General features: G+C 65.6%; 193 protein-coding genes, 1 tRNA gene and 3 other RNA genes (1 of these 197 cut by a window edge). 112 read left to right on the plus strand and 85 right to left on the minus strand.

The window, feature by feature from the left end:
* Nucleotides 1–700, plus strand: a protein-coding gene (locus tag ACOOHP_RS11075; protein ID WP_420466482.1) for an IS3 family transposase; it begins 526 nt to the left of the window's first position. Within the gene, nt 1–700 belong to an annotated coding region that runs on past the window's edge; the region does not span the whole gene.
* Here ACOOHP_RS11075 and ACOOHP_RS11080 read toward each other — a convergent pair.
* From ACOOHP_RS11080 to ACOOHP_RS11095, 4 genes are read right to left on the minus strand one after another with little or no spacing between them, the layout of a single operon-like run.
* Complete coding sequence (locus tag ACOOHP_RS11080; protein ID WP_420466483.1) at nt 664–1,443, minus strand: hypothetical protein; 780 nt, start codon at nt 1,441–1,443, stop codon at nt 664–666. The genes ACOOHP_RS11075 and ACOOHP_RS11080 overlap by 37 nt on opposite strands.
* The gene (locus ACOOHP_RS11085; RefSeq protein ID WP_420466484.1) at nt 1,427–2,653 is read right to left on the minus strand and encodes a hypothetical protein; all 1,227 of its coding nucleotides are present in this window, start codon (nt 2,651–2,653) and stop codon (nt 1,427–1,429) included. The genes ACOOHP_RS11080 and ACOOHP_RS11085 overlap by 17 nt, the downstream gene beginning before the upstream one ends.
* 18 nt (nt 2,654–2,671) lie before the next feature.
* Nucleotides 2,672–3,619, minus strand: coding sequence for a hypothetical protein (locus tag ACOOHP_RS11090; protein ID WP_420466485.1), 948 nt, complete (start codon nt 3,617–3,619; stop codon nt 2,672–2,674).
* Between the two features lie 3 nt (nt 3,620–3,622).
* Entirely contained in the window at nt 3,623–3,817 is a 195-nt protein-coding gene (locus ACOOHP_RS11095) for a ribbon-helix-helix domain-containing protein (protein WP_420466486.1), read from the minus strand.
* Between the two features lie 472 nt (nt 3,818–4,289).
* On the opposite strand from ACOOHP_RS11095, the gene ACOOHP_RS11100 reads away from it, so the two are divergent.
* The 6 genes from ACOOHP_RS11100 (at nt 4,290) to ACOOHP_RS11125 (ending at nt 14,050) form a co-directional block, all read left to right on the plus strand.
* A complete protein-coding gene (locus tag ACOOHP_RS11100) occupies nt 4,290–8,465 on the plus strand; it encodes a response regulator (protein ID WP_420466487.1) in 4,176 nt (1,391 codons plus the stop codon).
* A 328-nt stretch (nt 8,466–8,793) separates the two neighbouring features.
* A complete protein-coding gene (locus ACOOHP_RS11105) occupies nt 8,794–9,750 on the plus strand; it encodes a diguanylate cyclase (RefSeq protein ID WP_420466488.1) in 957 nt (318 codons plus the stop codon).
* Between the two features lie 312 nt (nt 9,751–10,062).
* The gene (locus ACOOHP_RS11110) at nt 10,063–12,024 is read left to right on the plus strand and encodes a PAS domain-containing protein (RefSeq protein ID WP_420466489.1); all 1,962 of its coding nucleotides are present in this window, start codon (nt 10,063–10,065) and stop codon (nt 12,022–12,024) included.
* Between the two features lie 51 nt (nt 12,025–12,075).
* The gene (locus ACOOHP_RS11115; protein ID WP_420466490.1) at nt 12,076–12,333 is read left to right on the plus strand and encodes a PAS domain S-box protein; all 258 of its coding nucleotides are present in this window, start codon (nt 12,076–12,078) and stop codon (nt 12,331–12,333) included.
* A gap of 24 nt (nt 12,334–12,357) precedes the next feature.
* Entirely contained in the window at nt 12,358–13,191 is an 834-nt protein-coding gene (locus tag ACOOHP_RS11120; RefSeq protein ID WP_420466491.1) for a histidine kinase dimerization/phospho-acceptor domain-containing protein, read from the plus strand.
* Nucleotides 13,139–14,050: a response regulator gene (locus ACOOHP_RS11125; RefSeq protein WP_420466492.1), complete on the plus strand. Its 912-nt coding sequence runs from the start codon at nt 13,139–13,141 to the stop codon at nt 14,048–14,050. Before ACOOHP_RS11120 ends, ACOOHP_RS11125 begins: the two co-directional genes overlap by 53 nt.
* A gap of 255 nt (nt 14,051–14,305) precedes the next feature.
* Here the strand turns inward: ACOOHP_RS11125 and ACOOHP_RS11130 are convergent, their stop codons facing one another.
* The 4 genes from ACOOHP_RS11130 to ACOOHP_RS11145 form a co-directional block, all read right to left on the minus strand.
* Nucleotides 14,306–15,706: an OmpP1/FadL family transporter gene (locus ACOOHP_RS11130; protein WP_420466493.1), complete on the minus strand. Its 1,401-nt coding sequence runs from the start codon at nt 15,704–15,706 to the stop codon at nt 14,306–14,308.
* Between the two features lie 95 nt (nt 15,707–15,801).
* On the minus strand, nt 15,802–16,236 hold the full coding sequence (locus ACOOHP_RS11135; protein ID WP_420466494.1) for a MarR family winged helix-turn-helix transcriptional regulator: 435 nt from the start codon (nt 16,234–16,236) through the stop codon (nt 15,802–15,804).
* Between the two features lie 722 nt (nt 16,237–16,958).
* Nucleotides 16,959–18,326, minus strand: coding sequence for a di-heme oxidoredictase family protein (locus tag ACOOHP_RS11140; protein ID WP_420466495.1), 1,368 nt, complete (start codon nt 18,324–18,326; stop codon nt 16,959–16,961).
* Nucleotides 18,323–19,630 (minus strand): imelysin family protein, encoded by a 1,308-nt coding sequence (locus tag ACOOHP_RS11145; RefSeq protein ID WP_420466496.1) that lies wholly within the window; start codon nt 19,628–19,630, stop codon nt 18,323–18,325. The genes ACOOHP_RS11140 and ACOOHP_RS11145 overlap by 4 nt, the downstream gene beginning before the upstream one ends.
* Nucleotides 19,631–19,670: 40 nt before the next feature.
* Here ACOOHP_RS11145 and ACOOHP_RS11150 point away from each other — a divergent pair, with 40 nt between their 5' ends.
* Nucleotides 19,671–20,333: a Fe2+-dependent dioxygenase gene (locus ACOOHP_RS11150; RefSeq protein ID WP_420466497.1), complete on the plus strand. Its 663-nt coding sequence runs from the start codon at nt 19,671–19,673 to the stop codon at nt 20,331–20,333.
* A 274-nt stretch (nt 20,334–20,607) separates the two neighbouring features.
* Here the strand turns inward: ACOOHP_RS11150 and ACOOHP_RS11155 are convergent, their stop codons facing one another.
* Nucleotides 20,608–21,588, minus strand: coding sequence for an alpha/beta hydrolase (locus tag ACOOHP_RS11155; RefSeq protein ID WP_420466975.1), 981 nt, complete (start codon nt 21,586–21,588; stop codon nt 20,608–20,610).
* Between ACOOHP_RS11155 and ACOOHP_RS11160 the strand changes: the two genes are divergently transcribed.
* From ACOOHP_RS11160 to ACOOHP_RS11200, 9 genes are all read left to right on the plus strand, one after another.
* Nucleotides 21,587–22,624 (plus strand): hypothetical protein, encoded by a 1,038-nt coding sequence (locus ACOOHP_RS11160; protein ID WP_420466498.1) that lies wholly within the window; start codon nt 21,587–21,589, stop codon nt 22,622–22,624. The two genes, ACOOHP_RS11155 and ACOOHP_RS11160, sit on opposite strands and share 2 nt — an antisense overlap.
* Nucleotides 22,621–23,061, plus strand: a complete 441-nt coding sequence (locus ACOOHP_RS11165) for a hypothetical protein (RefSeq protein WP_420466499.1) — start codon at nt 22,621–22,623, stop codon at nt 23,059–23,061. Before ACOOHP_RS11160 ends, ACOOHP_RS11165 begins: the two co-directional genes overlap by 4 nt.
* A gap of 14 nt (nt 23,062–23,075) precedes the next feature.
* The gene (locus tag ACOOHP_RS11170; RefSeq protein ID WP_420466500.1) at nt 23,076–24,041 is read left to right on the plus strand and encodes an MBOAT family O-acyltransferase; all 966 of its coding nucleotides are present in this window, start codon (nt 23,076–23,078) and stop codon (nt 24,039–24,041) included.
* A 23-nt stretch (nt 24,042–24,064) separates the two neighbouring features.
* Nucleotides 24,065–24,328 (plus strand): acyl carrier protein, encoded by a 264-nt coding sequence (locus ACOOHP_RS11175; RefSeq protein ID WP_420466501.1) that lies wholly within the window; start codon nt 24,065–24,067, stop codon nt 24,326–24,328.
* A gap of 1 nt (nt 24,329) precedes the next feature.
* Complete coding sequence (locus ACOOHP_RS11180; protein ID WP_420466502.1) at nt 24,330–26,309, plus strand: acetoacetate--CoA ligase; 1,980 nt, start codon at nt 24,330–24,332, stop codon at nt 26,307–26,309.
* A 162-nt stretch (nt 26,310–26,471) separates the two neighbouring features.
* Nucleotides 26,472–32,936 carry an amino acid adenylation domain-containing protein gene (locus ACOOHP_RS11185; protein ID WP_420466503.1) on the plus strand — a complete coding sequence of 2,155 codons (6,465 nt, stop codon included), beginning with the start codon at nt 26,472–26,474 and terminating at the stop codon, nt 32,934–32,936.
* Nucleotides 32,936–36,175 (plus strand): non-ribosomal peptide synthetase, encoded by a 3,240-nt coding sequence (locus ACOOHP_RS11190; protein WP_420466504.1) that lies wholly within the window; start codon nt 32,936–32,938, stop codon nt 36,173–36,175. The genes ACOOHP_RS11185 and ACOOHP_RS11190 overlap by 1 nt, the downstream gene beginning before the upstream one ends.
* Entirely contained in the window at nt 36,175–36,957 is a 783-nt protein-coding gene (locus ACOOHP_RS11195) for a hypothetical protein (RefSeq protein ID WP_420466505.1), read from the plus strand. Before ACOOHP_RS11190 ends, ACOOHP_RS11195 begins: the two co-directional genes overlap by 1 nt.
* Complete coding sequence (locus ACOOHP_RS11200; protein ID WP_420466506.1) at nt 36,897–37,775, plus strand: alpha/beta fold hydrolase; 879 nt, start codon at nt 36,897–36,899, stop codon at nt 37,773–37,775. Before ACOOHP_RS11195 ends, ACOOHP_RS11200 begins: the two co-directional genes overlap by 61 nt.
* A 42-nt stretch (nt 37,776–37,817) precedes the next feature.
* On the opposite strand, the gene ACOOHP_RS11205 is transcribed toward ACOOHP_RS11200, so the two are convergent.
* Nucleotides 37,818–38,429, minus strand: a complete 612-nt coding sequence (locus ACOOHP_RS11205; RefSeq protein ID WP_420466507.1) for a lipocalin family protein — start codon at nt 38,427–38,429, stop codon at nt 37,818–37,820.
* 191 nt (nt 38,430–38,620) lie between these two features.
* On the opposite strand from ACOOHP_RS11205, the gene ACOOHP_RS11210 reads away from it, so the two are divergent.
* The 5 genes from ACOOHP_RS11210 to ACOOHP_RS11230 all read left to right on the plus strand — a co-directional run bounded on the left by ACOOHP_RS11210 (nt 38,621) and on the right by ACOOHP_RS11230 (nt 44,854).
* Nucleotides 38,621–40,399 carry a CocE/NonD family hydrolase gene (locus tag ACOOHP_RS11210; RefSeq protein WP_420466508.1) on the plus strand — a complete coding sequence of 593 codons (1,779 nt, stop codon included), beginning with the start codon at nt 38,621–38,623 and terminating at the stop codon, nt 40,397–40,399.
* A gap of 100 nt (nt 40,400–40,499) precedes the next feature.
* A complete protein-coding gene (locus ACOOHP_RS11215; RefSeq protein WP_420466509.1) occupies nt 40,500–42,053 on the plus strand; it encodes a flavin-containing monooxygenase in 1,554 nt (517 codons plus the stop codon).
* Nucleotides 42,054–42,221: 168 nt separating this feature from the next.
* A complete protein-coding gene (locus ACOOHP_RS11220) occupies nt 42,222–43,796 on the plus strand; it encodes an inorganic phosphate transporter (RefSeq protein WP_420466510.1) in 1,575 nt (524 codons plus the stop codon).
* A 6-nt stretch (nt 43,797–43,802) separates the two neighbouring features.
* Nucleotides 43,803–44,330 carry an MOSC domain-containing protein gene (locus tag ACOOHP_RS11225; protein WP_420466511.1) on the plus strand — a complete coding sequence of 176 codons (528 nt, stop codon included), beginning with the start codon at nt 43,803–43,805 and terminating at the stop codon, nt 44,328–44,330.
* Nucleotides 44,331–44,443: 113 nt separating this feature from the next.
* Nucleotides 44,444–44,854 carry an SRPBCC family protein gene (locus ACOOHP_RS11230; RefSeq protein WP_420466512.1) on the plus strand — a complete coding sequence of 137 codons (411 nt, stop codon included), beginning with the start codon at nt 44,444–44,446 and terminating at the stop codon, nt 44,852–44,854.
* Between the two features lie 27 nt (nt 44,855–44,881).
* Here the strand turns inward: ACOOHP_RS11230 and ACOOHP_RS11235 are convergent, their stop codons facing one another.
* A complete protein-coding gene (locus ACOOHP_RS11235) occupies nt 44,882–45,673 on the minus strand; it encodes an enoyl-CoA hydratase/isomerase family protein (protein WP_420466513.1) in 792 nt (263 codons plus the stop codon).
* Between the two features lie 180 nt (nt 45,674–45,853).
* Here ACOOHP_RS11235 and ACOOHP_RS11240 point away from each other — a divergent pair, with 180 nt between their 5' ends.
* The 27 genes from ACOOHP_RS11240 to tagF all read left to right on the plus strand — a co-directional run bounded on the left by ACOOHP_RS11240 (nt 45,854) and on the right by tagF (nt 83,998).
* Nucleotides 45,854–46,570: a PP2C family protein-serine/threonine phosphatase gene (locus tag ACOOHP_RS11240; RefSeq protein ID WP_420466514.1), complete on the plus strand. Its 717-nt coding sequence runs from the start codon at nt 45,854–45,856 to the stop codon at nt 46,568–46,570.
* A complete protein-coding gene (locus tag ACOOHP_RS11245) occupies nt 46,567–50,844 on the plus strand; it encodes a protein kinase domain-containing protein (protein WP_420466515.1) in 4,278 nt (1,425 codons plus the stop codon). Before ACOOHP_RS11240 ends, ACOOHP_RS11245 begins: the two co-directional genes overlap by 4 nt.
* Nucleotides 50,844–51,488, plus strand: a complete 645-nt coding sequence (locus tag ACOOHP_RS11250; protein ID WP_420466516.1) for a hypothetical protein — start codon at nt 50,844–50,846, stop codon at nt 51,486–51,488. The genes ACOOHP_RS11245 and ACOOHP_RS11250 overlap by 1 nt, the downstream gene beginning before the upstream one ends.
* A 97-nt stretch (nt 51,489–51,585) precedes the next feature.
* Nucleotides 51,586–52,629, plus strand: a complete 1,044-nt coding sequence (gene tssA, locus ACOOHP_RS11255) for a type VI secretion system protein TssA (RefSeq protein ID WP_420466517.1) — start codon at nt 51,586–51,588, stop codon at nt 52,627–52,629.
* Nucleotides 52,630–52,914: 285 nt separating this feature from the next.
* Entirely contained in the window at nt 52,915–53,436 is a 522-nt protein-coding gene (tssB, locus tag ACOOHP_RS11260; protein WP_420466518.1) for a type VI secretion system contractile sheath small subunit, read from the plus strand.
* A 32-nt stretch (nt 53,437–53,468) separates the two neighbouring features.
* Nucleotides 53,469–54,962 carry a type VI secretion system contractile sheath large subunit gene (tssC, locus tag ACOOHP_RS11265; RefSeq protein WP_420466519.1) on the plus strand — a complete coding sequence of 498 codons (1,494 nt, stop codon included), beginning with the start codon at nt 53,469–53,471 and terminating at the stop codon, nt 54,960–54,962.
* Nucleotides 54,963–55,056: 94 nt separating this feature from the next.
* Complete coding sequence (locus ACOOHP_RS11270) at nt 55,057–55,533, plus strand: Hcp family type VI secretion system effector (RefSeq protein WP_420466520.1); 477 nt, start codon at nt 55,057–55,059, stop codon at nt 55,531–55,533.
* A gap of 36 nt (nt 55,534–55,569) precedes the next feature.
* Nucleotides 55,570–56,379, plus strand: a complete 810-nt coding sequence (locus tag ACOOHP_RS11275; RefSeq protein WP_420466521.1) for a type VI secretion system accessory protein TagJ — start codon at nt 55,570–55,572, stop codon at nt 56,377–56,379.
* A gap of 15 nt (nt 56,380–56,394) precedes the next feature.
* Nucleotides 56,395–56,901 carry a type VI secretion system baseplate subunit TssE gene (gene tssE, locus ACOOHP_RS11280; RefSeq protein ID WP_420466522.1) on the plus strand — a complete coding sequence of 169 codons (507 nt, stop codon included), beginning with the start codon at nt 56,395–56,397 and terminating at the stop codon, nt 56,899–56,901.
* Between the two features lie 18 nt (nt 56,902–56,919).
* Complete coding sequence (tssF, locus tag ACOOHP_RS11285; protein ID WP_420466523.1) at nt 56,920–58,791, plus strand: type VI secretion system baseplate subunit TssF; 1,872 nt, start codon at nt 56,920–56,922, stop codon at nt 58,789–58,791.
* The gene (gene tssG, locus ACOOHP_RS11290; RefSeq protein WP_420466524.1) at nt 58,767–59,801 is read left to right on the plus strand and encodes a type VI secretion system baseplate subunit TssG; all 1,035 of its coding nucleotides are present in this window, start codon (nt 58,767–58,769) and stop codon (nt 59,799–59,801) included. The genes tssF and tssG overlap by 25 nt, the downstream gene beginning before the upstream one ends.
* A gap of 41 nt (nt 59,802–59,842) precedes the next feature.
* Nucleotides 59,843–62,575, plus strand: coding sequence for a type VI secretion system ATPase TssH (tssH, locus tag ACOOHP_RS11295; protein ID WP_420466525.1), 2,733 nt, complete (start codon nt 59,843–59,845; stop codon nt 62,573–62,575).
* Nucleotides 62,576–62,604: 29 nt separating this feature from the next.
* Complete coding sequence (locus ACOOHP_RS11300; protein WP_420466526.1) at nt 62,605–63,393, plus strand: hypothetical protein; 789 nt, start codon at nt 62,605–62,607, stop codon at nt 63,391–63,393.
* Nucleotides 63,394–63,449: 56 nt separating this feature from the next.
* A complete protein-coding gene (locus tag ACOOHP_RS11305) occupies nt 63,450–64,814 on the plus strand; it encodes a hypothetical protein (protein WP_420466527.1) in 1,365 nt (454 codons plus the stop codon).
* Between the two features lie 63 nt (nt 64,815–64,877).
* Nucleotides 64,878–66,200, plus strand: coding sequence for a tetratricopeptide repeat protein (locus ACOOHP_RS11310; RefSeq protein WP_420466528.1), 1,323 nt, complete (start codon nt 64,878–64,880; stop codon nt 66,198–66,200).
* A 216-nt stretch (nt 66,201–66,416) separates the two neighbouring features.
* On the plus strand, nt 66,417–69,221 hold the full coding sequence (gene tssI, locus ACOOHP_RS11315) for a type VI secretion system tip protein TssI/VgrG (RefSeq protein ID WP_420466529.1): 2,805 nt from the start codon (nt 66,417–66,419) through the stop codon (nt 69,219–69,221).
* Between the two features lie 48 nt (nt 69,222–69,269).
* On the plus strand, nt 69,270–71,885 hold the full coding sequence (locus tag ACOOHP_RS11320) for a DUF2169 domain-containing protein (RefSeq protein ID WP_420466530.1): 2,616 nt from the start codon (nt 69,270–69,272) through the stop codon (nt 71,883–71,885).
* 9 nt (nt 71,886–71,894) lie between these two features.
* The gene (locus ACOOHP_RS11325; RefSeq protein ID WP_420466531.1) at nt 71,895–72,947 is read left to right on the plus strand and encodes a pentapeptide repeat-containing protein; all 1,053 of its coding nucleotides are present in this window, start codon (nt 71,895–71,897) and stop codon (nt 72,945–72,947) included.
* A 35-nt stretch (nt 72,948–72,982) separates the two neighbouring features.
* Complete coding sequence (locus tag ACOOHP_RS11330; RefSeq protein ID WP_420466532.1) at nt 72,983–73,648, plus strand: DUF3540 domain-containing protein; 666 nt, start codon at nt 72,983–72,985, stop codon at nt 73,646–73,648.
* Nucleotides 73,649–73,657: 9 nt separating this feature from the next.
* The gene (locus tag ACOOHP_RS11335; RefSeq protein WP_420466533.1) at nt 73,658–74,059 is read left to right on the plus strand and encodes a DUF4150 domain-containing protein; all 402 of its coding nucleotides are present in this window, start codon (nt 73,658–73,660) and stop codon (nt 74,057–74,059) included.
* 18 nt (nt 74,060–74,077) lie between these two features.
* Complete coding sequence (locus tag ACOOHP_RS11340) at nt 74,078–74,407, plus strand: FHA domain-containing protein (RefSeq protein WP_420466534.1); 330 nt, start codon at nt 74,078–74,080, stop codon at nt 74,405–74,407.
* A 139-nt stretch (nt 74,408–74,546) separates the two neighbouring features.
* A complete protein-coding gene (gene tagH, locus ACOOHP_RS11345; RefSeq protein WP_420466535.1) occupies nt 74,547–76,397 on the plus strand; it encodes a type VI secretion system-associated FHA domain protein TagH in 1,851 nt (616 codons plus the stop codon).
* Nucleotides 76,398–76,442: 45 nt separating this feature from the next.
* Entirely contained in the window at nt 76,443–76,937 is a 495-nt protein-coding gene (gene tssJ / locus ACOOHP_RS11350) for a type VI secretion system lipoprotein TssJ (protein WP_420466536.1), read from the plus strand.
* Nucleotides 76,938–76,972: 35 nt separating this feature from the next.
* Nucleotides 76,973–78,307: a type VI secretion system baseplate subunit TssK gene (gene tssK / locus ACOOHP_RS11355; protein ID WP_420466537.1), complete on the plus strand. Its 1,335-nt coding sequence runs from the start codon at nt 76,973–76,975 to the stop codon at nt 78,305–78,307.
* A gap of 13 nt (nt 78,308–78,320) precedes the next feature.
* A complete protein-coding gene (locus ACOOHP_RS11360) occupies nt 78,321–79,634 on the plus strand; it encodes a DotU family type VI secretion system protein (RefSeq protein WP_420466538.1) in 1,314 nt (437 codons plus the stop codon).
* Nucleotides 79,635–79,670: 36 nt separating this feature from the next.
* Nucleotides 79,671–83,282 (plus strand): type VI secretion system membrane subunit TssM, encoded by a 3,612-nt coding sequence (gene tssM, locus ACOOHP_RS11365; RefSeq protein ID WP_420466539.1) that lies wholly within the window; start codon nt 79,671–79,673, stop codon nt 83,280–83,282.
* On the plus strand, nt 83,282–83,998 hold the full coding sequence (gene tagF / locus ACOOHP_RS11370; RefSeq protein ID WP_420466540.1) for a type VI secretion system-associated protein TagF: 717 nt from the start codon (nt 83,282–83,284) through the stop codon (nt 83,996–83,998). The genes tssM and tagF overlap by 1 nt, the downstream gene beginning before the upstream one ends.
* Nucleotides 83,999–84,134: 136 nt before the next feature.
* Here the strand turns inward: tagF and ffh are convergent, their stop codons facing one another.
* The gene (ffh, locus tag ACOOHP_RS11375) at nt 84,135–85,496 is read right to left on the minus strand and encodes a signal recognition particle protein (protein ID WP_420466541.1); all 1,362 of its coding nucleotides are present in this window, start codon (nt 85,494–85,496) and stop codon (nt 84,135–84,137) included.
* A 129-nt stretch (nt 85,497–85,625) separates the two neighbouring features.
* The gene (locus tag ACOOHP_RS11380; RefSeq protein ID WP_420466542.1) at nt 85,626–86,393 is read right to left on the minus strand and encodes an MBL fold metallo-hydrolase; all 768 of its coding nucleotides are present in this window, start codon (nt 86,391–86,393) and stop codon (nt 85,626–85,628) included.
* Nucleotides 86,394–86,492: 99 nt separating this feature from the next.
* Here ACOOHP_RS11380 and ACOOHP_RS11385 point away from each other — a divergent pair, with 99 nt between their 5' ends.
* Both ACOOHP_RS11385 and ACOOHP_RS11390 read left to right on the plus strand, forming a co-directional pair.
* Nucleotides 86,493–87,278 (plus strand): cytochrome C assembly family protein, encoded by a 786-nt coding sequence (locus tag ACOOHP_RS11385; protein ID WP_420466543.1) that lies wholly within the window; start codon nt 86,493–86,495, stop codon nt 87,276–87,278.
* A gap of 86 nt (nt 87,279–87,364) precedes the next feature.
* Nucleotides 87,365–88,660, plus strand: coding sequence for an HlyC/CorC family transporter (locus tag ACOOHP_RS11390; RefSeq protein WP_420466544.1), 1,296 nt, complete (start codon nt 87,365–87,367; stop codon nt 88,658–88,660).
* On the opposite strand, the gene ACOOHP_RS11395 is transcribed toward ACOOHP_RS11390, so the two are convergent.
* Nucleotides 88,593–89,672, minus strand: coding sequence for an AraC family transcriptional regulator ligand-binding domain-containing protein (locus tag ACOOHP_RS11395; protein WP_420466545.1), 1,080 nt, complete (start codon nt 89,670–89,672; stop codon nt 88,593–88,595). The genes ACOOHP_RS11390 and ACOOHP_RS11395 overlap by 68 nt on opposite strands.
* 112 nt (nt 89,673–89,784) lie before the next feature.
* On the opposite strand from ACOOHP_RS11395, the gene ACOOHP_RS11400 reads away from it, so the two are divergent.
* Entirely contained in the window at nt 89,785–90,963 is a 1,179-nt protein-coding gene (locus tag ACOOHP_RS11400; protein ID WP_420466546.1) for an alkane 1-monooxygenase, read from the plus strand.
* Nucleotides 90,964–91,170: 207 nt separating this feature from the next.
* On the opposite strand, the gene ACOOHP_RS11405 is transcribed toward ACOOHP_RS11400, so the two are convergent.
* Nucleotides 91,171–91,725, minus strand: a complete 555-nt coding sequence (locus ACOOHP_RS11405; protein WP_420466547.1) for an SHOCT domain-containing protein — start codon at nt 91,723–91,725, stop codon at nt 91,171–91,173.
* 229 nt (nt 91,726–91,954) lie between these two features.
* On the opposite strand from ACOOHP_RS11405, the gene ACOOHP_RS11410 reads away from it, so the two are divergent.
* Nucleotides 91,955–93,187, plus strand: a complete 1,233-nt coding sequence (locus tag ACOOHP_RS11410; protein ID WP_420466548.1) for a patatin-like phospholipase family protein — start codon at nt 91,955–91,957, stop codon at nt 93,185–93,187.
* Nucleotides 93,188–93,446: 259 nt separating this feature from the next.
* On the opposite strand, the gene recJ is transcribed toward ACOOHP_RS11410, so the two are convergent.
* From recJ to leuC, 16 genes are all read right to left on the minus strand, one after another.
* Nucleotides 93,447–95,141, minus strand: coding sequence for a single-stranded-DNA-specific exonuclease RecJ (recJ, locus tag ACOOHP_RS11415; RefSeq protein WP_420466549.1), 1,695 nt, complete (start codon nt 95,139–95,141; stop codon nt 93,447–93,449).
* A gap of 25 nt (nt 95,142–95,166) precedes the next feature.
* Nucleotides 95,167–95,922: an SPOR domain-containing protein gene (locus tag ACOOHP_RS11420; protein WP_420466550.1), complete on the minus strand. Its 756-nt coding sequence runs from the start codon at nt 95,920–95,922 to the stop codon at nt 95,167–95,169.
* A complete protein-coding gene (gene folC / locus ACOOHP_RS11425) occupies nt 95,915–97,180 on the minus strand; it encodes a bifunctional tetrahydrofolate synthase/dihydrofolate synthase (RefSeq protein ID WP_420466551.1) in 1,266 nt (421 codons plus the stop codon). Before folC ends, ACOOHP_RS11420 begins: the two co-directional genes overlap by 8 nt.
* Entirely contained in the window at nt 97,177–98,043 is an 867-nt protein-coding gene (accD, locus tag ACOOHP_RS11430) for an acetyl-CoA carboxylase, carboxyltransferase subunit beta (protein WP_420466552.1), read from the minus strand. Before accD ends, folC begins: the two co-directional genes overlap by 4 nt.
* 49 nt (nt 98,044–98,092) lie before the next feature.
* Complete coding sequence (gene trpA / locus ACOOHP_RS11435; RefSeq protein ID WP_420466553.1) at nt 98,093–98,908, minus strand: tryptophan synthase subunit alpha; 816 nt, start codon at nt 98,906–98,908, stop codon at nt 98,093–98,095.
* Entirely contained in the window at nt 98,905–99,423 is a 519-nt protein-coding gene (locus ACOOHP_RS11440) for a dihydrofolate reductase family protein (protein ID WP_420466554.1), read from the minus strand. Before ACOOHP_RS11440 ends, trpA begins: the two co-directional genes overlap by 4 nt.
* Nucleotides 99,424–99,435: 12 nt before the next feature.
* Nucleotides 99,436–100,650 carry a tryptophan synthase subunit beta gene (trpB, locus tag ACOOHP_RS11445; RefSeq protein WP_420466555.1) on the minus strand — a complete coding sequence of 405 codons (1,215 nt, stop codon included), beginning with the start codon at nt 100,648–100,650 and terminating at the stop codon, nt 99,436–99,438.
* Entirely contained in the window at nt 100,647–101,321 is a 675-nt protein-coding gene (locus ACOOHP_RS11450) for a phosphoribosylanthranilate isomerase (protein ID WP_420466556.1), read from the minus strand. The genes trpB and ACOOHP_RS11450 overlap by 4 nt, the downstream gene beginning before the upstream one ends.
* Nucleotides 101,318–102,097 carry a tRNA pseudouridine(38-40) synthase TruA gene (truA, locus tag ACOOHP_RS11455; protein WP_420466557.1) on the minus strand — a complete coding sequence of 260 codons (780 nt, stop codon included), beginning with the start codon at nt 102,095–102,097 and terminating at the stop codon, nt 101,318–101,320. The genes ACOOHP_RS11450 and truA overlap by 4 nt, the downstream gene beginning before the upstream one ends.
* Nucleotides 102,098–102,123: 26 nt before the next feature.
* Nucleotides 102,124–104,667 carry a FimV/HubP family polar landmark protein gene (locus tag ACOOHP_RS11460; protein ID WP_420466558.1) on the minus strand — a complete coding sequence of 848 codons (2,544 nt, stop codon included), beginning with the start codon at nt 104,665–104,667 and terminating at the stop codon, nt 102,124–102,126.
* A 124-nt stretch (nt 104,668–104,791) separates the two neighbouring features.
* On the minus strand, nt 104,792–105,898 hold the full coding sequence (gene asd, locus ACOOHP_RS11465) for an aspartate-semialdehyde dehydrogenase (protein ID WP_420466976.1): 1,107 nt from the start codon (nt 105,896–105,898) through the stop codon (nt 104,792–104,794).
* A gap of 24 nt (nt 105,899–105,922) precedes the next feature.
* On the minus strand, nt 105,923–106,990 hold the full coding sequence (leuB, locus tag ACOOHP_RS11470; protein WP_420466559.1) for a 3-isopropylmalate dehydrogenase: 1,068 nt from the start codon (nt 106,988–106,990) through the stop codon (nt 105,923–105,925).
* Nucleotides 106,991–107,101: 111 nt separating this feature from the next.
* Nucleotides 107,102–107,737, minus strand: coding sequence for a 3-isopropylmalate dehydratase small subunit (gene leuD / locus ACOOHP_RS11475; protein ID WP_420466560.1), 636 nt, complete (start codon nt 107,735–107,737; stop codon nt 107,102–107,104).
* A gap of 12 nt (nt 107,738–107,749) precedes the next feature.
* Nucleotides 107,750–108,187, minus strand: coding sequence for a PaaI family thioesterase (locus ACOOHP_RS11480; protein WP_420466561.1), 438 nt, complete (start codon nt 108,185–108,187; stop codon nt 107,750–107,752).
* The gene (locus ACOOHP_RS11485) at nt 108,184–108,663 is read right to left on the minus strand and encodes a PaaI family thioesterase (protein WP_420466562.1); all 480 of its coding nucleotides are present in this window, start codon (nt 108,661–108,663) and stop codon (nt 108,184–108,186) included. Before ACOOHP_RS11485 ends, ACOOHP_RS11480 begins: the two co-directional genes overlap by 4 nt.
* A 288-nt stretch (nt 108,664–108,951) precedes the next feature.
* Nucleotides 108,952–110,358 carry a 3-isopropylmalate dehydratase large subunit gene (gene leuC / locus ACOOHP_RS11490; RefSeq protein ID WP_420466563.1) on the minus strand — a complete coding sequence of 469 codons (1,407 nt, stop codon included), beginning with the start codon at nt 110,356–110,358 and terminating at the stop codon, nt 108,952–108,954.
* A 244-nt stretch (nt 110,359–110,602) separates the two neighbouring features.
* On the opposite strand from leuC, the gene ACOOHP_RS11495 reads away from it, so the two are divergent.
* Nucleotides 110,603–111,472, plus strand: coding sequence for a LysR family transcriptional regulator (locus ACOOHP_RS11495; protein WP_420466564.1), 870 nt, complete (start codon nt 110,603–110,605; stop codon nt 111,470–111,472).
* A gap of 39 nt (nt 111,473–111,511) precedes the next feature.
* On the opposite strand, the gene ACOOHP_RS11500 is transcribed toward ACOOHP_RS11495, so the two are convergent.
* The 8 genes from ACOOHP_RS11500 to prmB all read right to left on the minus strand — a co-directional run bounded on the left by ACOOHP_RS11500 (nt 111,512) and on the right by prmB (nt 118,480).
* Nucleotides 111,512–112,162, minus strand: coding sequence for a glutathione S-transferase family protein (locus tag ACOOHP_RS11500; RefSeq protein WP_420466565.1), 651 nt, complete (start codon nt 112,160–112,162; stop codon nt 111,512–111,514).
* A gap of 31 nt (nt 112,163–112,193) precedes the next feature.
* On the minus strand, nt 112,194–113,012 hold the full coding sequence (locus tag ACOOHP_RS11505; protein ID WP_420466566.1) for a crotonase/enoyl-CoA hydratase family protein: 819 nt from the start codon (nt 113,010–113,012) through the stop codon (nt 112,194–112,196).
* Between the two features lie 32 nt (nt 113,013–113,044).
* Entirely contained in the window at nt 113,045–113,881 is an 837-nt protein-coding gene (locus ACOOHP_RS11510; protein ID WP_420466567.1) for a hypothetical protein, read from the minus strand.
* A gap of 70 nt (nt 113,882–113,951) precedes the next feature.
* Nucleotides 113,952–114,176 (minus strand): hypothetical protein, encoded by a 225-nt coding sequence (locus tag ACOOHP_RS11515; protein ID WP_420466568.1) that lies wholly within the window; start codon nt 114,174–114,176, stop codon nt 113,952–113,954.
* 65 nt (nt 114,177–114,241) lie between these two features.
* Nucleotides 114,242–115,429, minus strand: coding sequence for an MFS transporter (locus tag ACOOHP_RS11520; protein ID WP_420466569.1), 1,188 nt, complete (start codon nt 115,427–115,429; stop codon nt 114,242–114,244).
* Nucleotides 115,430–115,461: 32 nt separating this feature from the next.
* The gene (aroC, locus tag ACOOHP_RS11525) at nt 115,462–116,562 is read right to left on the minus strand and encodes a chorismate synthase (protein WP_420466570.1); all 1,101 of its coding nucleotides are present in this window, start codon (nt 116,560–116,562) and stop codon (nt 115,462–115,464) included.
* Nucleotides 116,563–116,591: 29 nt separating this feature from the next.
* A complete protein-coding gene (locus ACOOHP_RS11530) occupies nt 116,592–117,566 on the minus strand; it encodes a cation diffusion facilitator family transporter (protein ID WP_420466571.1) in 975 nt (324 codons plus the stop codon).
* Nucleotides 117,563–118,480 (minus strand): 50S ribosomal protein L3 N(5)-glutamine methyltransferase, encoded by a 918-nt coding sequence (gene prmB / locus ACOOHP_RS11535; RefSeq protein ID WP_420466572.1) that lies wholly within the window; start codon nt 118,478–118,480, stop codon nt 117,563–117,565. The genes ACOOHP_RS11530 and prmB overlap by 4 nt, the downstream gene beginning before the upstream one ends.
* A 71-nt stretch (nt 118,481–118,551) precedes the next feature.
* Between prmB and ACOOHP_RS11540 the strand changes: the two genes are divergently transcribed.
* Nucleotides 118,552–119,184, plus strand: coding sequence for an SCO family protein (locus ACOOHP_RS11540; RefSeq protein WP_420466573.1), 633 nt, complete (start codon nt 118,552–118,554; stop codon nt 119,182–119,184).
* On the plus strand, nt 119,184–120,104 hold the full coding sequence (gene asd, locus ACOOHP_RS11545; protein WP_420466574.1) for an archaetidylserine decarboxylase: 921 nt from the start codon (nt 119,184–119,186) through the stop codon (nt 120,102–120,104). The genes ACOOHP_RS11540 and asd (ACOOHP_RS11545) overlap by 1 nt, the downstream gene beginning before the upstream one ends.
* On the opposite strand, the gene ACOOHP_RS11550 is transcribed toward asd (ACOOHP_RS11545), so the two are convergent.
* A complete protein-coding gene (locus ACOOHP_RS11550) occupies nt 120,075–121,004 on the minus strand; it encodes a hypothetical protein (RefSeq protein WP_420466575.1) in 930 nt (309 codons plus the stop codon). The two genes, asd (ACOOHP_RS11545) and ACOOHP_RS11550, sit on opposite strands and share 30 nt — an antisense overlap.
* 224 nt (nt 121,005–121,228) lie before the next feature.
* Here ACOOHP_RS11550 and ACOOHP_RS11555 point away from each other — a divergent pair, with 224 nt between their 5' ends.
* From ACOOHP_RS11555 to ACOOHP_RS11565, 3 genes are all read left to right on the plus strand, one after another.
* Nucleotides 121,229–122,032 (plus strand): hypothetical protein, encoded by an 804-nt coding sequence (locus ACOOHP_RS11555; protein ID WP_420466576.1) that lies wholly within the window; start codon nt 121,229–121,231, stop codon nt 122,030–122,032.
* Between the two features lie 172 nt (nt 122,033–122,204).
* The gene (locus ACOOHP_RS11560; protein ID WP_420466577.1) at nt 122,205–122,867 is read left to right on the plus strand and encodes a hypothetical protein; all 663 of its coding nucleotides are present in this window, start codon (nt 122,205–122,207) and stop codon (nt 122,865–122,867) included.
* 176 nt (nt 122,868–123,043) lie between these two features.
* Nucleotides 123,044–124,762 carry a cholesterol oxidase substrate-binding domain-containing protein gene (locus tag ACOOHP_RS11565; RefSeq protein ID WP_420466578.1) on the plus strand — a complete coding sequence of 573 codons (1,719 nt, stop codon included), beginning with the start codon at nt 123,044–123,046 and terminating at the stop codon, nt 124,760–124,762.
* A gap of 24 nt (nt 124,763–124,786) precedes the next feature.
* On the opposite strand, the gene ACOOHP_RS11570 is transcribed toward ACOOHP_RS11565, so the two are convergent.
* The 5 genes from ACOOHP_RS11570 to pepN form a co-directional block, all read right to left on the minus strand.
* Nucleotides 124,787–125,728: a glutathione S-transferase family protein gene (locus ACOOHP_RS11570; protein WP_420466579.1), complete on the minus strand. Its 942-nt coding sequence runs from the start codon at nt 125,726–125,728 to the stop codon at nt 124,787–124,789.
* A gap of 165 nt (nt 125,729–125,893) precedes the next feature.
* A complete protein-coding gene (gene phoR / locus ACOOHP_RS11575; protein WP_420466580.1) occupies nt 125,894–127,315 on the minus strand; it encodes a phosphate regulon sensor histidine kinase PhoR in 1,422 nt (473 codons plus the stop codon).
* A gap of 1 nt (nt 127,316) precedes the next feature.
* On the minus strand, nt 127,317–128,009 hold the full coding sequence (phoB, locus tag ACOOHP_RS11580) for a phosphate regulon transcriptional regulator PhoB (RefSeq protein ID WP_420466581.1): 693 nt from the start codon (nt 128,007–128,009) through the stop codon (nt 127,317–127,319).
* Nucleotides 128,010–128,102: 93 nt separating this feature from the next.
* Complete coding sequence (locus ACOOHP_RS11585) at nt 128,103–129,326, minus strand: multidrug effflux MFS transporter (protein ID WP_420466582.1); 1,224 nt, start codon at nt 129,324–129,326, stop codon at nt 128,103–128,105.
* Between the two features lie 12 nt (nt 129,327–129,338).
* Entirely contained in the window at nt 129,339–131,942 is a 2,604-nt protein-coding gene (pepN, locus tag ACOOHP_RS11590) for an aminopeptidase N (RefSeq protein ID WP_420466583.1), read from the minus strand.
* A 167-nt stretch (nt 131,943–132,109) separates the two neighbouring features.
* On the opposite strand from pepN, the gene ACOOHP_RS11595 reads away from it, so the two are divergent.
* The 3 genes from ACOOHP_RS11595 to ACOOHP_RS11605 all read left to right on the plus strand — a co-directional run bounded on the left by ACOOHP_RS11595 (nt 132,110) and on the right by ACOOHP_RS11605 (nt 133,732).
* Complete coding sequence (locus ACOOHP_RS11595) at nt 132,110–132,427, plus strand: SCP2 sterol-binding domain-containing protein (protein WP_420466584.1); 318 nt, start codon at nt 132,110–132,112, stop codon at nt 132,425–132,427.
* 103 nt (nt 132,428–132,530) lie between these two features.
* Nucleotides 132,531–133,196: a class I SAM-dependent methyltransferase gene (locus tag ACOOHP_RS11600; protein WP_420466585.1), complete on the plus strand. Its 666-nt coding sequence runs from the start codon at nt 132,531–132,533 to the stop codon at nt 133,194–133,196.
* 38 nt (nt 133,197–133,234) lie between these two features.
* The gene (locus ACOOHP_RS11605) at nt 133,235–133,732 is read left to right on the plus strand and encodes a SixA phosphatase family protein (RefSeq protein WP_420466586.1); all 498 of its coding nucleotides are present in this window, start codon (nt 133,235–133,237) and stop codon (nt 133,730–133,732) included.
* On the opposite strand, the gene ACOOHP_RS11610 is transcribed toward ACOOHP_RS11605, so the two are convergent.
* Nucleotides 133,708–134,244, minus strand: coding sequence for a gamma carbonic anhydrase family protein (locus ACOOHP_RS11610; protein ID WP_420466587.1), 537 nt, complete (start codon nt 134,242–134,244; stop codon nt 133,708–133,710). The genes ACOOHP_RS11605 and ACOOHP_RS11610 overlap by 25 nt on opposite strands.
* 76 nt (nt 134,245–134,320) lie before the next feature.
* Here ACOOHP_RS11610 and ACOOHP_RS11615 point away from each other — a divergent pair, with 76 nt between their 5' ends.
* Nucleotides 134,321–134,974, plus strand: coding sequence for an arylesterase (locus tag ACOOHP_RS11615; protein ID WP_420466588.1), 654 nt, complete (start codon nt 134,321–134,323; stop codon nt 134,972–134,974).
* A 276-nt stretch (nt 134,975–135,250) separates the two neighbouring features.
* Here ACOOHP_RS11615 and ACOOHP_RS11620 read toward each other — a convergent pair.
* Nucleotides 135,251–136,809 (minus strand): IS3 family transposase gene (locus tag ACOOHP_RS11620; protein WP_420465030.1). Its coding sequence is split into 2 segments (ribosomal slippage): nt 135,251–136,371 and nt 136,371–136,809, totalling 1,560 coding nucleotides; the frame shifts between segments, so codons are not numbered across the junction.
* A gap of 93 nt (nt 136,810–136,902) precedes the next feature.
* Between ACOOHP_RS11620 and ACOOHP_RS11625 the strand changes: the two genes are divergently transcribed.
* Entirely contained in the window at nt 136,903–138,372 is a 1,470-nt protein-coding gene (locus ACOOHP_RS11625) for an ATP-dependent nuclease (protein WP_420466589.1), read from the plus strand.
* Nucleotides 138,373–138,477: 105 nt separating this feature from the next.
* Here ACOOHP_RS11625 and ACOOHP_RS11630 read toward each other — a convergent pair whose 3' ends face one another.
* Complete coding sequence (locus ACOOHP_RS11630; protein ID WP_420466590.1) at nt 138,478–139,101, minus strand: N-methyl-D-aspartate receptor NMDAR2C subunit; 624 nt, start codon at nt 139,099–139,101, stop codon at nt 138,478–138,480.
* Nucleotides 139,101–139,871: an NAD-dependent deacylase gene (locus ACOOHP_RS11635; protein WP_420466591.1), complete on the minus strand. Its 771-nt coding sequence runs from the start codon at nt 139,869–139,871 to the stop codon at nt 139,101–139,103. The genes ACOOHP_RS11630 and ACOOHP_RS11635 overlap by 1 nt, the downstream gene beginning before the upstream one ends.
* A gap of 74 nt (nt 139,872–139,945) precedes the next feature.
* Between ACOOHP_RS11635 and ACOOHP_RS11640 the strand changes: the two genes are divergently transcribed.
* On the plus strand, nt 139,946–140,581 hold the full coding sequence (locus ACOOHP_RS11640) for a TetR/AcrR family transcriptional regulator (protein WP_420466592.1): 636 nt from the start codon (nt 139,946–139,948) through the stop codon (nt 140,579–140,581).
* A 225-nt stretch (nt 140,582–140,806) separates the two neighbouring features.
* On the opposite strand, the gene ACOOHP_RS11645 is transcribed toward ACOOHP_RS11640, so the two are convergent.
* Entirely contained in the window at nt 140,807–143,656 is a 2,850-nt protein-coding gene (locus ACOOHP_RS11645; protein ID WP_420466593.1) for a lamin tail domain-containing protein, read from the minus strand.
* 205 nt (nt 143,657–143,861) lie between these two features.
* Here ACOOHP_RS11645 and ACOOHP_RS11650 point away from each other — a divergent pair, with 205 nt between their 5' ends.
* Nucleotides 143,862–144,980 (plus strand): glycerophosphodiester phosphodiesterase, encoded by a 1,119-nt coding sequence (locus tag ACOOHP_RS11650; protein ID WP_420466594.1) that lies wholly within the window; start codon nt 143,862–143,864, stop codon nt 144,978–144,980.
* Nucleotides 144,981–145,029: 49 nt separating this feature from the next.
* Here the strand turns inward: ACOOHP_RS11650 and ACOOHP_RS11655 are convergent, their stop codons facing one another.
* From ACOOHP_RS11655 to recQ, 4 genes are all read right to left on the minus strand, one after another.
* Nucleotides 145,030–146,691: an AMP-binding protein gene (locus ACOOHP_RS11655; RefSeq protein WP_420466595.1), complete on the minus strand. Its 1,662-nt coding sequence runs from the start codon at nt 146,689–146,691 to the stop codon at nt 145,030–145,032.
* Between the two features lie 69 nt (nt 146,692–146,760).
* Nucleotides 146,761–147,201 (minus strand): hypothetical protein, encoded by a 441-nt coding sequence (locus tag ACOOHP_RS11660; protein ID WP_420466596.1) that lies wholly within the window; start codon nt 147,199–147,201, stop codon nt 146,761–146,763.
* 17 nt (nt 147,202–147,218) lie between these two features.
* A complete protein-coding gene (locus tag ACOOHP_RS11665; protein WP_420466597.1) occupies nt 147,219–148,178 on the minus strand; it encodes a cyclase family protein in 960 nt (319 codons plus the stop codon).
* A 103-nt stretch (nt 148,179–148,281) separates the two neighbouring features.
* Nucleotides 148,282–150,153 (minus strand): DNA helicase RecQ, encoded by a 1,872-nt coding sequence (gene recQ, locus ACOOHP_RS11670; RefSeq protein ID WP_420466598.1) that lies wholly within the window; start codon nt 150,151–150,153, stop codon nt 148,282–148,284.
* A gap of 68 nt (nt 150,154–150,221) precedes the next feature.
* Here recQ and ACOOHP_RS11675 point away from each other — a divergent pair, with 68 nt between their 5' ends.
* Both ACOOHP_RS11675 and ACOOHP_RS11680 read left to right on the plus strand, forming a co-directional pair.
* On the plus strand, nt 150,222–150,986 hold the full coding sequence (locus ACOOHP_RS11675; RefSeq protein ID WP_420466599.1) for a metallophosphoesterase: 765 nt from the start codon (nt 150,222–150,224) through the stop codon (nt 150,984–150,986).
* Nucleotides 150,987–151,057: 71 nt separating this feature from the next.
* Nucleotides 151,058–151,735, plus strand: coding sequence for an energy transducer TonB family protein (locus tag ACOOHP_RS11680; RefSeq protein WP_420466600.1), 678 nt, complete (start codon nt 151,058–151,060; stop codon nt 151,733–151,735).
* A gap of 77 nt (nt 151,736–151,812) precedes the next feature.
* On the opposite strand, the gene ACOOHP_RS11685 is transcribed toward ACOOHP_RS11680, so the two are convergent.
* Genes ACOOHP_RS11685 through parE form a run of 3 tightly spaced genes read right to left on the minus strand, consistent with a single transcriptional unit; the run spans nt 151,813 to nt 154,550 of the window.
* The gene (locus tag ACOOHP_RS11685; protein ID WP_420466601.1) at nt 151,813–152,235 is read right to left on the minus strand and encodes a type II toxin-antitoxin system VapC family toxin; all 423 of its coding nucleotides are present in this window, start codon (nt 152,233–152,235) and stop codon (nt 151,813–151,815) included.
* Nucleotides 152,232–152,579 (minus strand): hypothetical protein, encoded by a 348-nt coding sequence (locus ACOOHP_RS11690; RefSeq protein ID WP_420466602.1) that lies wholly within the window; start codon nt 152,577–152,579, stop codon nt 152,232–152,234. The genes ACOOHP_RS11685 and ACOOHP_RS11690 overlap by 4 nt, the downstream gene beginning before the upstream one ends.
* Before the next feature lie 60 nt (nt 152,580–152,639).
* On the minus strand, nt 152,640–154,550 hold the full coding sequence (parE, locus tag ACOOHP_RS11695) for a DNA topoisomerase IV subunit B (RefSeq protein ID WP_420466603.1): 1,911 nt from the start codon (nt 154,548–154,550) through the stop codon (nt 152,640–152,642).
* 215 nt (nt 154,551–154,765) lie between these two features.
* Between parE and ACOOHP_RS11700 the strand changes: the two genes are divergently transcribed.
* The gene (locus ACOOHP_RS11700; protein WP_420466604.1) at nt 154,766–155,065 is read left to right on the plus strand and encodes an exodeoxyribonuclease VII small subunit; all 300 of its coding nucleotides are present in this window, start codon (nt 154,766–154,768) and stop codon (nt 155,063–155,065) included.
* Nucleotides 155,062–155,952: a polyprenyl synthetase family protein gene (locus ACOOHP_RS11705; RefSeq protein ID WP_420466605.1), complete on the plus strand. Its 891-nt coding sequence runs from the start codon at nt 155,062–155,064 to the stop codon at nt 155,950–155,952. Before ACOOHP_RS11700 ends, ACOOHP_RS11705 begins: the two co-directional genes overlap by 4 nt.
* A gap of 89 nt (nt 155,953–156,041) precedes the next feature.
* Here ACOOHP_RS11705 and ACOOHP_RS11710 read toward each other — a convergent pair whose 3' ends face one another.
* Nucleotides 156,042–158,177, minus strand: coding sequence for a PQQ-dependent dehydrogenase, methanol/ethanol family (locus ACOOHP_RS11710; RefSeq protein WP_420466606.1), 2,136 nt, complete (start codon nt 158,175–158,177; stop codon nt 156,042–156,044).
* 27 nt (nt 158,178–158,204) lie between these two features.
* Nucleotides 158,205–160,307, minus strand: coding sequence for a PQQ-dependent dehydrogenase, methanol/ethanol family (locus ACOOHP_RS11715; protein WP_420466607.1), 2,103 nt, complete (start codon nt 160,305–160,307; stop codon nt 158,205–158,207).
* Between the two features lie 282 nt (nt 160,308–160,589).
* Here ACOOHP_RS11715 and dxs point away from each other — a divergent pair, with 282 nt between their 5' ends.
* Nucleotides 160,590–162,473 (plus strand): 1-deoxy-D-xylulose-5-phosphate synthase, encoded by a 1,884-nt coding sequence (gene dxs, locus ACOOHP_RS11720; protein WP_420466608.1) that lies wholly within the window; start codon nt 160,590–160,592, stop codon nt 162,471–162,473.
* A gap of 76 nt (nt 162,474–162,549) precedes the next feature.
* Here the strand turns inward: dxs and ACOOHP_RS11725 are convergent, their stop codons facing one another.
* The 4 genes from ACOOHP_RS11725 to ACOOHP_RS11740 all read right to left on the minus strand — a co-directional run bounded on the left by ACOOHP_RS11725 (nt 162,550) and on the right by ACOOHP_RS11740 (nt 166,717).
* Complete coding sequence (locus tag ACOOHP_RS11725) at nt 162,550–163,263, minus strand: capsular polysaccharide synthesis protein (protein ID WP_420466609.1); 714 nt, start codon at nt 163,261–163,263, stop codon at nt 162,550–162,552.
* A 26-nt stretch (nt 163,264–163,289) separates the two neighbouring features.
* Nucleotides 163,290–164,351: a PilT/PilU family type 4a pilus ATPase gene (locus ACOOHP_RS11730; RefSeq protein ID WP_420466610.1), complete on the minus strand. Its 1,062-nt coding sequence runs from the start codon at nt 164,349–164,351 to the stop codon at nt 163,290–163,292.
* 24 nt (nt 164,352–164,375) lie between these two features.
* Nucleotides 164,376–165,545: a PilT/PilU family type 4a pilus ATPase gene (locus ACOOHP_RS11735; RefSeq protein WP_420466611.1), complete on the minus strand. Its 1,170-nt coding sequence runs from the start codon at nt 165,543–165,545 to the stop codon at nt 164,376–164,378.
* A gap of 137 nt (nt 165,546–165,682) precedes the next feature.
* Nucleotides 165,683–166,717, minus strand: a complete 1,035-nt coding sequence (locus ACOOHP_RS11740) for a type IV pilus twitching motility protein PilT (protein ID WP_420466612.1) — start codon at nt 166,715–166,717, stop codon at nt 165,683–165,685.
* A gap of 81 nt (nt 166,718–166,798) precedes the next feature.
* Here ACOOHP_RS11740 and ACOOHP_RS11745 point away from each other — a divergent pair, with 81 nt between their 5' ends.
* Nucleotides 166,799–167,482: a YggS family pyridoxal phosphate-dependent enzyme gene (locus ACOOHP_RS11745; protein ID WP_420466613.1), complete on the plus strand. Its 684-nt coding sequence runs from the start codon at nt 166,799–166,801 to the stop codon at nt 167,480–167,482.
* 107 nt (nt 167,483–167,589) lie between these two features.
* Nucleotides 167,590–168,255 (plus strand): ribose-5-phosphate isomerase RpiA, encoded by a 666-nt coding sequence (gene rpiA / locus ACOOHP_RS11750; RefSeq protein ID WP_420466614.1) that lies wholly within the window; start codon nt 167,590–167,592, stop codon nt 168,253–168,255.
* A 23-nt stretch (nt 168,256–168,278) separates the two neighbouring features.
* Here rpiA and ACOOHP_RS11755 read toward each other — a convergent pair whose 3' ends face one another.
* A complete protein-coding gene (locus tag ACOOHP_RS11755) occupies nt 168,279–168,509 on the minus strand; it encodes a hypothetical protein (RefSeq protein WP_420466615.1) in 231 nt (76 codons plus the stop codon).
* A gap of 122 nt (nt 168,510–168,631) precedes the next feature.
* On the opposite strand from ACOOHP_RS11755, the gene ACOOHP_RS11760 reads away from it, so the two are divergent.
* The 5 genes from ACOOHP_RS11760 to ACOOHP_RS11780 all read left to right on the plus strand — a co-directional run bounded on the left by ACOOHP_RS11760 (nt 168,632) and on the right by ACOOHP_RS11780 (nt 173,248).
* Entirely contained in the window at nt 168,632–169,117 is a 486-nt protein-coding gene (locus ACOOHP_RS11760; RefSeq protein ID WP_420466616.1) for a DUF4399 domain-containing protein, read from the plus strand.
* A 74-nt stretch (nt 169,118–169,191) separates the two neighbouring features.
* Nucleotides 169,192–169,959, plus strand: a complete 768-nt coding sequence (locus ACOOHP_RS11765) for a 3-hydroxyacyl-CoA dehydrogenase (protein WP_420466617.1) — start codon at nt 169,192–169,194, stop codon at nt 169,957–169,959.
* Nucleotides 169,960–169,984: 25 nt separating this feature from the next.
* Nucleotides 169,985–170,419 carry a group II truncated hemoglobin gene (locus ACOOHP_RS11770; protein WP_420466618.1) on the plus strand — a complete coding sequence of 145 codons (435 nt, stop codon included), beginning with the start codon at nt 169,985–169,987 and terminating at the stop codon, nt 170,417–170,419.
* A gap of 80 nt (nt 170,420–170,499) precedes the next feature.
* Complete coding sequence (gene chrA / locus ACOOHP_RS11775; RefSeq protein WP_420466619.1) at nt 170,500–171,843, plus strand: chromate efflux transporter; 1,344 nt, start codon at nt 170,500–170,502, stop codon at nt 171,841–171,843.
* A gap of 127 nt (nt 171,844–171,970) precedes the next feature.
* Nucleotides 171,971–173,248 (plus strand): acetyl-CoA C-acetyltransferase, encoded by a 1,278-nt coding sequence (locus tag ACOOHP_RS11780; protein WP_420466620.1) that lies wholly within the window; start codon nt 171,971–171,973, stop codon nt 173,246–173,248.
* A gap of 301 nt (nt 173,249–173,549) precedes the next feature.
* On the opposite strand, the gene ACOOHP_RS11785 is transcribed toward ACOOHP_RS11780, so the two are convergent.
* Together ACOOHP_RS11785 and ACOOHP_RS11790 are read right to left on the minus strand one after the other, a co-directional pair.
* Nucleotides 173,550–174,512, minus strand: coding sequence for an IS5 family transposase (locus ACOOHP_RS11785; RefSeq protein ID WP_420464632.1), 963 nt, complete (start codon nt 174,510–174,512; stop codon nt 173,550–173,552).
* A 532-nt stretch (nt 174,513–175,044) separates the two neighbouring features.
* Nucleotides 175,045–178,503 carry a class I SAM-dependent DNA methyltransferase gene (locus ACOOHP_RS11790; RefSeq protein ID WP_420466621.1) on the minus strand — a complete coding sequence of 1,153 codons (3,459 nt, stop codon included), beginning with the start codon at nt 178,501–178,503 and terminating at the stop codon, nt 175,045–175,047.
* A gap of 157 nt (nt 178,504–178,660) precedes the next feature.
* On the opposite strand from ACOOHP_RS11790, the gene ACOOHP_RS11795 reads away from it, so the two are divergent.
* The 3 genes from ACOOHP_RS11795 to hemH all read left to right on the plus strand — a co-directional run bounded on the left by ACOOHP_RS11795 (nt 178,661) and on the right by hemH (nt 182,874).
* Nucleotides 178,661–179,995 carry a sodium-dependent transporter gene (locus tag ACOOHP_RS11795; RefSeq protein WP_420466622.1) on the plus strand — a complete coding sequence of 445 codons (1,335 nt, stop codon included), beginning with the start codon at nt 178,661–178,663 and terminating at the stop codon, nt 179,993–179,995.
* Between the two features lie 62 nt (nt 179,996–180,057).
* The gene (locus ACOOHP_RS11800; protein ID WP_420466623.1) at nt 180,058–181,740 is read left to right on the plus strand and encodes an alanine/glycine:cation symporter family protein; all 1,683 of its coding nucleotides are present in this window, start codon (nt 180,058–180,060) and stop codon (nt 181,738–181,740) included.
* Nucleotides 181,741–182,874 carry a ferrochelatase gene (hemH, locus tag ACOOHP_RS11805; RefSeq protein WP_420466624.1) on the plus strand — a complete coding sequence of 378 codons (1,134 nt, stop codon included), beginning with the start codon at nt 181,741–181,743 and terminating at the stop codon, nt 182,872–182,874.
* A 33-nt stretch (nt 182,875–182,907) separates the two neighbouring features.
* On the opposite strand, the gene ACOOHP_RS11810 is transcribed toward hemH, so the two are convergent.
* Both ACOOHP_RS11810 and ACOOHP_RS11815 read right to left on the minus strand, forming a co-directional pair.
* The gene (locus ACOOHP_RS11810; protein WP_420466625.1) at nt 182,908–184,332 is read right to left on the minus strand and encodes an OmpA family protein; all 1,425 of its coding nucleotides are present in this window, start codon (nt 184,330–184,332) and stop codon (nt 182,908–182,910) included.
* Nucleotides 184,333–184,443: 111 nt separating this feature from the next.
* Nucleotides 184,444–185,565, minus strand: coding sequence for an OmpA family protein (locus ACOOHP_RS11815; protein ID WP_420466626.1), 1,122 nt, complete (start codon nt 185,563–185,565; stop codon nt 184,444–184,446).
* Between the two features lie 160 nt (nt 185,566–185,725).
* Here ACOOHP_RS11815 and sohB point away from each other — a divergent pair, with 160 nt between their 5' ends.
* The 8 genes from sohB to ACOOHP_RS11855 all read left to right on the plus strand — a co-directional run bounded on the left by sohB (nt 185,726) and on the right by ACOOHP_RS11855 (nt 191,067).
* Nucleotides 185,726–186,751, plus strand: coding sequence for a protease SohB (sohB, locus tag ACOOHP_RS11820; protein ID WP_420466977.1), 1,026 nt, complete (start codon nt 185,726–185,728; stop codon nt 186,749–186,751).
* Between the two features lie 139 nt (nt 186,752–186,890).
* Nucleotides 186,891–187,523 carry a YbhB/YbcL family Raf kinase inhibitor-like protein gene (locus tag ACOOHP_RS11825; protein WP_420466627.1) on the plus strand — a complete coding sequence of 211 codons (633 nt, stop codon included), beginning with the start codon at nt 186,891–186,893 and terminating at the stop codon, nt 187,521–187,523.
* A gap of 91 nt (nt 187,524–187,614) precedes the next feature.
* Nucleotides 187,615–189,033: a DegQ family serine endoprotease gene (locus ACOOHP_RS11830; protein ID WP_420466628.1), complete on the plus strand. Its 1,419-nt coding sequence runs from the start codon at nt 187,615–187,617 to the stop codon at nt 189,031–189,033.
* 54 nt (nt 189,034–189,087) lie between these two features.
* A complete protein-coding gene (locus tag ACOOHP_RS11835; protein WP_420466629.1) occupies nt 189,088–189,294 on the plus strand; it encodes a hypothetical protein in 207 nt (68 codons plus the stop codon).
* Between the two features lie 55 nt (nt 189,295–189,349).
* Nucleotides 189,350–189,679: a cell division protein ZapA gene (locus ACOOHP_RS11840; RefSeq protein ID WP_420466630.1), complete on the plus strand. Its 330-nt coding sequence runs from the start codon at nt 189,350–189,352 to the stop codon at nt 189,677–189,679.
* Between the two features lie 70 nt (nt 189,680–189,749).
* Nucleotides 189,750–189,931: non-coding RNA, 6S RNA (ssrS, locus tag ACOOHP_RS11845), on the plus strand.
* 1 nt (nt 189,932) lies between these two features.
* Nucleotides 189,933–190,559 carry a 5-formyltetrahydrofolate cyclo-ligase gene (locus ACOOHP_RS11850; RefSeq protein ID WP_420466631.1) on the plus strand — a complete coding sequence of 209 codons (627 nt, stop codon included), beginning with the start codon at nt 189,933–189,935 and terminating at the stop codon, nt 190,557–190,559.
* A gap of 37 nt (nt 190,560–190,596) precedes the next feature.
* Nucleotides 190,597–191,067: an EVE domain-containing protein gene (locus tag ACOOHP_RS11855; RefSeq protein WP_420466632.1), complete on the plus strand. Its 471-nt coding sequence runs from the start codon at nt 190,597–190,599 to the stop codon at nt 191,065–191,067.
* A gap of 111 nt (nt 191,068–191,178) precedes the next feature.
* Here ACOOHP_RS11855 and ilvB read toward each other — a convergent pair whose 3' ends face one another.
* From ilvB to pip, 6 genes are all read right to left on the minus strand, one after another.
* A complete protein-coding gene (gene ilvB, locus ACOOHP_RS11860; RefSeq protein WP_420466633.1) occupies nt 191,179–192,849 on the minus strand; it encodes a biosynthetic-type acetolactate synthase large subunit in 1,671 nt (556 codons plus the stop codon).
* A 206-nt stretch (nt 192,850–193,055) separates the two neighbouring features.
* Nucleotides 193,056–193,132, minus strand: a tRNA-Val gene (locus ACOOHP_RS11865).
* Nucleotides 193,133–193,232: 100 nt separating this feature from the next.
* Entirely contained in the window at nt 193,233–194,405 is a 1,173-nt protein-coding gene (locus tag ACOOHP_RS11870; protein WP_420466634.1) for an MFS transporter, read from the minus strand.
* A gap of 20 nt (nt 194,406–194,425) precedes the next feature.
* Nucleotides 194,426–195,073 (minus strand): response regulator, encoded by a 648-nt coding sequence (locus ACOOHP_RS11875; protein WP_420466635.1) that lies wholly within the window; start codon nt 195,071–195,073, stop codon nt 194,426–194,428.
* Nucleotides 195,070–196,422 carry an ATP-binding protein gene (locus ACOOHP_RS11880; RefSeq protein ID WP_420466636.1) on the minus strand — a complete coding sequence of 451 codons (1,353 nt, stop codon included), beginning with the start codon at nt 196,420–196,422 and terminating at the stop codon, nt 195,070–195,072. Before ACOOHP_RS11880 ends, ACOOHP_RS11875 begins: the two co-directional genes overlap by 4 nt.
* Nucleotides 196,419–197,408, minus strand: coding sequence for a prolyl aminopeptidase (gene pip, locus ACOOHP_RS11885; protein ID WP_420466637.1), 990 nt, complete (start codon nt 197,406–197,408; stop codon nt 196,419–196,421). The genes ACOOHP_RS11880 and pip overlap by 4 nt, the downstream gene beginning before the upstream one ends.
* Nucleotides 197,409–197,615: 207 nt before the next feature.
* Between pip and pqqA the strand changes: the two genes are divergently transcribed.
* The 5 genes from pqqA (at nt 197,616) to pqqB (ending at nt 201,016) form a co-directional block, all read left to right on the plus strand.
* The gene (gene pqqA / locus ACOOHP_RS11890; RefSeq protein WP_420466978.1) at nt 197,616–197,690 is read left to right on the plus strand and encodes a pyrroloquinoline quinone precursor peptide PqqA; all 75 of its coding nucleotides are present in this window, start codon (nt 197,616–197,618) and stop codon (nt 197,688–197,690) included.
* A 128-nt stretch (nt 197,691–197,818) separates the two neighbouring features.
* Entirely contained in the window at nt 197,819–198,580 is a 762-nt protein-coding gene (pqqC, locus tag ACOOHP_RS11895; RefSeq protein ID WP_420466638.1) for a pyrroloquinoline-quinone synthase PqqC, read from the plus strand.
* Nucleotides 198,573–198,851: a pyrroloquinoline quinone biosynthesis peptide chaperone PqqD gene (pqqD, locus tag ACOOHP_RS11900; RefSeq protein WP_420466639.1), complete on the plus strand. Its 279-nt coding sequence runs from the start codon at nt 198,573–198,575 to the stop codon at nt 198,849–198,851. The genes pqqC and pqqD overlap by 8 nt, the downstream gene beginning before the upstream one ends.
* Entirely contained in the window at nt 198,811–200,064 is a 1,254-nt protein-coding gene (gene pqqE / locus ACOOHP_RS11905; RefSeq protein ID WP_420466640.1) for a pyrroloquinoline quinone biosynthesis protein PqqE, read from the plus strand. Before pqqD ends, pqqE begins: the two co-directional genes overlap by 41 nt.
* A gap of 37 nt (nt 200,065–200,101) precedes the next feature.
* The gene (pqqB, locus tag ACOOHP_RS11910; protein WP_420466641.1) at nt 200,102–201,016 is read left to right on the plus strand and encodes a pyrroloquinoline quinone biosynthesis protein PqqB; all 915 of its coding nucleotides are present in this window, start codon (nt 200,102–200,104) and stop codon (nt 201,014–201,016) included.
* A gap of 43 nt (nt 201,017–201,059) precedes the next feature.
* Here the strand turns inward: pqqB and ACOOHP_RS11915 are convergent, their stop codons facing one another.
* The 6 genes from ACOOHP_RS11915 to ACOOHP_RS11940 all read right to left on the minus strand — a co-directional run bounded on the left by ACOOHP_RS11915 (nt 201,060) and on the right by ACOOHP_RS11940 (nt 205,285).
* A complete protein-coding gene (locus ACOOHP_RS11915; protein ID WP_420466642.1) occupies nt 201,060–201,434 on the minus strand; it encodes a MazG nucleotide pyrophosphohydrolase domain-containing protein in 375 nt (124 codons plus the stop codon).
* Complete coding sequence (locus ACOOHP_RS11920) at nt 201,421–202,062, minus strand: CoA pyrophosphatase (protein WP_420466643.1); 642 nt, start codon at nt 202,060–202,062, stop codon at nt 201,421–201,423. Before ACOOHP_RS11920 ends, ACOOHP_RS11915 begins: the two co-directional genes overlap by 14 nt.
* A gap of 2 nt (nt 202,063–202,064) precedes the next feature.
* Nucleotides 202,065–203,186, minus strand: a complete 1,122-nt coding sequence (locus ACOOHP_RS11925; RefSeq protein ID WP_420466644.1) for a beta-ketoacyl-ACP synthase III — start codon at nt 203,184–203,186, stop codon at nt 202,065–202,067.
* Nucleotides 203,187–203,325: 139 nt separating this feature from the next.
* Complete coding sequence (locus ACOOHP_RS11930) at nt 203,326–204,759, minus strand: alpha/beta hydrolase family protein (RefSeq protein ID WP_420466645.1); 1,434 nt, start codon at nt 204,757–204,759, stop codon at nt 203,326–203,328.
* Between the two features lie 6 nt (nt 204,760–204,765).
* The gene (locus tag ACOOHP_RS11935) at nt 204,766–205,062 is read right to left on the minus strand and encodes a hypothetical protein (protein WP_420466646.1); all 297 of its coding nucleotides are present in this window, start codon (nt 205,060–205,062) and stop codon (nt 204,766–204,768) included.
* Between the two features lie 4 nt (nt 205,063–205,066).
* Nucleotides 205,067–205,285 carry a hypothetical protein gene (locus ACOOHP_RS11940; protein WP_420466647.1) on the minus strand — a complete coding sequence of 73 codons (219 nt, stop codon included), beginning with the start codon at nt 205,283–205,285 and terminating at the stop codon, nt 205,067–205,069.
* 87 nt (nt 205,286–205,372) lie between these two features.
* Here ACOOHP_RS11940 and ACOOHP_RS11945 point away from each other — a divergent pair, with 87 nt between their 5' ends.
* The gene (locus ACOOHP_RS11945; RefSeq protein WP_420466648.1) at nt 205,373–205,918 is read left to right on the plus strand and encodes an alpha/beta fold hydrolase; all 546 of its coding nucleotides are present in this window, start codon (nt 205,373–205,375) and stop codon (nt 205,916–205,918) included.
* Here the strand turns inward: ACOOHP_RS11945 and ACOOHP_RS11950 are convergent.
* On the minus strand, nt 205,888–206,343 hold the full coding sequence (locus ACOOHP_RS11950) for an acyl-CoA thioesterase (protein ID WP_420466649.1): 456 nt from the start codon (nt 206,341–206,343) through the stop codon (nt 205,888–205,890). The genes ACOOHP_RS11945 and ACOOHP_RS11950 overlap by 31 nt on opposite strands.
* A gap of 253 nt (nt 206,344–206,596) precedes the next feature.
* On the opposite strand from ACOOHP_RS11950, the gene ACOOHP_RS11955 reads away from it, so the two are divergent.
* From ACOOHP_RS11955 to ACOOHP_RS11980, 6 genes are all read left to right on the plus strand, one after another.
* Nucleotides 206,597–207,091, plus strand: a complete 495-nt coding sequence (locus ACOOHP_RS11955; protein WP_420466650.1) for an SUF system Fe-S cluster assembly regulator — start codon at nt 206,597–206,599, stop codon at nt 207,089–207,091.
* Nucleotides 207,092–207,107: 16 nt separating this feature from the next.
* On the plus strand, nt 207,108–208,607 hold the full coding sequence (gene sufB / locus ACOOHP_RS11960; RefSeq protein ID WP_420466651.1) for a Fe-S cluster assembly protein SufB: 1,500 nt from the start codon (nt 207,108–207,110) through the stop codon (nt 208,605–208,607).
* 108 nt (nt 208,608–208,715) lie between these two features.
* Nucleotides 208,716–209,459 (plus strand): Fe-S cluster assembly ATPase SufC, encoded by a 744-nt coding sequence (gene sufC, locus ACOOHP_RS11965; RefSeq protein ID WP_420466652.1) that lies wholly within the window; start codon nt 208,716–208,718, stop codon nt 209,457–209,459.
* A complete protein-coding gene (gene sufD / locus ACOOHP_RS11970; protein WP_420466653.1) occupies nt 209,459–210,580 on the plus strand; it encodes a Fe-S cluster assembly protein SufD in 1,122 nt (373 codons plus the stop codon). The genes sufC and sufD overlap by 1 nt, the downstream gene beginning before the upstream one ends.
* A gap of 92 nt (nt 210,581–210,672) precedes the next feature.
* Entirely contained in the window at nt 210,673–211,896 is a 1,224-nt protein-coding gene (locus ACOOHP_RS11975; RefSeq protein WP_420466654.1) for an aminotransferase class V-fold PLP-dependent enzyme, read from the plus strand.
* 58 nt (nt 211,897–211,954) lie between these two features.
* Nucleotides 211,955–215,092: an EAL domain-containing protein gene (locus ACOOHP_RS11980; RefSeq protein WP_420466655.1), complete on the plus strand. Its 3,138-nt coding sequence runs from the start codon at nt 211,955–211,957 to the stop codon at nt 215,090–215,092.
* Nucleotides 215,093–215,112: 20 nt separating this feature from the next.
* Here the strand turns inward: ACOOHP_RS11980 and ACOOHP_RS11985 are convergent, their stop codons facing one another.
* A complete protein-coding gene (locus ACOOHP_RS11985; protein WP_420466656.1) occupies nt 215,113–216,105 on the minus strand; it encodes a glucokinase in 993 nt (330 codons plus the stop codon).
* A gap of 117 nt (nt 216,106–216,222) precedes the next feature.
* Here ACOOHP_RS11985 and smpB point away from each other — a divergent pair, with 117 nt between their 5' ends.
* The 8 genes from smpB (at nt 216,223) to ACOOHP_RS12025 (ending at nt 222,742) form a co-directional block, all read left to right on the plus strand.
* A complete protein-coding gene (smpB, locus tag ACOOHP_RS11990; RefSeq protein WP_420466657.1) occupies nt 216,223–216,717 on the plus strand; it encodes an SsrA-binding protein SmpB in 495 nt (164 codons plus the stop codon).
* Between the two features lie 311 nt (nt 216,718–217,028).
* Nucleotides 217,029–217,382, plus strand: a transfer-messenger RNA (tmRNA) gene (gene ssrA / locus ACOOHP_RS11995).
* A 186-nt stretch (nt 217,383–217,568) separates the two neighbouring features.
* The gene (locus ACOOHP_RS12000) at nt 217,569–217,883 is read left to right on the plus strand and encodes a hypothetical protein (protein WP_420466658.1); all 315 of its coding nucleotides are present in this window, start codon (nt 217,569–217,571) and stop codon (nt 217,881–217,883) included.
* A gap of 190 nt (nt 217,884–218,073) precedes the next feature.
* A complete protein-coding gene (locus ACOOHP_RS12005) occupies nt 218,074–218,481 on the plus strand; it encodes a nuclear transport factor 2 family protein (protein WP_420466659.1) in 408 nt (135 codons plus the stop codon).
* 168 nt (nt 218,482–218,649) lie between these two features.
* Nucleotides 218,650–220,206 (plus strand): DUF4331 domain-containing protein, encoded by a 1,557-nt coding sequence (locus ACOOHP_RS12010; protein WP_420466660.1) that lies wholly within the window; start codon nt 218,650–218,652, stop codon nt 220,204–220,206.
* 14 nt (nt 220,207–220,220) lie between these two features.
* Nucleotides 220,221–220,448: a hypothetical protein gene (locus tag ACOOHP_RS12015; RefSeq protein WP_420466661.1), complete on the plus strand. Its 228-nt coding sequence runs from the start codon at nt 220,221–220,223 to the stop codon at nt 220,446–220,448.
* 144 nt (nt 220,449–220,592) lie between these two features.
* Complete coding sequence (locus tag ACOOHP_RS12020) at nt 220,593–221,624, plus strand: hypothetical protein (RefSeq protein WP_420466662.1); 1,032 nt, start codon at nt 220,593–220,595, stop codon at nt 221,622–221,624.
* Nucleotides 221,621–222,742, plus strand: a complete 1,122-nt coding sequence (locus ACOOHP_RS12025) for a HupE/UreJ family protein (protein ID WP_420466663.1) — start codon at nt 221,621–221,623, stop codon at nt 222,740–222,742. Before ACOOHP_RS12020 ends, ACOOHP_RS12025 begins: the two co-directional genes overlap by 4 nt.
* 132 nt (nt 222,743–222,874) lie before the next feature.
* Here the strand turns inward: ACOOHP_RS12025 and ACOOHP_RS12030 are convergent, their stop codons facing one another.
* Nucleotides 222,875–224,938, minus strand: a complete 2,064-nt coding sequence (locus ACOOHP_RS12030; protein WP_420466664.1) for a TonB-dependent receptor — start codon at nt 224,936–224,938, stop codon at nt 222,875–222,877.
* A gap of 219 nt (nt 224,939–225,157) precedes the next feature.
* Between ACOOHP_RS12030 and ssrA (ACOOHP_RS12035) the strand changes: the two genes are divergently transcribed.
* Nucleotides 225,158–225,510, plus strand: a transfer-messenger RNA (tmRNA) gene (ssrA, locus tag ACOOHP_RS12035).
* An 89-nt stretch (nt 225,511–225,599) separates the two neighbouring features.
* Here ssrA (ACOOHP_RS12035) and ACOOHP_RS12040 read toward each other — a convergent pair.
* Complete coding sequence (locus tag ACOOHP_RS12040) at nt 225,600–228,041, minus strand: efflux RND transporter permease subunit (RefSeq protein WP_420466665.1); 2,442 nt, start codon at nt 228,039–228,041, stop codon at nt 225,600–225,602.
* A 147-nt stretch (nt 228,042–228,188) separates the two neighbouring features.
* Here ACOOHP_RS12040 and ACOOHP_RS12045 point away from each other — a divergent pair, with 147 nt between their 5' ends.
* Nucleotides 228,189–229,160 (plus strand): NAD(P)H-dependent flavin oxidoreductase, encoded by a 972-nt coding sequence (locus ACOOHP_RS12045; RefSeq protein WP_420466666.1) that lies wholly within the window; start codon nt 228,189–228,191, stop codon nt 229,158–229,160.
* On the plus strand, nt 229,153–230,025 hold the full coding sequence (locus tag ACOOHP_RS12050) for an alpha/beta fold hydrolase (protein WP_420466667.1): 873 nt from the start codon (nt 229,153–229,155) through the stop codon (nt 230,023–230,025). Before ACOOHP_RS12045 ends, ACOOHP_RS12050 begins: the two co-directional genes overlap by 8 nt.
* Nucleotides 230,026–230,188: 163 nt before the next feature.
* Here ACOOHP_RS12050 and ACOOHP_RS12055 read toward each other — a convergent pair whose 3' ends face one another.
* Nucleotides 230,189–230,419, minus strand: a complete 231-nt coding sequence (locus ACOOHP_RS12055; RefSeq protein ID WP_420466668.1) for a DUF1272 domain-containing protein — start codon at nt 230,417–230,419, stop codon at nt 230,189–230,191.
* Nucleotides 230,420–230,686: the final 267 nt, after the last annotated feature.

Below are 230,686 nucleotides of genomic sequence, written 5' to 3' on the forward strand. Positions count from 1 at the left end.
CAAGGTGTGGCGGCAACTGCGGCGCGAAGGCTTTGATCTGGCCCGCTGCACGGTGGCGCGCCTGATGAAGCGCCTGGGCTTGCGTGGCGTCATCCGCGGCAAGTCGGTGCGCACGACGGTGAGTGATGCCAACGCACCTTGCCCGCTGGATCATGTCCGTCGTCACTTCAAGGCGGATCGGCCGAACAAGCTGTGGGTCTCGGACTTCACCTACGTGTCGACCTGGCAGGGCTTCGTCTACGTCGCCTTCGTCATCGACGTCTTCGCCCGGCGCATCGTCGGCTGGCGGGCTTCGTCCTCGGCGCGGACCGACCTGGTGCTCGACGCGCTGGAGCAGGCGCTGCATGAGCGCAAACCGGTCGGCCCGGATCGGCTGGTGCATCACAGCGACAGAGGTGTCCAGTACGTGTCGATCCGCTACACCGAGCGTCTTGCCGACGCGGGTCTCGAACCTTCCGTGGGCAGTGTGGGCGATTCCTACGACAACGCGCTGGCCGAGACCATCAACGGCTTGTACAAGGCCGAGGTGATTCACCGGCGGCCTTCCTGGCAACGCCGCGAAGACGTCGAGTGGGCCACGCTGCAGTGGGTGGACTGGTACAACAATCGCCGACTGATGGAACCGCTTGGCGACATCCCACCCGCCGAAGCAGAAGCTGCCTACTATTCACAAATCCCGAGTCTCGCCCTCGCGGCGTGACTCACAACAACGAGCCTCCGGGAAAACCGGGGCGGTTCAGCGCGCTTCGTCTCGCGGAAGCTCACTCGCGCGGCCGTCAGAACGTCCTTGATAGCCCCCTCGACCACTTCGCCGACTCGCTCGCTCACGGCGTCGCGGTGCGAAGCAAACGGCCGACCAAGGAATCGCTCATAAAGCAGCACGGCATATGGCACGCCCAGGTCTGCAATCGGCTGAAGACTTTTGATGCCTTCCTTCGTGTCCACCTTGTCGAGCCTGTGTACTAAAGCCGGGTTGTCGGGCGCTACGCCAGCTCCCGCAACGAGGGTTTCGACGCCTGCCTGAATCATCGCGCGCAGCCGCTGGTCAGCCAGCGTTGTCCCGAGTGATCGAGGGGTCAACGGCCGGAGCCGGATATTCCGGTCCATCGTGCGCGCCGCTCCTTGATCGACCCGCACGCCGGTGCGCTCTGCCGTCACGTAGGCCCATTCGGGCGGGGTGAAGCCCAGAATTGAACGAAACACAATGAACGCGACTGGCACCGCGATAACTGCCGTCTCAATGGTGGCCGTGGTTACGTTGGTAAAGTCGTTCGTCGAGCGCTTAAGGGCCTGGTACCCTTTCTCGAAGGTCGCATAGTCGGTGAACCCTTCGCCGCGCGGCATCTCCAGGAAGCTCGATTGCAGCTCCCCGAAAACTTCATCGACGAGAGCGTCGAACTTGAGCGCTGGGTCGTTGTAGTCAAGGTCAAAACGCAACGGCATTGGCTTGTTCCCGGTTCTCTTTGTTCTGTGTCCGCACGCCCGTTGCCGTCACTGGCTTTGCTCCCTCCAGGGCCGCGCGTACTTCGTCTACCGTTGCCAGCGCATCCATGGCGAGGCGAATAGATTCCAGCTTCGCCGCGGTGGGCCGCGTCGCGTCCCACTCGGCGCGCAGCCCCCATATCGCCATGCGCGTGATATGACCGAAGGCGATGCAGCGGATGTCGCCGGCCGTGGGCTTCATGCCGGCCGCGCACAGCTCGGCTAACTCGCGCGTCAGCAGCTTTGCCAGCTGCTCGGCGTTCTCAAACAGCATCGCGCGGGGCGCGGTGCCACGGTCGCGGCAGACGAACACCGTATCGACGATGGATGAGCCGGTGCCGTGAATGTGAATCGAGCCGCCCATTTCAGCGGGGCACGGCAGCGAGGCCGAACAGGTTAGGCCCGCATCGAGGATGCCCAGCGCAGCAGCCAGGTAGGCGGTTTGCTGGTTGTGGTGGTAGGTGAACACCAGCGGAGCGCCAGGCTTCAACGCTGCCGCCATCCGCTTGTAGACCGCCGCCAGGCCCTCGGCGAAGTGCTCAATGTCGCGCTCGGCCGTCGCGTTGCCGGTCAGTTCGTCAGCGTGGCGCGTGGTGTTCAGCTCCAGCCCGGGAAACTCCCCGCCCATCAGCTTGCGTAGCCAGACGTAGCAGAACTGCATGAGCTCGCCGTACTGCACCATGCCGAAGTAAGGCGGGTCAGTGAACACCGCATCGAGGCTTTGCGGCGCAAGCTCGGCCTCGGTGGACGAGGCGCAGCGGATGTCGATCTCGCGCGCCGGTGCATCGGGGCACTGCGGGTGCTTCTCCCCTATCCACTCGCCCGTGATGTAGTGGGTGGTTTTCTTCTTCCCGTCGAACATCACTTCAAAGGGCTCAGTGCAGTAGCGCTTCGCCTTGGTGTACTTCTCGGTGATGTTCACCCAGCCGCCGGACCCTACCGGATTCCCTCCCCCGTTACGGATGCCGAGGAAGTTCGATTCAACCTGTATGTACCCAACCGGAAAGCCATGAATCGAGAACACGTCGAGTGACTTGAGCGCCATCGAGTCGTAGCGGCACAGCATGTTCTGATAGCGCAGCAGGTCGGAGAAGTTCGTCGCCAGCGCCCGGCGCACGCGCTGGTCTTTCATGCCCGCGATGAAGCGCGCGCTAATCTCCAGCGCGAGCAACTGCCGGTCATTGAACAGCTAGCGGAAGTGCTCATAGCCCCAGCGGTGCAGGCGTGAGCTTTCATCTCCATCTGGGATGGCATCGTCCGGCACAAACTGCGGCCGTAGCCGCTTCCAGGCCGCGCCCGCCGCTTCGGCGCGCGTCAGGTCGTCAGCGTCCGGCTTCTTGAACAGCCGCCCCTGCCGGTCTTTCAGTTCGGGGTTGTGGTACTCCATGGCAAAGAGCCGGTGTGTCGGCGGGCCCTCGCCGTGGAACGGCGCGGCGTTCGCATGCCCGCAGTGTGGACAAGCGCACTTGTTGCGCTTCACCGGGCCCTCGGTCTTGAGCTGCACCCCGCAGCCGCACTTGCCCGGCTTTTTGGGGTCGTCAACCTCGTTGAGGTCGCCACAGCCGTGGCACACCAGCACATAGGCCGGATGCCGGGCATCCTCGGCCAGCGTGTAACCGGGGAACAGGTCGAAGCACTGCCTGCACGCGGAGCACGTCCCGGTCTTTACCCACATGAAATATTTGACATCGACGCCCTCGCGCCCCGTCACTGGGCAGCGCGTTTTGTAGAAGTCGCCGATTCTCTGCGCCAGGTGCTTCGCTAGGCGTCCGGTTGCTTCCTCGTAGGCCACTAGGTCGAGCGCGTCGATTTCCTCGCGCACGATCCATGCGGACATCGGGTTGATGTCGGTCCCCGCCACGTTGCAGCCCAGCCGGTTTGCTTCAAGCAGTGGCGTGCCGCCTCCCATGAAGGGGTCGGCAACCGCCTTGCCCTCGAAGCTATTGGCCTCGTAGTAGGTTTGCTCGACGGGCTGGTCGCGGAACTCCGACAGCAGCAACCCCCGGAACAGCGTGCCAGGTCGCCGCGCGAACCATTTGTGGACGGCGATGATAGGCCTGTAACTTTGCTGGATCTGCTTCTCGCGCAGAGCCAGCGAGGCGATGAAGCTTATGCTGTAGTTTTCTTCGATGCTCATGCCCTAACGCGCACTTTCCAGCAGCGGCCGTTGTTCGGCGATGTACTTGTCGGCCGCGTCCCGGATGACCCACGCGACTGACACTTTTTTTTGCTTCGCAATGTCCTGAAGCGTGCTGTAAACCTCTGGCGGCAGGCTCGCGGACGTGCGAGTAGGGCGCGGCTTGCCAGTGGGCTTGCGCGGTTTCTTTGCGACCATGGAGAGGCGTCCTAGGGGAGATACTTGCACCACTCTACATCACCTTACAGCACGCAACGCCTGTGCCGGTGATCTCGTCGCCGGGCGCGGCGTCACATCAGCACCTTACGTGCCGGTTCTCGCTCACTTGAGCAGTGGTTCTCGGACTTCGAAATCGGCTATTGGCCCGCCTAGTGATCAGTGGGGATCACACTGAGTCACCGACAAGGAAGTGCCATAAGCGGTAGTTCACGAGCGTCAGCTCTTGGCAGTCGAGTATTCGATTAATCCGCGTGCGGGTAGAGTGACTCTGCGCTCTCATCGTGGTCTCGGCACTTTTGCTGCGCAATCGACACCGGCCTGCTGATCGAAGGCTGGGTGAGGCAGCGATGCTGGCTGATCGCCGCATTTATTGGTCGCCGACCGTCAGCCTGGTGCGCACTATCGTCCATGCGCATACTGCTGTCCCATCAAAATGTTTCCTCGACGACAAATGGTCGGATCGATCTCCCGGTTCCTGGTCAGCTGGGCCTTTCGGCTCGGCCTTCTGGCCTGCTCGGTGGTGGCAGCGGGCGTTCTGTTCGAGCACCAGAGGACCGCCGTCGGAAACGCCGAAGCACGGGCCGTCGCACAGTTGGATGGGGCCGTCGAAGGCCTGCAGGCGTCCACCGACGCCACCCTGAATTTCCGGCGCAAGAGCGTTCTTTTCCTGCACGGGACACCGCCGATCCAGGGCATCGTGCGGGCGACCGAGAACGGCGGTGTGGACCCATTGGATGGGTCGTCGTTGGAGCACTGGGACGCACGCATGTCGCAGATCTTCAGTGCTTTCCTGCGCAGCAACGAAGATGTGTTCCAGGCCCGACTGATCGCCGTGGCGGACGGCGGGCGCGAGCTGGTGCGCGTGGACCGCGCGGCAGATGGCAGCATCGTGGCGGTGCCGAAGGAGGCTCTGCAGCAGAAGGGAGACCGTAACTACTTTCAGGAAGCCCTGCGCCAACCGCCGCAGACGGCTTACATCAGTCCGGTCAATCTCAACCAGGAAAGCGGGGCGGTCGAACGCCCGCATCGCCCGACGGCCCGGGTCGCCGTCCCGGTGTACTCCGACGCGCGGCGCGAGGCCTTCGGCATCCTCATCATCAATGTCGATCTCCGGGACAGCATCGACCAGCTCCTGGCAGCGTCTCCTGTCGGCGGCCACCTGTACGTGGTCAGCCAGGACGGCGATTTCATCGCTCATCCCGATCCGTCCCGACGGTTCGCGTCGGACCTGGGGCATGGCCATCGCTGGGACGATGAATTCGTGCAGGACGGCGATCGCGCCGGACTGACGCGGTTTCGGCACGGGGCCGATACCGTACTGGCCGCCGAGCGTCGCCTGCTGCGCAACCCGGACGACCCCTCGCGTTACCTGCGCTTCATCGCCACGCTGCCCGAAGCCGCTGTCACCGCCGAGTTGCGCGGCGAACTGCTCGAGCTCGCCGGCTGGTTGCTGCTGATCGGATTGGGAGCGCAGGTTCCGATCTACTTCTTCTGGCTCGCAGGAGAGGGAAAGCGGCTGGCCGACCAGCAGCGCGGACGTCTGGCCGCTTTCGTGGAAAACACCTCCGAGGCGATCGTCACCCTGAGCACCGGCGGGCGGGTCCTGAGCTGGAACGGTGGCGCGCAGAAGCTGTTCGGATACAGCGCAGAGGACGCGGTCGGAAAGGCACTGCCCCGGCTGATCGTGCCCGACGGCGAGACGACCCCCGAGATCGACGACCTGCCGCGGATCGCCACGGGTGGAACTGCCGCGGTGCGCGAGCTGCGTCGGCGGCGCCAGGACGGCGCATCCCTTTGGGTGGAGTGGCGCGCGTCGGGTGTGCGCGATACGGGTGGCACCGTCACGGAAATCGTCGCGCTGATGACCGATGTCAGCGAGGCGCGTGCTGCCCGCGAGCGCCTGCAGACCTTGAACGCCGACCTCGAAGCCGAGGTCGCCCGACGCACCGAGGCCCTGGATCGCAGCCTGTCGGTGCAGCGCGCGGTGGTCGACAACGCCGGCTACGCCATCATCGCCACCGATCCGGACGGGTTGATCACGCTGTTCAACGCGGCAGCCGAGCGACTGCTCGGCTATCGCAGCGGGGAGATGGTAGGCAAGCAGACACCGGCGGTCTTCCATGAATCCGCTGAAGTCGCGGCGCGTGCCGAGCATCTGAGCCGCGAACTGGGCGAATCGGTCGCACCCGGCTTCGACGTGTTCGTGATCCGCGCGCGTCGCCACGGGGACGTGGACGAGCAGGTCTGGACCTATGTGTGCAAGGACGCCCGGCGCGTTCCGGTACGTCTGGCGGTGACCAGCCTGCGCGACACCGAGGGGGTGATCACCGGCTACCTCTGCATGGCCGTGGACCTGAGCGAGACCCAGCAGCGCGAGCGCCAGCTCACCGAGGCGCGCGAGCTGGCCGAGGCGGCGACGAAGGCCAAGAGCCAGTTCCTGGCCAACATGAGCCACGAAATCCGCACGCCGATGAACGCGGTGCTCGGCATGCTGCAGCTGCTGCGGCGCACGCCCCTGAGCTTTGCGCAGTCCGATTACGCGGCCAAGGCCGAGTCGGCCGCGCGCACCCTGCTCGGCATCCTCAACGACATCCTCGACTTCTCCAAGATCGAGGCCGGCAAGCTGATGCTCGATCCGCACCCGTTCATGGTCGATGCGCTGCTGCGCGACCTGGGGGTGATCCTGGGTGCGAACGTCGGCACCAAGGACCTGGAGGTGCTGTACGACATCGATCCGGCGCTGCCGCAGCGCGTGACCGGCGATTCGCTGCGCCTGCAGCAGATCCTGCTCAACCTGGCCGGCAACGCGGTGAAGTTCACCGAACGCGGCGAGGTGATTGTCAGCGCGAGTCTGCTATCCCGGGAGGGAGACAGCCTGCGCCTGCGCTTCGATGTCCGCGACACCGGCATCGGCATGACCTCCGAACAACTGGCGCGCGTGTTCGAAGGCTTCGAGCAGGCACAGGCCTCGACCACCCGCAAGTACGGCGGAACCGGGCTGGGGCTGGCGATCAGCCAGCGCCTGGTGCAGATGATGGGGGGCCAGATCCGCGCCAGCAGCGAACCCGGCAGGGGCAGCCGCTTCAGCTTCGAGATCGACCTGCGCGCCGCAGGCGGCTCAGGCGAGACCCTCGCATCGGTGGGTGCCGATCCGAACCTGCACGACTTGCGCGTGCTGATCGTCGACGACAACGACGCCGCTCGCGAGATCCTCGCCGCGATGACCGCGGCCTTCGGCTGGCGCGTGGAGACCGCGGTCAGCGGTGCCGAGGCGCTGCAGATGGTCGAGGCCCAGCTGAGCCAGGGACAGAACTACGACGTGGTGTTCGTCGACTGGCGCATGCCCGACATGGATGGCTGGTCCGCCAGCGAGCGCATCCGCCGGATCACCCGCGTCGGCAAGCCGCCCCTGATCGTGATGGCCACCGCCCGCGGCCGCGAGGCGCTGGCGCAACGCATGGAGGCGGCGCGCGACGTGCTCGACGGCTTCCTGGTCAAGCCGATCACCGCGTCGATGCTGTTCAACGCCGTGGCCGATGCGCGGGCCGGACATGGCCGGCTGTGGGCGGAGAACCGCGCCGTCGCCGGCCAGAAGCGGCTGGAGGGCCTGCGCCTGCTGGTGGTGGAGGACAACCCGACCAACCAGCAGGTCGCGCGCGAGCTGCTGACCGGGGAAGGGGCCCTCGTCAGCGTCGCCAGCGGCGGCATTCCCGGCGTGGACGCGGTCCGGCGGGCCTCGACGCCTTTCGACGCGGTGCTGATGGACATCCAGATGCCCGACCTCGACGGCTATGGCGCAACCGCCCGCATCCGCGACGAGCTGGGCGAACGGGCGCTGCCGATCATCGCGATGACCGCCAACGCCATGCCCTCCGACCGCTCGGCCTGCCTGGCCGCCGGCATGAACGATCACATCGGCAAGCCCTTCCACATCGACGATCTGGTCGCTTCGCTGTGCAAGCACACCGGCCACGGGGGCGGCGCATCGGCGGCGGCAACGGCAGCCGCAAGTGCCCGGGCCGTCACACCCGACGCCTCGCCGCCGGGCTTTGCGTTCAGCGCGGCGATCTCCCGCCTCGGCGGCAACGCCCGGCTGTTTGCCAGCGAGGCGCGTGCCTTCGGCAAACGATACCTGTCCCTGGCAGACGCGCTGCCGGACGCCGGTCGGACTGGCCAGATCGGGAATTACCTCGCCGAGTTGCACAGCCTCAAGGGGGTGGCCGGCACGCTGGGCGCGACCGAGCTCGCCAGACTCGTGTCAGAACTGGAGCAGGGAATCAAGGCCGGCGGCGTTCCCCTGGAGACCGGAATCCGGGCCGTGGCGGAGTGGATCACCGCGGCGGCAGGCGTCCTGAGCGAGGAAGCCGATCGACGTGATCCGTCGCCATCGCGAGAACCTGGACCGGCGGCGACCTTGCGCCCGGAGGAATGCGATGCCCGGCTCGGCGAACTCATGGAGCAGATCGGGCGCAACGACATGCGTGCGCTCGACACCTGGGCCGGACTCAAGCCGCTACTGGCGTCCGGGCCGGAAGCCGACCTCGTCGAAGCCGCACTCGAATCGCTGGACTTCGCCAAGGCGCTGGCCCATGCGCGGAATCTTCGCGGTGAGCGCGGTCAGTCGTGACGCTGATCGGCTGCAAGGGCGCGTATGGCGGAAAGGACGCCGAGATCGGACCCCAGGTGTGAGAATCGGGCGGCGCGAAAATCGGGTGCTACAAAAGCCGCTGGGTCATGCCCGCGCCTGGCCTGCTCATCAGCCTGAACGCGGTCAGGGTTTGCGTGCGGAGCAGGTCGGGGTCGCGTGGGATGCGTCAACGCTGGATCGGGCTCGGTCTCATCCATCGCTCTCGTGGCGGTGCATAGGCAGCGCGGGTGGACGCCGAGACCCGAGTCGCTTTCCAGCGCGCAGCGGGGCAAGGCAACGGTAGGATGAACGACAACTGAGGAACAGCATGACGCCCTCCCCCACGGTCCTCCAGAATCCGACGCGCGGGCGACCACGCCTGCTGGTGGTCGATGACCAGTCGGTCAACATCCGCGTGATGCACCTGATCTTCCAGGCCGAGGCCGAGGTGCTGATGGCCACGTCGGGCAAGCAGGCGCTGGACGTCGCCGCGCGCGAGCAACCCGACCTGATCCTGCTCGACATCATGATGCCGGACCTCGACGGGCTGGAGGTCTGTCGCCGCCTGAAGGCTACGCCCGACCTTGCCGACACCCCGGTGATCTTCGTCACCGGCCAGAGCACGGCGGAGGAGGAAACCACCGCGCTGGACGTCGGCGCGGTGGATTTCATCGCCAAGCCGGTCAATCCGGCGGTCGTGCGGGCGCGCGTTCGCACCCACCTGCAGCTGCGCGAGCAGTCACGCCGTCTGGCGGAGATCGCGCTCACCGATGGTCTGACCGGCGTCCCGAATCGTCGGCATTTCGATGCGTACCTGGAACGGGAGTGGGCGGTCGCGCTGCGCGAGCAGACCTCGCTTGCCGTGATCATGATCGACGTGGACCACTTCAAGGCTTTCAACGACTGCCATGGTCACCTCGAGGGCGATGAAACGCTCAGGTGGACGGCAGCCACGCTCCGTGGCGCGTTGCGGCGTCCCACCGACCTGCTGGCACGGTATGGCGGGGAGGAGTACGTGTGCCTTCTGCCGCGCACGACGCTGGAGGAGGCCACCTCCACGGCGGTGCACCTGCGCCAGGCGATCGCGGCGGGGCGCCACCGCCACGATGCCTCGCCCGTGGCATCCCATCTGACGATCAGCCTCGGTGTAGCGGCGACCAAGCCCCGTGCGGAAGACAGCCCGACACTGCTGGTTCAACAGGCGGACGAGCGGTTGTACCAAGCCAAGCGCAGCGGACGCAATCGCGTGGGCTCGCCCACAGCTCAAGCGGCTGAGGCCGGTTGAGCCGATCGTCCGCGACCTTTGAGCGTGGATATTGCCGTCTGCGCGGCGTGCCGACTCCTGGGCACCGGTTTCCGCACCCTTGGACGGAACCTGATTCACGTCTGAGTTCGCCGACATCCTGCCCTTCGCGGTAGCCTCATCGCAGCCGAAGTCTCCAGTGCTTCCGTTCCGTAGTGGCCTGGGGGGGGTACGCGCCATGCACGCGCCCGGCAGGATGGGAAATCGGGTTGGCGTGCCAACGAAGAAGAATGACCCGATGCAAAGCGATGCGCGCTGCAACCTTGACGTACCGAGTCGGAGAAGAACGGGTCGATGATGGCTGTCCTGCGGCGGGTGCCGCTCCCTCTGCTCGTCGCCGTACTGGTGGGTCTGGCCTGCTGGGGCGGGATCTGGGCCATGCGCGAGGCCGGGCGGGTGGCGTCGATCTGGCTGTCCAACGGCTTGCTGCTCGGGGTGCTGCTGTCCGTTCCGTCCGAGCGCTGGCGTGCCTGCCTGGGCCTGTCATGGGTGGCCAATGCGCTCGCCAATCTCGCCGCGGGTGACAGCGCAACAACCGCGCTGGTGCTGTCGCTGTGCAACAGCGCCGAGGTCATGATCGCGGCCTATCCCTTGCGACGACAGCAACGGTCCGATCGCGACGACCTGACCCATCCGGCCGCAGTGCGGGTCTTCGTGCTGTGCGCGCTGCTGCTGGCACCTGCGGCATCGGGGGCGGCGGCCAGCCTGTACCTGACCGGCGCGGAGCTGAGCGCCGCAGCCCCGCTGTTTCTCGTCTGGTACCTGGCCGATGCACTCGGCATCGTCATCGTTGCACCGCTGGTCCTGGCGCTCGCGCGATCCGGATCGCCCTTCACGCGCCTGGGCGCCCTGACCGCCATGGACTGGCTCGCGCCGCTGTCGCTGATCGCGGTGAGCGTCGCGGTCTTCGTGCAGATGAGCTATCCGCTGCTGTTCCTGGTGTTCCTCCCGCTGATGCTGATGGCCTTCCGCCTGGGGCCGTCCGGCGTGGCGGCGGGCATGGCGCTGCTGGCGCTGATTGCCATCCCGCTCACGGTCATGGGCTCAGGGCCGTTTGCGCTGGTGGAGGGGGCGACGCCGTCTCAGCGCGTCCTGCTGCTCCAGTTCTTTCTGGCCGTGGCGTGCGCCCTCTCGCTTCCGGCCGCGCTGGTACTGCGCCAGCGCGAGCGTCTTGCCAGCGGCCTGCGGCAGGCCGAGCAGCGCTTCAGCTTCATGGCGGGGACGATGCCGTTCGGATTGCTGATCGTCAGGCCGGACGGGGCGCGCATCGAGTACGTGAATCCCTACGTCGAGACCTTGACCGGACGGCGGCTGGACCAACTGCAACCCGAGCACTGGCCGGAGGTGATCCATCCCGAAGATATGCCGACCATCGTGCAGTTGCAGGCCAAGGCACTGGAGGACGGGCAAGCCTTCGAACTGGAACTTCGCGCGCTCGATGCCGCGACCCAGCGCTATCGCTGGCACCAGATGCGCGGGCAGTTGATGCGGGATGCGCAGGGTCACGCGGTGCACTGGTACCAGCTGTTCTTCGATATCGACGAGCTCAAGCAAGTGCAGTCGCGGCTCGCCGCCACCGCGCAGAGCTACGAGACCCTAATCGACAAGAGTCCGGGAATGGTCTTCCGCGCCGACATGGACAAAGGCTGGGAAATGCTCTACGTGAGCGAGCAAGTTCAGGAGATCACGGGGTATCCCGTATCGCACTTCCTCGACGACCACGTGAAGTGGGGCTCGATCATGGTGCCCGAAGACGTTGACGCCACGCAGGCCACGCTGCAGCAGCAAATGATCGCCGGTGGACGCGATATCCGGATCCGCTACCGGGTGCGCCATCGTAACGGCGGGCTGCGATGGTGCGACGTGATTGGACGTGTCAATACCGGCCCGGGCGGCCAGCAATGGTACGAGGGCATCCTGCTCGACATCACCGAACAGGAAGCGGCGGAGCGGGCCCTGCGCGAAAGCAGCGAGCGCTATCGGACCCTGGTCGGCAATATTCCCGGCATGGTGTTCCGCTGCCGCGCCGACGCGGCCTGGACCATGATGTGGGCCAGCGAGCAGGCGCAAGAGCTGCTCGGGTATACGGCCCACGAGATCGTTTCCGGTTCGGTGAGCTTCATCGAGCTGATGCACGAGGAGGATCGCCAGCCGACCCATGAGGCGCTGTCGGCGCAGGCGGAGGCGCAGGGAGGCGGAAACCTGCGGGTCTATTACCGGCTGCGTCACCGCGACGGGTCCATCCTCTGGTGCTAGGGCCTCGGCCGCCTGATTACCCTCGCCGACGGGACCCCGGGCTTTGACGGCGTGATTCTCGACGTCGGCGACCGTCGACGCGCCGAACAGGCGCTGCGCGAGAGCGAGGAACGCTACCGGCTCATGGCCGAATCCATCTCAGTGACGATCTGGACCGCGCGTCCCGACGGCGACCTCGACTATCTCAACGACGCGGCCCTGCGCTACTACGGCCTGCCGATGGAGGAGTTGCTGGGAAGCCGCTGGGCCGACGTTGTTCACCTTGACGATCTGAGGACGGCAGCAGCGCGATGGGCGCACAGCATCTAGGTCGGCGTGCCGTACGAGGTCGAGATGCGCACCCGCCGCCACGACGGCGAGTTCCGCTGGCATCTGGTGCGCGCGCTGCCGATGCACGCGCAGGACGGTCGCATCCTGCAATGGCTGGGCAGCAACGTGGACATCGAGGAGCTGCGCCGTGCGCGGCAGGTCGCCGAGCAGGCGGCACAGATGAAGACCGCGTTTCTCGCCAACATGAGTCACGAGATCCGCACGCCGATGAATGCCATCGTGGGCATGACCAGCATCCTGCTCGACACGCCGCTCAACCCCGAGCAGGCCGACGCCGCCGAAGTGATCCGCAGCAGCGACGAGCATCTGCTCACGGTGATAAACGAGATCCTCGATTTCTCCAAGATTGATGCCGGTCAGCTGGAGATGGAATCCTTGCCCTTCGGTCTGCGCGACTGCGTCGAGAGCGCGCTCGATCTGGTCGCGCAGGCGGCCGCCGCCAAGAATCTGGAGTTGGGCTACCTGGTACACCCCGGAGTGCCGGAGGCGGTGATCGGCGATATCGGCCGCCTGCGGCAGGTTCTGCTCAACCTGCTCTCGAACGCCGTGAAGTTCACGCCCGACGGCGGTCAGATCAGCGTGGACCTGCGCGGCCGCATGCTGGGCGACGGGCGGCAGGAGGTCGAATACCGCGTGCAGGACAGCGGCATCGGCATCGCGCCGGACGCGATGGGGAGGCTGTTCACGCCGTTCATGCAGGCCGACGCCTCGACCACGCGCCGATTCGGCGGCACAGGGCTGCCTGTCGATCAGCCGCAGGCTGGTGGAGATGATGGGCGGCAGCATGCGCGTCGAAAGCGAACCGGGTCGCGGTACCTGCTTCATCTTCACCATTGAGTCCGCCCCTGCGCCCCAGGTCCGACCCAGCAAGCTGACCGGCCCAGTCCAATCGCTACAAGGGTTGCGCGTGCTGGTCGTGGACGACGTGGAAATCAATCGTCGCATTCTTCTGCACTACACCGGCCTGTGGGGCATGCAGGCGCGCGCCACCGCCTCGCCGCAGGCCGCGCTGGACTGGATACGCAGTGGCGAGACCTTCGATCTGGCCCTCCTCGACTACCACATGCCCGGGCTTGATGGCCTGGAACTGGCCCGCCATATCGCCCGGCTCGCGGCAACGAAGCCGTTGCCCGTCCTGATGCTCAGCTCGGTTGCGATCCCCGCTGCCGACCGGCAGCTGATTGCGGGTTCTCTGATCAAGCCGATCAAGCCCTCGCGCCTGCTGGATGCGGTGCAGGACATCGTCGACGCCTCCCAGGCCGTGACCGTCCGCCTTCATCCGTCTCCGGCCGCCGAGCTGCCGCGGCATCTGGGATCCGAGCATCCCCTGCGGGTGCTGATCGCGGAGGACAACGCCGTCAACCAGAAAGTGGCCGGACTGCTGCTCGGTCGTCTCGGCTACACAGCAGACTTCGCCAGCGACGGTCGCGAAGCCGTCACCGCCATCGAACGCCAGACCTACGATGCTGTGTTCATGGACGTGCAGATGCCGGAAATGGATGGGCTGGAGGCGACCCGGGAAATCTGTCGTCGCTGGCCCGCCGACTCGCGCCCCCGCATCGTCGGCCTCACTGCCAATGCCACCACCGCGGATCGGCGTGAATGTTTGGCCGCCGGCATGGATGACTACCTGTCCAAACCCCTCGTACCGCAGCTGCTGATCGAGGCGTTACGCCGCGTGTCGCGCCGACCCTGAGCCACCACGAACTGAAGACGGCCAAAGTAGGAAACGGGCTTCGCGGACTCGTGCGTCTGAATCGTAAGTGGGAGCGTGCTGAAACGCGCAACGGGATCTCGACCGTCCGCTCGTCGGACGCCCAAATCGCTGTTTAGATGACCGCAACGGGCTGCATCACGACCGCCGAAGCGGTGCCACTAGCTAAATTCGATGGCCGATCGCTTCGTGACCGCTCGTACTTTCCACGACCACCCTAAGGCCCATCCCGACACTTTATTCGTCGCCCAGACTCCACGTCAGGCTGAGCTGGGACTGCCACACACTGATGTGCGTATCGATGGTCTGGTCAGCCGAATCCTTGCTCACGTCGAAGCTCAGAAGTTCCCCCTGCAGCAGTGTGGGCGTCGCGCTACTGAAGCTGTTGGTCTCGCGGATCGTGTTCTTGATGGCGTAGATCAACGCCCACCCCAGTTCGAGCTGCGATGAGAGCTTCCAGGACAGGCCAAGCGCCGCATGGCGGTCCGTGATGGCTGGCGCGAAGATCTTCGGCAGCGTCTGGTCGCGCACCAAAGGATTTCCCCCCCAGCTGAATCCGGCCCGCCAGGTCAGCCGGTCATGCCCACCCTGGTAACCGATCTTGTAGACATCGATGGTGTCCCAGCCGAATCCAGGGCCGCCGGGCGCGCCCAGGCAGGCGTCGAGATCGGGTGGGCTTTGCTGGTTGCGAGTGAACAGGCGGGGAACGAAACACCCATCGGTGAAGCGCTGCGGCTCGACCTGATTGGCCAAGGGCCGGATGTCGCCGTACCGCACCTGCTCGTAGTCGAGGAACAGCCGGTGGCCGTCGATCACATGAAACTGCAGGCCGAGGTTGAGGACGGGCGCGAAATCCAACGAGCCGCCGATGATGGCACCGCGGTACTTGTCGAATTCGGTCTGATACAGACGCGTCTGGTAGGCCGCGCCGATTCCGATTCCATAACCGACCTCCCACAGCAGGCCGATCCGCGCACCGCCTCCATAGGAGTAGTCGAGCCCGCGGTTGGACGTGTGCTCCGGAGAATTCGAGAACGCCGCGAACGCCCCGAGCCCACGAATTTCGATCCGCTGCCCGGCCACCACCGGCGCGATTCCGACCGACAGGTTCGGCAAGACGCGATACGCCCAGTGCGCAGACACCAGGACCTGCGTGAGGTCCACACCGAGCGTGGTGCCGCTACGACCACAGAGCCCCGATGGATCGGAGACGACCGACAGTGGTTGCCCGCCGCCGAAGTCGCCGCCGCAGCGTGCGTCGAGCGTCGGCACACCGCGCGCCAGCGTCGCGGCCCCGCCCTCGGAGAGCGCCTTCAATCCCGACGCGGAAACGCCCCAGCCGACGGCGGTCCGGTCGTCCAGACGCCAGTTGCGAGCGAACGACGGAATGGGGAAGACGCCGGTGACGGATGTATTGCGTCCCGGCTTCAGGTCCAGCAATCCAAAGGGCGCGTTCGCGCCGAGCGGTCCGGCTCGATAGCCGCCGTCAGGAATGGCGATGCCGAGTTCGGCCGTGCGGGTGTTGCCCAGCCACGCGCCCGCTGCCGGATTGCGCAGGGTCGCAGAAGCATCCGATGCCAGGGCCGTGCCCGCGCCGGCCATGCCCAGTTGTACCGCGCCGGTGCCGGCTGCGTTCATGCCGTTCGATGCCGTGGCATCGCAGGCAAGCCCAAGGAGAATCCAGCCGGCTGTTTGCCCCCACCGTCGCAACGCGTCGCAGCGGCGGCGCGCCGTCACGCGGCGGGACCGACCATGCGTTCGGCCGCGTCCATCGACTCGATGAGCGCGCGCAGCGTGCGTTGAAGCGTGCGCTTGTCTGCCGCGCTCAGACTTCCGAACGCGGTCTTGACGATGGGATCGAACCGGGCTGCAAAGGTCCGAACCAGCGTGCGGCCGGCGGCGGTTGCGACGATGCGACGGCGGCGCGCATCGCGCGCATCCTGGCTGACTCGAACCAGCTTCTCGGCGGCCAGCACGCTGAGGATGCGCGTCATGTTTGCGTGGTTCTGACCGACCTGTTCGGTCAATGCCGAAGGCGTCGTGCCTTTGTCGCCGCTCGCGAGTACGACGATGAGCGTGTGGTACGAGCTTTCAGTCAGCCCGGTCGGCCGAAGGACCGGATCGATGAACGCGGTGATGCCGAGGCTGGCAACGCGGATCAGGCGCATCAGCGTCACGTCCTCGATCGAGAATTCGGGAACGCCTTCGCGCCAGCCCTTGGCACTGGCATCGACAGCGAGCAGGCGGTCCTTGGTTTTCATATGCTAGACATTGATATTACATCACTGTAATAACGGTCTCTAATCTCTCCTATGACTTTGACGCGGTGCATCAGCTAAACAGGCCTCTCGCCAGCGTCGCGTCTCCCCGCGCCCGGTCTGCCCATTACGGAATCCATTGACCGGTTTTCGGAAGCGATGGGGCTTGTCCGACTGTCTGCACCGGGCTGGTACTCGCCGGTCACGACCGGTGCGGCTTTATGATCAGTGGTCATGAGAATCGACGACCATGATCAATACTCGTCGGCGCTCACGAACTGTGAGCGCGTGCACTTACGAAACCCAAACCGTTTTGTTCTCGTCGGGCGTCGTGTCGCGGTGCCGTTCCGAGCGCTTTGAGCTTCTCCTGAGAAATCCGTGCACGATGTACAACGCCACCGGAGCATATTCAGGTTGACAGCACGGTCACACAGGGCTTCCGGTAACACGAACAGTCACCGCCCTCAGGTATGGACATCATTCAGGTTTAACGGAGAAACTTCGATCAAATCCTATGGACATTCAGTTACGCCTGAAAAAGCACCTGCCGCTAACGGTTTGAACCAATGTCCACGCCTTGCTTTTCGGGGGTGTCGCTTCAACGTCTAGTCCCTCCCACGTCCGCGATCCGTCTACAGGGATCGCAAAAACGCCAGCAAGGCGTCGCGGTCCGCCTTGTCCATGCTGCGGAACGTCTCGCGTGCCGCCTCGGCTTCGCCGCCGTGCCAGAGGATGGCCTCGGCCGGACCGCGTGCGCGGCCGTCGTGCAGCAGCAGCTCGTGCCCGTTGACGTTGTGGATCAGGCCCAGGCCCCACAAGGGCGCGGTGCGCCACTCGCGGCCATCGGCTTCGAAGTCCGGCCGGCCATCGGCCAGGCCTTCTCCCATGTCATGCAGTAGCAGGTCGGTGAACGGGTGGATGGACTGCTGCGATAGCGCGGCCAGCTCGTGGGTCCCGGTGCGCAGATCGCGTACATGGCAGGCCGAGCAGCCGCTGGCATCGAACAGGGCTTGACCGCGGCGCACCTGCGCGTCGTCTACATCGCGCCGCGTCGGCACTGCGAGGGTACGGCTGTAGAGCAGCAGCTTGTCCAGGAAGGCGTCGGACATTTCCGGCCGACCGCCGTGCGGCGACTCGCGACAGGCCGTCTGCGCCGAGGTGCAGGCATCCGCCGCATGGTGGGCGCTGGTGATTCCGATATCGCCGGCAGCGGCGTCGGCGACCTGCTGGCGCAGGTTGGGCTGGTTGGCCTTCCAGCCGAAACGACCGATGGCGTGCCGCTGCGCCCGCACGTCCCAGACCCGATTGGCGCGGCCGGAGACTCCATCGCCGTCCGCATCGTCCGGGTCGGCGCGTCGCAACAACTCGACGTCGGGCACCGCCTCCAGCAACCCTAGCCCGATCATGATCTGGGCCACGCGCGGCGAAGTCAGCAAATCGACGCCCAGCGCACCGTACGCGGGATCGCGAAACTGCACCTGCGGACGACGCAATTCGTAGGGCTCGCCATCCGCGTAACGGCCCTGGACCGTCTCCCAGACCAGCTCGACGCGCGCCTCGACCTTTACTCCGGCGATCGCCCGATCCTGGATCTGGTCGCCGTACGCCGGATGCGGTCGCGGACCGCCGTTGGGCCCGTTGCCCGGGAGCGAAATCCGCACCAGCATCGACTCCATCTCCGCGCCCGGCTCCGGCGGCCGACCGCGGCCATCGCGCACGTGACAGCCGGAACAGGACACGCGATTGAACAAGGGCCCCAGTCCGTCGAAACTGGTGGTGGAACTACCGGCCTGCACCCAGTTGGTGTTGAACAGGCGATTGCCGAAGGCGAAGTCGCGCAGTTGCCGCGCGTCCAGATTGGGCGCCGGCAACGCGAACGCGGTCTGGGCGATCACCGGGCGACTGGTGTCGCCGCCCAGGCGTTCACCCAATGGTTCCGGGGCGGCCACGAGCGCCGCCGCCCACAACAGGCCCAGAGCAGCGAGCGGCCGCACGCTCATCCCGCCGCGCTATCCAGTCCCGGCACGATCACCAGCACGCCCAGACGCCGACCGACGGCGCCAAACTGGGCGCCCAGCTGTTGCAAGGCGGTGATCGCCGCTTCCGCGCGCTGGCGAGGCTCACTGCCGGGCTCGGCGCGCAGCACGCGTTCGAAAGGGCGATCCATCAGCGCCACGGCGGCCAGGGCCTGCGTCAGCAAAGCATCGGTGCGTTCCGCCATGGCCGGGTCCAGCTTGCGCACCAGCGCGCCCAGCCCATCGGCGGCGGGCTGCTCGCCGCGAGAGCCGAACCAGATGTTGCGCGCGCCGCGCAGGTCGAACAGATGATCCTGATGGGTGGTGTCGGAAAAGCAACTGTGCTCGTCTTCCTGATCGCCGCTGTCCAGCGCTACGGCCAGCCGCTCGGTGGCGAGCTCATGCCCCACCAGGTTGGCCATGCCATTGACGGCGCGACCCAGTGCCTCCCGTGGTTCGAGCGCCAGGAACCGCCGTCGGTAGTTGTCGGCGTCCGGTGCCCAATCCGCTTCCAGCGCGGCGAGGTCGTCGACCAGCATGGCGGTGACGGTCTGCAGATAAAGACGCCGGCGCTCGCGTACCGGGTCGCCCGGCAGATAGTCGGTGTGCGGGCGCTCGCCGGGCCCGGCGTCGTTGAAATCCTGGCCCCACAGCAGGAACTCGATCGCGTGCCAGCCGGTGGTGACGTCAGCCTCGTCGCTGACCTGGTCCCTGGACACGATGCTTGCGCGCGTCAGCTCGACCTCGACGTCGCCGATCAAACCCGACGCCGGCTGCCCTTTGACGTAGTCGATGAAGGCCTCGTTGAGCGGCCAGGCGTTGATCCGCGACTCCGGTCCGGGACTGCCGTCGGCGGCGACGTCGATGGGCCCGTCATAGAAACGGAACACCTCGGTCACCAGGTACGACGGCCGAGCGGCCACCCACTGCTGCCGTGCCTGGGCCAGGGTCGCAGCCGTCGGCTGCTGCAGAAAGGCTTCGACCGCGGCCTGCATTTTTTTGGCCTCTGCCGTGGCCTGCCGGTAGCTGTCATAGACCAGCGCCGCGTAGTTGTGTACCTGCGGACGCACGTTGAAGGCGTAGGCCTGCGGGTCGGTGGACAGCAAGGTGTAGGAAGACGGCGATTCGCCCGCCTCGCCGCCTTCGCCGCCCTGTGCCAGCTGCATCGGCTCGACGGTCGGCTGGAATGCCGACGTAGCCGTCGGCGCGTCCGACGAGGCGACCGCAGCGGCCGCGAGGGTGAAACTGCCGAAGCCGGTCCACAGCTTGTTGAGTTGTCGAATCTTCATGCCCGCTGCAATGCTCGATGTAGGAATAGGAGAATCAGCCGTGAATCTGTGTCTGGACCGGGTGCTCGACATCGTCGCGCTGCGCGAGTTTCGCGCGACGCTGGCGCAACTGCCGTTCGCCGACGGCGCCGCGACCGCTGGCTGGCATGCGCGCGCCGTCAAGCACAACCTGCAGGCGCGGCATCCGCAACTCGGCGTGCGGCTGCAGCAAGCCCTGCAGGCGCACCCGCTGTTGCAGGCCGCCGCGCTGCCGGCACGAATGCGGGAGCCGCTGTTCTCGCGCTGCCTGCCCGGCATGGGCTACGATAACCATGTTGACGACGCCCTCATGGGCCACCAGGAGCCCTTGCGCACCGATCTGGCGGTCACCGTGTTCTTGTCGGATCCCGCGGACTATGACGGCGGCGAGCTGGTGCTCGACAGCCATTCCGGCGTCCAGGCCTACAAGCTCAACGCCGGTCAGGCCTTGCTGTATCCCGCCACTACCGTGCATCGGGTCGAGCCGGTGGTCCGCGGCGAGCGGCTGGTGGCGGTGCTGTGGATACAGAGCTTCGTGCGCGACGCGAGTCAGCGCGAGGTGCTGTTCGATCTGGATACCGCCCGCCGCCAGGTGTGGGAACAAGCCGGCGGCCGGGCGACGCCCACCTTCGAGCTGCTGGCCAAGACCTACGCCAACCTGTTGCGAGCGTGGGCGCAGACCTGAGCCCGGATCTGACGAAATGCGACGCGACGAGGGCAACGCCGCGTAACGCGGTCGGTCGGATGGCGGCCAGAACATCCCTTACATTAAGTGCGATTCGTTCTTATTTGCAAATGAATCGTATGCCTAGGCGATAGCTGCCACACCGCAAGTCCATCCAAACCGACTCGTTGCGGGCTCCAGGACGGTGACATCTCCGGAGTAAGCCGTACATCCGCTTGACGCAAATAGCGACCGAATCCACTTCCCCACCGAAGCTCATATCAAGAACTCAAGGCTAGGCCTCGCATGCCAGCGTCAGCCCGCGTACCACCAGACGCCTGGCGAAGTCCGTTACCGGCGTGCGGTGCTCGAGCATTCCGTGCAGGCCTCCGGCCACCACGGCGGCGGTAGCCCGACTGCCCGCCGTGCGCCATCGGGACTCCATCAGCAGGGTGTCTTCCAGAACCGGATCATCTGATCCCACCACCAGCAGGGCTTGGGGCAGGCCGGATAGATCGGCCAGCAGGGGGGACACCTCGGGGTGCTCCCGCAGATGATCGGCGCCGTAATGGCGGCAGAACCAGTCGGCCAGCGGCCAGTCCAGAAAAGGCGTCCCGACGGGCGCAGCCCTAAGCCCGTGACTGCCGCGCAGATCATAGGTGCCGTAATGCAGCCCGACGGCGCGAACGACGGTGAACGCTGGGTGCCGCTTGAGTCGGTTGAGCGCCCCGACCAGCAGATTGGCACCCGCCGACTCACCACAGAGCACGATCTGTCGGCAGTCCAGATGCAGCGTCGCGGCGCCCTGCTCCAGCAACCACTCCAGCACAGCAGTGACGTCGTGCAGTGCGCCGGGAAAGGGCGACTCAGGCGCTAGCCGATAGTCCACTGACAGCACGGCGAACCCCGCTGCGGCCAGGGTCTCCAGCCACGGGTCCTGCTGATCAGCACCGCCAAGCACCCATCCCCCGCCGTGTGCGTGCAGGCACAGGGCTCGTGGCGCGGTACCGCAGATCAGCCGAGCCCGGCAGGAGCCGCTGGTGGAGTGAATTGTGATCCAGTTCGCAGATTTACTGCTTCCCCTTCCTGACCATGCGCTACGCTCGGCACGCGTCTCAGCCAGTGGTCGCAGATAAAGAGGAGGCAACGACTTCAGAGCTCGCTCGGTCATGCGATTGAACGCTTCGACGCTGGGTGCAGTACGCAGGCGATCCAGATCGGTACTGGCGTAGACGCCGCTGCCGGACGCGAACCAGTCGTGTAACGGGTTGATCATGTCCAAGGCAGTAATCACATTGTCTGTAGTGGCCGTCTGCGCTGGCCTGACCGTGCTCGCACTGGATTATGCGGTGGGAAAGCTAGTGCCGCCGGTGGCTCACGAATACGAGACCGTGGACGGCATTCGCGACTACGCAAAGGGCGATCCACACGTTCTGGTCCTGGGCTCCAGCTATGTACGCTCTTTACTGCCATTGGCAGCATGGTACCGAACGCAGACGCCCGCCTTCGAAGTCGCCGTGGTGCCAATTGAGGGGGGCAAGCTCAGCGCGCTCGATTGGCTACTGCAACACCGTCTGGGGGCGTTGATCGACGCTGCCGAAAACGCCGCACCGCCACGCCCCCGCTTGCGTCACCTGGTGTTGCAGACCAATTACTACGATCTCTGCGGCGTGCCCGAGGTACAAGGCAATCTCCCCGCCCGTGCCTGGAATCTGCTCGATTATCTGCTCGATTTTGCTGCCAACGGCGCCACGGCGTTCAACGCCAACTACGTGGACAGGGTTTGGAAGCAATGGATGAGCTGGTCGATCCTGGTCAGCGACCGTGGTTTTTTTCGCATCGTGCCGTATCTGCGCCAGCAAGTCGGTTTTGGAATAGAGGAGGCGGTAGCGGGGCGCATGGAAGTTCGCTTGGCGCATTGGTTGGAGATGATCCGTCAGAACGACATAGCTGCAGAATCCTGCGAAGCCGACGGACAGATCGAGGCACTGGACTCGATCCTGAGCTTTGCGCAGCTGCGCAACATTGAGACGTCAGTGATGCTGTGGCCGGTGATTCCCAAGGCGCTGACACCCGAGACATTGGCCGTTACTACGCGCTTTCGGGCGTTCGTGGAGTCCCGCGCAAAGCCCCTGGGCATTCCGGTGTTCGATCTGCAGGAGGCTGGCGTACTCCAGGATGAGGATTTTCGCGCAGACCTCGACCACCTGATCCCTGCGGGTGACGAAAAGGTTTCGCGCTGGGCGGAGCAAGGACCCATCGGCGATGTGTATCGCCGATGGGCGGCCACGACCCTGGGCGATGGCCGATGAGTTTCTCCAGCCCGCTGTTCCTGGTGCTGTTCTTGCCCGCCACCCTGCTGGTCTACTGGCTGGTGCCACGCAAGGCCGGGGCGCAGAACCTGGTGCTGCTGGTTGCCAGTTACCTGTTCTTCTACAGCTGGGGACCGAAAGCCTTCGCGGTGTTTCTGCTCGCCACGGTTGTCAACTACGTCCTGTTGCTGAGCCTACGCCGCCGTGACGCCGACGGCACACCGGTGCGCGCGCGCTTGGTGCTGTGGCTGGGGTTGACTTACAACCTTGGGCAACTGCTCTTGCTCAAATACATCGGTTTCTTTGCGGAGACAGTTGAGTACCTGAGCGTGCTGCTCGGTGGCACCGTCGCCCTTCCCAGCCTGTCCCTGCTGCTGCCGATCGGCATCTCGTTCTGGACCCTTCAACTCACCGCCTATCTGGTAGACGTAGCTTAGGGTTTTTTCCACAGGTGCTCGCCGGCCCGATCGCGCGCGCAGACCTGCTGGATCAGTTCGAACATGCACGGACTCCGACGGCTCAAGAGTTTTCGCGCGGCGCGTTCGAGTTCTTTCTGGGATACATCCTGTGCTTTCTGGTGGGTACGTCGCTGGCGACGCTGGTCAACCCGGTCTACGCCGATCCCGTCGCATACGACGCCGGCTCGCATTGGCTGGCGCTCTACGCCTACACCAATCAGATTTTCTGCGACTTCGCCGGATACAGTCTCATGGCCCTCGGCCTGGGTCGCTGCTTCGGGCTGAAGCTGATCGAGAACTTCCGCTTCCCCTTCCTGGCTCGCAATATCAGCGAGTTCTGGAAGCGCTGGCATGTATCGCTCACCAACATCCTGTTCGACTACATCTACACCCCCCTTGTTACGGGCAAGGGCTGGCTGCGCGGCAAGCTCGGTGCCGGGCTTTTCGTAGTGTTACTGGTCAGCGGTTTGTGGCACGGAGCAACCTGGATGTTCGTGTTGTGGGGCGCCCTCCACGGCCTGGTGCTGATGGGGGCCCATCGCTGGGACGAGTTCTATCGCGGCCTTTGCAGAAATAACCGCGTATGGGTGCAGCGACGCAGGTCGCTGATCTATATCGGACTGGCCTGGCTGCTGACCCAGACCTGGTTCATGTTGTCGCTGATTCCGTTCCGCGCACCGGATTTCTCTGTCGCCGCCGCATTCGCGGGAGGGCTACTCGGCGCCGACGGGACGGAAGCACTGGATTTCGGCAATTTTTCCAACACTGCCAACCTGCTCCTGTGTCTGGCACTGGTGCCGGTCTACCACTTATCTGCCACCGCTCCCGGTCGTGCAATTACCAATGCACTGTACCGCGTGCCGGCACCGCTGCGGGGCGCGACCTACGGCGCCGTCGTCGTGTATTTGTTCGTGATGCAGCCGCTGGCCGAAGGCACCTTCGTGTACGCAAACTTTTGAACGACGGAGCACCGAATCAGACCGTGGACACCATCAGAACTACCGTTATCGAATGGCTGGACGACACCTACCATTTCGGCGAAGCCGAAAGCCTGATCCAGAGTGACGACGCCTCGTTGCTCGATAACGGCATTCTCGACAGCCTGGGCTATGTGAACCTGACCCTGTTTCTGGAGAAGCGATACGCGCTGGCCATCGACCGCAAAAGTCTGACCCGCGACAACTTCGATTCTCTCAACAAGATCACCCGCTACATCCAGAGCCATCCGCAGTATCGAGGAGGCTGATATGCGCGATGCTCTGCCGCTTGCTTTCGTGCCGTCGCCTGAGGCGGCCGCCGCCTCGCGGATGGCGGATTTCGCGTCATACTGCAGTCGACGCGCCGGTCTGCCGCTGCAGGACTGGACGTCGCTATCGACTTGGTCTGCGCAGGCCTACGAGCAGTTCTGGCCGACGCTGCTCGACTACCTGGATCCGCTGCGCGAAGGCGCCTCGTTGCCGGTATGCACCGACACTGCGGTCGAGAGCGCTATTTTTTTTCCGGGCCTGCGCCTCAACTATGCCGAGAACCTGTTGCGTGCGCCGGCTGGCGAGCCCGTCGACAAGATCGTACTTACCGCGCTTGACGAAGCCGGTGGCCGGGCGGACTACACGCGAGCGCAGTTGCGCCGCCAATCCTTTGGACTGGGACAGGCGCTGCGCGAACTGGGAATGAAGGTGGGCAGCCGCATCTGCGCGCTAGCCCGCAACGACGCCAGCGCCATCGTCGCGTGTCTGGGCAGCGCGAGCATCGGCGCGTGCTGGTCTTCGGTGTCGCCCGATCTGGGGCCAGACAGCATCCTGACCCGCTTCGGGCCGCTGGAGCCCGAACTGCTGTTCGCTAATACTCACCTGCGCCTGCAGGGTCAGAAGCGGTCGACCGGCGTCTTGGTGCGCCAGTTGCTGGAGCGCATTCCGAGCATCCGCGTCCTGGTGCTGCTCGACGACGACGCGCTGGACTTCGAGCCGACGTTGCCGGTACTTCGGCTCTCGGCACTGATCGCGAAGCCGCCGCTGGAACGCGTCGTGCGCGTGCCGTTCAACCAGCCGCTGTTCGTATTGTTCTCATCCGGCACCACCGGCGCGCCCAAATGCATCGTGCATGGCCATGGCGGTACGCTGCTGGAGCACCTGAAGGAACTGGTGCTGCATACCGCGCTCACGCCGCAGGACACGATCTGCTTTGTCACCAGCACCGGCTGGATGATGTGGAACTGGCTGATCTCCGGACTCGCGACCGGCGCCCGCGTCGTCGTGTACGACGGCTCCGTGTCCTACCCCGAACCGGACTCCCTCCTTCAGGCGCTAGCCGCCGATGGCGTCACCGTGTTCGGCACCAGCCCTGCTTACCTGCGCTTTCTGCAGGACAGCGAGATCGTGCCGCGCGAGCGCTTCGCCTGGCCGACCCTGCGCGCGATGCTGTCCACCGGCTCGATCCTGTACGACGACCAGTACGACTTCGTCGAACGCGCCTTCGGCCGCCTGCCGCTGCAATCGATCTCCGGCGGCAGCGACATCATCGGCTGCTTCGTGCTCGGCAACCCGATGCTGCCGGTGCATCGCGGCGAGGCGCAGTGCGTGAGCCTCGGCCTCGATGTGCGCGCCAGAGACGGCGAACAGAACCTCACTCAAGGCACCGGAGAACTGGTGTGCGCCAAGCCCTTTCCCTCGCGGCCGGTTGGCCTGCACGCCGATCCCGGGGGCGATCGCTTCCACAACGCCTATTTCGCCCAGAACGACGGCGTGTGGACGCACGGCGATCTGATTGAACTGACCGAACGCGGCGGCGCGCGCATCCTCGGCCGCTCCGACGGCGTGCTGAATATCCGCGGTATCCGCATCGGCCCGGCGGAGATCTACGGCATCGTCGGCCGCATCGAGCAGGTCGTCGAGTCGATGGCGGTAGACCAGGAAGACGTGACGGTTCCGGGCGGTCGCAAGCTGGTGCTGCTCGTCGTGCTCAAGCCCGGCATCACACTCGACAAGCCGCTGACCTTCGCCATCAAGCGCGAACTCAAAAGCAAAGCCGGCATGACGCATGTCCCCGACCTGATCTTGCAGGTGGAACAGCTGCCGCAGACACACAACGGCAAGCGCTCGGAACGGGCGGTACAGGACCTGCTCAACGGGCGCTGCCCGCGCAACTTGAGTGCGATCAAGAACCCTGAAGCGTTAAGCGCGCTGCTCGCGTTCCCGGAACTGAATATCGCTCCGAAGCTGCTCGCATGAACGGCAGCAGCGCTGGGCAAATAGGGTCGGAATTGGGGACGAAGGCTTGTCAAACAGGGAGAAGCAACCGTGACTCAGTCGGACGGTAAAGTTTCCGGATCATCTAACGGGATGCCGCCCGCGGAGTGGAGCGGCCGCGCCGAAGCGCTGGACGCAAACAGCGTGCAACAGCAATTTGAGGCGCAGGTGCTGGCCAGTCCCGGCGCCATCGCGCTGATCTGCGGCACAGTGCGGCTGAGCTATACCGAACTCAACCTGCGTGCGAATCGAATCGCGCACCGCCTGCATGCGACCGGTTGCCGTCGCGGTGCGGCCGTCGCGGTGCTGCTCGACCGTGGGCCGGATCTCATAGCTTCCCTACTAGGCGTGCTCAAGGCCGGCGCGTACTACGTGCCGATCGATCTCGAGTATCCAGGCGAACGCATCGAGTTCATCCTGGGCGACTGCGCGCCGGCCGCGCTGATCGCGCATACGCGCTCGCTGGCGAAGTTCAAGGCCGGCAATACGGCCGTCATCGCGCTCGATGGCAGCGACGCGACGGTGGCCAGCGACGCCAATCCCGTTGACACGGGCACGCCCGACGATCCGGTCTACGCCATCTACACCTCCGGCTCCACGGGCAAGCCCAAGGGCGCGCTGCTGTACCAGCGCGGCGCGATCAATCTCCTGCAGTGGTACACGCGCGGGTTCGGCATGGGGCCCGGCACCACGTTCCTGATGATCGCGTCGATCAGCTTCGATCTTCAGCAGAAGAGCGTGTTCGCGCCGCTGCTGGTCGGCGGCAAGCTGGTGATTCCCGACTCGCCCGCGTTTGACCCGGCGCAGATTCACGCGCTCATCGCCGAGCATCAGGTCACGCATCTCAACTGCGCGCCCAGTGCGTTCTACGCGCTGCTCGAAGACGCGGACGAAACCTACTGGCGCCAGCTTGCCTCGCTCGCGCAGGTATTCCTTGGCGGCGAGCTGATCCATAAGCCGCGCCTGCGCCCCTGGCTGCGCCAGCGCTGGTGCAAGGCGCAGGTCATCAACTCCTACGGCCCGACCGAATGCACCGATGTGCAGGTCTACCATCGCATCGCGCACGAGGAGTTCGATCACGACGGCCCCATTCCCATCGGCCGCGCGGTCGCCAACTGCTACCTGTACGTGCTCGACGAGCAGCTCCAGCCTGTGAAGATCGGCGAGAAGGGCCAGCTCTGGATCGGCGGCGTCTGCGTCGGTGCCGGCTACATCAACCTGCCCGAGCGCACGGCCGAATCCTTCCGCGACAATCCCTTCCGTCCCGGCGAGAAGATGTACGCGAGCGGTGACGTGGTGTCCTGGCGTCCCGACGGTGTGCTCGACTGCTTCGGTCGACTCGATCACCAAGTCAAGGTGCGCGGCTTCCGCATCGAACTCGGCGAAATCGAGAGCGTGCTGTCGCGTCATCCGGATGTCGCGGAATGTGCCGTCACCGCGCCCGCCGACGAACAGGGCGAGCGTTTCCTGAGCGCCTACGTGCGCTTGAAGTGCGGCGCGCGGTCCGATGCTGCGGACCTCGGCCGCTTCCTCGGCGGCCAGTTGCCGCAGCACATGCTACCCGCGACCTGGACCTTCCTCGACAGCTTCCCGAGCACGACCTCCGGCAAGCTCGACCGCCTCGCCCTACCCGTGCCGAACCGGCCCACGCAGAGCAGCAAGCTCGTCGAAGGCGCATCGCTGGAAGAACGCATCGCCGATCAGTGGTCGAGCTTGCTCGGCGGACGCGAGGTGCCCACCGACGCGCGCTTCTTCGAACTCGGCGGCACCAGCCTGCAGGCGATCCAGTTCGTCGGCCGGCTCGGCAAGCAGCTCGGCGTCGCGATCCCGATGGTCGAGTTCTTCCGCACGCCGGCCGTGTCCGGATTCTCGGACTATCTGAATCGCGCGCACCGCAAGGCGGTGGACGGCTGGATCGGACGTTCAAGTTCTGATGCACCAACCGCTGCCCGACCGACTGCCGCGAAGGCTGCACCGCGTGGCGCGCGCGCCGCCGACGTCCCCATCGCGATCATCGGCATGGCCGCGCAGTTGCCGGACGCGCCGGACATCGACCGTTTTTGGAACAACCTGCTCGACGGCAAGGAATCGCTGCACCTGCTGAGCCGGGACGAGCTCAAGGCCTCGGGCCTGCCGGAAGCGGTGTGGAACACGCCGGACTATGTGCCGGTGACGGCGTGGATGAAGGATTCCGAGTGCTTCGATCACAAGTTCTTCGGCTACGCGCCGCGCGAGGCCGATGTCATCGACCCGCAGCAGCGCGTGCTGCTCGAGTGCGCCTGGGCCGCGATGGAACACGCGGGCCTCGCGCTGGACCGCATTGACCGCAAGGTCGGCGTGTACACCGGCGTCGCGCCGAACACGTACTTCTCGACCGGACTGGTCACGCACCCCGAGTTCCGCCAGTTCGGCCTCACCCACACCGTGCTTGCGAGCGACAAGGACTACAGCGCGACGCGCGTCGCATTCAAACTCGACCTGCAAGGGCCGGCCATCGGCATCCAGACCGCCTGCTCGTCCAGCGGCACCGCGATCCACCTCGCCTGCCAGGCGCTCAAGGCCGGTGATTGCAGCGCGGCGATCACAGGCGGCGCCTGCCTGCCCTGGCATTACCGCTACGGCCATGAGTACGTCGAGGACGGCCCGCTGACCAAGGACGGCCACATCTCGGTGTTCGACGCCAACGGCTCCGGCATGGCGCTCACCGGCGGCGTCGCATGCGTGGTGCTCAAGCGACTCGATGACGCGATCACCGACGGCGACACGATTCACGCCGTGATCAAGGCCTCGGCGCTGAACAACGACGGCTCAGGCAAGGTCGCATTCACCGCGCCGAGCGTCGACGGTCAGGTCGGCGTGATCCGCGAGGCGCTGGAACGTGCCGGCGTGTCCGCCGAGACCATTTCCTATGTCGAGGCCCACGGCACCGGCACGCGCCTCGGCGATCCGATCGAGGTCGCTGCGCTCACGCAGGCCTACCGCGAACACACCGACAAGACCGGCTTCTGCCGCATCGGCAGCGCCAAGCCGAATGTCGGCCATCTCGACGCCGCCTCGGCCACCGTCGGACTAGTCAAGACCGCGCTCGCGCTGAGCCATCGCGAACTGCCGCCGAGCCTGAACTACCGCACACCGAACCCCGAGTGCGCGTTCGACTCCAGCCCGTTCGTGGTCAACGCGGAGCGTCGCAGCTGGACCTGCAACAGTCCGCTGCGCGCCGGCGTGTCCTCGTTCGGTTTCGGCGGTACAAATTTCCACGCCGTGCTCGAAGAGGCGCCGCGCCGCGAATCCTCGCCCGCCAAGCGCGCACTACAGGTGCTGCGCCTGTCGGCCAAGACCGACGACGCACTCAAGCAGGCCGGCGCGAATCTCGCCGACTGGTTCTTGCGCACGCCGCAGATGCGCCTCGCGGACGTCGCGTACACGCTCGACCTGGGTCGCACGCGGCTCGACAAGCGCGCCTTCGTCGTCGCGAAGTCCGGCGCGGACGCCGCGGCAAAGCTTCAGGCCGGCGGCGCGATCAGCGGCGCCACCAGTCACGCGCGTCCCTCGCTGGTGTTCATGTTCCCGGGTCAGGGCTCGCAGCACGTCGGCATGGGCGCGCAGCTGTACGCGTCGGAGATGGTGTTCCGCAGCGAAGTCGATCACTGCGCCGAAATCCTCAAGCCGCTGCTCAAGCTCGACCTGCGCGAGGTGCTGTATCCGAAGTCCGGCGACCGCGAGCAGGCCACGGCGACCTTGCGCGCCACCCAGCTCGCGCAGCCCGCGATCTTCACCATCAGCTACGCAACTGCGCGTCTGTGGCAGAGCTGGGGATTCGAAGCAACGCAGATGATCGGGCACAGCGTCGGCGAATTCGTCGCCGCCACCCTGGCCGGCGTGTTCGAACTCGAGCACGCGCTCGCGATTCTCGCCGAGCGCGCCCGGCTCATGCAGTCGATGCCTGCCGGCGGCATGCTCGCAGTGCGATTGCCGGAGGACGAGGCGCGGCAGTACACGAGCGCGGAGGTCGCCGTCGCCGGCGTCAATTCGCCGCAGCTCACCGTGCTGTCGGGTCCGCATGGGGCGCTTGAAGCCGTGAAGCAGACGCTCGATGCCAAGGGCGTCGGCACCACCGTGCTGCACACCTCGCACGCGTTCCACAGTCCGATGATGGAGCCGGTGGTCGCGCCGTTCACCGAGATCGTGGCGCGCCAGCCGCGCAAGGCGCCCGCGCTGCCGTTCCACTCCAGCCTCACCGGCAAGCCGATCACCGCGGCGCAGGCCACCGATCCGTCGTACTGGGCGTCGCAGCTGCGCAACGCGGTGCGCTTCGCACCGGGCCTGCTGGAATTGGCAGAAACCAGGGGCCGCGTGTTCCTGGAATGCGGACCCGGCCAGAATCTTTCCACCAGTTCGCGCCAGATGCTCAAGGCGCAGCACCAGGCGCAGGTCGTGTCCTCGCTGCCGCACGCCGGTACCGAGAATGCGGACGATGCCGAGCACCTCGTGCAGGCGCTCGGCCGCCTCTGGCTCGCGGGCATCGAGCCGGACACCGCGCGCTTCTACGCCGGTGAGGTGAGGATGAAGCTCGGCCTGCCGACCTACCCGTTCGCGCGTGATCGCCACTTCATCGAACCGCTGCACGCGCTCGCGCCTTCGGCCACGGCGGCGCAGTCGGTCGCCTCGCTCGAGGCCGTCGCGGTCGCGCCGCTCGGTGCCCCGCCGGCCGCGACGGAATCACCCGAAGCCCAGGCGATGGCGCTCGCGGGCAAGATCTTCTCCGACGTCACCGGCATTGAGGTCGGCGCAGCCGAAGCAGACAAGACCTTCCTCGAGCTCGGTTTCGATTCGCTGCTGCTCACCCAGGTCACGGCCAAGCTCAAGACCGCGTTCAAGGTCAATCTGCGCTTCCGCCAGCTGCTAGAGGAGTTCCCCTCGCTGCGTGCGCTCGCCGCGCACCTCTCGCCGAATCTGCCGCAGCGGGCCGGCGCGGCCGCTGCGGCCGCCGCACCGCCGCCCGACGGCGCAATCGTGCAGACCCCCGCGCAGGCCGTGGACGGCAAGCCGGCCAAGGCCTTCGGTGCCGGCGTGCGCATCAACAAGAGCAAGGACGACGGCCTGTCGCCGCAACAGCGCAAGTCGCTCGACGCGCTGATCGCACGCTTCATCGCGCGCACGCCGAACTCGAAGGCCTCTGCCGAAAAGCACCGCAGCTATCTCGCCGACCCGCGCGCGGTGTCCGGCTTCCGCCCGCTGTGGAAGGAGATCGTGTACCCGATCGTGACCACCCGCTCCGACGGACCATATCTTTGGGACGTCGACGGCAACCAGTATATCGACGTCATCAACGGCTTCGGCACCACGCTGTTCGGCCACAAGCCGGAGTTCGTGAATCAGGCGATCCGCGAGCAACTCGAGAAGGGCTATGAGATCGGCCCCATCCAGGATTTCATCGGCGAAGCCGCCGAGCGCTTCACGCGCATGGTCAAGCTCCCGCGCGTGGCGTTCTGCAATACGGGCTCGGAAGCGGTGTCCGCGGCGGTGCGCTGCGCGCGCACCGTGTCGGGCAAGGATCTCGTCGCCACGTTCACCGGCGATTACCACGGCATCCATGATGAGGTCATCGTGCGTCCGGGTCCCAACGGCCGCGGCTTGCCTGCGGCAGGCGGCATCCCGAACAGCCACGTTGCGAACAGCCTGATCCTCGACTACGGCGAGCCGAAGTCGCTGGAGATCCTGCGCGCGCGCGCCGATGAACTCGCGGCGATCATGATCGAGCCGGTGCAGTCGCGCCGCCCGGATCTGCAGCCGAAGGAATTCATGCAGGCCTGCCGCGAGATCGCGGACCTATCCGGCTGCGCCTTCATCATGGACGAGGTGATCTGCGGCTTCCGCGCCGCGCCCGGCGGCGCGCAGGAATACTTCGGCGTGCCGGCCGACATCGGCACCTACGGCAAGGTGTTTGGCGGTGGCATGCCGATCGGCGCGATTGCCGGTATCCCGAAATACATGGATGCGCTCGACGGCGGCCACTGGCAGTTCGGCGACGACTCGGTGCCCGAGGTTGGCGTCACCTACTTTGCCGGCACCTTCGTGCGCCACCCCGTGAACATGGCTGCGGTGCTCGCGACCCTGCGCCACCTGGAGGCGAACCCGAACGTGCAGCGCGACATGAACGTGCGCATCGGCGCGTTCGTGGAACGCATCCGCGCGCTGCTCGTCGAGCTGCGTGCGCCGCTGCGCGTGGCCAACTTCAGCTCGCTCTACCGCTTCGAGCTGACCCAGGACGAGGCGTTCGGCGAGCTGTTCTATTACTACCTGCGCGAACGCGGCCTGCACAGCTACGACGGTCGCCTCTCGGTGATGACCACCACCCACGACGACGCCATCCTCGATCGCATCCTCGGCATCTATCGCGACTCCATCACCTGCATGCAGCGCGACGGGTTGATGGGCATGGTCGGCGAGCCAGTGGTCATGGGCCGCGCCAAGCCGCGCTCCGGGTCGATCTGGTATTCGCCGCCGCAGCCCGGCGCACGCGTCGGTCGCGATGCCGACGGCGTACCCGCGTGGTTCGTTCCCGACCCGCAGCGACCGGGACATTATTTGCAGCTTGAGCGACCCTAATGAATGATGCCCTCGCCACCGCCGCCCTGGCAGTGAATCACGATCCGTTCGCCGGACCCGCGCTGACGGCGTTCGCGCCGATCACCGAGTCACAGCGCGAAATCTGGCTGGCCTGCTCGCTCGATCCGGCCCTCAACGTCGGCTATAACGAAGGTATCGAACTACGACTCGAAGGCGAGCTGGACGTCGACATCCTGCGCTGTTGCCTGCAGATCCTGGTTGATCGCCATGAATCGCTGCGCATGACAATCAGCCCGGACGGTGCGTGGCTGTGCGTGCTCGAAAAGCTCGGGCTCGACGTTCCGCTGATCGAAGCGGGCAGCGACATCGAAGTGGCCGCGGCAGGTCGCGATGCGATGCGCGATCCCTTCGATCTGCGCGATGGTCCGCTGATTCGTTTCGTAGTCGTGCGTCGCTCCCCGCAGCTGGGGTTCCTGATGTTCGTGGCGCATCACATCGTGTGTGATGGCTGGTCCACCGCCGTGTTGCTCACTGAACTGGGTGAGCTTTACAGCCAGTTGGCGCAGGGTCGCGAAACTATGCTCGCCGAACCGCCGAAGTACACCACGTATGCGGCTAACGAGCGCGATTTTTTAGACTCGTCAGAGGGCCTCGCGCAAGAGGTCTACTGGCTCAATAATCTGGATTCGCCGCCAGCGTCGCTGAGTTTGCCGACGGACCGGGTGCGTGCCGCACGGCGCGATTTCTCTGCCGACCGCTACGACCACGCCTTGCCAGTCGAACTTGCGGCACGACTGCGCAAGACCGCGGCCGCGCAGGGTGCGAGCCTTGTCGCTACGCTGCTCGCGACCTTCGCTGTCCTGCTGCATCGCCTGACTCAGGCTGAGGATTTGGTGATTGGCTTGGCCGCGGCCGGACAGTCCGCGCTCCTGCGTTACAACCTTGTCGGACATTGCGTGAATCTGCTGCCTTTGCGCCTGCGTCCCAGGGGCGCCATGTCGTTCAAAGAATTCCTGATGCACGCGCGGAGCGCGGTGCTCGACGCCACTGACAACCAGGGCGTGACGTTTGGCCGCATGCTGCAGAAGCTTCGCCTTGATCGCGACACGGGTCGCCCAGCACTAGTCGCCGTCACCTTCAACATCGACGTGCGCGACGACGATATTTCACATTCGGGCTTGGTGGTGTCGTATAAGACGCTGGTGCGGAGCGCCGAAGTATTCGAGATGTTCGTCAACGTTGTCGACGACGGTGCCGGCCTGCTGGTGGAGTGCTCGTACAACAGCGCTCTGTTCGATCGCGGCACCATCAAGCGGCGTATACGCGAGTACCAGACGCTGATCGAATCGGTCTGCGAGGATCCGCAGCAGCTGCTTTCCCGCCTTGCAATGATGAGTTCGGTCGAGCGAGACACTATCCTCCAAAGGTTCGCCTCGCCTGACCCGCTGCCCCTGCAAGATGCCACTGTTCATGGTCGTGTCGCCGCGCAGGCAATGGCTTCTCCGGACGCCATTGCGGTGGAATGCGGCGACACCAGCTGGACGTACCGACAGTTGCTGGCAAGGGCTGGCGCCATTGCCACAGCGCTAACTGACCGCGGGGTGCGAGCCGGCGACTTTGTCGGCGTCTGCCTGCACCGTACACCCGAGCTTCCAGCCAGCCTGCTTGCGGTACTGCAGTGCGGCGCTGCGTACGTGCCGCTGGATCCCGACCTGCCGCGCGCGCGTCTGGACTTCATGGCCGCGGATGCTGAAATCGAGATCGTGTTGTGCGAATCGGGCACTGTGGCACCGGCCCCGCAGGGCGTGCGGCAGCTGCGCCTCGACACGATCACCAATGCGTCTGACGGCGACGCGAGCATCGAGCTGCCAGCGAACGCAGCCGCCTATGCCATCTACACCTCAGGGTCCACCGGCAAACCCAAGGGCGTGGTGGCACATCATCAGGGTGTGCTGAACTGTCTGGCCGGCACGGTGCAGCGAATACCGGTGGGACCCGACGACCGCGTGCTGGCACTGGCGACCTACGCCTTCGATGCCTCGGTACTGGAAATTTTTCTGCCGCTGGTCTACGGCGCGCGGTTGGTAATGGTGACACGCGAACAGGCCGCCGACGGTCGCCTGCTGGCGGCAGCGATCGCTCGCCACGAGGTGACCCGTATCTTCACCGCGCCGGCGGCGTGGCGCCTGCTACTGGGCGCCGGCTGGAGCGGGGATGCTTCCATCGTCGGAGTGTCCTGGGCGGAGCCGTTAACCCGCGAACTGGCTGCCGAGCTGCTACCGCGACTGGGTCAGTTATGGAACTTCTACGGCCCCACCGAAACCACGGTCTGGATGCTCGGTGCGCGCGTCACCGACCCCGCCGCGCCGATCACCATCGGGCGACCCATTCCCAATACCCGCGCCTATATCCTGGACGCCGGGCAGCAACCGGTGCCGATAGGTGTGGTGGGCGAGCTGTGCATCGGCGGTGCCGGGGTGGCGCTGGGCTATTTGCACCGCCCAGAGCTGGACGCGGAGCGCTTTGTGCCCGATCCGTTCTGGGACGGTCGCATGTACCGCACCGGAGATCTGGCGCGCTGGACTGCCGACGGCGAAGTGGAATGTCTGGGCAGAGCCGACCAGCAAGTGAAACTGCGCGGCTATCGCATCGAACCCGGTGAGATCGAATCGGCGCTGGCCCATCATCCCGCCGTCGCCGATTGCGTCTGTGGCGTGTGCGAACGCGCCCCAGGCGATCCGCGCCTGGTGGCTTGGGTGCAGTTCCGCAACGGCGAATCGCTGACCGCGGCCGAGCTGCGAGCGCATCTACGGCAGGACTTGCCCGGATACATGATCCCGCAGCACTTCGTGGACCTGCCTCAACTGCCACGCCTGGACAACGGCAAGCTTGACCGCAAGAACCTGCCGGATCCGTTCTTGCAGGTCCCGGCCAGAATCACTCGCACGCCGCCGACGGGTAGCATCGAACAGGCCATCGCTTCGATCTGGCAGGAAATACTCGGCGGCACCGCGCTGCCAGGACGCGACGACCGTTTCATCGACCTCGGCGGCCACTCGCTGCTGGCGGTTCAGGTTGCCGCGCGGGTTCACGCGCGGTTAGGCGTACGCCTGCCGTTGCGCGACGTCATGATGGAGCCGTTGTCGGCGCTGGCACTGTCGGCCGGACCGACACCACCGGAACCGGCGCGTGAACCTGCGATGCCAGACCCCGGTGCGGCGGTCGTACCTCGCGGCGTCGGCGCCCTGGCGCGGCTCAAGCGCTGGCTCGGAAGCTGATGCTGCTGGAGCCCCTGCACTTCGGAGAGCCGTCACGACCTTTGTTCGGCTTGCGCTTTGCCCCGACCGTGGCGGCGCGACGCACGGCCATTCTGCTGTGCCCCTCTTTCGGCATGGAGTACATGCGTAGTTACCGCGCGCTGTCGTTGCTGGGTCAGCGGCTGGCGGACAGCGGTTTCGATACGCTGCGCTTCGACTATTCGTGCACCGGCGATTCCTCCGGGCAAAGCGGCGCGGCACGTCTGGAACAGTGGCTGACCGATGTGGGAGATGCAGCGCGCGAGCAGCGTGCCACCACCGAGTGTTCGAATCTGTGCCTGATCGGCCTGCGACTAGGAGCGCTGATCGCGGGTGCGGCAGTCGAACAGGGGTTGTCCGCGGAGCATCTGGTGTATTGGGACGCGCCGCGTGATGGGCGAGCCTGGGTCGAACAGATTCGCGGCCTCGAACCACCCTTTTACGCGCGCAAGAATCAGTACCGACCTAAGCACTTGCAGCTCGATTCCGGTCCCGGCGAATTGCTCGGCACACCGGTGGACCCTGCCCTGTGCGCAAGCTTGCTGGCGTTGGCGCCTGCCCGGCAGGTCTCAGGTACGCAGTGCCTGAACTTGTCCAGCGCCGATCAGGACGACAGCGCGCTCCCGGCAATGATGCATCCTGCGCCCAGCGTCAGGCTCCCGGACGCAGCCCATTGGGATCGTGCGTCGTGGCTGACCACGCCGTGGACGCCAGCAGCCTCACTGGAGCGCATTACGCAGTATCTGACCGAGATCTTGCCGTGAAGGAGCAAGCGATCCAGTTCGGCAGCCCGCCGCGCTTGCTGGGCATTCTGTCGCGCCCCCCGCTTATCCCGCCAGGAACTCCGGCGCTGCTGATTCCCAACACCGGTTTCGAGCACCGGGTCGGACCTCACCGCCTGCATGTGCACCTGTGTCGCGCCCTGGCAGATGCCGGGTTCCCCACCCTGCGATTGGACTTGTCGGGTCTGGGCGACAGCCCTGCCTCTTCCACCGACGCGGTGAGCGATCTGCAAGCCGCGATGGATCGTCTGAGCCAGCAGGGAACCGCACAGCACTTCGGTCTGATCGGACTGTGCTCGGGCGCCAACGACGCGCATCTCGCAGCGCTGGCCGATCCGCGCGTGATTGGTGCCGCGTTCATCGATCACTACTGCTATCCCACTGCACGCTTTCGCCGCAATTTCTGGAGAGAACGCCTGCTTGATTGGAGACGCGCGCGTAACTTTTTGTCGGGGCTCCTGCCGCGTAGGGAAGAGACTGAAAAAGACCGGTTCAGGGCTGACCAGATCGAGTACTTCGCCCAGCCTTCGGCTGACGACTATGCGGCACAGCTGCAGCGGCTGGTGGATCGCGACCTTGCGCTGTACTTCCTCTACACCGGAGAAGTGCTGTCCAGCTACAACTACCGCGAGCAATTGACCGATGCCTTTCCGGTACTGCGAAAGCACCAACGGCTGACGCTACACTTCATGCCGCACGCCGACCATACCTTTTCGCAGATCCACATGCGCAAGGAACTTGTGGAAGGCCTGCGCGACTGGGCAATAAGATTTTTGCAACCCGACCTGACGCGTGGTTAGCATGGTTTGCGCGCGCGACCAAACGGACGAAGCGATTGAGATTCAGTGCGCACCGCCGGCTGGCGGCAAAGTCCCGTCGCCCGGGTTGGGCCATTGCTGCGGCACCCGCTGCAGGCCGGTGACGTCGTAGCCCCAGCCCGCCAACAGGCCCACATAGACGGCCAGGCGCTCATCGCTGATCTGCGGCTGGCGCGCGAAGATCCAGGCGAAATCCTGCTGGCTGCGCGCCACGATCGTGACCGAGTAGTCCGGCTCCAGAAAAGCGATGCGGTATTCGTACCAGAACGGCCAGTACCAGCCGAAACGAACGCCCCACAGCGCGTTGCCGCTGCCCTCCACCACCCGGGCAACCGGGGTCATCAGCTTGTGCCGGCCTTCGAATCCGCCCAGGCGATTGCGGTAGGTGATCTGCACGGTCCCGTCCGGCGCGATGCCGTAGTGCTCGGTGGCGTTGTGGGCGCCGACATCGCGCGAGGTGGGAATGTGGGCAATCAGAAACCAGTCGCCGGCATAGCGCGACAGGTCGACCGCTCTAGCCATGGGCACCGGTGACGGGCGTTGGGCCGACGGCAGCACGCAGCCGCCGAGCACCAGCGGCAGGAAGCAAGCGACCACCGCGTAGGCGGGTCGAAAACCGGTTCCGGAGATGTTCATGGCGGTTAAACGCAGCGCTCCGCCCAACAGATGCATCGGCTGGCCCGTCGCCGCGGCGCCGGCCGGAAAGGCGGAGCGGCCATTCTCATTCCGGGCATCGGCAGATTTGATGAGCCAGCCGCGCGGTGGCTGCTGCGTCCACATCGGTCAATTCCCACCCAGCGCCTCCGGGAGGCGGCATCAGGAGCGATATGGACAGCAGGTTCACGCGCGCGATCACGGTGTTCGCTGTGATGACTTTGGTGCTCCTCGGCGGATGCGGTGGATCGTCGTCGGTCGACTCGCCGCCACCGCCCCCGGGTGCCAGCGATGGCGTCGGCAACGGCGCAGGCAATCCCGTGGCTGCATGCGATGCTGCGCTGGCCTTCATGCCGACTTCGCCAGCTCAAGGACAGGCCCGCACCGGCCTGGTGTGCGAGATCAACATTCCCTCGCCGTTGAACCCTGCGGACAAGATCGCGTTCCAGGTGTTCGAACCGCTTACGCTGGTTGGGGGACAGACTTATCCGCTGGTGCTGGAAGGCCACGGCTTTTCCGCCAGTCGCCAGACTAACGACCGCGGTCCGGGCATTCCTGGCCTGTCCGCGCCGATCGGGGCCCTGCGCGAAGCGGGCTACGGCATCGTCAGCATCGACCAGGCCGGGCATGGGGAAACCGGCGGCACCATCCGGGTGATGGACCCGGATCAGGAAGGCCGCTTTTTGCTGGCCATCCTCGACTGGCTCGAAACCAACCTCGACTGGTACGCGGTGGGGCCCGACCTCGACGCTGGCGAGGACAACATGCTGCTCGGCGCCATCGGCCCCAGCTACGGCGGCGGCTATCAATACCTGATTCAGGCCATCGATCCCAAGAAGCGTCTTGACGCTATCGTGCCGCAGATCACCTGGAACGATCTGACTTATAGCCTCAACCCGGGCGGCGTCATCAAAATCCTGTGGACCAGCCTCCTGTTCCTCACCGGTCAGCAGGCGGGCGGTGGCGGCAACTTCGATCCCTTCGTCAACCAGACCTTTCTCACCGGCTTGGCCAACAACCGCATCGACGAATTCGGCCAGGATTTCTTCCGTTATCACGGCCCCGGGTATTTTTGCGACGGCACCGCGGTCGCCACCAACGGCGGCCCGGGCACCGCGCCGGGTTTTGCCCCCGTCAGTCCTACCGCCGTGCATACCCTGATGTTCCAGGGCTTTCGCGACACCCTGTTCAATTTCAACGAGGCGTGGCGCAATTACGAATGCCTGAAGGGCAGCGGCGCCGACGTGCGTCTGCTGACGTATCAGGCCCCGCACAACAGCCTGCAACTGGTGCCGGACCCCATCGCCTTGATCACCCAGCCAGCCGGCGCGCTGGACTTCGACTGCGGCAGCATCAACGCAGACGAGGCCACCGTGGCCTGGTTCGACCGATACCTGAAAGGCATTGTCGGTGCGGTCGACGCCGTGCTCGGCGATAACCAGGTATGCCTGTCCTTGTCGCCGCGAGATGCCGTGTTCGTGGACGAAATCACCGCCGGCCGCGCGGGCAACCAGTTCGAGGTGCCGACGACCGCCACACTGGCCGGCGTAGCCTTGCTCGGCGCCCCGATCCCGCTCTACACCGCGCCGGCCGGCGGGGCGGTGATGGCCGGCGTGCCGCGCATCGAGATCGACCTGACCGAAGCGATCCCAGGTACGGTGCCGAATCCCGAAGACGTGATCGTGTTCGTCGGAACCGGCCGTACGCGCGCGGACCAGCAATTGCTGTGGGGCCTGGCCGACAACCAGGTGCAGCCGCTGCGCGGCCTCGGTCGCCACGAGGTGGACCTGCCCGGCATCGGTGAGCGCCTGGCCGAGGGCGAAAGCGCGGGTCTGCTGCTGTACGGCCTGCACGAACAGTACGTTGTGACCGGCGGCCTCAACGTGGCAGCACCCGCGATTGGCGGGGTGCGCATTCAGGGGCGCGCGTTGTTGCCGTTACTGGATCCGTGAATTTTCTGCCTCGGATTCATCAGGGTCAGAAGCACCAAAGCATCGGACGCCCCGCGCCGCTACTCCGGTGCACAATGTGGAAAAAGGGAGGAGACCCGCCATGAATGCAGACGCCGCAAGCCCCGTTGCCGCCAAACCCGCCAGCGCGGCTCGAAGCAAGAGCCGGAAAGCCGGCGCCCCTTCAGAGGCGCAGTATCAGGTCGCGGTGATTGGCGCAGGGTTCGCCGGGCTGTGCATGGCCATCCAGCTCAAGAAGTCCGGCATCCATTCCTTCGTGGTGCTGGAAAAAGCTAGTGATATCGGCGGGACGTGGCGCGACAACCTGTATCCGGGTTGTGCTTGCGACGTGCCTTCTCATCTGTATTCGTATTCGTTCGAACCCAACCCGAACTGGTCGCGGATGTTTGCGCCGCAACAGGAGATCTGGGCCTACCTGCGGCATTGCGCCGCCAAGTACCAGGTGCTGCCGCACATGCGCTTCGGCGCCGAAGTGGCGTCGGCCGAGTTCGACACCAAGAATCAGTACTGGAAAGTCACCACCTGCGGCGGCGACCGGTTCACTGCGAGCATCGTGGTGTCCGGCATCGGCGCCCTGTCGATTCCCGCCTACCCCAAGGTTCCCGGTATCGACAAGTTCAAGGGCCGCACCTTTCATTCCGCCCGCTGGGATCAGGACTACGACTTCAAGGGCAAGCGCGTCGCGGTGATCGGCACCGGCGCCAGTGCCATCCAGTTCGTGCCGGCCATCGCGCCCAGGGTCAAGCATCTGGACCTCTACCAGCGCACGCCGCCCTGGGTGATCAGCAAGCCCGACCGGCGCATCACCGCGCTGGAACAGACCTTGTTCAAATATCTGCCGGCCACGCAGAAGCTGTTTCGCGGCGGCATCTACTGGTGGATGGAAAGCCGCGTGCTGGGTCTGGCGGTGGACCCGCGTGCGATGAGGCTGGCCGAGGCCTACGCCAAGTTCTACATCAAGCGCTGCATTGCAGATCCCAAGCTGCGCAAGAAGGTGACGCCGGACTACACCCTGGGCTGCAAGCGCATCCTGATGTCGGACGAATACTACCCCGCGCTGACCCGCGACAACGTCGACGTGGTGACCGAGGGCATCCGCGAGGTCAAGGCACGCAGCGTGGTGACCCAGGATGGGGTGGAGCGTCCGGCGGATGCCATCGTGTACGGCACCGGGTTTCAGGTGTCCGACCCCATCGGGCCGATGAAGATCGTCGGCGCCAACGGCGAGGAGGTGCGCGACACCTGGAAAGACAGCGGCATGGAAGCCTACCTGGGCGTCTCGGTCAGCGGCTTCCCCAATTTCTTCATGTTGCTCGGACCCAACACCGGGTTGGGTCACACCTCCATCATCTTCATGATCGAGGCACAGGTGAACTACGTCATGCAGGCGGTGAAAACCGTGCTGAAGGAGCCCTCGCGAACCCTGGACGTCAAGCCCGAGGTACAGCGGCGCTTCAATCAGAAATTGCAGCAACGGCTGGATCAGGCGGTGTGGTCGGCCGGCGGCTGCAAGAGCTGGTACCTGGATGAATTCGGCAAGAACCGCACGCTGTGGCCCAGTTTCACCTTCGAATACTGGATGCGCACGCGCAAGTTCGAGCCGGCCAAATACGCGTTGCAAGACCACCGCGGCTGAGATCTGTCGCCTGCCGGCCGTGGTGGCGGCGGCAAGGCACGGACCCGATCGGGGATAATGCGGGCGCGATCCGGCAGATCGCGGCCACAACTGGCGCGCTGCAGCGGCGTTCGAACCCCGTTTCCGCCGGCAGTGCGACAACCTCATAACCAGACACACGCTCCCGGAATGACTTATCCCCCAACGACCCCCGCCAGCGCGGGGTCGACGCAGCACGGTCTTAGTCTGCTGCGCCTGGCCATCGCGCTCGGTTTCGTCGCAGGCGTCGCGGTACTGACCTGGGCCAGCCTCGGTCACATCAGCCTGACCCTGGTGGTGGCGGCGGTGTTCGGCGCCTACATGGCGATGAACATCGGCGCCAACGACGTCGCCAACAACGTCGGGCCGGCGGTTGGCGCCAAAGCGATGACCATGACCAAGGCCATCGCCATTGCGGCGGTGTTCGAGGCACTGGGCGCGGTCATCGCCGGCGGCGATGTGGTGGGAACGGTGAAGAGCGGCATCATCGACCCGACCCAGGTGGCCGATGCCCAGACCTTCGTCTGGCTGATGATGGCAGCCCTGCTGGCCGGCGCACTGTGGTTGAACCTGGCCACCGCGATGGGCGCGCCAGTGTCGACCACGCACTCCATCGTCGGCGGCGTGCTCGGGGCCGGTATTGCAGCCTCCGGCTGGGACGTGGCGGACTGGAACAAGATGGGGCAGATCGCGGCGAGCTGGGTGATCTCGCCGCTGATGGGCGGATTGATCGCCGCCGGGACTCTCTACGGCATCAAACGCAGCATCACCTACCAGATCGACCTGACCCGTGCGGCGCAGCGCGTGGTTCCGGTCCTGATCGCAGCAATGGCCTGGGCGTTCACCACCTATCTGCTGCTCAAGGGTCTCAGCCAGGTCGTCAAGATCGGCTTGGGTCTGGCGTTGGTCTTAGGCGCAGCGCTGGGTGCCGCAGTCTGGTACGGCATGAGCCGGCGCATCGGGAGCAACCTGGCGCAGATCAGCAACGACCGCGAGGGGGTCAACCAGCTGTTCACGGTGCCGCTGATGTTTGCCGCGGCGCTCTTGAGTTTCGCCCATGGCTCCAACGACGTCGCCAACGCCATCGGCCCGCTGGCGGCGATCCACGACACCCTGGTGACCGCCGCGGTGAGTGATCGCGCCGCCATTCCAGGCTGGATCATGGCCCTGGGCGCGATCGGCCTGGCACTGGGCCTGGCGCTGTACGGCCCCAAACTGATTCGCACTGTGGGCAGCGAGATCACCGAAATCGATCCCATGCGTGCGTACTGCATCGCGATGGCCTCCGCCCTGACGGTCATCGTGGCTTCGCAGCTCGGGCTGCCGATCAGCACCACGCACGTGGCCATCGGCGCGGTCTTCGGGGTCGGCTTTCTGCGCGAGTACCTCAAGGCCAATTACGACCGCATCCTGCAGGCTATCCACGAGCATCACCTGGACCAGGAAGCCGAGCATCACGTGGTCGAAGAATTCCTGCAGGCATTCCGGGCCGCACCGGTGCCGGAAAAGGACCGCATGCTCAAGACGCTCAAGCGCGAGGGCAAGCTCGGGCCCACCGCCATCTCCAAGCAGGAGCGCAAGAGCCTGCGCAAGGTCTACCGCAAGAGTCTGGTCAAGCGCTCGGTGTTCATGCGCGTGATCGCGGCCTGGATCATCACGGTGCCGGCGTCGGCGCTGATGGCCGCGGTGATCTTCTATGCGATTCGCGGCGCCATGCTGCCCTGACCCGCCATGGCCGAACTACGCGAACTGTGCCGCCAGTTTCCCCGCGCCGGCGAGGTGCGCGCCATCGTGCTGCGCCCCGGCCGCAAGCAGCCGGTGCGATGCGTTCATGAAACCCACGCCATTGCCGGATACGGCCTTCAAGGTGATCGCTGTGGCCAGCCCGGCTCGGGCAATCGCGCAGGCAAGGCGCGTCAGGTCACCCTGATCCAGGCCGAGCATCTGCCCGTGGTCGCTACGCTGTGCGGGCGTGATGCCCTGGACCCTGCCCTGTTGCGTCGCAATCTGGTGATCGCCGGGATCAACCTGGTCGCGGCACGCACGCTGTTCAAGGACCAGCCCCTGCGTCTGCGGGTCGGCGAAGCCCTACTGGAGATCAGCGGCCCTTGCGATCCCTGCTCGCGCATGGAGGAAGTTCTTGGCGCTGGGGGTTACAACGCCATGCGCGGCCATGGCGGGGTCACCGCGCGCATCCTCGAAGGTGGCCGCATCGTGTGCGGCGATACAGTGCGCTGTTTCCTGGCAACCGCCGATTGATTGGCCGGGAACCTGCCTCGCGGCTGCACAGACATCGGGTATTGGCGGGCAGGTCTTGCGAGACCGGCGCCAGCGGTTGCAGGCTCGCGCACCCTTCCGATCACAGGCCCTCCATGTACCGCGTACATCTCGTTCACGACTCCCAACTGGACCTTCCGGACCTGTTCGAAGCGCTCGCCGACCACGAAAATCTCAGCCAGGTCTTCGGGGTGCCAGTTCGCCGTATCCGCGACGGCCAGGACGACCCCAATGGTCTGGGTTCGGTGCGCAAGATCGGCCCGGGGCCGCTGGGGATCGAAGAGACCGTCACCGCGATCGAGACCGACCGCGCCATCGAATACCGCATCACCCGTGGCGGCTTTCCGCTCAAGAACCACCGCGGCGAACTGCGGTTCTTCGACGCCGCCCAGGGCAGTCGCGTGGAATGGACCATCGAATTCGAATCGCACCTTCCGCTGGCCGGCCCGGTGCTGCGCTTCGTTCTCGGACAGGCGATCGGGCGCGGCCTCAAGCGGCTGGGCTGACCCCTCCCGGCTGTCCTTCGAGGAGAATCAGGTGCCGGTGAAGCGCGCCGGCCGCTTGTGCAGAAACGCGGTCAAGCCCTCGCGGAAATCGCCGGTTGCGGTTCCTTCCAGAAACACTGCGCGCTCGGCGGCCAGCTGCTCGGGCAGCTCCCGATCCAGGCTGGCGGCAGTCAGGCGCTTGAAACGCCCGAACGCCGCAGTAGGACCGGCGGCCAGCTTGCGCGCCTGATTCAGGCCTTCTTCTGCAAGTTGCTCGGCGGGAACTACGCGATTGATCAGGCCCAGCCTCAGGGCCTCGTCGGCTTCCAGAGTTTCACCCGTCAGGTACAACTGAGCGGTGCGGCGCGCACCGAGGATGCGCGTGAGGAAATAGGTGGCGCCGCAGTCCGGCGAAGAGCCGATACGATCGTACGCGGTGATGAAGCGCGTGCCCTGCGCGGCAATGGCCAGATCGCAGGCCGCGACCAGGGACAGTCCCGCCCCGGCCGCTACGCCCTGTACCACCCCGAGGACCGGGGCGTCGATACGGGCAAAGATCTCCAGCACCTCGTGCATGGCATCGAGGATCTCGCCGGCCAGTTCGGCGGTGCGCGCAAAGTCGTCCGCCGCAAACGCCGCCAGGTCCCCGCCGGCAACAAAGGCCCTGCCCGCTCCGCGCAGTAGCACGCAGCGCAGCCCCTGACGGTCCGGCAGGGTCCGGACGACATCGCGAAGCGCCCGCGCCAGATTGACGTCGATGGCGTTGAGGACCTCGGGGCGATTCAGGGTCAGGGTCGCGATGCCGTGTGAGGCATCCCAATCGAGTTCGGCAAGGCTCATGACGACATGCACCGGCAGGTTGAGAACAGCCGATAGTCTGCAGCCGGAAGGCCAAGCCAACCATCCGGGTGAGACCCTGTTCTCATCCACCGATGGTGATCGGACCCTGCCGTCTTGGAAGTCGACCAATGTCGGTGGTAGCTTGTCGAAACAAACAACGCAGCCCGGACGGGTGACGATTTGCAGACGAGCTCGCATGGACGGTCCGACAGGGGGGCGGTCCGATCCCATAACGAGGACGCCTTCCTCGACGACCCGACCAATCGCCTGTGGGCGGTGGCCGACGGCATGGGCGGCCACTCGGCAGGCGACATCGCCAGCCAGGCGGTGATGCGTCACCTCACCGCGGTGGTACGTCCGCCGCAGACCGCGGACTATGTCGACCGAATCGACGACGCGCTGGCGGCAGCCAACCAGGAGCTGCTGAGCTATGCGCAGGCCCATCGCCTGCAACTGGTGGGCTCCACGGCGGCGGTGCTGATCGACGCCGGTCACTACATGCTGTGCGGATGGGCTGGCGACAGCCGCGTGTACCAGCATGCCGGCGGCGGCCTGCGCATGCTCACCACCGACCACAACCAGGCACGCGAGATGCGCGCAGCCGGCACCTTCAACGACGCCGAGATCGAGACCAACGCGCAGGCCTCTGCGCTGGTGCGCGCGATCGGCGCCGAGCCGGGTCTGGTGGTGGAATGGACCCTTGCGGACGCTGCGGCACACGACGTGTTCCTGCTGTGCTCCGACGGCGTGACCAAGGAAATGACGGAATCGGAAATCGCCGGCGTCCTGGCGCAGTCGGCCGCAGTGGCGGAAATCACCGCGCAGATCGTTGAGACCTGCCTCAAGCGCGGTGCGCGCGACAACATCACGGCGGTCGTCGTGCGGGTGGAACCATGACCGAGGTCCGGCAGTGGCTGGCCGAAGTCAAACTCGGGCAACTGAGCCTGGGCGACTTCGTCTCCCGCCTGAAGGAGCGCGGCGCCATCGATGCAGCCGCGCACCGGGAGGAGCTCGACGACGTCGATGCCCTGCTCGCCGCGGGCGAGATCGAACCGCGTCTGCATCGCGCCGTGCGGATGAAACTCATCGAGCTGCAGGGGCCCGCGACCGCGCCACCTTCAGCGACACCGGCATCGGATCAGGAACGCACCGTATTTGCGCCGGATCGCAATACGGGCTCAGGCCCGGCCGCCGATCCAGGCTCCGGCGTGAGTGACGATGCCACGCGCATGGTCAGCGACCCGACGGGGGACGACGCCACGCGCATGGCCGACGACGCCGCTGCCGGACCCGAGGACGGCACCCGCCTGCTGTCGCCCGAAGAGCGCGCGAGTCTGACCGGCACACGCTCGCGGACCTCGATCACCGGCAATACCACCGGTTCGCCGACTACCGGCACCACCGGCAACTCGTCGTCGCGCAGCAGCGCCAGTTCGTGGCAGCGGCTGTCGCAGGCCGAGGCGGGCGAGTCGGTTGCCGTCGGCTCGCGGCTCAAGGACCGTTTCGTGCTGGAGCGGCAGATCGGCCAGGGCGGCATGGGGATGGTGTTCCTGGCGATAGACGAACGAAAGATTGAGGCGCGCGACCGCAACCCCTATGTCGCGGTCAAGATCCTCAACGACGAATTCCGCAAGCACCCCGATTCGCTGATCGCGTTGCAGCGCGAGTCGCGGCGCTCGCAGCAGCTGGCGCACGACAACATCGTGCGCGTTTACGACTTCGACAAGGACGGCACCACCGTCTTCATGACGATGGAGTTCGTCGACGGCGAGGATCTGAAGAATCTGATCCGCTCGCTCGACGGCAAGGGCATGCCGATGGCGGAGGCCTTCCCGCTCATTGAAGGCATGTCGCTGGCTTTGGAGCGCGCTCACCGCGAAGGCGTGGTGCACTCCGACTTCAAGCCCGGCAACGTCATGCTGACCCGGGATCGCGTGCCCAAGGTGTTCGACTTCGGCATCGCCCGAGCCGGCAAGCAGAAATCCGATGCGGCGGGCGAACAGACCGTGTTCGATGCCGGTTCGCTCGGCGCGCTCACGCCGGCCTATGCCAGCCTGGAGATGCTGCAAGGCAAGGACGCCGAACCGCCGGACGATCTTTACGCGCTGGCCTGCGTCTCCTACGAACTGCTCACCGGACGCCACCCTTACAACAAGATCAACGCCGAACAGGCGATGAAGCAGGGCCTGGTGCCGGCGCGGGTCCCCGGACTGACCAGCCTGCAATGGCGCACGCTGGCCAAGGGTCTGGCGTTCCCGCGCGAAAGCCGTATCCGCACCGCGCGCGAGTTCATGGAAGGCCTGCGCCCGAGGACGCAACGCGAGAAGGCCATCCCCCTGATCGCAATCGGCGTTGCCGGTCTGGCCGCAGTGGGCCTGCTGATCTGGCTCGCCAGCGTGCTGCTGTACCGGTCCAAGCTGGCGTCGGTGGAAGGCTGCATCGGCGCAACCGAGTGCGCCGACGCCAACGTACTGGTCGACCGTATCCTGGACCTGCGCACCACCGACCAACTGCGCATCACCGATGCGCGCCGCGACGAGATCAAGGGCATCTTCTACGGATCGCTGTCGCAGCACTGGGCACCGCAGCAGGGTCGCTACAATTTTTCTGCTGCGCAGCAGGTGGTCCAGCGCGCCGTGGAGCTTTACGGCAACGATTCGGCCTGGGTGCTGGAACTGCGCGACGGTCTGGAAGCAGGCCGCAATTCCGAGCTTTCGCGTCTCAACGACGAATTCAGCAAAGGCATCGATACGCCGCTCTACCCCGATGGCCAGCAGGGCTCTCCACCGCTGCTGAGCTTGCTGGATGCGGTGCGCGCGATCGATCCGCAGCAGCCGCTGCTGCAGGACGGTCGCATCGTGCAGGCCTTCGAGACCGCGGTACGCCAGGCACTTCAAGACGACGACCTGGGCGCCGAGGCACGCGTCGAGGTGGCCGAGCAGCGACTGTCGCTGGCGCGCGATTACGCGCCCGATCCCACCGGTCTGCGCAGCCTGGAAAGGGAAGTCCAGACCCGCCGCGAGCAAGTGCAGGCGGCGGCCGAGGAGGCCCGGCTGCAGGCCGAGGCCCGCGCGCAGAAGCAACAGCGCCTGCAGGACCTGCAGGCGGTGCTTGCCGAGATCGAGGTGTCTTCCGAATGGCGCAACTCGGTGCGTGAGCGCTGGCTGCAGGCGGCCGAGGCGGTCGAAGCCGGCGACGCCGATCTGGCCAAGCTGGGTCAGACCCTGGCCGCTGCGCTGCTCAAACAGAGTTCCGACGCGCAAAAGGCGGGGGAGCTGGAAACCGCAGCGGATGCCGCCCGGCTGGGCGTGGAACTGCTGCCGCAGGATGCCAAGCTCGAACGCCAGTTCAAGGCCGTTTCCGACGCGCGCGACCGGCGCATCGCCCAGGCCGAGACCGAAGCCGAACGCATCCGCTTGAGCCTCGCGCGCGCCGACGATTTGCTGGCCCGGCCGGCACCCACCGTCGCCTGGGTCGGCGAGATCGACAAGGCGTTGCGTGCGATCGAGGGCAAGGTCGAGCCGGCCGAAGTCGACAGTCGTCGCGACCGCTTCGCCCAGGCCATGGATCGGTTGGTGTCCGAGCAGATCGCCGCCGGCGACCTCGGCGATGCCGGCGCACTGGCGCAACGGGCGCTGCGGGCCGACACCGACGATGCGCGGCTGAAGGCCCTGGGCGGCAAGGTCACGGAGGCTCGGCGTGCGGCCCAGGCCGGCCAGATCGCCGATCTCGAGCGCCTGCTCGACCAGGGCACCTTCTCCAGCGACTGGCAGCGCGCAGTGGAACGTGCGGTGGCGGCGCTGGCCGGCAGCGACGATGCGGCTGTCGCCGGGCTGTTGGACGATCTGGGCAAGGCCTACGGGGACCGTGCGGACCGCCTGGCGACCGACAAAAACTATTCCGGCGCGCGGCAGATTGCCGAAGCCGGCGCCAGGCTCGCGCCGCGCTCGGGTGCGCCCAAGGCCGCGCTGGCGCGGGTGGCGGAACTGGAAAAGCAGGAACAGGCCGAGCGCGAGCGTCAGCAGGCCCAGTTCAAGATCCAGGAACTGGAACGCACCATCGCGCTCAAGGCGGCGGCGGCGGAACTGGCAGACGCCATCTCGGCACTGGAACAACTGCGCAAGCTCGATCCAAAAAACGCGTATGCCGCTGGCGATGCGCCCAAGCAGGTCGCCGCCGGCGCGCTCAAGCTGGCGGACCGTTTTGCTTCGCGCAGCGATTTCAACAGCGCCATCCAGGCCATCGACCGCGGCCTGGCGGTGCAGCGCACTTCCGAGCTCACCCGGGCCCGGGCACGCTACGAAACTGCCGGTTGCGCCAAGGATCTGGAGCGCGAGTCCAATCGCCGCGGCAGCCTGTCGGCGGCGCGGGTGACCGAATGTCTCGATACGCTCAAGCGACTCGATCCCACGGCTTACGGCCGTTACCGCGCGCTGGAGAAGGCAGACGAGCCGCCCAAGCCCGCACCGACACCGGTACCCGTACCGGTGCCGGAGCCCACACCCGCCCCGGCGCCTGCACCCACTCCGGCTCCCGCTCCCACGCCGGCGCCGCGGCCGAAGCCCAGTGCTCCCGATCCCTGCAAGGCGTCGATGGCGGGCAATGGCAGCGACGAGGGCGCGCGTTGTGCCGACAAGATGTCCAGCGGCGGCGACGCCCCCATCGTGGTGGTGGTCTCCGGCCTCGGCACCTTCGGCATCACCTTGGCCGAGATCTACAACGAGATCTTCGGCAAATACTGCAGCAGCACCGGCGACTGCCGTCCGCCGTCCGGCGATCCCTATCTGCCCGCAACATCGGTTACCGTGGAACAGGCGCGCGGTTTCGCAGCCTGGCTGACTCGCGAGACCGGGCGTAGCTACCGACTGCCGCGGGATTCGGAGTGGAAGCACGCCGCCTCCATCGGCGGCCGCGACCCGTTCGTGGAAGGGTTCTGCCAGCGCGAATCCAAGGGCAAGGGCCCGGTGCAGGTCGTCCAGGGGCGGATGAACAGCTGGGGCCTGATCAATGCGATCGGCAACGTCGCCGAACTGGTGGATGACGGCGGTCGGGTGCAGGTGGCGGGGGGCAGCTACAAGGATGATCCCAACAACTGCAATCCGAGCGCGCGCAAAGCCTATAGCGGTGCCGATCCGCTGGTGGGCTTCCGCCTGGTTCGGGAGCTGGATTGATGAGCCGCGCGGACGCCGTCAATCGCAAGCTGCGGGAACTGGACACGGCGCTGGCGGAGCGCCGGATCGAGCGCGATCGCTATCGTTTCCTGCGCCGCGCACTGATCACCGAGTTCGAGGAGCAGCCGGCGCCAAGCTCGGAAATTACACGTCCGGAAGCCGCGCGCCCCGAAAGCACGGCCACCACCTCCACCGGTACCGCCCGTCCCTCCCCATCTCCGGCATCCCTGGGTGGGGGCTTGCGTCCCGCCAAGGTGCTGGGCATTGCCGTCGGCGGCGTGGTCGTGATGACCGCGATTTCCGCAGCCTGGTGGGCGCTGACGCCAAAGGCCGAAATCGCACCTGCAGATGGCACCGGCGACCCGGCGCCCCTGATGCCGCAGGATCTGGCGCGCGGCCTGATGGAAAGCCCCTGGTCACGCTCGGATCTGACCCGCTTTCAGCAGGCCTGGGCGCGGATGCCGGAGGTATCGATCCGCGCCGCCAGCGAAGATCCCAGGATGTGGCTGTTGCGACAGGAAATCGAGCACCGCCTGCGCGACGCCCGCGAAGCGCTGGCCCTGCAGACTGACGAGCGCAACCAGGAGCGGTTGCGCCAACTCGAAGAGATCCAGAACCTGATCCGTCATCGCCCCGGCGCCTGAGCCGTTACGTGTCGCACCTTGTTCAACTGCCCGAAGTCCTTGTACAGACTTCGGGTCGAGTCGCCCCCTTTAGAGCCATCGCGCTCAGGAGCCCACCATGCTTGATCTAGAAGCCCTGCTTACTCCCATCAGCGACGCTGAACCCTCGGGCCCTGATCTGGAGTACGACTCCGAGTTTCAGGAGCTGGAGCGCATCTCGCAGGTCAAGCCGGAACAGCAGTTCGGCGACACCATCATTCCGGCCGAGGAGCCGGAGTGGCGCGATGTCGCCAAGCGTTCCGAGACGCTGCTGGGACGGTCCAAGGATGTTCGCGCCGTCTGTCTGCTGGCGCGCGCGCAGGCCCGCCTGAACCAGTTTTCCGGACTTTCGGACGGCCTCAAGCTGATGCACCAGATGATGGATCGCTACTGGGACTCCGTGCATCCCCAACTCGATGCCGAGGACAACAACGATCCCACCATGCGCCTGAACGCGCTGGCCGCCCTGGCCGCGCCGGACGGACTGCTGCGCGATGCGCGCGAAGCCCGCCTGTTCCAATCCCGCCAGCACGGCGAGTTGAGTCTGCGTCAGATCGAGGTCGCTGCCGCAAAAGCCAGCCCGCGCGGCGACGAAACCCCGCTTACGGTGCCGCAGGTGGAGCAACAGCTCACGGCGGTGCTGCTTGAAGACCCCGCGCTCGCGAGCCGGGTAGTCGATGCGCTGCAGGCGGCACGCGATCTGGCGAAACTTCTCGACGACAAGGTCGGCTCGGATCGATCGCCCGATCTGAAACCGCTCATCGACACCCTGGGGACGGCCGAACAGATCGTGTCCCGCGTCGCCGCCAGCCTGCAGGGCGGAGACGGTACTGCTGGCGAGGCCGGCGACGCGGCAGAAGGCGGCGCGGCAGCTGGCGGCGCGGCGATCAATGCTGCCAGCGGCACCATCCGCTCGCGCGCCGACGTCATGCTGCTGCTCGATCGCATTTGCGAATACCTGGAGCGCACCGAGCCCACCAACCCGGCCTCGCTGATGCTGCGTCGCTCCAAGCGCATGATGCAGATGAATTTCCTGGAGCTGATCAACGAGATGGCGCCGGACGGGCTGTCGCAGGTCCAGGTCGTGGTAGGGCCGCAGCAGGAAGAAAACCCGGAGGAGTAGGCTGGGGATGCGGGGGTTCAGAGAGAGAAAAAGCATTCTTCCTGATGCCAAGCGCGAGACAGGTCACAGTCGGAACGCAGAAGTCACCAAAATGTGACGTAGTACGCCTACCGGGACGGCTATACCCGGCGTAGGATCGCTGCACATCGGAACGGTTTTGGGGACGCAGCGAAAAGTAGCGAAAAGTGATGAGCGGTTGAGGTCAGGCGCCATACGGCGCGGCAGATACACCAGCGGTCCACTGCAGCATTGCAGTCGGTACTTTCAGTCATCCAGGAGAGTCTCATGGCACAGAGCAGTCAGAAGTTCATCGCAAGAAACCGCGCGCCCCGCGTGCAGATCGAGTACGACGTCGAGTTGTACGGTGCTCAGAAGAAGGTCCAGCTGCCCTTCGTCATGGGCGTGCTGTCGGACCTGTCCGGCAAGCCGAGCGAACCGCTGGCTCCGGTTGCAGACCGCAAGTTCATGGAAATCGATGTCGACAACTTCGACAGCCGCATGAAGTCGATGAAGCCGCGAGTGGCTTTCCAGGTGCCCAACACGCTCACCGGCGAAGGCAACCTGTCGGTCGACCTCACCTTCGAGAGCATGGACGACTTCTCCCCTGCCCGCGTTGCGGAGAAGGTGGACGGTCTCAAGCAATTGCTCGAAGCCCGTCAGCAATTGTCCAACCTGGTCACCTACATGGACGGCAAGACCAACGCCGAAGAACTGGTGGCCAAGGTGCTCAAGGATCCCGCCTTGCTGCAGTCGCTGGCCGCCGCCGCCAAGCCGACTGACGGCGGCGAACCGCCGGCGCAGTCCTGATCCCGCCCACCACCTGATACTGGGGAATACGTATGGCCGAAGCACAACAGTCATCCTCGCCCTTGCAGGGCGTGGAATTCGAAGGCAACGACTTTGCCTCCCTGCTGAGCAAGGAGTTCAATCCCAAGACCGACGAAGCCAAGAGCGCGGTCGAGGCCGCGGTCCAGACCCTCGCCGCACAGGCGCTGGCCAACACGCAGTTGATCGGCGATGACGTCGTCAAGTCCATCGACGGCATGGTCGCCGCGATCGACAAGAAGCTTTCCGAACAGATCAATCTGATCCTGCATCACGCCGATATGCAGAAGCTTGAGGGCGCCTGGCGCGGTCTGCATCACCTCGTCAACAACACCGAAACCGACGAGCAGCTCAAGATCCGCGTGATGAACATCTCCAAAGCGGATCTGGGTAAGACGCTCAAGCGTTACAAGGGCACCAATTGGGATCAGAGCCCGCTGTTCAAGAAGATCTACGAGGCGGAGTACGGCCAATTCGGCGGCGAACCCTTCGGCTGCCTGGTCGGCGACTACTACTTCGATCAGAGCGCTCCGGACGTCGAGCTGCTGGGCGAAATGGCCAAGATCAGCGCCGCAGCTCACGCGCCTTTCATTGCCGCCGCATCGCCTACGGTGATGCAGATGGAAACCTGGCAGGAACTGGCCAACCCGCGCGATCTGACCAAAATTTTCTCCACGCCGGAGTACGCGGCCTGGCGCTCGCTGCGCGACAGCGACGATGCCCGCTACCTGGGCTTGACCATGCCGCGAACGCTGGCCCGCATGCCGTACGGGGCGCGCAGCAATCCGGTGGAAGAGTTCAACTTTGAGGAAGACACCGGCGCCGCCGATCACAGCCGCTACACCTGGCAGAACTCCGCCTATGCGATGGCGGTGAACATCAACCGCTCCTTCAAGCTCTATGGCTGGTGTTCGCGTATCCGCGGCATCGAATCGGGCGGCGCGGTCGAAGGTCTGCCGGCGCACAGCTTCCCCACCGACGATGGCGGTGTGGACATGAAGTGCCCGACCGAGATTGCGATCTCGGATCGGCGCGAAGCGGAGCTGGCGAACAACGGCTTCATGCCGCTGATCCATCGCAAGAACTCCGACTTCGCAGCCTTTATCGGCGCGCAGTCGCTGCAGAAGCCCACCGAGTACGACGATCCCGATGCCACGGCCAATGCCAACCTGGCGGCGCGCCTGCCCTACCTGTTTGCCACCTGCCGCTTCGCTCACTACCTGAAGTGCATGGTTCGCGACAAGGTCGGCTCCTTCAAAGAAAAAGCCGACATGCAGCGCTGGCTCAACAACTGGATCATGCAGTACGTCCACGGCAGTCCGGAAACCGCCAGCGAAGAGGCCAAATCCAAGCAGCCCCTGGCCGCGGCCGAGGTCGTAGTGGAAGAAGTGGAAGGCAATCCGGGGTACTACACCTCCAAGTTCTTCCTACGCCCGCACTATCAGCTTGAAGGCCTGACCGTGTCGCTGCGCCTGGTTTCAAAGCTGCCTTCCGGCAAGGGTGCCTGAGGGCCGGCGCCTCCGGGCAACCATCACGCGGTAGTTTTTTCGTTTCACGCAATGCAGTTTTCTATTCGCTTCATCAACGTAAGGAGAGTGTGCTATGGCCGTAGATATGTTTCTGAAGGTTGACGGTATCAAGGGTGAAACTCGTGACAAGGCAAAGGCGGGCGAAATTGACGTGCTCGCCTGGAGCTGGGGTGTCAGCAATTCCGGCAACGCGCAGCTGGGTGGCGGCATGGGCGCGGGCAAAGCCAACTGCCAGGATATTTCGGTCACCAAGTATCTGGATGATTCCAGTCCCGCGCTGCAGCTCGCCTGCATCAAGGGCACCCACATCAAGGAAGCCATCCTCACGGTGCGCAAGGCGGGCGACAAGCCGTTGGAGTATCTCAAGATCACGATGTCGGATGTATTCGTGTCATCGTGCTCCACGGGCGGCTCCGGCGGTGAAGACCGTCTCACCGAGAACGTCTCCCTGAACTTCGCCAAGATGAAGTTCGAGCATCAGAAGCAGAAGGCAGACGGAACCGGCGAGAAGGGCGGGCAGTGGGAATACAGCTTCGCCGAGAACGCCTGATCCACCCCACGTGACATCGACCGCAGGAGCGTTGCAGTGAGCATAGACAAGGCAGAAGCGGCGCTGCGGGCCGGGGACCTCGGTTCGGCTTTGACGGCATTGCAGGACGCCGTCAAGGCTGCGCCGGGAAACCCCAAGTTACGCGTGTTTTTGTTCCAGCTTTTGTGTGTCCAGGGTCAGTGGCAACGGGCACTCAACCAGCTCAACGTCTGTGGCGAGCTGGATGCCGAAGCCTTGCTCATGCGGGAGATGTACCGGGATGTCATCGGTTGCGAGGCCCTGCGAACCGAAGTGTTCGCAGGGCGTCGCTCGCCGATGCTGTTCGGCGAGCCGGAGCCCTGGCTCGCTTTGCTGATCGAATCGATGCTGCGCACCGGCGTCGGCGAACTCGATGCCGCTGCTCAGCTCCGCGCTCAGGCGTTCGATCAGGCACCTGCCAGCAGCGGCACGGTTGACGGGACGCCGTTCGAGTGGATGGCCGATGCCGATCCGCGCATGGGCCCGGTGCTGGAGGCCCTCATCAACGGTCGCTACTACTGGGTTCCGTTCTCGCGGCTGATGCGCATCGCGATGCAGCCTCCCGAAGATCTGCGCGACTTCGTCTGGGTCCCGGCCGCCCTGCAGTTTTCCAATGGCGGAGAAACCGCCGCCCTGCTGCCGGTGCGTTATCCCGGCTCCGAAGCTTCCAATGACGGGCTGATTGCGCTTTCGCGCAAGACCGAGTGGCTGGACCAGGGCAACGATTTGTTCCACGGCCTCGGGCAGCGCCTGCTGGCCACCGATACGGGTGAGTATCCGCTGCTCCAATGCAGGGAAATTCTGTTCAACGAGGCCACCTCCGAATAAGAGAATGCAGGCCACATGCCATCGCTATCGCCACAAGAACGCCTGCAACCGGCCCTGCTGGACCGTCTGATCGACGACGAGCCGGACAAAGCCGTCGAAACCCGCGAGTCGCGTCTGATCACCGTGCGCAAACTGCGCGAGGCCGTGCTCAGAGACCTCACCTGGCTGTTCAATTCAAGCTGGCACACCGAAGGTGACATCGACTCCAAGCGCTACCCGCACGCGCGCAACTCCACCCTGGCATTCGGCTTGCCGCCCCTGGCCGGCAACACCGCTTCGGGTATGGACGTCAACACCCTGGAGAATTCCATCCGCGAGGCCATTACCCGCTTCGAACCGCGCCTGGTGCCGGGGTCGCTGCAGATCCGCGCCATGCTGTCCGGCAAGTCGCTCGATCATCACAACCAGATCCAGGTCGAGATCCGAGGCAGCCTGTGGTCGGTGCCGGTGCCTATCGAGCTGTTGCTGCACACCGATGTAGACCTGGAAAGCGGTCAGGTCGAAGTACGCGAAGCGTCCTAGTCCGAACTCGCACTCCCTATGGACCCCAGGCTGCTGAGACACTACAACACCGAGCTGGCCCATCTGCGCGAGATGGGCGCCGAGTTTGCGCGCCAGTTCCCCAAGGTGGCGGCCAGACTGGGGATGGACGGCATCGACGTATCCGACCCCTACGTCGAGCGTCTGCTCGAAGGCGCGGCCTTCCTGACTTCACGCGTGCAGTTGCGTCTGGACGCGGAGTTTCCCCGCTTCACCCAGCGCCTGCTGGAAATCGTCTATCCGCAGTTGCTCGCGCCGATTCCGTCGATGGGTGTCGCGCGTTTCGAACCCGACTTCAACAACCCGGCGCTGGAAAAGGGATTCAAGGTGCCGCGTGGCACCGGCCTCCGCAGCTTGCTGGGCAAGGGCGACACCACCGCCTGCCAGTTTCGTACGGCGCAGGACGTGACGCTGCACCCGCTCCAGGTGTTGCAGGCGCAGTACTTCACCTATGCCCCCGACCTGCCTTTGCAGGGCTTGCCGGTGGCCACACCCATCAAGGGCGGCCTGCGTCTGCGTTTGGGTACCCGCGAAGGCCTGAGCATTTCCAAGCTCAATCTGGACCGCCTTTCCATTTACCTTTCCGGTGCGGAAGACACCGCCTATCGTCTGTTCGAACTGATCCATGCCAGCGGACTGGGCGTACTGGGACTGCCGACGCAAAGGCCTTCGCCCTGGTTCGAGTTTCTGCCGTCCCGACATATCGAGCACCGTGGCTACCAGGATGCGGACGCTATCCTGCCCCTCAGCCCGCGCGGATTTTCCGGTTATCGCCTGCTGCAGGAATATTTCTATTTTCCGCAGCGATTCCTGTTTGCCGAGTTGACCGGGTTGTCGCGCATCGCGCGTCGCTGCGAGGGGTCCGAGCTGGACTTGGTCATTCCCTTCTCCCGCAGCGATGCGGCGCTGGAGTCGATGGTCGATGCCGAGCAGTTCAGCCTGTTCTGCACACCGATCGTCAACCTCTATTCGCGGCGCACCGACCGCATCCCGGTTGTCCCCCACGAGCACAGCTTTCATGTCGTGGTGGATCGCACCCGCCCGATGGATTTCGAAATCCACACGGTGGAGAACGTCGTTGGATTCGACGAGGGCAACCAGAACGAGCGCCGCTTCCGGCCGTTCTACGAGGCCTACCCCGCGGTGCCCGACGAACAACAGGCGTATTTCAGCGTACAGCGCGAACCGCGACTGCTGTCGACCAATCAGAAGATCAAGGGTTTCCGGTCCACCTATATCGGCAGCGAGATCTTTCTGTCGCTCGTGGATGGTGCCGAAGCGCCTTTTTCGGAGAGCCTCAAACAGCTGGCGGTGACCGCGCTGTGCACCAACCGCGACCTGCCGCTGCACATGCCAGTGGGTCTGGGGAAGACCGACTTCACGCCGGATCAGACCCTGCCGGCGCCCACCATACGCTGCATTCGCGGGCCCACCCGACCACGTTCGGTGATGCGGGAGCAGGACAACAGCTGGGCATTGATCAGTCATCTGTCGCTCAATTATCTGAGCCTTACCGATCAGGACCCCCAGCGTGGGGCCGCCGCGCTGCGCGAGCTTCTTGCCCTCTACGCCGGACAGGACGCCGCGCTCGAAAAGCAGGTTGAGGCGATCCGTTCGGTGCAGGTGAGGCCCCTGACGCGACGCTTGCCCATGCCCGGGCCGATCGCCTTCGGCCGCGGCCTCAGGGTTGAACTCGAAGTCAACGACATGGGCTTTCAGGGTGCCAGCCCCTTCCTGTTCGGCACGGTCATGGAGCAGTTTCTGTCACGCTACGTGACGCTCAATTCCTTCACGGAAACCGTGCTGCGCACCAGTTCGCGCGGCGAGATCATGAAATGGGTGCCTCGATGCGGCGTGCGCGAGATCCTGTAGCGCTGCTGCGCGAGCTGGAGTCGGCGCCGTGGCGGCACGACTTTTACCGCACCCTGCGCGAAATCGAGTGCGCCTACCCCCAGCATCCGCGCATCGGCTACGCACGGCGTCCCCAGGACGAGCCGGTGCGTTTCGGCCAGGACCCGTCGATGAACTTTGCGCCGTCCGTATTCTCGGCGCTGCGCCCCGGTAAATCCGGCGCCCCCCCCCGGCTCATCCAGCAGTTTTTCGGCCTGTTTGGGCCTAATGGCCCTCTGCCCCTGCATCTGACCGAGTTCGCGCGGCGGCGCATCATTCACCACCGCGACGGCAGCTTTGTACGCTTTGCCGACCTATTGCATCACCGGCTCCTGACGCTGTTCTACCGCGCCTGGGCACAGGCGCAGCCGACGGTGAGCTTCGACCGCCCCCAATCGGACCGGTTTGCCAGCTACGTCGGCAGCTTTGTCGGCATGGGAACGCCGAGCCTGCAGCAGCGGGACGCCGCCGGCGACCATGTGCGCTTCTATTTTTCCGGAATCCTGTCGCGTTCTGTGCACAACGCGGAGGGTCTGCGCACCATCCTGTCGGGATATTTCGGTCTGCCGGTGAAGATCGTCGAGTTCGTCGGCCACTGGCTGCGACTGCCGGCCGACGACCTGACCCGCATCGGCACGCGAACGGCGGGTTGCATGCTCGGACAGGGCACGGTGCTCGGCAGCCGGGTGTGGGACCGGCAACATCGTATCCGCCTGTCTTTTGGCCCCTTGAGTGCCGCGCAGTTCGAAGCTTTGCTGCCGGGGGCCGGCATGCTCAAGCGTCTGGTGGCCTTGATGCGCCACTACCTGTGCTTTGAACTGGACTGGGATTTGCAACTGGTGCTCGACAGAGCGCAGGTGCCGAAGGCGCGGTTGGGCGGCAGCACCCGGCTGGGCTGGTCTTCATGGATCGGAAGCCAGACGCGCACCCGCGACGCGGATGAATTGGTATTGGACCCGGAACGCCTGATCACGGCGGGCGGAGCCGGATAAGCACAGCGATACATTTCGAATCACCAACAAGGAGCGTTGCGATGGGAGAGATCAGCAGACCGGCAGTGTTCGGCAAGCTCAACAGCTTCGCCTACAAGGCCATCGAGGGGGCGACCGTGTTCTGCAAGCTGCGCGGCAACCCGGTGGTGGAATTGGATCACTGGGTCGCCCAGGTGCTGCAAAGCCCCGACAGCGACTGGCATCGCATCATCAAACACTACGGCCTGGACAGCTCGGTCATCGCCAAGGACCTGACCACGGCGCTGGACCGCCTGCCGCGCGGCGCCACCTCGATCTCCAACATCTCCGATTCCATCGATACCGTGGTCAAGGAGGCCTGGCTGTTCGCCACGCTGGGCTTCGGCGAAGGCGCGATCCGCTCCGGGCATCTGCTGCTGGCGATGACCAAGCGCCCCATGCTGCGTAGCGCGCTCAGCGGCATCTCCAAGCAGTTCGACCGGATCAAGTCCGAGGATCTGGCCGAGAATCTCGACAAGATTGTCGGCGGCTCGCCCGAAGACGGGCTGTCTGCGTCCGATGGCTCCACCCTGGGCGGGGCCGGCTCACCGGGCGAAGCCAGCGGCGCCATGGCGCCGGCGCAGATGGGCAAGCAGGAGGCGCTGAAGAAGTTCTGCACCGACCTGACCGAGCAGGCACGCAGCGGCAAGATGGACCCCATCGTCGGCCGCGACGACGAGATCCGCCAGGTGGTGGACATCCTCATGCGTCGCCGCCAGAACAACCCCATACTCATCGGCGAGGCGGGCGTCGGCAAGACCGCCGTGGTCGAAGGCTTTGCCCAGCGCATCGCGCGTGGCGACGTGCCGCCCTCGCTCAAGGACGTGAAACTGCTGGCACTGGACATCGGTCTGCTGCAGGCCGGCGCCAGCATGAAGGGCGAGTTCGAACAGCGTCTGCGCTCGGTGATTGACGAAGTCCAGGCCAGCGCCCAGCCCATCATCCTGTTCGTGGACGAAACCCACACCCTGGTCGGTGCGGGCGGCCAGGCCGGCACCGGTGATGCCGCCAACCTGCTCAAGCCGGCGCTGGCGCGCGGCACCCTGCGCACCGTCGGCGCCACCACGTTCGCCGAATACAAGAAGCACATCGAGAAGGACCCGGCGCTGACCCGCCGCTTCCAGAGCGTCACGGTCGACGAGCCGGACGAAAAGAAAGCCATCCTGATGATGCGTGGCGTGGCCAGCACCATGGAGAAGCACCACAAGGTGCAGATCCTGGACGAAGCGCTTGAAGCCGCGGTCAAGCTGTCCAGCCGCTACATTCCCGCGCGCCAGTTGCCCGACAAGTCGGTGAGCCTGATCGACACCGCCTGCGCGCGCGTGGCGGTGAGCCTGCACGCCACGCCGCCGGAAGTCGACGACACCCGCAAGCACATCGACTCGCTCAATACCGAACTGGAGATCATCGGCCGCGAGAAGACCATCGGCATTGATGTGGCTGAACGCGAAACCGAAGCCACCGCGCAGCTCGAAACGGCCAAGGAGAAGCTGGCTGGTCTCGAACAGCGCTGGGACGAAGAAAAAGCCCTGGTCACGCAGTTGCTGGATCTGCGCGCCAAGCTGCGCGCAGGCGGCAAGCCGGTGGAAGGCACCGGCAGCAAACTGGAAGCCGCGGCTGAAGGGGCAGCGCCGCCGCCGCCCGAAGTCACCGCGCTGACCGACGAAGAACGCGCCGCCGCCCTTGCAGAACTCAAGGACGTGCAAGCCAGGCTCACCGACCTGCAGGGCGAAAGCCCGCTGATGCTGCCGACGGTGGACTACCAGGCGGTGGCCAGCGTGGTCGGCGACTGGACCGGCATCCCGGTCGGGCGCATGGCGCGCAATGAGATCGACACCATTCTCAAGCTGCCGAAACTGCTGGCCAAGCGCGTGATCGGTCAGGACCACGCCATGGAGATGATCTCCAAGCGCATCCAGACCTCGCGCGCCGGGCTGGATAACCCGCAGAAACCCATCGGCGTGTTCATGCTGGCCGGCACCTCGGGTGTTGGCAAGACCGAGACCGCCATCGCCCTCGCCGAGGCCCTCTACGGCGGCGAGCAGAACATGATCGTCATCAACATGAGCGAGTACCAGGAGGCGCACACGGTTTCCTCGCTCAAGGGTGCGCCCCCCGGCTACGTGGGCTATGGCGAAGGCGGCGTGCTGACTGAAGCCGTGCGACGCAAGCCCTACTCGGTGGTGCTGCTCGACGAAGTCGAAAAAGCCCACCCCGACGTGCATGAAATCTTCTTCCAGGTTTTCGACAAGGGCGTGATGGAAGACGGCGAAGGCCGCGTCATCGACTTCAAGAACACCCTGATCCTGCTCACCACCAACGCCGGCACCGAGATGATCGCCGGTCTGTGCAAGGACCCGGAGCTGATGCCCGATCACGAAGGCATGGCCAAGGCCATCCGCGAGCCGCTGCTGAAGATCTTCCCGCCTGCCCTGCTCGGTCGCCTGGTGACGATCCCCTACTACCCGCTCAGCGACGAAATGCTCGGCGAGATCGTCAAACTGCAGCTCAACCGCATCAAGAAGAGGATCGAGGCGCGTTACAAGATTCCGTTCGAGTACAGCGAGGATGTGGTCAAGCTGGTGGTGTCGCGCTGCACCGAGAGCGAATCGGGCGGCCGCATGATTGATGCGATTCTGACCAACACCATGCTGCCGGATATTTCACGCGAGTTTCTCAATCGCCTGATGGACGGCAAGCCGATTGAGCGTGCACGAATTGAGGCTGACGGCGCGAACTTCAAGTACACCTTTTGAGCGCTATCGCATCGGAGTAGAGAATCGACATGTACCACATCCTTTATGAGCACGATCACGCCAACCGTGCCAAAGCGCTGGATGACAATCAGGGCAGGGCGCAGTTGGTGCAGGATCCCGTCGTCAAGGTCGCCGGTCTGAAGACCCTTATCCTGTGGGGGCACGGCAACTCCGGGCTCTTTTGCAACCTGAGTCCCGGCGACCTGGCCGACAAGGTAAAGGAATGGAAATCGAAGAACAGCGGTATTGACTCCGTCGAGATCCTCACTTGCAACTCGCGGCATGCCAAAGCCGGAACAGAACCTTATGTCGATCAATTCAAGCACAAACTCGGCTTCTTCACCCGAAGAAAGCTCACCATCAAATCGCTGCCCGTCCGCATGGGAGTGAACGGGGTCAACGGAGATTCGATCCTCTTCGCCGACTACAAATCGAAGACGTGGTGCTACCTGACCTCCTCGGAAAGTACCTTTCATTACGCCAAAAACGTCTTCAAATCGGTCTGCGAGAACATGTTCGGCGACGATGCGATCGATGCCGCGGCGTACCTCACCAACACGCCCCCGCACGACATCAGGAAAGATGCCCTAGGGAATGCGAAGGTCGGTCAGTTCCTAATCAAATGCAAAGTCAACAAGGTCGAAGAATTGCACGCATCGGGCACGGTGCATGGGTGGACGAACGTCGACAAGTTCATGACGGACTTTCGCGAGATGCTGAGCATCCCTTCCTTCCGTAGGGCGTTCGTGACTTCCAGGCCGTTTACGCTCAATTATGGAACCTTTGACTATCTTCGAAAGTCCCTCGTCGCAGTCTAATCATCAGAAAAACCCCGACCCCGAGGTCGAGTTCACTCAAAGGGAGGTAACCCGCTATGACACCCAAAGAGCGATTCGCTGAAGCGTCGTATCGCGCTAAATTTGTGAAGGTAAATTGGACCGCTCCTACGGGAATTGGCCTTTTCAATGCCAGTTACAATGTGGATGCTTGCGAAATGGATGTGACCTTCAAGGTCTTCGTGGAGTTCGCCGAAACTCAGATGGTCAAATGGACCGATGAAGAAAAAATAAAGTGGAAGGAACAGGCTTTCTCTACGATTTCCACCTTCTGGAGCAATCGATTCATCTTCCAATGCACGAAGAAGGGCTGGGAGGACATATCTGCTTCGGTGAATGTCAATTTGGTGTCGACTCCACTCGCTCAAGCCCACTTGCATCTCAAGGTCGACAAATTGCCCGACGACTGGCCAACTTCTGGCGGTGGGGTCGGGTGGCAAACTCCACCGATATGCGCGCTTGACAACAAGGCACTGTATCCAAAGGATCAGCGGAAAATAAGAGAAGGCATCTTTAATCTGAGGGTCTATCAGCTTGAACAGGGTTTGATCGACAGGGGGGTAGGCTTCATTCCCTTCGACAAGAACAGCGGTACGTTGTCACCCGAAGCGAAGGGCAAACTGTTGGATTACGCCCGCTTTGTGCATCGCATTTCGACCAGCGATGTGAAGGGCATCCAACTTGTTGTCTATGGGCACACAGGCGGCACTGACGGGCACTTCAACGTCGGCTTGGGCAAGAAGAGAGCCAACGAAGTTGCGAATGTCCTGAAATGCGTGTTGCGGAACGAGGATGTCTCCCTCGAGGTAACCGATTCTCCAACTCGGAAAAAAGGATTAAAGGCGAAGATCCAGGAAACGATAGCGAGTCACGGCGGAAAAAATACATCCTCCACCTCGATCCAGGGCGTGTGCATCGTCGTCCGAGTGCCCAAGGACGTGGATCATGCGGCCGAGATGAACTACATCGTCCTGTGTCATGAATTTGGCCATATGCTCGGGTTGCCGGATGAATACATGGGACGGATGCATCCCCATCTGACCGACCGCGCGAATGCGGATAGCCTAATATCGAAAACCCTGCAGCTTGCGGCAAAACAGGGCGATCCAGCCACGTGGGATTCATCCGACCAACGAAAGCGTGGTCAGCAAGCTGGGATGTCAGACCTGCTGGACCAAAATCCTGCTGTGAGGGCTCCCACGTTCCTGAGCGCAGGTGAGCTGATCGGAAACTCCGCTGTCGGGTCCGCCAGCATCATGTATGGAGGAATGGAGGTCATGCCGGCACATTATTTGACGTTATGGGCCTGCTTGGTCGAGATGACATCCAGCCACATCGGTCCAGCGGAATGGAAGATCGTTCCCAGCCCGCATAATCGGACCGCAATCAGATATTTCAGATAAGAGGGTGGAGAGGTCAAGTGATCCCATTCGCGATGAATCAGCAAGTCCAAGATCAAACGGCACATGGGCAGGCGTAAGCAGCAGGTCACGCTGACGCTTGCCGGCGCAATCGAAATGGTTCGCGAGCTGCATCACGCTCGCCAGAACATCGAAGCCAAGCGGCTATGCGAGAAGCTGGTCGTACGCTGGCCGCAAAGCGCGGAAGGCTGGAACTACCTGGGCATGTTGCAGTATCACAGCGACGAACAGGTGGCGGGCATTGCGTCGATGAGGCGGGCGCTGGAAGTATCGCCCGACTACGCCGCTGCTCATGGCAATCTGGGGAACATGCTGCTGCAACAGGGCCGAACCGGCGAGGCGCAGCATCACCTGCGCCGTGCGCTGATGTCGGACCCAGAGGCCTACCCTCCCCGAATCGCACTCTCAGCGCTGCTGCGGGCGTTGCAGAATCTGGACGAGTCCGAGGCAGTTCTGCGGCCGGCGTTGGAGCAGATGCCAGAGAGCGGCCACGTCCAGCAGACCTACGCCAATCTGCTCGCCGTCCGTGGCAAATATGATCTTGCCATCAAGCACTATCGGCTGGCCGCCAAGTTCGCACCGGATATTGTCGAAACCCATTTGCGTATCGCCCTTGCGATGGCCTACTCGGGCAAAGTGGAAGAAGCGCGTGAGATGTGTCGCAGCGCCCTGGAGCGTAATCCTGACGACACCGAGGCCCAGCACATGCTGGCGGCCATGGGTGGGTCGGATGCTCCTGCGCGAGCCCCCGACGAGTACGTAAAGAAGCTCTTCGACGGTTTTTCCGACAGTTTCGATGCCAAGCTGGCTGACTTGGAGTACAAGGCGCCGCAGCTGCTCGCGCAATTGGCTGGAGAGCTGCTGGGTCCGCCCCAAGCTAGCTTGAAAGTGCTGGACGCGGGATGCGGAACCGGGCTGCTGGCGCCGCTGATCCGAAGTCATTGCTCAATGCTCGAAGGCGTCGATCTGTCGGCCGGCATGCTGGCCAAGGCCAAGCCACGCCAGCAGTACGACGCCCTCTACGAGGCCGAGCTCACTGCGTTTCTGCGTTCCCGAAGCGGTGTCTACGACCTGGTGGTCAGCGCCGACACCCTGTGCTACTTCGGCGCGATCGAGGCCGCCTGCGAGGCCGCTCACGGCGCCCTGCGGACCGACGGGTGGCTGCTGTTTTCCGTGGAGAACAATGAAAGCCAGGACCATGGCTATGCGATCCAGGTCAGCGGCCGCTACGCGCACCGGCAGGACTACGTGGAGCGCTGCTTGGCGCAGGCGGGATTCACGTCGATCACGGTCCGCAAAGAGAGCTTGCGCACGGAACTGCAGAAACCGGTGGCCGGGCTGCTGGTCGCGGCGAGAAAAGAGGCGTAGCCGAACCTGCCGCCGACGCAGTTGGTTCGTGACATTCCTCACGTCCGCACCGCGATTCACGGCCGGCGACCCTTCCTCCCGCCCCGCACATGACTGATAGTAGGGCATCGCCAACGGAGGTCGGCACGCGCGCCAATTCAGGAGCCTTGGGCCCGGGATTTCGAGCAGCCACGATCGACTCCGCAGCAACCAGTTCCGGTATTGAGGGTTAAACACATGGCCACTTTCAAGCTGAACGCGGCATCGACCAGCAATCGCTGGCTGGACATCGAGGCGCCATCGCCCAAGGGCAGTCTGGTCATCGAGAGCGTGTCCGGAAGCGAGACCCTGGGCCGGCTGTTCGAGTACGAGGTGCTGGCGCTCAGCAACACGCCGGACCTGTCATTCGACGACATCCTGGGCAAGCATGTGACGGTGCTGATGGAGGTGGACGACGGGGGCCTGCTGCCGCGGCGCGCCATCGACGGCCGCGTGGCACAGATTGCCATGCTGGGTGCGGTCAGGAATTTCGACAACCTGTACCGATATCGCCTCATCCTCCGGCCCTGGCTGTGGATGCTGACCCGCACCCAGGATTGCCGCATCTTTCAGAAAAAGACGACGGAGGCGATCCTCAAAGAAGTGTTCGAAGATCACACCGATGTCGATTTCGACTTCAAGCTGACCGGCCAGTACGCGACTCGCGAGTACTGCGTTCAGTATCGCGAGAGCGATTTCGACTTCATCAGTCGGCTGATGGAAGAAGACGGTATCTACTACTTCTTCAAGCATGAGCCCGGCAAGCACACGCTGACGATCTGCGACGGCCCGAGCAACCACGAGTCGGTGGGCCTGGTGCGAATGCACAACGACGACGACCGGCCCGGCATGACCGATCCGCGCATTCACCAGTGGACGGTGAGAGGCGAGATCCAGCCGGGCGGCTTCGCCATGCGCGACTACAACTTCGAAACGCCCAGCCTGCCGCTGGATGCGGTGTGCACCATCGAACAGGCGCACAGCGAAGCCAAGCACGAAGTCTTCGACTATCCGGGTCTCTACGACGAGGTTCGCGACGGCGAGGACGGCGAAAAGCCGGAAGGCGTCGGCATTGCGCGCAAGCGGCTCGAAGAGATCCAGGCCGGGTATCAGATCGTCGAGGGGCGCGGCGATTCCCGGCTGCTCGTCTGCGGAGCGTTGTTCACACTGACCCATCATCTTCGCTTCGATCAGAACAAGGAACATCTGGTGGTGTCGTCGCATCTGGAGGCGGAGAACAATCTCCCCGAGATGGACGTGCCCGCCTCTTTCGACTGCCGCTTCCGGTTGCTTCGTGCCGACATGCAGTACCGCAGCCCGCGCACCACCCGCCGACCTGCGGTTCAGGGGCCCCAGACCGCAGTTGTGGTGGGCCCCGACGGCGAGGAGATTCACGTCGACGAATTCGGCCGCGTCAAGGTGCAGTTCCACTGGGACCGTCGTGGCAAGCACAACGACGAGAGTTCCTGCTGGGTGCGGGTCTCGCAGATCTGGGCCGGCAAGAATTACGGCTGGATGACGGTCCCACGCATCGGCCAGGAAGTGGTGGTGGATTTTCTGGAAGGCAATCCCGACCGCCCCCTGATCACCGGACGGGTCTACAACGCCGAGCAGATGCCGCCCTGGGCCCTGCCCGCCAACAAGACCCAGTCCGGGATCCTCACCCGGTCCAGCAAGGGCGGCACGCCCGACAACGCCAACGAACTCAAGTTCGAAGACGAGAAAGGCAAAGAACTGATCACCATCCACGCCGAGCGCAACATGAGCCGCTCGGTGGAGGTGGACGACTCGATCAACATCGGGCGCGATCAGATGCACGTGGTCAAGCGCGACCAGAGCAACGTGATTCAGCGAGACCAGAGCACCATCGTGCAGCGCGACCAGTCGCTGGCGGTGACCAACAACCGCGCCATCCACGTCAAGAACAACGAGACGCACATTGTCGATGTGGATCAAGCGATCAAGATCGGCGGCAACCAGGAACTCAAGATCACCGGCAATCAGGCGATCAAGATCGATGGCAAACACAGCATGGGAGTTGCCGGCGATATTGAAACGTCCACCGATGCCAATCGCAAAGACAAAACGGCGGGTAACGAAAGCCGATCAGTGACAGGCAATCAGTCGGTCGCGGTCACTGGAAACGTGGAATACAAGGCAGCGAACATCACATTCGAAGCCGGTCACATCGCGATGAACGTCACCGGCGGCAGCTCCTACGTGGTCAGTGCGCCGATCGGCCCGTACTCGATCATGACCAACAAGTTCAATCTGCTGAGCAACACGGATGCCTCGATTCTGGCGGTTGGCAATATCAATCAGACGTCGATGGGTAACAACACGACGGTCATGGGCAGCAACTCAAGCGGATATATGGGATCGGCCAGCGATACAAACATGGGCCTTGCGCGCAACACCTTTATGGGGCTGGCGTTGGAGACGTTCATCGGTGCCAGCATCAGTAATACCTTGGCGGTACAGGTTGACAATGTAGCTGCGGCACGTCTGACCGCCGCGGTTGGCGTCGCGATGGAAATGGACTCCATGAAGATGTACCTACCCGCAGGGTCTGCTGCAGCCGCAGGCCAGACGGTGGCAGGACCCGTTGCGACCGCAGTGTCGATCGGAGCAGCTTTAGGGTTTGCAGGTTGGGGAATTGGCGCACTGCTACTTGGTGCCAAGGAGCTAGGAGACCAGTACCGGGAGGCGAGAAAGGAGTTGAAAGAAGCCGCACAGGCCGCCGCCGACGCCGGGCATCCAGGTCTGGCTGCACGGTTGAATCGCCTTTCGGAAACCGGGAGCGCCGGTGGCGGCGACGGCGATTCCGGCCCGCAGGACAGCGACCACATCACCGCCACCGACAAGATGCATGCGCAAGACACCAAGTACGGTGTGACGCCGACGGCGGGCAGCGACGGCAGTAAGGAAAGTGCCGCTGACTACGAGCGCAGAAACAAGCTGGATGGCCCCCACACGAATCGTTCGGACGACAACAAATCGTGAGCAGAAACGTCCTGACATGGCTCGGTTGCTGGAATAACCTGGCTGCCCATGCAGATCACTAAGCCTCAATGTCTGGGGCTATCGTTCCGCCCCATGGAGTACCGCAAGCGCTTCGGCCTTTGCGTCTCCGGATATCTGCACGTCCCCTTCCAGCAGTCGGAACAGGGCACGCTGTGGGGCGAGCAGTCGATGTGGAACCTGATCACCAAGGAGATGGAGACGCCGCTGATCGATGAGGGCATCTCCAAACTGACCTCCGAGTTCCTGGTGCACGGCTACGCTTATCCCACTGCCGAGCGTCGCGACGCCGTTGCGGTACGTGCCCGACTTGGCAGCACCGAGAAGACCCTGTTCGCGTTCGGCGATCGCTGGTGGGACGGCAAGACCGTATCGGCACCCCAGCCGTTCGAGCGCATGGCGATCGAATGGAAGAACGCCTACGGCGGCCCGGACTTTCCGCAGAACCCGGTCGGCAAGGGACGCGCCGAGATCGACGGGGTGCGCTGGCTGCCCAATCTGGAACTGCCGGACTCGCGACTCAAGACCGCGGATCAGGTCATCGAGCCAGCCGGATTCGGCATGCTGGACGTCATGCACCCGCAGCGCGCTGCGCTCCGCGGCACCTACGACGACGTCTGGCTGAAGGAACACTCACCGGGTTTCGCGCCGGACCTGAACTGGAAGTACTTCAATTTCGCGCCGCAGGACCAGTGGATTTCCGGCACCTTGCGCGGAGACGAAGAGTTCGAGCTGGAGAATCTTCACCCGACCCGGCCGCATATCCGCGGCAATCTGCCTGGGTTGCGGGTGCGTGCCTTTGTCGGGCGCAAGCCCGCGGCCGGCGATGCATCCGGTGCCCGCATGCGCGAAGTCTCGATGCAGCTCACCACCGTGTGGTTTTTCCCCCATGCCGAACGCATGGTGCTGGTATATCACGGCCTGACCGAGGCCTTGGAAGACGATGCCGGCGATATCCACCAGCTGCTCGGCGCGGTCGAACGCCTCGGCGAGCAGCATCGCAAATCCGACGAGCACTATCTGGCGGCGCTGGAGCGTCGCAGTGTCGGTCCGGACGCCATCCTGTACGCCCTCTGCGACACCGATTTCCTGCCCGAAGGCCTGGACGCGGCCGATCCTTCCATGGAGGCTCAGCAGGCTTCGATGAAGCCCGAAGGTCTCAAGGAAGATGCGGAGTTGCGCCGCGCCCAGGTGGATGTGGCCATGGCGCAGGATCTGGTTCGATCCCGCGGCCAGGATCCGGACGCGCTGGGAATCAAGATGCCGCAGCGCGAAAAACCGCCGACGCCTCAGGAAATGCCCGCCTACGTGGAAAAGCTGCGTCAGCAGATGGAAGAGCAGCGCTGGGCTGCGGTTGAAGACATGGTCACGCAGGCCGAAAAAGTGGTCGAGGCGGTCCAGGTGATGAAGCAGAAGAAGCTCGACCCCGCCGAGCTGGTCCATCGCGGCCCGCCCAAATTCACCGCCGACGCTCAGCTCCGGGAACTGGACGACCTGCACTCCCGTGCCGGCAAATCCTTCGACCGGGCGGCGGTGGAACCGAAGTTGCGCCTGCTGGAAATGAGCAAACGCGACGACTATCGCCAAAGCGCTCATCTGCAGCATCCGGCGCGACCGTTGACCGGCGAAGCCGCTCTGGAACGGCGCCGCGAGATCGAGTTTCTGCTGTCGCGGGATTTCCGCCGCTGGCCCGGCATGGACCTCACGGGCGTGGACCTTTCCAACCTCGATCTGCGCGGGGTGGACCTTACCGGCGCCTGGATGGAAAGCGTCGATCTGACCCACAGCAATCTGTCGCGCGCCAAACTCACTGGCGCGGTTCTTGCCCACGCCAATCTGCGCAGCGCGCTGCTGATCCGCGCAGACCTGACCAAGGCCAATCTGGGTTCGGCCCGGCTGGAACGCACGGTATTCGATCAGGCCAACCTGACCGAAACCAATTTCATGCGCGCCGATATCAAGAAGGCTGACTTTCGCGGCGCGCGGATGCCCTCCGCCCAGCTACTCGAAAGCCGGTGGGCTGGCGCCGATCTCAGCCGCGCCGCGATGGCGGGGCAGATTTTCTACAAGCTGGATCTGAAGGGCTGCGAATTCGCCGATGCGCAACTGGCCAACTGCAATTTCATCGAATGCGATCTCACCGGGATCGATTTCAGAGGTGCCGACCTGTCGTCCGCCAGCTTCGTCACCTGTGCCGCCAACGGTGCGATATTCGCTTCGGCCAAGATGTCCGGCGTCGTATTCGTGCAGAACACCACGCTCAAAGGCGCCGATTTCTCCGCTGCCGTCCTCAACGGCGCCAATCTGGGCGAATGCGATCTGACCGGTGCGCGTCTGGTTCGCGCCGTGCTGGACGAAGCCAATCTGGGGCGCGCCAACCTCAGCGCCTGCGATGCCCGCCTGGCCAAAGCCAAGGGTGCCCTGCTGCGCAAGGCGGTGCTGTGCCACGCCAACCTGTCCGACGTGGATTTCAATGGCGCCATCCTGCATAACGCCGACTTGCGAGGCGCGGATCTGCGCGGGGCCCACCTGTTCAACGCCGACCTGTCGCGGGTGGTCCTGGACACCCACGTCAGGCTCGAAGGCGCGGTGATGGAGCGCGCGCGCACCTATCCGCGTCACCGCCCAGCGGCGGCCCCGGCCTGAGCACCGCCCATGGACGCCAAACTGCTGGCCATCGCCGTCACCATGGGGGAACCCATGGAGGGCAAGAACTTCCGGGGCAAGGACTATCGCGGCGGCTTTCTCGCCGGGGGCGTATTCAGCGGCTGCGATTTCAGCGGTGCTCTGCTGCAGGACGCCGATATCCGCGAAGCCGTATTCGATCAGTGCGTGCTGACCGGCGCGCAACTGGACCGGGCCAATCTGCGCAAGGTCACGCTGAACCGATGCACTCTGGACGACAGCGTCATGCACAAGGCCAACCTCATCGGAGCGGTGGTCAGCGAGTGCTCCCTGCAGCGCGCCCATCTGGCGGGGGCGCAGCTTGCGATGGCGCTGTTCTCGCAGTCCACGCTGGATCATGCGCAGATGGCGTTCGCCGATCTGGAATCCACCAACTTCACCCGTTGCAGCTTGAAGAACGTCTGCGCCGACGATACCCGTTGGGTTCATGCGGGAATTCTGGAAAGCGATATCGAGGGGCTGAGCTGGGAGCGCGCAAGGATGAAGCGCACCACTTTCTTCAAGACCCCGCTCAAGCGACGTTCCTTCGTCGGTCTACTGCTGGAAGGATGCCAGCTCAACAACACCAGTCTGGAAGGTTCGAGTTTCACAGGAGTGTCGTTGAAGCAATGCAACTTCAGCGGCTCCGACCTGAGCGGATGCGATTTCACCCGTGCCCAGGCCCCCAATGCCTTGTTCTGCGGCGCCTTCGGCAAGCAGGTACGATTCGCGGGCGCCAATTTGCAGCAGGCTTTGTTCACCAAGGTGAAGTTCGAGGAGGCCTGTTTCGACGCATGCAACCTGCACCAGGTCCACTTTGCGGAAGCCCAATTACCTCGCGCCTTGTTCCGCAACGCCGACCTGACCTACGCCGATTTCAGCCAAGCCAATCTGCAGGCGGTCGACGCCAACGAGGCCATCATGTTCAGAACCGTTCTGCATCGCGCGCTGACCGACGATGCCCGGTTCAGCGACCGTGCGCGCGCCCTGCAAACCGACGCCCAGAAGGCGGCGGCCGAACAGTGGCAGCCGGCGCGCGCATGACATCCGGATTACCAAAAGACTTTGTGGAGCCCATCATGACCACTACCGCGCTGCCCCCACGCAACCGCACTCGCACTCCTGCCGCCAGAACGCCGACGGCAGTACCGACGCCGGCCAGTCATTGCGTCGGCATCGTCACCGCGGTGGAGCAGGCCCGCTACACGGTGACCAGCGGCACGCTGGTGGCGAGCGCAAGGCGCGCCTCGAGCTGCCTGCTGGAAGTGGCGCCGGGCGATACCGTCGCCTGCCTGCAGGTGGCTCCGGACGAGCTTTGGATTCTGGCGGTCCTGCAGCGCGAGGAGGGCGTCTCCACGGTGCTGCGCTGCCAGGGCGATACCCGGTTCGAAGTCCAGGATGGGGCGTTGAGCTTTCATGCACCGACCTTGCACCTCGAAAGCCTGAAGATGCAGATCGATACCCATGACGCCGAGATCACCACCGAGCGCGCCCGCCTGGTCGGCCGCGAACTGACCCTGGTGGGCACTGCGATCAAGGCGATCGGGTCGGCGCTGCATACCGTGTTCGATCGGGTTTCTCACTTCAGCAAACAGCACCAGCGACGGACCGATGGGCTTGATCGGGTCAGCGCCACCCATCTGGAACGGCGGGCCGACCAATTACTGCAGCTGTCCGGCGAGCACGCCCTGATCAATGGCGACAAGCTGGTCAAGACCCGCGGCAGCCAGATCCACTTCGGCTAGGAGCACGACATGTTCGCCAACACCCAGATGATGGGAACCGACATGGCATTCCCGGACGTATGCCTTACGCCAGCGCCGCCAGCGCCGGCGCCCATCCCCATCCCGTATCCCAATGTCGCGATGGGCCCGATGGCGATCCCGAACGTGCCGACCATCCTCATCATGGGGATGCCCGTGCACAACATGGCCACCACCATCCCCATGACCAACGGCGACAACCCCGGTGTGGCCCTGGGCGTGGCCTCCGGCACCGTCATGGGTCCGAGCCGCCACCTGACCGGGGCGTTCACGGTGCTGTACCTGGGACAGCCGGCGACCCGCCTGACCAGCATGTCTCTGCAGAACAGCACCAATGCGCCGGGATGCCGCATCGTGCCCAGCCAGCCGTTGGTCCTGATTCTGGCCCCTTGAGCCATGGTCAGGATCGAGGTGATCGCAATCGACGGTGCGCTACCCAACCCGCCAGTGGCGGTGGAGATCGGCCCGTCCGGCGGCACCATCGGGCGTGCGGCAGACAACCACCTGAGCCTGCCGGATCCTGGCAGGACCCTGTCACGCGTGCAGGCGCAGCTCCTGGACAGACAAGGGGTGGTCAAACTGGTGGCGCGGGGCACCAATCCTCTGATCGTCGACGGAACGCCGCTGGAGATCGGCGAAGAAGTGCCACTGCTCGAACAGGCCACCATCGAGATGGGCGCCTACCGTCTGCTGGCATTGCCCTCTGCGGGGTATCGACGCAGCTCAGCGGTGGGTCCGTGATCCAGGCGACATGCCGTGCCGGATCCGGGACGCGGAAAGTGTCGCAGACAATCGTGACGCAGATCCCCAAGCGCGCGTTACCAGGGCAGGCCTGTGGCCGTAAACTCTCGGCGACACCAGAGCCAGGGGGACGTACCGGGTGATCACCGTCGGAATTGTTCGAGTTGAAGGCAGGCCGCCGCCCGCGGCGCAGGCGGTGCGCTTCGACGAATTGGGCGGCACCATCGGCCGCAGCGCCGACTGCACGCTGGTGCTCACGGACGACAAGCGTTCCGTCTCCCGGGTGCACGCCACCGTGAGCCACAACGGCGGTCAGTTCCTGATCACCGACCAAGGCACCAATGCCCTTCGCGTCAACGGGAACGCCCTGGGCAAGGGCAACAGCGCGGCGATCAAGCCGGGCGATCAGATCAGCATCGGCCCGTTCGAACTCGAAGTCAGCAGCGGCGCTCCGCAGGCACCGACAGTGGCCGACTCGCCGCTGCTGGGTGCCGCATCGTCGACGCCCAGCGCGGGCAACAATCTTTTCGACGATCTGCTCGGGGGACCGGCGGCGGGTGGCGGCGCGCAGGCCAACGATCCCTTCGCCGATCTCGGATTCTCGCCTTCGGCTGCGCCGCCGTCTCCCCCGCCCTCATCGTCCCCCCCGGGCGGTGGCCTGCCGGACGACTTCGACCTGATGGCGCCACCGCCGGCCTCTCCCGATTCGGAGCTGCCGCTGGGTTCCGAAATTTCCGACGATGCCTTCAGCGGTCTGCATTCGAGTCCCGATGCACCGGGCTCCGGCAGTCTGGACGCAATGTTCGGCCTCAGCTCCGGTTCCCCTGCCGAGCCATTTCTCGACGGGCCTCTGGGCAAACCGACCGGCACACCGGGCAGCCATGACAGCGGCATCACGCAGTGGCTAGGCAGTCCGCGCAAGGCGACCCAGGACGCGGTGGCCGACGATGTAGCGGAGATCAATTCCCCGTTCATCGCACCGCCCAGCGCCAGTCCCGCCAGCCCACCGCCGGAACCGCAGGCCCCGCCGGCGTCGGCTGCGCCGAAAGCGACCTTGCCGGATGTCGACCTCGACGACATCTTCGGTCTTCAGGCCGGCGCCGCGGACACGCCTGCCCCGGCCTCGACCGGACCCACTTCACCGCCCGCGCCACCGGCAGCGGTGGATTTCGATTTCGACGCGCCCGCGCCGTCCCGGGAATCTTCGCCACAGGCTTCTCCGGGCGACCTGCTGTCGTCGCCTCCAGTGCCTGCACCGGAGCCCGCACCGTTGTCGCCGGCACCCGTTGCCGCGGCACCGGCGAACCCGCCCGTCCCCACGCGCAGCTACGAACGGCCACCGCCGCCGACTCCGCAGGCCGCCGCTCCGCCTGCCCTGCCCGCCGACCGCGCCGAGTTGCTGGAAGCCTTGCTCGCCGGTCTCGACGCACAGGATCTGGTGATTGATACGCTGACGCCGGAGCTGATGTATCGCATCGGCAAACTGATGAACGAGTCCACGGCCGGCACCATCGCGCTGCTCAATGCACGTGGCACGGTCAAGCGCGAGATGCGTGCCGACGTCACCATGATTGCCAGCGGGCGCAACAACCCGCTCAAGTTCTCGCCGGATGCACGCTTGGCCCTGCGCTACCTGTTCGGGCCGCAGATGCCTGGCTTCATGGGCGCCGAAGAGGCCATGCGCGATGCCTATGCCGACCTGCGCGCCCATGAGTTCGGCTTCATGGCCGGCCTGCGGGCAGCGCTGTCCGGAGTACTCAAGCGTTTCGATCCCACCCTGCTGGAATCGCGTGTGCCGGAAAAGGGTGGCCTGGGCATGCTGGGCGGCAACCGTAAGGCCAAGCTGTGGGACATGTTTGGCGAGCTGTACCGACAGCTGGCGCTGGAGGCCGAGGAGGACTTCCATGCGCTGTTCGGCCGCGAGTTCCTGCGCGCCTATGAAGAACATGTGGCGGCGCTGGAACGCCAGCGCCAGAAAAAAGGCCCGTGACCGAACCATGATCCCCACCGCCTCATGCCAATCCCGCCTCCAGTCATGAACCTTCCCCGCCTGCGCGCATTCGCGCTAATCGCCGTCGCCGTGCTGGTCCTGTCCGCCTGCGGTGCGCGCAAACCCGACGAGCCGCAGCCAGCGCGGCTGGATCTGGCCATCCTGGCCGGCGCCGACATCAATCCCGACGCCGATGGCCGCCCTTCCCCGCTGCTGATACGCCTGTACGCCCTGCGCGCCAAGGATGGTTTTGCAGCTGCCGACTTCTTCTCGCTGTTCGAAAAAGACGAGCAGATGCTGGCGGCGGATCTGGCCAAGCGCGAGGAGTTCATCCTGCAGCCCGGCCAGACCCTGACCCTGCCGCGCGAGTACGCGCCCGACGTGACCTTCGTCGGCGTCATGGCTGCCTATCGCGACGTCGAGCGATCCACCTGGCGCGGGTTGCTGGCGGTACCACCCGGGGCCAACGGCGTGCTCGCGGTGAGCGCGGGCGCCAATTCCATCGAGCTGTCGCTCGAAGCGTCCGGCAAAGAAGAATAAACCCGGACTTCGCACACACACTGGATCCGAGCACCATGTCCTGGAGCAAGAAAGTCGTCTGGTCGGAGGGCATGTTTCTCCAGCCGCAGCATTTCCAGCAGCAGGATCGTTACCTGGAGCGCACGCTGGAGAACCGGGTGGGCGAGACCAGCGCCTATCCCTGGGGCTTTGCGCATCTGGTGATCGATGAGGCTGCACTGGCGCTGGGCAAGGTCAGCCTGACCGCCGCGCGCGGCGTGCTGCCTGACGGTACACCCTTCGATTTTCCGGACAGCGACGACGCGCCACTGGCGCTGGAGATTCCGCCGGACTCCAAAAGCGAATTGCTGATGCTGGCGGCTCCTGCGCGGCGCCACGGCTCGACCGCAGTGGATGCCGACGGCGAAGACGGCGCCAGCTTCGCGCGCTATCGCGCCAGCGACCTCGAGGTCACCGACCACAACAGCGGCTCGGAAAGCAGCGCGCCGTTGCGGGTGGCCGATCTCAAGCTGCGCCTGCTGCCGGCGCGCGAAAAGACCGACGGCTGGGTGACCCTGGGGGTGACGCGGGTGCTGGAGCGGCGCGCCGACAACCTCGTCGTACTGGACCGTCAATACATCCCGCCGACGCTGGCCGTCTCGGTCAGCCCCGTGCTGTCGGCGTACCTGCAAGAGATCGAGGGCATGCTGCATCAGCGCGGCGAAGCGCTGTCTTCGCGCCTGGCCCATCCCGGCCGCGGCGGTGTGGCGGAGATTTCCGACTTCCTGTTCCTGCAGACCGTCAATCGCTACGAGCCGCTGATCGCGCACCTGCGCGGCATCGGTCCGCTGCACCCCGAGCGTCTTTATCAACTCGGCGTGACCATGGCGGGCGATTTCGCCACCTTTCGCGACAATCGCCGGCCAATCGCGTATCCGCGCTACCTGCACCCCGAGCCCGAAAAGTGCTTCCCGCCGCTGATGAAGGAATTGCGCGCGAGCCTGAGCGTGGTGATGGAGACCAAGGCGGTTCCCATCGAGCTGCAGGAACGCAAGTTCGGCGTGCGCGTGGCGGTGATACCCGATCAGGATCTGGTCCGCACCGCCGGCTTCGTGCTGGCGGTCAACGCGCAGGTGCCGGCGGAGCAGTTGCGCGTGCGCTTCCCCGCGCAAGTCAAGATCGGGCCGGCGGAAAAGCTGCGCGACCTGGTCAACATGCAGTTGCCCGGCATCGCGCTCAAGCCGCTGCCAGTGGCACCGCGGCAAATCCCGTTTCACGCCGGCTTCAATTATTTCGAGCTGGAGCGCGGCACCGAATTGTGGAAGCAGCTCGAGCGCGGGTCCGGACTGGCCATGCATATCGCAGGCGAGTTTCCCGGGCTCGAGATGGAATGTTGGGCCATCCGTTCATAAGGCATAGACAGCCATGGCAACCGATCCGGACGATCCTTTTGCGCCGCGCAGCGACGATCGCACCATCATGGTGCCAACCCCGCGTCGGCCCCAGTCCAAGGCACCGGATACCCCCGCCCCGCGGCCTGCCGCGCCACCGCCCGCGGCGCACGCTCCGGCGGCGGCTGTCGATCTGCCGGATGCCGTCGGTGCCAATCCGCTGCTGGCGGCCGCGACGCCGATCCTGGATCTGATTCCGCAGCTGCGAGGCTCGGTGCAGGCCGATCCCAACGCCGTCAAGAGCAGCCTGATTGCCGGCATCCGTTCGTTCGAACAGAGCGCGCGCAAGGCCAATCTGGCTCCGGAAAAGATCGTGGCCGCGCGTTACGCGCTATGCACGTTCGTCGATGAAACCGCGGCCAACACGCCCTGGGGCGGTTCCGGTCAATGGAGCGCACAAAGCCTGCTGGTGAGTTTCCACAACGAAGCCTGGGGCGGCGAAAAAACCTTTCAGCTGCTGGCCAAGCTGGCCGAGAACCCCGGCGCCAACCGCGACCTGCTGGAACTGCTGGAAGTCTGCCTGGCAATGGGTTTCCAGGGCCGTTTCCGCGTGGTCGATAACGGCCAGGCGCAGCTCCTGCAGGTACGCGAACGCCTGTTCGAAGTGCTGCGCCGCGAACGCGGCGACGTCGAACGCGAACTGAGCCCCAATTGGAAAGGCGCCGCGTTCGGGCAGAACGCCATCATCAGCCTGTTCCCGTTGTGGGTGGTGGCGGCTGCCACGGCGCTGATCCTGACTCTGACCTTCGTCATCCTCAGCACCGTCCTCAATCGCAAGTCGGACCCGGTGTTCGCCAGCGTGCTGGGTATCCAGGCGCCGCAGGCGGAGGGGCGCGTTGCGGCGCCGGCCCAGAAACCGGTGCCACCGAGATTGCGTGGCCTGCTGGCCGAGGACATCGCCGCTCAGTACGTGGACGTGGGCGATTACGACGACCGCAGCGTGGTCACCATCCGTTCCGACGGCTTCTTTGCGCCGGCCAGCAACACCGTGCCGGACAAGATGGTGCCGCTGATCGACCGCATTGCAGAGGCGATCAATCAGGTGCCCGGCAAAGTGCTGGTGATCGGTCATTCCGACAACGCGCCGATCCGCTCGGTGCGCTTCCCTTCGAACTGGCACCTGTCCACCGCGCGCGCCGAAACGGTGGCCCAGCGCATGGCACGCATCGTCGACCCGGCGCGTATCCGCTCCGAAGGCCGCGCCGAATCCGAACCCATCGCGCCCAACGACACGCCGGCCAATCGCGCCAAGAACCGGCGCGTCGAGGTTCAGGTGCTGGTCGACTGAGCTTGCACTCCACGCCACCCGGATGGACCGCTCCGCATGAGCAGAATTCTTCGCTTCTTTACCCACCCGCTGCTGATCGGATCGCTCGGACTGGGCGCCCTGTCGCTGGTGGTCTGGTATGTCGGACCCCTGATCGCCATCGGTGGCTGGCGCCCGCTGGAGGCGGCCTGGATCCGCTGGCTGCTGATCGGCCTGTTCGTGCTCATCTATGCCTTGCGGCGGACCTGGCGCTGGTACAAGACCCGCCGCGCCAGCAAGCGCCTGGTGGAAGGCCTGACCAAGGGGCCAGCCGCCAACGTTGCCGGCCCCAGCGAATCGCAGCAGGAAGTTCAGCTCCTCGCCGAACGCTTCGAAGAGGCGGTCGGCAAACTGCGCAAGCTGCGCACTTCGAGCAAGGCCGGCGGGCTGTCGGGATTGCTGGCGCGTTCCCGCAAACAGTATCTGTACGAGCTGCCCTGGTACGTGTTCATCGGGCCGCCCGGTTCGGGCAAGACCACCGCGCTGATCAACTCCGGGTTGCGCTTTCCGCTGGCCGACAAGGCCGGCGGCGCGCAGGCGATCAAGGGTGTCGGCGGCACTCGCAACTGCGATTGGTGGTTTACCGATGAGGCCGTGCTCATCGACACTGCCGGCCGCTATACCACCCAGGATTCCGACCAGGCGGTGGACAAGGCGGCCTGGAGCGGCTTTCTCGATCTGCTGCGCAGGTTCCGCCCGCGCCGTCCCATCAACGGCATCCTGCTGATCATCAGCGCAGGCGACCTGCTCACGCAGTCGCCGCGCGAGCGTGCAGCACACGCCGAGGCCGCGCGTGCGCGCATTGAAGAACTTTACGAGCGCCTGCAGATTCGCTTCCCGGTTTACGTGCTGCTGACCAAGGTCGATCTGCTCGCCGGCTTCACCGAATTTTTCTCGGACCTGAGCAAGGAAGAGCGTGCGCAGGTGTGGGGCACCACCTTCCCCTATTCTCAGGAGCCCGACGCACCGGACCCGCTGCTGTCGATGGAGCGCGAATGGGAGGGCCTGATGCGCCGCCTGTTCGAGCGCCAGCCGCAACGCCTGCGCGACGAAAAGGATCTGGGCAAGCGCGCGCTGATCTTCGGCTTTCCGCAGCAGGTGGCAGTCCTCAAGCCCGCGGTGCTGGACTTTCTGGGTCAGGTCTTCGTCACCTCGCGCTACGGCGCAGCGCCGCTGCTGCGTGGGGTGTACATGACCAGCGGTACGCAGGAAGGGCGTCCGATCGACCGCGTGGTCGGCAACATCGCGCGTGCCTTCGGCTTCGACGGCAATCCGCTGGCGCTGCAGACTTCCAGCGGACGCAGCTACTTTCTCACGCGCCTGCTGGGCGACGTGATCTTCGGCGAACAGGCGCTGGCCGGAACCAACCTGAAATGGGAAAAACGCCGGCAGACCTTGCACTGGGTGGGCTACGCCGCTTGCGGTGTCATCGGGCTGGGATTGCTGCTGGCCTGGATCGTGTCGTACGCGCGCAACAGCGGCTATGTCGGCGAGGTGGCCACCCGAGCACAGGTGGTGCGCGAAGAAGTGGCCGCGCTGCCCGCCGTGGCCGACACCAATGTCGTGACACTGCTGCCGACGCTCGATGCGGTACGCCAGATTCCACGCACCGACAGCCTGATCGACGGCGTGCCGCTGTCCATGACCTATGGCCTCTACCAGGGCGACAAGCTGCAGGCCGGCACCTCGCAGGCGTATCGCAACCTGTTGCGCAGCGCGTTTCTGCCGCGGCTGCTGTACCGGGTAGAAGATCGGCTGCGCAACATTCCCGCCGACGACCTCGAACAGACCTATGAAGTCCTCAAGGTCTACCTGATGCTGCAGGACCGCCTGCGCCTGGACCCCGGGTACGCGTCCGCGCTGATCGAATTCGACTGGGAAACCTCGCTGCCGCGCGATGTCAGCACCGATCAGCGTGCCGCCCTGTCGGAACACCTGGCAGCGCTGCTCAACCAGGACGATTACTCTTCGCCGCTGCCGGCCGATCCGATGCTGGTGGCCAGCGCGCGCAGTGCACTGACCCGCTATGAGCTGCCGCAGCGCGTCTACAGCCGGCTCAAGCGCGAGGGCATCGGGTCCGAATACCCGGCGTTCACGGTGGCGGCCAAGGGCGGCCCCAGCGCACCGCTGGTCTTCCAGCGGCGTAGCGGCAAGCCCCTGTCCGAAGGCGTGCCGGGCATGTTCTCCTACGACGGTTACCATCAGGCGTTCCAGACCCGGGTCGGCGAAGTCTCCAAGCAGCTCGCCGAAGAACAGTCCTGGGTGCTGGGAACCAGCGATTCGCCGGAGGTGGTTGAATCGGCAAAGGCCATGCTCGGTTCCGGCGAAGTCGCCGAGGCGGTGCGCAAGCTCTACCTGCAGGACTACGTGCAGGTATGGGACGAGTTCATCGCCGATATCGGATTGAAGCGGCCGGGCAATCTGTCGGAAAGCATCCAGATCGCGCGCATCCTGTCGGCGCCCGATTCACCCATGCCGGTGCTGATGAAGGCGCTGGTGCGCGAAACCACGCTGTCCAAACCGCAGGAAAACGAAAGGGACCTCGGCGACAAGGCGGCGGACAAGCTTGAGGCGCAGACCCAGCGCCTGCGCAACCTCTTCGGCAGCGGCAACACCAGCGCGCGCAACGATCCCACCGCCGGCAAGACCGCGGAGAGCATCGTGGACGATCGCTTCGCCAATCTGCGCGGCTGGGTGCTGGGGTCGGGCGACGGCAACCCTTCACCGATGGATGGCGCGCTGACCCTGGTCAACGACGTCTACATCATGCTCAGCAACACCGAGACCGCGCTGCAGAGCGGCAACCCGCCTCCGCCCAGCGACGCCCCCAACCGGGTCAAGGCCGAGGCGGCACGTATGCCGCAACCGTTCAAGTCGGTACTGCAGGACCTGTCCGCCACCGGCACCAGCCTTGTGCTCGGCCAGACCCGCGAAAACCTGTCCAAGGGGATCGCACAGTCGTTCGGCGATTTCTGCGCGCAGGCCATCAACGGTCGCTACCCCTTCAACTCCGGTAGCGCACGCGACGTCACCTCCGACGACTTCGGCGCGCTGTTCGGCCAGGGCGGCAAGATCGAGCAGTATTTCAACTCCGACCTGGCGCCCTACGTGGACACCAGCACCAAGCCCTGGAGCCTGAAGAAGGTCGAGGGCGTGCCGATGGGATTCGCCGGCTCGCTGGTGCAGTTCGAACGCGCCGACACCATCAAGCGGGTGTTCTTCCGCGGTGGCCAGCAAGCCACCTATCGTTACGAATTCAAACCGGTGCGCATGGATGCGGGCATCACCCGCTTCCTGCTCGAAGTCGATGGCCAGAGCGTCACCTACAGCCACGGTCCGGCGGTTCCCAAGTGGGTACAGTGGCCGGGTCCCGACGGAACCTCCATCGTGCGCCTTACGGTCGAGCCTGCCGGAGCCTCCGGGTCGGGCTATACCATGGAAGGACCGTGGGCGTTGTTCCGCCTGTTCGACAAGGCGCGCGTGGAACGCACCTCGCAGCCCGAAAAGATGTTCGTGACCTTCTCGCTGGACGGACGCGAAGTACGTTTCGAGGTCACCGCCGGCAGCGTGCAGAACCCCTACGGGCTCAACGAGCTCCGCCAGTTCCAATGCCCCCGGAGTCTGGGCTGATGGGCTCGCAAGAGCAGTCCGAGCCCAGTATCGGCAGCGGGCAACCGGCGGTGGCCGGCTGGTACGGCAAGCTGCCGTTTCTCGGCGACTTCGCCGGGCGGCGCTTGCCGTCCTCGTTCGTGCGTACCTGGGACGACTGGCTGCAATCGGTGATCTACGGCAGCCGTGCGCTGATGGGAGAGGACTGGCTGCCGAATTATCTCAACAGTCCGATCTGGCATTTCTGTCTGGCGCCCGGCCTGTGCGGCAACAACGCCTGGATCGGCCTGATGATGTCCAGCGTGGACCGCGCCAACCGCCACTTTCCCTTTACCATCGCCCACGGCGTGCCGCCGGGCGGCCTGCACGATCTGGCCTTCGGTACCCTGGCGGAATGGCTGGTCGCACTCGAATCCGAAGCGGTCGGCATGCTCGATCTCGAAGGCTCGGTGCAGGTGCTGGAAGACCGCCTCGCAGCGCTGGCCTCGCCGCTGATGCTGGACGACACCCGTCCGCGTCCGCTGGAGGCGCTCACGCCCTACCTCGACCGCCTGCAACTGCGCGCCAACAGCGAGGTCCCCGCCCTGCTCTCCACCCTGGCCCGCGACAGCGCCAGCGGCGGCGCCAGCAGTGTGTGGTGGACCAGCGCCGGCCCCGAAGGCCATTCCTGGATCACCGCCACCCGCGGCCTGCCGCATGCGGAGAGCTACAGCGCGATGCTGCGGGTATCCGGGTAGCGGGGGTATCTGGGCAAGGGCGTAGCTCGCGTTCGGCCGCAGGCGACCCCAGGAGCTCTACCCCGCCGAAACCGCAAGACTTACCGTCGCGATCGACGCCCGACCGGCAGACGTCGCTCCGGGCGGGAGCGCAGCGTCAGCGCGGCATCATGCCCGGCGGCATCTTGCCGCCGAAGCGGCGCATCAGCTTGGCCATGCCGCCGCCCGCCATCTTCTTCATCAGGTCGCGGGTGGTGTCGAACTGACGCAGCAGCTTGTTGACCTCCTGCACCTCGACGCCGGCACCTGCGGCAATGCGGCGTTTGCGCGAGGCCTTGAGCAGGTCGGGAAACTTGCGCTCCTGCGCGGTCATGGAGTTGATGATGGCAACGGTGCGGCCGATTTCCTTTTCGGCGTTGACGTTCTTCATCTGCGCCTGCATCTGTGCGCCGCCGGGCAGCTTTTCGATGATGGAGTCGAAGCTGCCCAGGCTCTGCATCTGTTGCATCTGCTCGCGGAAATCCGCCAGGTCGAAGCCGCGCTTGGAGGTGAGCTTCTTGGCCAGTTTCTGCGCCTTGTCGGCGTCGACCTTCTTGGTGGTCTCCTCGATCAGGGACAGCACGTCACCCTGGCCGATGATGCGGGTGGCGATGCGTTCCGGGTGAAACACTTCGAGCTTGTCGGTCTTTTCGCCCACACCGAGAAACTTGATCGGCCGCCCCGTCACCTGGCGCACCGACAGCGCTGCGCCACCACGCGAATCGCCGTCGACCTTGGTCAGCACCACGCCGGTCAGCGGCACCGCATCAGCAAAGGCCTTGGCGGTGTTGGCGGCATCCTGGCCGGTCATGCTGTCGACCACGAACAGGGTTTCGGTGGGCGCGATCGCGGCGTGCAGCGCCGAGATCTCGGCCATCATCTCGGCATCCACCGTGGTGCGGCCGGCGGTGTCCACGATCAACACGTCGGCGTACTGCTTCCTGGCCTCAGCCAGCGCCGCACGCGCGATGTCGACCGGATTCTGACCGACGGCTGATGGAAATACGGTCGCGCCGACCTGAGTGCCGACGATGCGCAACTGCTCGATGGCGGCCGGGCGGTAGACGTCGCAGGACACCACCATCACCGATTTCTTCTCGTCCTCCTTGAGCCGACGCGCCAGCTTGGCGGTGGTGGTGGTCTTGCCGGAGCCTTGCAGGCCCGCCATCAGGATCACCACTGGCGGCTGTGCGCGCAGATTCAGCGGTTCGGAGGTGCCGCCCAGAGCTGCGGTCAGTTCCTGTTGGACGACCTTGAGGAAGGCCTGGCCCGGCGTCAGCGAGGTGGTGATCTCGGCGCCGAGCGCACGTTCCTTGACCTTGTCGATGAAGCTCTTGATCACCGGCAGGGCGACGTCGGCCTCCAGCAGCGCCATGCGCAGCTCGCGCGCCGCAGTATTGATCTGATCGGGGGTCAGACGCCCCTGCCCGCGAATGGCGTCGAGGGTGCGGGTCAGGCGCTGGGTAAGGGTTTCGAACATGGGAGCAAGCTTGCGTCTGCGGATCAGCAACAAGCTTAGCGGGACTGTGGGTCTGGCGTTGCAGCCGCCTTGCTCGATCCGATCGTATGTAGTGGCGCCTTAGCGGACGGGCCCACCCGGACCGGCGGGTCAGATGTCGATCACATCGCCGCGCTGCACATGCCGCAGCTGCCAGCCCTCCAGGGCCGTGGCACAGTCGCGCAGCAGTTGCGGTTCGCAGCCCGGCTTGTGGTGGGTCAGCAGCAGCTGCGGACGATGGCGCAGCATCGACAGATCGCGGCTCAGGCTCTGCGGCGTGTAGTGGCGCGCCAGCGCGCCGAGCTCGGCATCGGCATCGGGAAACGCCACATCCACCATCAGGATATCCAGGCGTGGAAGTGCGTTAAGCGCCGGCCATAGTTGCGGACAGGATCCGGTATCGCCGGTGAACGCGAACGTGAGCTTGGGGCCGGTCAGCGCGTAACCCAGCGCCGGCACGGTGTGGCAGACCTCGAAACAGCTCAACCCCAGCGGTGCAAGCCCCGGCAAACGCTGGCCGGGTTGGCAGGCGGTCATCCGCAGCATGGGCTGCTCGGCACTGGGAATTTGAGTGAAATCCGGCCAGAGCGCCCAGTTGAAAAGGTGCTGACGCAGGGCATCGAGGGTCTCGGCGCGCGCCAGTACCTCGATAGGCGCGTCGATCAGCCCGAACAGATTGTCGACCATGAAGGCAAGGCCGCAGACATGATCCAAGTGTGCATGCGTGAGCACCACGCGGCGGATCCGGCGCATCGCCTCGGCGGAAAGATCGCCCACGCCGGTACCGGCGTCGATCAGCAGGGTGCCGTCTACCAGCAGCGTGGTGGTGCGCAGACCCGGTCCGACACCTCCGCTACAGCCGAGAACCTCGATCCGCATACCGAATGTGCGCCCTTGGTTTTAGGGCGATGCTAGCACGCACCCACTGGCCCGCTGCGTCGGGCTGGGGCCCTGCCCGATGCTATGCTCGTGCCGTCCATGAACGCCGTGATCGCCTCCCTCGCCGCCGCGCCGATCTACGGCCTCAGCGCGCTGCTGGCCTGGCACCGCCCACGCTGGGCCACCGCCCTGGTGCCGCTGGCGCTGGCGCTGCACTTCGCCGCGCTGGCCCTGGGCCTGGTGCATCAGGGCAGCCTGCGCATCGGCGTGACCGAAGCCGCCTCGCTGTTCGCGTGGCAGTCGGCGGTGCTGCTGTGGCTGTTCGCGCTGCGCGAGCCGATCGCCGTCAACGGCACCGCGATCTATCCATTGGCCGCGGTATTCGCGGTGTGGGCGGCACTGGTGCCCTCGCCGATCAGCCAGGTGCGGGTCAGCGACTGGCAGGTCACCGTGCATGTGCTGCTGTCGCTGTTGTCGGCAGGCCTGCTGACCCTGGCGGCGGTGCAGTCGGTCGCGCTGGCGATTCAGGACCGCCTGCTGCACCGGCACCGGGTGCCGCCAACAGGTGCGCGCCTGCCGCCGCTGCAGACCATGGAAAGGGTGCTGTTCCAGCTCATCGCCGTGGGATTCGCCCTGCTCAGCCTCACCCTGCTGACCGGACTGTGGTTCGTGCACGACTGGATGGCCCAGCACCTGGCGCACAAGACGGTTCTGTCGGTGTCGGCCTGGATGATCTTCGGCGTGCTGTTATGGGGACGCTGGCGTTACGGCTGGCGCGGTCGCACGGCTATCCGATGGGCGCTTGCGGGCTACGCGACGCTGGTCGTGGCGTACTTCGGCAGCAAGGCAATTCTGGAACAAATCTTTGGGAATCATTGGTCTTGAATTGATTCTTAAAGTTGACGTGCTTGACAGCTTCAGGACGCATTCAGTAACTAGATCGCGTTGCCGCCAAGGCCCGCGCCCGCCACTTGAACGACATCCCCTTACCTGCGCTGTTTGCGCTGCTCTTTATCCTGCTGGGCCTGTCCGCGTTCTTCTCAAGCTCCGAAACGGGCTTGATGACCTTGAACCGCTATCGGCTCAAGACGCGCGTGAGGGCGGGCCAGCGCAGTGCCCGGCTAGCCCAGAGTCTGCTGGACCGCCCGGACCGCCTGATCGGCACCATCCTGCTCGGCAACAACTTCGTCAACAGCTTGGCCGCCGCCGTGGCGACGGTGATCGGCTTGCGGCTGTTTCCTGGCGACACCGGCATCGCCATCGCCACCGGCACCCTGACCCTGTTGCTGCTGATCTTCGGCGAGGTCACCCCCAAGACGCTGGCGGCATTGCATCCGGAGCGCATCGGGCTACCGGCGGCCTATGTCCTGTGGCCGCTGCTGCGCCTGCTGTTCCCGGTGGTGTGGGCGGTCAATCTGATCAGCAACGGCCTGCTGCGCCTGCTGGGCGTGAGCCCGGAGGAGGCCGCCCAGCACAGCCTGTCGGCCGAGGAATTGCGGACCGTGGTGATGGAAGCCGGCGCCATGATCCCGCAGCGCCACCAGAAGATGCTGCTGTCGATCCTGGATTTGGAAAAGGGCACGGTGGAAGACATCATGGTGCCGCGCAACGAGATCGTCGGCATCGACGTGTCGCAGCCCTGGGAGCATATCTGCGAACAGGTCGTGAAAACCCAGCACACGCGCCTGCCGCTGTTCAGCGGCTCCATCGACGAGCTCTGCGGCGTCATCCACGTGCGCCGGCTGCTGAGCCTGCTGTCGGAAGGCACGCTGGATACCAAGAGCCTGGTGCACCTGGCCAAGGAACCGTACTACATCCCCGAAGGCACTCCGCTCAATCAGCAGTTGCTCAATTTCCAGAACCAGAAGCGCCGTATCGGCTTCGTGGTCGACGAGTACGGCGACATCCAGGGTCTGGTGACCCTGGAAGACATCCTCGAGGAGGTGGTGGGCGAGTTCACCTCCGACCCTGCCACCCGGATCAAGAACGTTTACGCCGACCCCGACGGTTCCTACCGGGTGACCGGCTCGGTGACCTTGCGCAGCCTCAACCGCTCGCTGGGATGGAAGCTGCCCACCAACGGCCCCAAAACGGTCAATGGCCTGTTGCTGGAGCAGTTGGAAAGCATTCCGCAGCCGGGACGTCGCGTGGAAATCGGCGGTTATCTGTTCGAGATCACCGAAACCCGCTCCAACGCGGTCAAGGCGACCCGGGTGGTGCCACCACCGTCGAAGAAGGGCTTGTCGCTGGCGACGCGGGCGGCATGAAGCGGCTGGGGGGCACACCTGCCTCGCGACGAAACGCTCGGGTGAAGTTGCCGACGTCGGTATAGCCGAGCTGGTAGGCGATCTGGGTCACGCTCAGGCGTCCCGCCGCCAGCAGTGCGCAGGCCGCCTCGAAGCGCGCCCGTCGCGCCAAGTGACGAAAGCCGCTGCCTTCCAGCTTCAGGCGCCGTTCCAGGGTACGCGGCGACAGGTTCAGGATGCCGGCAATTTCAACCAGGCCGGGCTGCCCCTCGGACGCCTCGCGCAGCATCATGCACACCCAATCGGTCAGGCTGGAGGCATGGGTGATGCGCTGAAACAGGGCGGCGCATCGGGCTTCCGCCATTCTCAGCGCGTTGTCGTCGGCCATCGCCAACGGCTGTCTCATCTGCTCCGGGTCCAGCACGATGCGCGCGCCCGGCAGATGCTGCAGTCCGAAATGCACGGTGGCGGCATGCAGCTCGCGATAACGCCCAGCGTGCGGAGGCGCATCGAACGCCAGCTCGATGCGACAGTGCGGCGCCTGCCCCGACAACAGCACGCGGACATGCTGATAGGACGCCACCACCATCGCCTCAAGGTGCACCTGGCTCACCAGGCTGCCCTGCGCCAGCAGCGGCCGCAGCACGATTTCGGCCTGGCGTGGATCGCTGCGATAGCGCAGGGCATAGGTGGGGGTGATCAGACCGAAATAGCGCGACGCCAGCCGCAATGCCTGGTCGGCGGTCGGTGCACTGAGCATCGCGTAGCCGAGAATGTCGTGAGAACTGAGCTTGAGCATGCCGCCGAGCTCAAATCCCAAGTCGCTGCGGTTGCAGCGCGACGCCGCCAGTTCGATCAGACGTTCGACCTGCTCGGGCCGCAATTGCCCTTCGGGCGACATCAGCGCGGCGGGCTCGATGTGGGCATCGGTCAGCAGCGCGGCCAGGTCCACGCCCCACTGCTGAAGGCGGCCGGCCAGCACGGCGTAGTAACGCGCGGGCAGATAGATCGGGGTCGGGGCGATCAGCGTCATGTAAGTCGCAATATGACAACATCGGGTCGGTAAATGACAAGCCCGATGATCGGCGCGTCGACACCCTGAAGACCTCCCTGAACAGCTTTGGCCCATAGCTTCGGCCCCCCCCATGACGACCCTCGCAAACCCGCACACAGCGCACTGGATCGACGCCCGCAAACCCTGGTGGGCGCTGGGAATGCTGGTGCCGTTGTTGCCCTTCATCTGCTACGCGCTGGTGCAGATCACCGGCTCCGGCACAATGTGGTGGTTCGGGCCAGTGTTCCTGTATGGCATCGTGCCGCTGCTCGATGGCTGGATCGGCGACGACTGCAGCAACCCGCCGGAGGCGGTCGTCGCCGAGCTCGAACAGCAACGCTGGTATCGCTGGGTGACCTATGCCTTCGTTCCCCTGCAGTACGCCGCCACGGTGCTCGGCGTATGGCTCGCCACGTCCGGCAACCTGGCCTGGTGGGAATTGCTGGGCCTGGGCGCCACCGTCGGCATCGTCAACGGCGTCGGCATCAATACCGCTCACGAGCTTGGCCACAAGACCGGCGCAGTGGAAAGATGGCTGGCAAAAATTGCTCTGGCACCAGTGGCTTACGGGCACTTCTTCATAGAGCACAACCGCGGCCACCACGTCCGCGCGGCAACCCCGGAAGACCCGGCGAGCGCACGTATGGGCGAATCGTTCTGGGCGTTCCTGCCGCGCACGGTCGTCGGCAGCATCCGCTCGGCCTGGCATCTGGAAGCGCAACGCCTGGGCCGCGGCGGCAAGCCGGTTTGGCACTGGCAGAATCACAACCTGCAGGCTTGGGCCATGACGGTGCTCTTGTTCGGTTCGCTGACCGCCTGGCTGGGCTGGGGTGCCTTGCTGTTCCTGGTCCTGCAGGCCGCCTACGGCGCGTCGCTGCTCGAAGCAGTGAACTACCTCGAACACTACGGCCTGAAGCGGGCCAAGGACAGCAGCGGGCGCTACGAGCGCGTCCAGCCCAAGCATTCCTGGAACAACAATCGCGTCGTCACCAATCTGCTGCTGTACCAGTTGCAGCGGCACTCCGACCACCACGCCAACCCCACGCGACGCTACCAGGCCCTGCGGCACTTCGATGAAAGTCCGCAGCTGCCCGCCGGCTACGCCACCCTGATTCCGTTGGTGTATTTCCCGCCGCTTTGGTATCGGCTGATGGATCGCCACGTGGCGGCCTATCACCATGGCGATCTCGGCAAAGCCAACCTGCAACCGTCGCAGCGCGCGCGCTTGCTGGCCTGCTACGGCAGTCAGCCGCAAGAGACCGGCGGGTAGCTGTGCTGACCACCGGTATGACCTGACCCGGCGCGACAGCAGCAGCCAAGGCGCTCAGAACCTGTCCAAAAACCGTAGCGAGCGAAGGCAGTTCGCGTTTGGCTGAGCGCAGAAAGTGGAGCGCACATGTGAAGTACGTGAGCATTTCGAGCACCGTAGCGACGCGAAGACGCGAAATGCCGAGGGCGGTGGGTTTTGGACGGGTTTTCAGAGATCGGACAGGATCTCGTCGCGTTTGCGCTGGTACTCCGCTTCGTTGATCTGGCCACGGCTGCGCAGCAGATCGAGCGCCTCCATCCGTTCCGCGGCGCTGCCGCGGGTGCCGCTGCCCTCGGGCGGGACCGACCAGTCGATCGACACCTGATCCGGCGCATCCGGACTCACCCGTACGCGCATGCGTTGTCCGGCCACCAAGCCGAAGCCGGCAAACGGCAGAAAGTCGACGTGCTCGATCTCGTAGGGCTCTCGACCCTCCACCCGGATTCGCAGTTGCATGCGCGCCTGGGCACGCCGGCCGACGATCACGTTGGTAGGCTCGATGCGCAGCACCTCGGCGGTGCCCGGCAGGCCGTGCTCGGCGAATGCCTGCTGACGCTGTGCGGTGGCCTGCATCCGCGTCCAGATCACCGCGCCGATCATCACCGGGACCACCACCGCCACGCCCCAGATCAGCGCAGTGCTGGAGCCCGGCTTGATCACGAACCACAGCGCCGTGCCAACCACTAGGACCACCGCAGCGCAGATGACGAGCAATAAAGTCACGCGAGTTCTTCCGGAAGCAGGCATGAGCCGTGGCAAGCGCCTACGAGTCGATATCGACCGCGAAACGCGGTACGCGGAGGTTGAACGCTCGCCGCGCGGATGTCCACGCACAGCGCCTGCATCGTTCTCGGGTGGCACCGAACTTGCGGACCCTGAGCTGAAGTTTCCACCGGAGCGGGACATGCTGGCACCACGTCGAGCTACCGCGGCCCCCGCGACTGTCCGCGGCATGACCGGGCTCGCCCTTACCGCCGGTGGCGCCCGCGGCGCCTATCAGGCCGGCGTGCTCAAACGCCTCGGCGAGATCCCGGCTCTACGCGGTCGGCCGCTGCCCTTCCCCATCGTCACCGGCGCCTCGGCGGGCGCGATCAACGGCGCGGCCATCGCCTGCTACGGGTCCGACTTCGCCAACGGCAGCGCGCAACTGGCACGCATCTGGTCGCAACTCCAGGTGTCCGACGTACTCCACGCCGGCCTGCCCGCACTTGCCCGCAACGGCCTGAAGCTGGCCCTGGACCTGAGTCTGGGCGGTGCCATCGGTGCCGGACGTGTGGCGGCGCTGTTCGACGCCGCGCCGTTGCGACACCTGCTGCAGCGCGAACTGCCGTTCAACGGCATTGCCGACGCCCTGAGCAGACGGCATCTGTACGCGGTGGCGGTGACCGCCACCGGGTATCACTCCGGCAAGGCCTTCACCTTCATTCAGGGCCGGCGCGGGCATGCACTATGGAACAAGAGCCGGCGGGTGGCGTTGCCGACGGTCATCGGCATCGATCACATCCTGGCATCGTCGGCGATTCCCATTGTGTTCCCGCCGGTGCCGCTATCCGCCGACGGTCACACCGCGTACTTCGGGGACGGCGCGCTGCGACTGGTAACGCCCTTGTCGCCGGCCATCCGGCTCGGGGCCGACCGTCTGTTTGCCGTCGGTGTCCGCTGTCAGGAGAGTGCCGACAGTCTGCTGCGTTCGGAGCTGTCCGGGGCCGGCGACGGTCTGCGACGGCCGCCGCTGTCGCAGATCTGCGGCGTGTTCATGAATGCAATCTTCCTCGATCACCTCGATGCGGATGTCGATCACCTGCGCCGCATGAACGACCTGGTCGCCGCTTACGGTCCTGCCCCGGCGGCAGCCGCTGCGGCCGTGGTCGACGAGCCCATGCGCGTCATCGATCCGCTGATCGTGTCGCCGACCCAGGACATCGCCATCATCGCCAAGACCTTTGCGCACCGCATGCCCAAGCCCATCCGCTACCTGCTGGACGGCCTTGGCACCCCGGATGCGCAAAGCGCCGATCTGATGAGCTATCTGCTGTTCGACGGCGCCTTCACCCGCGAACTGATCGAACTGGGGCATCGCGATGCCGGCGCGCGTATCGACGAGATCGAGCCGTTCCTGTGCGCGCCGCGCCCGCGGGCCGCACCGCCGCAACCGGCTCGGCCGCGGCTACGCGCGGTAGGCTGAACTCTGAAACGACGCACCGTTTCGGCAGCGCCGCCGTCGGGGCGCACGGCACACGGACTCCCACCGGCCGACAGGCGCGCTGCAGCGCCTGCGCTGCTAGCCCGCATTTCTCACAGGTCGTCGGAGAATCCCTTGCCAACTCCCGTTATCACAGGGTTCTTCGGCCTCGCTTCGGAAACAGACCGTCGGAGGATTCTCCGACTGGATCGGCGCTGGCCTGTCTGCGGCCATCGCTCGATCCCCCTGTGAGAAATGCGGGCTAGTCGGGCGCACAGCCTCGCAAATCCAGAATCCGCAGCTCCAGGCTCTCGCGGCCCTGCCAGCGATTGATCGCCAGCTGGTAGGCCAGGCTTACGCGGCCTCCGCCGCGCATGCGTTCGGCACCGTTGAAATCCACTGCCACCAGCGGCGGTCCGCCATCCGGCGCCAACTGATAGCGCACGTGCAGCGCATCGGCACCCACCGTGCGCGCACCCTGCACCTCGAACTCGCCCTCGAAGACGGGCTCGGGCATCGCCTGGCCCCAGGGCCCGGCGCGTTCCAGCGCCAGCACGGTGTCCAGGGTCAGCTCGGCAGCGGTCAGAGGACCGTCGGTTTCCAGCACCCGTTCGAGTTGCGCGGGACTCAGGCGCGAGCGGCAGGCCGCGTCGAATCGACCACGAAATTCATCCAGGTCTGCCTGCGCCAGGCTCAGCCCTGCGGCCATGGCGTGACCGCCAAACCGCAGGATCAGGCCCGGCGCCTGGGCATCGACCGCGGCGATCACGTCGCGGATATGCAGGCCCGGGACCGAACGTGCCGACCCCTTGAGCAGACCGGCCTGCTGCGCTGGCGCGAAGGCGATCGCCGGGCGGTTGGCGGACTCGCGCAAGCGTGCTGCGATCAGTCCGACCACCCCTTCGTGCCACTGTTCGTCGAACAGCGCCACGCCGAACGCGCCGATCCCCGCGCCCTGTTCCAGCTGCCCCTGCGCCTGCCCGCTCATCTGTGCCTGCAGCTCGCGCCGCTGGCGGTTGATGCCATCCAGTTCGCGTGCCAGTTGCAGCGCTTCGTGCGGGTCGTCGCACAACAGGCAGCGGATACCGATACGGATGTCGTCCAGCCGGCCGGCCGCGTTGATGCGCGGACCCAGCGCGAAGCCGAGGTCCGAAGTACTGATCTCGCGATGGCGGCGACCGGCCACCTCCAGCAGGGCCAGCACGCCGGGATGGGCACGGCCGGCACGGATCCGCTGCAGACCCGCCGCCACCAGAATGCGGTTGTTGCGGTCCAGCGGCACCAGGTCGGCCACGGTGCCGAGGGCCACCAAGTCCAGCAAAGCACCGAGGTCGGGCTCTGGGCGGTCGCGGTAGGCCCCGCGCGCCCGCAGCGCCGCCCGCACGGCCACCAGCAGGTAGAACATCACGCCGACCCCCGCCAGCGCCTTGGAGGCGAAGGCGCAGTCCGGCTGGCTGGGATCGAGCAAGGCGTCCGCGGCCGGCAGCTCCGGGCCGGGCAGATGGTGATCGGTCACCAGCACGCGCAGGCCCAGCTCCCGCGCGCGCGCAACCCCGGCCAGGCTGGCGATGCCGTTGTCCACTGTGATCAGCAACCCCATCGCGCCGGTGACGGCAGCAGCGGCCTCGGCCAGCTCGACCGACAGCCCGTAGCCCATGGTCAGGCGGTTGGGCACCACGTAATCGACCTGGGCCGCCCCCAGTGCGCGCAGCCCACGAACCGCCACCGCCACGCCGGTGGCGCCGTCGCAGTCGTAATCGCCGGCCACCACGATGCGCGCGCGCCGGTCCACGGCGTCGATGACCAGCGCCACCGCGGCGTCGATACCGCGCAGGGTCGATGGCGACAGCAGGCCGCTCAGCGACAGATCCAGCTCGGCTGCCCCGAGCACATCGCGTGCGGCCAGCACACGGGCCACCACCGGGTGCAGCGACGCCGGCAGCGTATGCGCCGGCACCGGGCGGCGGCGCCTTCGCAGCGGTTCAGCGCCCGCCACTCACGACCTGCGCCGCAATTCCCTTGGTGGCCAGACTGCGGATCGCCGCATCCGCCGCCGCCGCATCGGCATAAGGTCCGCAGCGCACGCGATACAACGTGCCCTTGGCGGTGTCCACCGGCACGATCCGGCAGGGCACGCCGAGCCCCTGGGCGCCATCGCGCACGCCTTCTGCCTTGTCCAGATGCGAATAGGCGCCCGCCTGAATCTGCGTATTGCCGGCGCCGGACGCCGGCGCTGCCGGCTTCGCCGCGACCGGGGGTGGCGCGGGCGGTTTGTCGGGTGGGGTGGCCGGCTTGGCTGCTGGCTTGACTGTTGGACTGGCGGAGAGTGGCGCCCCTGGCTTGGTGGCAGGCGGTTCCGGCGGCTCCACCGCGGGGGGCGTGGCCTTGGGCTCGACCTCCGCCGAGTTCGTCGCCGGCGCCGCCGCGGCTGGCTCGCTGGCGCCGGGCTGAGGCGCTGCCTCGCCGGGCGCTTGCTCCGGCACTTCATCCGGCGCTCGTTGCGGTACCTGCGACGCCTTTAGATCCGTGCTGGCTGGCGCAGCCGGTGTCGATTCTTGGCCGGACAGAGCCCACTCCTGTGGTGGCGAGTCCGGTTTGGTGAGGTCGATCGTGACGCGGCGTTCGCCATCGCCGCGCAGCGTGTGCAGGCCCGGCGTGGGCAGCAGCCAGCTCAGCAGCAGCGCCACCGCCATCAGGGCGACCACGCCGACGATGCGGCGCTTCAGCACCTCATCCATGCGCCAGACCTGCCGCCACCGTGAAAAACGATCCACTCACCAGCACCCATCCTCGTTCGCCCGCGTCGGCCTGCGCGGCCGCCATCGCCTCGCCGATCCCACCGCTGGCCTGCGCAGGGATCCCGCAGGCCGTGACCCGCGCTGCCAGCGATCCGGCCGGGCATGCTCGCGGTGACGGCAGATCGATGCAATAGGCGCCCGCGACATTCTCGCGCAGCGCGCCGCAGTAGGCTTCCACCGGCTTGTCCGCAAGCATGCCCAGCACCAGCACCACCCGTGCCGGCATCAGGTGCTGGCGGATGAGTGCGGCCAGCACCTGCGCTGCCTCGGCGTTATGGGCGACGTCGAAGACCACGCGCCCGCGCCGCTGGAAGCGCCCGGGCAGTTCGAGCCTCGGCAGTGCGCGCCGGATGGCGGCCTCGGGGATCTGCAATTCGGTACGCATCGCCAGCAACGCGGTGATGACGCCACCCGCGTTGCGCAGTTGGGCCGCGCCGGGAATGCCAGGCCGCGGTAGTGCGCGAAGTTGCCGTCCCCCGCCCTGCCAGGTCCAGTCGTCGGCGGTGTCGACGACCTCGAAATCGGTGCCGATGCAGTGCAGTTCGGCGCCGATCGCCTGCGCGTGTGCGAGCACCGATTGCGGCGGCAGCGGCTCTGCACACACCGCCGGGCGGCCGCCGCGGAACACGTGAGCTTTTTCCCGGCCGATCGACTCGCGGTCGGGTCCCAGCCAATCCTGATGATCCAGACCGATGCTAGTCAGCAGCGCGGCGTCGGCGTCCACCAGATTCACCGCATCCAGGCGGCCACCGAGCCCGACTTCGAGCACGCGCGCCTGCACCCGGCGTGCGCGAAAGCACCACAGCGCTGCCAGGGTGCCGAACTCGAAATAGGTCAGCGCAATATCGTCGCGCGCGGCTTCGATTTGTTCGAATGCGGCACACAGTTCGCGGTCGCTCACCGGGTTGCCGTCGATGCTGACCCGCTCGGCGTAGTGCAGCAGATGCGGCGACGTGTAAAGCCCGGTGCAGTAGCCGGACTCGCGCAGGATCAGGTCGGCCAGGTGCGCGCTGGAACCCTTGCCATTGGTGCCGGCGACGATCAGCGTCGGCGGCGCGTGCCGGTGCAGATCGAGGCGGCGCCAGACCGCACCGACCCTGTCCAGCCCAAGTTCGATGGCGCTGGGGTGCAGCCGCTCCTGGTACGCCAGCCAATGATCGAGCGTCGCCGACGGTCCTGGCGGTGCCGCGCCGTTCAAGCCTCTGCGGGCGCCCAGTGGGTCAGCATGGCGAGCATGTTGTGGATGCGTTCGCGCAGCTCGCGACGGTCCACGATCATGTCGATGGCGCCATGCTCAAGCAGGAACTCGGCGCGCTGAAAACCTTCCGGCAGCTTCTGGCGCACGGTCTGTTCGATCACGCGCGGGCCGGCAAATCCCACCAGCGCGCGCGGTTCGGCGATGTGGATATCGCCCAGCATCGCCAGACTGGCGGAAACGCCGCCCATGGTCGGATGGGTGATGACCGACACGAACGGCAGGCCGCGCTCGCTGAGCTTGGCCAGGGCCGCAGAGGTCTTGGCCATCTGCATCAGTGAGAACAGCGATTCCTGCATGCGCGCGCCACCGGACGACGAGAAGCACACCATCGGCACGCCGAATTCGAGGCAGGCATTGACGCCGCGGACAAATTTTTCGCCGACCACGCTGCCCATGGAACCGCCCATGAAGCCGAACTCGTAGGCCGCGGCCACCAGCGGCAGGCCCTGGACCTGGCCGCGCATCACCACCAGCGCGTCGTGCTCGTCGGTCTCGGCCTGCGCTTCCTTAAGCCGCTCGGTGTATTTGCGTGAATCCTTGAACTTGAGCGGGTCCTGCGGATACACCTCGGTGCCGATCTCCGTGCGCGGGTCCGGGTCCAGAAAATGCCCCAGCCGCGCGCGTGCGGAGATCGGGTGATGAGCGCTGCACTTGGGGCAGACTTCCAGCGTGCGTTCCAGCTCGGCGCGGTAAAGCACCGACTGGCAGCTTTCGCACTTGGTCCACAGGCCCTCGGGCACATTGCGCTTGCGCACGCCGCGGGTCAGCAACTGCGATCCGGAAATCTTGTCCAGCCAACTCATGTATGCCTGTCTCCCCTCGTGCGCAACCGTCCGCGTGCGAGCGCGAATCTTATCCGACCGTAGCACCGTCCATCGCCGCCCGCATCGGTCCGAGCTTGTCCTTGAGCCGTTGCGGCAGGCTGGCGGGGTCGTCGCCGTGACGCTCGATCTCGGACACCAGCGCACTGCCCACCACCACGCCGTCCGCCACGGCGGCCACGGCTGCCGCCGTCGCCGCGTCGCGAATGCCAAAGCCAACTGCCAGCGGCAGTTGGGTGATGCTGCGGATCTCCGCCAGCTTGGCGGTCACGCTGGCCACGTCCAGATTGGCGGCGCCGGTTACGCCTTTGAGCGAGACGTAGTACAGGTAACCGCTGGCCAGTTCCGCCGCCGCACGGATACGCGTCGCCGGGCTGGTAGGCGCCAGCAGAAAGATGCAGTCCAGGCCTGCGGCGCGCAGTACCGGGGCGAATTCGGGGGCTTCTTCCACCGCCAGGTCCACTACCAGCACGCCGTCGACGCCGGCCGTCGTGGCAGCATCGGCAAAGGCCTGCAGGCCCATCGCTTCGATGGGATTGAGATAGCCCATCAGGACCACCGGGGTTTTACCGTCGCGCTCGCGGAACTCGGCCACCATGCGGATGACCTGGCGCAGCGAGGTGTGATGCACCAGGGCGCGTTCGCAGGCGAGCTGGATGGTGGGTCCGTCGGCCATCGGATCGGAGAACGGCACGCCCAGTTCGAGCACGTCGGCGCCCGCCTCGACCAGTGCATGCATCAAGCCCACTGTGTGATGCGGATGCGGATCGCCGGCCGTGATGTAAGGGATCAACGCCTTGCGCTTGGCCACGGCCAGCGTCTCGAACGTGGTTTTCAAACGGCTCATGCGGGATTCAGAACCTGGTAATGCAGCATCACCAGACCGGTGTCGAAGATGCGGGTGTCCCGCAGCTTGAAGCGCAGGTCGCGCTGCAGGTCGCGGAACAGTGGAATGCCGGCGCCCAGCGCCAGCGGGTGCACGGCGATCATGCACTCGTCGATCAGGCCTTCCTGGGCAAACTGGCCGGCAACGTTGGCCCCCCCGAACAGCCAGGCGTGCTGCACGCCGTCCTCGACCATGCGCAGCCGCAGATCCGCGACATCGCCGGAGAAGGCGAACAGGTTGTCGGCATCCAGCCGCAGGTCACGGTTTGACAGCACGTAGTAGCGCTTGGCCGGGTCCAGCGATTCGCGCAGCTTGCGGGTCAGCTCCCAGGAGCGGCTGCCCATGACCACTGCATCGACCGAGGCGAAGAAGCCCGCCATGCCGTAGTCCTGGTCGGTGAAACACCAGTCGAAGCCACCGTCGGGGCGGGCGATGTAGCCATCCAGACTGGTGGCCAGTTGCAGGGTCACTTTCATGGGCGTCGTCGATCAGCTCAGCGAAATACCTTCGCGCTTGGCAATGGTGAAGATGTCCTTGTCGCCGCGCCCGGACAGGTTGACCACCAGGTGCTGGTCGGACCTCATCTGCGGCGCAACCCGCTTGGCATAGGCCAGCGCATGGGCCGACTCCAGCGCCGGGATGATGCCTTCGGCATGTGCCAGTTCATGGAACGCGGCCAGCGCGTCGTCGTCGGTCACCGCGGTGTACTCGACGCGGCCGATGTCCTTGAGCCAGGAATGCTCGGGTCCGACGCCGGGGTAGTCCAGTCCCGCCGAAACCGAGTGTGTGCCGATGATCTGACCGTCGTCGTCGGCCATGATGTAGGTGCGGTTGCCATGCAGCACGCCGGGCTTTCCGGCCGACAGCGGCGCCGCATGGCGACCGGTCTCGATGCCGTCGCCGCCGGCCTCGACGCCCACCATGCGCACCTCCGGGAAACCCAGCAGTGGGTGGAACATGCCGATGGCATTGGAGCCGCCACCGACGCAGGCGGTAACCAGATCCGGCAGACGCCCGATCTGCTCGCGACTCTGCCCGATCAGCTCGCGGCCGACCACGCTGTTGAAGTCGCGCACCAGCATCGGGTACGGGTGCGGACCGGCCACCGTGCCGATGACGTAGAAGGTGTCGTCGACATTCGTGACCCAGTCGCGCATCGCTTCGTTGAGCGCGTCCTTGAGCGTCTTGGTACCGCTGTGCACCGGCACCACCTGGGCACCGAGCAGCTTCATGCGGAACACGTTGGGACTCTGGCGCTCGACGTCTTCGGCGCCCATGTAGACCACGCATTTCAGGCCCAGGCGCGCCGCGATGGTGGCGCTGGCCACGCCATGCTGGCCGGCGCCGGTCTCGGCGATGATCCGCGTCTTGCCCAGATGCTTGGCCAGCAGCGCCTGGCCCACCGTGTTGTTGATCTTGTGCGCGCCGGTGTGGTTCAGGTCCTCGCGCTTGAGCCATACCTGTGCCCCGCCCCAGGCCCGGGTCAGGCGGCGCGCGGGATACAGAGGGCTGGGACGGCCGACGTAGTGCTTGAGATCGGCGTCCAGCTCGGCCAGAAATTCGGGTTCGTCTTTCAGCCGCGCATAGGCATCCTCCAACTGACGCAGCGGCTCCATCAGGGTTTCGGACACGAAGCGGCCGCCGTAGGGGCCGAAGTGGCCGCGGGCGTCGGGAAATTCGCTGTAAGGGGTCGGCTTGTTCATCGCTGGGCTTGGGCGTCCGCCAGGCGTACCGCCTCGACGAACGCGCGCATTCTTGAAGGGTCCTTGCGGCCGGGCCCGGACTCGATACCGCTGGACACGTCCACCGCGTAGGGGACCGCCATTCTAACCGCGCGACCGACGTTATCCGGATTCAGTCCGCCGGCCAGGATCAGCGCCGGCCCGACATCGTGCGGGATGCAGGTCCAGTCGAACGCCTGCCCGGTGCCGCCCAGACCGTCGGCGCCGTGGCTGTCCAGCAACAACGCGCTGGCACCTGGAAAATCCCTGGCTGCCTGACGGATATCCTCGGGGCCCGTTACCGAAACCCCTTTCAGATAGCGGCAGCCGTGGCGCTCGCAGTCGGCCGCCGATTCGCGGCCGTGGAACTGCACGTAATCGGGCCTGACCGTTGCAATGGCCTGCGCCGCCTCGTCGAAACTGGCGTTGCTGAGCAGCAGCACCGCATCCACAAACGGTGGCAGGCTGCGCCGCAACTCGCTTGCGGCGCCAATGCTCAGCTCCCGCTTGCTGCCCGGCACGCAGACCAGGCCCACCGCGTCCACGCCCAGTCCCACGGCCGTGCTCAGGTCCTCGGCGCGGGTGAAACCGCAGAACTTGATGCGAGTGCGGTGCGGCCGGGAATCGGGAATCGGGAATCGGGAGTCGCTCACGGTAGCCAGAACTCGGGGGCGTCGGGAATCCCGAATTCTGCGGGATATTCCACGTCCACGAAATAAAGTCCACAGGCCGGTGCGTTCATGCCCGCCTGTGTGCGCTGGCGAGAAGCCAGCACCTGCGCCACCCACTCCGGTGTGCGCCTGCCGCCGCCGACCTGCATCAGCGTGCCGGCGATGTTGCGCACCATGTGATGCAGAAAGGCATTGGCACGAATATCCAGCACCACCAGATCGCCGTGGCGGGACACCGCCAGATGCTGGACCTGACGCATCGGCGAGCGCGACTGGCACTCCGAATCGCGAAAGGCACTGAAGTCGCGTTCGCCCACCAGCACCTGCGCGGCGGCGTGCATGGCATCGGCATCCAAAGCCCAGGTCACCCAGGCGGCCCGCCCGGCCAGCAGCGCCGAACGATGGCGGGCGTTATGGATCAGATAGCGGTAGGCGCGGCTGCGTGCCGAATGGCGCGCGTGGAAGTCGGACCGCACCGGCTGCACCCAACGCAGCGCGATGTCCGCTGGCAGGCCGCTATTGCTGCCCAGCAGCCACGCGTACCCGCTGCGCGACGCCTGGGAATCGAAATGAACGACCTGGAAGTAGCCATGAACACCGGCGTCGGTGCGTCCTGCCGCCACCACCTCCACCGGGTGATCCGCCACCCGCGACAGCGCCGCCTGCAACTCGGCCTGGACCGAATTGGCGTGCTGCTGGGCTTGCCAGCCGGCGTAGCGGGCACCGTCGTACTCGACGGCCGCGGCCCAGCGATTCACCGCAGCGGCGGACCGGCGAGCGGCCGCTAACCGAGCAGGCGCGCGCGCAGGGTTTCGGCCTCGCGCTTCTGCTCGTCGCTGCCGGTTTGGGCGACCTCGTCGAGCAGGCCGCGCGCCATTTCGGAGTCGCCCATCTCGACGTAGGCCCGCGCAAGATCGAGTTTGGTTCCCGAATCGTCGCCACCGGCCAGGTTCTCGTCGCTCAAGGGGTCGTCGATCACCTGCGGATCCAGGTCTTCCAGACTCAGATCGAAATCGCCTTCCGGCGCGCGCGACTGGCCAGGCCCGGTGAGGTCGAAGTCGTCCAGCGAAACCTGGGTGGGCGTCTCGATCCGGGGTGACTTGATTTCGCTGCCACCCAGGTCGAACTCGCCGAGGTCGAATTCCACGGTGTTGTCCTGGCGCGCCGACGGGTCGTCGTTCCGAGCGGATGTCGAGGGCAGCTCGAGCTCTTCCAGACGGAACTCCAGACCTTCGTCGATGGTGGTGACCGGCACGTCGGAGGGCGCGTCGAACGCCAGATCCAGATCCAGCTCGCCGCCGCCCCCGCTGCCGTCGGCATCGGCAAACAGCGCCTCGCCCGGGCACAACTGCCGACCCATGATGGCCACCTTGCCCCAGGCCTCGTCACTCGCTGCAGGCTTGAGTGCCTGGGAGGTCTGCAGGAACTTGTCAGGCAAGCCGGCGGCGAAGTACGTCTCGGCCAGCTTCACCTGCAGATCGGTGCGCTCGGGCTCGCGCGCGATCGCCTGCTGCAACAGCAGCGCGGCTTCCTCGTACAGCCCGTAGGCGATGTGGAAATCGGCTTCGGCCAGTGGGTCGTTGTCTCCCAGATCGATCTTGGTGGTGCTGGCCTCGAAAGCCTGCATGTCCTCGGGAGTCTGCGCATCACCGCCCACCGGTCCGGTATAGGCCGGGACCCGTGCGGTGCGGGACATGGGGTCGATGCGCGTCACGTCGTCGTCATCGTCGCTGGCCTTCGCGACGGCAGCGCCGGCACCTGCCGCCACGGCCGCGCCGAAGGCGATGCGAGTGGCGTCGTCGTCCTCGGCCTGACGCTGCAGGGCATCCAGTTCTTCATCCGCCGAAGGCTGTGCCTTCTGCGGCGCCGGCCGCGGCACCGGCATGGACCCGCTCACGCTGCTGCGTGCAGCTTCAAACTCGCGCTGCGCCTTGCGTTCGCGCCGGGCACGCACCATCAGCACGATCAGCAGCAGCACCAGCGCTCCGATCAGCAGCGGCAGTAGCCGCGGCAGCCACGCGCTGGCGCCCCCCCCGGCGGTGGCGGGCACCTCCTCGACGATCTCCTCTTCGTCGTACATCGCGTCGTCGGGCGCCGAGGGGTCGGCTGCGGCGGCTGCGGGACCTGCGGGACCTGCAATAGTTGCGTCCATGCCGGCGTCGGCGGCCGCGCCTGTGGCCTCGCCTTCTGCCGGCATAGCGGGGGCACCAGAGGCGGACCCGGGCGCCACGTCTTGTGCCGCTGAATCGGTTGCCGCTGCATCAGTCGCGCTGGCCAACGCATCGGCCGCAGCCTGAGGCTCCGTCTCGGGCTCCGCAGTACTGCCGGTTTCTCCGGCCAACTCCGGCTCGGTGACCTCGGCGGCGGTTTCGACATCCTCATCGGACGGCGGCAGCACCGCATCCGGCGCAGGATCGGCGGTCGCGATCGGGGCGGAAACCTCGCCGGAGTCGTCGCCCAGCGCGACATCGTTGCCGGCCATCGCCTCAGCGCCGACGGCGGCCTGTTGGCTCAGCTCGCGAATACGCAGGCTGGCGGCGGCCTCGCTGATCGCGCGCATGCTATCGGCAGCGGGAACCCGAAGGCTGACACCAGTCCGGATCTGGTTGATGTCGCCGTTGATGAACGCAGTGGGATTGGCCTCGTACAAGGCCAGCATGGTTTGGTTGCTGCCGATACCCGCAGGCCTGACCAAGCCGGCAATCTTCCACATGGCGTCGCCGGTACGGATCGGCCCATAACTGGAAGGGTCCGCTGCCCTGACCTGTCCTGCAGCCGGCGCGGACGCTGGCGGTGTGGTGACGGCCGCGGGGGTCACCGGCTGCGCGCGGGCCTCCTCCGGCGTCTGGAAGAAGTCCGGTGCTGCGGTGGTTTGCGGGCCGGTGTCGTTGATGGAATTCGCTGGCGCAACTGCGGCCGCCGGCGTTGCGGCGGACACCGGTGGATCCAGGAATACGGTGTATTCGCGAAACACCCGCGGACCACCGGCCGTACGCACTTCCAGCAGCAGGGTCAGCAGGGGCTCGCGGGCCAGTTCCTGGCTGCTCAGCAGCAGTCGCGGATCGGCTCCATCCGCCACCACGTCGACGGCGATGGTGGACAGGTAGGAGGAGCGATCCAGCCCGGCCCGTGCAAAGGCCGCATTGTCGGCAATGCTGGCGCGGACGCTGACCGCTTCTTCATCGCTGAGCGAGGTGAACGGCACCACGGCCGCGAACCGCTGGTTGAGCTTGGACTGGACCCGGATGTCACCCAGGCCCAAGGCATGTGCTTGCTGCAGGACCAGCCACAGGCAAAGCCCTGCTGCCACCGCCGATCTTCCCAACATAGGTTCTCCCTGGACGCCCGCCCCGGCATCCCCACGGGTACCGGCGTTACGTGAGCTTTAGCATGCAAGCCGTTTTATACAGGATAAAAGAAAGCCGAACCAACAGCCGGGCAGGCGCTTTAGCCTAGCGCTGCAACAGTATCCTCAGCATGCGACGCAGCGGCTCGGCAGCACCCCACAGCAGCTGGTCGCCGATGACGAATGCAGACAGGTATTCCGGGCCTGGATTGAGCTTGCGCACGCGCCCGACACCGATCTGCAGGCCGCCGGTGATCGCCGCGGGCGTCAGTTCCTGCTCGGTCTGCGCACGCGTGTTGGGCACCCACTTCACCCAGTCGTTGCCGGAGCGGATGATCGATTCGATCTGTGCCAGCGGCAGGTCGCGCTTGAGCTTCAGGGTCAGCGCCAGACTGTGGCAGCGCATCGCGCCCACACGCACGCACAGTCCGTCGACCGGCACCGGCATGGCATTGCCGAGGATCTTGTTGACTTCGGCCTGCCCCTTCCACTCTTCCTTGGACTGGCCGTTATCGAGTTGGGCGTCGATCCACGGAATCAGGCCGCCGGCCAGCGGCGTGCCGAAGAACTCGGTCGGCACGTCCTGGCGGATGGCAGCGGCGACTTTGCGGTCGATGTCGAGGATGGCCGAGCCCGGCGTCGCCAGCGCGTCGGCGACCGCCGCATGAATCACGCCCATCCCTTTGAGCAGTTCGCGCATGTGGTTGGCGCCGCCGCCGCTGGCGGCCTGATAGGTCATGGAGCTGACCCATTCGACCAGGTTCTCGCGGAACAGCGCGCCCACGCCCATCAGCAGGATGGAGTTGGTGCAATTGCCGCCAATGTAGTTCTTCACGCCACGCGCCAGCGCTGCATCGATGACGTGGCGGTTGACCGGGTCGAGCACGATCACCGCATCGTCGGCCATGCGCAGGCTGGACGCCGCGTCGATCCAGTAGCCGGACCAACCCGCGGCGCGCAGCCTGGGAAAGACTTCGTTGGTGTAATCGCCGCCCTGGCAGGTGATCACCACATCCATCGCGGCCAGTGCCCCGATGTCATGGGCGTCCTGGAGCGCAGGCGTCTCGCGGTCGTCGATGCGCGGACCGGCGCCGCCGACGCTGGAGGTGCTGAAGAAACGTGCATCGATCAGCGCGAAGTCGCGCTCTTCCTGCATGCGCTGCATCAGCACCGAACCGACCATGCCGCGCCAACCGACCAACCCGACCTTCATCATGTGACGTCTCTATGTTCTGTCCTACTTCAGCGCCGCGAGCACCGCGTCGCCCATTTCCCGCGTGCCGATGACCTTCTCGCCCGGCATCGCGATGTCGCCGGTACGATGCCCCTGCTGCAAGACCTTCTTCACGGCTGCTTCAATGCGATCCGACAGGTCGGTTCGATCGAAGCTGTACTTGAACATCATCGCCACCGACAGAATCGTGGCCAGTGGATTGGCCTTGTTCTGGCCTGCGATATCCGGGGCGCTGCCATGGATCGGTTCGTACATGCCCTTGTTGTTCGCATCCAGCGACGCCGAGGGCAGCATGCCAATGGAGCCGGCCAGCATCGAGGCCTCGTCGGAGAGGATGTCGCCGAAGATGTTGCCGGTGACCATCACGTCGAACTGCTTCGGGCGCTTGACCAGTTGCATCGCCGCGTTGTCCACGTACATGTGGGTCAGCTCGACGTCCGGATAGTCCTGGTGCACGCCGATCATCACCTCGCGCCAGAAGCGCGAGGTGTCGAGCACGTTCTCCTTGTCCACCGAACACACGCGCTGGCTGCGCTTGCGTGCGGCCTCGAAGGCGACGCGCGCGATGCGCTCCACCTCCGGCCGGCTGTAGTGCATGGTGTCGAAACCCTCGTCATGCCCCTCGGCGTTGACGCGGCGGCCGCGCGGCTGGCCGAAGTAGATGTCGCCGGTCAGCTCGCGAATGATCAGCACATCGAGGCCGGCGATGAATTCCTTCTTCAGGGAAGACGAGTCCGCCAGCTCTTCGAACACCCGCGCCGGGCGCAGGTTGGCAAACAGGTTCAGGTCCTTGCGGATCCCCAGCAGACCGCGCTCGGGCCGCAGCTCGCGTGGCAGCGTGTCGTACTTCGGTCCGCCCACGGCACCGAGCAGGATCGCGTCGGCCACGCGCGCTGCCTGCTGCGTGGAAGGCGGATACGGATGCCCCTCGGCATCGACCGCCGCGCCGCCGAGGTGACCGAGAGTCCAGGCGATCGTCTCGCCCTGCGCCTTGAACGCTTCAAGGACCTTGACCGCTTCGGCGAGGATTTCGGGGCCGATGTAGTCGCCGGGGAGAATCAGGATGTTCATGCTCATTTCAATTGCAGCGGGAATAGGGAATGGAGAATGGAGAATCGTCAAAGCGAAGGCGGGCGAGTTTTTTTTAATTCCCGATTCCCCATTGTCGATTCCCGGCTGTTTTCAGAACAACCAGGGCGCTTCGACGCGGCGTCGGGCTTCGTATGCGCGGATCGCGTCGGCCTGCTGCAGGGTCAGGCCGATGTCGTCGAGACCGTTGACCAGGCAGTGCTTGCGAAACTCATCTACGTCGAACGCAAAGCTGGCACCGTCCTGCGTCACCACGGTCTGCGCCGGCAGATCGACGGTCAGGCGATAGCCTTCGGTCGCCACGCATTCCTGAAACAACTGGTCTACCACCGCCTCGGGCAGGATCACCGGCAGAAAGCCGGACTTGAAGCTGTTGTTGAAGAAGATGTCGGCAAAGCTCGGTGCGATCACGGCTCGAAAGCCCGCCTGGTCCAGCGCCCATACCGCGTGCTCGCGCGAAGAACCGCAACCGAAATTCTCCCGCGCCAGCAGGATCTCTGCCCCGGCGTAGCGAGGCTGGTTGAGCACGAAGTCGGGATTCGGCCGGCGCGTGGCGGGGTCGATGTCCAGATCGCCCGGATCCAGATAACGCCAGTCGTCGAAGGCGAACGGACCGAAGCCGCTGCGCTTGATCGACTTCAGGTACTGCTTGGGAATGATGGCGTCGGTATCCACGTTGGGACGATCCAGCGGTACGACCTTCGCGGTGATCTGGGTGAACGGTCTCATGGCAGCTACCTTTCAAACGGACAGCAGAAAATGGGTGCTCGCCGCGGCGATGGGCTTGGCCGGGTCGGCTTGCCAGGCCAGCGCACGCACGTTGGCCACGCGGCGACCGTGACGCGTGACGCTGGCACGCGCGAACGTGGTCTGATCCGGCTGCGCGGTGCGCAGGTACTCCGCGGTGATGGTCACGATCTTCGGAAACGCCGCCAGCTCCGCCACACACATCAGCTGCGCGATCGCGGCGAACTCCAGCAGCGCGCCGATCGCACCGCCGTGGATGGCACGCAGCCGCGCGTTGCCGACCAACTCGTCGCGGTAGGGCATGCACAGGATCACGTCCTCGCCCTCGCGCGCGCTGCTCAGCCCGAGCAGGCGCGCATACGGAATCGCGTGCAGCAGCGCGTCCACCTCGCCGACCCCTCGCGGCATGCGGAACCCTTCCGGCACGTTCATGGCTTGGGATCCAGCAGACCGGCGGCGGCGTGCGAAGACTGGGTGTCGTCGAACACCATGAAGGTGCCGGCACTGGTCGCCAGCGGATCGGCCTCGTCACCGTCGTGCGCGACCGCGCGCGTGAAGGCAACCTGCCGGGTCACCCGATAGCACTCGGCCACGCAGCGCACCGTGGCGCCGGCCCGGGCCGGGCGCAGGTAGTCGATGCGCAGATCCAGCGTCGCGATGCGTCGCACCTCGCGCAGTGCGGTCAGCACGGCCTGACCGCAGACGGCATCCACCATCGTGGTGATCACGCCGCCATGGATCGTGCCGGCGACCGGATCGCCGACCAGATCCTCGCGATATGGCAGATCGAATACCACGCGACCCGGCGTGTGGTCCACGTAGCGGAAGCCCAGCGCGTGGCTGTGCGGCACGATACCCACGAAGTATTTCTGGCGCTGCTCCGGCGGCGCCTGGTTGAGCAGGTTCATGGCGCGACGGACCCCACGTCACCGAATTGCCGGTGGCAGTCCATGCCCGGCGAACGCCCGGTCGCCAGCGACCGGGCCGGAGCAGTGCTCCGGCGACACCGGGCTGAGCCCGTCATCACGACCATCCCCGAACATCCACGAAGTGACCGGCGACTCCTGCGGCGGCGGCCATCGCCGGGTGAGCCGGGGGTTCATGGACTGCCGGTGGCAGTCCATGCCCGGCGAACGCCCGGTCGCCAGCGACCGGGCCGGGGGCAGTACTCCGGCGACACCGGGCTGAGCCCGTCATCACGACCATCCCCGAACATCCACGAAGTGACCGGCGACTCCTGCGGCGGCGGCCATCGCCGGAGAAACCAGATGCGTACGCCCGCCCTGCCCTTGCCGACCTTCGAAATTGCGGTTCGACGTGGACGCGCAGCGCTCGCCCGGTTCGAGGCGGTCGGCATTCATCGCCAGGCACATCGAGCAGCCTGGTTCACGCCATTCGAAGCCGGCCTCGACGAACACCCGATCCAGGCCCTCGGATTCGGCCTGGGCCTTCACCAGTCCGGAGCCGGGCACCACCATGGCGAGCTTGACGTTGGCGGCCTTGCGGCGGCCCCTGACCACCGCGGCGGCGGCACGCAAATCCTCGATACGCGAATTGGTGCAGGAGCCGATGAACACCTTGTCGATGTGGATCTCGCAGATCGGCGTGTTGGCCGCCAGCCCCATGTAAGCCAGCGCCTTCTGCAGGCCGCTACGCTTGACCGTGTCGGTCACCGCGGCCGGATCCGGCACACGACCGCCCACCGGCACCACCATTTCCGGCGAGGTGCCCCAGGTCACCTGCGGTTCGATCTGGCCGGCCTCGATCGCCACCTCGCGCTCGAACTGCGCTTCTTCGTCGGAGCGCAGGGTCCGCCACCAGGCCACCGCCCGATCCCACTGCGCACCCTGCGGTGAATACGGGCGATTGCGGACATAGGCGATGGTGGTCTCGTCCACCGCGATCAGCCCGGCCCGCGCGCCCGCCTCGATGGCCATGTTGCACACCGTCATGCGCCCTTCCATCGACAGGTCCTGAATGGCCTCGCCCGCAAACTCCAACGCAAACCCGGTACCGCCGGCGGTGCCGATGCGGCCGATGATGGCGAGCACGATGTCCTTGGCGGTGACGCCGGGCCCGACCTGACCCCGCACCCGCACCCGCATGTTTTTCGACTTCTTCTGCACCAGACACTGGGTGGCAAGTACGTGCTCGACCTCGGAAGTGCCGATACCGAAGGCCAGCGCACCGAAGGCGCCGTGGGTGGAGGTGTGCGAATCGCCGCAGACCACGGTCATCCCCGGCAGGGTGGCGCCCTGCTCGGGTCCGATGACGTGCACGATGCCCTGGCGCAGATCGTTCATGCGGAACTCGGTGATGCCGAACTCCGCGCAGTTGGCGTCGAGCGCATCGACCTGGGTGCGCGAAATCGGATCCGCGATGCCCATCGAGCGGTCGGTGGTCGGCACGTTGTGGTCCGCCACCGCGAGGTTGGCAGACCGCTTCCAAGGCTTGCGGCCGGCCAGGCGCAGACCCTCGAAGGCCTGCGGGCTGGTCACCTCGTGCACCAGATGTCGGTCGATGTAGATCAGCGCCGATCCGTCCCCGCCGTCGCGGACGAGGTGTGCGTCCCAGAGCTTGTCGTACAAGGTTTTGGCGGTCATGGCTTGGGTATCCGGTAGAAGCTTTTCACGAATCTCGCAAAAGCATGATCAGACGCAAAGACGCAAGGTGCAAAGCCAGGAAGGTGAACGACTCAAAACCTTTCTTTGCCTTTTCCTGCGCCTCTGCGCGTGTTTGTGCCGACGCGCGAGTGCTGATCCTGAGCGCGCATTATCGTGCTCTCAAAACGATAACTCCAATGAATCGTTTTTATATACTTCATGCTCGTCTGGAATACGACAACCGATGGATACCCAAGCCCTGGCCGCTTTCATTGAGGTTGCCGACAGTGCCTCGTTCACCCGCGCGGCAGAGCGCCTGCACCTGTCGCAACCGGCGATCAGCAAGCGGCTCAAGGCTCTGGAGGAGCAGATCGGACACCGGCTGTTCGACCGTGTCGGTCGCAGCGTGCTGCTGACCGATGCCGGCGCCGCCCTGCTGCCCTATGCCCGCCGCGCGCTGCAAACCGTAGAGGACGGACGTCGCGCGCTGTCGCAACTGTCGGGGCAGGTCAGTGGACGGCTGTCCATCGGCACCAGCCATCACATTGGTCTGCATCGACTGCCACCGGTGCTCAAGCGCTACGTCCACCAATTTCCCGACGTGGACCTCGACCTGCATTTCATGGATTCGGAGGATGCCTGCGAGGCGGTCCTGGCGGGCAGGCTGGAGATGGGTATCGTCACCCTGCCCTTGCAACCTCTGATTCATCTCGACAGCGGCGTGGTGTGGCCCGATCCGCTGGCAGTGGTCACCGCCCCCACGCATCCGCTGGCGGGGCAGCGGCGGGTCCGGCTGGAAGACCTTGCCCGCCATCCCGCGGTGCTGCCGGACGAGGACACCTACACCCACCGGATCATCCGCGCCGAGCTGCAGGCGCGCGGCGTCGCACCGCGCGTGCGCCTGGCCACCAATTATCTTGAAACCCTGAAGATGCTGGCCGCCATCGGCCTGGGCTGGAGCGTGTTGCCCGAGTCGATGATCGACGACAGCCTGTGCCGTCTTAACGTACAAGGCTTCAAGCCGCATCGCGATCTGGGCTGGGTGCGCCACACCGGCCGGGCGGTGTCGGGGCCGGCCCGGGTCCTACTTGAACTTCTATCCGAAACCCATTGATAAATAAAAACTCTTGATCGGCCCCGATCCTCCGGCCCCTCACTCGAAATGAATTCCCTCGCGCGCCACCACCCGCTGCACCGCCGGCCGGGCCCGCACCGCATCCATCACCCGGCTGTACTCCGGGCAGGTCTCGCGCATGCGCAGGCCGCAGCGGTTGCCCCAGCGGTAGAACACCAGCAGGTAGGCGTCGATGGCACTGAACGCATCGCCCAGCGCCCAGGTGCGGCCGCTCAGGCGGGCTTCGATGTCGTCATAGCCGGGACGCAGGTTGATGCGGCCCTGCTCGGCGATGGCCGGTGCTCCGGCCGGATCGGTGGTGAAGCGCTCGGGGCGAAACACCGTACGCACACCACCCTGGTGCATGATCGACGCCAGCCAGCTCATCCATTCCAGCGCGCGCGCATGGCCCTCGGGCTCGGTGGGCAGCAGCGACGGCTGCGGATGACGTCGGGTCAGGTACACCATGATAGCCAGCGCCTCGGTGAGGATGCGCTGTCCATGTTCGTCGTCGATGACCAGGGCCGGCACGCGTCCGCGCGGATTGACCGCAAGGTATTCCGGCTTGCGGTTTTCACCTTCGTTGACCAGCACTCGAATCGGCTCATAGGCCACGCCCAGCTCTTCGAGAACGATGTGCGGGGCCAGCGAGCAGGCTCCTGGGGAGTGATACAGGTGATATGGCTTCATGAATGGTGCTCCGTGAGAGGCCGCAGCGGATTCATACCGCGCGGGGTTTGAACGGTCTGGGATTCTTCATCGCCTCGCGGCTCATGTTATTGCGCACTGCGATGCGCTGGTTGGCGCGCCCCATCAGCCGGCGCTGCCAGAGGCGTTCGAAACCCAGCGCATCGGATTCGTTGACGTGCCAGGCCTGTTGCAGCAGACGTTTGCCGGCAGCGACGGCGTCGGGCGACCGAGTTGCGAACTCGGCGGCAAGTTTTTCCGCTGCGGCCAGGGGATTGTCATCGACGTGCGTGACCAGGCCGAGTTCCTTGGCCTCCTGGCCGCGAACGATCCGCCCGCTGAACACCAGCTCCTTGGCCACGTCGATGGGCAGCAGTTCGCGCAGCAGCGCCGCACCTCCCATGTCCGGGATCAGGCCCCACTTGGACTCCATCACCGATAGCTTGGCGTCCGGCGTCGCGATGCGGATGTCCGCGCCCAGAGCCAGCTGGATGCCGGCACCGAAGCAGTTGCCATGGACAGCCGCGATCACCGGGAACGGCAATTCGCGCCAGGCCATGCTCCAGGCCTGGAAATCGTTGCGCGTCGGCTTCCACAGCTTGGCGTAGCCGGCGGCGGCCTGTGCCGGCTTGGCCATCACCGTCTTGAAATCCAGCCCCGCGCAGAACGAGGGCCCTTCGCCGTAAAGGATTGCGGCGCGCACCCCGCGTTGTTTGCGCAGGCTGCGGCAGGCGGCGATGACACCCGCCAGCATGTCGAAATCCATGCCGTTGTGCTGCTGCGGGCGCGACAGCCGCACGTGGGCGACATCATCGTGCACCTGGACGTCGACGCGATCGTGAAACCGGTTCATGGCAGCTCCTTGATGCATCGTCGCGTATGAGGTCAGCAGGCCAGCAGATCGCGCAGCCGCTGCGCCGGCGCCGGCTTCATCGCCGCGCCCAAAGGCGCCAGCAGTTCGACCATACCGTGCTGACGTGCGACCGCGATCAGGCTGTCGCCGACCTTGGCATCCGGATGCGACAACGCCGCCTCGGCCAGGCGCGTGCGCAGTTTGTCGCCGACGCCGGACAGCAGCATCAGTACCGCCGCGCCCAGGTCCAGCTCCGGCTTGGCGCCCACCGCCATCACCTTCTGCAGACGCTCGTCGTTCATCAGGCCGACCACTTCCTCCAGCCGTTGTGGAGACTCCACGAAGAACCCGATGCGCAGCATCGCCTCGTCGTCCAGCACCTGCATGCAGGCACGGATCTGTTCGTTGGTCAGCGTGTCGACGAAGCGGGCCATGGCAATGTACTCGCGGCGCTTCACCACTTCGCGCGTCACCGCCACCACCAGTTCCACCGGCATCAGCCTGAGCATCGGCACCGCGCTGCGCGGATCGATCAGCAGGGTCACTTCCACGTTCAACGCCAGCGGCGCGCGCTTGGCAATGTCCACCGCCAGTTGCGGCGGCAACATTCCCGCGACGCGGCTGCCGAGCACCGGGCCCATGGCCTTCTCGGCGATCAATGCATTGAGCGGCGCCGGCATCAGGCGTGCGGCAGCCACCACTTTCTGCAGGCTGGCACGGTCGCCGTCGAACAAGGTCGAGGTGCAGGCCGCGCGCAGTTGTCGCAACGCATCCACATCCCGGATCTTCAGAGCGGCGATCTGGCTTTCCTTGCAGCCCAGGAGACGGGCGAGCTTCAGGTGCTCGGCTTGCAGTTTGAGATCGTTCATGAGCTCCGACTTCCCAGGTTGACGGGCACCCGCCGGACTCGACAGGACGCCGGTTTCGCGCCGCCCGCCATCAACCGAACAGGACCTTGCGCACCACCGGCCGCAGCAGTGCCGGTACCAGCCGCAGCGAATGTTCGGCGGAGTTGGCCAGCAACTGGCGCTGATCGCGCTTGGCCTTGCGCAGGCAATCGACGAAGTCGTGCAGCGCGGTTGCAGGCACCGAGGACAGATCCGGCAGCCTGGCTGCCGATCCCAGTTCGCGGCGCAGATCGTCCACTGGATTCTGCTTGTTCATTTGCGGCGCTCCTTCGGGTGCCTGAGGGCTCAAGGGTATCGGACCTCGTCGGCTTGCGCGCCGGCCTAGGCGCGTAACTCCGCAGGCGGCCGCGCCTGCAGCGACGGCGCGCTGCGAGCCAGCCATGCCCCCAACAGCGCCACCGCCGTGGCGCCCAGATATACCCATTGCGGACCCAGCGACTCCCAGATCGAACCGCTGAATGCAGCGCCGAGCGCGCCGCCGAGGCCGAAGCTCACCGCCGCCAGCAAGGCCTGCCCGCGACCCTGCAATCGGCCCGGAAACAGCTCGTGGACGTAGTGCACGGTTACCGCGTGATAGACCGCAAAACTCGCAAAATGCAGCAGCTGGCTGACCACCAGCAGTGCCGGCACGTCGACGAACAATGCCAACAGCCACCAGCGCAGCGCAGTGCTGAGCAGGGTCGCGATCAGGACCGGCCGCGCGCCAAAGCGACGAATGAGGCGCCCGGTGTAGAGGAACACGATCACCTCTGCCACCACCCCCAGCGCCCATAGCGCGCCGATCGCGGTGCGCGAATGGCTGTTCTGCTCCAGGTACAGCGAAAAGAAACTGTAGAACGGCGCAAACGACAACTGCGACAGGAAACACGCGCCCAGTAGCGCCAGGATTGCGGGCTGCCGTGCGCGCTTGAGAAATCCCCCGAGCGCGAAGTCATGGGGTCGCTGATCGTGAACATCCGGCACGTAGAGCGCCAGCCACACCATGCCCAGCATGCCGGCCACCACGATCCAGGGCACCGGCCCGACACCGGTGACGTCCAGGATCGGGCCCAGGGCCGCCACCGACAGGATGAAGCCGACGCTGCCCCACAGCCGGATGCGCGCGTAGTCCTCGCCGGTGCGCGCAAGGTGGTTGAGCGTCACCACGTCAAAGGCCGGCAGCGCCACATTCCAGAACACCGCGTAGGCCACGTGCATCGTCACCAGGGCACCAAAATTCGGCGCAAACGGCACCAGCGCGAACAGCACCGCCGACACCGCCATGCTGCCGGCGATCCACGGCATGCGGCGGCCGCTGCGATCCATGATCCAGCCCCAGCCCACCGGCACCACCACCCGCACCAGTGCCGTTGCAGCCAAGGCGATGCCGATCTGTGCCGGCGTGTAGCCCAGGCTGTGCAGGTACAGCGGCCAGTACGGCACCCACGCGCCCACCGCTACGTAGTAGAGGAAGTAGAAGCCGGCGAGCCGGCCGTGCAGCAAGTGGGGATTGTTCGGTTCTGTGGACAATCCCCTTCCCTGCTGCGGGAGGGGATCGTTCCTCACGGTGCCTGCGATGGAATTCGTGGCACCAGCGACACCACGTCGGCGTTCTGCGCGCGATGGCGCAAGGCGTGGTCCATCAGCACCAGTGCGACCATTGCCTCGGCGATAGGTACGGCGCGGATACCGACACAGGGATCGTGACGGCCGGTGGTGCGCATCTCCACTGCGGCGCCGGATTCGTCGATGGACTGGCCCGGCGTGGTGATGCTGGAAGTCGGCTTGATCGCGATGCTGCACAGCAGGTCCTGGCCGGTGCTGATGCCGCCGGAAACACCGCCCGAGTGATTGGACAAAAACCCTTGCGGGCTCATCTGGTCGCGATGCTCGGTGCCGCGCATGCCCGCCGCGCGCATGCCGTCGCCGATCTCGACGCCCTTGACCGCGTTGATTCCCATCAGCGCATGCGCAAGATCAGCGTCCAGGCGGTCGAACACCGGCTCGCCCCAGCCGGGGAGCACGCCGCTGGCCACCACACTGACCCGTGCGCCGACCGAGTCGCCTTCCGAACGCAAGGTGTCGATCAGCGTCTCCAGCTCGGGCACGCGCGCGGGATCGGCGCAGAAGAAGGGGTTCAGTTCCACGGCGTCCCAGTCCTGCAGCGCCAACTCCAGCGGCCCGATCTGCGCCACGTAGCCGCGAATCTGCACGCCGAATTTTTCGCGCAGCCACTTTTTGGCGATGCCGGCGGCGGCCACGCGCACCGCGGTTTCGCGTGCCGAGCTGCGCCCGCCGCCACGCGGATCACGCGCGCCGTACTTCTGGACATAGGCGTAGTCGGCGTGGTTGGGGCGAAAGGTCTGCTTGATCTTGTCGTAGTCGTAGGAGCGCTGGTCGGTGTTCTCGATCAGCAGCGCAATCGGCGTGCCGGTGGTGCGGCCCTGGTAGACCCCGGACAGAATGCGCACCAGGTCGGCTTCCTTGCGCTGGGTGACGTACTTCGACTTACCGGGTTTGCGCCGGTCGAGGTCGGGCTGCAGGTCGGCTTCGCTCAGCTCGAGCCCCGGCGGGCAGCCGTCCACCACGCAGCCGATGGCCGCGCCGTGGGACTCGCCGAAGCTGGTGACGCAGAACAGACGGCCGAAGGTGTTGCCGGACATGGAGAGGTGAGATGCGCTGAACTTGGCCGCTATTGTCGCCCATCCGCCGGCGCGCATCCCGCGCCGTCCTCGCAGTCGGATCGTTCCACCTGCACGGTGGCGTGTCCCACTCGATAGGTGCGGCGCAGCCAGTCCTGGATCTGGGTCAGGGTGAGATCGGCGTCGGCGCCCGGGACCAGCACCGCGTGCAGGGTCATCAGGTTGTCGCCCGGCGTCAGCGACCAGGCGTGGACGTGGTGCACGCTGTTCACCCCGGCGATCGCCTGCGGCAGCTGCGTCGACACCGCCGCGACATCGACGCCGGCCGGCGCGCCTTCCAGCAGCACATGGGCGGATTCGCGCACCACGCGAACCCCGGTGCGCACGATCAGCGCGGCGGCGATCATCGACAGCAGTGGATCGGCACGCAGCCAGCCGGTAGTGGCGATGATCACCCCGGCAGCGAGCGCCGCCACCGAACCCAGCAGATCGGACAGCACGTGCGCCGCGGCGCCGCGGCGATTCAGGTCATGCGCATGCCCGCCATGCAGCAGCGCAAACGCCGCCAGGTTCGCCAACAGCCCGATCAGCGCGATGGCGGCCATGGTCAGGCCCTGCACCGGCTGCGGTTGGATCAGCCGCGTGATGCCCTCGATCGCAATCCAGGCGCTCACCGCCAGCAGGGCCAGGCCATTGACGAACGCGGCCAGCACGGTGAAGCGGCCATGGCCGTAGCTGTGCGCCGCGTCCGCCGGCTTGGCCGCCTGGGCCAGCGCCAGTACCGCCAGCAACAGGCTGCCGGCATCCGCAAGCATGTGACCGGCATCGGCCAGCAGCGCCAGCGACCCGGTCCACCAGCCGCCGACGGCTTCCACCAGCATGATGCTGAAGGTGATGAGCAGCGCCAGCTTCAGCCGCCCGGCACCCTGATCGCGATGATCATGGTGATGATCGTGAGCGGGCCCGTGCGCGTGTCCGTGGCCGTCGTCGCGCTCAGCCTGTGCGTGCTCATGCGTGCCGCTCACAGACTGTCCCGCGCGGCTAGCAGCGCCTGGCGGCCGATGAAGAACACCCCATCGCCACCGCGCTCGAACTCGATCCAGATGACCGGCAGTCGCGGCCAGCGCGCTTCGAAGGCCTCCTGGCTGCCGCCGACCTCGCAGATCAATGCGCCCTGCGGATGCAGATGGTCCGGCGCCGCGCGCAGGATGCGCGCCACCAGGTCCATGCCATCCACCCCGGCGTCCAATGCCAGACGCGGTTCGCTCTGGTATTCAGGCGCCAGGGCCTGCCATTCGGCGGTGGCCACGTAGGGTGGGTTGCTGACGATCAGGTCGTAGCGGCGATCGCGCAGCGCTCCGAACAGATCGCTTTGCACCGCACGCACCCGATCCTGCACCCCATGCCGCAGGATGTTGCGCTCGCACACTTCCAGCGCACCGGCGTCGATCTCGCCCAGATCGACCTCGCAGTCGAAATGCAATGCGCAGGCGATGCCGATGCAGCCGGAACCCGCGCACAGGTCCAGCACCTGCGCCGGTGGCGCTTCCAGCCAGGGCGCAAAGCCGCGCTCGATCAGTTCGGCTATCGGCGAACGCGGAATCAACACGCGCGAATCGACGTGAAAGGCCACCCCGCAGAACTGCATCTCGCCGATCAGATAAGCCGCCGGCTGGCGGGTGTCGATGCGCTGGCGCAAAAGCGCATGCACCTCGGCGCGCTCGTTGTCGTCCAGGTGCGCCTCCAGGTACAGCGCCGGCAGCTCGTAGGGCAGATGCAGCGCGTGCAGCACCAGATGAAAAGCCTCGTCCATCGCATTGTCGGTGCCGTGGCCATAGACCAGCCCGGCCGCCTGGAACTGGCTGGCACCCCAGCGGATCCAGTCGCGCACGGTGACCAGACGGGCAAGCTCAGCGGGAAGTTCGGCAGAGGACGGCATGGGCGTGTGGGATACTTGCGGCCCGAAATTATGCCTGTTGCCGGGCCTACCCGAAGCCAGCGAATCCGCTCATGTCCAGTCCCGTCAAAGCCTTAACCCTCGGTCTCGTCGCAGCCGGCGCCGCCATCGCCGGTCTGGTGGTGGCCTCGCTGGTGTTCGAACCCGACGCTCCCGACCGCGTGGATATGGCCGCCGGCACCTTGTTGCCGCAGCCGCGACCGATCCCCGAATTCAACCTCACCGGCGCGGACGGACAGCCATTCACGAAGGCGGCATTCATCGATCACTGGACCGTGGTGTTCGTGGGCTTCACCCATTGCCCGGATATCTGTCCGGCCACCTTGGGCCAGCTCAAGACCGTCAACGCGGCGCTGCGCGATCAGAACAAGGCGATGCAGGTCCTGCTGCTGTCGGTGGACCCCGAACGCGACAACCCGGAAACGCTGGCGCGTTACGTGAGCTACTTCGACCCTGAATTCATCGCCGCAACCGGCCCGACCGACGAGCTGGACCGACTCGGCGCCAGCATGGGCTTCGTCTACATGAAGGCCCCGGGCAGCACCGCCGAGACCTACACCATCGATCATTCCTCGGCGCTGATCCTGGTCAACCCGCAGGGCCAGGTGGCGGGTTATTTCACCCAGCCGCTGAAGGTGGATGCGCTGCTCGCCGATCTCGGCAAGATTCTGCCGGACGCCTCGTAATGCCTGCCTCGACAGGTCCCGGCGCGAGCGTCGGTGATCGGCTGTTTGCCCTGCTGCAACTGTGCCTGCCGACGCGCTTCATTTCCTGGCTGGTGTTCGGCCTCACCCGAGTGCGCGCGCCCGGCTTCAAGAATGCCTTCATCCGCTGGTTCATGAAGGCCTTCGACATCTCGCTGGACGAGGCCGAGCACGAACAGCCCGAAGACTACCGGCACTTCAACGCCTTCTTCACCCGCGCCCTCAAACCCGGTGCGCGGCCGCTGGACCCCGATCCGCATAGCTTCCTGTCGCCGGTGGACGGTACGGTCAGCCAGCTTGGCGCCATCGACGGCGAGCGTATCTTTCAGGCCAAGGCGCATCACTACACCGCCGCCGAACTGCTCGGCCAGACGGCGCTGGCCAAACCGTTCGAGGGCGGCAGCTTTTGTACGATTTACTTGGCGCCTTACAACTACCATCGCATTCACATGCCGGTGTCCGGCCAGCTTGAAGAATGGCTGTACGTGCCGGGGCGCCTGTTCAGCGTCAACCCGGCCACCGCGCGCGCCATGCCCAGGCTGTTCGCCCGTAACGAACGCGTGGTGTGCCTGTTCGAAACCGATTTCGGCCCCTTGGCGCTGGTGATGGTGGGTGCACTCAACGTCGGTTCCATGCAGACCGTGTGGGCCGGTCGCATCAGCCCGCCGCATCGACGCAGCGGCCTCATGCACACCCGCAGCTCGCCGCCGATGGCGATCGGTCGCGGCGAAGAGATGGGCCGCTTCAACATGGGCTCTACGGTGATTCTGCTCACCCCTGCGGGCGTCCTGCGCTGGCAGGACGGACTGAGGGCGGGCAGCACGGTTCGCATGGGCCAGCGCCTGGCCACGCTGGCACCGGCATCGTCGGGCTCAGCGGAGGCTGACGAACTGCCCGCGTGAGGACCCATCCGCCTCGCGGGTGACCAGGAACGCGCGCGCCGGGGCGTCAGCCGTGGTCTGCGCCCGCAGCTCGATCAGCGGCGGACAGAAGTACTCGTTGCAGATGTCGGCGCGCATCTCGCGCGGCAGCGTGCAGCCGCGCGGCCCGTGATAAACACACGAGTTGCGCGAGATCCGTTCGCCGACAAAGGACAGGTAGTGCTCGACCAGCGCCGGCGCCGTCATCGTCAGGTCCTTGTGCGCAAAACCGGCCAGGGTTTCCGCGCGTAGCCAGGCATGGGTACGTGCGCCAGTGGCGCAACAGTAGCCGCGGCAATTCGCGCAGCCGCTTGCAGCGATGTCATCGGCGGTTCGGTGCGACGACGCCATACTTGTCCCCGCAGCTTGCACCTCGCTGCCGCCGCTGCGGGCAAGGGCCAGCGCCACGGGCGCCAGCGCTTCCAGATGCGCGCGGAACAGCGCCAGGCGCCGACGCGGCAAGCGGGTCAGGCGCGCCCGGCGCGTCGGCAGATCGACCACAGGAAAGTGATCGGGCGTGGCGATCCCGCGTCGACGCCCCAGATTCGCACGCAATTGGTTCAGCTCCTCCCGGCGGCGCACGCCAACTTCGGCGACCAATTGCCGGGCGGCCGCCTGTCGACACGCGAGCGCGTCGCAATGGCTCACGGCCCCCGATCCGACCGCCGCCAGCGGACGTAGACAGTGCACGCATAGCCGACTGGGATGCAGCCGTTCGTAGCGGTACCGGCACGCCGCGCTGCGACACAGCGGTGGGCGCTCGGCAAGCGCGGGCGCCACCAGGCAGATGCAGCAAGCCTTCGCACCCATTCTCGCCGCAGGCGCAGACGTGGCATGGCCAAGGCCGTGGTCGGATTCAGCTTCGTTTACGTTGAGCGACATGAAAAGACGGCGCCGGTTGACCGACCCCAAACAGGGCAAGGCGGCCAGCATATCGACCCGGCCGGCCGGCCTGCAGTGGGGACATTCCTCCCGAAGCGGGGTCGACAGACAAAACGTTCCCGACGCGCCTTCCCAACCGACAAGGCCGAACTCAAATCGCAACCGACGGCCTGGCCCGACCTTTGCTGCCCAAAGCCTGAACTTTCCTCAGGCAGGGGTATGACATGGGCGCGTTCCGCTACTCCGCGTTCGTCAGCGCGGCACTGGGTCTGGTGACGGCCAATGCACAAAGCGCCTCGCTGTCCGAGTTGATGGATCGTGTGCCAGCGCCGCCGCAAACGGTGGCCGCGGCCTTGAGCTGGGTTCGAGACGGGCAGATCGTGGCCCCCGAATACACCCGCTTTCGCCAAGCGCTGGACGCCGAGCGTGCGGCCATTGTCGAACTCAACGGCGGTCCGCTGCCGGTCCAGCCGGTTGCACCAAGCCTGGGCGCGCCAGAGGCTCCGGAGGTGCAAGGCGCGCTGCAGGCGTACACGCAGTACCTGCAGGAATATTCGGGCAAGGCCGCGCCCGACGCCGCACTGGGCAAGCGCGCGCGCTGGTTGCACGCGGCGATGTCGGGCCGGCTGGGGGCGGTACTGGGTCAGATGAAACCCTGCCCGATGCCTTGCGAAGACCCCGCCGCGCTGGCGCAGAATCAACCGCTGATGGGGAACCGCGACCAATTGGCAAAGCAGGACATCGCGCAGTGGAACACCTTGTTCCAGGACTGGAAGTCCAAACGCCGTGCGGTGGTGGTGCTGGGCCAGACCCGAATTGCAGGGACCGAGACCGGAGCCAAGGCGCTGACGCCGGCCGGCAGGTCGGTGATCGCGCAGTACCGCGCGGCGCTGCTCAAGGAGATCGAGGTGACGCTGTCGATCACGGAACTGGCGCTCAAGCGCGCGTTCGCCATCGAGACCGCCGATGTCGACGCCGTCAGCGGTTCGACTTACGCACCGGCACAAGCCGCCGCCACTGCGTCTTGAGGCGATATCCGGAACCTGCGCGCCCTCTGGCAGGGATGCTTGGCGCGCCGAGGTCTGCGGGCTGTCATCGCAGTGAAATGTGCCCGGAATATAGAGCCTGGAATTCGGGCCGCACGGTGATCGCTGAATTCGACCCGGGGCCTGCCGAACACCCGATCCAGAGCCCTTATCCATGCTTTCGCAGCGCATTGCCCGCCTCGGTTTTTCCCTCAAGCTTGCTGCCCTGAACCTGGCGGTGCGCCGCCTGCAGCGACTGCCGGCCGGTCAATCGCCGGGCTGGCTGGACGTGGTGCTGCTGGCACTGGCGTGGGGCAATCTGGGCTACGCCGCCGGGTTTGCGTATCTGCGGCATGTCGGGCGCAAAGTCGCCGCCAGCCAGGGGCCCATCCTGGAGTGCGGGTCCGGGGCCACCACCTTGCTGATCGCGGCGCTGACCGCCCCGCGTGGGATCGATTTCGTGGTGCTGGAACACAACCGCGAGTGGTTCGAACATCTCGCCCGGGTACTCCGCGCTCTGGGCTTGGGCCACGTGAAATTGCGTCATGCGCCGCTGGTGACTTACGCCGGCTATCGCTGGTACGAGCCGCCCGCCGAGCCTGCCGCCGGGCATTTTCATCTGGTGGTCTGTGACGGCCCGCCCGGCAGCACGCCGGGCGGCCGTTACGGTTTGATGCCGGTGATGGGGCCGCGGCTGTCTTCGAATTGCGTGATCCTGCTCGACGACACCCACCGTCAGGCAGAGCGCCGCATCATCGAGATGTGGCGCCGGTATCGGCGGCTCAGCGTATCGCCGCGCGGCTGGTTCGGCCGCTACACCGAGGTCGTTTTCGCCTGAGATGCCCCGCCCGAGACGCCCCGTATCGCGCGCGTTCACGACTCGATAAGCTGCGCCAGCGGAGTTCGACGCCCGGCGCGCAGCGGACCCCATTTTCGGTCTCGTCGATGCTGGGGGTGTCCGTGAACCGGGGTCCATTGGTTCGTCCGCAGAACGCACACCCGTGCGGATCGGGTTTGAGCCGACGGGATTTCCTGATCTCGATCATGGCCGCCGGCGCCGGCACGGCCTGCGGATCCTCGTCCGAGCCACCCGGCACTGCGGGCGCGCCCGCATCGGCGGAGCCGTTTCCGCGCGGAATCGAGACGTACGCCGAGGACTATCGGAACTGGACCCGCGAGCTCGACATTGCCGGTCTGCGCACCTTCGCACCGCGCACACCGGAGGACGTGGTGGCGGCGGCCAACTGGGCGGCACGCAATGGGCACCAATTGCGCGCTCGCGGCATGCGCCACAACTGGTCGCCGCTGACCGTGAGCTTCAACACCACTGCGGTCTCGCCGCTGGTGGTGGCCGACACCACCGCCTTCCTCAACCGCGTCGAGATGGTGACCGATTCCGAGCAGCCTGCGGTCAGGGCCGAGGCCGGAATCCTGATGGAGGACCTGCTCGACTTCCTGCAGCAGCACGGTTTCGGATTTACCGCGGTGCCCGCCGTAGGCGACGTGACGCTGGGCGGCGTGCTGGCCATCAACGGGCACGGCTGCGCCATTCCCGCAGTCGATGAGGCGCCGCTGGCGCAGCAGAGCTACGGCTCGATGAGCAACCGCGTGCTTTCGCTGCTCGCGGTAGTGTGGGACGGCGGTCTGGGCCAGTACGCGCTGCGCCGCTTCGAGCGCAACGATCCGCAGATCGGCGCGCTGCTCGCGCACCTGGGCCGCGCTTTCATCGTCGAGGCCACCCTGGCGGTGGAGCCCAATCAGAACCTGCGCTGCCAGAGCTATATCGGCATTGCGGCCAGCGAACTGTTTGCGCCGCCGGGGAGCGGTGGCCGCGACATCGCCAGCTTTCTGGACAGCGCCGGACGCATCGAGTCGATCTGGTATCCGTTCACCGAACGCCCCTGGCTCAAGGTGTGGAGCGTCGCGCCGCAAAAGCCTCCGGGCTCGCGTGCGGTCACCCGACCCTACAACTATGCGTTCAGCGACAACCTGCCGCGCGCGGTCACCGATCTGGCCCAAGCGCTGGTCAGTGGCCAGCCCCAACTGGCGCCCCTGTTTGGAAAAACCATCTACGAGGCCACCCTGGCCGGTCTGGTGGCAACGCTGAGCCTGGATTTATGGGGCCCCTCGAAAGACCTGCTGCTGTTCATCAAGCCGACCACCCTGCGCATCCACGAACTGAGTTATGTGGTGCTGACCTCACGCGGCAACGTACAGCAGGTTCTCAGCGACTTCACCGCGGAATACCTGAGCCGCTTGCAGGCCTATCGCGATCAGGGGCGCTTTCCGGTCAACATGCCGGTGGAATATCGCGTCACCGGCCTGGACCGCGCGCCGGACATCGGTGCGGTGAGCGCTCAAGAGGCGATGCTGTCGGCCATCGTGCCGCGACCGGACCACCCCGAGTGGGATACGGCCGTGTGGCTGTCCCTGCTCACCATCCCGACCACGCCGGACATGTACGCCTTCTTCCGCGACATCGAACAGTGGATGCTCGGACACTTCGTCGGCAGCGACGCCGCGCTGCGTCCCGAATGGTCCAAGGGTTGGGCGTACACGCAAACCGCGGCCTGGGAGGATGGCGCCGTGCTCGGACAGACCATTCCGGGTCTCCTGCGCGCTGGACGTCCTGCCGACGCCAACTGGGACGCTGCGCTGCAGACCCTGCGCGACCTGGATCCCGCCAACATCTACCGCAACGACTTCCTTGATCGGCTGATGCCGGCAAGCTGAGCTGCCGGCCTCGACGCGCCGGGTTCAGCGCGGCTTGACGCTGAAGCCTTCGGGGGGGAAGTGGACGATGACGGTCCCCGCCCGTTCGTCGCGCCGACGAATCGCGATCTCGGCCGCGTTGGCGATCACCAGCTCGCCGGTCACCACATCGATGGCGTAGTCCTTGGCCGCAATCTCCACGCCGTCGCCGATCTTTACCGACGGCAGTTGCAGTTCGGCGCCGGCCAAAGGGGGCTGCGCGGAAGTCGTCCCGCGACAGACGCCGATCGCCTCGTCCCCCGACAGGTCGGAGCAGTCACCGGATCCCAACGCCAGGATGCGTTCCGTCCAGGCCCTCACTCGCGGGAATGGTTGCAGCTCTCCGGCGATGCCGGCGTTGCTGTGGATGAACCAGACTGGGTGGTAGATCGCGAAGTCGATCAGGCAGGGTTGCTCGCCGCGCAGAAAGGGCTTGTTCCCCAATTGAGCTTCCAGCGCGCCGAGCATGCCGGGCAATTCCGCGCGCGAGGTTTCGATACAGGGCAAGGGCTGGTTACCGCCCTGGGCAAACAGCGCCGCGCGATCCTTCATGAAGGCGTCCAATAGACCCGGCGCCTTGGCGCCGAACGCGGCGAGCCCGACCGGCTGAACGAACAAGGCCACCGCGTTGAAGAACAGCGCCTGATCGACCCAGCGCTCGGCGATCATGGTGTCGGCCTCCAAACCTGCCGGGATCAGCGCCGGGCTCGGCTGCAGACGATCGATCACGCGCGAGATCAGCTTGGTATCGCAATAGATGTCGCAACCCAGTTGCAACACCGGTGTCTTGCGGTAGCCGCCGGTGAGCGGCATCAGATCCGGCTTGGGCATGACCGGAGGAATTTCCACCGATCGCCAGGGTAACTTCTTGAAAGCCAGAATCTTGCGTACCTTCTCCGAGTACGGCGAAGTCTGGTAGTGATGCAGAATCGGTGCGACGGCGCTCATGGACGAGTTCAGACGGGGGGAAGTTGCCAAGCTTATCCACCTTGACCGCCCTGCGCGCCGTTCTGGCCCGGGAATATCGCCGCGCGCCGCGTTGTCGACGGCTGCCGGCCTGCAGCGGCGCCGACATTCGTCCGCTGAATCCGCTCGATCATCGGCGTGTGAGACTTACCCCGCCAGCGCGCGCTGTTCCGGAGGAATCTCCGCGCGATGTACGCGGTGCGGCGGGAAATGGCAGGTGAACGTACTGCCCACGCCCAGCTCGCTGGAAATCTCCAGCCGCCCCTCATGGCGGTGCAGCGCATGCTTGACGATGGACAGGCCCAGGCCGGTACCGCCGTTGGCGCGCGAACGACCGACATCGACGCGATAGAAGCGCTCGGTCAGTCGTGGGATGTCCTCGGCAGCGATGCCGATGCCGCTGTCGTTGACCACGAAGTGCGCACCCTCCTCGTCGCCATACCAACGCAGCGCCACGCGACCGCCCTCCGGCGTGTAGCGCACCGCGTTGAAGGCCAGGTTGGCAAAGATGCTGTGCACCTCGGCATCGCGACCGTAGAGGAACAGCTCGGTGTCGACCTCCACCTCCAGACGATGCGCACCGCGCGACATGTTGCGGGCATCTTCCAGCACGCGCTTGAGCACCACCGGCACGTCGAGCACGTCCTGCTTGGTGTCGGCATCCGACTCCAGCCGTGCCAGCTTGAGCATGTCGTTGATCAGCGACTCCATGCGCGCCGACTGCGTACGCATCTCGGCAATGGGCATGCGCCACTCGGCGAGTGGGCCGTCGTTGCGCGATTCGGGCTCGATCATATCCAGATACCCACGCAGGACGGTGAGCGGCGTGCGCAGCTCGTGCGAGGCATTGGCCACGAAGTCGCGTCGCGCGGTTTCCAGCCGCCGCAGCTCGGAGACGTCGCGCACGATCATCAGGCGCTGCTCCTTGCCGTAGGGAATGATCTTCAGCGCCACGCGCACATTGAGATTGACCGGCGACGGCACCTCCACCTCGCCCAGATACTCGCCGTCGCCGAAGTAATCGGTGAAATCCGGATGGCGGATCAGGTTGGGAATGCGGATCCCCACATCGAGCTGGCCGCGCAGACCGAGCAAGGCCTGTGCGGCCTTGTTGAACCACTGGATCTCGCCGTTGTTACCGATCACCACCGCACCGTCCGGCAGCGCCGCCGTGGAGGCCTGGAATTCCGACACGATGGCGGCGAGCTTCTTCTTGCGCTTGCGGTTGCGTTTCTGCAGGTCCAGCAGCTTCTCGAATATCTCGCCCCAGATGCCTTCCGGCTCCGGCAGCTCGACCTGCTTGGGCGCTTCCAGCCACTGACGCAGCGCACGCAGATAACGCAGCTGCCACAACAGGTACAGGCTCAGGGCGACCGCGTAACCGGCCAACGCGTGACCGAACAACCAGCCGGTCAGGCCGCCGCCCAGCGCAAAGCCCGCCAGTTTGAACAGTTCGCCGCGCACCGCCACCCGCACGTTGTGGAAGGTCGGGGCGCTGTCTCCGGACTCGCTGCCGGCGATGGGCGGGAGCGGTCGTGGCGCCGATTCGCTGCCCGGCGCAGCCGCCATGTCAGAACTTCTCCGAGAACCGATACCCGGTGCCGCGCACGGTCTGGATCATGTTGTCGAAGCCATACGGCTGCAGCGCCTTGCGCAGGCGCCGGATATGTACGTCGACCGTGCGTTCCTCGACATAGATGTTCTGCCCCCACACGCGATCCAAAACCTGTTCTCGAGTGTAGACCCGTTCGGGGTGGCTGATGAAGAAATGCAGCAGTCGGTACTCGGTGGGGCCGAGCCGGATCGGCTCGCCGTTGGCGCTGACCCGCTGGCTGGCGTGGTCCACTTCCAGCCCGCCCGCACTCAGGCGCTCTTCTTCCCCGCCCGGCATCGCGCGCCGCAGCACCGCGTTGATGCGCGCGATCAGCTCCGGGAACGAAAACGGTTTGGAAACATAATCATCGCAGCCGATGTTGAGGCCACGCACCTTGTCCTCTTCCTCGGCGCGAGCGGTGAGCATGATCAGCGGGATATCCCGCGTGGTGGCGTTGTTCTTCAGCTCGCGCGCCAGTTCGATGCCGGAGACCCCGGGCATCATCCAGTCCATGAGAATCAGATCGGGACGCTCGTCCGCCAGGCTCATGCGCGCGTCGGCCGCGTTGCCGGCGCTCGATACCCGGAAGCTCGCACGTTCCAGCGCGAACTTGACCATATCCCTGATCGATCCTTCGTCTTCCACGACCAGAACCAGCTTGTCTTGCATGCCCATACCATAATGTTATGAGCGGATTGTTGCCGTCATATTACAGACCGCAACTTGATGACACTGCAGGTTCACATGCTCCGGTCGCGCCGGTCACGCCGGCGGGGGGTCGGGAGTGACCTCGGCGGTGACGACCACCGGAGGGCGCTGCAAGGACCACACACCGAAGCCGGTGGCCAGCACGCCGCAAACCGCCATGGCTGCCACCATCGGCAGCACGCTGTGACCGTCGAGCAGGCTCACGCCCAGCCCCGACGCCATGCCGATCAGATACGAGGTACAGCCCATCAACGCCGACGCCGCTCCCGCCGCATGCCCCTGCTCGGCCATGGCGATAGCGCTGGCGTTGGGCATGATCGTTCCCAGTACCGCGATATAGGCGAACAGGCCGGCCATCAGCAGGGTCAGCGGCGGATGACCGAACAGGCCCATCAGCAGGAGCGCCAAGCCGGCCAGGCCCGGCACCCATACCGCGTGACGCATCACCGCGACCGGTTGCCGATGGCGCAGCCAGTAGCCATTGAGCTGCGATGACAGGATCAGGCCCAGCGCGTTGCCACCGAACAGCAGGCCGTAGTCCTGCTCGCTGACCCCGTACTGCCCGATCAGCACGAACGGCGACCCGGCGATGTAAGCGAACATGCCGCCCATGGCCAGGCCGCTGCACAGCGTCGGCAGCATCAGGCGGCGGTCTGCCAGCAAGCTGGCGTAGGTGCGCAGCACGCGGCCCAGGCGCAGCGGAAGTACTCCGGCCAGCGGGCGGGTCTCGGACATCGTGAACACCGCCCACAGCAGGCAGGCGCAGCCGAACGCGGCCTGGAAATAGAAGATGCCGTGCCAGTCGAACGCCGCCAGCACCCAGCCGCCGGCCAGCGGTGCCAGGATCGGGGCCAGCCCCATCACCAGGATCAGCGAGGCGATGGCGCGACCGGATTCGCGCGGATCCAGGCGGTCGCGGATCACCGCGCGCGACACCACCATGCCGACTCCGGCCCCCAGCGCCTGCAGCAGGCGAAACCCATTGAGTTGGTCGATGCTGGTCGCCAGTGCGCAACCCAGGCAGCCGGCAATGTAGATACTCAGCCCGACCAGCAGCGGCGGACGGCGCCCGAAGCGATCGCTCAGCGGCCCGTAGAACAATTGGCCCAGCGCCAGCCCGGCCAGAAACATCGGCAGCGAACGCTCCACCGACCCGCGCGTCGTGTGCAGCGCCTCGGCAATGGCCGGAAAGCTCGGCAGGTACATGTCGATCGACAGCGGCCCCACCGCGGTCAGCGCGGCGAGCAGCATCAGCCAGCCCGGGAAACGGTGTTTCATGCGCGCACCCGATCAGGCCGGAGCGCGAACGCGAGCCGATTCCAGCGCCTTGTCGACCTTGTCGCGCAGATCGCGCGACACGTTGTGCGCGTCCAGTTCCAGCAGCACCTCGCGCATCGCCCGATCGAACGGCGCGGCCATGCGCTTCCAGCCCAGCAGACCTTCGCACAGGCGCGACGCCAATTGCGGATTGCCGCGGTCCAGGGTCAGCAACTGCGCCGCCAGCAGGCGGTATCCGCTGCCGTCGAGAGCGTGGAAACCCGCCAGATTCTCGCGCGCAAAGGTCCCGAGCACCGCGCGCACACGGTTGGGATTGGGCTGGTAGTCGCGATGGGTCAGCAGCGCCTGCACCCGCGTCAGCGGATCCGGCAGATCGGCACCGGCTTCCAGCGCAAACCATTTGTCCAGCACCAGGGCGTCATGGCGGAAGCGGTTGTAGAAGGCCTGCATGGCCTGGGCGCGCTCGGGCGAATCGGAGTCGCGCAGCGCACGCAGGGCGCCCATGGTCAGACTCATGCTTGAGGACGTCGCGCGCTCCAGCGCCAGTTGGCGCACGCGCGCCGAACCCAGACCGACCAGATAGCCCAGCGCAAGGCTGGACAAGCGTCGCCGCGCGCGGTTGTCGGCGGTGCGCTCCTCCGGCGCCCAAGTCACCCAGATCGACATCGGGCCGGTGAGCGCCTGCGCGATGCTCTGCTGCAGATTCCTGCGTGCCGCCGCCAGACGCAGGGGATCGAGCGGTTCGAACTGGCTGGCCAGGTCCACCGGATCGGGCAGGCGCAGCAGTTCGGCCAGCAGTGCCTTGTCTTCCGGCGGCTCGGCCGCGAGTTGTTGCAGGGTTTGCAGCAGGATGCGGTGGTGCTCGCCAGCGCCGCCGACCGACAGCTCCCCCAAGGTGTCCATCATCAGTTGCTGCATCGCCTGCCAGCGCAGGAAGCCGTCGTCCTCGTGCAGCACCTGCAGGGCCAAAGCGTCCGGCGGGTACGGAAAATTCAGCCGCACCGGCGCGGATAACCCGTGCAGAAAGCTCGGTACCGGCGGAGCGGCCACGTTGTCGAACACGATCTCCGCCTGCTCGTCCTGCAGCAGGATCAGGTCGGGACGATCGAGCAGGGCGCTGTCGCTGGCCGCGGCAATACGCTGGCCCTGCCAGTCGCGCAGACCGAAGCGGATCGGGATCGGCAAGGCTTGCTTGTGCGGCTGGTCCGGCGTCGCCGGCGTGGTCTGGCGCAGGCGCAGACGATAGCGCCGGGTGTGGGCGTCGTATTCGTCGGTGATGTCCACCCGCGGGGTGCCGGACTGCGCATACCAGCGGTGAAATCCGTCGAGCGGGCGCCCGCCGCTGCTCTCGAGGGCGGCCAGAAGGTCCTCCACCGTGGCCGCGGTGCCATCGTGGTCCTGCAGATACTTGCGCACCCCGGCCACAAAGCACTCGTAACCGAGCAGGCCCGCCAGCATGCGCAGTATCTCCGCCCCCTTTTCGTAGACGGTCGCGGTGTAAAGATTATTGACCTCGCTGTAGGCGTCCGGCCGCACCGGGTGCGCGGTGGGCCCGGCGTCCTCCGGAAACTGCATGGCGCGCAGCATGCGCACCTGTTCGATACGGGTGACCTGCGGCGACCCCTGGTCGGCCGAGAAGCACTGGTCGCGAAACACCGTGAGCCCTTCCTTGAGCGACAACTGGAACCAGTCGCGGCAGGTCACCCGATTGCCGGTCCAGTTGTGGAAGTACTCGTGGGCGATGACCGATTCGACGCCGTCGTAATCGTCGTCGGTGGCCGTCTGCGGCGACGCCAGCACGTAGCGGGCGTTGAACAGGTTCAGCCCCTTGTTCTCCATCGCGCCCATGTTGAACTCACGCGCGGCCACGACCATGTAGGTGTCGAGGTCGTACTCCAGCCCGTAGACGCACTCGTCCCAGTCCATCGCCAGTTGCAGCGAGTGCATGGCGTGCGCCACGCGATCCTCGTTGCCGCGGTCCACGTAGAAATGCAGGTCCACTTTGCGACCGCTCGCAGTCAGGTGGTGGCCGTCGACCCGCGCGAGGTCGCCGGCGACCATGGCAAACAGGTAACAGGGCTTCAGGAACGGATCGTCCCACACCGCGTAGTGCCGATTCTCCGGCAACTCGCCGGACTCGATGCGATTGCCGTTGGCCAGCAGCACCGGGTAGCGCGAGGCGTCCGCATCCAGGCGCACCCGGTAGCGGCTCAGCACGTCCGGCCGGTCCAGCGCATAGGTGATGCGCGAAAAGCCGCGCGCCTCGCACTGGGTGCACAGCATCGGTCCGGACCGATACCAACCCTCCAGCGAGGTGTTGCGCTCGGGGTCGATCCGGGTGACCACGCGCAACACGAACTGCGCCGGCACCACGTCGATCGAGAGTCCTTCGGCGTCGACTCGGTAATCCTGATTCGACAGCCCGACACCGTCCAGTTCCAGCGCCAGCAATTCCATCTCGCGGCCGTCCAGGCGCAATGGTGCCGCAGGCTCAACACCCGGCCGGCGCCTCAGCTGCAGCGTGGCTTCCACGGTGGTGAGCGCATCGATGCGCACCTCCAGATCGATGCGGTCCAGCAGATAATCGGATGGGCGATAGTCGGAGCGAAGAATCACGTAGACGACTCGGCAGAGCAAAAGCGGGAACGCGGCCTTACCGCACCGCGCGACGGCCCCATTGTAGGTTGTCGCCGGATGGGCCGCGGGCTAGCATCCGCCACTTGCTCTTTTTCCACGCCTTTCCCCAACCGACTTTCACCAACCGATCTTTGACGGAGTTTTTCATGAGCGCTGCCGACATGATTCGCAATCTTCCCCAGGCTTTCGACGCCTCTGCAGCGGCCGGCGCCGACTGCACCATCCAGTTCAACTGCTCCACGCCCATGCACGTGGTGATCAAGGGCGGCACCTGCACCGCCGCCGAAGGCCCCGCCTCCAGCTCCGACCTCGCCATCACCATGGAGGACGACGATCTCGTCGCGCTGATGAAGGGCGAGCTCAACGGCATGCAGGCCTTCATGACCGGCAAGCTGCAGATCGAAGGCGACATGATGCTGGCCCAGCGTATGGCCAGCTTCTTCGACGCGTCCAAGGTCGGCTGAACATCCGGTCTGCCAATCCAACCCCGGGTCGCACACCCGGGGTTTTTTGTGGCCGCCGACCCGCGTCCATCGGTGCGTTCCCCGAGTGCAGGCCGGTGAAGGCATGACCGAATTCCCCGCCTTTGCCCTGGAGTCGCTGCAGGACGGCCTGGCGATCCGCGCGCTGCACCGCGCGGACTGGAAACCGCTGATCATCGACTGGCTGTCAGCCGAACTGCGTAGTCGCGTTCGCGCCGGCCGGCGCCAGTTGCTGGCGCGTGCGGCCGGCCTGCATCGAAAGCCCGACGCGCGCGTGCTGGATGCAACCGGCGGACTCGGCCGCGATGCCTATACCCTCGCCGCCCTGGGCGCGCAGGTGACCCTGGTGGAACGCCAGCCACTGACCGTGGAGCTGTTGCGCGACGCCCAGCGCCGCGCGCGGCTATCGCCCGACCCGGCCTGGGCGGCCGCGGCGGACCGCGTGCTGATCATCGGCTCCGATGCGCTCGACGTCGGTCGCGGCCAGGGGCCGTTCGATGCGGTCTACCTCGACCCCATGTATCCGGACGACGGCAAGAGCGCGCTGCCGCACAAGGACATGCAGCTGCTGCGCGAGCTGGCCGGCGACGACCTCGACGCCCTGCAACTGTTCGAGCACGCCCTGCGCCTGGCACCGCGGGTGGCGGTCAAGCGCCCGGCCAAGGCGCCCTGGATCAGCGCCCGCAAGCCCGATGCGGTGCTCGAAGGCACGCGGGCACGCTTCGACATTTACCTGTCGCCCAGCGCCTGAGCTTCAAATGCGCGGCCTCGCGCGGCACACTTGCTCGCATGCTCCGACTCGCCCTGGTCCGTCACGCCAAGTCCTCCTGGAACGCTCCGGAGCTCAGCGACTTCGAGCGGCCTCTCAACGCGCGCGGCAAGCGCGATGCGCCCATCATGGTCCAACGCTACGCGCTGCTCGGGCGCCAGCCCGACCATTTGGTATCCAGCCCGGCCCTGCGTGCGATCACCACCGCGCGACTGTTCTGCGCAGGCCTGGATGTTTCGCCCGACGATATCGAAGTGCGCCCCCGCATTTATGAGGCGAGCCTGGACGGTCTGCTGGAAACCCTACGCAGCCTCGACAGCGGCGCGCGCCATGTGATGATGTTCGGGCACAACCCCGGGTTCACCGAACTGGCGCGCACCCTGGCGCATTGTCCGTTCAACGACATGCCCACCTGCTCGATTGCCGCGTTCGAGCTGCATGCCGAGCGCTGGGCGGAAGTCGGCCCCGGTTGTGGCCGGCTGATCCACTTCCTCTACCCCAAGGACGGCGCGTCCTGAGCGACCAGTTGTTCGCGGAAGCGACGCCCGTTCTGCTGGTAGAACTCCGCGCCGAATTTCATCGCAGCCAAGTCCTGCGGCCCGATCTCGCGTACGACCTTGCCCGGTACGCCCATGATCAGCACATTGTCCGGAAACACCTTGCGTTCCGGAATCAGCGTGCCGGCACCGACGATGCTGTTCTTGCCGATCTTGGCGCCATTGAGTATCACCGCCTTGATCCCAATCAGACTTCCGTCGCCGATCTCGCAGCCGTGCAGCATCACCATGTGGCCGATGGTGCAGTTCTGGCCGATGCTGAGTTTGAAGCCATGATCGGTATGCAGCACGCAGGCGTCCTGCACATTGCTGCCCTGCCCCACATGGATGTCGTCGCAATCCCCACGCAGCACGCAGTTGAACCACACGCTGGCGCCAGGCTCCAGCGTGACGCGACCGATCAGCGTGGCATTGGGTGCGACATAGTTGTCGCCCTGGAGCACCGGGGTGTGCTGTTCCAGCGAATAGATCATGAGCAAACCAACCTTGATGATGGATAGATGGACAGGCGCAGAAAGCTGCGACCGCGCAGGTACCGGGAGCGCCCGGATGTGGCTCACTATGGCCAGCCGCCTGCGCCGCATGCAAGCCGCCGCAACGATGATCGCCGCACTGCTATGCGTGCTGCTGATCGCCTGCAGCCGTACCGAGCCGGTACCGGCGCTGGCGCCGCTGGACACCGATGCCACGATTCTGGCCTTCGGCGACAGCCTGACCTACGGCACCAGCGCCGGCCAGGACAGCGCCTACCCGGCCGTGCTGTCCGCACAGATCGGTCGCACCGTGATCAACGCCGGTGTGCCCGGCGAAACCACGGCCGAAGGCCTGGCGCGTTTGCCCGAGGTGCTGGACGACGTCGATCCCGACCTCGTCATCCTGTGCCTGGGCGGCAACGACATGCTGCGCAAACAGGACCGGGGCCGCATGAAGGACAACCTGGCGGCGATGATCGATCTGGTGCGCGAACGCGGCATTGCATTGGTGTTGCTTGGCGTGCCCGAGCCACGTCTGGTCGGTCTGAACACCGAACCCACCTACTTCGAACTGGCAGCCCGCTACGGCCTGCCGCTGGAATCGAAGATCATCGCCGAGGTGCTGGGTGACAACAGCCGCAAGGCGGATCGCATACATCCCAACGCCGAGGGCTATCGCGACATGGCGCTGGCAATTGAGGATTTATTGAAGGCGGCGCGCGCGATCTGAGAGTCCGACAACGGAATCACGCATTGATGCCACCGATCGACGCCTCCCCGAAAGACCGGTCGCTTGATCGGCACCTTGGTGAGCTCTTCGCAGCGGTGTCTGTGCCTAGGCGACGCCTCGGTGGCGAGGAGGCTAAAGTCGATGGCATTTAGTATCTTGTTTAAAAATCGCCCGCTAGCCTCAGGAAACTAGCTAGTGCCGTCTCCGTAGCTCTCAAAAATGACACCAACATGTCCTTCAGTGAAACGGCGCGCGTCAAGGTAGTTGCCGCCTCATTCATGCAGCGAGTTGCTTAAAGGTTTCGGCGACGTGGGTGTTGATGACGCAGTCGCGTTCGGGGTTGAGGGTGACGGCGAGTACCGGCGACCAGTTTCGCGTTGCGCCTGACCATCGTGCAGGGTTTCGTTCGCGGGCTTGGGCGTAGAGCGCGTGGCGCGCCGCCAGGATCGGACCATCGCTGCCGTCGTGGCGCTGTGCCGGGCTGACGTAGCGGATGCCGCTGTGGCGATGATCGATGTTGTACCAGCGCACGAAGCCGGCTGCCCAGGCGCGCGCTGCCGCCAGGTCTTCGAATCCTCTGGCCGGAAACTCGGGCCGGTACTTGGCGGTGCGGAAGAGCGATTCCGCGTAGGCGTTGTCGTCGCTCACCCGCGGCCGCGAGTAGGAGGGCTTCACTCCGAGCCAGTGCAGCATCGCCAGCACCGTGGTGGCCTTGAGCGTGGCGCCGTTGTCGCCGTGCAGCACGGGCTTGTTCACCAGGGCCGCAATGCCCTCTGCCAGGGCGGTGCGCCGCACCAGATGCGCTGCGTGATCGGCATGGTCGCGGTCATGGACCTCCCAGCCGACGATCTTGCGGCTGTAGAGGTCGAGAATCAGGTAGAGGTGATACCAGCGTCCCAGCACCGTGGCCGGCAGATAGGTCATGTCCCAGCACCACACCTGGCGCGGTGCAGTGGCGATGTGGGTGGTCGGTGGGCGTACCGTGTGCGGCTCGCGGGCGCGTCCACGGTGAGTGGCTTGGCCATGTGCTCGCAGCACACGCGCGAAGCTGGACTCGCTGGCTAGGTACACGCCTTCGTCGGCCAGCATCGGCACGATGCGCGCTGGCGGCACGGCCTCAAAGCGCGGCTCATTAGCCACGCGCAAGAGCTCGGCACGCTCGGCCAGGCTCAGGGCATGCGCCGGTGTGGGTCGGACGGCCTGGGGCCTTCCATCGCCGTCCACGAGCCCCCCGCACGCTCTCCAGCGCTGCAGGGTGCGGGTGTCGATGCCCGCGGTGTCGCACGCGGCGTGCAGCCGGGCACCGGCACCCTGGGCGATTTGAATGTTGTGGGCCAGGCGTTGGCGATCTTCGAGGTCGATCATTCGTCCTCTGCCTTGTTGAAGATCGCCGCGAGTTTTTTTGAAAGGACCAGCAGAGCCGCCGTCTCCGCCAGCGCCCGGTCCTTGCGCAGCAGGTCGCGCTCCAGCTCCTTGATGCGCTTGCGGTCCTGTCGCGTCGCCTGCGGACTGGCACGGGCTTCTTCGGGTTCCGCCAGTGCGGCCGTTGCGCTGGCCCGCCACTTCTCCAACTCCGTCGGAAATACACCCTGTTCCCGGCACCACACACTCCGATCCGCTTCGGCCATCGGTGCTGTTGCAATCACCGCCTCCAGACGCGATCCCGCGGTCCACGTCCGAGCCTTCACCGGCCCGGACTGCGTCTGCTCTCGCCAACGCTGCAAGGTCTGGGCACCCACTCCCACTGCTAACGCCACGTCTTCCACCGCCGCGCTTTCAGGCGGCAACAGCCGCGCTACCGCGCGGTCCTTGAATCCTTGTCCGTATCGAGCCACGTTCTACCTTCATTGACGCCCCCAGGGATGGTCCTATCAAGGCGGCAACTATTCTGACGCGGGGGGGAAATCAGAGAGTCCACTAAGACTCAATTGCTCGACAAGGTCCGCACGCACGATTACGGCAAGTACCTTTTTAGGGCCAGCATTTCCAGAATTAGGGGATTTTCTGGCGAGGACATCACGTTCGACTTCCCGGTTACGGCGCTCATTGGTCCAAACGGAAGCGGAAAGTCAGCCGTTTTAGGGGCGTCCGGCTGCGCATATAAGCCGATCAAACCTGGCACATTTTTTCCGAAGAGCACCGTTGGAGACGAGTCAATGGCGGGCTGGCGGGTTGAGTACGATATAGTCGATAAGCAGCTCAATACTCGTCAGCTAGTTAAACGCACATCCAATTTCCGACAGGCCAAATGGGTCCGTGGCGATGTTGCCGACAGAGACGTCCTGTTCTTCGGGATTGAACGCACTGTTCCGGCAGGAGAGAAGACGCGTTTCAAGGCGCTGATGCGTTCGACTTATATACACCGACCGCCCCTTAATCGACTTAGTTCAGGCGTCGCAAGGCAGGTTGAACATATTCTCGGTAAGTCTGTTGCAGATTACCGCGTGACTCAGTACGGCTATGACGATACGTTTCTGGTGGGTCGAGCCGGCGACAACAATTACTCAGAGTTTCATTTCGGTGCGGGCGAATCGTCCATAATCCGGATGATCACGAAGATCGAGCAAGCTCCCACAAACAGCCTCATTCTGATCGAAGAGATTGAGAATGGTCTTCATCCCGTTGCAACAAAGAGAATGGTGGAGTACTTGATTGACGTTGCCGAGCGAAAGTCGATTCAAACCATCTTCACTACACATAGTGACTATGCGCTATCACCGCTTCCTAACGAAGCTATATGGGCATGTATCGACGGAAAGCTTCGGCAGGGCAAACTTTCAGTTGAAGCACTTCGGGCCGTAGCGGGCCGTGTAGACAAAAAACTCGCTGTCTTTGTCGAAGATGATTTCGCAAAAAAATGGGTCGATACCGTTTTTCGCGAAACATTAGGAGCGGACTACGATCAGGTTGAGGTGCACGCCGTCCAGGGAGATGGCAACGCGGTGAGCATCCATCGGGGGCATATGGGGAATCCCTCCGTAACCTTTAAGTCCCTATGCGTCCTAGACGGGGACTCCGCTCAGCATGAAGATCTGAACGCGGGCATAGTCAGACTCCCGGGAGCGCAGCCAGAGCTAGCCGTATTCAATGGGATCCGTGATCGGCTGGATCAGGACCTAGCGATCCTGACTGTTTCATGTCAACGTCCTCCGGAGGCACAGGAGCTTGTTCGGAAATCCATCGAAGAAGTTGCGTCAACGAACCGCGACCCTCACCTCGTATTCAACCAAATTGGCATCAAGATTGGCTTTGTGTCTGAGCCCATAGTGAGGGGCGCCTTCCTTGCACTTTGGGTGCGCGCAAATCAAGCCTTTTGCGAGGACCTGGGAAAGCGCGCGAGGAGGCTCATTGAAGCAACTGAGACCGGTACCCCTTCAGAACGCTACGAAAACTGCTAATCCGGGTTTTTTCACCGGCAGCCTCTGGCGGACCCGGTCCGCCAGAGGCTGCCGTGTATGTTTGGGCTTTGGCTAACATTGGAACCGTCGCCGGGAGCGGATCGACTACCAGAACTTACCCGACAGACGCTCGATGGACCGTTGCAGGTTGGCCCGTGCAGTGGCCTCGCGGGTTTCGCGAAAGTCCGGCGTGAAGTAGAGGTGCGGCCGCGCCTGGAAATCGAGCAGGATCTTGCGGCGGCCGGCGCGGTACAGACGCAGCGGCACGTGCTGGTATTCGCTTCGCACCTGTCGCTCGTATTCGTCGAAGCGCGTCGGGCCGCTGCCCAGTATCGCCAGGTCGATATCCGACAGCAGACGCTCGTCGTCGGTCTGCGGCGCACCGTCGTGGCTGGTCACCATGATCAGCGCACCGACGCGGTCTTGAAGGTCCACCGATGCACCGGCCCGACGCAGCTCGCGACGCGCCCAGTCGGCACTGCGCAGTTCGTTGTCGCTCAGGCGCGGGTTGTACACCGCATCGTGGAACCAGATCGCCAGTTCCAGCTCGGCGCTGGATGCGTTGAACCCGCGCACCTGCTCCAGCAATTGCAGGCACTCGGCCAGGTGATGCAGGGTGTGGTAGGCGCGATGGGGTTCGGAATAGCGATGGCGCAACTCGGCCTGCAGCTCCATGCGCGGGTTCAGGCCCAGTGCTTCCCAGGGTTCGACCCAGCGCGCCAGCGACATCAGGCCCGCGCCTCCAGGCGTCGCAGCAATCTCGGCAGCACGTCGACGGCGCGCGCCTGCAGGCGCAGGCCGACGATGGACGACACCTCCGATACCGCCGGATTGATCTCGATGGTCGGTACACCCATGCGTGCGGCATGGACCACGGGCCCGGAGATGTAGGGAAATACGCTGGTGGTGCCGATGCTCATCACCAGGTCCACGCCCTCGCTCAGGGCTTCATCCAGTTGGCGCAAGGCGTCGGTCGGCAAGGCCTCGCCGAACAGCACCACTTGCGGGCGTACCGGACCATGGCAATCGTCACAGCGCGGCGGCAGGGCCAGGCCCACGTAGTCAGCCACGGTCCAGGTCTGGTCACATTCGGCACAGCGGAGTCGATGCAGGTTGCCGTGGATTTCGATCACGCGGTCCTGGCCGGCGGCCCGATGAAAGCCGTCCACGTTTTGCGTGAGCACGGTCAGGCCGCGCAGGTAGTGATCCATGCGTGCCAGCGCGCGGTGGCCGTCGTTGGGCTGTGCGCCACGACAGGCGGACTCGATCTGCATCAGGTACTTCCAGGTCAGCGCCGGGCGCTGGCGCAACATCTGGCCGGACAGGGCGGCTTCGATGGGCACCTGATCTTCGGTCACCTCGCTTTCGTACAGGCCACCAATACCGCGATAGGTGGGCAGCCCCGAGTCCGCGGAGATGCCGGCACCGGTAATCGCCAGCACGCGCCGCGCCCGGCACAGCCAATCGGCCGCCTGGTCGAAGGCTTCCGTGTCCGTCATGGGGGGTGCGCCCCCCTTTGAGCACTGGCGTTCATTGCCTTTCATAATGCCATTCCAGCACCGCCCCCGCCCCGATGCCGCGCAAACCCGCCCACGAGCAGTTCGACACCCTGCAGGCCCTGCGCGACCACGCCTTTCTGCTGTTCGCACGGCATGGCTACGAGGGTGTATCGATCGGCGATATTGCCAAGGCCACGGGCCTGAGCAAGGGCGCGCTGTACTGGCATTTCGACGGCAAGGCCGAGCTCTACCTGGACTGCCTGAAAAGGCTGCACCGGCTGTTCTGGCGCTACATCTTCGAGCCGATGGCGGCAACGCCGGACCCGGTGGCCGGTGTGCTCCAGTTGTTTCGCGGGCTGGAGCAACTGGTGCGCGACCCCGAGATCGAACACGGCGTGGGCGGCTACTGGCTGATTCCACATACGCCGGAGACGGCGCCGATGCGCGAGGCGCAGCGCCGGTTCGAACTCGATTCCGCCGCCGTGATTACGGAGGTCCTGCGCCGCGGCGTGCAGCAGCAGCGCTTCGACCTGGCCGACGATCTGGAGGACATGGCACGCGCCATGATCGCGCTGATGGAAACGGTGATCCTGCCGCTGCGCGACAAGCCGCCGGAGGAAGTGCACCGCATCATGGCGGTGCTTGCGCGCACCCTGTTTCGCGCCTACGCCAAGGATCAGGACCTGGTGCAACTGCTGCGGGCGTTCTGAGCGGGAATCGCGTTCGTCGTGCTTGCGCTTGTTGAAGGCAATCAGCGTTTCACGCAAAGGCGCAAAGGAAAACAGAGAGCGCAAAGAAGTGCTGGGTGCCCGGTGCGGCTGATCGCGTGTGGCTCACCCTGTGAGTTTTTTGCGTCTTCAGGCTTTTCTCTTTGCGTGCTTCGCGTTCTTTGCGTTTTCGCGTGAACGTTTTTCGCTTTGCTTCTGCCACTCAACTCAGTCGCACTGCCGCTGCAGGTCACCCTCGCCCGCCACGCAAGTGTTGTCGCCGGCGCCGCCGTTGACGATGTCGCGGCCCGGACCACCATCGAGCGTATCGTCGCCGGCAGTGCCGAACAGGCTGTCGACGCCTTCGCCTCCGATCAGCACATCATCGCCGTTCAGGCCCAGGATCAGGTCGGGGCCGGCGCCGCCGTCGATGCAATCGTCCTTGCGCCCGCCGGTGATGAGGTCGGCAAAGCGGCTGCCGAAGATCACGTTACGCTGGTTGGCGCGGCCGGTGATGATCTGCGGCAGGCGCGCGTTGCGGCGGTCGATCAGGTGATCGCCGGGACCGGCGACGCAGACCAGTTCCACAGGTGCGTCCACCAGCAGGAAGGACGCGATATCGGGATCGTGGTCGCTCAACTGGTCGGGGAATTCGGCGTTGATATGCACCGCGTCGAACTCGGCCTGCACTTCGGGCGCCAACAGTGCGGCGCTGACCAGGATGTGATCCAGCGCCTGGGCGTTGCCTTCGAACACGTAGCTGTAGCGCTCTTCCTGTTCGGCGATCAGCGCATCGCCCAGGTCGAACAGCACCGGCGTGCCCTCGCTGTCCTGTGCGGGTGTTGCGCCCGGCAGGGTCGCGCCGGTGAGGATGCGCATCGGCCGGTTGAAGGTGAACTCGTTGATGTCACCCAGCACCGCCAGCCTGGCATCGGCCTGCGTGGCCAGCACGTCATCGACAAAGGTTTTCACTACCACCGCCTGTGCCGAGCGATCATCCTCCGACCCGTTCACAAACGGCTGGGTGCGCCCCAGGATGGGTGAGCTGCCACCCTTGGACGACCAGTGGTTGTTGACCGTGACGATGCGCTGACCGTTGAACTCGAACACCGCAGCCAGGGACACGCGGGTGGCGGCCCAGGCGGCGTTGGTCGGGTCCACGCGGCCGGGCGAGAACGTCAGCGCCAGTTCGCCATCGCCGTCCAGAGTGGCGGACGTGGCATCCAGGCTGCCGCCTGCGCCGAGCATGCCGGGCACCAGGCTGACGCGCGCGGCGTTGTAGAGATAGGCCACGCGGATGTTGCCGCTGGGCTGGCCGCCCTCGGCGTTGTCCACCGGCGCGATCTCCACCGCGGTGTATTCAGGTCCGCCGGCGGCGACGATCTCGTCGACCATCAACGCCAGGGTCTGGGTGGCCACAACGGTGCCGTCGTTGGTACAGCCGCTGTCGTCCTGCACTTCCTGCAGGGCCAGGATGTCGGGCGAACCGAGGTTTATCACCACCTGCTGCGCCACCGAGGTGAAGCGACCGTCGGCCACGTCGTTGTCGTCGGGCGAGCCGTTGCAGATGTCGTCGTCGTTGATGTCGAGGTTCTCGACGTTGTAATTGGCGATGGTGAGGCGGTCCTCACCCACGCTCACTTCCGAAACTTCGCGCTGCAGGCCACCGTCGGTGAAGCTGGGGATGACCGAAGGCAGCACTTCGAAATTGCCGAAGTTATAGGTCACCACGCCCTGGATGACGGACGCGGTATCGCCGACCTTGGCCGCCGGCATGTCGCCGTGCGCTGCCCGGAAGTACTCGTCGTCGATCTGGATGCGCTCGGGGTTGTAGTCCACCACGCCATTGGCGTCGTGGGTCAGCGTGATTCCGCCGCGCAGGTTCAGGCCGCTGGCACCCGCGCCACCATCCGGCAGCACGAATACCTCGCCGAAGGCATTGGTCGGACCGGTGACCAGACCGTCGTCGATCTGCACCCACATGCCTTCCAGCGACTCATAGAAATCGACGCCGTCGTTGGCGGGGTCGAAGATGGTGTTGCCGGCATCTTCCACGTCGCCACCGACGGTGTCGTCATCCACCACTGTATTGGGCGGCACCCGTCCGGCCTGGCCGATCACGGTCGGCGTCAGCGGGTTGATGAAGATCGTGTCGGATTCCAGCATCACCATCGGCCCGGTCAGCTCGGTGATGGTGAGGTTCTGGGTGCTGTTGCCGCCGGGACGGAACTCGGTGACCAGGCCCCGCACGGAAACCTCGTCGCCCACCGAAACCGCCGGCATGGCAGCGCCACCGACGAAGATCTGGATGCCCTCGGAAGTGGCATCGATGCCGTCGCCGTCAGGGTCCTGGATGTAGAAGCCCTTGTTGCTGGCGGACAACTGGAACACGGAGGTGACCACGCCGCGCGTGCGCACGCTCTGTCCTTCCAGCGGCGAGCGATGCTGCATGCCCTGGATTTCGGCGATGCGCGCGAACGGCAGTTCGGCGACCGGTTGCGGCGCCGTGCCCGGACTGGCGGCAACCGGGCCTTCGAAGTCGGCGACATTGTTGTCGGTGTCCTGCGACTCTTCCTGGCCACCAGCCGCGAGGCGGCGGTAGGACTGCGTCCCGCTGGTGCCACCCAGGGCGTTGAGTGCCGTTCCTTCAACGCACACACCGGCGCCGATGCCCAGGCCGTCCTGCACCATCGAGCCTGTGCCCAGGATGCGGATGCCCGAATTGCCGGAGTTGGCAAAGCCGGTGCCATAGGTGCGATCAGCCATGCCGATCAGCGCCGCATCCGGCCCGTTGCTGTTGGCAAACAGATAACGCATGCCTGCGGACAGCAAGGTGCCCGTCGGAATCGTGGTGCGGTTGCTGGCGGCGCCGCTACCGGCCGCACAGCCCTGCAGGCTCCAGCCGCCGATATCGACGGCTGCAGAGCCGGTGTTCAGCAGTTCAACGAACTCATCGTTGCCGTTGACGCCTTCGACGCGGAATTCCGAAATCACTACACCCAGCGGTGCCGCCAATGCAGTCGGGACAGAAACGGCGAACAACGCGGCTGCAGCGGCCAGGCGGGTCTTGCGGAACATATCGGCACTCCCTTTGAACGATGCGCCGATCATGCGCGGCGCAGATGTCCCGGCCTTGAAGCCCGCGTGGCGGATACGAGAATGGGCGGCGTCGTTCTGATGAAATTCAATGAACGCCGTGTGACGGCGGCGTCCGCATTCACGTGCCCTACGCGCAAGACCCGCACACTGCCTATCTCACGACCATGCCTCGCCGGAGATCACCATGACGCTTCACGTCCGCGCGCTGCACCTTTGCCTGGGCGTCCTGCTGATGGCACCCGCTCCCCTGCAGGCCGCCGCTGCCGATCCGGCGCCGGAGGTCAAGCCCCCCATCGTGATCGGCCATCGCGGCGCCAGCGGCTATCGCCCGGAGCACACCCTGGCGGCCTACACGCTGGCCATCGAGCAAGGCGCCGATTTCATCGAACCGGATCTGGTCATCAGCCGTGATGGTCATCTGCTGGCGTGCCACGAAAACGAGCTGTCCGACACCACGGACGTGGCGCAAAGGCCCGAGTTCGCCGACCGCAGGCGCACGCAGACCATCGACGGTCACGCGGTCCGCGGCTGGTTCGCGGAAGACTTTTCGCTGGCCGAGCTCAAGACGCTGCAGGCACGCGAACGCATCCCCGAACTGCGGCCCGACAATCGCGCACACGAGAACGGCGCGCGCATCCCCACCCTGGCGGAGGTCATCGAACTGGCTCAACGCAAGTCGCGCGAGCTGGGTCGCGTCATCGGCATCTATCCGGAGACCAAGCACCCCAGCCACTTTCGTGGCATCGGCCTGCCGCTGGAGCCGCCGCTGCTCGAGCTGCTGCGCGAATACGGGCTTGATCGTGCCGACGCGCCGGTGCTGATCCAGTCCTTCGAGACCACCAACCTGCGCGCGCTCAAAGCGCAGACCCCGGTGCGCCTGGTGCAGTTGTTCGGGGCGCCGCAGCAACGGCCTCCTGATCTCGTGCTTGCGGATGATCCACGCACATACGCGGACCTGGCGACGCCGAAGGGCCTGGCGCAGATCGCACGCTACGCCTACGGCATCGGTCCGCCCAAGACCTCGATCATTCCGCGCGACGCGGTCGGCCGTTCTCTGCCACCGACCCGTCTATTGGCCGATGCCCATGCCGCTGGCCTGGCGGTGCACCCTTATACGTTCCGTAACGAGAACCTGTTCCTGCCGCGGGAACTGCGGTTGGGAAACGTCGGACTGGCGCCTCAGCAGCATGGCGACGCCATCGCCGAATACCTGCAGTTCTTTGCGCTGGGGGTGGACGGCGTTTTTAGCGATCACCCGGACACCGCGATAAAGGCGCGCGAACAGTTTCTGCGCGGGCGTTGATGCGGCGATGCCCGCATGACGCCGATCCTGCCGTTGACGATGGTGGCGGCTAGCGCAACTCCCGCCGCAGGATCTTGCCGGTTACGGTCTTGGGCAGTTCGGGCAGGAAGGTCACCACACGCGGGTACTTGTATGCCGCCATGCGCTGCTTGCAGAACGCCACGATCTCGTCGGCGCTCACGTCCATACCGGGCTTGAGGCTGAGCACGGCCTTGACCGACTCGCCGCGATACTCATCGGGGATACCCACCACCGCCGCTTCGCGCACCGCCGGATGGGTGTAGAGCACATCCTCGACCTCGCGCGGCCACACTTTGTAGCCGGCGGCGTTGATCATGTCCTTCTTGCGATCAACCAGAAAGATCCAGCCCTGCGCGTCCATCACGCCGATGTCGCCGGTGTGCAGCCAGCCGTCGCGGATGGCTTCGGCGGATTCCTTCGGCTTGTTCCAGTAGCCCGTCACCACTTGCGGCCCGCAGATGGCGATCTCACCCGACTGTCCCGGCGCGGCGGGTGCGCCGCTGTCGACGTCCACGATGCGAATCCGGGTATTGAACGCGGGCACACCCACCGACAGCGCGCCGAAATCCGGGTCCACCGGCCCGCGCTTGTCCACCGGCGTCACCGTGCTGGGCGAGGTGGTCTCGGTCAGGCCATAGGCGTTGCGGATGTACAGACCGAATTTTTTCTCGAACTGCTCGACCACGGCGGGGGCGATCGGGGCCCCGCCGGAGTAGATCGCACGCAAGGACGCCAGGCTGTCGGCCCTGGCGTCGGGATGGTTCATCAGGGCAATCAGCGCGGTGATGGCGCCGATGGTGAACTGCGGCTGGTGATCGCGGATCGCATCCAGCACCACGCCCGGCTCGAAGCGGTACGCCAGCACCAGCGGCGCCGCCAGCAGGAACGACAAGGCGATGTGGCCGATCAGGCCGGTGATGTGGAACAAGGGCGCGATGCCGAGCACGCCGCCGCCGTCCTCCAGTTGCACCCAGTCGCGATACACCTGCGCGGTGAAGGCGACGTTGGCATGGGTGTTCATCGCACCCTTCGGGAGCCCGGTGGTGCCGGAGGTATAGACCAGCATGGCGATGTCGTCGGGCGCGAAATCCACCGGCGGCGGCCGCGCGCCGCGATGCGCGTCGAACAGGTCCATCAGGTCCAGCGTAGTCACCGGTTGCCGGCGCTCGCTGGAGACAAACAGACGCGGATCACCACGCGTCTGGAATTCCAGCTCGCAAGTGGTGATGACGGTGTGCACCGGATGATCGGTGAGCACCTTGCTCAGCACGTCGGCATACGCCGTTTCGTGCGCAATGATCGCACTCGGTTGCGAGTCCGCCAGCAGCAGGCCCAGCTCGCGCTCGCGGTTCATCGGATTGATCGATACCGCGATGCCGCCGGCCTTCCACGCCGCCACCAGGCCGATCACGAAGGCCGGAACGTTCTGCAGGTACACCGCCACGCGGTCGCCGCGCTGCAGACCGCGCTCGAGCAGCGCGACCGCCAGCGCATCGCTCAGCGCATCAACTTCCGCGTAGCTGAGCACGCCATCAAAATACTGAATCGCCGGACGATCAGCAGCGCGCCGCACTGCTGACCGGAACAGCGCCAGCGCGTGCGCATGCTGCACATTCAGATCAGGCGCATGCCCGGCGGCATACAGGTCGGTCCAGGGTCTTGCGTCGCGAGGTTCTGCGGGCGTTTTCATGTTGGAGATGATCCGCGTGGACGTTCCTGCTTGGCGATTCGCCCGCGCCGGGGCGGGACCTGGGCCCGATCAGGTTGCTTCCAGAGGTTCGGGTTTGGGCTCAGCGCCTTCCGGCAAGCGCACCAGCGTGATGGGCAGCCATTCGGAATTGATCCGCACCACCAGCACATAACCATCGTGTTCTGCTTGCGCCGTGTGGAAGCGGCAGAACGCGAACTCGGTGTTGCGGATGCACTCCGGCCGGATGGTGTCCGGTGGCGGCGCACCGAACCAGCTCACCAGATCCTCGGGTCGCGCCGGCAAGTGATCGCAGCCGCCATGACAGCTCACGTCCAGCCAGGCCCCATCCGGCTGGCGATCCTCGAACTTCCACCGGCCATCCTCGATGGAGACGCGAAACACCTTGCCCAGGGGCTCGGCCTGCTCGTCAACGGCCAGGAAGGTGCCGGTGTCCTGTTCGTCCAGGGCCGAAGCCACTGGCGAACACAAGCAAGCAACCAGCAGCGCCATGATGAACGCACTGGATTTCACTTGATCACGACCGGGTTCACCGGCGCACCGGACCCGTTGACCACCTTGAGCGGAGCGGCGACGTACAGGAACGACCACTGGCCGTCCTGCTCGCAATCGTCGGACAGCGGATCGAGCTGGGCGATCTCGGTGAAGGTCACTCCCAGATTGCTCATGAGCGCGATGTGCAGCGGCAGTGCGCAGCCGGAGACCGGATCGATGGTGACCTCGTTGGCGATGGTGTCAGTGACCAGATTGGGAATTTCCATCTGGTGAAACCACTCCACCAGCTCCGGCGTGTAGGTCAGGCCGGGCTCGACGAAATCCTTGTAGAACTCGGCGCGATCTTTCTCGTAGAACGCGCTGATCCAGCCGGTGCGCACCACCAGCACATCGCGCTTTTCGATGGTCACGCCCTGTTTTTTTGCGGCCGCCAGCAGGTCTTCGTGGGTGAATGTCTCGCCGGGGTCCAGCGAGCGCTTGCCGCGATGCCGCGCCATGTCGATCAGCACGCCGCGGCCGACGATGCCGCGCTCCGCCAGTGGCAGCACGCTGACCTTCTCCATGCCGCCGATGGTGGTGTTGGCGTCGTAGCCGTTGTAGAGCTTGCCGTCGCACCACACGTGGCCCAGCGCGTCGTACTGGGTGGAGCCCTGCAGGTACATGAACATCACATCGTCGGCGTAGTGCAGGCCGCCGGGAAAAGCCGGACCCTTGCCGCAGAGGAAATGGCCCTCATCGAGCACGTTCATGCGCTTCGAAGGATCGCGCCCCGGCCACACCGGATCGCCCTTGGGGTTGCCCATCTGCACCTGCAGGGTGAAGGTCTTGCCCTGCTTGACCGCGGCGACGCCACGCAGCACCTCGGCGCTGGTCAGGAAGTTGAGGCCGCCGACCTCGTCATCGTTGCCCCATCGGCCCCAGTTCTTGGGTGCATTCTTGAGCAGCTCGCCTACGGTGGGCACTTGCTTTTCCATTTCTCCTCCAGCGCGTGGTGTGTCGCCGCAGATGCGAAGCCGGACGCCTGCGGTCGGATTGTCCTACGGTTTTGCAGACCCTAACCCTGCGTCCACCCGCGCATCAAGTCGCAGCTTCGTCCTGCCTGCCCGCGCGTTCCAGAAAATCCCGGATGCTGGCCAGGAAGGCCGGCCCGTACTGCTCCAGCTTGCGACTGCCGACGCCAGAGATCTCGGCAAATGCGTCCGCGTCACGCGGCTGGCGCTCAGCCATGTCGCGCAGGCTGGCGTCGGTGAACACCACGTAGGGCGGCACGTTCTGCGCATCCGCCAGTTGCTTGCGCAGGCTGCGCAGGTGCTGGAACAGCGCCTCGTTGTGCGGCAACGGCGCCGCCGCATCGGACGCGGACTTGCGCTTGCCGCGCGCGCGTTCACGAACCGGCGGCGGAACCACCTGGACGCGTTGCTCACCGCGCAGCACCGGGCGGCTGGCCTCCACCAGGCGCAGCACCGGATAGCCATCGGTGGACTCGGCGATCAGACCCTGGTGCAGCAGCGCGCGCACCAGGTGCCGCCACTGGTCCTGACTGCGGTGCTTGCCGATGCCGTAGGTGCTCAGACTCTGATGGCCGCGATCGATCAGCTTCTGGTTTTCCACGCCGCGCAGGATCTCGATGACGGTGCCGGCGCCAAAGCGCTGGCTGCGCTGCGCCAGACGCGCGATGCAGGACATCAGTTGCTGTGCTTCCAGGGTCCGGTCCTCGGTGTCGCGCGGCGCGCAACAGTTGTCGCAGTTGCCACAGGGCCCGGCGAATTCCTCGCCGAAGTAGCGCAACTGCACGCTGCGCCGGCATGCGGTGGATTCGGCGTAGTCCACCACCTGGCGTAGCTGCTGGCGTGCAATGCGCTGCTCGCTGTCCAGCGCCTCGCCGGTCTGCGGATCGAGCTTCTGCCCGATCAGGAACTCGGCGGTGCGGATGTCGCCCACGCCGAAGAACAGGGTGCACTGCGCCGGCTCGCCGTCGCGACCCGCACGACCGGCTTCCTGGTAGTAGCCCTCGATGGTTCTTGGCAGGTCGTAGTGGATCACCCAGCGCACGTCGGGCTTGTTGATGCCCATGCCGAAGGCCACGGTGGCGCACATCACCTGCACGTCGTCGCGGATGAAGCGCTCCTGGTTGTCGCGCCGCGTGCGGGCGTCCAGCCCGGCGTGATAGGGCAAGGCCTGCACGCCGTCGTCACAGAGCTGGGTGGCCAGCTCATCGACGCGCTTGCGCGACAGGCAGTAGACGATGCCCGCACCACCCTTGCGCGCCTGCACCAGCAGTTCGGCATAGGCCAGTCGCGCCTTGGGCCGCACCGCGTAATACAGGTTGGGCCGGTTGAAGCTGGCGACGTGCACCGCCGGCCGGTGCAGACGCAACTGCGCCAGGATGTCGGCACGCACGCGCTCGGTGGCGGTGGCGGTGAAGGCAAAGACCGGCACCTCGGGATAACGCTGGCGCAGGCCACCGAGCTGGCGATATTCCGGTCGAAAGTCGTGACCCCACTCCGACACGCAATGCGCCTCGTCGATGGTGAACGCCGACAGCCCCGGCGACTGCGCCAGCGCCGCCAGCGTGCCGCTGGCGAACTCCGGCACCATCAGCCGCTCCGGTGCCAGATACAGCAGCTTGATATTGCCGGCACTCACCGCAGCCAGCACCTGTGCGGACTCCGCGGCACTCTGGCTGGAATTGAGGAATGCGGCGGCGATCCCCATCTCGCGCAGCAGGCGCACCTGGTCCTGCATCAGTGCGATCAGCGGCGACACCACGATCGTCACGCCCGGCCGCAGCAGCGCGGGCAACTGGAAACACAGAGACTTGCCGCCGCCGGTGGGCATGATCGCCAGCAGGTCGCGACCGGCCAGCGCATCGCGCACCACCGCCTCCTGTCCGGGCCGAAAGGTCTCGAAACCGAACCCGCGTTTGAGCGCCTGATGAAGATCGTCCATGCGGTGATTATCGTCTGACCAGACCTACGACTTACCCGAATCCGCTCATCCGTGCATGCTGTCCGCCCATGAAGATCCACTTGCTGTCCGATCTGCACCTGTCGGTGCACCCGATGGTGATGCCACGCACCGACGCCGATGTGGTGGTGCTGGCTGGCGACCTGCACCGCCCCGCCGCGGCGATGGCCTGGGCGCGGCAGTTCACCCAACCGACGCTGTACGTCGCCGGCAACCACGAGTTCTACGGCAGCGATCTGCTCAGCACCCAGGCGCAATTGCGCGAGCAGGCACGCGGCAGCCAGGTACGGGTGCTGGAGAACGACCAATGGCACTACCGCGGCGTCCGTTTCCTGGGCTGCACGCTGTGGTCGGACTTCCGGCTGTACCCCGCCGGCGAGCTGCGCGACCAGGGACTGCAACAGGCGGTCGAGCTGGTGCGCGATTTTTCCCGCATCGGCGTCAGCCCAGGATTTGCAGAGCGCTTCACGCCGGCGCTGTCACGCTATCTGTTCGATACCTCGGTGAACTGGCTGGAGGCACGCTTCGCCGAGGCGCCCGACCTGCCGACCGTGGTGATCACCCATCACGCGCCTGCCCGCGGCAGCATCGCGGCAAGCTTCGAGAACTCACCGCTGAACCTTTGCTTCATCTCCGAGCTGGAGGACCGTATCCGTCGCTGGCAGCCGCGCCTGTGGCTGCATGGTCATGTTCACAACAGCTTCGACTATGAGGTCGGCCGCACCCGTATCGTTACCAATCCACGCGGCTATGCACCCGGCGGACAGTTGGAAAATCCGAATTTCGATCCGCTTCGCGTGATCGAATTCGATTGAGCCCGTGCCGCCGGTCGCGGCCCGGATACGACAAAACCGCAGAACGGCACGCATGCTGCGTCTGCAGTGTCATGGCCCGCCCCCTCTCAACTCCAAATCTGCCGGCTGCGTGGTCTGTGCGTACGCTGGGACTTGCTTTCACCGTCCTGCTCCACGTCGGCCTGCTGGTCTGGATGCTGTGGCCAGGCACCGCACCGCTGGCCCTGCCCGCCAGCCTGCAACCCTTGCAGGTGAATCTGCTGGCGCCAGCGCCACGTCCCGTGCCGCCCGCCGCGCTGCCATTCGCACCGCCCGCCGCGGCGACCCTGCCCAGGCCACCGATATCCGTGCCGACGCTGGTGCTGGCGCCCGCGGTGACCCCCAAACCGGTTGCCACACCGGCACCGCCGGTGGCCGCCGCGAGCGCCGCCGCCAATCCGGCACCGCGCCGCGAGGGTAGCGCTCGCGCCGACTGCCTGCCCTACAACTGGCTGGTGCAGATGAGCCGGCGCATCAGCACCCAACTGCGAATACCGCTGCCGTCGCGGCTGGGCCGCGAGCGTGGCACCGCCTATGTGCGGGTGAGCGTGGCGCGCGACGGGGGCGTGCTGGAAGCGACCGTGCTGCGAAGCTCGGGCCACCGCAACCTGGATTTCGAAGCACGCGACGTGATGCGGCGCATCGGCCGCTTTGCACCAGTGCCGGCTTCGGAATGCGCGGGCTACGACATCATCGTCATCGATCAGCCGGTGGAATTTGCGGGCGGTTGACGTACCGCGGGCACCGCCTCCGCCACCACGCCACCGACGTGGTCCAGGGCAGTCGACGCGCCGCAACAAGCCAACCGTCAGGGCGCCGGCAGCAGGTTCTTGAACGACTTGCGATCACCCCAGCGAAACACGCCGAAATCCCGCGCATCGGTGGACAGGATGGTGCCGCATCCGAGCGCCTCGGCAGCGACAACTAGCGACGCATCCGCCAAGTCCATCGGCAGGTCGCGGTATTTGCGCATCAGTGCTGCGATACGCGCGCAATGCTCGAATCGAAGCTCGAAGACATCGCACCCGTTCTGCGCGACGAGCGCGAGAAATTCCAGCACCTTGTCGATGCCGTGGCGGCTGCCCAGCAGATGACAGGCCTCGGTTATCACCGGCCAGCTCGTGACCAGGCGCTCGTTGGCGTGATCCTGAAGCGCGCGCCTGGCGACGGCATGGTGGCGGTCGCCTGCAACGCCCAGCGCGACCCAGACTCCCGCGTCTACCAGGATCACGCGCTACGCGGCTTGCGTGCGCGCGCCGACTCTGCCTTGGGCAATGGCACCGGCTCGTGCTCGTAGGCGTGCGGGAACTTGCGCCGCAGGGCCTCGTCCATCGCGGCCCGCACACTTGGCTTGCTCGACGAGTCGGGATTTCCATCCGTGACCGAACCGATGAAGCCGCTGGCGATCATGATCTCGTAGGCATTGCGGCGCGGCTTGACGCGCTTGCTGTGGTACTCGCGCACCGCCTCGCGAATGACGTTGGTGGCCGAGCCTTCCAGCGCTTCGAGCTCTTTGAAGCGACGCGCGTCCTCGCCGGACAGCCGGGCGTTGATACGGATGGCGGTGTCGGGCATGGCGGGCTCCGGCGAACGTATGTCATACAGCGTATGACAATAGCGGCCGGCCGACAACCGTCAGACTTCGGCGCGGTTGCCCTCGCGCTCCAGCCAGTCCTTGCGATCACCCGCGCGCTTCTTGGCCAGCAGCATGTCCATCACCACCTCCGCCGGGCTGTCATCGAGCGCCAGTTGCACCAGCCGGCGGGTGTCCGCGGCCATGGTGGTTTCGCGCAACTGCAGCGGATTCATTTCGCCGAGACCCTTGAAGCGGGTGACCTGGATCTTCGCCCGATTGCCTTCGGCGGCCAGGCGATCCATCACGCCCTGTCGTTCGGCCTCGTCCAGCGCGTAGTAGACGTTCTTGCCGGCATCGATGCGGAACAGCGGCGGCATCGCGATATAGATGTGTCCGGCTTCCACCAGCGGCCGGTAGTGACGCAGGAACAGCGCACACAGCAGGGTGGCGATGTGCAGGCCGTCGGAATCGGCGTCGGCCAGCACGCAGATTTTTCCGTAGCGCAGGCCGGACAGATCCGCCGAGCCCGGATCGACCCCGATGGCCACGCTGATGTCGTGAATTTCCTGCGAGCCCAGCGCCTCGTTGGCATCGACCTCCCAGGTGTTCAGGATTTTTCCGCGCAGCGGCATGATGGCCTGGGTGTCGCGGTCGCGCGCCTGCTTGGCGCTGCCACCGGCCGAATCGCCTTCCACCAGGAACAGCTCGGTCAGCGCCAGATCGGTGGACACGCAATCGGCCAGCTTGCCGGGCAAGGCCGGGCCGCTGGCGATCTTCTTGCGCACCACCTGCTTGGCCAGCTTCATGCGCGCCTGTGCGTTGGCGATCACCAACTGTGCAATCAGCTCGCCCGCGTCCGGGTGCTGGTTGAGCCACAGGCCGAAGGAGTCGTGCACCACGCCGCCGACGAAGGCCGCGGTCTCGCGCGAGGACAGGCGTTCCTTGGTCTGGCCGGCGAACTGCGGGTCCTGCATCTTCACGCTGAGCACGTAGGCACAGCCGCTCCAGACGTCTTCGGGCGCCAGCTTCATGCCGCGCGGCAACAGATTCCTGAACTCGCAGAATTCGCGGATGGCCTCGGTCAGGCCGGTGCGCAGGCCGTTGACGTGGGTGCCGCCCTGAGTGGTCGGGATGAGATTGACGTAGGCCTCGGCGATAGGCTCGCCCGGACCGTCGCTGTTGATCCACAGCAGCGCCCAGTCGGCTTCTTCGCGCTGGCCCTTGAAATGCCCGACGAAGGGCTCGGGCGGCAGGGTTTCACGGTCGGCCAGAGCATCCTTGAGATAGTCGGTGAGGCCGTTCTCGTATTGCCAGACGATCTGCTCGTTGCCGATGCGATCATCCAGGCTCACCCGCAGATTCGGGCACAGCACCGCCTTGGCGCGCAGGATCTGCTTGAGCCGCGGCAGCGAAAACTTGGCGCTGTTGAAGTATTTCGGATCCGGCCAGAAGCGCACGGTGGTGCCGCTGCGCGACTTGGGCACCGTCCCCACCTGCTGCAACGGCGCGTGCACATAGCCGTCGCGGAATTCCATCAGGTGTTCGGCGCCGCCGCGGCTCACGCGCACCTCCAGCTTCGAAGACAGCGCATTGACCACGCTCACGCCGACGCCGTGCAGGCCGCCGGAGAACTGATACTGCTTGTTGGAGAACTTGGCGCCGGAATGCAGCTTGGTGAGGATCAGCTCCACGCCGCTGACCTTGTGCTCGGGGTGGATGTCCACCGGCATGCCGCGGCCGTCGTCGGACACCTGCAGGGATCCGTCCTCGAAAACGATCACGTCCACTCGCGAGGCATGACCCGCCAGGGCCTCGTCGACCGCGTTGTCGATCACTTCCTGCGCCAGGTGGTTGGGCCGCTCGGTGTCGGTATACATGCCGGGGCGCTTGCGCACCGGGTCCAGACCCTGCAGCACCTCGATGGCTTCTGCGCCGTAGTTTTTCTGGTTTGCGTCGCTGGATGCGGCCATGGGCTGGTTCGGAGAGTCGCAGGGCGACGAAGGGGTTCTGTGAGCGGCGCGCACCGTATCGGATGGCCCGGCCCGCCCGCAAGCCGGTCGCTGCGGGCAGATTAGCTGAACGCCTTGCCGGGTCAGGCCGACCGCGGCCCGCTAAACTGACGGCGCCGATAACCCCGCCATTACCAATGCCCAAGCGCACCGAACATCGCACCCCAACACTGCCCATGGACGACCTCCACGAGCCGGCCGGGCCGCCCGAACCCGTTGCCGCCGCCGCCGCTGTCGTCCCGCCCGCTCCCGCTGCGCAGGAATCCGAAGACAGCATCGCCCGCTTCGAGCAGGACATGAAGGAGCTGGAAGACATCGTGCAACAGATGGAACGCGGCGAACTGCGGCTGGAGGATTCGCTGCAGATGTTTGAACGCGGCATGGCCTTGTCGCGTGCCTGTCGCCGCTCGCTCGACCTCGCCGAGCTCAAGGTACGCACCTTGAGCGAAAACGATCCGGACGTCACCGACGCATGACCGGAGCCACGGGCTTTCCGGCGCGATTGGAGGGGTATCGGGACCGGATCGCGCGCCTGCTGGATCGTCACCTGCCGCCCGCCGAGCATCATCCGGCCCAGCTGCACCAGGCGATGCGCTACGCCAACACCGGCGGCAAACGCTTGCGCGCCCTGCTGGCCTACGCGACCGCCGAGACCCTGGGCCTGCCGCCCGAACGAGTCGACGCCTGCGCCTGCGCGGTGGAGCTCATCCACGCCTATTCGCTGGTGCACGACGATCTGCCGGCGATGGACGATGACGACCTGCGGCGTGGCCAGCCCACGGTTCACAAGCAGTTCGACGAAGCCACCGCCATCCTGGTCGGCGATGCCCTGCAGTCCCTGGCCTTCTGCGTACTCGCGCAAAGCGAGCTGCCGCCCAGCGGCGCGCTGCAGATGGTTGCCACCCTGGCCCTTGCAGCAGGATCGCAAGGCATGGTCGGCGGGCAGGCCATCGATCTGGCCTCGGAGCACCAAGAGCTGAGCCTTGCCGAGCTGGAGGCGCTGCACATCCGCAAGACCGGCGCCCTCATTCGCGCCTGCCTGCTGCTGCCCTGCCATGCCGATCCGGCCATCGCCGACGATACCCGCGATGCGCTGGATCACTTCGGCAAATGCCTGGGCCTGGCCTTCCAGATCCAGGACGACATCCTCGACGTCGAAGGCAGCTCCGCCGATCTCGGCAAGACTGCCGGCAAGGATGAGGCCAGTCACAAGTCCACCTATCCGGCCGTCATGGGCATGCGCGCCGCCAAGGAGCGGGCGGAGGAATTGTTTGCCGATGCGATGGCGGCGCTGGCGCCTTTGGGCGAGGCTGCCGAGCCGCTGCGGGTGCTGGCCGATCGGATACGGGGGCGCGATCGGTAACGGTTGCGTAGCCCGGCTTCGTCGATGGCGAAGCCGGGTGCCGACGGGAAGACCCGAACTCTCTCCGCTGCGCGGATCCGGGCGAGTCGCTACTGCGCCGCTGTCTTTTCCTTCTCCTTGGCCGCCTCCGTCGCCTTGGCTCCGGCGGCGGCCTGGGCCCGCACAAAGTGTTGCAAGGCTTCCAGTTCGGCGTCGCCTAGGTCCTTGTACTGCGGCATGCCGTTGGGGACCAGAGTGCCCTGAGTAATCACCGCCTTGAGCGCAGCCGGTGTGGCGAAGATGGCCGAGGCGCGCAGATCGGGCGCGTAGCCACCCGACACTGCACCTGCGCCGTGACAGATCACGCAGGTGTTGGTGTAGATGTCGCTGCCCTTCTTGGCGAGTTCCATGTCGACCTTGAAGTCGGCGGGCACGATGGGCTTGGGCACCACCGGCGCGCCGACATCCGGCATCGGCTTGCTGCCGTCGATGGCGAAGGTGAGTAACTGGCGCTCCTGCGCGCGATACGACCAGCCGTAACGCGATAACGCCGTACCACCGGCCAGCGACACCCCGGCGCCGCCGAAGCCCACCAGCAGCGAAACGTATTGCTTGCCGTCGACTTCGTAGGTGATCGGCGGCGCGCTGATGCCGGAGCCGACGTTGACGCTCCACAGTTTTTTGCCATCACGTGCGTCGTAGGCCGCGAACTCGCCGGAAATGCCGCCCTGGAAGACCAGGTTCCCGGCGGTGGCCATGGTGCCGGCGTTCCAGTACTCGGGTTGCGGCACCTCCCACACCTTGGCCTGCTTGAGAGGATCCCAGGCCATCAGGCTGGAGCTGGCGATGTTGGCGGGCACGTCACCGCCCAGGCCCATGTCGACCGCGGTGTCCATGCCGAAATACGGCGATCGCCAGTCCACCATCTTGACGCCGGTGTCGTTGAACAGTGCCGGCAGTTCCTGCTTGGGGATATAGACCAGACCGGTCTTGGGGCTGTACGACATCGCGTGCCAGTTGTGCGCGCCCAGAGGGCCTGGCCACACCAGCTCCTCGCCGTCTTCGTAGCGTGCACCCTCGGCCTCGATCGGCCGGCCGGTTTTCATGTCGATCCCGGTGGCCCAGGTGACCTTGGCAAACATTTCGGCAGACAGCAGTTTGCCGTCTGCGCGATCCAGCACATAGAAGAAGCCGTTCTTGGGCGCGTGCATCAGCGCCTTGGTGGTCTTGCCTTCGATCTCCAGGTCCGCCAGCACGATGTCCATGCTGGAGTTGTAATCCCAGGTCTCCCCCGGCACGGTCTGGTAGTGCCACTTGTATTCACCGGTGTCGGCATCCAGCGCGACGATGGAACACAGGAACAGGTTGTCGCCACCCTCAGGGCTGCGCACCTTGCGGTTCCACGGACTGCCATTGCCGGTGCCGAGCAGGATCTGGTTGTAGTCCGGATCGTAGGTAATCCCGTTCCAGACATTGCCGCCACCGCCGAACTTCCACCACTCGCCGGTCCAGGTTTTCGCCGCCATTTCCTGCGAGGGGTCTTCGAAGCCGTCGGCGGGATTGCCCGGCACCACGTACCAGCGCCAGGCCAGCTTGCCGCTGGTGATGTGGTAGGCACTGACGTAGCCACGTGACGCGCCGAATTCGGTCCCGCCGTTGCCGATCAGCACCAGCCCACGGAAGACCTTGGGATGCCCGGAGATGTAGAGCGGTTTGCTGGGGTCGGTGGTCTGTGTGCTCCAGCGTTGCTTGCCGGTCTTGGCATCGAGCCCGATCAGGCGGCCGTCGATGGTGCAGATGACGAGGGTGCCTTTCCAGTACGCCAGCCCGCGGTTGGAATCCCACATGATCCGCAGGCGATCACCGGCGTGCTTGATCGATTCCGGGTCGTATTCCCACAGCAGCTTGCCGGTCCTGGCATCCACCGCGCGGGTCACGCTCCAGCTTCCGGAGAAATACATCACGCCATCGACCACCACAGGCGTGCCAAGCAGAGAGTGATCCCTGGGCAGCGGCAGGGACCACTGCAGCCCCAGCTTGGAGACACTTTGGGTGTCGATCTGGGTCAGCGGACTGTAGCGTTGTTCATAGAAATTGCGGCCATAGGCTAGCCAGTTGGCGCCCTGCTTCTGGTCGCTGAGCGCAGCGGCATCGACCACCGTAGCCGGTGGCGCGGATTGCGCGATCAGGGGCATCGCCAAGGCGAGGCAAAGCGTCAGCAAGGAGCGGCGCGGGATGAGCATCATGAGGTCTTCTCCGGAGTGGGTCGCGGTCTACTTCGCGGCCGCGGCTTGTGCGGCTTTCGCGCCCGCCTCGGCTTGCTGGCGCAGGTAATGCTGGAGGCTTTTGAGTTCGTCGTCGCGCAGGTCGGCAAACTTCGGCATGCCGTAGGGCAGTACCTTGGCGCCGCCGACCACCACCGCCTTGAACGCGTCGAACGACAACGGGACCGGCGATGCACGCAGGTCCGGCCCGTAACCGCCGGACACTGCGCCGGAGCCGTGACACCACACGCACTGGCCCACGTAGAGATCAGCGCCCTTCTTCGCGAGCCCGCTGTCGATCTTGAAGTCGGCCGGCACCACCGGCTTGGGCACCAGCGGTGCGCCTACCTTCGGCATCGGCGCCTTGCCGTCCAGCGCAAACGTGTAGAGCTGGCGCTCCTGCGCGCGATAGCTCCAGCCGAACTGCGCGAGTGCGGTGCCGCCGGCCACCGAGACGCCCGCACCGCCAAAGCCGACCAGCAGCGAGACGTACTGCCGGCCATCGACCTCGTAGGTGATCGGCGGCGCGCTGATGCCGCTGCCCACGTTCACGCTCCACAGCTTCTCGCCGGTGCGCGCGTGGTAGGCGGCGAACTCGCCGGTCACGCCGCCCTGGAAAACCAGATCGCCCGCCGTCACCATAGTGCCGGCGTTCCAGAACTCGGGCTGCGCGACTTCCCAGACCTTGGTCTGCCGGATCGGGTCCCAGGCCAGCAGGCTGGAAGTGGCGACATCCTTGGGTACGTCGCCGTCCAGGCCCATGTTCACCGCCGGGTCGAGGGTGAAGTACGGCGAGCGCCAATCCACCATCTTGACCTCGGTGTCGTTGAACACCGCGGGGATTTCCTGCTTGGGGATATAGGCCAGCCCGGTCTTGGGGCTGTAGGACATGGCGTGCCAGCCGTGTGCGCCGAACGGACTGGGCCAGATCAGTTCCTCGCCGTCCTCATAGCGCGCGCCCTCGCGCTCGATGGGGCGCCCGGTCTTCGGATCGATCCCGGTCGCCCAGGTGACCTTGGCGAAGGCTTCGGTGGACAGCAGTTTGCCGTCGCTGCGGTCCAGCACGTAGAAAAAGCCGTTCTTCGGCGCATGCAGCGCGGCCTTTACCGGCTTGCCGTCGATCTCCAGGTCGGCCAGCACGATGTCCATGCTGGAGTTGTAGTCCCAGGTCTCGCCCGGCACGGTCTGGTAGTGCCACTTGTACTTGCCGGTGTCGGCGTCGAGGGCAACGACGGAACACAGGAAGAGATTGTCGCCGCCACCGGGTGAGCGCACCTTGCGGTTCCACGGCGAGCCGTTGCCGGTGCCGATCAGCACCTGGTTGAATTCCGGGTCGTAAGTGATGCCGTTCCAGACGTTGCCGCCGCCGCCGAGCTTCCACCACTCGCCGGTCCAGGTCTCGGCCGCCATTTCCTGCGAGGGGTCTTCGAAACCATCAGCCGGATTGCCCGGCACCACGTACCATTTCCACGCCAGCTTGCCGCTGGTGATGTGGTAGGCGGACACGTACCCGCGAGCGGCGCCGTGCTCGGTGCCGCCGTTGCCGATGAACACCAGCCCGCGGAACACCTTGGGGTGACCGGAGATGTACAGCGGCTTGCTCGGGTCCGTGGTCTGGGTGCTCCAGCGCGGCTTGCCGGTCTTGGCATCGAGCGCGATCAAGCGGCCGTCGATGGTGCAGATCACCAGCGTGCCCTTCCAGTACGCGAGGCCGCGGTTGGAATCCCACATGTTGCGCAGACGGTCGCCCGCGTGCTTGATCGACTCCGGATCGTATTCCCACAGCAGCTTGCCGGTCCTGGCATCCACCGCGCGGGTCACGCTCCAGCTCCCGGAGAAATACATCACGCCATCGACCACGATCGGCGTGCCAAGCAGGGAGTGATCGTCGGGCAGAGGCATCGACCATTGCAGGCCCAGTTTGGCAACGCTCTCGGTGTCGATCTGGGTCAGCGGGCTGTAGCGCTGTTCGTAGAAATTGCGGCCGTAGGCCAGCCAATTGGCGCCCTGCTCCTGATCGCTCAGGGCCTTGGCATCCACCACGGTCTGCGCATGGACATGAGACACAGCGGCAATCAGCACCAACGCACACGTGCAGGCAAAAAGCTTCATAGCTCCTCCATCCTGGCGATCCGCGACGCGCGGTCGACCGTTATTGTTTGCAGGCCACGAACTTGCAGTGTGGTCGACACAAGGTCAATCGGGGCAATCACGCAAGGCTTCCGAAAAAGGTGCGCTCTCGACCACCAATGGCCGCGTACACGCGCTCTTGCGGCGTCGCCGCCATACGGCATTGCGCGTCGATTGACCAGACTGCAGGGGTCCACAGCAATTGCACGATAATGACCAACCGCCTGCATCCTGTTCAGGTCGGATAGGCCCACCATTGAGCGCATGAGCGAAATCCCCGGTTACTCCTTGCTTGGCCGCATCCAGCAGCCGTCCGACCTGCGCCTGCTGCGAGCCGATGATCTGCCGCATCTGGCGGTGGAGGTGCGGCGCTTCCTGATCGAGACGCTGGGCCGCATCGGCGGCCATTTCGCCGCCAACCTCGGCACCGTCGAACTCAGCCTTGCCCTGCACCGCTGCTTCGACACCCCGCACGACCGTCTGGTCTGGGATGTCGGGCACCAGGCCTACCCGCACAAGATGCTCACGGGACGTCGCGCGCAACTGGAAACCATCCGCCGGCTCGGCGGCCTGCACCCGTTCTGCTCGCGCGACGAATCCGAGTACGACACCTTCGGCGTCGGCCACTCCAGCACCTCGATCAGCGCCGCCGCCGGCATGGCCGCCGCCGTCCGCATCAAGAACGAGCAGCGCCGCGTCGTCGCCATCATCGGCGACGGCGGCATGACCGCGGGCATGGCCTTCGAGGCGCTCAACCACGCCGGTCACCGCAAGCTCGACCTGCTGGTGATCTACAACGACAACGACATGTCCATCAGCGAGAACGTCGGCGCGCTGCGCGACCGTTCGGCGCGGCTGGTGCAGCGCCTGGGCCTGGTCGCGCCGCATCTGGCGCGACTGCCGCAGGACGCCGAGGACAACGAAGCCCACCTGAACGATCCGGCAGCGCTGTTCCGCACCCTGGGCTGCCGCTACCACGGGCCGGTCGACGGTCACGATCTGGACGCACTGACAGCGGCGATCGACCGCATCAAGGATCAACCCGGGCTCAAGCTGCTGCACGTGCTCACCGTAAAAGGCAAAGGCTTCGAGCCGGCAGAAGCAGACCCGATCAAGTACCACGGCGTCACCCAGTTCGACCCCGTGACCGGCGAGTTCCCGGCCGCGAAAAGCGGCGGTACGCCCAGCTACACGCAAGTGTTCGGACAATGGCTGTGCGAAGCCGCGGAGCGCGATCCGCGCGTGGTCGCCATCACCCCGGCGATGCGCGAAGGCTCCGGACTGGTCGACTTCGCACGCCGTTTTCCGGAGCGCTACCACGACGTCGGCATTGCCGAACAGCACGCGGTGACGCTGGCGGCCGGCATGGCCTGCGAGGGCCTGCGCCCGGTCTGCGCGATCTACTCCACGTTCCTGCAGCGAGGCTACGATCAGCTGATCCACGACGTTGCCCTGCAGAATCTGCCGGTGCTGTTCGCGCTGGATCGCGGCGGCCTGGTGGGCGCCGACGGCGCCACCCATCATGGCGCTTTCGACCTGAGCTATCTGCGCTGCATTCCCAACATGGTGGTGATGGCTCCCAGTGACGAGAACGAGTGCCGTCGCATGCTCAGCACCGGCCTGACCATCCAGCAGCCCAGTGCGGTTCGCTATCCGCGCGGCAACGGCCTGGGATTGCCCATGGAGGCCGACGCGCGTCCCCTGACTGTCGGCAAGGGTCGAATCGCACGCGAAGCGCACGGCCGGCGCCAGCCCAGGGTCGCGTTCCTGGCCTTCGGTGCCATGGTGCAAACCGCGCTGGACGCGGCGGAGATACTCGATGCCGTGGTCGCCGACATGCGCTTCGTCAAGCCGCTGGATCACGAACTGATCCTGGAACTGGCCAACGAGAACGACCTGATCGTTACCCTGGAGGACAACGTCAAACTCGGCGGTGCCGGCAGCGGCGTCAACGAAGTGCTGGTGGCGCAGCACCACACCGTGCCGGTGCTCAACCTGGGACTGCCGGACGAATTCGTCCAGCACGGCACGCGCACAGAGCTGCTTGGCGAAACCGGTCTGGACACTCAGGGCGTGTTGCGCGCCGTGCGCAAGCGACTACGCGGCAAGGATCTGGACAAAAGATCGAGCTTGGTTGGAAGAACGTAGAAGCCGGCCAAGTCCGAAGCTGGTTTTTGGCTATTTCTACGGGATAGGCGGTGAACTCAACTGCTGCTGCGGCCGGTCAGACACGCATTTGCGTAGCGTAATCGCCGAGCAGGTCCGACAGCACACAGGGCAGCCCTAGCATTGCTGGATTGTGCTTGCGAGTCAACTTGTACATCGGTGCAGGATGGTCGCGAACTTCCCTGATTGCAGCGGAATGCTGACTTCCGAGTCCCACACGTTGCGCAAGATGAGGCCCACGCGCGCTGATTTTGGGTACTCGCGACCAAGCCTCACTAAACGACGCATCGTCGCAACAGCGGACGGCAAACAGTTCGTGAAACCAGAAATACTGATGCGCAGCTTTTCGGTCGATCCAGTAATCGACGGCTGACTGCTTCCACGCTGCCGCGAGTGGGTGGTCTCTATTGGCGGCGAGAAACCATGTGGACAACGGCCGGTCTCCGCCAGGCTTGTCGAACGCGAAAAATCCCTCGCCAAAAACATCGGGAAACCAATCATCGAGCGGGCGTCTGCACAGAACGGTGGCGTCGACCCAGATACCGCCATGTGCCTGCAGCAAATGGATCCTCACCAGATCAGACAATGCGGTCGGTGTTATCTGCTTACCGGACAAGTTCGGAAGTTCGACCAGTTCTCTTACCGACTTGGTGTCGACAGGCTTGATCGTCCATCCCGGATTGAGCGCGATCCAGCTGTTGAGACAGGCGCGGGCGACCGGCGGCGCCTTGTCCCATCCTTGCAGCCAGCACATCCAGATGACGCGTTCCATGGCGGCGAATCACCTATGCCCCTTCATCAGGCCCCGAAGTTGATCTTCGCTTCCAGGTTGGTACGCGAGTCGGCGCTCGACAGCGCCTCTTCCAGGTCGATGATGCCGCGCTTGTAGAGCCCGTAGAGCGATTGATCGAAGGTCTGCATGCCGCGGTCGGATGACGACTCCATGGTGTTCTTGATCTCGTCAATCCGCCGCGACAGGATCAGTTCCTGGATGTACGGCGTGTTGAGCATCACTTCCACCGCCACGCAGCGCTTGCCGTCTTTGCGGCGCACCAGCCGCTGGCTGACGATGGCACGCAAGGTCAGCGACAGGTCCATGTAGAGCTGATCGCGGCCGTCTTGCGGGTACAGGTTGATCACGCGCTGCAGTGCCTGCGAGGCGTTGTTGGCATGCAGGGTGGTCAGCGCCAGGTGTCCGGTGTTGGCGAGCTGGATGCACGCATCCATGGTTTCGCGCCTGCGCACCTCGCCGATCAGGATCACGTCCGGCGCTTCGCGCAGGGACGAGATCAGGGCGCGCTCGTAACTTTCGGTGTCCTGCCCAACCTCGCGCTGATTGACGATGGAGCGGCGGTTGGGGTGCAGAAACTCGATGGGGTCCTCGATGGTGAGGATATGACCGGACTGGCTTTCGTTGCGATGGTTGATCATCGCCGCCAGGGTGGTGGACTTGCCGCTACCGGTCGCGCCCACCATCAGCATCATGCCGCGCCGCTGCATCACCAGGTCCTTGAGCGTCTCCGGCAGGCCCAGTGCCTCGATGGAGGGAATATCGGAACGCACGTAGCGCATGACCATCGCGATGGCGCCGCGCTGGCGGAATACGTTGACCCGAAAGCGGCCCAGGCCACCGGCCTGCGAGGCCAGATCGATCTCGCTCTTCTGTTCGAACAGCGTCTGCTGTTCCGGCGTCAGGATGGAATAGGCCAGCTCCTGGACGAATTCCGAAGTCATCAGCGTCTTGCCGATGGCCAGCATCTCGCCTTCGATGCGCAGCATCGCCGGCGCGTTGGACGTGAAATAGATGTCCGACGCGTTCTTCTCCACGCACAGGCGCAGATAGGGCAGGATTTTCAGCATCCAGAGGTGCCTGTATGAGTGGCCTTAGCGGCGAATGATCTGACCGGCGTCGTCATCGGCCAGCAATTGCATGCGCTTGACCACGTCGTCTTCCAGCAGGTTCTGCGCGGCGCGCCTGGATTCGAGCTTGATGCGCAGGCGCACCTCGTTCTGGGAGTCCGCGTTCCGGATCGCTTCTTCGTAACTGATGATGCGGTGCTCGAACAGATCGAACAGGAACTGATCGAAGGTGATCATGCCCTGCTCGGTGGAACGCGCCATCACATCCTTCAACTCGGCCACTTCGCCCTTGAAGATCATGTCCGACACCAGGGGCGAGTTGAGCATGATCTCCATCGCTGCCACGCGGCCGCCGGTTTCGCGTCGGATCAGACGCTGGCTGACGATGGCGCGCAGATTCAGGCCCAGGTCCATCAGCAGCTGTTCGCGCTTCTCTTCGGGGAAGAAGTTGATGATGCGATCCAGCGCGGTATTGGAGCTGTTGGCGTGCAGGGTGGTGAGCACCAGATGGCCGGTCTCGGCAAAGTGGATCGCGTACTCCATCGTTTCGCGCGTACGTACCTCGCCGATCTGGATGACATCCGGCGCCTGACGCAAGGTGTTCTTGAGCGCGTTGTCCCAGTTATGCGTGTCGATGCCGACCTCGCGCTGCGTCACCATGCAGCCGCCGTGGGCGTGCACGTATTCGATGGGATCCTCGATGGTGATGATGTGGCCCTTGGAGTTGGCGTTGCGGTAGCCCAGCATCGCCGCCAGCGAGGTGCTCTTGCCCGACCCCGTGGCCCCCACCATCAGCACCAGACCGCGCTTGGCGAGCGCGATCTGCTTGAGCTGTTCGGGCAGGCCCAGCTCCTCGAACGTCGGGATGTTGGTGTTGATGGTGCGCAGCACCGCGCCCACGCAGCCCTGCTGGACGAAGGCGGAAACGCGAAAGCGCCCGATACCCGGCGGGCTGATCGCAAACTGGCACTCGTTGGTGGCCTCGAATTCCTTGATCTGACGATCCGCCATCAGGCTGCGCACGATCAGCGCCGAATTCTCCGGCGACACCGGCTTGTCCATCACCGGCGTCAGATGACCGTCCACCTTGATCGCCGGCGGAAAGCCCGCGGTGATGAACAGGTCGGAGCCGTTCTTCTGCTTGAGCAGGGTCAGGAGCTGCTGGACGAGTCGTATGGCTTGTTCGCGTTCCATCTTTCTTTTACTCAGGGAGACGGGAGACGGGAGACGGGAGACGAAGATGTCCCGCAGCCAAGCGCGCAATCACGGAGAACCACACCCCATTTTTTGCTTTCACGTCTATCGTCTCCCCGGTCCCGTCTCCCCGCCTCTCACAGTTCCAACGCCTTGTTGGCCTTGCGCCGCGCATCGCCCGCGTCCACGTGGCCCTTCTTCACCAAGTCCTTGAGGCATTGCTCCAAGGTCTGCATGCCTTCTTTCTGGCCGGTCTGGATCGACGAATACATCTGCGCGATTTTGTTTTCGCGAATCAGATTCCGGATGGCCGGTGTGCCGATCATGATCTCGTGGGCGGCAATACGCCCGCCACCGCGCTTCTTGAGCAGGGTCTGCGAAACCACCGCGCGCAGGCCTTCCGACAGCATCGCGCGCACCATTTCCTTCTCTGCCGCCGGGAACACGTCGACGATGCGATCGATGGTCTTGGCCGCCGAACTGGTGTGCAGGGTGGCCAGCACCAGATGTCCGGTTTCCGCGGCCGACAGGGCCAGGCGGATGGTCTCCAAATCGCGCATTTCGCCGACCAGGATGGTGTCGGGGTCCTCGCGCAGGGCCGAGCGCAGGGCCTCGTTGAAACCGAGCGTATCGCGATGCACTTCGCGCTGGTTGATCATGCAACGCTTGGGCTGGTGCACGAACTCGATCGGATCCTCGATGGTGAGGATGTGGCCGTAGTCGGTCTCGTTCTTGTGATTGACCATTGCCGCCAGCGTGGTCGACTTGCCCGAGCCGGTAGGACCGGTCACCAGGATCAGCCCGCGCGGCAGGTCGGCCAGTTCCTTGAAGATCGGCGGGCAGTTCAACTCTTCCAGCGAGATGATCTTGGTCGGAATGGTGCGAAACACCGCGCCGGAGCCGCGCGCCTGGGTGAAGGCGTTGACGCGGAAGCGCGCCAGGCCGGGAATCTCGAAGGAGAAATCAGTCTCCAGGAATTCGTCGTAGGCCTTGCGCTGCTTGTCGTTCATGATGTCGTACACCATGCCGTGCACCTGCTTGTGCTCGAGCGGCGGCAGGTTGATGCGCTTCATCTCGCCGTCCACGCGGATCATCGGCTCCACTCCGGCCGAGATGTGCAGGTCGGAAGCGCCGTTTTTAACGCCGAACGTCAGCAGCTGTGCAATGTCCATGAACCCCCAAGGTTCTCCCTTATGCTGCACGTGTAGTGGCCCGACACTAGCCGCAATCCAGTGGGCAGGCAACCGGACTTCATGAGCACCCCATACCCCCCTTTGAACGAGCTTCGAGGCCGGATCGAGCGCGCCTGCCTGGCGGCCGGACGACCGGTGTCGGCAGTCGGACTGGTGGCGGTGTCGAAAACCTTCGATGCCCGGCACGTACGCAGGGTGGCGGACGCCGGACAGCGCGCCTTTGGCGAAAATTATCTGCAGGAGGCGCTGGCCAAGCAGTCTGCACTGGCGGACCTCGACCTCGAGTGGCATTTCATCGGCACACTTCAGTCCAACAAGGCCCGCGAGGCGGCGCTGCATTTCGACTGGGTGCACGGCGTGGACCGTCTGAAGCTGGCACAGCGACTGTCGAGCTTCGCGGCTGCGCGGTCGCGCCCGCTCAATGTGTGCATCCAGGTCAACATCTCGGGCGAGGCCAGCAAGTCGGGTTGCGCCCCGGAACAGGTCGTGTCGCTTTGCCAGTCGGTTCACGTCCTGCCCGGCCTGCGGCTGCGCGGCCTGATGGCGATTCCCGAACCGCCAGCCGACGGCGGCGATCCGCGCGCACCGTTTCGCCAGCTCCGTCGATCGTTCGAACAGGCTCGCGCGCAAGGCCTGCCACTGGATACCATCTCCGCCGGCATGAGCCAGGACCTGGAAGCCGCCATCGCCGAGGGCGCCACCCTTGTTCGGGTGGGTTCGGCATTGTTCGGAGCCAGGGCCTGAAGATTGCCCTCGCGGGATCCGACCCGGGCCGCCCTGGCGACGCGCGCCGACTCAGGTCGCAATGCCGCCCTGCTGTTCCCACCCCACCTCTTCTTCGACATCCCGCCATGACCCAGGACGAAGCCAAGCGCGAAGCCGCACGCGCAGCTCTCAAATTTTTGCAGCCGGGCGAAATCCTCGGCGTAGGCACCGGTTCCACCGTCAACCAGTTCATCGAGCTGCTGCGCCCCCACGTCGCCGACATCCCTGCTGCGGTCTCCAGCTCCGAGGCCTCTACCGCACGTCTGCAGGCATTGGGCATCCGTGTGGTCGATCTCAACGAAGCCGGGACGCTGTCCCTCTACGTGGACGGCGCCGACGAGGTCAATCGTCACCTGCAACTGATCAAGGGCGGCGGCGGTGCACTGACGCGCGAGAAGATCATCGCTGGCGCAGCCAGGACCTTCGTCTGCATCGTCGACGAGTCCAAGCAGGTGCGGGCCCTGGGGAAATTTCCGCTGCCGGTGGAAGTCATCCCGATGGCGCGCAGCTACGTGGCACGCGAGATGGTCAAGCTGGGCGGGTCGCCGGAACTGCGCAGAGGCTTCACCACCGACAACGGCAACCCGATCCTGGATGTGCACGGCCTGGAAATCCTGCAGCCGCTGGAGCTGGAATCGCGCATCAACCGGATTGCCGGCGTGGTCACCGTCGGCCTGTTTGCGCACCGACCGGCCGACCTGCTGATCGTGGGCGCGGCTTCGGGTATCCGCGAACTGAAGGCGGCCGGATAGACCGCGCGCCATCGCCAGCCCGGTCAGTGCACCTTGCGCGACCTGCCCGCGCGGCGGGCGAAATCCTGCTGCGGGCGACCACCGTGCTGCGACTCCCAGGGCTTGCGCAGCGCCGGACGCTGCGGCTTTCCAGGCGTCACGCCCTCAGGCAAGCGCATGGCGCTGCGCTTGGCTTCGCCGGCCGGCGGCGCGGCATGGTCGGCGGCAGGTTCGGCGGATTCGGCAGGTTCGACGGGGCGACCGGGCTTGTTCATGGGCGCGGCAAGATTCGGGTGACTGCAACGGATAGTGACGGCCGCAGTCTAAGGCCTGGCCGGCGTGGTCTGCGCGGGCTGGTTATCATTTCCGACTGATCCCTCTCTCAGGAGCCCGTCTCATGCTGCGTTCGCTCGTACTGACGTTTGCCTTGCTCGGCCTGCCGCTGGCCGCCGCCGCCGATTCGATGTCCGCCCTCAAAGAAGCTGCGAAGAAGGAGGCCAACACCCGGCTGGCGACCAAGCTCAATCTGCCGACGGCGGCGCCGGCCGAAGCCAAGGTCTATTTCATCGAACCCGCCGATGGCGCCACCGTGTCCAGCCCGGTCAAGGTGGTGTTCGGCTTGTCCGGCATGGGCGTCGCCCCCGCCGGCACCCAGATGGAAGGCACCGGCCACCATCATCTGCTGGTCGACAAGCCGACGGTCGACGTGACCGTGCCGCTGCCGGCCTCGGAACAGGTCATCCATTTCGGCAAGGGCCAGACTGAAACCACGCTCACGCTCAAGCCGGGCACCCACACCCTGCAACTGGTGTTTGCAGACTGGAAGCATCAGCCGTTCAACCCGACGGTGGCGTCCGAGGAGATCACGGTGACGGTCAAGTAAGAATCGGCACCGGGTCTTCGAGCCCCAACTTTCTGCTGGCGACGCGCCTGCGTCGCGTCATCACGCTGTCGAACATGAAAATCGAAAACCATGTCTTCCTGATCACCGGTGGCGCTTCCGGTCTGGGCGCCGCCACGGCCACTCTGCTCAGCCGCCAAGGCGGCAAGATCGTGATCGCCGATCTCAATGAAGATGCCGGACGGGCCCTGGTATCCGAACTGGGCACCAACGCCCGTTTCGCCAAGGTCAACGTCGCCGATGAAACGCAGGTTTCGGCTGCCATCGAGCTGGCAAGGTCGGAGTTCGGCGCCCTGCACGGTGCGGTGAATTGCGCCGGGATCGGCAGCCCGGCCAAGGTCCTGGGCAAGGATGGCCCGATGCCGCTGGATCAGTTCGCGCGCGTGATCAACATCAACCTGGTCGGCACGTTCAACGTCATCCGCCTGGCCGCCGCGCAGATGAACGCGCAGCCGCCCAACGACGAAGGCGAGCGTGGAGTGCTGATCAATACCGCGTCGATCGCCGCCTACGACGGCCAGATCGGCCAGCCCGCCTATGCGGCGTCCAAGGCTGGCGTGGTGGGCATGACCTTGCCCATCGCGCGCGAGTTCGCTCGCGTGGGCATCCGCATCGTCACCGTCGCACCCGGCCTGTTCGAGACACCGATGATGGCCTCGCTGCCGCAGGAGGCCCGCGATTCGCTGGGCAAGAGCGTGCCGTTCCCGGCGCGCCTGGGTCGTCCAGCCGAGTTTGCGCACCTGGTCCAGACCATCGTCGAGAATCCGATGCTCAACGGCGAAACCATCCGCCTGGATGGTGCGCTGCGTATGGCGCCCAAGTGAGTCGCGAAATCGTCCGCGACCGGGAATGACGGCGCCAGCGGATCACCCGGGCAGTCTGTTCGAGGCCCTGGGCGCCGAGACCGGCCTGAGAGCGCTGGTGGACGGGTTCTACGACCTGATGGACCGCGACCCCGCTTACGCGCGCCTGCGCAGGCTGCATCCGGCCGAGTTGCACGGCTCGCGCGACAAGCTGCACTGGTTCCTCTGCGGCTGGACCGGCGGCCCCGACCATTTCGTGCAGCGCTTCGGCCATCCGCGATTGCGCGCCCGTCATCTGCCCTATGCCATCGGCATCGTCGAGCGCGACCAGTGGCTGGCCTGCATGGATGGCGCGCTGCGGGCGCGCGCCCTGCCGGCGGACCTTCATCAGCGGCTGCTGGCTGCGCTGTTCCAGACCGCGGACTGGATGCGCAACACTCACACCGAGCCTGCATCCGCGCTGCCATCGGGGCGAACCTGACCAAGAGCGACAACTCCCGCCGGCCAGCGGGCCGTCGATAAGATGACCGGGTGGTCGCCGCCTCAGATCCTACGTTCCCGATGAATCCCGACCGGCCCGACATTCCCCTGCGCGTTGCAATCCGGGTCTGGCTGAAGATCGGCCTGATCAACTTCGGCGGGCCGGCAGGGCAGATTGCGCTCATGCACCGCCTTCTGGTCGAAGAGCGACGCTGGATTTCAGAGGCGCGCTTCCTGCACGCGCTCAACTATTGCATGTTGTTGCCCGGTCCCGAGGCGCAGCAGCTGGCGACCTATATCGGCTGGCTGATGCACCGCACTGTGGGCGGGCTGGTGGCCGGGACACTGTTCATCCTGCCGGGCTTCGTGCTGATGCTGCTGATCGGCGCCGCCTACGTTTCCTGGGGCGAACTGCAGTGGATGCAGGGCCTGTTGCTCGGCATGCAGGCGGCGACGCTCGCGATTGTCGTTCAGGCGGTGGTCCGGCTGGGGGCCAGAACGCTGCGGCACGGCGCGCTCTACGCGCTGGCCGCCGTGGCGTTTACCGCGATCTTCGCCTTCGATGTGCCGTTCCCGCTGATCGTGCTCGGCGCCGCCGCCCTCGGAATTCTGGGCACACGCCTGGTTCCGCGAGCCTTCGCACCGCCCGGCGAGGAGGGCGTCCTCGCCACCGCCGACCCCCTACCGGAAACGGCTGTTCCGCCACCGACATGGACGCTGCGCGTGTTGCTGTCGGGAGTGTTGCTGTGGGGTTTGCCGGTGCTGTTGTTGCTGGCGAGTCTGGGCGCCTCGCACGTCTACACGCAGCAGGCGCTGTTCTTCAGCAAGATGGCCGTGGTGACCTTCGGTGGCGCTTACGCGGTGCTGGCCTACATGACCCAGCAGGCGGTGGAACGCTATGGCTGGCTGTCGCCGACCGAGATGGTGCAAGGTCTGGCCCTGGCGGAAACCACACCCGGACCCTTGATCCTGGTGCTGACCTACGTGGGCTTTCTGGCGGCCTATCGCGAACCGGGGGCGCTGGATCCGCTGCTGGCCGGCGTGCTCGGAGGATCGTTATCCACCTGGATCACCTTTGTGCCCTGCTTTCTGTGGATCTTTCTGGGCGCACCGTACGTCGAGCGCCTTCGCGGCCACCGGGCCTTGTCCGCTGCGCTGACCGGCATCACCGCGGCGGTGGTCGGCGTGATCCTCAATCTGTCGGTCTGGTTTGCCCTGCACGTATGGTTTGCGCAGATCGCCGAGCGGCCGGTCTACGGCGTCAACCTGCCGCTGCCGCTGTGGTCGACGGCCGATCCGGTAGCGATCACCCTGAGCGCGATGGCGATGTTGGCGCTGCTGCCGCTGCGCGCCGGCCTGATGTGGGTCCTGGCGGGCAGCGCCGGGCTGGGACTGGTCGCCAGCTTGCTCGGCTGGACCGCCTGAACCCGCCGGGCGCAATTGGACGCTCGCGGCGTGCCGCGCAACCCGAACACCTGTCTCTGCGGCCGCAGGAGCGGCATCGGCGCAGGCCTACAATCGGTCCATCGCTTTCGACCTTTGGGAGTTGCCGATGAAACAGTCCCTCCAGCGCGTGGCCATCCTCGGTGGCGCGCGCATCCCGTTTGCCCGCTCCAACGGCGCCTACGCCGAAGCCTCCAACAAGGACATGCTTACCGCCACCTTGCGCGGCGTGGTGGATAAATTCCAGTTGCACGGCGAGCGCCTGGGCGAGGTGGCAGCTGGCGCCGTGCTCAAACACTCGCGAGATTTCAACCTGTGCCGCGAGTCGGTGCTGTCCTCCGGCCTGTCGGCCGAAACGCCCGCCTATGACGTGCAGATGGCCTGTGCCACCGGCCTGCAGACGGCGGTGAACATTGCCAACAAGATTGCGGTTGGCCAGATCGATTCCGGCATCGCCGGCGGCGTGGACACCACCTCCGACGCACCCATCGGCGTCAACGAAAAGTTGCGCAAGATTCTGCTGGAAGCCAATCGTGCCAAGACCAACGGCGCCAAGCTCAAGGCGCTGGCCAAGTTTCGCCCGTCGATGCTCGCGCCTTCGACACCGGCGGTGACCGAGCCGCGCACCAGGATGAGCATGGGCCAGCATGCCGAGGCCACTGCCAAGGTCTGGGGCATCACCCGCGAGGAGCAGGACCAGCTGGCGTTCGATTCGCACCAGAAGGCCGCCGCCGCCTACGACTCCGGGTTCTACGCCGACCTGGTGGTGCCGTTCCGCAGCCTGGAGCGCGACAACAACCTGCGTGCCGACACCAGCCTGGAAAAGATGGCCAGCCTCAAGCCGGCCTACGACCGCGCCAATGGCACGCTCACCGCGGCCAACTCCACGCCGCTGACCGACGGTGCGTCGGCCGTGCTGCTGGCGTCGGAGGACTGGGCCGCCGCACGCGGTCTGGAGCCGCTGGCCTACCTGATGCACGCCGAAACCGAGGCGGTGGACTTCGCCACCGGCAAGGAAGGCCTGCTGATGGCGCCGACCTACGCGGTGCCGCGCATGCTGGAGCGTGCCGGCCTGACCCTGCAGGATTTCGATTTCTACGAGATCCACGAAGCCTTTGCCGCTCAGGTGCTGTGCACGCTCAAGGCCTGGAACGATCCCAAATTCTGCGCCGAGCAGCTCGGCCTGGACGGCGTGCTCGGCAGCATCGACCGCTCGCGCATGAACATCCGCGGCGGATCGCTGGCGCTGGGCCATCCGTTTGCCGCCACCGGCGGGCGCATCCTGGCCACGCTGGCCAAGATCATCGACGAGAACCGCGGCGGCCGTGGGCTGATCTCGATCTGCGCGGCGGGTGGGTTGGGCATTACGGCCATTGTCGAACGCTAACCGGCAGCGTCGCCGCCAACGAATGCATGGCCGAAATCTTCGTTCGCAGTCGCTCCCTGGCGTCGGCGCGCACTCGGGTCTGATGCCGATATCTCATTCGAACCTGTGCTAGCTTTTTCGGGGTCCGGCGTCGGAATGCTTCCGACCCCCTCGCGCAAGCGGGGATGAGGGCTAGGGATTCTCTGATTTACCTGGTGACTGGCGCCCCAAGCCGATAAGAAATCCGAATTATGGGTGCTTGGATCGCCTCGGATGCCTCGTTTCTTGGCCTTTCGGCCTCAATCGCTGTGCAGCAGGCGGATTACGCCTGCTGCAGCTTCATCAATTGAGCGCGCGCCAGGTACAGGTTGGCCAGCGCGCAGGTCACCTGCAGCCGGTGCAGGTTCTTCGCCAGACCGCGGTAGCGGACCTTGGTAAAACCGAAGCGCAGCTTGATCACCGCAAAGACGTGCTCGACCTTGGCGCGCACCTTGGACTTGGTCCGGTTCTTCGCCCGCTCTGATTCGTCGATGACGCCCTTGAGACGGTAGCGCCGGTTGGTGAAATCCAGCGCCTGCGGGGCCTTCTCACGAATGACGCTGCCCTGACCGCGATACGCCTGATCACCCCACACCCGCGTCTCCTGGCCGTGCAGCAGTTCCGGCAATACCCGGCAGTCGGCCACGTTCGCCGCCGTGGCTTGTACCGAATGAATCAGCCGGGTCCGGCTGTCGACACCCACGTGCGCCTTCATGCCGAAGTACCACTGGTTGCCTTTCTTGGTCTGGTGCATCTCGGGATCGCGCTGCTGTTGCTGATTCTTGGTCGAACTCGGCGCGCCAATGATCGTGGCATCCACGATCGTCCCTTTGCTGATCTTGAAGCCCTGCTCCTGAAGGTAGCGCTGGACCTGGTCAAACAGCGGCTTGCCCAGGGTGTTGCGCTCCAGCAGGTGGCGGAACTTGCAGATCGTGGTTTCGTCCGGCGGCGCCTCCAGGCCCAGGTCAATCCCCGCAAAACGGCGCATCGACGCCGAGTCGTACAAGGCCTCCTCGGCCGCCGGGTCCGACAGATCGAACCACTGCTGCAGAAAGTAGATCCGCAGCATCCGCTCCAGTGCTATCGGTGGCCGTCCGCCGCTGCCGGTATCCTTGAAGTAATACGGCTCGATCACCTCGCACAGCGAGGACCACGGCATCACCGAGTCCATCTGCTCCAGGAAGCGCGCCCGCTTGGTCGTGCGCGCGTACTTCTCAAATCCACTGCCCAGGCTCTGTTGCTTCATCAAAGTCATCCGTCTGTCCGTTCCAGATTGAAACGCAAACAGCGTGCAACTTCGAGAGGTAAATCAGAGAATCCCTAGAGCACGTTTTGTTTATTTGCAGACATATCCGCGAGAAGCGAAGCCGGTGTAGCCCGGGTGCAACCCGGGGTTTGCCTTCGCCGAGACGCGGAACCCCGGGTTTCACCCGGGGCCTGCTCAGCATGACAGCAAGAGTGTCTGCACATGAACCACAATCGCTCTAATTTCATCGGACAGCTCCGCTCGCTCGCGCTGTGACAATGCAAGAAGTCTGCGCCTTGAAGCCGATGCGGCCCTATCCGAATGTCTTTGCCCTCACTTCGACTCGAGGCGAGCCACCGATCAAACCGACCCACCACTCGCCGTCGGCGTGACTCGACATTCCCGCACTGGGCATATCCGTGCCCGAAAAGGGCATCACAAAATCCGCCTGCACCCTAACGGTCGACCAAACGGCGTGCGGGTGTTTCGCGCAGAGATCCCCCAGATTCCTGCGTAGATCCGCTCTGCCCCGCTACGCCGCCCGATAACGTTCGCCTTCCGGCGTGATGCGGCCCAGCGCGGCCAGGGTTTCCAGGATCTGGGGCAGGCGTTTTTTCCACCCGCCCCTACCGCTGAAGTGCGCGGCGACGCCGTCCAGGTCCAGCGCGCCCGGTTGGCCGCGCAGCAGATCGGCGACCGCGCGCACCTGCGCAGGCAGTTCAGCCGGCCAGGGCTGGCGTCTGGAGACGCCGCCAGCAACGGCTGGTGCTGCGACGGCATCGTCGTCGTCCGCCACGCCGACATCGGCCTCCACCTGAGTCGCTGCATGACCCCGAGGATTCTGGAAGTCCGGTCGCAACCAGCGAATGTGGCCGCGTGCTTCTTCAGTGGCGCGTTCGGCGTTGAGCGCCACCAGCCGGTTCAGCAGCTCGGCTTGCGCGCGCGCTTGCGCCGCGTCTGGCTCCGCAAACGGCGTGGTGCCGCCGGGTTTGCCGACCAGATCGGGCGCCAGATCGTCCCAGCCGTAGGCGGCCAGCACTTCGCGGTCCAGATCGTCGTGCAGGCTGGCCAGCACGCTCACCAGGCCCTGCTCGTGAATGATCTTCTCTTTGGTGGTGAGCGGCCGCTGCTGGCGCAGCGCTTCCAGCACGTTGTAGCAGCCGGTGAGGGTCAGGTCGGGATGCGCGGCCTGCTGACGCTTGCGGTGGGCGTCGATGGCCTCGGCGAGTCCGCCGATGCGGGTGGACTGCTCGGGGGTGAGGTCGGGGAAGGGGAAGGTTTCGAAGCAACTGCCCTTGGTGTATCGGGAGTCATTGCCGACGCCCAATCGGGAGCCCGCCTCCAGCGACCACAGCACATGCGCTCTCGAAGACATCGTCCCCAGGTGCTCCGCCGAGTCCAGTGCGAACATGACCGTGGTGCTGTCACAGATCGCCCGCGATTCGACGAACTGAAAAGTGCGGAATTTGGCCGTGAGCGAAGTTGCGATCGCCCGGTCGCATCCAGCGAGGGCTGGCCTGAACGTATTTCGGGCTTCTCCGTAAATCCACCACCGATCCCGCACTGAAGCGCGTGGGTTTTGATCACGTTCAGGCTTCACCCGCGACGCGATCCATTGATAGATCGATGCCTGCTTTTCCCTTAGCTCGGGGATAGAAAGGTCGCAAACGTCAATTGCGTGCATCCCTCGCGACTTTTGTGTCAGGTCACGACCTGAATACAGCGGCCAGATACGGGACTGCGGGCTGCAGAAATTCGCGTCGAGGTTGCGTGCTTCCGCTTCGCCGACCACGAAGCCCGTTCCGGTCAACTGGTACCCGACGCAACTGAGGCGTGCGTTCCCTGTAAGCGTGTTCAGGCGGCTGACATCGAAGCCGATGTTGAGGCTGGATGTGATTAATCCCTTTACGGTCACAAGTTCCACATTGACCTCGCCTTCTTCGCCCGGCGACTCGCGGCGAACGGTTTGCAGCCTGCCCGGTGACTCGACCGCGCTTGCCACCGTCATTGCCACACGGACGGCGGCACCGTCGCTGCTGTCGACCCAAGGATGATCTGGAATGACAAAGGCCAGCGACACCGGCGGTTTCGCGTTCATGTGCCTGATCAACACCTTGCGCGAGAACTCCTGCCGAATGCTGTTCGTCGTGATCAGGCCGAACTGGCGCAGGTTGCCAGCGCGTACTTTCTCGGCGGCAATGTCCCACCAGTACATGACGAAGTCGGCGTGCTCAGGCACATCCTCGTACGTTGATCGCAGCGCGTTCAGGTAACCGTCACCAAGGGCGAGGCGAATCGTTCGCGCGCCGAGATACGGCGGATTCCCCACCACAAACTCGGCCTCGGGCCAGTCGGCCTTGCGCGGGTTGGCGTAGCGCTCGATGGGCACGCGTGCGGCTTCGTCCGGCACGTCTTCGCCGGTGACCGGGTGTTTCTTGAAGGTGTGGCCGTCCCAGCGGGTTTGCGGCTGGCCGGCGTCGTCGGTGACGTAGTCCATGCCGTCATGCGCCAGCACTGCGTCGCGGCATTCGATGGTGCGAAAGTCTTTGAGCACCGGCAGCGGCGGGGTGGCGTCCTTGCGGGTGCGGAAGTGCCATTGCAGGTAGCCGATCCACAGCACCAGTTCGGCCAGCGCGGCGGCGCGGGGGTTGATCTCCAGCCCCAGAAACTGGTGCGGGTCCACGGTGAGCCCTTCGGCTTCGAGGCTCATGCTCTGGCCCAGGGCTTCCATCTGGTTGAGCACTTCGCCTTCGAGCCGCTTGAGGTGCTCCAGGGTCACATATAGAAAGTTGCCGCTGCCGCAGGCCGGGTCCAGCACGCGCACGTTGCACAACTGTTGATGGAAGCTGCGCAGTTCTTTCAGGGCGCCCTTGGTGTCGCCCTCTTTGGCGAGGGTGAGCGCGGCGGCCTGGGCGTGCTGCCAGTCGTCGCGCAGCGGTTCGATGACGGTGGGCAGCACCAGCCGCTCCACATAGGCACGCGGGGTGTAATGGGCGCCCAGCTTGTGGCGCTCGCGCGGTTCCAGCGCGCGTTCCAGCAGGGTACCGATGATGGCGGGTTCGACCTGCGTCCAGTCGGCCATGCCGGCCTTGATGAGCAGGTCAATCTGCGCGCGCTTGAGCGGCAATACATCGGGGCTCTTGAAAAGCTTGCCGTTGAAGCGCAACAGTTCCTTGCGCAGCAGCACCGAGAACCCGCCGCGGTCCATGGTCTGCCACAGGTCCGCAACCAGCGGCACGAACTGCTCGGGATGGTCGCTGAGCGTTTGCAGCAGTTCGGTGAAGCTGCGTACCGGCAGCAGGCCCACGTCTTCGGCAAAGAAGGTGAACAGGCAGCGGGTGAGAAAGCCCGCCACGGCCTGCGGCGGGTGGCCGTCGGCTTCCAGCGCCCGCGCCACTTCGGCCAGTTGCCCGGCAATCTTGCGGGTCACGGCGGCGGCAATGCGCGCGGGGTTGAGCGCCAGCGGGTCCAGCCACAGGGTGCGTAGCCGGTCCTGAATCTCGGGCTTGCGCAAGTCGGTGAGCCGAATGCGGTGACTGCGCGGATCGGGAAACGGCGTGTAGGTGGCGCCGCTCTGGCTGAACTCGGCGTACAGCTCGATGACGTGGCCTACGTCCACCACCATCAAGAACGGCGGGCGGCCCTCGCTGGCAGGCAGGGCGCGGGCGTAGTTTTCGGCCTGGCTGCGGGCGCGCAGCAGGGCGTCGTCGAAGGCTTTGCCGTCGGCCTTCTTGACCTTCTTGGCCTCGCCGATGAAGCAGCCGCGCCGGTACAGGTCGATAAAGCCCTGCGAGCTGCTGCCGTCGCCATGCCGAAAGGTGACGCGCCGCTCGAACACGTAGGCGTTGTCGCGGGTGTCGTCCTGTGCGGGGTCGGGCTGGGGCAGGTCCAGCACCGCGCACAGTTCGGTGAGGAAGAGCTGGTAGTTGGCGCGTTCGCTGCCGCCGCTGGGTTGCCAACGGGCAATGAAGGCTTCGAGGTCCGGAGTCATGCCGAATTATCGACATAGATGCCAGGCCGCGTGAGCCAGGCAAGCGACGCGGCCGGGCCAGGGCGCGACGAGTCCCCTAAGATGTCGCGCTCACAGCGGGTGCCGCCGGGGACCGCGTGACCAGGGATGCATGACAGCAACGCATGACGCGAGTCGCATGAACAGGGAACACTGGGGTAGCCGATTCGGCTTCATCATGGCGGCCGCCGGCTCGGCTATCGGGCTGGGCAACGTATGGCGCTTTCCCTATGTGGCAGGCGAAAACGGCGGCGGCGCCTTCCTGTTGATCTATCTGGCGATCATCGCGGTGTTCGGCTTTTCGCTGGCGATGACCGAAATTGCGCTGGGACGTGCCACCCAGCGCAACCCGGTGGGCGCGTTCCGTCAACTGGGCGGCCGCCTGTGGACCCCCGCGGGCTATCTGGGTGTCATCGCCGGATTCGTGATCCTGTCGTTCTACTGCGTGGTGGCAGGGTGGACGCTGGCCTACATCGGCTTCATGGCGCGCGGTCTGCTGGGCAGCACCGATCCCGCGGTGCTTGGACAAAGCTTCGAAGCGTTCATCGGCGATCCCTGGATACCGCTGTACTACGCCGCGGGCTTCATGGCCCTGGTGGTGCTGGTGGTGTCCAGCGGCGTCGGTCGAGGCATTGAGCGCGCCAACAAGTGGCTGATGCCGGCGCTGTTCCTGCTGCTGCTGATCCTGCTGATTCGCGCGGTGACCCTGCCGGGCGCTGGCGAAGGTCTTCGTTTTCTGCTGATGCCGGATTTCTCCAAGGTCAGCGGCGCCACCTTCGGTGCTGCGCTGGCGCAGGCGTTCTTTTCGCTGAGCCTGGGCATGGGCTGCCTGCTGACCTACGGCTCCTACCTGTCGCGCAGCACGCGCATTCCCACCACCACCGCCACCGTGGTCGGCCTGGACCTCCTGGCTTCCCTCATGGCCGGCATGATCGTGCTGCCGGTGGTGTTCTCGTTCGGCTTCGACCCGAGCAGCGGGCCGGGGCTGACGTTCGTCACCTTGCCGGCGATCTTCGCCTCCATGCCCGGCGGCGCGATTTTCGGCGTGATGTTCTTCCTGCTGCTCGCCATCGCGGCGCTGACCTCGGCCATCTCCATCCTGGAACCTGCGGTGGCCTACTTCGTCGACGAGTACGGCTACACGCGCCGACGCACGGTGTCGATCTGTGCACTGGTGTGCCTGGCGCTGGCAGTGCCGTCATCGCTGTCGTTCGGCCACTGGTCGGGCCTGAAAATTCTGGATCGCTCCTTCTTCGATCTGATGGACTACACCGCGACCAACCTGATGCTGCCGCTGGGTGCGCTGCTCACCTCCCTGTTCGTCGGCTGGCGCTGGGCTGCCGGCGCGCGTCGCGAAATCTTCGAAGGCACCGGCATTGCCGGTATCTGGATTTCGGTCTGGCTGCTGGTGCTGCGCTTCGTTGCGCCGGCGGGGCTGGTGTGGATATTCCTGGCGTCTTCGGGCCTTCTGTAAAACCTCGCGCAAACCTTCGCAGATAATCGCTTGCGAACCTTACTCTCCGGGAGTCTCCACTCTTGACCTCGTTCTTCGCCCTGCTTGATGCCATCAATCGCGTGATGCTGTCGGTGCCGGTGTTGCTGACCCTGCTCGGCACGGGTGTGCTGTTCACGGTCTGGAGCGGCTTTTCACAGTATCGATCGCTGACGCACGGCACCGCCCTGCTGACCGGACGCGGCATCCGCACCCAGAACGGCAAAGGTGCCATCACCCATTTTCAGGCGCTGTCCGCGGCGCTGTCCGGCACCGTCGGCCTGGGCAACATCGCCGGCGTCGCCATTGCGGTGGAGTTTGGCGGACCGGGTGCGGTGTTCTGGATGTGGGTGGTGGGCCTGGTGGGCATGGCCATCAAGAGCGCCGAGGTCACCCTGTCCATGCTGTACCGCGATCTTTCCAACCCGGACGACCCGCATGGCGGCACGATGTACGTGTGTCGCAACGGACTGGCAAAACTGGGCCCGGGCTGGGCGCGCGTCGGCAAGATCGCCGGCGGCCTTTTCTGCCTTTCGGTGATGCTGTTCGCCATCACCGGCGGCAACATGTTCCAGGCCTGGAGCGTCGCCGACACCACCCAGGCGTATTTCGGCGTGCCGACCTGGATCACCGGGCTGATCCTGGCGGTCTTGGTGGCGCTGGTGATCCTGGGCGGGGTGCGACGCCTGGGCGCCACTGCCGAAAAGCTGGTACCGGTGATGTGCCTGATCTACGTCGTCGGTGGCCTGTACGTGTTGTCGGTGAATGCACAGCAGTTGCCCGACATCTTCCGCCTGATCTTCCGCAGCGCCTTTGCGCCGGCCGAGGCGATGGGTGCGTTCACCGGTGCGAGCCTCGGCATGGCCTTCATCTTCGGGATGAAGCGCGCGCTGTTCTCGTCGGAAGCCGGCCTGGGCACCGCGCCGATCGCGCACTCGGCGGTGAAGACGCCGGAGCCGGTGACCGAGGGCGTGGTGGCAGGCCTGGAGCCCTTCATCGACACCTTGGTGGTGTGCACGGTCACCGCTCTGGTGATCCTGTCGGCGGGAGTGTGGAACCGCGGACCGGCGGCGATCTGGACCAATCCGCCCGTCATCGTGCAGGCCGACGGCGGCGGCTGGGCGCTGTCCAACAACGAACTGCCCACTCGGTCGGACTCGACTTTCAGGCCCGGCGACCAGGTCTTTGCGATGGTCGAGATCGACGGCGCGCGGCAGCGCCTGTATGGCAACGTGGCGGTGCTGGAAGACGGCTTCGGCATCCGCTGGCAGCCGCTGGCCAGCGTGTCCACCCCGGTGCTGGTGGAGCCCGGTGTGTTCATGGATTACCGCGGTTCAACTCTGGCTGCCAAGTCCTTCGACACCGCCCATCCCAGTCTGGGCAAGTGGATGGTGACCGCGGCAGTTTGGCTGTTCGGCCTGTCCACCTTGATCACCTACGGCTATTACGGTGAACAGGGGGTGCGCTATTTCGGCGGCAGCGACCGCGGGGTGAGGGTCTATCGGCTGTTGTGGTGCGTGCTGGTGGTGGTGACCTGTCTGGGCTTCATCAAGACCGCCGCGCAGGTCGATGCGCTGTCGACCGTGGCGCTGGGCTTCATGCTGTCTGTCAACCTGCCGGTGATGCTGATCCTTGGCTCACGCGCCATGGGGGCCTGGCACGATTACTTCCGCCGTCTGCGGCGCGGAGAGATTGAGCGCGCCCACCCGAAACCCTCGAAGTCCTGAATGCATAGCCAAGACAACAGCGGCACGCGCGCCCACGCCGACCCTGACCGTTGCGGCGTCCTGCTGGTCAACCTGGGGACGCCGACGGCGCCGACGTCGGCCGCTATCCGCGTCTATCTGAAACAGTTCCTGTCCGATCCGCGCGTGGTCGACCTGCCACGCGCCTTGTGGCTGCCGGTGCTGCACGGATTCATCCTGCCGTTTCGTCCGCGCCGGCTGGTGCATGCCTACGCCAAGGTGTGGACCCAGCGCGGCTCGCCGTTGCTGGCGATCTCGCGCGATCAGCACGCCGGCCTGCAGGCGCGCCTGGGAGACACCGCTACGGTGGCGCTGGCGATGACCTACGGCGAGCCTTCGATCGCTTCGGCACTGGACGAACTGACCCAAGCGGGCGTGCGCCGACTGCTGGTGCTGCCGCTGTATCCGCAGTACTCGGCAACGACCACTGCCGCGGTGTTCGACGCGCTGTACCGCCAACTGCAGCAACGGCGTTGGCCGCCGGAGATTCGCACGATCAACAGCTACCATGACCGCGACGATTACATCGGCGCCCTCGCAGCCAGTCTGCAGCGGCATTGGGCGCAGCAGGGTCGCGGCGAGCATCTTCTGATCTCCTTTCACTCGATTCCGCTGCGGTATCTGCACGCTGGCGACCCCTACTTCTGCCACTGCCACAAGACCGCACGCCTGCTGGCCGAACACCTGGGCCTGAACGCAGACCAGTATTCGGTGAGCTTCCAGTCGCGTCTGGGCAAACAGCCGTGGCTGCAGCCCTACACCGACATCGTGATTCCACAGTTGGCGGCGCGCGGCTGCCGGACGCTGGATGTGATCTGCCCCGGCTTTGCCGCCGACTGCCTCGAAACCCTGGAAGAAGTGGCCATCCGCTACCGCGAAGACTTCCTGCAGGCCGGCGGCAGCGACTTGCGCTACGTGCCCGCCCTCAACGACGACGATGCCCACCTGGATCTGCTGGCCGCAATGTGCCGGCAGCACCTGCAGGGCTGGCCGGAGGTCGCGGATGCCGCGGCGACGGCGCAGCAGGCCGCCGTGCGGGCGCAACGTGCGGCGGAAATCAGACCCAGCCTCGACCAGCCCGGCCTGGGTGCTCGCGAATCTTCGCCCTCTGCGTAACCGATATCGGCGTGGGTTGAGCGCGGCGCTCGATCAGGGCAAGCGCAGACCCAGTTCCGCGCGCCTTCCGGATACGCCGGCACCGGCCCGCGCTTCGACGCGATCGTCGGGGATACCCAGCGACACCAGATAGGCGCGGACACTGGCGGCACGGCTGTCGGCCAGCCGCACCGCCGGCGCGCCGGTCTCCGCACGATCGACATAGCCGCGCACCCGCAGACCGGATGCCGGTATCTGGTTCAAGGTGTCGAGCTGCGATTCCAGGTAGCGATCGATCGCCGCCACCGCCGCCGGTCCGATCTGCGAGCTGTAGGGCGCGAAGGCGACGGCCACCGATCGCGGCGCGGCTACCGCCAGAGGCGCGGCCGGAACCGCCGGGGCCGCCGCCACAATCTGCACCGGACCGTGGACCAGCCGCAGTTCCACCCGGCTGTTGCGCGACATCTCGGCGCCGCCGAAGCGCGGTTCGCCAACGCCGGCAACGCGCATGCGGATGCGGTGCGCTGGAATGCCGGCGTCGACCAGCAGACGGCGCACGGCCTCGGCGCGCTGCAAGGCCATGCGCGGCGCCTCCAGACCGTCGGTCCTGATGTCGCCGTGCCCGGACAGGGCCAGCTGCAGCAGCGCATCGCCTTCCAGCTGCGGCCGCCAGTCGTCCGCCAAGGTCGCGATCTGGCGCGCTGCGCGTCGGTTCGGCTCGGTGGCGGCGGGATCGAAGGCGATCAGTTCCAGGCGATCGAGGGATGCGACCTCAGGCGTCGCCGGCGCATCGTCGTCCTCCACGTCCGGAGCGGCATCGAGTTCGGCCTGCGGCTCTGCCAGCGGCGGCGCCGGCTCGCGCGCGGCGAGCTCGGCCGGTGGCGGCAATGCGCGCGGCGCCCGCGGTGCCGGATCGGCGACTGCGCTCACCCGCATGCTCGGATTGACCGCAAGGGGCGCCGCCGGTGGGGACGGAAATTCCGGCATCACCGGCCGCTGCGAGCCGCTGGCGCGCGCGCCGGGCGGGGCCACCGGAATCGCTGTCGTGGCCTGCCGGCGACCGGCCGGATGCGGCGGAATCTGCCGTGCCGTCTGGCCGGGCGCGCAGCCCTGTACGTCCACAAATGCGCCGATCGGCGAGCCCGGACAACGATCCAGGCCTTCGGCAATGCCGTCGATGTCGCTGTCCAGCGCGCAGCCCTGACCGTCGACCCAGGCCCCCGGCGGCGACAGCGGACAGGTGTCGACCAGGTCAAGCACGCCGTCGGCATCCTCGTCGCCAAAAACCGGGCAGCCATTGCTGCCGACGCTACCGCCCGGCGGCGTCCCCGGACAGAAGTCGCGGCTGTCGGTGACGCCGTCCAGATCGTGGTCGGCGATCACCGGGGTCTGCGCGGACACCGGCTGGGTCAGCACCAGCGCGGGCAACAGCAACGCGAGGCGGGCCGCGAACGGCGCGGGGTTCGGTGTCGAGCGCATTGGGGAACGCCATCCGCAGAGATCGGGATCAGGCCGGAGTCTGCGCAATGCAGCCACAACAAAAAAGCCCCGTTGTGTGACAACGGGGCCCTTCGCTTACCCGCGCGACATCTATTCGTCGCGGGTACGCACCTCGGCGCGACGGTTGAGCGCACGACCTTCGTCGGTGTCGTTGGTGGCCTTGGGCCGCGCCTCGCCGTAGGACTGCGTGGAAATGCGCGCGCCGTCGACGCCCTTGCGCTGCAGATACTCGCGCACGATGTTGGCGCGCCGCTCACCCAGGGCCTGGTTGTAGCCGTCGGTGCCGACCGCATCGGTATGGCCGTGGATGTCCACCTTGAGTTCCGGGTAGGTCTTGGCCAGGTCGTTGATGACCGTCGCGGCATTGTCCAGCAAGGTCTTGGCGTAGTCGGTCAGGCGCGACTGATCGAAGGCGAAATGCACGTCCTCGAAGCGCTGGTTGGCTTCGCTCTTGTCCGCCGCGGTTTCAACCGGGCAGCCCTTTTCGTCCACCATGGTACCGCTGGGGGTTTCGGGGCAGGCGTCGATTTCGTCGCAGACGCCGTCGGCGTCGCCGTCCGCGCAGGCCGCCGCCGGCACCGGTTCAGCTGCAGCCGCAACGACGGGCTCGGCACGCTTGCCCAGCGGCACCACCAGGCCGATCTTCAGCACCGCTTCGCCGAGGTCGTCCAGTCCGTTCCGATTGAACTGGTCGGAGTCGATAAAGATGTGGCGGTAGCGCAGATCGCCGCGCAGCGCCAGGTCGGTACCCGAGACGTTGAAGTACTTCATGAATCCAAGGCCCACGTCGGCCATCGGATCGGTCGACGATTCGCCGCCCTTGATCTTGGTCCGCACCACGCCGCCCCCCACGCCGAAGTAGGGCGAGAACCCGGGGTTGCGACCGTAGAAGAACAGGCCGTCCAGCTTGGCGCCGAGGTCGCGCATCGACGGGCCGCCCGCCGAACCATGATCGAACTCGTGAGCGAACATCGACACTTCTATCCCCAGCCGTTCGCTCACCGGCGCACCAAAGCCGAGCTGCAGACCATTGCCGTCCTCCAGCGCATCGGACCCTCCCCCGACGATGGCGTCGCGGTCGTCCTGCTCGAACACATGGCTGAACATGCCGGACAGGTAGGGCCGTAATTCCATCGGGCCTTCCTGGGCAAACACCGCCGGGCCGAACGCAAGTGCCGCGATCGCCAGCGCAACTCCCGTTTGCGATTTCATTCAGAACTCTCCCAAAACGTCCGCTTGGACCGACTTATAAGCCTGCATTGTAGACAGCGATGCGGCTCAGGCCATAATCGACCGTTGCGACACCCCGAATCCGGTTTACTTGAGCCGCCCCATCCCGTCGGTGGAGGCGGCACGCGGAGAACTCATCGTTATGGAATTTCTGGCCGACTACGGCCTGTTTCTGGCCAAGTCGCTGACCTGGGTGGTAGCCATCGTCGTGGTGGTGGCAACGGTACTGTCGATGGCCCGGGCCGCCCGCGAGCACGGTGGGCGCAAGCTGCAGGTGCGCGACCTGGGCGAAGAGCTGCGCGACCTGGGCGATGCCATCCGCGAACAGGTGCTGCCGCCGCAAGAGCTCAAGCAACTCGGCAAGCAACGCAAGGCCGAAGCCAAGGCTCTGCACAAAGCCAAGCCCGGAGCGGACGGTACCGGCAAGCCGCGGGTCTACGTGCTGGACTTCGAAGGCGACCTGCAGGCCCACGCCGTGGCCGGCCTGCGCCACGAGATCAGCGCGGTGCTGCAGGTGGCGCGCCAGCAGGACGAAGTCCTGCTGCGCCTGGAAAGCGCCGGCGGGCTGGTGCACGCCTATGGGCTGGCCGCCTCGCAACTGGTGCGCGTGCGCGACGCCGGCCTGCGCCTGACCGTGGCCATCGACAAGGTGGCCGCCAGCGGCGGTTACCTGATGGCCTGCGTGGCCGACCGCATCCTGGCGGCGCCGTTCGCCGTAGTGGGGTCCATCGGCGTGGTCGCGCAGCTGCCCAACTTCAACCGCCTGCTCAAGAAGAACGAGATCGACCTGGAACTGCATACCGCGGGCGAGTACAAGCGCACCCTGACCCTGTTCGGCGAGAACACCGAAGCCGGCCGTGCCAAGTTCCGCGAGGACCTGGAAGACACCCATGCGCTTTTCAAGGATTTCGTGCAGGCGCACCGTCCGGCGCTGGACCTGACGCGGGTGGGCACCGGCGAACACTGGTTCGGCACGCGCGCAAAGGAGCTGCAACTGGTCGACACGCTGCGCACCAGCGACGATTACCTGCTGTCGCGCGCCGCCGAAGCCGAGGTGATCGAGGTCAAGTACCGCGTGCGCAAGAGCCTGCCGGAACGACTGGGCGTCGGTCTTGCAGCACTGGCCACGGCCTTCGGGCGCAAGGCGCTGACGCCGCAGGCGCCGTGAACGTGACCGCAGGCAAAGCTGACGACCCTGGCTGTGGGTTGCTAACCTTCGATCCATAAAGGCGGCGCAGCGGAGCGTTGGGAAAACAACCGCCCGGCTGCGGCGCTACCGATAACGACACGATTGGGATCCAAATTCGATGAAGCTCACCAGCAAATCGTTCGACAACGGCGGCCTGATTCCCGGGCGCTGCGCGTTCGCCGTCAAGGCGCCCAAGGGCCATGTGCGCCTGTCGGACAATCTCAATCCCGAACTGTCCTGGAGCGGCGCCCCGGCCGCCACCCGCAGCTTCGTCCTGTTATGCACCGACCCCGACGTGCCCACCCGGCCGGACGACGTCAACAAGGAAGACCGCGAAGTACCCCTCAAGCTGCCGCGCACCACGTTCGTACACTGGGTGATGGTGGACATTGCGCCCAGCGTGACGCAGATCGAGGAAGGCAGCTGCTCGCGCGGGGTGACCGCGGGCGGCAAGCGCAACCCGCCGGGTCCGGAGGGCTCGCGTCAGGGCATCAACGACTACACCGCCTGGTTTGCCGGCGATGCCGACATGGCGGGCGACTGGTACGGCTACGACGGCCCCTGCCCGCCGTGGAACGACAGCGTCACCCACCATTACTGCTTCGAGGTGCTCGCCACCGATCTCGAGCGCGTTCCGCTGGACGGGCGTTTCACCGCCGCCGAGGTACAGGCAGCGCTGGAAGGGCACATACTGGCCAGTGCCGCGCTGACCGGGCGCTACAGCCTGAATCCGCGTATCCGCCTGCTGTGAACGGCGCCTACATGTCACGAAACCTTCAACGACCGACACGGTCATAGCCGTCGCCGCTATCCGGCGCAATCCTTCCAAAACAGAGGTTTCGATGCTTCGTCCCCTACTCATCAAAGCGGTGGCACCGGCCGTCGTCGCGGCAGGCTTGCTGTCGTTCGTGCTCGTCGGCGGTTCGCCGCCGTCGGTGCAGGCAGACATCAGCATCCCCATGACGCAAGGCACGCCCTCGCTGGCTCCGATGCTGAAAAACATCATGCCGGCGGTGGTGAACATCGCGGTCACCTCCAAGGTCGAGATCCAGAACCCGCTGATGCAGGACCCGTTCTTCCGGCGCTTCTTCGAGGGCCCCGGTGCCCCCGAGCAACCGCAGGAGCGCGAGTCGCAGTCCACCGGTTCGGGCGTGATCGTCGATGCCAAGAAAGGCTACGTCATCACCAACAATCACGTGATCGATCAGGCCGAAAGCATCCGCGTGCGGCTGTCGGACGACCGCGAGTTCGACGCCAAGCTGATCGGCAAAGATCCGCAGACCGACGTCGCCGTGGTGCAGATCGACGCCAAGAACCTGGTCGCAATTCCCATGGCGGATTCGGACAAGGCGCAGGTTGGCGATTTCGTCGTCGCCATCGGTTCGCCCTTCGGTCTGCGCCAGACCGTGACCTCCGGCATCGTCAGCGCGGTCGGTCGCCACACCGGCATCAGCGAAGGCGGCTACGAGGACTTCATCCAGACCGACGCTTCCATCAACCCCGGCAATTCCGGCGGTGCGCTGGTGAATCTCAACGGCGAGCTGATCGGCATTCCGTCCAACATCCTGTCGCGCTCAGGCGGCAATATCGGCATCGGCTTCGCGATTCCGATGAACCAAGCCCGCAACGTGATGGACCAGCTCGTCGAGCACGGCTCGGTGCAGCGTGGCCGTATCGGCGTGGTCGGCCAGGACGTCACCCCAGACCTGGCCAAGGCCTTCGGTCTGCCGTCAGCCCGCGGCGCGGTCGTCGCCCAGGTGGTTCCCGACTCGCCAGCGGACAAGGCGGGGTTGAAGTCGGAAGACATCATTCTCGAAGCCAACGGCAAGGAAGTTCAAAGCTTCGTGCAGCTGCGCAATGCCGTCGGCCTGATGCGCGTCGGCGAAAAGGTCAAGCTCAAGGTGCTGCGCGAAGGCAAACCGCGCGATATCACCGTGGAAGTGGGCAAGGCCGAAGACCAGGTCGCCAGCGGCGAGGGCCTGCACCCGGCGCTGGCCGGCGCCGTGTTCGGCCCGCGTGCAGAAATAGCCGGCAAACCGTCCGGCGAAGGCCTGGACGCCAAGGGCGTGCTGGTGCAGCAGGTTGCGCCCGGTTCGCCCGCTGCGCGCACCGGCCTGCGTCCGGACGACGTCGTCATCGCGGTAAACCGCCAGAGCATCGACAGCATGGCGAAGTTCGAGGAGCTCGCCGGCGTCAAGGAAGGCCAGCTGCTGCTGCACGTGCAGCGAGGCGACGGCGCGCTGTTCCTGATCGTGCGCTGATCGCGGCTGCGGGGCCGGGCTATACTGCCAGCCCGCCCCGCATCCGACGTTGACGTGCTCGACAACGAACTCGAACAACTCGAACAGCGCGTGCAGCGACTCGTCGCTGCCTACCGGCAAGCCCGGCTGGAACTCAAACGCGTACAACAGGAACGTGACCGCCTGACTGCCCTCAACGGCGAATTGCGCCGTCGGATCGAAGGCGTGGTCGACCGCGTGCGCAAGCTGGAATCCGAACAGGGTTCCGAGGAGAGCGCATGAACATTCCGAGAAGAAAATCCGTACGGCGCAGACCCGACCTCGCAAAGGTGACCGCATGAGTCCGCGCGCGGCAGCATCGGCCGACCCCGAAAGTCTCAGCGTCACCGTTCGCATCATGGGACGCGAGTACACCGTGGTGTGTCCGCAGGAAGAGCACGAAGCGCTGGTGGCATCGGCCGACTTCCTCAACGATCGCATGATGGCGATCCGCAAGCGCGGCAAGGCGCTCGGCGCCGAACGTATCGCAGTCATGGCGGCGCTCAATCTGGCGCGCGAAGTGCTGGAAATGCAGGGATCGGAGAAGGTCATGCAGCCCGATCACGCCGCCGCCGAGCGGGTGAAGCAACTGCGCCTCGATATAGACTCGACGCTGTCGCTGGACTAACCGTGCAGCGTGCGCGTTTGCGTGCGATATGCCGGCGGCTGATCAGGTCCGAGGTGATATCCTTGCGACGTGCCTCCTGTAGCGCCCAAGTGTGCTCCAAGCCCCTTGAGCCTATTTTCACCACCAGGGAGCCCCACCCGGTTCTGGCGTGCAGGCCCGCGAAGTCGGCGGGAAGCCCGATGGATCGGAACGGCACCCACTTGAGACCTCGTCTCAAGGAACCGAGCCCGCGTCAAGCGCCGCGGGAGGCACCTTGAATTCTTCCGTGCAGGACAAGGCCGAACTGCGCCGCGCCCTGCGCCGCCGGCGCTCGCTGATACCGCCCGGCCGTCGCCGCCGTCTTGCGACGCTGGTGGTCCGCCATCTGCTGCGATCCCGTCCGCTGCGCCGCGCGCGCTGCGTCGCCGTATACCTGCATCACGGCAGCGAAGTGGCCACCACCGTACTGATCGATGCGCTGCTGGCGCGCGGCGTGCGCGTACTGGTGCCCCGCATCGCTACGGCGCCGGGGCGCATGGACATGGTCGCCTTGCCGCGTCATGCCAGGCCGTGCGTGCACGGGCCGTTCGGCATCGCGCAGCCGCGGGCCGCGCGGCGTTGGCCCCGACGCGCGATCGACGCAATGTTGATCCCCTTGGTCGCCTACGACGCGCGCGGTCATCGACTGGGCAGCGGTGGCGGTTACTACGATCGCTGGTTGGCGCGCAGCCGCGGATCACGGCCTCGGCGTATCGGGCTCGCTTACTCCATACAGCGGGTGTCGGCGCTGCCCGACGAAGGCTGGGACATCCGTCTTCACGCCGTCGCGACCGAGCGCGGCATCCGTTATTTTTCGCAGCCGACAACGCCCCGCCCGATGACGCAATGCACCGGCCCCTGATCCACTCGTATCCCGCTCGACTTGGAGATTCGCCGCGATGGCCTACTGGCTGATGAAATCCGAACCCGACTGTTTCTCCATCGACGATCTGGCTTCGCGGCCGAATCGGACCGAGGCCTGGGACGGCGTGCGCAACTACCAGGTGCGCAACATGATGCGCGACGACATGCAGCCCGGCGATCTGGCTTTTTTCTATCACTCCAGCTGCCCGCAACCCGGCGTTTACGGCGAGATGGAGATCGTCTCGCGAGCCTATCCGGACCCCACGCAGTTCGACCCGGAGCACGAACACTACGATGCGGGTGCCAAGCCCGCCGAGCCGCGCTGGCTGCTGGTGGAGGTCAGATTCAGACGCAAGTTCGAACGGCCGGTGCTGCTGGAGGCCTTGCGCGCGCAGGAGGCGCGCTTCAAGGGCCTGCGCATTCTGGAACGCGGCAGCCGTCTGTCGGTGGTGCCAGTATCGGCGCCGCACTGGAAGGCGATTCTGAAGCTGGCGGGCGCAACCTGAGGGCAGAAGGCTTTTCGGCCGCCGCGGTGCAGCGCCTCCGGCGCCCGGCCGGCCCTTCGCATCTTGCTGCGCCTTGGCGCGCATAGGGTCCGACCGGCACCGCATCTGCGCTCAGGCAGTCACCTCCAGAATCATCTCGGTGTTGGCGGCGCCTGGCGCCACCATCGGCAACACCATCTCGGCGTGCTGGATCGGCGCCCGCACCAGCATTGGACCCGGCTGCACGAACACATCGCGCAGCGTCGCCAGGGGATGGGTGGCCTGCTCCAGATCCAATGCCGGGACGCCGAACGCACGTGCCAGCGCGCAGATCGCGGTTCCGCGCGAATACACCGAGCCGGTATGGTGCTGCTGGTAGAACAGGCTCTGCTGCTGGCGCACCATGCCTAATCCGCCGTTGTCGAACACCACGATCTTCACGTCGGCCTCGGTGTCGGCCAGAGTCGCCAGCTCCTGCACGTTCATCAACAGGCTGCCATCGCCGGTGATGCACAGCGCGCCAGCCGCGGGGCAGGCCAGCGCGGCGCCGATGGCGGCCGGGATGCCGAAACCCATGGTGCCCAGCCCGCCCGATGTCAGCCAATTCTCCGCAGCCGTCAGCGGATAATGCTGCGCCACCCACATCTGGTGCTGGCCCACATCGGTGGTGACGATGCGATGCGGTCCGGCCAGTCGGGAGAGCTGGCGAATCAAGATCGGCGGACAGGAAAGGTCGTCGCCGCTCGCCGCCGGCGCCGGATGCGCACGACGCAATCCAGCGACCTGGGCTTGCCAAGCACTCCGGTCCTGCTTCACCAGCAGCGCACCCAGCGCGCGCAGGGCGGCGCCGGCGTCGGCGTGAACGGCCAGGTCCGGCCGTCGCAGCTTGCCCAGCTCGCGTGGATCGGCATCGATGTGGATGACCTGGGCGTCGCGTGCAAACCCGGTCAGCTTGCCGGTGGCGCGATCATCGAATCGGGCGCCGACCGCGATCAGCAGATCGCAGGCCTCCACCGCGTGGTTGGCATAAGGCGCGCCATGCATGCCCAGCATGCCGAGGTTGAGCGGGTGCGCAGGCGGCAACACCCCCAGCGCCATCAGACTCGTCACCGCCGGCACACCGGTGTCATCCACCAGCCGGCGTGCATCACTGCTGGCGCGCGCCAGGCGCACGCCGCCACCAAAGTAAAACAACGGCCGCTGCGCAGCCCTGATCATGCCGGCCGCCCGATCAAGCGCGTTGGAACACGGCGTCTGCAATGCGGTGGCGCTGCTTGCCAAAGGCAACTCGTGCAAGTGCACGCGCTCGGTCTGCACGTCCTTGGGAAGATCCAGCAACACCGGTCCCGGGCGGCCGCTTTCAGCGATGCGAAACGCCTCCGGCAGCAGGTCGATCAACTCCGCGGCGGCGTTGACCTCGAAGTGCGCCTTGGTGATGCGATCCACGATGAAGCCCGTCGGCACTTCCTGGAACGCGTCGGTGTTTCGTAGCGCGCGCGGCACCTGCCCGGCCAGGCACACCAGCGGCACCGAATCCGCCTTGGCGTCGGCCAGCGCAGTGACGGTGTTAGTGACGCCCGGCCCCGAAGTGGCGATGCACACCCCTGCCCGCCCGGCGACGCGCGCATAGCCCTGCGCGATGAAAGCCGCGCCCTGTTCGTTGCGCGCCAGCACGTGGCGCAGGGATGAATCGGCCAGTGCCCGATACAGCGGCAGCACCGCGCCGCCGGGGATACCGGCAACGAAGGGCGTGCCGCGCTGTTCGAGAAAGCGGGTGATGAGTTGTGCGCCAGTGATGTCCATGGAAGGTCTCGATGTGGACCCCTGGGCGGCATCTCCGGCGTGGACTGCAAAAACAAGAACCCCCCGCCGGCGATGGCGCCGGCGGGGGGTTGAGTGATGCGTGCAGCGTCCCCTACGGCGCGTCGGTAACGACGACCATTACGGCCAGGACGATGGCTTTGTTGAAATTCATGACTACCGCGAAATCCCGGGAAAATGCGATTCGTTGGTAGGCGCGAGAGGACTCGAACCTCCGACCCCCACCATGTCAAGGTGGTGCTCTAACCAGCTGAGCTACGCGCCTGCCGCAACCGCAGGGGCGCGAAGATTACCGGCGCGAACGTAGACAAGCAACTCCGGTCACCGGCCCGATCAATCGCCACGATGGGCGCTCGGCTGAAGGTTCAGGCATGCGGGCTGCGCATGCGCCGGCCAGTCACCAGCGCCGCCAGCAGCGCCAACGCGCAAGCCGCGGCCCAGGCAGCCAGCCAGCCGAAGTGAATCAGGCCGCCGGCGATCAGCGGACTGACGAGCATGGCGACGGACTGCAGCGATTGGGTCAATCCAAACACTGCGCCCTGCCGCGTGGCCGGTACCGCCTGCGAAATCAATCCCAGCAGGCTGGGTCGCAGCAGGCTGTTGCATACGCCGGTAAGACTGAGGCAGGCGGCCAGCAGCGGCAGATTATCGGCCCAGCCCAAACCCAGGTAGCCCAGCGCCGCCAGCAGCAGGCAAGCCCGCACCAGTCTCGCTTCGCCGTAACGGCGTACCAGCGGCCCCAACAGAAACACCTGCGCCAGCAGCCCGAGCGCGCCGATGTGAGCTAGCGCCAAGCCGACCTCGAATGCGCCAAACGGCTCGCCCTGCCACTCGAAGCGTCGTTCGCAGAACAGAGCGAACCCCGCGGTGAACAGGCCGAATGCGGCAAAGAATCCGAACAGCTGCTGCAGGTGGCGGACAATCAAAGGGTCCGAAAGCAGCTCGCCGCGAGCCGTCCGCGCCTGCGCTGCAAACGCCGACGGCGCTGCGCCGCGCGGCAGCAACGCTCCGGTGCACAACATGCTCAGCAGTGCCAGTCCCGCTGCGGCCCACAGCGGCGCCTGCAGCCCCAGTGGCGCCAACAGCGCCGCCAGTGCCGGGCCCACCATGTAGCCAAAGCCGAACGCCGCGCCGATCAGCCCGAACGCGGCGGCGCGATCTGCCGGTGCCGTGACATCCGAGATGTACGCGCGTGCAGCGGGCAGGTTGCCGGCGGTGAGCCCGTCCAGCGCACGCGCCGCGAACAGCCACAGCAGCGACGGCGCCAGCGCCAGCCCGACGAAGCCGAGCAGCGATCCCGCCTGCGACAGCAGCAGCACCGGCTTGCGTCCGCGGCGATCCGACCATTGTCCCAACAGCGGTGCGGCGAACAGACTGAACAGTGCATAGGTCGCAATCAGCGCACCGACCAGCATCGGCGTCGCGCCCAGGTGCTGGGCATAGAACGGCAGCAGCGGAATCACGACGGTGAACCCCAGCACGTCGACGAACACGATCAGCGCGATCGGCCACAGCGCCGGGTTCTTCAGCGCTGCCATGGCGCGGCACTCGTCATTGCTCAGGGATCGATGAGGCCGGCATGCAGCGCCATCAGCGCGATCTCGGCCTGGTTGCCCGCACCCAGCTTCTGCTTGATGTTGTACAGGTGCGTGCCGACCGTGCGCGGCGACAGGTTCAGCACTTCGGCGATAGCGTTCACCGAGCGGCCCTTGGCCAGCGCGATGAACACCTCGAACTCGCGCGCGGACAGCACGTCCACCGGGTTCTGCTGCGCCGACAACTGCTGCAGGGTCATGCGCTGCGCCAGCGCGGCCTCCATATACATTCTACCCGCCGCGATGTGGCCGATGGCCTGGATCAACTCCTCGGCGGCGCTGCGCTTGCTCAGGTATCCGGCGGCACCGGCCTTGAGCGCGCGCTTGGGGTGGATGGTGTCCTCGTGCGCCGACAGCACCAGGATGCGCAGGCCCGGATAGCGCGCGGTGAGCCGGGCGATGGATTCCAGCCCGCCGATGCCGGGCATCGACAGGTCCATCACCACCACATCTGGCAGGGCCTGCGCGCAAAGCTGCTGGGCCTGTTCGCCGTTCTCGGCCTCGGCCACCACCTCGATGTCCGGCGTGTCCGACAGCAGCATGCGAAAGCCCATGCGCACCACGGCGTGGTCGTCCACCAGCATCACGCGAATCCTGGCTCCGGATTTCATCCGAGTGACGGCGCCTGTATCGGTAGTTGCGCGACGATCCGCGTGCCGCCCTGCGGCGACGTCTCGATGCCCAGCGAGCCGCCCAGGCCCTGCGCGCGTTCGCGCATGCCAAGCAGGCCGTTGCGACCCGCTCCGTGCAGACGATCCGCTGCGATGCCGGCGCCGTCGTCGGTCACGCTCAGGCGCACCGCGGCATCCTGCATCTCGATGCGGATCGATACCTTCTGCGCCTGCGCGTGACGCGTTGCGTTGGTCACCGCCTCCTGGGTGATGCGGAACAGCGCGATCTCGATGTCGTCGCCCAGCCGCGGCAACAGCTCCGGCAACGACAACTCGAACGCCAGTTGCGGATACAGGTTGCCCCATTCGCTCACGGCTTCGCCCAGAGTATCGGCCAGGCCCACGCCCTCCAGGGCCAGCGGACGCAGGCGGCGGATGATGCGGTGCATGGCATCGTAGATCTGCGAGGCCGAAGACACGATGGCGCGACTCGATTCCAGCGTCCGCACATCACTGCCTTCCACCCGGTTGGCGGTCGCCTGGGCCAGCGTCTTGATGGCGGTGAGGTACTGGCCGATCTCATCGTGCAGTTCGCGCGCCAGCACGCGACGCTCCTCTTCCAGATGGCGCTGGATCACCTGGGTGAGCTGGCGGTTTTCGGCGAGTTCACGCTCTGCCGCCAGCGTGCGTTCGAGCACCGACAGCATGCGGTTGAAGCCGACGCCGATGGCGTGCAGTTCCGGCAGCGCGTAGTCCGGCAGGCGCACCGACAGATCGCCGCCTTCGGCCCGCGCAAAGCCCTGGACCATGGTGCGTACCGGCTTCACCGCACGGCCGACCACGGCGTACAACAGGCCGTTGACCAGCACGAAAAAGCCGGCGGCCAGCCACGCCAGGCTGAGCATGTCGTCCCAGGCGTCGAGCACGCTGCGCGATGCATCGGGGACGATCTCCACCGAAAAGCTGTCGGCGTCGAGCCGCACCGGCGGCAGTTCGGGGCCGACCAGGTGGGCAAACCAGTCCGGCGCATGGCGGCCGGCCTTGTAGGTCGAAGGTGGCGACTCGTACACGCGGCGGTCGCTGCCGTCGTACAGATAAATCTCGTTGGCGCGAACCCGACCCAGCCGGGCCAGGAAATCCTGCACCACGCTTTGCCGCAGCGCGCCGCGCGCAAACATGCTGCTGCTGAACAACACCGCGGTCATCAACTGTGCGGTGACGCGATTGGACGCTTCGATCTCCTCGCGGATCTGCCCGCGCATCTCCTGGATCATCAGGTACACGCCAGCGCCCAGAAACAGCAGGGTGACGGCGGTGACCAGCAGGTTGATGCGAAAGCGCAGGCTCATGAAGGCGGCATCGAGCGATCACGCAGGTGGTTGAGCGCACTGACCAAGGCGCTGCTCATGGCCGGCTCGAAGGCGCCATGACCGGTCTGCGGCAGCATCTGCAGGCGTGCATGCGGCAGCTTCTGCGCCAGTTCCCAAGCGCTGATCGGTGGGCACACCGGGTCCAGCGCGCCCTGCACGATGTGCAGGGGGATCTCGCGCAGCACGTCCAGACCTTCAAGCAGTTCGCCATCGCGCAGGAAGAATCGATTGGCCAGGTAATGCATGTAAACGTAGGTGCGCGGATTCAGCGGGTCGCCGGAGGGCCCGGGCGTGGCACCGCTCACCGTCATCGCCATGGCCTCGGATTCCAGTTGCAGCCAGGCCCCGGCAATTGCGCGCGCCGCGTCGGGCGCGCCACGCAGCACCGTGCGCGCGCAGTGGGTGGCCAGATCGAAGTCGCGCGCCGCCTGTTCGTCGGCGATGCCGAAGGGCGCCGCCAGCGCCTGCCAGGCCTGCGGCAGAAAGCTGCGCAGGTTGTAGGCAAAGGACTCCACTTCGCGCACGCGCGCCATGAACACACCGCGCAGCACCAACGCTTGCACGCGCTGCGGATACCGGCGCGCATAGGCCAGCGCCAGGGTCGAACCCCAGGAACCACCGAACACCAGCCAGCGCTGCAGCCCGAGGTGCTCGCGCAGGCTTTCCAGGTCCTCCACCAGATGCGCGGTGGTGTTCGCCTCCAGGCCACCGGCCGGTCGACTGCGCCCGCAGCCACGCTGGTCGAGCAGAATCGCGCGGTAGTGCGCGGGATCGAAGAAACGCCGGTGCGCCGCGATGCAGCCGCTGCCCGGGCCGCCGTGCAGAAACACCACCGGCTGACCCTCAGCGTGCCCGCATTCCTCGAAATAGAGCTGGTGACCCTCCCCGACCGGCAGGTGTCCGCTGCGGTAAGGCTCGACCGCCGGGTACAGACCTGGGTACGGACCGTTGTGCTTGTCGTTCACGCCATGTCGGAGACGTCGAGGCTGGGATGCAACCTTAGCCCGGCCGCACCGGGTCCGCACGGCTCATGATTTTCATGAGGCGCGGTCGCGCATACCGACGCTACCGCGATACTGGCGGCGGGCAAACAATGCAGCTCAGGTCATACCGGTCGGGTGACCCGGTCGCGGCGACGCGATCCCTTCCAACTTCAGCTTGAGGAGAACATTATGGCCTGGACCAAACCCGCCGCCATCGACATGCGGTATGGCTTTGAAATCAACCTGTACGTCGCGGCTCGCTGAGCCGAACGTGCGCGGTTCGCGTTTCGCCGCAGGATTGCACTGGCCGGCGAAATGTCGTTGAAGTCGATTGCGAATCCGGCGGTGAGAAGCTCACCGCCGGATTCGTTTCGGCATCCCGCGAGATTCCGATGAGCGAACTTCAGGCACCACCATGGAGTGCGGAGGAATTCGAGCACCGGCTGCGCGGCAAGAGCAGCAGCTATCACATCCATCATCCCTTCCACGTGATGATGGCGCAGGGCCAACTCACCCGGGAACAACTGCGAGGCTGGGTGGCGAACCGCTTCTATTACCAGATCAGCATCCCGCGCAAGGACGCTGCGATCCTGGCCAATTGCGACGACCGCGAAGTGCGGCGCGAATGGGTGCTGCGCATCCTCGACCACGATGGCTACGGTGAGGATGAGGGCGGCATCAAGGCGTGGATCGGGCTCGGGCAGGCGGTGGGCTTGTCACGCGACGACGTCGTCAGCCTGCGCCACGTGATGCCGGCCGCCCGTTTCGCGGTGGACGCCTATGTGGATTTTGCACGGCGGGCCAGCTGGCAGGAGGCGGTAGCTTCCAGCCTCACCGAGTTGTTTGCGCCGCACATCCATCAGCAACGCCTGGACACCTGGCCCGAACAATACCCCTGGGTGGACGCCGCCGGCCTGCGCTACTTCAAGGCGCGGCTGACCCAGGCGCGTCGCGACGTGCAGCACGGCCTGACTCTGACCCTGGCGTATTTCAGCCGCACGCGCGCCCTGCAGGAACGAGCCCTGGAGATTCTGCAGTTCAAGCTCGACGTCCTGTGGGCACTGGCCGACGCCATCATGCTCAGCCAATGCGAGATGAGAATCATGAGCCCCAAGCTGGCGCCTGATATCGCGCCGGGCAACGCCCGTGAATAACCCTGCCGCGGATCAGGTCTACGCTGTCGCCCGGCTCTATCGCCTGCAATGGGAGCCGGTGCAAAACGCACATGTGCTGCTGTATCCCGAGGGCATGGTCAAGCTCAACCCGAGCGCCGGGGAAATTCTCAAGCGCCTCGATGGCCGGCGCAGCGTCGCCGAAGTCGCCCGCGACTGCGAGTCCGCGTTCGCCACCCGGGGCCTGCTCGACGACGTGCTGGCGTTTCTGGATGCGGCGCTGGAACAGGGCTGGGTGCGGCGTGTCGCCTGATTCTCCGCCGAGCCGTGTCGGCATCGATCCCCCGCTTTGGCTGCTGGCGGAGGTCACCTACCGTTGCCCGCTGCACTGCGTGTTCTGCTACAACCCGGTCGACTACGCCAAGCAGCATCGCGAACTCACCACCGCCGAATGGCTGCGCGTGTTGCGTGAAGCGCGCGCACTGGGCGCCGCGCAACTGGGTCTATCCGGTGGCGAGCCGCTGCTGCGCGAAGACCTCGAAGAGATCGTGCGCGAAGCACGCAGCCTGGGTTACTACACCAACCTGCTGACGTCCGGCGTCGGCATGACCGAATCCCGCATCGCGGCCCTGAAGGACGCCGGGCTGGATCACATCCAGTTGTCGTTCCAGGACTCGACGCGGGAGATGAACGATTTCCTGTCGAGCACACGCACCTTCGATCTGAAGGTGAAAGTCGCCGCGCTGATCAAGCAGTACGACTATCCGATGGTGCTCAACTGCGTGCTGCACCGCTACAACATCGATCACATCGGCACGATCCTGGAAATGGCCGAAACGATGGGCGCGGAGTACGTGGAACTGGCCAACACGCAGTTCTATTCCTGGGCCTATCTCAACCGTCGCCAGTTGCTGCCCACCCGCGGGCAGATCGCGCGTGCCGAACAGGTCACCGAAGCGTTCCGTGCCAAGGTTCGCGGTCGCATGCGCCTGTTCTTCGTCATGCCCGATTACTTCGCCACGCGGCCGAAGAAATGCACCAACGGCTGGGGCACATTTTTTGTCACCGTGCAGGCCGACGGCACCGTGCTGCCCTGTCACGTAGCCGGCATGCTGCCGGGAATGAGCTTCCCCAATGTGCGCGAACATTCCATGGCATGGGCGTGGTACGACTCGCCGGGCTTCAACCGCTTCCGCGGCGATGCCTGGATGAAGTCGCCGTGCAAGACCTGCCCGGAGAAGGACAAGGATCTCGGCGGCTGCCGCTGCCAGGCCTGGATGCTGACCGGCGATGCGGAGAATGCCGATCCGGTATGCGACAAATCCGAGCACCATCACCTGATCGTCGACGCGGTGGACCAGGCGGAGCGCGACCGTGGCACCGAATTTCCGCTGGTATTCCGCACCGATCGCGAGTCGCGCCAGCTGATGCTCGAGCACGAAAGCGTGCAACTGAGTGACGATCGCCGGCGTCTGTTCGAACCCGGCGCACAGGCTTCGGCCGCCAACACGCGCATCGGACGCTGAGCCGACCCTCTCCTATCGATCGCGATCAACCCACGCCATGCGAGCACTGATCCTGGGCGCCGCCGCCGGCGGCGGCTTCCCGCAATGGAATTCCAACGCTCCCGGCTGCCGGCGCGCACGCCGCGGCGATCCGCTGGCGCCAGCCCGCACGCAGGCCTCGGTGGCAGTGAGCGCCGACGGCGAGCACTGGTTCCTGCTCAACGCCTCGCCCGATCTGCGCCAGCAGATCGAAGCCAACGCCTCGCTGCATCCGCGCCACGGCCTGCGTTCGTCGCCGATCGCCGGCGTGGTGCTCAACGGCGGTGACGTCGATGCCATCGCCGGCCTGCTCAATCTGCGCGAGCGCACCGCCTTTGGTCTCTACGCCACCGCCAAGGTGCACGCGGTGCTGGCCGCCAATCCGATCTTCAACGTGCTGGCGCCCGACGTGGTGGCGCGCTGCCGTCTGCCCTTGCACGAGGCGACAGAGCTGTGTTTGCCCGACGGGCGCGGCAGCGGCCTGCACGCGGAACTGTTCGCGGTGCCCGGCAAGGTGCCGCTGTATCTGGAAGGACAGGACGCGCCCAAGCAGGTGACCGGCGAGGAGACGGTCGGCATCCATATCCGCGACGGCCGCTCGGAGCTGTACTTCATCCCCGGCTGCGCCGCCATGACCGACGCTCTGGCGCAACGCCTGCGCGGCGCCGACCTGGTGCTGTTCGACGGCACGCTGTATCGCGACGACGAGATGATCCGCGCCGGCACCGGCAGCAAGACCGGCCTGCGCATGGGCCACATGAGCCTCAGCGGTGAGGACGGCACCCTGGCGGCGTTCTCGTCGCTGGAGGTGCGACGCAAGGTGCTGGTGCACATCAACAACTCCAACCCGGTGCTGCTGGCGGACTCGCCGGAGCGCGCGGAAGTGGAGGCCGCCGGCTGGGAGGTGGGTTACGACGGCATGATGCTGTTGTGAACCTGGAATTCGCGGCAAATGCCGTTTTCCGGCTCAAGCCGGCTCAGAGCCCGTCGCGCTTGGCCTGCACCCACAACTGCTCCATCGCCTCCAGTCGCGCTGCTCCGCGCAGCCCGTCCCAGATCGCACGCCCGGCCAGTACGCGCGCGTAGCGCCGCTGGAACTTCTGGTTGGCCTGGGTCAGCGCCTGTTCCGGGTCCACGCCGAGGTGACGTGCGAGGTTGACCATCACGAACAGCAGGTCGCCGAACTCGTCGCGCGTGCGTGTCTCGCCCTGGGGAATCGCCTCGCGCAACTCGGCCAGTTCCTCTTCGAGTTTGGCCCACACGTCCGCAAGCTGCGACCAGTCGAAACCGTCCTGCGCGGCCTCGTGCTGCAGCGCCAGTGCCTGGTGCAGCGAGCCTTCAGCCTTGCGCATGAAAACGCAGACACAGATCGTGCAGCATCCCGGCGGTGGCGCCCCAGATACGCTGGGGACCCCAGTCCAGTTCGTAGAACGGAATCATCAGTCCCTCGCGGGTGAGGCTGCGCTGCACATAAACTTTGGGGTCGAGCACGATGTGCATCGGCACCTCGAACGCTTCGGCCACTTCGGAGACCTGGATCACCGGGGCCACCGGGCCGTCCACCAGGCCCACCACCGGGGTGACGCGGTAGCGGCTGATGGTGGGGTAATCGTCCAGATAACCCAGAATCTCGACCTTCAGCGGGTCCAGGCCGACTTCCTCGTGCGCTTCGCGCAACGCGTTGGCGGCAGCGGAGGTATCGGTGTCATCGCGCCGACCGCCCGGAAAGCTTACCTGCCCCCGATGCGAGGCCAGAGCATCCGAGCGCCGCGTCAGCAGGATCGAGTATCCGTCGGGGCCGCGCACCACCGGCGCCAACACCGCCGCCGGCCGCAGCGCTTTCATGAAGGCCGGCGTCAGCCAGCGATCACCGCCCAGGGGCAGGTCGAGCTTGGCGATCGGCCGCGGCTCGGTGTCGTGCGTGCCTGCCAGCGCGGCGCGCAGGCGCGCTTCCAGCGCTTCGGGCTTGAAATGCGCCACGCTCAGACGCGACGCAGCACCACGCTGCCGGCGGAGTAGCCGGCCCCAAAGGCGCACAGCACGCCGATGTCTCCTGGAACCAGGTCCTCGTGATACTTGTGGAAAGCGATGACCGAACCGGCCGAGCTGGTGTTGGCGTACTCGTCGAGGATCACCGGGGCTTCGACGGCCGAGGGCTCGCGACCGAGTACGCGCTTTGAGATGAGCTGGTTCATGCCCAGGTTGGCCTGGTGCAGCCAGAAGCGCTTGACCGCATCCGGCGCCACGCCCAGATCGCCGAGATGCGCCAGGATCAGCTCCGACACCATCGGCACCACTTCCTTGAACACCTTGCGCCCTTCCTGGTGGAACAGCACATCGTCCCAGGGCCGAGGCGGCTGCTCGGCCACGTTGAGGAAGCCGAAGTTGTTGCGGATGTTGCTGGAGAACTGCGTCTGCAGGCGCGTGCCGAGCACTTCGAAGCGACGTGACGATGTCGCGCGCTCCATCGGTTCCACCACCATCGCGGTGGCGGCGTCGCCGAAAATGAAGTGGCAGTCGCGATTGCGGAAATTGAGATGGCCAGAGCAGATCTCCGGACTGATCACCAGCGCGCAGCGCGCACTGCCCTGACGCACTGCATCCACCGCAGCCTGCACGCCGAATGCGGCCGAAGCACAGGCGACATTGATGTCGTACCCATAGCCGCCGGCGCCGAGAAAGCTCTGGATCTCCACCGCCATCGCAGGGTATGGCCGCTGCATGTTGGAGCAGGCCACCAGCACGCAATCGACATCGGACGCGCTGCGACCGGCGCGCTCCAGCGCCTGGCGCGCGGCCACGATGCCCATCTCGGCCAGGATCGAGGGCTGATCGTCCGGCCGCGTCTCCAGGCGCGGTCGCATGTGATTGACGTCCAGGATGCCGGACTTGTTCATCACGTGGCGCGAGTGAATGCCCGAAGCCTTGACGATGAACTCCGAGGAAGACGGAGCCAGCGCCACAGCGCTGCCCGATTCGATCGCCGCTGCGTTGTCGACGTTGAACTGCTCGACATAGGCGTTGAAGCAGGCGACCAGTTCGTCGTTGGATACGGACTCCGGCGGCGTGAACAGCCCGGTGCCGCTGATGCAGACGTTCTTCATGGAAGGTTCCGGCAGGAAGGCCGCCATTGTAGGACGAGCCAGGGCGGGGCGACGGCGTACCGGGCGACGGAGCCACCCGCCGTCGACTGGTCTGCTCGAAAGCCATGACGGTCTGGCGCCGCCCGAGCGAAGCGCGCGGTCACGCCAGCAGTTGCGGATCGCGGTCCCAGTTGGCGACGCGCAGCGCTTCTTCCAGGGCCAGGCCGGGCGCGCGCTCGTACCCGATGCTCATATGCGAGCCCTGGTACCAGCGGCATTCGGTCTCCCAGTGCTGCGCCAGCAGCAGCGGCTGCGCCACCGGCACCACGCGGTCCGCGGTGGCCGCCACCACGAACCGACGATCACGTGGCAGCAGGGTCGGCCGGCTCAGCGGCGATACCGGCTTGAGCACTTCGCGATAGCGCGCTTCGGTCAGACCCCGCGCTTCGAAGTAGCGCCGATGCGGCGGCGGAATCACGCCCCACAGGGTGGCGGCGAAATCCATCACCGGAATGTTGGCCACGCCGAAATCGATGCCGCTTTCGTAGCCGGTGAGCAGGCCGGTGTTGTAGCCGCCCAGGCTGACCCCGTACAGGCCGATCTGCGGACGATCTTCATTCTCGCGCAGCCAGGCCAGCCAGCGACGCAGATCCCACAGCGCCTGCGACTGCGCGAACAGCAGGTCCAGCAAGTCGCCATCCAGATAGTGATCGCCGGAACGCCGGCCGATGCGCCGCTGCCCGTGCAGCGGCAGTACCGGCATCAGCACGTTGAGGCCCAGGCGCCGGTGCAGCGCATCGGGCCGGAACAGACGGAAATCCAGCCACGGCATGCCCATGCGATAGCCGTGGATGCAGATCAGCCACGGACGCGACGGACCGGGGTGGCGCAGCATCCACGCCGCCGCGCGCCGGTTGGCATAGTGCGCCCCCCACTCGGTGGCGCCGGGCAGTGCGAGGTCGACCACATGCTCGCTGTCGAACGAGACCTGTTCGAAATCGATGCCTTGCGAACGTGCGGGCTCGGCGCGCACATCCTGCGGTGCGGCGGGCGTGGCATGAAAGGTTTCGGGCCGGTCCAGCCAGCCGCGCTGCTGCATGATCTCCGCCAGTTGCAACGACTGGTCGCACATGCGCGAGGCCATATCGCCGCTGGGAACGCGCGCGGAAATCAGGAAGTAGCCCAGGATCGCCTCGTCGAAGCCGACCTTGGCCTGCATGCGCAGGTCGTCGTCAGGCTCCGGCACCTCGGTCGGAGTCAGGCGCTTGGTCAGGCTGATGCGGCCGGCCACCATGAAGCTGGCCACCAGACCGGCCACGAACAGTACGAACTCGCTGAAGCCGGTCAGCATCCACACCGGCAGCGCGGTCAGTGCGGCCACCGTGGAGGCCAGCGCCATGTAGGCCGTCACCCGCGGATCGCCGGGCAACAGCAGCATCGCCAGACCCGAAGCCACCCACAGCAGGCCGGGCACACCGGCGAATAGGGCGCCGAGGATGCCGTCGACCAGACTCAGCGCGTAGAGGCCGACCAGCGTCGGCAGCAGCCCCCACCATTCCCACTGTCGGGGTAGCAGCAGCGGTCTCGGATTCATGCGTGCTCAGGCCGTGAAAAGATTGTAGAGAAACATCGAACCCAGCCCCATGCCCAGCACCGCCACGCCCTGCGCCCACCAGCGCCAGGCGCGATCGCGCAACAGGGTCCAGAACGCCAGCCCCATCAGCGTCGCCAGCACGCCGAAGGTGACCGTAGCGGTGACCAGGGTCGGCATCTCGGCGCCGACACGGCTGGACAGCTGGGTGTGGAAGCCGTACATCAGGCACACCACCGCCAGCACCATCGCCAGCGTGGTGGTCAGTGCGAACAGCGCAGCTTCCAGGATCAGCAGGTATCTCACGGATTTATCGTCGCCCTCGGCGCGCAAGTTTGAGGAGTGGAACCACCTCGGCCAGCACCTTGGGTTGCATCGCCGCGGCCTTGACCATGAGCTTGAGGAAACCGCGCATCAGTGCATCGCGGCTGGCGAACACGCTTTCCACCATCGGCACACGCCGATGGTCGATGACCGTGACGCGGTCCTCCGGCGCCTCGCCGAAGCGAAAGCTGACCGTGAGATCCACGTCCAGCGGCTCGCCGCGACGTGCCGCCCTGTTTGTGCTTCCCGATCGTCCCGATACCATCGCGATCCCCCTGCTGAGGAGCCTGCTGTGGAAACCACCGCACCGTCCACCGAACGCCTAGTCTGCTTTGCCCACGGCAAGGAAAGCGGGCCGTGGGGCATCAAGATTACGCGTCTGGCGGAGGTCGCTCGTGCCCGCCGGTTCGAGGTGATGAGCCCGGATTATAGTGGGACACAGAATCCGCACGAGCGCGTACAGCAGTTACTCGCGCTGGCACCCCGTGCCGCCTCGCTGGTGCTGGTGGGTTCCAGCATGGGAGGTTACGTTTCTGCCATGGCCTGTGCGGCGCTCAAGCCCGCTGCGCTGTTCCTGATGGCACCCGCCCTGTATTTCCCCGGCTGGGAGGAGGAACCTCAGGGGATGCCGGCGCGTACCGGCGTGGTCCACGGCTGGGACGACGACATCGTGCCGGTGCAACGCGCGCAGCGCTTTGCAGAGCTGCACCGTGCGGAGTTGCACCTGCTGCATTCCGGTCACACACTCAACGATCAGTTGCCGCTGCTGTGCCGGCTGTTCGACCGCATGCTGGAACAGGTGCTGGCCTATCCGAACGACGACACCGCTGGCCGATAAGCGGCAATGAACTCCGCCGGCTGGCGTCGCGGCCGGCCACTGAGCATGTCGACGCAGATCCAGTGCGTGCGGCCGCGCAAGACCGTCTTGCCGTCCTGCGCACGCAGGATCTGATAGGCCCGCCACATGTCGACCTTGCCCGAGTTCTCGGCAATCCAGGTCGCGACATGCAGCAGGTCACCCGCGTGGGTGGCGGCCAGATAGTCCAGTTCGTGGCGACGCGCGACGCAGCCGGCGCCGATGCGCCGGTACTCAGCCATGCCGAAGCCCAGAGACACCGAATGCGCCCAGGCCACATCCTGCAACCAGCTCAGGTAAACCACGTTGTTGGTGTGCCCGAACTCGTCCAGGTGTCCTTCGCTTACCGTGATGGTCTGCACGAAGGGCGCGGGGACATCCCAGATGAGCGGTGGCGAAGAGGTCATCGGCAATCGTAGTCGGAGTGGCCGAAAACTGTGCCACGGCGAAAACTGTGCCACGGATCGACCGCGCGTACATGAGCGCAGCAGCAAGCGGCGGACCGATCGCGAATCGATCGGCCGATGCACCGGTCATCGAGTCGCGCCGTCAGCGATCGCGAGATCCGGGTTGGGGCCTTTGGGCCCGCTCATGAACCTCGCACTGCATTGAACCCCGCCCCGTGCTGGCGTTACAATTTCAATCCGTACCGAATTGGTCTTGATTGTCACCCTCATGTTCAAGCTTGGAAAACTCACCGACTACGGCACCGTCCTGATGACGGCGCTGGCGCTGGACGCCGGTCGCGTGCAGACCTCGCAAGAGCTGGCCGCGTCCACCCGCTTGGCGCCGCCCACCGTGGCCAAGCTGCTCAAGTTGCTCGGCAAGGCCGGACTGGTGGAATCGACCCGTGGCGCGCATGGCGGCTATCGGCTGGCGCGTGAACCCGCGCGCATTACGGTCGCCGACATCGTCGCGGCACTGGAAGGACCGATCGCACTCACCCAGTGTTCGGTACATCAGGGCGGCTGCGGCATCGAGTCGCATTGCGGCGTGCGTGCCAACTGGCGTGTCATCAACGACGCCATTCGCAGCGCGCTGGATGCGGTGACCCTGGCGCAGATGTGTCTGCCCTTGCGCAAGACGCCGGTCGCCGTGCGCGATCGCGACATCCCCATCATTCGTTTCTCGCCGCCGCCTCCGGCGCGCGGTTGAACCACAGGCCACCCTCATGGCAGCCCCGAATCAAATCGCTGGTCAAACTGTTGGCGAAAGCGTTCAAGACTTGGTGACCCGGCGTACGGCGCAGGCCTACTCCGCCGGTTTCATCACCGATATCGAATCCGACACCGACGCCCCCGGACTGTCCGAGGACGTGGTGCGCCTGATCTCCGCGCGCAAAGACGAGCCCGAGTGGCTGCTGGAGTTCCGCCTCAAGGCCTATCGTCGCTGGCTGAAGATGAGCGAGCCGCAGTGGGCGCAGGTGGACTATCCGCGTATCGACTACCAGTCGATCAGCTATTTCTCGACGCCCAAGTCGATGAAGAACCGGCCCAAGTCGCTGGCTGAAGTGGACCCCAAGCTGCTGGAGACTTACACCAAGCTCGGCATCCCCCTGCACGAGCAGGAACTGCTGGCGGGCGTCGAAAAGCCGCAGGTGGCGATCGACGTGGTGTTCGACTCGGTGTCGGTGGGGACCACCTTCCGCAAGAAGCTGGCCGAAGCCGGCGTGATCTTCTGCTCGATTTCGGAAGCGGTGAAGGAGCATCCGGAGCTGGTGCAAAAGTATCTGGGCACCGTGGTGCCGTTCGGCGACAACTTCTACGCTGCGCTCAACTCCGCGGTGTTCACCGACGGCAGCTTCGTGTTCATCCCCAGGGGCGTGCGCTGCCCGATGGAGCTGAGCACTTACTTTCGCATCAACGAACGCAACACCGGGCAGTTCGAGCGTACCCTGATCGTGGCCGAGGAACGTAGCCACGTGAGCTACCTGGAAGGCTGCACCGCCCCGCAGCGCGACGAGAACCAGCTCCACGCCGCGGTGGTGGAACTGGTGGCGCTGGACGATGCCGAGATCAAGTACTCGACGGTGCAGAACTGGTATCCCGGCGACGAGAACGGCAAGGGCGGCATCTACAACTTCGTGACCAAGCGCGGCGACTGCCGTGGCGTGCGCTCCAAAATCTCGTGGACTCAGGTCGAGACCGGTTCGGCCATCACCTGGAAGTATCCGAGCTGCATCCTGCGTGGCGACGACTCGGTCGGCGAGTTCTACAGCGTGGCCCTGACCCACCACCGCCAGCAGGCCGACACCGGCACCAAGATGATTCATGTCGGCAAGAACACTAGGTCCACCATCGTCAGCAAGGGCATCGCCGCCGGTCACGGCCAACAGAGCTATCGCGGACTGGTGCGCATGCTGGCCTCGGCGGAGGGCGCGCGCAATCACACCCAGTGCGATTCGCTGCTGATCGGCGATCGCTGCGGCGCGCACACCTTCCCCTACACCGAAGTGCGCAACCCCAGCGCCATCGTCGAGCACGAAGCCACCACTTCCAAGATCGGCGAGGACCAGCTGTTCTACTGCCGCACCCGCGGCATCGGCGAAGAGGACGCGGTTTCCATGATCGTCAACGGCTTCTGCAAGCAGGTGTTCAAGGAACTGCCGATGGAGTTCGCGGTGGAAGCCCAGAAGCTGCTGGCGGTCTCGCTCGAAGGTGCGGTGGGGTGAGCACCGGTTTCCGCAGGAAAGCAAACGCCCGTGCGTTTCGCACGGGCCGGGATCAGCCGAACGAATCGTCCAACCGTTAATTCTTTAGCCGCTTTGTGGAAGCAACTCATGCTTGAAATCGAAAACCTGCACGCCCGTGTCGAAGGCAAGGACATCCTCAAGGGCATCAGCCTGGCGATCGAGCCTGGCGAGGTGCACGCCATCATGGGCCCCAACGGGTCGGGCAAATCGACACTGTCGTATGTGCTCGCCGGCCGCGAGGGTTACCGGATCACGCAAGGATCCGTGCGCTTCATGGGCCAGGACCTGCTGGAACTGGAGGCCGATGCGCGCGCGGCGCTGGGCCTGTTCCTGGGCTTCCAGTACCCGGTGGAGATTCCCGGCGTCAGCAACCTGTATTTCCTGAAGGCGGCCTACAACGCGCAACGCAAGCTGCGCAATGAAGCCGAGCTCGACGCCGCCGGCTTTCTCGCCTACGTCAAGCAGCGGGTCAAGCAGATGCAGATGGACGTCAAGATGCTGCACCGCGGCGTCAACGAGGGCTTTTCCGGCGGCGAGAAGAAGCGCAACGAGATCCTGCAGATGCTGGTGCTCAACCCGCGTCTGATGATCCTGGACGAGACCGACTCCGGTCTGGACATCGACGCGCTCAAGATCGTCGCGGATGGCATCAACGCCATGCGCTCGGCCGAAACCGCGACCCTGCTGGTCACCCATTACCAGCGCCTGCTCGACCACGTGCAGCCCGACCGGGTCCACGTGCTGGCGGACGGCCGCATCGTGAAATCCGGAGGCCCGGAACTGGCGCGCGAGCTCGAAGAAAAGGGCTACGGCTGGCTGCAGGCAGCCTGATGCAGACCTTGCAAACCTACGCGGACGCTTACCTGCGTCTGCCGGCACCGGCACAGACTGCCGCGCGCCATGCCGCACTGGATCGCCTGCTGAGCCTGGGCCTGCCCACGCGCGCCGAAGAAGACTGGAAGTACACCGACCTGTCGTCGCTGCATCAGCTCGATCCGCTTGCCGGCGCCGCGCCGATGCAGGCCACCACCCTGCCCGCGCGGTCCGACGGCGACGGCGTGGACGCGCTCAACGCGGCGTTCGCCTGCGGCGGACTGGACTTGCGCATCGGTCGCGACCACGAACACGGCAAGATCGTGCATGCCGTCGGCGCCGGCCACCGGCGGCATCGGATCCGGGTCGAGACGGGCGCCAGCGCTCTCATCCGCGTGGAGACCGACCCCGCAGCCGCGTTCCAGACCGTCGTGCTGGAACTGGACCTTGCGCCCGGCGCCAGCGCGCAGCTGTTACGGCTGCAGCAGTGCCGCCCCGAGGATCACCGCATCACGCGCATCCACGCTCGGGTGGCACGCGACGCGCAACTGGACATCGCCACCCTGGACCTGGGCGGCAGGCTCAGCCGCCACGACGTTCGCGTCGACCTCGCCGAAGCCGGCGCACAGGCCACCGTGCGCGGTCTGTTCTGCATCGATGGCCAGGGGCATGTGGACAACTACACCCGCATCGATCACCACGCTGTGCATGGAACCAGTCGCGAGCTCTATCGCGGTCTGGCGTCCGACCGCGGACGGGGCATCTTCCGCGGCGCGGTGGTGGTACATCCGGGCGCGCAGAAGACCGACTCCGAACAGCGCGTCGCCAGCCTGCTGCTGTCGCCCGGCGCTGAGATCGACGCCAAGCCCGAACTGGAGATCTACGCCGACGACGTCAAGTGCGCCCACGGCAACAGTTTCGGCCAGCTCGATCCAGCGGCGCTGTTTTACCTGCAGACCCGCGGCCTGCCGGTGGACCAGGCACGCGCGCTGCTGACCCTGGCGTTTGCGTTGGAACCGCTGCGCCAGATTCCCCATGCCGGCTTTCGCGACGAGGCGGTCCGGCGCGTCGCGAGCTATCTCGGGGCCACGGAAGTCGGCGAACAGGAAACCGCATCTGCCACTGAGGAACACGGATGAACACGGTAACTCTGAACTCCGGGCCGATGTTGTCCGTCATGGTCCATGCTCGTCCGTGACATCCGTGGCCAACCATTGTTCGTCCTGAGCCCATGAGCGAAACCAGCAATGCCGTCCTGAACCTGCCCGCGCTGCGTGCGCAGTTTCCCATCCTGGCCGAGCGCATCCACGGCCAGCGCCTGGCCTACCTGGACAATGCGGCCACCACGCAAAAGCCGGAAGCCGTGCTGCGCGCGCTGGACAACTATTACCGGCACGCCAACAGCAATGTGCATCGCGCGGTGCACGAGCTGGCAGCGCGCGCCACCACGCAGTACGAGGCGGCGCGGGATCGCATCGCCGCCTTTCTAAAGGTGGCCCGCGAAGAGATCGTGTTCACTCGCGGCACCACCGAAAGCATCAACCTGGTCGCGCGCAGTTTCCTGCAGCCGCGACTGCAGCCGGGCGACGAAGTGCTGCTCACCGGCATGGAGCATCACTCCAATATCGTGCCCTGGCAGTTGGCGGGCGCCAGGACGGTGGCTGCGCGCATCACCGACGACGGCGAAGTCGATCTGGAAGACTGGCACCGCAAGCTCGGTCCGCGCACGCGGCTGGTGGCGGTGGTGCAGGTTTCCAATTCGCTGGGCACCATCAACCCGGTGGCGCAGATGATCCGTGCGGCCCGCGAGCGCGGCATTCCGGTCCTGGTGGACGGCGCCCAGGCCGTAGCCCACCTGCCGCTGGATCTTCGCGAGCTGGACGCCGATTTCTATGCCTGCTCGGCACACAAGGCCTATGGCCCCACCGGCTTCGGCGTGTTGTATGCCAAGCGCGAACATCTGGAAGCGATGCCTCCCTGGCACGGCGGCGGCGACATGATCCGTACCGTAGCCTTCGACGGCAGCACCTGGAACGAGGTGCCGTACAAGTTCGAGGCCGGCACGCCGGACATGGCAGGCGCCATCGGCTGCGCCGCGGCGCTGGAATGGATCGAAGCGCAGGGTTGGACGGCGATCCACGCGCACGAGCAGGGTCTGCTGGATTACGCCACCCCGCGTCTGGCGGAGATTCCCGGCCTGCGCCTGATCGGTACCTCCGCACACAAGGTCGGCGTGCTGTCGTTCGTCATGGAAGGCGCCCACGCGCACGACCTCGGCAGCATCCTGGACCAGCACGGCGTGGCGGTGCGCACCGGCCACCATTGCACGATGCCGCTGATGGAGCGCTTCGGCGTGGCCGCGACCGCGCGCGCCTCGCTGGCCGTCTACAACGATCGCCAGGACATCGACCAGCTGGTGCAGGCCCTGCACAAGGCTCGCCGCTTGCTTGCCTGATGCGGTCGACCCGCGACGCGTTACCATCCGCGGGGGTTATGGGGAACAGACCGATTCGATGACTCGAAGCGCGCCAGTGGAGGCCGCCATTGCGGAAGGGCCGCGTCTGCGCGCCACGCAGGGTCTGCAGTTCAAGCTGGCAACCGTATTCGTACTGGTGCTGGTGGTGGTCGCACTGGCCGCCTATCTGGCGGGTCGTGTGCTGGTTCAGAGCCGCTTGGTGGAGGACACCGCCCGCTACCAGCGCGAAAGCGGTCTGCGTCTGGTGGAAGACCTTGAGCACCGCCTGCAACTGTCGCAGGTGCTGGCAGGCAACCTGGCGGTACTGGCGCTGTCCGGTGCGCCTGCGACCTGGGTCGAGCGGGTCCCGGCGCTGGTGGCCAACAGCGGTCTGGACGCTGCGCTGGCGGGTATCGGCTGGTGGCCGGAGCCCCGGAGCAACAATGCCTCGGCACGCGCCAGCCGCTTCTGGCTCGCCGACGGCGTCGGCGCACTGCAGGCGCGCGACGATTACAACGATCCGCGGGTGATCGCCTACTGGCAGGAGCCCTGGTACACCCCGGCGCGCTATGCCCAGGCCGGCGAATGCCACTGGACTCCGGTGCGGGAAGAGTCGCTGTCGCGCCGCCCGGTCGCCGGCTGCACCCTGCCGGTGCGCAGCGCCGAGGGTTACGTCGGGGCCGTCACCGTACTGCTGGACCTGCGCAGCCTGGAGCAGAGCCTGGCTCGCGCCGCGCAGGGACAAAGCGGTTACGCCCTGCTGGTGGATCGCGACAACCGCCTGATGGCGCTGACGGGAGTTGCCGCCAACACACTGCAGGGCGAGCAGCGACCGCAGAACCTGGCCGAACTGGCGCAACGCCTGCCCGCCTTCAACCCACTGGCGTTGGATATGCACCGCCGCGACGAGGCGTTTCTGTCCCGCGCGGTGGCATCGCCGCTGTACGCCGCCACCACCGTGTCCTCCTTGCAGCAGGCGACGCGAGAGGGCTCGCGTCAGGATGCGGAATCCGCACTGGCGCTGATCTGGAACAGCGCTGCCGCCCGCGACACCGAGCCGAGCGCCGTCACCGAACTGGCGCTGCAACCCGATCCCCTGTTGAACCAGAACGGCGCGGCCGCGGTATTCGAACTGGTCCGGCCGCACTGGAAGCTGATCCGCGTCACCCCTGCGCGCGAGGGCATGGCCGGGGCGCAGTATTTCTTCGTGCAGACCCTGCTGGTGGTGCTCGGCCTGCTCAGCGTGGCCCTGCTGCTGATCTTCGCCGGCATTCGCCTGTGGGTGCTGCGGCCGCTGGCGAAAATGGCTGATGCCCTGTCCGACGGCCGCTCGGCCGATCAATCACTGCATGTGGCACTGGATGCCTCGGCACCCAGCGAACTGGGCGTGATCGGACACTGGTACAACGAACGGGTGCGGCAGTTGCGCGAAGCCATGGACCGCGTGATGTCGCAGCAAAGCCAGTTGATCGTCGAGGCCGGCGAACGCGGACGCGCCGATGAGCAAGCCCTGCGCCTGCGCGAGCGCAGTCACGCCCTGATGAGCACGGTGCATGACGCGGTGGTGGTAGTGGACGCCCGCGCACAGGTGGAGGACATGAACGCCGCCGCCGAGCGCCTCACCGGCGTGCTGCTACGCAATGCCCTGGGGCGGCCCTGTAGTGAGATTCTGAAACTGCGGCTGGCCAATCAGGCCGGGGCCGCACCGGATTTTGCAGGCGGCGTAGTGGCGTCCAGCGAACGCATTGAACACAGCGACGGCCTGTTCCTGTATTCCGATCATCGCAGCGAGCGCGAGGTGCACCTGAGCGGCGTGCCGCTGCGCGGTCCGGGTGGACGCGCGCTCGGTGCCGCGCTGATCTTCCGGCCGCGCGAAGCGCCTGCCAGCGCGCCCAAGCTGGTGATCGACCGGCGCAGCGTGGACACGGTCACCGGCCTGCCCACGCGCGCGGCCTGCGACCGCCGTCTGCGTGCCCTGATGGACAGCACCCGACTGCAGCCGCAGCCGCATGCGCTGCTGGTGGTCGACATCGACCGCCTGCGCCACATCAACGAAACCCTGGGACAGCCGGCCGGCGACGAGGCACTGGTCGGTATCGCCGAATCCCTGGTCGCTACCGTGCCCGCGGCCGAGGTATTCCGGCTGGGGGGCGACAGCTTTGCGATGCTGGTCGAACAGACCGGGATGGAGGATGCGCGCCGTATCGGACGACAGGTAGTGGAAGCGGTCGCGGCACGTCGTTTCCGCTGGGCCGAAAAGGCACTGTCGATCACGATCAGTGCGGGCGTGCTGGTGTTCGATTCCGATAACGGGCACCCGATGGACCTGCTGCGACGGGCGCAGGACGCCTGCGCCGCCGCCAAGGCTGCGGGTCGCAATACCAGCAAGCTGTACGACGCCTCCATGGGCTCGCAGGAGTCACTGGCAGACGAGGGCCTGTGGGTCCGCCGCATCCGCGCCGGCATGGATCAGGGGCTGCTGCACCTGACCACGCAGCCAGTGCAGCCGGCCGACATGCACCTGCGCGAAGGCGCGGTGTTTGAAGTCTCCCTGGCGCTGGAGGACGAAGAAGGCTTCTGGGCCGAGCCGGAAACCTTTCTGCCGGTAGCTGAACGCAACGGCATGGCCGCCGAGGTGGAACGCTGGGCCCTGCGCCAGACCATCGAGCACCTGGCGCGCAGCCCCGCGGTGATGGAGCGCATGGCCTTCTGCAGTCTGTCGCTGTCGCCGCAGACTGTGGCCGAAGGCGCCACCCTGGAATTGCTGGCCCAGTTGTTCCAGCAGCATCCGCAGGTACCGCCCCGGCAGCTCTGCCTGAACCTGCGTGAATCCGTGCTCAGTGAAGTTCCCGCGGCGGCACAGGCGTTCGGCGAGGCCATGCGCTCGCTGGGCTGTCGCGTTTCCATGGATCATTTTGCGGTCCGCGGCGCGGCCGAAGTGGACCTGCTGCGACGCCTGCCGGCCGATTATCTGCGCTTTGATGCGCGCCACTTCATCGATGTCGGCGGCGACGCCGTCGACCAGATTCTCGCCGATGCGCTGGTGCGCCTGGCCCGCACCCTGCAGCGGCGGGTGATGGTGGTCGAAATCGGCAGTGAACAAGTGCGCGACGCCTGGAAACGTCTGGGCGCCGATTACCTTCAAGGCCTGGCCCTGGCGCGGCCCTCCCCCGTGGTGTTTTCGGCCAGTACCTAGCCTTCCCGCCGCGATGTGATTCAGCGCGCCGTCGCCATCCGGGCCATGCCCACCAAGGCCGGCTGCGGATGCAGAATCTGGTACACGGGCACCGCGCCGAGGTCGGCAGTGAAAGGGGCCTTGTCCTCGAAACTGCGACGAAATGCCTGCATGTCCAGCACACCGCTAAGTCCGGCGATGACGCCCCCGGTGAGATACACCCCGCCCCAGGCGCCGAAATTCAGCACCAAGTTGCCGATCACCCGCCCGAGCCAGCTTGAGAACACCGCCAGCGTCTTATTGGCCGCGGTTTCGTGGCCGTCCAGCCGTTTCAGCAAGGTCTCGTAGTCCGGGCAGGGCACACCGGAAACCGCTTCATATAGCCTCAGCAGGCCGGGGCCGGATAGCACCTGTTCCACCGCCAGACGGCCCAGCGGCGCCATGCGGTTCAACCATTGACGCTCCTCGGCCGAAACCGCTGCCAGATCCACGTGACCCGCTTCGGTCTCGATGACACCGCCCTCCACTGGCAGCGCCGCCGCGCCGAAGCCGGTTCCCACGCCGACCACTAGACGAAGATCGCTCAGGTGATCACGCTCGGGGCCGAAGGCAACGCGCTCGGCAGGCCCGAGCAAGGGCAGTGCTGCCGCAACCGCGGCCAGATCGTTGGCCAGCCACACGCCGCCTGAGGTCAGCGAGGCCAGCGATTCGCGCTCCACATTGAGTTGCGTGTTGGTGAGCGACACCCAGCTCCGCCCGGGCAGGCGGCGCACACGCCCGGCCGCTGCCACCGCAATCCCGGCCGGACGCTCGCAACCAATGGCGTCCAGATACGTGCGCAAGGCGACCGTAAAATCGCCACGCGGGGTGGAGATCACCTGCAGATGTTCCAACCGCACGCCCGACGGCGTCGCAACCGCTATCGCCAGTCGGCATTGCGTGCCGCCGACATCGGCGACGGCGATACGCGGATCGGGCGCGACGTTGCCTCGCAAGGCTGCTTCGGCGGCCGTAGCGCTAGGTTCTGCGGTCATCGGGGCATCGACAAGTTTCACTCGGCGGGTGTCTCCAGCTGTGTTGAGGCAAGGTTCGAGACCTTGTATTGCCAGGGGTTCCACGGCGGTGCAGCCGCACGCCCGTATACTGCACACATGACTGAAAAGAAGAAAAAAGGCGGCGCAGACGACAAGCCGGAACCCAGACTGATTGCGCAGAACAAGCGCGCGCGCCACGAGTATTTCATTGAAGCCAGCTACGAGGCCGGCATCGCGCTGCTGGGTTGGGAAGTCAAAAGCCTGCGCGCCGGCCGCGCCCAGATCACAGAAGCCTACGTGGTACTCAGAAACCGGGAAGCGTTCCTGATCGGTGCGCATTTTACCGCGCTCAAGCAGGCCTCGACGCACGTTGTCCCAGACCCGATTCGCACCCGCAAACTGCTGATGCACGAGCGCGAGTTGTCGCAGCTCATCGGCAAGGTCGAACGCGCCGGCTACACCCTGGTGCCTTTGGATATGCACTGGACGCGCGGCCTAGCCAAGGTGCAGATCGGTCTGGCCAAGGGCAAGAAACAGCACGACAAGCGTGCGGATATGAAGGATCGGGACTGGGCCCGCGAAAAAGGCCGCATCCTGCGTGGACGAGGCTGAGTGCCTCCTCCTGCCCCTTTCCAATCCCAGTCCCGGCGCCGACTCGCCAAGGCGGCTGCTCCGCGGCCGCTGGGCTCGCGTCGACCACTGGGCCCGCGAAAGGCCGCATCCTCCTCGCACGAGGCTGAGTGCCTCTTCCTGCTCCCTTCCAATCCCAGCGCCGGCTCGCCAAGGCGGCTGCTACGCAGCCGCTGGGCTCCCGCCGACCACTGGGCACGACATGCCTCGAATCAGGCGAGTTCGCCGCTGCGTAACTCATTCACAGGCTTAAACCACGGAACGATCCGGGCGCGTGGTAGTCTTACCGGCCCGGGGCTGAACTGGGCTCGACGGTGATTGGAAACCCGACGTGCATGCCGAGCTGTATGGCCGCTCGTTAAACGCCATGCAACAAAGCTAGTTGCGAACGACGCTAACTACGCCCTCGCCGCTTAATCCCGGCGAGCGGTTGCCCAGGTGGTGTTGATGCCCCTGAAGCAGCCGTCGACTCTCATCAACTAAGCTCGAAGCGCGCCCTTCGCCTAGAGTCGAAAACCCCAAGGGGATAAGCGTCAGCGATCCCTGCCTGTCGGGGAGCTGGCGATGAAAAGCAAAGACCGGCTAAGCATGTAGATCGAAGGACGGAAGGTTGTCGGACGCGGGTTCGATTCCCGCCAGCTCCACCAAATCGAAGTGGTCCTAGGCCAGCGTTGCCCACGCTGGCCTAATCTTTTTGTGCACTACCAAATCCACCTTCCCGACACCTTCGGGCATCGTCCGGTCCGTTTGCACACGGTTGAAGCAGCCGCAGGCCATAGGGTCGTCGGCGCGATAAAGTCCTGGCACGACCACCCGGCCGGAGATGTATCCCTATGAAGACTTCCGTACTCGCGGCGCTGATCATGACCGTTGAGACCGCCACCATCACCGCTGCGCAGGCTCAATCGGTTCGGCTGGACGGCCAGATCGTCAAGACGGGAATGATGATCGAGGGCGTGCTCGCCGCTGCCGGTCACCCGACGTCGACATCGTCGTTGGTCAACGAATTCGGCGGGCCCGAAGGCCAAGTGCTGTTCTACCGGTTCGACGGCTACAACAAGCGCACGGTGGTGATCCAGGCCAATGCCTTTGGCGAGGTGGTGCGGATCGAGGAATGCCTGGGACAGAAAGCCGATGGCTGTCGCTGAGAGGTCGAGTTCGAACAAGGCAGGACGCCGATTCGGCGTTCCGTCACGCCACTGTCGGTTCAACGCGGCCATCGCCAGCCGCCCCTGACAGATCGAGTTCATCAGGAAGCCTGTCCTGATGAGTTGATCAGGGGGCCTGTCCTGATGGACGTACAACGTCAGACCCGGACCAGGGGGTCGTCCGCTGGAAATGAGCACTGAATCCTTTGTTCGCGCTTGGCTGGATACGTACACCCGGGGCGACCTCGATCAGGCCCTGGCCTGTTATACCGACGACGTCGTATTCGAGGATCCGATCTTCGGCGAGCGCATCGCGGGGCGTGCCCACTTGCGCACGGCATTCGCGCAGTTCTTCTTCACCGGCGTGACCCGGCTTGCGTTCCATCTCTGGACCGGCGACGCCCATGGCGGCGCCGTGGAATGGTTCTGGACGGCCACCTGGGGTCCGAACCGCAGCTTTCTTGGCGTCGACTGCTCGAATCGTTGTTTCACCACCCGCGGCGTGAGCGTGCTCGCCTTGCGCGATCAACTCATCTATCGCCAGACCGACTACTGGGATGCCCGCACGCCCCTGCGGGATCTGGGCGCGCTGGCATGAGCTTGTAGCGGACCCGATGAAGTCAGCGCGCAGGCCGGGCGATGCTCCGAAATCTTCTCGAAAGCTGGAGGCCATGTTCGGCAGCGCGCATCCAATGGCTTCGGTTATGCGTAAGTTCGCCGTCTAGTAAAAATAATCTTAACGGTGGAACTCCAAATCATGTTCAAAATGAAATCTGTCATTGCCGCTGCAACCGCGTTCGCGGCCGGCGTTGCCGCCATTGGCGTTCAGGCATCGAGCCATCGCGAGGCGCCCTTCATTGCCGGCTCGCCGAAGGTCGACGGCACGGACTTCTACATGTTCCGTAGCTACGAGGCCGGCCGGGCCGACTTCGTGACCATCATCGCCAATTACCAGCCGCTGCAGGATTCATACGGCGGCCCCAACTACTTCACGATGGATCCCCAGGCGCTGTACGAAATCCATATTGATAATGACGGCGACTCCGAAGAGGATCTGACCTTCCAGTTCCGCTTCACCAATGCCTACGGGCAGGCCGACATCGCCGCGCTGGGCGTAGTCGATGGGCGCGTGCCGGTGACCGGCGGCCCCGACGGCGGCGTGCAGGTACCGCTGGCCAACATCGGCCCCGGTGCGGGCGCAGCCACTGGCGCGCTCAACGTGGTGGAAACCTACACCGTGACGGTGGTGGAAGGTGATCGTCGTTCCAGCACCGGCGCACAGGTGACCAACGCCAGCGGCGGCAGCGCAACGTTCACCAAGCCGGTCGACAACATCGGCAACAAATCCATTCCCGACTACGCCGGTTATGCTGGACAGTTCATCTACAACGTCAATGTCCCGGGCTGCGACGCGCCGGGCAAACTGTTCGTTGGCCAACGCCGCGAAGGCTTTGTGGTCAACCTCGGCCAGATCTTCGACCAGATCAACTTGAACCCGCTGGGTGCTCGCGACTCCGCCAGCAACATCATCGACGACAAGAACGTCACCAGCCTCGCTCTCGAATTGCCCGCGTCCTGCCTGGTCAATGGCGATGATCCGGTGATCGGCGCGTGGACTACTGCGAGCGTGCGTCAGGCGCGTCTGGTCAACCCCTCGCCCACAGGCCCGGTCGCCAGCGCCGATGGTGAAGGCCCCACCCTGCAAGGTGGCGCCTGGACGCAGGTCTCGCGCCTGGGCAGTCCGCTGGTCAACGAGGTCGTGATCGGCATCACCGACAAGGACAAGTTCAACGCCAGCGAGCCGAAGGACGACGTTGCCAATTTCGGAACCTACGTGCTGTTTCCGACCCTGCCGGTTCTGGTCAATGTGCTGTTCCAGGTGCCGCCGCCGCCGACCCCGCGCAACGATCTGCTGGCGGTCTTCGTCACCGGCGTGACCACGGGCCCGGATGACGTGATCCCGAACTTCAATTTCACCGCGCCGGCCAATCAGACCGTGGGCGGCGAGATGCTGCGCCTGAACACGGCGGTCGACCTGGTGGTTCCGGGCGCCGCCGGCTACAGCGATCTGGGCTTCCTGGGTTGCGATCTTGCCGGCTTCCCCAACGGTCGCCGTGTCACAGATGACGTCGTGGATATCGCGTTGACGGCGGTGGAAGGCGCGCTGCTCGGCGTCAATGGCGTGCAGACCTGCGATCTGAGCGGCGATGCCCCGATGGTGGCCAACGCGGGCACCGTGGTCAACGACGGTGCGCTGCCGGTCCTCACCGACTATCTCACCGCGTTCCCGTATCTCAACACGCCGATTCCGGGCAGCCCGTAAAGGAGGATACGACGATGATTGAAATTCGAATCCCTCTGATCGTTGCCAGCCTCGCCGGCACCTTGCTGGTGGCGGGTTGCGGCGGCAGCAGCGGCCGCAACCCGGAAACGCCGCGCACCGTCACCGAGGTGGTGATGGACGAGATCGATCTGAACACCAGCGAGACTGCCGAACCGATCGAGCTCAACGATCTGCCGGTCGAGGATGATCGCAGCGAAACCGGCGAACCCTCACAGGTCTGATCGGGGTTCGCACACGCGATGGCTTTGGTCTCTTCAGCCCCCTGCCAAAGGCAGGGGGCTCTGTTTTTTGGGGTCGCTCTGATCTGCGCGCTGGTCGCAAGCGCACCTGCGGAGGCGCAGCCTCACACGCCGGCGGATGACGAGGTGGTGCTGGAACGCCTGGTCGGCGCACCCCTGCGGCGACCGCCGCAGGCCGGCGCCAATCTCGACGTCGTGGTGCCACTGGCCCAGCGCCACATCGCGCAGGCGCGCCAGACCGGCGATCCGCGCGAGCTCGGCTACGCCCAGGGCCTGCTGCAGCCGTGGTGGAACGAAGTCGACGCACCGGTACCGGTATTGCTGCTGCGCGCTACCTTGCGCCAGGCACGGCATGATTTTGGCGGCGCACTCGAAGACCTGGACCGCGTCGTCGAGCAGCAGCCGCAGAACGCACAGGCCTGGCTGACGCGCGCCACCGTGTTGCGCGTGCAGGGACACTTCCCGGAAGCGCTGAAGGCATGCGGCGCACTCAAGGGTCAGGTCGACCCCTTCATCGACGCTCTATGCACACAAGCGGTTCGCGGTCTCAATGGCGAGCTGGCACCCGCGTTGGCAGAAATGGAGCGTATGCGGCCACGGCTTGCGGCGCAGCCGGTAGATATTGCAGCGTGGTTCGAAGCCGAACACGCGCTCATGGCGGTGCGCTCTGGTCGCGCCGAAGAAGCCCTCGCCCTCTATTCGGCGGCGCTGATCCGCCACCCTGGCGATCTAAATCTGAGAGCCGAGTATGCCGACCTGCTGCTCGACTCCGATCAAGCGACAACGGTCCTGGAACTGATCCCGGAGAGCGCCGGTGCCGATGCACTGCAGTTGCGCCGCGCGCTCGCCCTGCATGCACTGTCGGACCCGGCCTTTTCCGCGCATCACCAGCGCATCCTCGACGGCTTTGCGGCTGCACGCCGCCGTGACGAGGCGCTGCATCTTCGTGAAGAAGCGCGGTACCTTCTGGCGACCGCCGATGATCCGCGCGCAGCGCTGCAACTGGCGCAGCAAAACTGGCGCATCCAGCGCGAACCACCGGATGCGCGTGTGTTGCTGCAAGCCGCCGCTGCGGCGGGCGATTCAGCGGCGGCCGAGCCGGTTCGGCAATGGCTGCGGCAAACCGGGCTGGAAGACGCGCGCCTGACGACGCCATGAAGCAAATCCTTGGGCTGGTCGTCTTGATCGCGCTGCTGCTGCCGCCGTCGGCATCGGCGCATCGACCCAGCGACGCATTCCTGACGCTCGACGTCAACGGCGGCATGGTGAGTGGTCAGTGGGAAATCGCGCTGCGTGATCTGGCGGTCATGACTGACCTGGACGCCGATGGCAATCGAGAGTTGACCTGGGGCGAGCTGCGCCGTGCCGGACCCGCGCTGCAACAGACGCTGCTGCAACATCTGAAATTACAGGGCGACGGCCGCGATTGCGCGCTTCGGTTCGAGTCCCCGCTCGTGCACGAGCGCAGCGACGGGGCTTATGCGTGGTTCACGCTGAGCGCAACCTGCGCCGAAACCCCTCGAACGCTGGGTGTCGACTATCGCCTGCTGTTCGACGTCGATCCCACCCACCGCGGCCTGCTGACCCTGACCGCCGGCTCTGCCACGCACGCGCTGGTGCTGGGGCCGGACTCGGCGCCGAGCAGCATCGATCTCGCCAGCCCCTCGCCCTGGCGCACCTTCGGGGACTATCTGATCGAAGGCGTCTGGCACATCTGGATCGGCTACGACCACGTGTTGTTCCTGCTCGCACTGTTGTTGCCCGCGGTGCTGCGCTATGACCGTCATCGCTGGGTTGCACAGGAACGCCTGGCGCCCGCGCTGTGGAATGTCTTCGGCGTCGTCACCGCGTTCACGCTGGCGCATTCCGTCACCCTGACCCTGGCAGCACTGGGCCTGGTGAACCTGCCAATTCGCTGGGTAGAAGCGGCCATCGCGGCGTCGGTGCTGCTGGCTGCGCTCAACAACATCAAGCCGCTGGTCATCGGCAAGCGCTGGCTGGTGGCTTTCGCATTCGGCCTGATCCACGGATTCGGATTCGCGTCCGTGCTCGGCGAACTGGGCTTGCCGCAAGGCTTGCGCGTGGTGGCGCTGGCAGCGTTCAACCTCGGCGTGGAACTGGGCCAGCTCGCCATCGTGATCGTGGCAGTGCCGATCGCCTTTGCCTTGCGTGATACCTCCTTCTATCGGGTCGGCCTGCGCGTGGCCGGCTCCGCCGCCGTGGCGGTTCTGGCGACGCTATGGCTAGGTCAGCGGGTAGGCTTGCTGTCCGGGTGAAGGGGCTTTCCGTGCCCCGAAACGAACCTTTGAGGACGCGCCAAGAGCTTTCGCATGCCGCAGGGCCCGGCGCTGATCGAGCCTTGAAACTCAGCTTTTCGGCAGTTCGCCTGAGCGCAACCAAGCGCCCGCTCAAAACTCGGCTGCGATGGACAGGCGCAGCGCGCGCGGCTCCACCGGATGGAAGTGAAAGTCGCTCACCCCGCCGGCGTTCGCCTCGCCCGACCCGCAGGCCTCATCGGCCAGGCAGGATTCGTAGAAGTAGGTGATGTCGTTGTCGCCGGAATCGAAGACGTTGAGCACGGTCAGGGTCGCGGTGTAGCGCTGCCACAGGCGGTAGCCGAGCTGCGCGTTGACCACGGTGGTGGCCTCCGAACGCGCGCTGTTGTCTTCGATCAGCGGGCCGCCGCCGAGGTGACGCAGGCGCAGACCAGCGCTCCAGCCACCCGTCTCCGGGACAGTCAGGCCCAAGGAGAACGTGTTCTCGATGGAGTTGGGAATGCGATCTTCGGGACCGGGCACGTCCAGCCGTGCATGGGCGTAGGCGTAATCGGCATCGAGGATCAGCCAGTTCAGCGGCGCCCAGTACGCCGACAGCTCGACGCCGCGGCGCTTGCTGGCAGCGCCCGCTTCGTTGTTGCCGGCGTCGCCGACATAGACCAGTTCGGAATCGAAATCCAGCCACCACAGCGCGGCGCTCAGGTGCAGGTTCGGTACCAAGGCGTTGTGCAGGCCCAGCTCGCCGCCACGCGCACGCACCAGCGGATCGACCGGGTCGGTGGGTGTCACGCCGTCGGCGGGATCGATGCGGGTCAGCACGCCGCGTGCGTCGTTGCTGTGAAAACCCTGTCCGTAGTTGAGGAACAGGCGGGTGTCGGCCCAGGGCCCGAAGATCAGCGCTGCCTTGGGGCTGAAGATGGCGTCATCGTCGTCACCGGAATTGGCGTCGAGGCCGGCGTCGACGTCGAAGCGGTAGACGTCGCCACGCACGCCGACCTCGGATCGCAGCCAATCGGTCCAGCGCTGGGTGCTGCTCAGATACACGCCGACGCTGGATTCGCGCACCGCGTCCTCGCGCACGGTGTCCAGCGGCGCGCGCGCGCGGGTCAGGTACAGGCCGACGCGGTCGATGTCGTCGTGGCGCAGCTGCACGCCCAGGCGCAGGTCGGCCTGCACGGCGGTGGGCAGCGCCCAGTGCCGGTGCGCGTTGAGGCCGTACACCCGGCGGTCGTCGAACTGGCGGAACTGATCGCCGTTGACCGCGTCGGCCAGGAAGTAGGTGAAGTTGGAATACAGGTCCATGCGGTAATCCAGCGCATAGGCCTGCGCCTGCCAGTGCGCGCCGTCGCTGGCGCCGCGCCATTCCAGATTGGCGCTGTAACGGTGGACCTCGCCACCATCGCTGGGATCGACGAAACCCAATCGGCCGATGCTGCCATCCTGCACCGCACGCAGCGGAATCTGGTCGGGGGCGGTGTAGTCGATGTCGTAGCCCATCAGCGACGCAGTGAATCCGCTGGCGGCATCTCCTTGGTTGTAGCGCAGGATGCCGGCGTACTTCTTCTGGTCGGATTCCAAGTCGTAGGGGCCATCGTAGCGGGTGGCCTGCAGGCCCATCAGCAGGCGTCCGTCGCCGAGCGTGGGCGAACCCGCGATCAGCCCGCTACGATAACCATTCTCGCCACCGGTGGCGCGCACCAGCGTGTGCGGCAGCTCGTCGACATAGCGCAGGTTCGCCGAACCGGCCGCCCCGAAGTCACCGACCTCGGCGTAGTACGGCCCCTTGCGATAATCCAGCGAGCCGATCAGCTCAGGGATGATGAAGTTGATGTCGGCATAGCCCTGGCCGTGACCATGGCTGCGCATGTTCACCGGCATGCCGTCGACCTCGGTGTAGAAGTCGGTGCCGTGATCGAGGTTGAAGCCGCGCAGGAAATACTGGTTGGCCTTGCCCTCGCCGCTGTGCTGGGTGGCGATCAGGCCGGGCACGAACTCCAACAGTTCACCGGAACGTGCGATCGGGCGCTGCGCCAACTGTTCGGCCTGCACCCGGCCTTGGGTGGCCGATGCCCCGCTGTCCTGCCCCACCACACGGATCGTGTCCAGCTCGACAACCGGCAGGCCGCCAGCGCCGGAACTCTCCATCCACACCACCGACAGCACTCCGGCAGCTAGAGCCGTTCCACGTATGTTCATGTGCTTCCCTTGAGCCGGAAGCTGGCCTCTTACGTATCGTTATGGCTTTACGTCCTCGCGCAGAAATTGGACGCAGACCGCGACTACCCTTGGCTTCGCGACACTGTTTCTGGCTCAGCAAGCATCCGCGACGAGATGTCGAAATCGGTTCAGCGCAAGACCGCAACATTCGGTGCGGCGACGAACAGTGCTGCGTACCGTGGTGGCCTGAACACATCCGGGGCTGAACTGGGCTCGACGGTGATTGGAAACCCGACGTGCATGCCGAGCTGTATGACCGCTCGTTAAACGCCATGCAAAAAAGCTAGTTGCGAACGACGCTAACTACGCCCTCGCCGCTTAATCCCGGCGAGCGGTTGCCCAGGTGGTGTTGATGCCCCTGAAGCAGCCGTCGACTCTCATCAACTAAGCTCGAAGCGCGCCCTTCGCCTGGAGTCGAAAACCCCAAGGGGATAAGCGTCAGCGATCCCTGCCTGTCGGGGAGCTGGCGATGAAAACCAAAGACCGGCTAAGCATGTAGATCGAAGGACGGAAGGTTGTCGGACGGGGGTTCGATTCCCCCCAGCCCACCAGTTCGAAGTCGTCCTAGGCCAGCGTTGCCCACGCTGGCCTAATCTTTTTGTGCGCCGTTTCGCCATACGGCCTGGGCAGGTGCTCCGCGCTACCTCGATGCCAGCTGATCCAGGTCCACGTTCTCACCCAGCATCAGGTCTTCGCGTGCGGCGAAGGCAGGCTTGATCCACCACACCAGCAGCGGCAGCACGATCAGCGCCAGCAGCATGTTGATGAGCATGATCGCCACCAGCAGCAGGCCCATGTCCGCCATGAACTTGAGGTCGGATAGGAAGTACCACGGCAGGATACCGACGAGCATGATGGTGGCGGTGAACATGATAGCCTTGCCGGTGGTGGTCAGCGCCGCGTGGATCGCCAGCCCCCAGTCCTGTCCATGAGGATTGAATTCCTCGCAGATGCGCGACAGCAGGTAGATGCCGTAATCGATGCCGACGCCGACGCCGATCACCGCCACGATCACGGCGTTGATGTCCAGGCCAATGCCCAGCAGGTGCATGGTCGCCAGCAGCAGAAAATTCGACAGGTTGACCGGCACCAGCAGGATCACTGCGGCGACCGGCGAGCGATAGGCGTAGGTGGAGATGATCAGCACCGCCAGGTTCACCAGGCCCAGGATGAACCAGTGATAGCGCGACACCACCTCGTTCATAGCCTGCTGCAGCGCGATGAAACCGCTGGCCAGGCGCACGCGGAATAGGTCGTGCTCGACACCCACCGCTTCCACCGCGCGCCGCGCGCTGGCCAGGGCCAGGTCTACCGTTTCCTGCTTGTTGTCGGCGTACCACAGCGAGATGGTGGAGTCCTGCTGTTCAAAGTCGACGATGTGGCCAAAGTTGACCGGGCTGGTGCCGACTATCACCGCATGTCCGGCCGCGGTGATGGATTCGGCATCTGTGTCCAGCGGCATCCACTTGGGACTGCCGCCGGACATCAGGCGATTGCCTTCCTTCATGTAGTCGCTGAATGACAGGGTGGCGCGCGGCCGCAGGTCGGGATCGTTCTCCACCATCTGCTGGATGCGTTGCGAGATCTCGTACACGCCGGGTGTGCGTGCTACCCGCACTTCCAGATCGAACTCGCGTGCCTCCATCACGATTTCCAGCGTATTCACGCCGGGAAAGTGGCCGTTGATCGCCCGTACCGCGGTATTGAAATCCGAATCCGGCCACAGCAGGTTGCTGCCCTCCACCGGGTTGCCGATGCGGATCAGGGACGCGGTGTAAACAGCACCCACCGCGATGACCAGCATCACCACGCTAGTGATCGGCGCCAGACGGCCATGACTGAGCGCGGACACCCGACCAAGTACGCGCTTCTGCAGCGCGTGAAAACCATGCGCCTGTTCGCCCTGGGTCACGATGTGTTCCAGATTGCGTGGCGTGGGCAGCCACGACAGCAGAATCGACGCCAGAAAGATGCCGGTGGGGATGATGCACAGCGCCCAGAAGCCGCAGAAGATGGCGTGGCGCACCATGGTGTCGATGGGCGCCACCGCGATGAACACGATGCCGAACACATCGGTGAGGATGCCCAGCACCGACGGCGCCATCATGATGCCCATGGTGATCTCGGCTGCCTTGCGCTTGTCGCGGACTTTGACCAGCACTTCGTAATAGCGCTCGGTGTACTGCACGCAGTGCGAAAACGAGCGTGCCACCAGCAGCAGCGGCACGATCATCAGCAGCGGCTCCACCGGGTGGCCCAGCCAGCCGACCATGCCGAACCCCCACACCGCCGCCACCAGACTGCAGACGATGGGCGTGACGATGCCGGCCAGGTTGCGCATGTACAGCATCAGCGCCAGGGTCAGCGCGCCCAGGGTGACGAAGAAGATGCCGTAGGTCTGCTGCTGCAGGCGGTACACCCAGCCGGTCAGCATCGGCTGGCCAGCCAGGTAGATGTCGTGATGCTCGTCGTCTGCACGCTCGGCGATGGCGCGCACGAAATCGAACGCCACGCCGTAATCCAGGCGGTGTTCGATGAAGGTTGCGTTGATCAAGGTGGCGCTGTGATCGCCCGAGATCATGAACACGCGAACGTTGGGCGAACGATCCACGCGACGACGAAAATCCCGGATCTCGTCGGCCGTGCGCGGCGGTTCGTTGTCCATCAGCGGGCGCATGTCGACGCCGCGTGGCGTGGCCTCGGCGTAGCGCGCCTTTTCGGTCGTGATCGACAGGATCTGGTCGTGGTCCACGCCCGGCGTCAGGTCGATGTCGCGCGTGAGTTGCCAGACCTTGTTCAGGGTATCGGCGTTGTAGATGTCGCCGTCGACGCGCTTGACCATCACGCTGATGGTGAGCGGGTTGCCGAAATTGGGATGATCGCGAAACGTCTGTACGAACGGGTCGTCCTTGGGCAGCAGGTCGGAAAACACCGTGCGGATGTCCACGCCGGGCAGCCCCGCCGCAAAGCCTGCGGTCATGGCGAAGAACGCCGCGGCCACCGCGTTGCGATGGCGCATCACCCAGGCCGCGATGCGATACCGCAGCGCTTCGATCTTCACCGCCGATTCTGCGCTGATCACCCGTCCCGCCCGCCCTAAGTTGGGTCCGCCGCGGGCCCGGTCTGCCGATGCTAGCGCGGTATCGGCAGCGTCGCCGCGGCATCAGCCGCTAAACTTCGGTGCTGCGCCGACGCCGGCAACAACAAAACCCGCTTCAAGGAAGACCCGATGAAAACCCGCATTACCGAAATGCTTGGCACGAAGTACCCGATCATCCAGGGCGGCATGATGTGGGTCGGCCGTGCCGAACTCGCCGCCGCGGTTTCCAACGCCGACGGCTTCGGCATTCTCACCGCACTCACGCAGCCGACGCCCGAGGATCTGGTCAAGGAGATCGCGCGCTGCCGCACGATGACCGACAAGCCCTTCGGCGTGAACCTCACGATTCTGCCCAGCGCCAAGCCGCCGCCGTACGAGGCCTACCTCGACGCCGCGCTCGACAGCGGCATCAAGGTGCTGGAGACCGCTGGCAACAACCCGAAGGAGTTCATCGCCAAGGCCAAGGCGCGCGGCGTGAAGATCATCCACAAGTGCACCGCGGTGCGCCACGCCTTGAGCGCGGAGCGCAACGGCGTGGATGCGATCTCCATCGACGGCATGGAATGCGCCGGACATCCGGGCGAAGACCAGATCGGCTGCCTGATGCTGTTCGCCATCGCGGCGAAGAAGGTGAAGATTCCGCTCATCGCCTCCGGCGGCATCGCCGATGGCGCGACCATGGCCGCGGCGTTCGCGCTGGGCATCGAGGGGGTGAACATGGGCACGCGCTTCTGCGCCACGGTCGAGGCGCCGATCCACGACAACATCAAGCAGCTGCTCGTGAAGGCGAGCGAGCGCGACACCAACCTGATCTTCCGCACCCTGCACAACACCGGCCGTGTGCTCAAGACGCCGGTCAGCGACGAGGTGGTGGCGATCGAGAACCGCCCGGGTGGCGCGAAGTTCGAGGACATCCAGCACCTCGTATCCGGTGCCAAGGGTCGCGTTGCGCTGGAAACCGGCGACGAAAAGGCAGGCCTGATCTGGGCCGGCCAGAGCGTCGGCCTGATCAATGACATCCCGACTTGCGCCGATCTGATCGAACGCATGGTCGGCGAATGCCGCGAATATCTGGCGCAGGCGGGACGCCGCGTTGGCTGATCGCATGCCCGCCACCGGCTCCAACCTGGAGACGCGCCGCTATGCGGGAACCGAGGGCCTGAGTCTGTGTGCCGACGTTGGCGGCGACCCGACACATCCGCCGGTGATCCTGCTCCACGGCGGCGGCCAGACCCGGCACTCCTGGGGACGCGCACAGCGCGAACTGATCAACAGCGGCTATCACGTCGTCAACCTCGACGCGCGCGGCCATGGCGACAGCGACTGGTCACCGCAAGGGCATTACCGGCTTGAACACCTGGCCGCCGATCTGCGCGCCGTCATCGACACCCTGCCGACACCACCGGCGCTGGTCGGCGCCTCGATGGGCGGCGCCACCGCGCTGTTCGCCATCGGCAACTGTGCCGCGCCCATTGCGCGCGCACTGGTGATGGTGGACATCGTGCCGCGGGTGGAGGCCGAGGGCGGCCAGCGCATCGGCGCCTTCATGCGCGCCAATCCTGAAGGCTTTGCCACGGTGGCGGAGGCCGCCGACGCGGTGGCCACGTATTACCCGCATCGCCCGCGGCCGAAGAACCCCAGCGGGCTGATGAAGAACCTGCGCCGGCGCGACGACGGCCGCCTGCACTGGCACTGGGACCCGCTGATCCTCGAACAGCCGGAAAAGCCCGAACCGCCAAGCTTCACCGACCGCTTGCTCGCGGCCTGTGCCGGGGTTCAGGTCCCCACCCTGCTGGTGCGGGGACTGAACAGCGACATCGTCAGCGACGCAGGCGTCGCCGAGTTCAAGACGCATTTGCTGCAACTGGAAGTGTTCAACGTGGCCGGGGCCGCCCACATGGTCGCGGGCGACCGCAACGATGCCTTCAACCGGGGCGTCATCGGCTTCCTGCGGCGCCAGCACTGAGAACCTGTCCAACAACCTACTGCGCTCGGCATTTCGCGTCCGTACGGTGCTCGAAATGCTCACGTACTTCTATGTACGCTCCGCTTTCTGCGCTCCGCCGAACGCGAACTCACCGACGCTCGCTACCGATTTTGGACAGGTTATGAGCCGCGCGTTGCGGCTTTCAGCCGGGCTTGCGCACGCGCGCGGTCGAGGCCGGGTATTTCTCCAGCAGCGCCTGCGGACGACGCGGCCGCACCAGCAACTCGCCGCCGCAGTTCGGACAGCGCCCGGCATGTGCATCCTCGGCGCAACTGGCGCAGAAGGTGCATTCGAACGAGCAGATGCGTGCACGCTCGCTGCCCGGCGGCAGGTCGGCATCGCAGCGTTCGCAGTTGGGTCTGAGTTCGAGCATCGAAAATTCCGGCGGGGTCCGCGCAAATTGTCGGCGCGGATGTCGATTCCCGTCGCGCCCGTTCGTCGTCTGATCAGGAACCCGCGACATTCCGTATGCGTTCCTTGATTTGACACACAGGATTACGACCATGCCTCGCATGCCCAGCGTGACCGCTACCCGCTTTACCACCGCCCCGCACAAGGCCGGCCGCCGGCCCGACACCCCTGCGCAGTGCAGCCGCGCGGAGTCAGTGGCCGCAGAATTCTGATCTGCCGCTGCCCATCC

Source organism: Panacagrimonas sp. (assembly GCF_965216805.1).
Taxonomy (GTDB): Bacteria; Pseudomonadota; Gammaproteobacteria; order Nevskiales; family Nevskiaceae; genus Panacagrimonas.

Excerpts from the sequence above, each read along its gene's own strand:
- ACOOHP_RS11190 (WP_420466504.1), top strand. The coding sequence starts at position 32,936 with ATGAATGATGCCCTCGCCACCGCCGCCCTGGCAGTGAATCACGATCCG.
- ACOOHP_RS11665 (WP_420466597.1), bottom strand. The coding sequence starts at position 148,178 with ATGGAAAAGCAAGTGCCCACCGTAGGCGAGCTGCTCAAGAATGCACCC.
- hemH (WP_420466624.1), top strand. The coding sequence starts at position 181,741 with ATGCATAGCCAAGACAACAGCGGCACGCGCGCCCACGCCGACCCTGAC.
- ACOOHP_RS11715 (WP_420466607.1), bottom strand. The coding sequence starts at position 160,307 with ATGAAGCTTTTTGCCTGCACGTGTGCGTTGGTGCTGATTGCCGCTGTG.
- ACOOHP_RS11510 (WP_420466567.1), bottom strand. The coding sequence starts at position 113,881 with ATGAACGATCTCAAACTGCAAGCCGAGCACCTGAAGCTCGCCCGTCTC.
- ACOOHP_RS11930 (WP_420466645.1), bottom strand. The coding sequence starts at position 204,759 with ATGAATCCGAGACCGCTGCTGCTACCCCGACAGTGGGAATGGTGGGGG.
- ACOOHP_RS11485 (WP_420466562.1), bottom strand. The coding sequence starts at position 108,663 with ATGAACCTGCTCAACCAGGCGCCGCCGGAGCAGCGCCAGAAATACTTC.
- ACOOHP_RS11610 (WP_420466587.1), bottom strand. The coding sequence starts at position 134,244 with ATGATCTATTCGCTGGAACAGCACACCCCGGTGCTCCAGGGCGACAAC.
- ACOOHP_RS11160 (WP_420466498.1), top strand. The coding sequence starts at position 21,587 with ATGTCCAAGGCAGTAATCACATTGTCTGTAGTGGCCGTCTGCGCTGGC.
- tssM (WP_420466539.1), top strand. The coding sequence starts at position 79,671 with ATGAGCAGAATTCTTCGCTTCTTTACCCACCCGCTGCTGATCGGATCG.
- ACOOHP_RS11300 (WP_420466526.1), top strand. The coding sequence starts at position 62,605 with ATGTACCACATCCTTTATGAGCACGATCACGCCAACCGTGCCAAAGCG.
- ACOOHP_RS11440 (WP_420466554.1), bottom strand. The coding sequence starts at position 99,423 with ATGAAAGTGACCCTGCAACTGGCCACCAGTCTGGATGGCTACATCGCC.
- ACOOHP_RS11540 (WP_420466573.1), top strand. The coding sequence starts at position 118,552 with ATGTCCAGTCCCGTCAAAGCCTTAACCCTCGGTCTCGTCGCAGCCGGC.
- ACOOHP_RS11825 (WP_420466627.1), top strand. The coding sequence starts at position 186,891 with ATGAAGCTCACCAGCAAATCGTTCGACAACGGCGGCCTGATTCCCGGG.
- ACOOHP_RS11205 (WP_420466507.1), bottom strand. The coding sequence starts at position 38,429 with ATGAACATCTCCGGAACCGGTTTTCGACCCGCCTACGCGGTGGTCGCT.
- ACOOHP_RS11645 (WP_420466593.1), bottom strand. The coding sequence starts at position 143,656 with ATGTTCCGCAAGACCCGCCTGGCCGCTGCAGCCGCGTTGTTCGCCGTT.
- ACOOHP_RS11640 (WP_420466592.1), top strand. The coding sequence starts at position 139,946 with ATGCCGCGCAAACCCGCCCACGAGCAGTTCGACACCCTGCAGGCCCTG.
- tssF (WP_420466523.1), top strand. The coding sequence starts at position 56,920 with ATGGACCCCAGGCTGCTGAGACACTACAACACCGAGCTGGCCCATCTG.
- ACOOHP_RS11615 (WP_420466588.1), top strand. The coding sequence starts at position 134,321 with ATGTGGCTCACTATGGCCAGCCGCCTGCGCCGCATGCAAGCCGCCGCA.
- ACOOHP_RS11140 (WP_420466495.1), bottom strand. The coding sequence starts at position 18,326 with ATGAGCGTGCGGCCGCTCGCTGCTCTGGGCCTGTTGTGGGCGGCGGCG.
- ACOOHP_RS11915 (WP_420466642.1), bottom strand. The coding sequence starts at position 201,434 with ATGCGCAAGGCTGAAGGCTCGCTGCACCAGGCACTGGCGCTGCAGCAC.
- ACOOHP_RS11950 (WP_420466649.1), bottom strand. The coding sequence starts at position 206,343 with ATGACCTCTTCGCCACCGCTCATCTGGGATGTCCCCGCGCCCTTCGTG.
- pqqB (WP_420466641.1), top strand. The coding sequence starts at position 200,102 with ATGCGAGCACTGATCCTGGGCGCCGCCGCCGGCGGCGGCTTCCCGCAA.
- ACOOHP_RS11830 (WP_420466628.1), top strand. The coding sequence starts at position 187,615 with ATGCTTCGTCCCCTACTCATCAAAGCGGTGGCACCGGCCGTCGTCGCG.
- tagF (WP_420466540.1), top strand. The coding sequence starts at position 83,282 with ATGGGCTCGCAAGAGCAGTCCGAGCCCAGTATCGGCAGCGGGCAACCG.
- ACOOHP_RS11680 (WP_420466600.1), top strand. The coding sequence starts at position 151,058 with ATGGCCCGCCCCCTCTCAACTCCAAATCTGCCGGCTGCGTGGTCTGTG.
- ACOOHP_RS11660 (WP_420466596.1), bottom strand. The coding sequence starts at position 147,201 with ATGGCGCTGCTGGTTGCTTGCTTGTGTTCGCCAGTGGCTTCGGCCCTG.
- smpB (WP_420466657.1), top strand. The coding sequence starts at position 216,223 with ATGACTGAAAAGAAGAAAAAAGGCGGCGCAGACGACAAGCCGGAACCC.
- aroC (WP_420466570.1), bottom strand. The coding sequence starts at position 116,562 with ATGTCCGGCAACACCTTCGGCCGTCTGTTCTGCGTCACCAGCTTCGGC.
- accD (WP_420466552.1), bottom strand. The coding sequence starts at position 98,043 with ATGAGTTGGCTGGACAAGATTTCCGGATCGCAGTTGCTGACCCGCGGC.
- ACOOHP_RS12005 (WP_420466659.1), top strand. The coding sequence starts at position 218,074 with ATGAGCACTGAATCCTTTGTTCGCGCTTGGCTGGATACGTACACCCGG.
- parE (WP_420466603.1), bottom strand. The coding sequence starts at position 154,550 with ATGGCCGCATCCAGCGACGCAAACCAGAAAAACTACGGCGCAGAAGCC.
- rpiA (WP_420466614.1), top strand. The coding sequence starts at position 167,590 with ATGACCCAGGACGAAGCCAAGCGCGAAGCCGCACGCGCAGCTCTCAAA.
- ACOOHP_RS11880 (WP_420466636.1), bottom strand. The coding sequence starts at position 196,422 with ATGAGCCTGCGCTTTCGCATCAACCTGCTGGTCACCGCCGTCACCCTG.
- tssC (WP_420466519.1), top strand. The coding sequence starts at position 53,469 with ATGGCCGAAGCACAACAGTCATCCTCGCCCTTGCAGGGCGTGGAATTC.
- ACOOHP_RS12045 (WP_420466666.1), top strand. The coding sequence starts at position 228,189 with ATGAAAACCCGCATTACCGAAATGCTTGGCACGAAGTACCCGATCATC.
- ACOOHP_RS12015 (WP_420466661.1), top strand. The coding sequence starts at position 220,221 with ATGATTGAAATTCGAATCCCTCTGATCGTTGCCAGCCTCGCCGGCACC.
- ACOOHP_RS11385 (WP_420466543.1), top strand. The coding sequence starts at position 86,493 with ATGAACGCCGTGATCGCCTCCCTCGCCGCCGCGCCGATCTACGGCCTC.
- asd (WP_420466976.1), bottom strand. The coding sequence starts at position 105,898 with ATGAAGGTCGGGTTGGTCGGTTGGCGCGGCATGGTCGGTTCGGTGCTG.
- ACOOHP_RS12025 (WP_420466663.1), top strand. The coding sequence starts at position 221,621 with ATGAAGCAAATCCTTGGGCTGGTCGTCTTGATCGCGCTGCTGCTGCCG.
- ACOOHP_RS11705 (WP_420466605.1), top strand. The coding sequence starts at position 155,062 with ATGACCGGAGCCACGGGCTTTCCGGCGCGATTGGAGGGGTATCGGGAC.
- sufC (WP_420466652.1), top strand. The coding sequence starts at position 208,716 with ATGCTTGAAATCGAAAACCTGCACGCCCGTGTCGAAGGCAAGGACATC.
- ACOOHP_RS11585 (WP_420466582.1), bottom strand. The coding sequence starts at position 129,326 with ATGAAACACCGTTTCCCGGGCTGGCTGATGCTGCTCGCCGCGCTGACC.
- ACOOHP_RS11635 (WP_420466591.1), bottom strand. The coding sequence starts at position 139,871 with ATGACGGACACGGAAGCCTTCGACCAGGCGGCCGATTGGCTGTGCCGG.
- leuD (WP_420466560.1), bottom strand. The coding sequence starts at position 107,737 with ATGAGACCGTTCACCCAGATCACCGCGAAGGTCGTACCGCTGGATCGT.
- ACOOHP_RS11975 (WP_420466654.1), top strand. The coding sequence starts at position 210,673 with ATGAGCGAAACCAGCAATGCCGTCCTGAACCTGCCCGCGCTGCGTGCG.
- ACOOHP_RS11395 (WP_420466545.1), bottom strand. The coding sequence starts at position 89,672 with ATGACGCTGATCGCCCCGACCCCGATCTATCTGCCCGCGCGTTACTAC.
- leuC (WP_420466563.1), bottom strand. The coding sequence starts at position 110,358 with ATGACCGCCAAAACCTTGTACGACAAGCTCTGGGACGCACACCTCGTC.
- ACOOHP_RS11180 (WP_420466502.1), top strand. The coding sequence starts at position 24,330 with ATGCGCGATGCTCTGCCGCTTGCTTTCGTGCCGTCGCCTGAGGCGGCC.
- ACOOHP_RS11595 (WP_420466584.1), top strand. The coding sequence starts at position 132,110 with ATGAGCGCTGCCGACATGATTCGCAATCTTCCCCAGGCTTTCGACGCC.
- ACOOHP_RS11420 (WP_420466550.1), bottom strand. The coding sequence starts at position 95,922 with ATGGATGAGGTGCTGAAGCGCCGCATCGTCGGCGTGGTCGCCCTGATG.
- ACOOHP_RS11870 (WP_420466634.1), bottom strand. The coding sequence starts at position 194,405 with ATGGCAGCGCTGAAGAACCCGGCGCTGTGGCCGATCGCGCTGATCGTG.
- ACOOHP_RS11600 (WP_420466585.1), top strand. The coding sequence starts at position 132,531 with ATGACCGAATTCCCCGCCTTTGCCCTGGAGTCGCTGCAGGACGGCCTG.
- sufB (WP_420466651.1), top strand. The coding sequence starts at position 207,108 with ATGGCAGCCCCGAATCAAATCGCTGGTCAAACTGTTGGCGAAAGCGTT.
- tssA (WP_420466517.1), top strand. The coding sequence starts at position 51,586 with ATGCTTGATCTAGAAGCCCTGCTTACTCCCATCAGCGACGCTGAACCC.
- ACOOHP_RS12030 (WP_420466664.1), bottom strand. The coding sequence starts at position 224,938 with ATGAACATACGTGGAACGGCTCTAGCTGCCGGAGTGCTGTCGGTGGTG.
- pqqC (WP_420466638.1), top strand. The coding sequence starts at position 197,819 with ATGAGCGAACTTCAGGCACCACCATGGAGTGCGGAGGAATTCGAGCAC.
- ACOOHP_RS11250 (WP_420466516.1), top strand. The coding sequence starts at position 50,844 with ATGAGCCGCGCGGACGCCGTCAATCGCAAGCTGCGGGAACTGGACACG.
- ACOOHP_RS11335 (WP_420466533.1), top strand. The coding sequence starts at position 73,658 with ATGTTCGCCAACACCCAGATGATGGGAACCGACATGGCATTCCCGGAC.
- sufD (WP_420466653.1), top strand. The coding sequence starts at position 209,459 with ATGCAGACCTTGCAAACCTACGCGGACGCTTACCTGCGTCTGCCGGCA.
- ACOOHP_RS11325 (WP_420466531.1), top strand. The coding sequence starts at position 71,895 with ATGGACGCCAAACTGCTGGCCATCGCCGTCACCATGGGGGAACCCATG.
- ACOOHP_RS11270 (WP_420466520.1), top strand. The coding sequence starts at position 55,057 with ATGGCCGTAGATATGTTTCTGAAGGTTGACGGTATCAAGGGTGAAACT.
- ACOOHP_RS11770 (WP_420466618.1), top strand. The coding sequence starts at position 169,985 with ATGACGGCGCCAGCGGATCACCCGGGCAGTCTGTTCGAGGCCCTGGGC.
- tssG (WP_420466524.1), top strand. The coding sequence starts at position 58,767 with ATGCGGCGTGCGCGAGATCCTGTAGCGCTGCTGCGCGAGCTGGAGTCG.
- tssK (WP_420466537.1), top strand. The coding sequence starts at position 76,973 with ATGTCCTGGAGCAAGAAAGTCGTCTGGTCGGAGGGCATGTTTCTCCAG.
- ACOOHP_RS11925 (WP_420466644.1), bottom strand. The coding sequence starts at position 203,186 with ATGAAGAACGTCTGCATCAGCGGCACCGGGCTGTTCACGCCGCCGGAG.
- sohB (WP_420466977.1), top strand. The coding sequence starts at position 185,726 with ATGGAATTTCTGGCCGACTACGGCCTGTTTCTGGCCAAGTCGCTGACC.
- ACOOHP_RS11125 (WP_420466492.1), top strand. The coding sequence starts at position 13,139 with ATGCGCGTCGAAAGCGAACCGGGTCGCGGTACCTGCTTCATCTTCACC.
- tssE (WP_420466522.1), top strand. The coding sequence starts at position 56,395 with ATGCCATCGCTATCGCCACAAGAACGCCTGCAACCGGCCCTGCTGGAC.
- dxs (WP_420466608.1), top strand. The coding sequence starts at position 160,590 with ATGAGCGAAATCCCCGGTTACTCCTTGCTTGGCCGCATCCAGCAGCCG.
- ACOOHP_RS11155 (WP_420466975.1), bottom strand. The coding sequence starts at position 21,588 with ATGATCAACCCGTTACACGACTGGTTCGCGTCCGGCAGCGGCGTCTAC.
- ACOOHP_RS11235 (WP_420466513.1), bottom strand. The coding sequence starts at position 45,673 with ATGAGCCTTGCCGAACTCGATTGGGATGCCTCACACGGCATCGCGACC.
- recQ (WP_420466598.1), bottom strand. The coding sequence starts at position 150,153 with ATGGACGATCTTCATCAGGCGCTCAAACGCGGGTTCGGTTTCGAGACC.
- ACOOHP_RS12055 (WP_420466668.1), bottom strand. The coding sequence starts at position 230,419 with ATGCTCGAACTCAGACCCAACTGCGAACGCTGCGATGCCGACCTGCCG.
- ACOOHP_RS11605 (WP_420466586.1), top strand. The coding sequence starts at position 133,235 with ATGCTCCGACTCGCCCTGGTCCGTCACGCCAAGTCCTCCTGGAACGCT.
- ACOOHP_RS11810 (WP_420466625.1), bottom strand. The coding sequence starts at position 184,332 with ATGCGCTCGACACCGAACCCCGCGCCGTTCGCGGCCCGCCTCGCGTTG.
- ACOOHP_RS11570 (WP_420466579.1), bottom strand. The coding sequence starts at position 125,728 with ATGAGCGCCGTCGCACCGATTCTGCATCACTACCAGACTTCGCCGTAC.
- ACOOHP_RS11135 (WP_420466494.1), bottom strand. The coding sequence starts at position 16,236 with ATGCGCCTGATCCGCGTTGCCAGCCTCGGCATCACCGCGTTCATCGAT.
- phoB (WP_420466581.1), bottom strand. The coding sequence starts at position 128,009 with ATGCAAGACAAGCTGGTTCTGGTCGTGGAAGACGAAGGATCGATCAGG.
- ACOOHP_RS11360 (WP_420466538.1), top strand. The coding sequence starts at position 78,321 with ATGGCAACCGATCCGGACGATCCTTTTGCGCCGCGCAGCGACGATCGC.
- ACOOHP_RS11730 (WP_420466610.1), bottom strand. The coding sequence starts at position 164,351 with ATGCTGAAAATCCTGCCCTATCTGCGCCTGTGCGTGGAGAAGAACGCG.
- leuB (WP_420466559.1), bottom strand. The coding sequence starts at position 106,990 with ATGAACATCCTGATTCTCCCCGGCGACTACATCGGCCCCGAAATCCTC.
- asd (WP_420466574.1), top strand. The coding sequence starts at position 119,184 with ATGCCTGCCTCGACAGGTCCCGGCGCGAGCGTCGGTGATCGGCTGTTT.
- ACOOHP_RS11630 (WP_420466590.1), bottom strand. The coding sequence starts at position 139,101 with ATGTCGCTGGCGCGCTGGGTCGAACCCTGGGAAGCACTGGGCCTGAAC.
- ACOOHP_RS12000 (WP_420466658.1), top strand. The coding sequence starts at position 217,569 with ATGAAGACTTCCGTACTCGCGGCGCTGATCATGACCGTTGAGACCGCC.
- ACOOHP_RS11220 (WP_420466510.1), top strand. The coding sequence starts at position 42,222 with ATGACTTATCCCCCAACGACCCCCGCCAGCGCGGGGTCGACGCAGCAC.
- tssB (WP_420466518.1), top strand. The coding sequence starts at position 52,915 with ATGGCACAGAGCAGTCAGAAGTTCATCGCAAGAAACCGCGCGCCCCGC.
- ACOOHP_RS11165 (WP_420466499.1), top strand. The coding sequence starts at position 22,621 with ATGAGTTTCTCCAGCCCGCTGTTCCTGGTGCTGTTCTTGCCCGCCACC.
- ACOOHP_RS11780 (WP_420466620.1), top strand. The coding sequence starts at position 171,971 with ATGAAACAGTCCCTCCAGCGCGTGGCCATCCTCGGTGGCGCGCGCATC.
- ACOOHP_RS11090 (WP_420466485.1), bottom strand. The coding sequence starts at position 3,619 with ATGAGCATCGAAGAAAACTACAGCATAAGCTTCATCGCCTCGCTGGCT.
- ACOOHP_RS11110 (WP_420466489.1), top strand. The coding sequence starts at position 10,063 with ATGATGGCTGTCCTGCGGCGGGTGCCGCTCCCTCTGCTCGTCGCCGTA.
- ACOOHP_RS11305 (WP_420466527.1), top strand. The coding sequence starts at position 63,450 with ATGACACCCAAAGAGCGATTCGCTGAAGCGTCGTATCGCGCTAAATTT.
- ACOOHP_RS11120 (WP_420466491.1), top strand. The coding sequence starts at position 12,358 with ATGCGCACCCGCCGCCACGACGGCGAGTTCCGCTGGCATCTGGTGCGC.
- ACOOHP_RS12010 (WP_420466660.1), top strand. The coding sequence starts at position 218,650 with ATGAAATCTGTCATTGCCGCTGCAACCGCGTTCGCGGCCGGCGTTGCC.
- ACOOHP_RS11550 (WP_420466575.1), bottom strand. The coding sequence starts at position 121,004 with ATGTCGCTCAACGTAAACGAAGCTGAATCCGACCACGGCCTTGGCCAT.
- pqqE (WP_420466640.1), top strand. The coding sequence starts at position 198,811 with ATGCGGCGCTGGAACAGGGCTGGGTGCGGCGTGTCGCCTGATTCTCCG.
- ACOOHP_RS11480 (WP_420466561.1), bottom strand. The coding sequence starts at position 108,187 with ATGAACGTGCCGGAAGGGTTCCGCATGCCGCGAGGGGTCGGCGAGGTG.
- trpA (WP_420466553.1), bottom strand. The coding sequence starts at position 98,908 with ATGAGCCGTTTGAAAACCACGTTCGAGACGCTGGCCGTGGCCAAGCGC.
- ACOOHP_RS11380 (WP_420466542.1), bottom strand. The coding sequence starts at position 86,393 with ATGCGGATCGAGGTTCTCGGCTGTAGCGGAGGTGTCGGACCGGGTCTG.
- ACOOHP_RS11690 (WP_420466602.1), bottom strand. The coding sequence starts at position 152,579 with ATGCCCGACACCGCCATCCGTATCAACGCCCGGCTGTCCGGCGAGGAC.
- ACOOHP_RS11765 (WP_420466617.1), top strand. The coding sequence starts at position 169,192 with ATGAAAATCGAAAACCATGTCTTCCTGATCACCGGTGGCGCTTCCGGT.
- tssI (WP_420466529.1), top strand. The coding sequence starts at position 66,417 with ATGGCCACTTTCAAGCTGAACGCGGCATCGACCAGCAATCGCTGGCTG.
- ACOOHP_RS11760 (WP_420466616.1), top strand. The coding sequence starts at position 168,632 with ATGCTGCGTTCGCTCGTACTGACGTTTGCCTTGCTCGGCCTGCCGCTG.
- ACOOHP_RS11320 (WP_420466530.1), top strand. The coding sequence starts at position 69,270 with ATGCAGATCACTAAGCCTCAATGTCTGGGGCTATCGTTCCGCCCCATG.
- ACOOHP_RS11410 (WP_420466548.1), top strand. The coding sequence starts at position 91,955 with ATGACCGGGCTCGCCCTTACCGCCGGTGGCGCCCGCGGCGCCTATCAG.
- ACOOHP_RS11980 (WP_420466655.1), top strand. The coding sequence starts at position 211,955 with ATGACTCGAAGCGCGCCAGTGGAGGCCGCCATTGCGGAAGGGCCGCGT.
- ACOOHP_RS11400 (WP_420466546.1), top strand. The coding sequence starts at position 89,785 with ATGACGACCCTCGCAAACCCGCACACAGCGCACTGGATCGACGCCCGC.
- ACOOHP_RS11310 (WP_420466528.1), top strand. The coding sequence starts at position 64,878 with ATGGGCAGGCGTAAGCAGCAGGTCACGCTGACGCTTGCCGGCGCAATC.
- ACOOHP_RS11460 (WP_420466558.1), bottom strand. The coding sequence starts at position 104,667 with ATGTTGGGAAGATCGGCGGTGGCAGCAGGGCTTTGCCTGTGGCTGGTC.
- ACOOHP_RS11735 (WP_420466611.1), bottom strand. The coding sequence starts at position 165,545 with ATGGAACGCGAACAAGCCATACGACTCGTCCAGCAGCTCCTGACCCTG.
- ACOOHP_RS11195 (WP_420466505.1), top strand. The coding sequence starts at position 36,175 with ATGCTGCTGGAGCCCCTGCACTTCGGAGAGCCGTCACGACCTTTGTTC.
- ACOOHP_RS11710 (WP_420466606.1), bottom strand. The coding sequence starts at position 158,177 with ATGATGCTCATCCCGCGCCGCTCCTTGCTGACGCTTTGCCTCGCCTTG.
- phoR (WP_420466580.1), bottom strand. The coding sequence starts at position 127,315 with ATGGCGGCTGCGCCGGGCAGCGAATCGGCGCCACGACCGCTCCCGCCC.
- ACOOHP_RS11725 (WP_420466609.1), bottom strand. The coding sequence starts at position 163,263 with ATGGAACGCGTCATCTGGATGTGCTGGCTGCAAGGATGGGACAAGGCG.
- ACOOHP_RS11505 (WP_420466566.1), bottom strand. The coding sequence starts at position 113,012 with ATGAACCGGTTTCACGATCGCGTCGACGTCCAGGTGCACGATGATGTC.
- ACOOHP_RS11330 (WP_420466532.1), top strand. The coding sequence starts at position 72,983 with ATGACCACTACCGCGCTGCCCCCACGCAACCGCACTCGCACTCCTGCC.
- ACOOHP_RS11840 (WP_420466630.1), top strand. The coding sequence starts at position 189,350 with ATGAGTCCGCGCGCGGCAGCATCGGCCGACCCCGAAAGTCTCAGCGTC.
- ilvB (WP_420466633.1), bottom strand. The coding sequence starts at position 192,849 with ATGGACATCACTGGCGCACAACTCATCACCCGCTTTCTCGAACAGCGC.
- ACOOHP_RS11145 (WP_420466496.1), bottom strand. The coding sequence starts at position 19,630 with ATGAAGATTCGACAACTCAACAAGCTGTGGACCGGCTTCGGCAGTTTC.
- ACOOHP_RS11515 (WP_420466568.1), bottom strand. The coding sequence starts at position 114,176 with ATGAACAAGCAGAATCCAGTGGACGATCTGCGCCGCGAACTGGGATCG.
- ACOOHP_RS11675 (WP_420466599.1), top strand. The coding sequence starts at position 150,222 with ATGAAGATCCACTTGCTGTCCGATCTGCACCTGTCGGTGCACCCGATG.
- ACOOHP_RS11080 (WP_420466483.1), bottom strand. The coding sequence starts at position 1,443 with ATGCCGTTGCGTTTTGACCTTGACTACAACGACCCAGCGCTCAAGTTC.
- ACOOHP_RS11855 (WP_420466632.1), top strand. The coding sequence starts at position 190,597 with ATGGCCTACTGGCTGATGAAATCCGAACCCGACTGTTTCTCCATCGAC.
- ACOOHP_RS11230 (WP_420466512.1), top strand. The coding sequence starts at position 44,444 with ATGTACCGCGTACATCTCGTTCACGACTCCCAACTGGACCTTCCGGAC.
- trpB (WP_420466555.1), bottom strand. The coding sequence starts at position 100,650 with ATGAACAAGCCGACCCCTTACAGCGAATTTCCCGACGCCCGCGGCCAC.
- ACOOHP_RS11500 (WP_420466565.1), bottom strand. The coding sequence starts at position 112,162 with ATGAAGCCATATCACCTGTATCACTCCCCAGGAGCCTGCTCGCTGGCC.
- ACOOHP_RS11130 (WP_420466493.1), bottom strand. The coding sequence starts at position 15,706 with ATGAACGCAGCCGGCACCGGCGCGGTACAACTGGGCATGGCCGGCGCG.
- ACOOHP_RS11245 (WP_420466515.1), top strand. The coding sequence starts at position 46,567 with ATGACCGAGGTCCGGCAGTGGCTGGCCGAAGTCAAACTCGGGCAACTG.
- prmB (WP_420466572.1), bottom strand. The coding sequence starts at position 118,480 with ATGCCGTCCTCTGCCGAACTTCCCGCTGAGCTTGCCCGTCTGGTCACC.
- ACOOHP_RS11745 (WP_420466613.1), top strand. The coding sequence starts at position 166,799 with ATGAGCACCCCATACCCCCCTTTGAACGAGCTTCGAGGCCGGATCGAG.
- ACOOHP_RS11755 (WP_420466615.1), bottom strand. The coding sequence starts at position 168,509 with ATGAACAAGCCCGGTCGCCCCGTCGAACCTGCCGAATCCGCCGAACCT.
- ACOOHP_RS11790 (WP_420466621.1), bottom strand. The coding sequence starts at position 178,503 with ATGACTCCGGACCTCGAAGCCTTCATTGCCCGTTGGCAACCCAGCGGC.
- ACOOHP_RS11215 (WP_420466509.1), top strand. The coding sequence starts at position 40,500 with ATGAATGCAGACGCCGCAAGCCCCGTTGCCGCCAAACCCGCCAGCGCG.
- ACOOHP_RS11985 (WP_420466656.1), bottom strand. The coding sequence starts at position 216,105 with ATGACCGCAGAACCTAGCGCTACGGCCGCCGAAGCAGCCTTGCGAGGC.
- ACOOHP_RS11740 (WP_420466612.1), bottom strand. The coding sequence starts at position 166,717 with ATGGACATTGCACAGCTGCTGACGTTCGGCGTTAAAAACGGCGCTTCC.
- ACOOHP_RS11785 (WP_420464632.1), bottom strand. The coding sequence starts at position 174,512 with ATGAAGCAACAGAGCCTGGGCAGTGGATTTGAGAAGTACGCGCGCACG.
- ACOOHP_RS11555 (WP_420466576.1), top strand. The coding sequence starts at position 121,229 with ATGGGCGCGTTCCGCTACTCCGCGTTCGTCAGCGCGGCACTGGGTCTG.
- ACOOHP_RS11795 (WP_420466622.1), top strand. The coding sequence starts at position 178,661 with ATGAACAGGGAACACTGGGGTAGCCGATTCGGCTTCATCATGGCGGCC.
- ACOOHP_RS11105 (WP_420466488.1), top strand. The coding sequence starts at position 8,794 with ATGACGCCCTCCCCCACGGTCCTCCAGAATCCGACGCGCGGGCGACCA.
- tssH (WP_420466525.1), top strand. The coding sequence starts at position 59,843 with ATGGGAGAGATCAGCAGACCGGCAGTGTTCGGCAAGCTCAACAGCTTC.
- ACOOHP_RS11095 (WP_420466486.1), bottom strand. The coding sequence starts at position 3,817 with ATGGTCGCAAAGAAACCGCGCAAGCCCACTGGCAAGCCGCGCCCTACT.
- ffh (WP_420466541.1), bottom strand. The coding sequence starts at position 85,496 with ATGTTCGAAACCCTTACCCAGCGCCTGACCCGCACCCTCGACGCCATT.
- ACOOHP_RS11495 (WP_420466564.1), top strand. The coding sequence starts at position 110,603 with ATGGATACCCAAGCCCTGGCCGCTTTCATTGAGGTTGCCGACAGTGCC.
- ACOOHP_RS11100 (WP_420466487.1), top strand. The coding sequence starts at position 4,290 with ATGGTCGGATCGATCTCCCGGTTCCTGGTCAGCTGGGCCTTTCGGCTC.
- ACOOHP_RS11225 (WP_420466511.1), top strand. The coding sequence starts at position 43,803 with ATGGCCGAACTACGCGAACTGTGCCGCCAGTTTCCCCGCGCCGGCGAG.
- ACOOHP_RS11700 (WP_420466604.1), top strand. The coding sequence starts at position 154,766 with ATGGACGACCTCCACGAGCCGGCCGGGCCGCCCGAACCCGTTGCCGCC.
- tssJ (WP_420466536.1), top strand. The coding sequence starts at position 76,443 with ATGAACCTTCCCCGCCTGCGCGCATTCGCGCTAATCGCCGTCGCCGTG.
- ACOOHP_RS11560 (WP_420466577.1), top strand. The coding sequence starts at position 122,205 with ATGCTTTCGCAGCGCATTGCCCGCCTCGGTTTTTCCCTCAAGCTTGCT.
- ACOOHP_RS11655 (WP_420466595.1), bottom strand. The coding sequence starts at position 146,691 with ATGAAAACGCCCGCAGAACCTCGCGACGCAAGACCCTGGACCGACCTG.
- ACOOHP_RS11815 (WP_420466626.1), bottom strand. The coding sequence starts at position 185,565 with ATGAAATCGCAAACGGGAGTTGCGCTGGCGATCGCGGCACTTGCGTTC.
- ACOOHP_RS11875 (WP_420466635.1), bottom strand. The coding sequence starts at position 195,073 with ATGAAATCCGGAGCCAGGATTCGCGTGATGCTGGTGGACGACCACGCC.
- ACOOHP_RS11210 (WP_420466508.1), top strand. The coding sequence starts at position 38,621 with ATGGACAGCAGGTTCACGCGCGCGATCACGGTGTTCGCTGTGATGACT.
- chrA (WP_420466619.1), top strand. The coding sequence starts at position 170,500 with ATGAATCCCGACCGGCCCGACATTCCCCTGCGCGTTGCAATCCGGGTC.
- ACOOHP_RS11650 (WP_420466594.1), top strand. The coding sequence starts at position 143,862 with ATGACGCTTCACGTCCGCGCGCTGCACCTTTGCCTGGGCGTCCTGCTG.